At 37.1% G+C, this 182,472-nt stretch carries 164 protein-coding genes; 74 read left to right on the top strand and 90 right to left on the bottom strand.

Features of this window, described 5'->3' with window-relative positions; genetic code table 11:
• The 3 genes from JN11_RS20220 to JN11_RS20210 all read right to left on the bottom strand — a co-directional run.
• Window positions 1-1,258: NHL repeat-containing protein (locus JN11_RS20220; protein ID WP_144915523.1), on the bottom strand; the 1,258-nt coding region annotated here is incomplete at its 3' end.
• An 11-nt stretch (window positions 1,259-1,269) separates the two neighbouring features.
• Complete coding sequence (locus JN11_RS20215) at window positions 1,270-2,436, bottom strand: ABC transporter substrate-binding protein (protein ID WP_170227808.1); 1,167 nt, start codon at window positions 2,434-2,436, stop codon at window positions 1,270-1,272.
• A 19-nt stretch (window positions 2,437-2,455) separates the two neighbouring features.
• Complete coding sequence (locus JN11_RS20210; protein ID WP_144915519.1) at window positions 2,456-3,001, bottom strand: phage tail protein; 546 nt, start codon at window positions 2,999-3,001, stop codon at window positions 2,456-2,458.
• Between the two features lie 441 nt (window positions 3,002-3,442).
• On the opposite strand from JN11_RS20210, the gene JN11_RS20205 reads away from it, so the two are divergent.
• The 3 genes from JN11_RS20205 to JN11_RS20195 are packed head-to-tail and all read left to right on the top strand — an operon-like array spanning window position 3,443 to window position 5,589.
• On the top strand, window positions 3,443-4,396 hold the full coding sequence (locus JN11_RS20205; RefSeq protein ID WP_144915517.1) for a bifunctional metallophosphatase/5'-nucleotidase: 954 nt from the start codon (window positions 3,443-3,445) through the stop codon (window positions 4,394-4,396).
• 14 nt (window positions 4,397-4,410) lie between these two features.
• A complete protein-coding gene (locus tag JN11_RS20200) occupies window positions 4,411-4,899 on the top strand; it encodes a hypothetical protein (RefSeq protein WP_211360862.1) in 489 nt (162 codons plus the stop codon).
• A gap of 12 nt (window positions 4,900-4,911) precedes the next feature.
• Window positions 4,912-5,589 carry an aspartyl/asparaginyl beta-hydroxylase domain-containing protein gene (locus JN11_RS20195; protein ID WP_144915514.1) on the top strand — a complete coding sequence of 226 codons (678 nt, stop codon included), beginning with the start codon at window positions 4,912-4,914 and terminating at the stop codon, window positions 5,587-5,589.
• A 22-nt stretch (window positions 5,590-5,611) separates the two neighbouring features.
• Here JN11_RS20195 and JN11_RS20190 read toward each other — a convergent pair whose 3' ends face one another.
• Genes JN11_RS20190 through JN11_RS20170 form a run of 5 tightly spaced genes read right to left on the bottom strand, consistent with a single transcriptional unit; the run spans window position 5,612 to window position 9,097 of the window.
• Window positions 5,612-6,238 (bottom strand): 4'-phosphopantetheinyl transferase family protein, encoded by a 627-nt coding sequence (locus tag JN11_RS20190; RefSeq protein WP_144915512.1) that lies wholly within the window; start codon window positions 6,236-6,238, stop codon window positions 5,612-5,614.
• A complete protein-coding gene (locus tag JN11_RS20185) occupies window positions 6,235-6,492 on the bottom strand; it encodes an acyl carrier protein (RefSeq protein WP_144915511.1) in 258 nt (85 codons plus the stop codon). The genes JN11_RS20190 and JN11_RS20185 overlap by 4 nt, the downstream gene beginning before the upstream one ends.
• A 2-nt stretch (window positions 6,493-6,494) precedes the next feature.
• On the bottom strand, window positions 6,495-7,763 hold the full coding sequence (locus tag JN11_RS20180) for a beta-ketoacyl-[acyl-carrier-protein] synthase family protein (RefSeq protein ID WP_144915509.1): 1,269 nt from the start codon (window positions 7,761-7,763) through the stop codon (window positions 6,495-6,497).
• Between the two features lie 7 nt (window positions 7,764-7,770).
• Window positions 7,771-8,232: a 3-hydroxyacyl-ACP dehydratase FabZ family protein gene (locus JN11_RS20175; RefSeq protein ID WP_144915507.1), complete on the bottom strand. Its 462-nt coding sequence runs from the start codon at window positions 8,230-8,232 to the stop codon at window positions 7,771-7,773.
• Between the two features lie 43 nt (window positions 8,233-8,275).
• On the bottom strand, window positions 8,276-9,097 hold the full coding sequence (locus tag JN11_RS20170; RefSeq protein WP_144915506.1) for an SDR family oxidoreductase: 822 nt from the start codon (window positions 9,095-9,097) through the stop codon (window positions 8,276-8,278).
• A 361-nt stretch (window positions 9,098-9,458) separates the two neighbouring features.
• On the opposite strand from JN11_RS20170, the gene JN11_RS20165 reads away from it, so the two are divergent.
• The 8 genes from JN11_RS20165 to JN11_RS20130 are packed head-to-tail and all read left to right on the top strand — an operon-like array spanning window position 9,459 to window position 15,753.
• Window positions 9,459-9,953: a hypothetical protein gene (locus tag JN11_RS20165; protein ID WP_144915504.1), complete on the top strand. Its 495-nt coding sequence runs from the start codon at window positions 9,459-9,461 to the stop codon at window positions 9,951-9,953.
• 1 nt (window position 9,954) lies between these two features.
• Window positions 9,955-10,854: a hypothetical protein gene (locus JN11_RS20160; protein WP_144915502.1), complete on the top strand. Its 900-nt coding sequence runs from the start codon at window positions 9,955-9,957 to the stop codon at window positions 10,852-10,854.
• An 11-nt stretch (window positions 10,855-10,865) separates the two neighbouring features.
• Window positions 10,866-12,014, top strand: coding sequence for a beta-ketoacyl-ACP synthase III (locus JN11_RS20155; protein WP_144915501.1), 1,149 nt, complete (start codon window positions 10,866-10,868; stop codon window positions 12,012-12,014).
• Between the two features lie 32 nt (window positions 12,015-12,046).
• Window positions 12,047-12,454: a hypothetical protein gene (locus tag JN11_RS20150; protein ID WP_144915499.1), complete on the top strand. Its 408-nt coding sequence runs from the start codon at window positions 12,047-12,049 to the stop codon at window positions 12,452-12,454.
• Window positions 12,444-13,457 carry a BtrH N-terminal domain-containing protein gene (locus tag JN11_RS20145; RefSeq protein WP_144915497.1) on the top strand — a complete coding sequence of 338 codons (1,014 nt, stop codon included), beginning with the start codon at window positions 12,444-12,446 and terminating at the stop codon, window positions 13,455-13,457. The genes JN11_RS20150 and JN11_RS20145 overlap by 11 nt, the downstream gene beginning before the upstream one ends.
• Complete coding sequence (locus tag JN11_RS20140; RefSeq protein ID WP_144915495.1) at window positions 13,448-14,203, top strand: ABC transporter ATP-binding protein; 756 nt, start codon at window positions 13,448-13,450, stop codon at window positions 14,201-14,203. The genes JN11_RS20145 and JN11_RS20140 overlap by 10 nt, the downstream gene beginning before the upstream one ends.
• Window positions 14,203-15,483, top strand: coding sequence for an ABC transporter permease (locus tag JN11_RS20135; RefSeq protein WP_144915494.1), 1,281 nt, complete (start codon window positions 14,203-14,205; stop codon window positions 15,481-15,483). The genes JN11_RS20140 and JN11_RS20135 overlap by 1 nt, the downstream gene beginning before the upstream one ends.
• A gap of 6 nt (window positions 15,484-15,489) precedes the next feature.
• A complete protein-coding gene (locus tag JN11_RS20130; RefSeq protein ID WP_144915492.1) occupies window positions 15,490-15,753 on the top strand; it encodes a phosphopantetheine-binding protein in 264 nt (87 codons plus the stop codon).
• A gap of 6 nt (window positions 15,754-15,759) precedes the next feature.
• On the opposite strand, the gene JN11_RS20125 is transcribed toward JN11_RS20130, so the two are convergent.
• The 10 genes from JN11_RS20125 to JN11_RS20080 form a co-directional block, all read right to left on the bottom strand.
• Window positions 15,760-16,131, bottom strand: a complete 372-nt coding sequence (locus tag JN11_RS20125; RefSeq protein WP_144915490.1) for a 3-hydroxyacyl-ACP dehydratase — start codon at window positions 16,129-16,131, stop codon at window positions 15,760-15,762.
• Window positions 16,132-16,134: 3 nt separating this feature from the next.
• A complete protein-coding gene (locus JN11_RS20120; RefSeq protein ID WP_211360860.1) occupies window positions 16,135-17,199 on the bottom strand; it encodes a beta-ketoacyl synthase chain length factor in 1,065 nt (354 codons plus the stop codon).
• Between the two features lies 1 nt (window position 17,200).
• On the bottom strand, window positions 17,201-19,033 hold the full coding sequence (locus tag JN11_RS20115) for a beta-ketoacyl-[acyl-carrier-protein] synthase family protein (RefSeq protein ID WP_246139061.1): 1,833 nt from the start codon (window positions 19,031-19,033) through the stop codon (window positions 17,201-17,203).
• A gap of 142 nt (window positions 19,034-19,175) precedes the next feature.
• Window positions 19,176-23,612 carry an Ig-like domain-containing protein gene (locus JN11_RS20110; RefSeq protein ID WP_144915489.1) on the bottom strand — a complete coding sequence of 1,479 codons (4,437 nt, stop codon included), beginning with the start codon at window positions 23,610-23,612 and terminating at the stop codon, window positions 19,176-19,178.
• A gap of 443 nt (window positions 23,613-24,055) precedes the next feature.
• Window positions 24,056-25,186 carry a beta-ketoacyl-[acyl-carrier-protein] synthase family protein gene (locus JN11_RS20105; protein WP_144915487.1) on the bottom strand — a complete coding sequence of 377 codons (1,131 nt, stop codon included), beginning with the start codon at window positions 25,184-25,186 and terminating at the stop codon, window positions 24,056-24,058.
• Entirely contained in the window at window positions 25,186-25,548 is a 363-nt protein-coding gene (locus tag JN11_RS20100) for a 3-hydroxyacyl-ACP dehydratase (RefSeq protein WP_246139060.1), read from the bottom strand. The genes JN11_RS20105 and JN11_RS20100 overlap by 1 nt, the downstream gene beginning before the upstream one ends.
• Before the next feature lie 58 nt (window positions 25,549-25,606).
• Window positions 25,607-26,335: a 3-oxoacyl-ACP reductase FabG gene (gene fabG / locus JN11_RS20095; RefSeq protein WP_144915484.1), complete on the bottom strand. Its 729-nt coding sequence runs from the start codon at window positions 26,333-26,335 to the stop codon at window positions 25,607-25,609.
• Between the two features lie 3 nt (window positions 26,336-26,338).
• The gene (locus JN11_RS20090) at window positions 26,339-27,889 is read right to left on the bottom strand and encodes an HAL/PAL/TAL family ammonia-lyase (protein ID WP_144915482.1); all 1,551 of its coding nucleotides are present in this window, start codon (window positions 27,887-27,889) and stop codon (window positions 26,339-26,341) included.
• 60 nt (window positions 27,890-27,949) lie between these two features.
• A complete protein-coding gene (locus tag JN11_RS20085) occupies window positions 27,950-29,242 on the bottom strand; it encodes a phenylacetate--CoA ligase family protein (RefSeq protein ID WP_144915481.1) in 1,293 nt (430 codons plus the stop codon).
• 84 nt (window positions 29,243-29,326) lie between these two features.
• Complete coding sequence (locus JN11_RS20080; RefSeq protein ID WP_144915479.1) at window positions 29,327-30,205, bottom strand: alpha/beta hydrolase family esterase; 879 nt, start codon at window positions 30,203-30,205, stop codon at window positions 29,327-29,329.
• 391 nt (window positions 30,206-30,596) lie between these two features.
• Here JN11_RS20080 and JN11_RS20075 point away from each other — a divergent pair, with 391 nt between their 5' ends.
• The 16 genes from JN11_RS20075 (at window position 30,597) to JN11_RS19995 (ending at window position 58,848) form a co-directional block, all read left to right on the top strand.
• Window positions 30,597-37,193 carry a polyketide synthase gene (locus tag JN11_RS20075; RefSeq protein WP_144915477.1) on the top strand — a complete coding sequence of 2,199 codons (6,597 nt, stop codon included), beginning with the start codon at window positions 30,597-30,599 and terminating at the stop codon, window positions 37,191-37,193.
• Complete coding sequence (locus JN11_RS20070; protein ID WP_144915475.1) at window positions 37,183-41,322, top strand: non-ribosomal peptide synthetase; 4,140 nt, start codon at window positions 37,183-37,185, stop codon at window positions 41,320-41,322. Before JN11_RS20075 ends, JN11_RS20070 begins: the two co-directional genes overlap by 11 nt.
• A 43-nt stretch (window positions 41,323-41,365) precedes the next feature.
• Entirely contained in the window at window positions 41,366-42,100 is a 735-nt protein-coding gene (locus JN11_RS20065; protein WP_170227807.1) for a 4'-phosphopantetheinyl transferase family protein, read from the top strand.
• Between the two features lie 291 nt (window positions 42,101-42,391).
• Window positions 42,392-42,781, top strand: a complete 390-nt coding sequence (locus JN11_RS20060; protein WP_144915471.1) for a response regulator — start codon at window positions 42,392-42,394, stop codon at window positions 42,779-42,781.
• Window positions 42,759-43,847 (top strand): sugar transferase, encoded by a 1,089-nt coding sequence (locus tag JN11_RS20055; RefSeq protein WP_144915469.1) that lies wholly within the window; start codon window positions 42,759-42,761, stop codon window positions 43,845-43,847. Before JN11_RS20060 ends, JN11_RS20055 begins: the two co-directional genes overlap by 23 nt.
• 3 nt (window positions 43,848-43,850) lie before the next feature.
• Complete coding sequence (locus JN11_RS20050; protein ID WP_144915467.1) at window positions 43,851-44,537, top strand: TolC family protein; 687 nt, start codon at window positions 43,851-43,853, stop codon at window positions 44,535-44,537.
• 3 nt (window positions 44,538-44,540) lie between these two features.
• Entirely contained in the window at window positions 44,541-46,697 is a 2,157-nt protein-coding gene (locus tag JN11_RS20045; RefSeq protein ID WP_144915466.1) for a GumC family protein, read from the top strand.
• A gap of 212 nt (window positions 46,698-46,909) precedes the next feature.
• Window positions 46,910-48,400 carry an O-antigen ligase family protein gene (locus JN11_RS20035; RefSeq protein WP_144915462.1) on the top strand — a complete coding sequence of 497 codons (1,491 nt, stop codon included), beginning with the start codon at window positions 46,910-46,912 and terminating at the stop codon, window positions 48,398-48,400.
• 25 nt (window positions 48,401-48,425) lie between these two features.
• On the top strand, window positions 48,426-49,040 hold the full coding sequence (locus tag JN11_RS20030; protein WP_144915460.1) for an acyltransferase: 615 nt from the start codon (window positions 48,426-48,428) through the stop codon (window positions 49,038-49,040).
• Complete coding sequence (locus JN11_RS20025) at window positions 49,040-50,389, top strand: oligosaccharide flippase family protein (RefSeq protein WP_144915459.1); 1,350 nt, start codon at window positions 49,040-49,042, stop codon at window positions 50,387-50,389. Before JN11_RS20030 ends, JN11_RS20025 begins: the two co-directional genes overlap by 1 nt.
• Window positions 50,389-51,612, top strand: a complete 1,224-nt coding sequence (locus JN11_RS20020) for a glycosyltransferase family protein (RefSeq protein ID WP_144915457.1) — start codon at window positions 50,389-50,391, stop codon at window positions 51,610-51,612. The genes JN11_RS20025 and JN11_RS20020 overlap by 1 nt, the downstream gene beginning before the upstream one ends.
• Before the next feature lie 57 nt (window positions 51,613-51,669).
• Window positions 51,670-52,857 (top strand): glycosyltransferase, encoded by a 1,188-nt coding sequence (locus JN11_RS20015; protein WP_144915456.1) that lies wholly within the window; start codon window positions 51,670-51,672, stop codon window positions 52,855-52,857.
• Window positions 52,858-52,962: 105 nt separating this feature from the next.
• Window positions 52,963-55,623, top strand: coding sequence for a non-ribosomal peptide synthetase (locus JN11_RS20010; protein WP_144915454.1), 2,661 nt, complete (start codon window positions 52,963-52,965; stop codon window positions 55,621-55,623).
• Window positions 55,620-56,537, top strand: a complete 918-nt coding sequence (locus JN11_RS20005) for a glycosyltransferase family 2 protein (protein WP_144915453.1) — start codon at window positions 55,620-55,622, stop codon at window positions 56,535-56,537. The genes JN11_RS20010 and JN11_RS20005 overlap by 4 nt, the downstream gene beginning before the upstream one ends.
• Window positions 56,534-57,700, top strand: coding sequence for a glycosyltransferase family 2 protein (locus JN11_RS20000; RefSeq protein ID WP_144915451.1), 1,167 nt, complete (start codon window positions 56,534-56,536; stop codon window positions 57,698-57,700). The genes JN11_RS20005 and JN11_RS20000 overlap by 4 nt, the downstream gene beginning before the upstream one ends.
• A 125-nt stretch (window positions 57,701-57,825) precedes the next feature.
• Window positions 57,826-58,848, top strand: coding sequence for an aldo/keto reductase (locus JN11_RS19995; protein ID WP_144915449.1), 1,023 nt, complete (start codon window positions 57,826-57,828; stop codon window positions 58,846-58,848).
• A gap of 59 nt (window positions 58,849-58,907) precedes the next feature.
• Here the strand turns inward: JN11_RS19995 and JN11_RS19990 are convergent, their stop codons facing one another.
• Window positions 58,908-59,918 (bottom strand): threonine aldolase family protein, encoded by a 1,011-nt coding sequence (locus JN11_RS19990; RefSeq protein WP_144915448.1) that lies wholly within the window; start codon window positions 59,916-59,918, stop codon window positions 58,908-58,910.
• A 178-nt stretch (window positions 59,919-60,096) separates the two neighbouring features.
• Between JN11_RS19990 and JN11_RS24870 the strand changes: the two genes are divergently transcribed.
• On the top strand, window positions 60,097-60,819 hold the full coding sequence (locus JN11_RS24870) for a hypothetical protein (protein ID WP_144915446.1): 723 nt from the start codon (window positions 60,097-60,099) through the stop codon (window positions 60,817-60,819).
• A 53-nt stretch (window positions 60,820-60,872) separates the two neighbouring features.
• Here JN11_RS24870 and JN11_RS19980 read toward each other — a convergent pair whose 3' ends face one another.
• Window positions 60,873-62,087, bottom strand: a complete 1,215-nt coding sequence (locus JN11_RS19980) for a BaiN/RdsA family NAD(P)/FAD-dependent oxidoreductase (protein WP_144915445.1) — start codon at window positions 62,085-62,087, stop codon at window positions 60,873-60,875.
• Between JN11_RS19980 and JN11_RS19975 the strand changes: the two genes are divergently transcribed.
• The 3 genes from JN11_RS19975 to JN11_RS19965 are packed head-to-tail and all read left to right on the top strand — an operon-like array spanning window position 62,086 to window position 64,157.
• Window positions 62,086-62,694: an NADH-quinone oxidoreductase subunit A gene (locus JN11_RS19975; protein ID WP_144915443.1), complete on the top strand. Its 609-nt coding sequence runs from the start codon at window positions 62,086-62,088 to the stop codon at window positions 62,692-62,694. The two genes, JN11_RS19980 and JN11_RS19975, sit on opposite strands and share 2 nt — an antisense overlap.
• On the top strand, window positions 62,687-63,193 hold the full coding sequence (locus JN11_RS19970) for an NADH-quinone oxidoreductase subunit B (protein WP_144915441.1): 507 nt from the start codon (window positions 62,687-62,689) through the stop codon (window positions 63,191-63,193). Before JN11_RS19975 ends, JN11_RS19970 begins: the two co-directional genes overlap by 8 nt.
• Before the next feature lie 52 nt (window positions 63,194-63,245).
• A complete protein-coding gene (locus tag JN11_RS19965; RefSeq protein WP_144915439.1) occupies window positions 63,246-64,157 on the top strand; it encodes an alpha/beta hydrolase in 912 nt (303 codons plus the stop codon).
• Here JN11_RS19965 and JN11_RS19960 read toward each other — a convergent pair whose 3' ends face one another.
• The 4 genes from JN11_RS19960 to JN11_RS19945 all read right to left on the bottom strand — a co-directional run bounded on the left by JN11_RS19960 (window position 64,158) and on the right by JN11_RS19945 (window position 67,533).
• The gene (locus JN11_RS19960) at window positions 64,158-64,574 is read right to left on the bottom strand and encodes a hypothetical protein (RefSeq protein ID WP_144915437.1); all 417 of its coding nucleotides are present in this window, start codon (window positions 64,572-64,574) and stop codon (window positions 64,158-64,160) included.
• Window positions 64,575-64,580: 6 nt separating this feature from the next.
• The gene (locus JN11_RS19955) at window positions 64,581-65,057 is read right to left on the bottom strand and encodes a low affinity iron permease family protein (RefSeq protein ID WP_144915436.1); all 477 of its coding nucleotides are present in this window, start codon (window positions 65,055-65,057) and stop codon (window positions 64,581-64,583) included.
• 166 nt (window positions 65,058-65,223) lie between these two features.
• On the bottom strand, window positions 65,224-65,802 hold the full coding sequence (locus tag JN11_RS19950) for a fasciclin domain-containing protein (protein WP_144915434.1): 579 nt from the start codon (window positions 65,800-65,802) through the stop codon (window positions 65,224-65,226).
• A 267-nt stretch (window positions 65,803-66,069) separates the two neighbouring features.
• Window positions 66,070-67,533 (bottom strand): NADP-dependent isocitrate dehydrogenase, encoded by a 1,464-nt coding sequence (locus JN11_RS19945; protein WP_144915432.1) that lies wholly within the window; start codon window positions 67,531-67,533, stop codon window positions 66,070-66,072.
• Window positions 67,534-67,721: 188 nt separating this feature from the next.
• On the opposite strand from JN11_RS19945, the gene JN11_RS19940 reads away from it, so the two are divergent.
• From JN11_RS19940 to purE, 3 genes are all read left to right on the top strand, one after another.
• On the top strand, window positions 67,722-68,111 hold the full coding sequence (locus tag JN11_RS19940; protein ID WP_144915431.1) for a hypothetical protein: 390 nt from the start codon (window positions 67,722-67,724) through the stop codon (window positions 68,109-68,111).
• Window positions 68,112-68,172: 61 nt separating this feature from the next.
• Window positions 68,173-69,312, top strand: coding sequence for a 5-(carboxyamino)imidazole ribonucleotide synthase (locus tag JN11_RS19935; protein WP_144915429.1), 1,140 nt, complete (start codon window positions 68,173-68,175; stop codon window positions 69,310-69,312).
• Between the two features lie 5 nt (window positions 69,313-69,317).
• On the top strand, window positions 69,318-69,818 hold the full coding sequence (gene purE / locus JN11_RS19930; RefSeq protein ID WP_144915427.1) for a 5-(carboxyamino)imidazole ribonucleotide mutase: 501 nt from the start codon (window positions 69,318-69,320) through the stop codon (window positions 69,816-69,818).
• Between the two features lie 72 nt (window positions 69,819-69,890).
• On the opposite strand, the gene JN11_RS19925 is transcribed toward purE, so the two are convergent.
• Window positions 69,891-70,454: a YqgE/AlgH family protein gene (locus tag JN11_RS19925; RefSeq protein WP_144915425.1), complete on the bottom strand. Its 564-nt coding sequence runs from the start codon at window positions 70,452-70,454 to the stop codon at window positions 69,891-69,893.
• A gap of 249 nt (window positions 70,455-70,703) precedes the next feature.
• On the opposite strand from JN11_RS19925, the gene pdxH reads away from it, so the two are divergent.
• The 4 genes from pdxH (at window position 70,704) to JN11_RS19905 (ending at window position 74,193) form a co-directional block, all read left to right on the top strand.
• Window positions 70,704-71,351 carry a pyridoxamine 5'-phosphate oxidase gene (gene pdxH, locus JN11_RS19920; protein ID WP_144915423.1) on the top strand — a complete coding sequence of 216 codons (648 nt, stop codon included), beginning with the start codon at window positions 70,704-70,706 and terminating at the stop codon, window positions 71,349-71,351.
• A complete protein-coding gene (locus JN11_RS19915) occupies window positions 71,348-71,845 on the top strand; it encodes an NADH-quinone oxidoreductase subunit C (RefSeq protein ID WP_144915421.1) in 498 nt (165 codons plus the stop codon). Before pdxH ends, JN11_RS19915 begins: the two co-directional genes overlap by 4 nt.
• A 168-nt stretch (window positions 71,846-72,013) precedes the next feature.
• Window positions 72,014-72,868: a cupin-like domain-containing protein gene (locus JN11_RS19910; RefSeq protein ID WP_144915419.1), complete on the top strand. Its 855-nt coding sequence runs from the start codon at window positions 72,014-72,016 to the stop codon at window positions 72,866-72,868.
• Window positions 72,869-73,068: 200 nt separating this feature from the next.
• Window positions 73,069-74,193 carry an NADH-quinone oxidoreductase subunit D gene (locus tag JN11_RS19905; RefSeq protein ID WP_144915530.1) on the top strand — a complete coding sequence of 375 codons (1,125 nt, stop codon included), beginning with the start codon at window positions 73,069-73,071 and terminating at the stop codon, window positions 74,191-74,193.
• Window positions 74,194-74,255: 62 nt separating this feature from the next.
• On the opposite strand, the gene JN11_RS19900 is transcribed toward JN11_RS19905, so the two are convergent.
• Window positions 74,256-75,350: a S1C family serine protease gene (locus JN11_RS19900; RefSeq protein WP_144915417.1), complete on the bottom strand. Its 1,095-nt coding sequence runs from the start codon at window positions 75,348-75,350 to the stop codon at window positions 74,256-74,258.
• 13 nt (window positions 75,351-75,363) lie between these two features.
• Window positions 75,364-75,933 (bottom strand): RNA polymerase sigma factor, encoded by a 570-nt coding sequence (locus JN11_RS19895; protein WP_144915416.1) that lies wholly within the window; start codon window positions 75,931-75,933, stop codon window positions 75,364-75,366.
• A 258-nt stretch (window positions 75,934-76,191) separates the two neighbouring features.
• On the opposite strand from JN11_RS19895, the gene JN11_RS19890 reads away from it, so the two are divergent.
• The 8 genes from JN11_RS19890 (at window position 76,192) to JN11_RS19855 (ending at window position 82,172) form a co-directional block, all read left to right on the top strand.
• Complete coding sequence (locus JN11_RS19890; protein WP_144915414.1) at window positions 76,192-76,458, top strand: hypothetical protein; 267 nt, start codon at window positions 76,192-76,194, stop codon at window positions 76,456-76,458.
• Between the two features lie 174 nt (window positions 76,459-76,632).
• Window positions 76,633-76,836, top strand: a complete 204-nt coding sequence (locus JN11_RS19885) for a hypothetical protein (RefSeq protein ID WP_144915412.1) — start codon at window positions 76,633-76,635, stop codon at window positions 76,834-76,836.
• Between the two features lie 133 nt (window positions 76,837-76,969).
• On the top strand, window positions 76,970-77,194 hold the full coding sequence (locus JN11_RS19880; protein ID WP_144915410.1) for a hypothetical protein: 225 nt from the start codon (window positions 76,970-76,972) through the stop codon (window positions 77,192-77,194).
• Between the two features lie 148 nt (window positions 77,195-77,342).
• Window positions 77,343-78,848: an ATP-binding cassette domain-containing protein gene (locus tag JN11_RS19875; protein ID WP_144915409.1), complete on the top strand. Its 1,506-nt coding sequence runs from the start codon at window positions 77,343-77,345 to the stop codon at window positions 78,846-78,848.
• A 56-nt stretch (window positions 78,849-78,904) separates the two neighbouring features.
• Window positions 78,905-80,029 carry a CofH family radical SAM protein gene (locus JN11_RS19870; RefSeq protein WP_144915407.1) on the top strand — a complete coding sequence of 375 codons (1,125 nt, stop codon included), beginning with the start codon at window positions 78,905-78,907 and terminating at the stop codon, window positions 80,027-80,029.
• Window positions 80,030-80,050: 21 nt separating this feature from the next.
• On the top strand, window positions 80,051-80,611 hold the full coding sequence (scpB, locus tag JN11_RS19865) for an SMC-Scp complex subunit ScpB (protein ID WP_144915406.1): 561 nt from the start codon (window positions 80,051-80,053) through the stop codon (window positions 80,609-80,611).
• A gap of 165 nt (window positions 80,612-80,776) precedes the next feature.
• Window positions 80,777-80,968, top strand: a complete 192-nt coding sequence (locus JN11_RS19860) for a hypothetical protein (protein WP_144915404.1) — start codon at window positions 80,777-80,779, stop codon at window positions 80,966-80,968.
• Window positions 80,969-81,053: 85 nt separating this feature from the next.
• Window positions 81,054-82,172, top strand: coding sequence for a GNAT family N-acetyltransferase (locus JN11_RS19855; protein WP_144915403.1), 1,119 nt, complete (start codon window positions 81,054-81,056; stop codon window positions 82,170-82,172).
• A gap of 17 nt (window positions 82,173-82,189) precedes the next feature.
• Here the strand turns inward: JN11_RS19855 and JN11_RS19850 are convergent, their stop codons facing one another.
• The 6 genes from JN11_RS19850 to JN11_RS19825 all read right to left on the bottom strand — a co-directional run bounded on the left by JN11_RS19850 (window position 82,190) and on the right by JN11_RS19825 (window position 86,618).
• Complete coding sequence (locus JN11_RS19850) at window positions 82,190-82,531, bottom strand: helix-turn-helix domain-containing protein (protein ID WP_144915401.1); 342 nt, start codon at window positions 82,529-82,531, stop codon at window positions 82,190-82,192.
• A 282-nt stretch (window positions 82,532-82,813) separates the two neighbouring features.
• Complete coding sequence (gene prmA, locus JN11_RS19845) at window positions 82,814-83,653, bottom strand: 50S ribosomal protein L11 methyltransferase (RefSeq protein WP_144915399.1); 840 nt, start codon at window positions 83,651-83,653, stop codon at window positions 82,814-82,816.
• Window positions 83,654-83,694: 41 nt separating this feature from the next.
• Window positions 83,695-84,117, bottom strand: coding sequence for a hypothetical protein (locus JN11_RS19840; protein ID WP_144915398.1), 423 nt, complete (start codon window positions 84,115-84,117; stop codon window positions 83,695-83,697).
• A gap of 150 nt (window positions 84,118-84,267) precedes the next feature.
• A complete protein-coding gene (tpiA, locus tag JN11_RS19835; protein WP_144915396.1) occupies window positions 84,268-85,032 on the bottom strand; it encodes a triose-phosphate isomerase in 765 nt (254 codons plus the stop codon).
• Window positions 85,033-85,118: 86 nt separating this feature from the next.
• Window positions 85,119-86,303, bottom strand: a complete 1,185-nt coding sequence (locus tag JN11_RS19830; RefSeq protein WP_144915394.1) for a GlmU family protein — start codon at window positions 86,301-86,303, stop codon at window positions 85,119-85,121.
• Window positions 86,304-86,369: 66 nt separating this feature from the next.
• Window positions 86,370-86,618, bottom strand: coding sequence for a type B 50S ribosomal protein L31 (locus tag JN11_RS19825; protein ID WP_144915393.1), 249 nt, complete (start codon window positions 86,616-86,618; stop codon window positions 86,370-86,372).
• A 338-nt stretch (window positions 86,619-86,956) separates the two neighbouring features.
• Between JN11_RS19825 and JN11_RS19820 the strand changes: the two genes are divergently transcribed.
• Window positions 86,957-88,042 (top strand): NHL repeat-containing protein, encoded by a 1,086-nt coding sequence (locus JN11_RS19820; RefSeq protein ID WP_144915391.1) that lies wholly within the window; start codon window positions 86,957-86,959, stop codon window positions 88,040-88,042.
• Between the two features lie 22 nt (window positions 88,043-88,064).
• Here JN11_RS19820 and mce read toward each other — a convergent pair whose 3' ends face one another.
• On the bottom strand, window positions 88,065-88,466 hold the full coding sequence (gene mce, locus JN11_RS19815; protein WP_144915389.1) for a methylmalonyl-CoA epimerase: 402 nt from the start codon (window positions 88,464-88,466) through the stop codon (window positions 88,065-88,067).
• A 104-nt stretch (window positions 88,467-88,570) separates the two neighbouring features.
• Here mce and JN11_RS19810 point away from each other — a divergent pair, with 104 nt between their 5' ends.
• The 4 genes from JN11_RS19810 to JN11_RS19795 all read left to right on the top strand — a co-directional run bounded on the left by JN11_RS19810 (window position 88,571) and on the right by JN11_RS19795 (window position 91,162).
• The gene (locus JN11_RS19810; protein WP_144915388.1) at window positions 88,571-89,782 is read left to right on the top strand and encodes an IscS subfamily cysteine desulfurase; all 1,212 of its coding nucleotides are present in this window, start codon (window positions 88,571-88,573) and stop codon (window positions 89,780-89,782) included.
• Window positions 89,783-89,862: 80 nt separating this feature from the next.
• Window positions 89,863-90,276: a Fe-S cluster assembly scaffold IscU gene (gene iscU / locus JN11_RS19805; protein WP_076378185.1), complete on the top strand. Its 414-nt coding sequence runs from the start codon at window positions 89,863-89,865 to the stop codon at window positions 90,274-90,276.
• Between the two features lie 131 nt (window positions 90,277-90,407).
• The gene (locus JN11_RS19800) at window positions 90,408-90,734 is read left to right on the top strand and encodes a HesB/IscA family protein (RefSeq protein WP_144915386.1); all 327 of its coding nucleotides are present in this window, start codon (window positions 90,408-90,410) and stop codon (window positions 90,732-90,734) included.
• A 206-nt stretch (window positions 90,735-90,940) separates the two neighbouring features.
• Window positions 90,941-91,162: a hypothetical protein gene (locus JN11_RS19795; protein WP_144915384.1), complete on the top strand. Its 222-nt coding sequence runs from the start codon at window positions 90,941-90,943 to the stop codon at window positions 91,160-91,162.
• A gap of 63 nt (window positions 91,163-91,225) precedes the next feature.
• On the opposite strand, the gene JN11_RS19790 is transcribed toward JN11_RS19795, so the two are convergent.
• Entirely contained in the window at window positions 91,226-91,963 is a 738-nt protein-coding gene (locus JN11_RS19790; protein ID WP_144915382.1) for a nuclear transport factor 2 family protein, read from the bottom strand.
• Window positions 91,964-92,333: 370 nt separating this feature from the next.
• Here JN11_RS19790 and JN11_RS19785 point away from each other — a divergent pair, with 370 nt between their 5' ends.
• Entirely contained in the window at window positions 92,334-94,247 is a 1,914-nt protein-coding gene (locus tag JN11_RS19785; protein WP_144915381.1) for an AMP-dependent synthetase/ligase, read from the top strand.
• Between the two features lie 69 nt (window positions 94,248-94,316).
• Here the strand turns inward: JN11_RS19785 and JN11_RS19780 are convergent, their stop codons facing one another.
• Complete coding sequence (locus JN11_RS19780) at window positions 94,317-95,000, bottom strand: HAD family hydrolase (protein WP_144915379.1); 684 nt, start codon at window positions 94,998-95,000, stop codon at window positions 94,317-94,319.
• Between the two features lie 159 nt (window positions 95,001-95,159).
• On the opposite strand from JN11_RS19780, the gene lysS reads away from it, so the two are divergent.
• Both lysS and JN11_RS19770 read left to right on the top strand, forming a co-directional pair.
• Window positions 95,160-96,881, top strand: a complete 1,722-nt coding sequence (lysS, locus tag JN11_RS19775) for a lysine--tRNA ligase (RefSeq protein ID WP_144915377.1) — start codon at window positions 95,160-95,162, stop codon at window positions 96,879-96,881.
• 185 nt (window positions 96,882-97,066) lie between these two features.
• Window positions 97,067-97,279, top strand: a complete 213-nt coding sequence (locus JN11_RS19770; protein WP_144915375.1) for a hypothetical protein — start codon at window positions 97,067-97,069, stop codon at window positions 97,277-97,279.
• Window positions 97,280-97,321: 42 nt separating this feature from the next.
• Here JN11_RS19770 and JN11_RS19765 read toward each other — a convergent pair whose 3' ends face one another.
• The gene (locus JN11_RS19765; protein ID WP_144915373.1) at window positions 97,322-97,873 is read right to left on the bottom strand and encodes a DUF2892 domain-containing protein; all 552 of its coding nucleotides are present in this window, start codon (window positions 97,871-97,873) and stop codon (window positions 97,322-97,324) included.
• Between the two features lie 72 nt (window positions 97,874-97,945).
• On the opposite strand from JN11_RS19765, the gene ung reads away from it, so the two are divergent.
• Complete coding sequence (gene ung / locus JN11_RS19760; RefSeq protein WP_144915371.1) at window positions 97,946-98,626, top strand: uracil-DNA glycosylase; 681 nt, start codon at window positions 97,946-97,948, stop codon at window positions 98,624-98,626.
• Between the two features lie 69 nt (window positions 98,627-98,695).
• On the opposite strand, the gene JN11_RS19755 is transcribed toward ung, so the two are convergent.
• A complete protein-coding gene (locus JN11_RS19755; RefSeq protein WP_144915369.1) occupies window positions 98,696-99,166 on the bottom strand; it encodes an Lrp/AsnC family transcriptional regulator in 471 nt (156 codons plus the stop codon).
• 127 nt (window positions 99,167-99,293) lie between these two features.
• Here JN11_RS19755 and JN11_RS19750 point away from each other — a divergent pair, with 127 nt between their 5' ends.
• The 3 genes from JN11_RS19750 to smpB are packed head-to-tail and all read left to right on the top strand — an operon-like array spanning window position 99,294 to window position 102,306.
• Window positions 99,294-99,944, top strand: a complete 651-nt coding sequence (locus JN11_RS19750) for a metal-dependent transcriptional regulator (protein WP_144915367.1) — start codon at window positions 99,294-99,296, stop codon at window positions 99,942-99,944.
• On the top strand, window positions 99,941-101,827 hold the full coding sequence (locus JN11_RS19745) for an Nramp family divalent metal transporter (protein WP_144915365.1): 1,887 nt from the start codon (window positions 99,941-99,943) through the stop codon (window positions 101,825-101,827). The genes JN11_RS19750 and JN11_RS19745 overlap by 4 nt, the downstream gene beginning before the upstream one ends.
• Before the next feature lie 29 nt (window positions 101,828-101,856).
• Window positions 101,857-102,306, top strand: coding sequence for an SsrA-binding protein SmpB (gene smpB / locus JN11_RS19740; RefSeq protein ID WP_144915363.1), 450 nt, complete (start codon window positions 101,857-101,859; stop codon window positions 102,304-102,306).
• A 6-nt stretch (window positions 102,307-102,312) separates the two neighbouring features.
• On the opposite strand, the gene JN11_RS19735 is transcribed toward smpB, so the two are convergent.
• The 3 genes from JN11_RS19735 to JN11_RS19725 all read right to left on the bottom strand — a co-directional run bounded on the left by JN11_RS19735 (window position 102,313) and on the right by JN11_RS19725 (window position 105,929).
• On the bottom strand, window positions 102,313-102,969 hold the full coding sequence (locus JN11_RS19735; RefSeq protein ID WP_144915361.1) for a protein-L-isoaspartate(D-aspartate) O-methyltransferase: 657 nt from the start codon (window positions 102,967-102,969) through the stop codon (window positions 102,313-102,315).
• Window positions 102,970-103,050: 81 nt separating this feature from the next.
• Window positions 103,051-105,537 carry a replication restart helicase PriA gene (priA, locus tag JN11_RS19730; protein ID WP_144915359.1) on the bottom strand — a complete coding sequence of 829 codons (2,487 nt, stop codon included), beginning with the start codon at window positions 105,535-105,537 and terminating at the stop codon, window positions 103,051-103,053.
• Window positions 105,537-105,929, bottom strand: coding sequence for a DUF423 domain-containing protein (locus JN11_RS19725; RefSeq protein ID WP_144915357.1), 393 nt, complete (start codon window positions 105,927-105,929; stop codon window positions 105,537-105,539). Before JN11_RS19725 ends, priA begins: the two co-directional genes overlap by 1 nt.
• A gap of 135 nt (window positions 105,930-106,064) precedes the next feature.
• Between JN11_RS19725 and JN11_RS19720 the strand changes: the two genes are divergently transcribed.
• The gene (locus JN11_RS19720) at window positions 106,065-107,654 is read left to right on the top strand and encodes a hypothetical protein (protein WP_144915355.1); all 1,590 of its coding nucleotides are present in this window, start codon (window positions 106,065-106,067) and stop codon (window positions 107,652-107,654) included.
• 128 nt (window positions 107,655-107,782) lie between these two features.
• On the top strand, window positions 107,783-109,216 hold the full coding sequence (locus JN11_RS19715; RefSeq protein ID WP_144915354.1) for a DUF5723 family protein: 1,434 nt from the start codon (window positions 107,783-107,785) through the stop codon (window positions 109,214-109,216).
• Window positions 109,217-109,244: 28 nt separating this feature from the next.
• On the opposite strand, the gene tsaB is transcribed toward JN11_RS19715, so the two are convergent.
• From tsaB to rpmH, 4 genes are all read right to left on the bottom strand, one after another.
• Complete coding sequence (gene tsaB / locus JN11_RS19710; protein ID WP_144915352.1) at window positions 109,245-109,931, bottom strand: tRNA (adenosine(37)-N6)-threonylcarbamoyltransferase complex dimerization subunit type 1 TsaB; 687 nt, start codon at window positions 109,929-109,931, stop codon at window positions 109,245-109,247.
• Between the two features lie 89 nt (window positions 109,932-110,020).
• A complete protein-coding gene (gene yidD, locus JN11_RS19705) occupies window positions 110,021-110,263 on the bottom strand; it encodes a membrane protein insertion efficiency factor YidD (RefSeq protein ID WP_144915350.1) in 243 nt (80 codons plus the stop codon).
• Complete coding sequence (rnpA, locus tag JN11_RS19700; RefSeq protein ID WP_144915348.1) at window positions 110,260-110,643, bottom strand: ribonuclease P protein component; 384 nt, start codon at window positions 110,641-110,643, stop codon at window positions 110,260-110,262. Before rnpA ends, yidD begins: the two co-directional genes overlap by 4 nt.
• Window positions 110,644-110,712: 69 nt before the next feature.
• The gene (gene rpmH / locus JN11_RS19695; RefSeq protein ID WP_096351641.1) at window positions 110,713-110,871 is read right to left on the bottom strand and encodes a 50S ribosomal protein L34; all 159 of its coding nucleotides are present in this window, start codon (window positions 110,869-110,871) and stop codon (window positions 110,713-110,715) included.
• A gap of 198 nt (window positions 110,872-111,069) precedes the next feature.
• On the opposite strand from rpmH, the gene JN11_RS19690 reads away from it, so the two are divergent.
• On the top strand, window positions 111,070-111,948 hold the full coding sequence (locus tag JN11_RS19690) for a ChaN family lipoprotein (protein WP_144915347.1): 879 nt from the start codon (window positions 111,070-111,072) through the stop codon (window positions 111,946-111,948).
• 65 nt (window positions 111,949-112,013) lie between these two features.
• Here the strand turns inward: JN11_RS19690 and mscL are convergent, their stop codons facing one another.
• On the bottom strand, window positions 112,014-112,424 hold the full coding sequence (mscL, locus tag JN11_RS19685; RefSeq protein ID WP_144915345.1) for a large-conductance mechanosensitive channel protein MscL: 411 nt from the start codon (window positions 112,422-112,424) through the stop codon (window positions 112,014-112,016).
• Window positions 112,425-112,566: 142 nt separating this feature from the next.
• Here mscL and rpoN point away from each other — a divergent pair, with 142 nt between their 5' ends.
• Window positions 112,567-114,042: an RNA polymerase factor sigma-54 gene (rpoN, locus tag JN11_RS19680; protein WP_144915343.1), complete on the top strand. Its 1,476-nt coding sequence runs from the start codon at window positions 112,567-112,569 to the stop codon at window positions 114,040-114,042.
• A 102-nt stretch (window positions 114,043-114,144) separates the two neighbouring features.
• Here rpoN and JN11_RS19675 read toward each other — a convergent pair whose 3' ends face one another.
• From JN11_RS19675 to JN11_RS19655, 5 genes are all read right to left on the bottom strand, one after another.
• On the bottom strand, window positions 114,145-115,161 hold the full coding sequence (locus JN11_RS19675; protein WP_144915341.1) for a PorP/SprF family type IX secretion system membrane protein: 1,017 nt from the start codon (window positions 115,159-115,161) through the stop codon (window positions 114,145-114,147).
• 450 nt (window positions 115,162-115,611) lie between these two features.
• Window positions 115,612-116,316 (bottom strand): NUDIX hydrolase, encoded by a 705-nt coding sequence (locus JN11_RS19670; protein WP_144915340.1) that lies wholly within the window; start codon window positions 116,314-116,316, stop codon window positions 115,612-115,614.
• A gap of 147 nt (window positions 116,317-116,463) precedes the next feature.
• Window positions 116,464-118,230, bottom strand: coding sequence for an ABC transporter ATP-binding protein (locus JN11_RS19665; RefSeq protein WP_144915338.1), 1,767 nt, complete (start codon window positions 118,228-118,230; stop codon window positions 116,464-116,466).
• The gene (locus JN11_RS19660) at window positions 118,211-119,968 is read right to left on the bottom strand and encodes an ABC transporter ATP-binding protein (protein ID WP_144915336.1); all 1,758 of its coding nucleotides are present in this window, start codon (window positions 119,966-119,968) and stop codon (window positions 118,211-118,213) included. The genes JN11_RS19665 and JN11_RS19660 overlap by 20 nt, the downstream gene beginning before the upstream one ends.
• A gap of 128 nt (window positions 119,969-120,096) precedes the next feature.
• Window positions 120,097-120,576, bottom strand: a complete 480-nt coding sequence (locus tag JN11_RS19655) for a DinB family protein (protein ID WP_144915334.1) — start codon at window positions 120,574-120,576, stop codon at window positions 120,097-120,099.
• 152 nt (window positions 120,577-120,728) lie between these two features.
• On the opposite strand from JN11_RS19655, the gene JN11_RS19650 reads away from it, so the two are divergent.
• The 6 genes from JN11_RS19650 to JN11_RS19625 all read left to right on the top strand — a co-directional run bounded on the left by JN11_RS19650 (window position 120,729) and on the right by JN11_RS19625 (window position 126,679).
• Window positions 120,729-121,331, top strand: a complete 603-nt coding sequence (locus JN11_RS19650; RefSeq protein ID WP_144915332.1) for a GNAT family N-acetyltransferase — start codon at window positions 120,729-120,731, stop codon at window positions 121,329-121,331.
• 194 nt (window positions 121,332-121,525) lie between these two features.
• Complete coding sequence (locus JN11_RS19645; protein WP_144915330.1) at window positions 121,526-122,215, top strand: ABC transporter ATP-binding protein; 690 nt, start codon at window positions 121,526-121,528, stop codon at window positions 122,213-122,215.
• Window positions 122,216-122,221: 6 nt separating this feature from the next.
• Window positions 122,222-124,762, top strand: coding sequence for an ABC transporter permease (locus JN11_RS19640; RefSeq protein ID WP_144915329.1), 2,541 nt, complete (start codon window positions 122,222-122,224; stop codon window positions 124,760-124,762).
• Between the two features lie 50 nt (window positions 124,763-124,812).
• Window positions 124,813-125,499, top strand: coding sequence for an arylesterase (locus tag JN11_RS19635; protein ID WP_144915327.1), 687 nt, complete (start codon window positions 124,813-124,815; stop codon window positions 125,497-125,499).
• A gap of 88 nt (window positions 125,500-125,587) precedes the next feature.
• Window positions 125,588-125,812: a CDGSH iron-sulfur domain-containing protein gene (locus JN11_RS19630; protein ID WP_144915325.1), complete on the top strand. Its 225-nt coding sequence runs from the start codon at window positions 125,588-125,590 to the stop codon at window positions 125,810-125,812.
• A gap of 42 nt (window positions 125,813-125,854) precedes the next feature.
• A complete protein-coding gene (locus JN11_RS19625) occupies window positions 125,855-126,679 on the top strand; it encodes an alpha/beta fold hydrolase (protein ID WP_144915323.1) in 825 nt (274 codons plus the stop codon).
• A 6-nt stretch (window positions 126,680-126,685) separates the two neighbouring features.
• On the opposite strand, the gene JN11_RS19620 is transcribed toward JN11_RS19625, so the two are convergent.
• Window positions 126,686-127,063 carry a winged helix-turn-helix transcriptional regulator gene (locus tag JN11_RS19620; protein ID WP_144915321.1) on the bottom strand — a complete coding sequence of 126 codons (378 nt, stop codon included), beginning with the start codon at window positions 127,061-127,063 and terminating at the stop codon, window positions 126,686-126,688.
• Between the two features lie 136 nt (window positions 127,064-127,199).
• Here JN11_RS19620 and JN11_RS19615 point away from each other — a divergent pair, with 136 nt between their 5' ends.
• The gene (locus JN11_RS19615; protein WP_144915319.1) at window positions 127,200-127,895 is read left to right on the top strand and encodes an MBL fold metallo-hydrolase; all 696 of its coding nucleotides are present in this window, start codon (window positions 127,200-127,202) and stop codon (window positions 127,893-127,895) included.
• Between the two features lie 30 nt (window positions 127,896-127,925).
• Here the strand turns inward: JN11_RS19615 and JN11_RS19610 are convergent, their stop codons facing one another.
• Genes JN11_RS19610 through uxaC form a run of 3 tightly spaced genes read right to left on the bottom strand, consistent with a single transcriptional unit; the run spans window position 127,926 to window position 131,022 of the window.
• Entirely contained in the window at window positions 127,926-128,585 is a 660-nt protein-coding gene (locus tag JN11_RS19610; RefSeq protein ID WP_144915317.1) for a bifunctional 4-hydroxy-2-oxoglutarate aldolase/2-dehydro-3-deoxy-phosphogluconate aldolase, read from the bottom strand.
• Window positions 128,582-129,613: a sugar kinase gene (locus tag JN11_RS19605; protein WP_144915315.1), complete on the bottom strand. Its 1,032-nt coding sequence runs from the start codon at window positions 129,611-129,613 to the stop codon at window positions 128,582-128,584. Before JN11_RS19605 ends, JN11_RS19610 begins: the two co-directional genes overlap by 4 nt.
• On the bottom strand, window positions 129,610-131,022 hold the full coding sequence (gene uxaC, locus JN11_RS19600) for a glucuronate isomerase (protein WP_144915314.1): 1,413 nt from the start codon (window positions 131,020-131,022) through the stop codon (window positions 129,610-129,612). Before uxaC ends, JN11_RS19605 begins: the two co-directional genes overlap by 4 nt.
• 238 nt (window positions 131,023-131,260) lie before the next feature.
• Between uxaC and JN11_RS19595 the strand changes: the two genes are divergently transcribed.
• Window positions 131,261-131,929, top strand: coding sequence for an FAD-binding oxidoreductase (locus JN11_RS19595; protein ID WP_144915313.1), 669 nt, complete (start codon window positions 131,261-131,263; stop codon window positions 131,927-131,929).
• A gap of 75 nt (window positions 131,930-132,004) precedes the next feature.
• Here JN11_RS19595 and JN11_RS24865 read toward each other — a convergent pair whose 3' ends face one another.
• The 18 genes from JN11_RS24865 to JN11_RS19510 all read right to left on the bottom strand — a co-directional run bounded on the left by JN11_RS24865 (window position 132,005) and on the right by JN11_RS19510 (window position 157,977).
• Complete coding sequence (locus JN11_RS24865) at window positions 132,005-132,139, bottom strand: hypothetical protein (RefSeq protein WP_262713296.1); 135 nt, start codon at window positions 132,137-132,139, stop codon at window positions 132,005-132,007.
• A gap of 232 nt (window positions 132,140-132,371) precedes the next feature.
• Entirely contained in the window at window positions 132,372-132,860 is a 489-nt protein-coding gene (locus tag JN11_RS19590) for a cupin domain-containing protein (protein WP_144915311.1), read from the bottom strand.
• Between the two features lie 91 nt (window positions 132,861-132,951).
• Complete coding sequence (locus tag JN11_RS19585) at window positions 132,952-134,307, bottom strand: MFS transporter (RefSeq protein ID WP_144915309.1); 1,356 nt, start codon at window positions 134,305-134,307, stop codon at window positions 132,952-132,954.
• A 221-nt stretch (window positions 134,308-134,528) separates the two neighbouring features.
• Window positions 134,529-135,290, bottom strand: coding sequence for a tetratricopeptide repeat protein (locus tag JN11_RS19580; protein ID WP_144915307.1), 762 nt, complete (start codon window positions 135,288-135,290; stop codon window positions 134,529-134,531).
• A 1-nt stretch (window position 135,291) separates the two neighbouring features.
• Window positions 135,292-137,091 carry a BatD family protein gene (locus tag JN11_RS19575; RefSeq protein WP_144915305.1) on the bottom strand — a complete coding sequence of 600 codons (1,800 nt, stop codon included), beginning with the start codon at window positions 137,089-137,091 and terminating at the stop codon, window positions 135,292-135,294.
• A 48-nt stretch (window positions 137,092-137,139) separates the two neighbouring features.
• Entirely contained in the window at window positions 137,140-137,862 is a 723-nt protein-coding gene (locus tag JN11_RS19570) for a tetratricopeptide repeat protein (protein ID WP_144915303.1), read from the bottom strand.
• Entirely contained in the window at window positions 137,859-138,899 is a 1,041-nt protein-coding gene (locus JN11_RS19565; RefSeq protein ID WP_144915301.1) for a VWA domain-containing protein, read from the bottom strand. The genes JN11_RS19570 and JN11_RS19565 overlap by 4 nt, the downstream gene beginning before the upstream one ends.
• Window position 138,900: 1 nt before the next feature.
• Window positions 138,901-139,899 carry a vWA domain-containing protein gene (locus JN11_RS19560; protein WP_211360858.1) on the bottom strand — a complete coding sequence of 333 codons (999 nt, stop codon included), beginning with the start codon at window positions 139,897-139,899 and terminating at the stop codon, window positions 138,901-138,903.
• On the bottom strand, window positions 139,892-140,860 hold the full coding sequence (locus JN11_RS19555) for a BatD family protein (RefSeq protein ID WP_144915300.1): 969 nt from the start codon (window positions 140,858-140,860) through the stop codon (window positions 139,892-139,894). Before JN11_RS19555 ends, JN11_RS19560 begins: the two co-directional genes overlap by 8 nt.
• A 4-nt stretch (window positions 140,861-140,864) precedes the next feature.
• Window positions 140,865-141,746 carry a DUF58 domain-containing protein gene (locus JN11_RS19550; protein WP_144915299.1) on the bottom strand — a complete coding sequence of 294 codons (882 nt, stop codon included), beginning with the start codon at window positions 141,744-141,746 and terminating at the stop codon, window positions 140,865-140,867.
• A gap of 96 nt (window positions 141,747-141,842) precedes the next feature.
• Entirely contained in the window at window positions 141,843-142,898 is a 1,056-nt protein-coding gene (locus tag JN11_RS19545; protein WP_144915297.1) for an AAA family ATPase, read from the bottom strand.
• Window positions 142,899-143,422: 524 nt separating this feature from the next.
• Window positions 143,423-144,775 carry a vanadium-dependent haloperoxidase gene (locus JN11_RS19540; protein ID WP_144915295.1) on the bottom strand — a complete coding sequence of 451 codons (1,353 nt, stop codon included), beginning with the start codon at window positions 144,773-144,775 and terminating at the stop codon, window positions 143,423-143,425.
• 18 nt (window positions 144,776-144,793) lie between these two features.
• Window positions 144,794-146,827: a glycoside hydrolase family 65 protein gene (locus JN11_RS19535; protein ID WP_170227806.1), complete on the bottom strand. Its 2,034-nt coding sequence runs from the start codon at window positions 146,825-146,827 to the stop codon at window positions 144,794-144,796.
• 2 nt (window positions 146,828-146,829) lie between these two features.
• On the bottom strand, window positions 146,830-150,108 hold the full coding sequence (locus tag JN11_RS19530) for a VCBS repeat-containing protein (protein WP_144915294.1): 3,279 nt from the start codon (window positions 150,106-150,108) through the stop codon (window positions 146,830-146,832).
• Window positions 150,109-150,124: 16 nt separating this feature from the next.
• Window positions 150,125-151,054 (bottom strand): hypothetical protein, encoded by a 930-nt coding sequence (locus JN11_RS19525; protein ID WP_144915292.1) that lies wholly within the window; start codon window positions 151,052-151,054, stop codon window positions 150,125-150,127.
• A 123-nt stretch (window positions 151,055-151,177) separates the two neighbouring features.
• Window positions 151,178-152,707: a RagB/SusD family nutrient uptake outer membrane protein gene (locus JN11_RS19520; protein ID WP_144915290.1), complete on the bottom strand. Its 1,530-nt coding sequence runs from the start codon at window positions 152,705-152,707 to the stop codon at window positions 151,178-151,180.
• A gap of 36 nt (window positions 152,708-152,743) precedes the next feature.
• A complete protein-coding gene (locus JN11_RS19515) occupies window positions 152,744-155,659 on the bottom strand; it encodes a SusC/RagA family TonB-linked outer membrane protein (protein ID WP_170227805.1) in 2,916 nt (971 codons plus the stop codon).
• 695 nt (window positions 155,660-156,354) lie between these two features.
• Window positions 156,355-157,977, bottom strand: a complete 1,623-nt coding sequence (locus tag JN11_RS19510; RefSeq protein ID WP_144915287.1) for a DUF6377 domain-containing protein — start codon at window positions 157,975-157,977, stop codon at window positions 156,355-156,357.
• A gap of 331 nt (window positions 157,978-158,308) precedes the next feature.
• On the opposite strand from JN11_RS19510, the gene treA reads away from it, so the two are divergent.
• Window positions 158,309-159,874 (top strand): alpha,alpha-trehalase TreA, encoded by a 1,566-nt coding sequence (gene treA, locus JN11_RS19505; protein ID WP_144915285.1) that lies wholly within the window; start codon window positions 158,309-158,311, stop codon window positions 159,872-159,874.
• A gap of 14 nt (window positions 159,875-159,888) precedes the next feature.
• Here the strand turns inward: treA and JN11_RS19500 are convergent, their stop codons facing one another.
• From JN11_RS19500 to JN11_RS19435, 14 genes are all read right to left on the bottom strand, one after another.
• Window positions 159,889-161,082, bottom strand: a complete 1,194-nt coding sequence (locus tag JN11_RS19500) for a glycoside hydrolase family 130 protein (RefSeq protein WP_170227804.1) — start codon at window positions 161,080-161,082, stop codon at window positions 159,889-159,891.
• An 888-nt stretch (window positions 161,083-161,970) separates the two neighbouring features.
• Complete coding sequence (locus JN11_RS19495) at window positions 161,971-162,867, bottom strand: SDR family oxidoreductase (RefSeq protein ID WP_144915283.1); 897 nt, start codon at window positions 162,865-162,867, stop codon at window positions 161,971-161,973.
• A 6-nt stretch (window positions 162,868-162,873) separates the two neighbouring features.
• Window positions 162,874-163,650, bottom strand: coding sequence for an enoyl-CoA hydratase/isomerase family protein (locus tag JN11_RS19490; RefSeq protein WP_144915281.1), 777 nt, complete (start codon window positions 163,648-163,650; stop codon window positions 162,874-162,876).
• Between the two features lie 10 nt (window positions 163,651-163,660).
• A complete protein-coding gene (locus JN11_RS19485) occupies window positions 163,661-165,475 on the bottom strand; it encodes an AMP-dependent synthetase/ligase (protein ID WP_144915279.1) in 1,815 nt (604 codons plus the stop codon).
• A gap of 39 nt (window positions 165,476-165,514) precedes the next feature.
• Window positions 165,515-166,690 carry an acetyl-CoA C-acyltransferase gene (locus tag JN11_RS19480; RefSeq protein ID WP_144915277.1) on the bottom strand — a complete coding sequence of 392 codons (1,176 nt, stop codon included), beginning with the start codon at window positions 166,688-166,690 and terminating at the stop codon, window positions 165,515-165,517.
• A 114-nt stretch (window positions 166,691-166,804) separates the two neighbouring features.
• Entirely contained in the window at window positions 166,805-169,186 is a 2,382-nt protein-coding gene (locus tag JN11_RS19475; RefSeq protein WP_144915275.1) for a 3-hydroxyacyl-CoA dehydrogenase/enoyl-CoA hydratase family protein, read from the bottom strand.
• A gap of 230 nt (window positions 169,187-169,416) precedes the next feature.
• The gene (locus tag JN11_RS19470; protein ID WP_144915273.1) at window positions 169,417-169,680 is read right to left on the bottom strand and encodes an acyl-CoA-binding protein; all 264 of its coding nucleotides are present in this window, start codon (window positions 169,678-169,680) and stop codon (window positions 169,417-169,419) included.
• Between the two features lie 16 nt (window positions 169,681-169,696).
• Window positions 169,697-170,140: an acyl-CoA thioesterase gene (locus JN11_RS19465; protein WP_144915271.1), complete on the bottom strand. Its 444-nt coding sequence runs from the start codon at window positions 170,138-170,140 to the stop codon at window positions 169,697-169,699.
• An 8-nt stretch (window positions 170,141-170,148) separates the two neighbouring features.
• Complete coding sequence (locus JN11_RS19460; RefSeq protein WP_144915269.1) at window positions 170,149-171,126, bottom strand: electron transfer flavoprotein subunit alpha/FixB family protein; 978 nt, start codon at window positions 171,124-171,126, stop codon at window positions 170,149-170,151.
• 25 nt (window positions 171,127-171,151) lie between these two features.
• Window positions 171,152-171,895, bottom strand: a complete 744-nt coding sequence (locus JN11_RS19455) for an electron transfer flavoprotein subunit beta/FixA family protein (protein ID WP_144915267.1) — start codon at window positions 171,893-171,895, stop codon at window positions 171,152-171,154.
• A 71-nt stretch (window positions 171,896-171,966) separates the two neighbouring features.
• A complete protein-coding gene (locus tag JN11_RS19450) occupies window positions 171,967-173,763 on the bottom strand; it encodes an acyl-CoA dehydrogenase family protein (RefSeq protein ID WP_144915265.1) in 1,797 nt (598 codons plus the stop codon).
• A gap of 244 nt (window positions 173,764-174,007) precedes the next feature.
• Window positions 174,008-174,529 (bottom strand): DUF4199 domain-containing protein, encoded by a 522-nt coding sequence (locus tag JN11_RS19445; protein WP_144915263.1) that lies wholly within the window; start codon window positions 174,527-174,529, stop codon window positions 174,008-174,010.
• Window positions 174,530-174,629: 100 nt separating this feature from the next.
• Window positions 174,630-175,055: a response regulator transcription factor gene (locus JN11_RS19440; protein WP_144915261.1), complete on the bottom strand. Its 426-nt coding sequence runs from the start codon at window positions 175,053-175,055 to the stop codon at window positions 174,630-174,632.
• A 5-nt stretch (window positions 175,056-175,060) separates the two neighbouring features.
• Complete coding sequence (locus tag JN11_RS19435; RefSeq protein ID WP_144915259.1) at window positions 175,061-175,948, bottom strand: helix-turn-helix domain-containing protein; 888 nt, start codon at window positions 175,946-175,948, stop codon at window positions 175,061-175,063.
• A gap of 243 nt (window positions 175,949-176,191) precedes the next feature.
• On the opposite strand from JN11_RS19435, the gene JN11_RS19430 reads away from it, so the two are divergent.
• The 3 genes from JN11_RS19430 (at window position 176,192) to cysC (ending at window position 179,401) form a co-directional block, all read left to right on the top strand.
• Complete coding sequence (locus JN11_RS19430) at window positions 176,192-177,415, top strand: OmpP1/FadL family transporter (protein WP_144915257.1); 1,224 nt, start codon at window positions 176,192-176,194, stop codon at window positions 177,413-177,415.
• A gap of 18 nt (window positions 177,416-177,433) precedes the next feature.
• Complete coding sequence (locus tag JN11_RS19425) at window positions 177,434-178,753, top strand: SGNH/GDSL hydrolase family protein (protein ID WP_144915255.1); 1,320 nt, start codon at window positions 177,434-177,436, stop codon at window positions 178,751-178,753.
• A 123-nt stretch (window positions 178,754-178,876) separates the two neighbouring features.
• Complete coding sequence (cysC, locus tag JN11_RS19420) at window positions 178,877-179,401, top strand: adenylyl-sulfate kinase (protein WP_144915253.1); 525 nt, start codon at window positions 178,877-178,879, stop codon at window positions 179,399-179,401.
• A gap of 1 nt (window position 179,402) precedes the next feature.
• Here cysC and JN11_RS19415 read toward each other — a convergent pair whose 3' ends face one another.
• From JN11_RS19415 to JN11_RS19405, 3 genes are all read right to left on the bottom strand, one after another.
• Window positions 179,403-180,359, bottom strand: coding sequence for a sulfotransferase family protein (locus JN11_RS19415; RefSeq protein WP_144915251.1), 957 nt, complete (start codon window positions 180,357-180,359; stop codon window positions 179,403-179,405).
• Between the two features lie 165 nt (window positions 180,360-180,524).
• The gene (locus tag JN11_RS19410) at window positions 180,525-181,460 is read right to left on the bottom strand and encodes a PorP/SprF family type IX secretion system membrane protein (protein WP_144913911.1); all 936 of its coding nucleotides are present in this window, start codon (window positions 181,458-181,460) and stop codon (window positions 180,525-180,527) included.
• Window positions 181,461-181,488: 28 nt separating this feature from the next.
• Window positions 181,489-182,472, bottom strand: a 984-nt coding sequence (locus JN11_RS19405; protein WP_144913909.1) for a T9SS type B sorting domain-containing protein, incomplete at its 5' end; no start/stop codon positions are given.

Raw genomic sequence — 182,472 nt, 5'->3', positions numbered from 1 at the left:
AAGCTATTGCTTCATTTACACTGGTTGCGCCACTACTGCTTAAAACTACATTCCCTGAATAATTCCCTACAGCATCACCTGCTATTAATCTGATATACACCGGTGCAGAGGCTATTGTGCCCGCTGCTCCTAATGTTACCGTACTACTGAATGTACTATTATCTGTACTTACCTCAAAACCTGTTGGCGGGCTTACCAATATACCTGCATTCATATTGCTGCCTGATACATTGAAACTTTCCGACGTTGAAGCGCTTCCATAGGTAGTACTTAATGCTGATAAAGTTCCTGAAGTCGTAATGGCAGGTCCAACCTGAAGCAAGTGTATTACTGCGCCGCCGTTTGTGCCATCATCACTGTCATTAATAAAAATATTAGTACTATTAATTACAGCTATTCCCCATGGATAAAAAACGCCATTGGTATGCAAAGGACTATAAATTGCAGTACCAGTTCCTGTACCACCTGTATATTTATCCAACACATAACCCGATCCCGGATTTTCAGAACTGTAAAGATTGCCGGAATTATCTATACCTAAAGCAGTGGCATAAAGACCTGTAGAAACAGTTGAAACTGCATATGAAGAAGAGGCTGTTAATTTATAAACATGCCCTCCGTCTGTTATAGTAGAAGTATTACTAAAAGCATCAGCCACATAAACATCACCATTTGAAGCAACGGTAAGACCTGTAGGATAAGTATATCCTGCAGCGGACTTTAAATTATCATATAATTTGGTACCTGTAGTACTACCTGCAGGATATTTGACGACAGCATATGTACCATTTCCGGAATCATATTCGGCTGTATATAAATTATTACTTGCATCAATTGCTAATGCAGAATAATAATTCCCTGACATAAATGTAGACGGAGTATAAGTAGTTCCGTTAAAAGCAAGTTTAATAACATTCCCCCCGTTAGATGTAAAATCAGTGGAAACATAGACATCACCTGCACTAGTTACTACCAGCCCCCATGGGTAATCACCTATTTCGTGAGTAAGACCCGTGTAAATAACTGTTGGCGATCCGGTACCATTAGTATATTTTTCAACTTCATAATTCGCGCCAGAAGTACCCGGCTGAACACGCGTTATATAGATATTATTACTAGCATCCTTTGCTATTGCCGTATACAAACCACTGGTTTCAAGGTTTGTGCCTGTTAGTTGAGCCCGGACAGGTAAGGCAGCCCCTATAAAGAGAACAATAGTGGCAATAACATAAAAACTTTTTGTAAAAAAATTCTTCATAAAATTGAATTTTAAATACACATGTACGGATTTTGCCAGCCACTCACACTTTCCTCATGAATTTCTTTAAAATCCGGCGAATCGAATTTTACCCCTTTGCCCTGACTTAGTACGGTTTTGTATATTTTTCTGTGTGATGTACTGATCTTGAAAATATCTATTACTGGTAATGAAAAACCTGATAAAGGATAAAAATTACGCTCGCCTCTTGGCCCTATTACAGATTCATTTTGTAGCAGCTTTGCCGCTGTACCAAAATCGCGTTTTAAAATATGATGTTTTACTTCTTTTAAAGCGAGGCCGGCTTCGTATCCCAATAAACCGTAAATGTTAGCCATTTGGCCACCGGTATTTTCATATTTATTTACAAACTCTTTATTTTGATGAATTTCTGAATTGCGGTTCCATGTGGTTGCTGCAAAAAGCTCCAAATCCAAATCTGCTATATCTTCCAACACGTCATCATAGGCCATATTTTCAATTACAGTTAACGGGATATGTTTATGAAAATCTGATTGGCGCCACAATTGCAAAAACCTATTTCCCATGTCACCAGTGAAAATAGCATGAATATAAGATGGAGGATTTTTTTCAATCTCAGAAAAGAAAGCACTGAGATTAAAATTATTGATATTTGATGAATCCCGGGGTAAAACATGTAAACCCATCATTTCAGATCCTGCTGCGCAAGCGCCTTTATAAAACGCTGTATTTAAATGATAACCGGCCTCATATACAGGCATTACCATCATACCGGCATCGCCATACTCTTTATGAGCCCAATAGCCCAGAGCATATTGCGATTGGACAATTTGTTGCGATGAATAAAATATTCGCGGGCTAAAATGCTCAAAATATGGAACGCACTCGCCCATATCAAAAAAGAAAGCTAATATATTATGCCTCTCTATAGTAGGAACAATATCCGGAATTGATTTGTAGCTTATAAGCCCCGAAATAATATCAACTCTTTCAAAAAAAGCCAACTGATTAACAGCTTCCAACACACTTTTGGGGTCACCCTGTTTAGTATAAACAGGCAAAAATTGAAACTCATTATGTGGCATTCCATCAGGATATAGGCCTAATAAAATACCAGCCATTAAATGGTTACCATAAAATGGGTATACACCTGAATAAGGAGTTAAAAAACCGATTTTAATTGGCCCTGGTATCACAATTGATCAATTTTGGATATTAATTCCGTGTAGGGAAAATACCGTTCATAGCAATAATATAAGATATGGCAAGATATGGCTGAAGATTTGGCAAAGGAACGCTACTACCTGTTAAACCAATTGCATTTGCAGCCAAAGTGGTATTGGGTGCTGTTGTTGTATAAATATTCTCAACAGTTGCATTAGGACCTGAACCTGTTGATGGCCCTTTTGAAAGGTATGTTGTAGTTCCCGGAACACCAGTAGTGCCAGCAGCAGTATTTGCATTGAGCGTATGCGTATGCGATGGTAAATTATTTATTAAGATCGGCACAGTCTCAGTACCAGCAGCCTGGCCTAAAACATAATTACTTAAACCCGGCCCTTGCCCCTGTCCAATAGGTGCTCTTCCGCGCAGATCGGGTAAAGCAAAATTAGTAGTATCATTTCCCCCGTAAGTAGTCCCTAATAATGAAAAAACAGCAGTATTACTTGAAATGGCTAATAGTTGCCCAGAACAGAATAAAAACCCCTGAGGAGCAAAATTACTACCAAACGCGAAGATCATCGCTAATAAAGGATCCATATATCAATAAATTTAGTTGTGAGTATTTAGATTCAAATCAAATCTATATCAATATTAAATCTTTTTTTTTACTTCTCCTCCAATATTTTGATAAAATAAGCGTTATAACTATTTTATTTTCAACACTTTAATATAAATTAATAAAATATCATTTAAGTAATATTTATTAATAAATCTGTACCATTATTTAATAATATAAATAGCAATTTAACCATATTGAAAGTTAAATTTAGAGACCTTTTAAGAAATTCCTCATTTTATTTATAAAATATTGTTTAACATAGCTTTAATGAATAAAAATTTGATTATTTCGATTAAATATTTACTTTATTGTTTCCCTATGGTTAAATATCATTAAGAATGAACCAACCTGATTAAAGATGTTTTATTTAGGAAAAATATATTTATATATTTATATATTTATACACTTAATGTAATATTATGAATAAGCAGCGCAGATCATTTCTTAATCAGATATCATTTATGGCCGGAGTTGCGGCTTTAAACAAACCGATGAGCTCAGTAGCTTCTATAAGTAAGCATATTAATACTATTCATTCTTCCGGACATGCCGTTACCATTTATCATACGAATGATCTGCATGGGAACTTACATGCCACCTATAATAATATGGGAGGCATTAATAAATTAAAAGCGCTTATTGAGAACCAGGAAACCGGTGGCATACTGCTTGACGCAGGTGACTTTTTGGATGGCAACAGCAATTTTACCAAACATAAGCAAGTAATTGATTTAATGAATAAGATGGGCTATAATGTTGCTACCATCGGCAATCATGAATTATTACAGGGGCAAGATTACTTAGCGCAGTTAATTCCTTTCATGAAATTTAAACTGGTGAATTGCAATTATGAATTCAATAGTAGCTTAAATAAACTGGTAGCACCTTATATTATTATAAATTCTGGTAAATTTAAAATAGGTATAACCGGTGTGGGCCACCAAATAGCTGGTATTAAATATAATGATGCGATAAGCAGTGCAAATAATATGGCTGCTTTTTTAAAGAAAAATGAAAATTGCGATCTGGTAGTTTGTCTTTCACATTTAGGTTATTCACAAAAGGGAGACCTTCCAGACAATCAAAAACTTGCCCGTGAATCTGAGCATATTGATGTTATTTTAAGCGGACATAATCATAAACTATTGCAGGGCCCTGCTGTAATATCTAATAAAAACAAACAAGAGGTAATCGTTAGCCAGGCTGCATGGGATGGTCTTATGCTTGGCAAAACAGTTTTTAGTTTCGAAAACGAAAAACAGAAATTCAATTTAAAAGCTAAATATCTTATTCCAGGTCAATCTTATGACAAAACTTATACTTCGTCATTTTATGAGTTGCGTTTAAGGGAAAAAGAATTAATGGCCTCCTAAACCAGATATTTGTTTTGTTAACGGAAACGATCATTGATTTTGTTGAGTCTGTAGGCATAAAAGTGTTTAAAATGCCCATAGATGGCGACACTTTTTTACCCGGCTTGCAATTGAAAGACGGTGCACTTATAGTTGACACTGAAAAACTATTATATCCAGGCGATATATTACATGAAGCTGGTCACCTGGCTACTATGCCTCCTGCTATCCGTGAAACAATGAATGATAATTTGCCACCAACTCAGGAAAATCAGGGTGGTGAAATGATGGCATTAGCGTGGTCGTATGCTGCAGCCAGGTATCTGAATATTAATCCTCATATTGTTTTTCATGCAGATGGATATAAAGGTGGCGGCGAAAACCTGGTACAAAACTTCACAGAAGGTAGGTGTGTGGGTTTGCCATTGCTTCAATGGGCAGGGATGGCTTACGATGAACAAAAAGCAAAAGAATTTAATAAACCACCTTTCCCGTACATGATTAACTGGCTCAGAGAGAATTAAGAACAAAAAATCATGATTCGCTACGCAAAATTACCACTGTTCTTTGACGCCATGGAGACTCAAAACGAGTTGCTTTCTGTAGATAAAAACTGGCAGTCGCACTTTAATACTTATCATTTTGAAGGCTCATGGACGGTCCTTGCTCTACGTTCACCTGATGGAAGTCATATCAATATTATTCCTGAACTAATGGCCAGCAGCGAATACAGGAATACTTTATTTATGGAGCAATTCCCTTCTGTAAAACAATTGCTCTCCAATTTTGATTGCCCAATAATGGCTGTACGTTTTTTAAATTTACAAGCTGGAGCCATTATTAAACCACACCGTGATAATGAGCTTGCTTTTGAAAAAGGCGAAGCCCGTCTGCATTTTCCTATTATAACAAACCCTGATGTTGAATTTTATATTGAAGATGATCGTATTCCTTTAACGGAAGGAAGCTGCTGGTACATAAATGCCAATTTAACACACCAGGTATTTAACAAAGGAAACACCGACCGAATTCACCTTGTAATAGATTGCAAAGTTAACGGCTGGTTAAAGGAGCTTATTAATTTATCAAACGAAGTATCTTTTAAAGATGAACAGGAGAACGGACAACTATTAATGATTATTAAGGAATTGCGTTTGCAAAATACAGAAGCTGCAAATAAAATGGCCAGCGAATTAGAACTACAACTAAAGTAGTCTTCGATTCTTTTAGAACAAATTAATTCACTTGCAATTTAACGGCATTTAAATTAAAAGAATAGGAAATGTAATGACCATCATGAGCCAATGATACCGGTATCTTGGTATCCTCGTCATCTTTGATTAAAATGGGATAACCCGCCAGGTGCTTTTCTAACCTCAACTCTCCCGGAAAAAGAGTATTTAATTTTTCAAGAGCAAATTTTCTTACCGCTGTTGACTGATCATAATAACCCTTATCATTAATCACATGTACATCAGAAAATACGTTTTCAAAATCATCAGCATTATTTACAACTGTTGAAATCCAGTCATTGTTAATGATCGAATTAAAAAAAAGTTTGTTGGAATTAAAATGAACTTCTCCGCAATAATGTTGATCCGGAAGTATATCAATGGTTGTTGTATTTATGCTGATGGGCGAAAAAACAAGCTGTTGATTATATCTTTTCAGATATTTAAAGGCCGATTCCTTAACCGACCATAACAACCATACATAGTGTTCAAAAGGTAATTCATTAAGTTGAGGCTGTTGATAAAGTGCCTGCTCAGAAGCAGATAAAATCTTTGAATAAAAACGATACTCGCAAGTCCGTTGTTTATTTATTGATCTTAAGGCTACAATATCATTGCCTGTGCTTATCATGCAGATTGATTCATTTTATCCATTATAACATCAATGCAGTTGCCTACTAAATACATTTTTTCGGCTGAGTCAAAATCTATTTCAATGTTGTATGCCGATTCTGCGTCTATTATTATATCAACCAAATTCGCCGAATTGATTTTTAAATCTTTTATCAAATCAGTTTCTTCGGTAATTCCGTTTAACAATTCTTTGTTTTCCGTGTAAGGTGCCAATACTTTTTTTAGTTCACTTAAAATAGTTTTTCTATCCATTTTTATTTATATTTTGAAATTATTAAACAAGTATTAACGTCGCCAAAGCCAAAATTAGCTTTTGCCAAAACATTAATCTCCTTGTTTACCATAGTTGTGGGTAAATTGTTTGCGGTTATTAAATCTATTATTTCGGGATTAGGATCTTCTATATTAATATTGGGATGTACAAATTGATGTTCCAGTTGCAATACAGCTGCCACCATCTCAATTGAACCGGCAGCACTAAGACAATGCCCGATCATTGATTTTAAGGAATTTACCATCGGAAAATCTTCGCCTCTCCTACCCAAAGCATCCGACCAGTTTTGAATTTCTTGTTTATCAGCAATTGTTGCGGTTAAATGCCCGCTAATCAAATCAATATCATCGGCCCTAATATTTGCTTCGGTAATGGCATCATTTATACACTTTACCACACCAACAGCTCCAGGAGCAGTCATTGTACCACCGCTCCTTTGTCCGCCTGAGTTATTGCTTCCACCTAATACCTCACCATAGATTTTGGCACCGCGGGCCAGTGCAAAATCAAGATCTTCCAGAATAAGCGCACCCGCACCCGAACCTGGCACAAAACCACCCGCAGAAATACTCATTGGCCGGGATGCTTTTTCAGGCTGATCATTAAACTTCCGTGACAAAACACGCATGGAATCAAAGGCTCCAAAAACATAGGAATCAACATATTCACTGCTTCCAACTACCATTCTTTTAGCCATGCCATATTTAATGTATTCGTATCCCATTAAAATAGCTTGTGTACCTGTAGCACATGCAGATGAATTACTAACAATCTTATTACCTAGCCCAAGTCTGCCAGATATGTATGCTGTAACCCCGCTATTCATAATCTGTTCAACAACCCGTGAGCCCAATTTTTTTGATTCTTTTGCATCAACACGTGTTATGGCATTTTTTATAACATCGGTATCGGCAACACTGCTACCAAAAACGCAACCTGTTTCATATAATGTTTCTTCACTTACAATTGGATTACCAGCATCCATCCAGGCATCAAGGGCTGCTTTAATACCAAAAGCTATTCCTTTGCCTTTTAATCCATATAAACTGGTTTCAGTTATATAATTTCTTAATTGCTCCCATTCAAATTGGGGCATACCGCATACCTGGCAATTGAATTTTAGCTCTTCGAACTGAGGAACATATTTTATACCTGAAATACCATTTTTTATTGAATGCAGGAAATCCGGCACGTTCATACCATTGGGTGCAACTACACCTAAACCGGTTATTACTACACGTTTACTCATTGGTGCCTTATCCTTTTATTGCATTTTTTATTATGCCCGAAAATATACCTTTTGCTATTAATTCCGATGCTTCATCATACATTTCAACCAAACATTTTAGTTTACCAAACCTGAAATATTGTTTTTTTGATATTACCGTAACTTTTTCACCGGGTAAAACCATTTTAAAAAAAGAAACATCCGTTGAGGTAAGTAAAGGAAACGAATCAACGTCCATTATTATCTCTTCCTCTTTTTTCCCGCTTACAATAAGGTGAATCCCCAATACCACCAATCCTATCTGGGCCATTATTTCTGTAATGATAACACCAGGTGTTACCGGGTTACCTATAAAATGATCTTCATAAAAAAATGAATCTGCTTTTAAGGTATACTCCCCCTTTATGCCATCATCGTCCAAAAACAAAATCGCATCCACAAACCTGAATGATGATTTATAAGGCAATAAGTTTAAAATATCGTTATACATAGTATTACTATAATTGTATTACAAGGTTTAATTTGTAATTTAATTATTTACAGTGCTCTCCCCCATCAACATGTATTAATGCCCCATTTATCCACGCAGCTTCAGCAGTACATAACAGATAAATCACATTAGCCACATCTTCGGGCTTTGTGATACGGCCCAACGGGTTTCTTTGTTTTGCAACTTCAATCAGTTTATCACTTTCGGGTATCATTTTAAGCGATGGCGTTTCGGTAATACCTGCCTGTATCAGGTTTGTTTTCAATCCGAATTTGCTTAATTCAACTGCCATATAAGTAGTTAAGCTTTCTAATGATGCCTTGGCAATAGAAACTGCTGCATATCCATCCCAGTATTTATGTGCTCCTTCGCTGGTAAGGCCAATAATACGGGCGTCTTCCTCAAAAAGTTCAGCATCTAAAATGGTTCTGGCCCAGTCCAAGATACTGGTAGCCATTGCATAGGTGGTATATCTGATATCTTCAATGGAAAGCTCTGGCTGACCTTTATCTGATTGACTGCTTTCTGAAATAAGCGGCTTTAAGTTACCCCGTGCTATTGAATGCAGTAGCAGTTTAACACAGTACTTACTTTTAACAACGGATGAAAACTGTTCAATAAAACCATTCCGCCCTAAAACATCTAGTGCATTTATATTAAATGGCAAAATCTGAACTTCGTATTTTGCCGCAAGAGCAGTAAACTTTTCTTTTAATGCTCTATCAGTGATGGCAGTTTCCCTGTAAAGCGCAGCAATGTTCATCCCGTGCATCGCCAATTTTTCAACAGATGCCATACCAAAACCACTTGACCCACCTAATATAATGGCCCATGAACCTGAAAATTGCTTATTATTTTTATACACTTATAGAATGTTAAACTATGTTATTGGGTTTATTTTTGATCTGGCTATGAATTTAAGTAAATATTGGGGTCGGCATTTACCTTTAGCTGTAGGGTATTCAAATAAATTCAAAAAGGTATCATATTAGCCTGTATCGGATAATAGCCTTTTATAATAAATTTATTTACAAGCTTTTGATAAGTAATATAAGTAACAACAAGGCGTAAAGATTTAAAAGAGTAAAAGTTTATTCCCATATATTAAAATTAAAATCTCTCCAAAAGTAAGCGAAAACTACTAAAAACATAGCGTAAATGCGTACTTAATATTAACATTATCTTTATTATTTATATTTGCCACTTACCTCTGAAATTATCGACCCATGAAACTAAGAATTATGTTAATATTGCTTTTTGTTTTTTCAATTTTGATTGCTAAAAGTGAAAGGCCATTACAAAGCTTTGACAAAACTGCTTTTTATGCTATTTTAAAATCGGGCAAAATTGACGATATTAACCAGGAATTATCACTATTAAGTTCCTCATCATTCAGTGAAAGAGATGGCTATGAAGGCGCTTTATTGATGAGAAAGGGCGGCTTGTTAAAAGTACCTGGTGAAAAACTTAAATCGTTTAAAAAAGGCAGAATATTACTCGAAACTGCTTTGGCAAACGACAATAATAATGGCGAATATCATTTTTTAAGGCTGATAATTCAGGAACATGCTCCTAAAATTGTTAAATACAGAGCAGATTTAGAAACTGATAAAGAACATGTTAAAAAAACATACAAAAATCTTTCTCCTGCTATGCAACAAGCTGTCATTGATTACAGTAAAAGTTCACAAATAATACACCCGCAGGATTTTCAACAATAACATGAGTAAAAAAATATTGGCTATTTATTTTTCACAATCAGGCCAGTTGGGTGAAATTATTGATCATTTTACAGCACCACTTGTTGATGCTGGCATATCTGTTGAAAAAGTGCGGGTCAACCTAAAAGAAAACTATCCGTTTCCGTGGACAGCCAATAGTTTTTTTAGTGTGATGCCTGATTGTGTATTGGATGTACCTGCAGAACTGGCCCCATTTGACTTAAAACGAAGCAAATATGATTTAGTTATTTTGGGTTACCAGGCATGGTTTTTATCGCCAAGTATCCCCTTTAACTCATTAATGCATGAGCCCAAATTAACTGAAATATTAAGCGATACACCTGTAATAACCATTACCGGTGCACGCAATATGTGGTTAAATGCATTTGTAAGGGTTAAAAAACTAATCCACGCCACAGGTGCCAAAATTGTTGGGAATGTGGCATTGGTGGATACCCATCCCAATCCAATTAGTTTTGTTACTATCTTCCACTGGATGCTTCATGGTAAAAAAGATAAATATCTAAACATTTTCCCCCCTCCGGGTGTTCAGGAAGCTGACATACATCACACCAACGTATTTGGCAAGCATGTTTTAAACCATTTAAATACAAACAATTGGGATAGTTTACAGCAGGAAATGGATAGTGACGGTGCCGTTAAATTAAACTATAATTTAATGGTAATTGAATCCGTTGCCGGCAAAATATTCAGGTTTTGGGCTAATATGATAGCCAAAAAGAAAAACAGGGGGCCATGGATTAAATTATTCAAGTATTATCTGGTTATTGCATTTTTTGTGGGCGCACCAATAATTCTTACTATTGATGCAATATTTTTTAAACTATTTTCGCCCCGCCGGATCAGAGCTAAAAAACAATATTATTTAAACTTAAATTAAATATCTTATATATGTCTGCTACAGAAGTTTACATCAATAGCACCTCGGCCTTTTTTCCTAATAACCCCGTTCCAAATGAGGATATGGAATTATACCTGGGCTATATTAATGGCAAACCTTCCAAATCAAAACCAATTGTATTGCGCAATAATGGGATAAAAAATCGCTATTATGCATTAACAAAAGGAGGAAAATCAACCCATACCAATGCTCAAATGACGGCATTGGCCGTTAAAGAATTGTTTAAGGATAATCCTGATAAAATAAAAGAACTTGATTTACTCTCCTGCGGTACTTCCTGCCCAGACCAGGTAATGCCAAGCCACGGTGTGATGACGCATGGTTGGCTTCCAGAAGCCGAAGCTATTGAAGTAGTTTCACCTTCGGGTGTGTGTTGTGCCGGTATGCATGCTATTAAATATGCTTACATGGCTATCCGTACAGGCGATGTAAAATTGGCTGTGGCAACCGGATCTGAAAGATTTTCGGGCCTGCTGGTATCAGATGTATTCGAAGATGAAGCCCAAAAATTAAAAGAACTGAGTGATAACCCCTACATCGCTTTTCAAAAGGACTTTTTAAGATGGATGTTATCAGATGGCGCATCAGCTTTTTTAATGTCTGACAAGCCAAATGAAAATGGCATTAGTTTGAGATTAGATTGGATTGAAGGTGTATCCTACGCAAATGAAATGCAGACTTGTATGTACATGGGTGCTGAAAAGATGGAAGACGGCAACTTAAAGGGATTTATGGATTACACGCCAGAAGAGATTAAGAATAAATCTGTATTTAGCGTAAAACAGGATATCACCTTATTAAGCGATAATATAGTGCCTTTGGGCGGGAAAAAAATAAAAGAGATTTTGGAACGTCGCGGTATTACAGCTAAAGACATTGATTATTTCCTGCCACACATTTCCAGCGATTTCTTCCGACCCAAAATTTATGATATGGTAGAGATTTATGGGGGTGGTATCCCTTACGAGAAATGGTTTATTAATTTATACACAGTTGGCAATGTTGGAGCAGCGTCAATTTTCCTGATGATTAATGAGCTTTTCAATAGCGGAAAACTAAAAAAAGGCGAAAGGTTATTATTATTGGTACCTGAAAGTGCACGATTCTCGTATATGTATGCAATGCTTACTGTTGTTTAATTAAACAGAACATTAGGCTATATTCAATTACCATGAAGAAAGAAGATGTACCGCAGGATTTAAGCTCTCTTGGTAAAATAACCAAAGAGGTTTGCTATGCTACAGACAAATCTGGTAAATACGTTACGGAACTAAGCAAGGGATGGGATATTAAAATCACCGCTCTTGATACCCATTGGGAAGAAATTGAGACGCGGGTAAGTATTGCAAGGCAAAAAGTATTAAATAATGAAGCCAGTCCCCTGCTTTTTTTCATGGAAAAAAGTTTAATGGATGCCGAAATCTTAGCAGGCTACGCTGGTCTCTGGAAATGGCAGGTTAAAAGGCACCTTAAGCCCGAAATATTTAAAAAACTATCTGATAAAAAGCTTCAGCGATACGCTGAGGTTTTTAATGTGACTATTGATGATCTTAAAAATATAAATGTGCATGAAGCTTAATTTTGAACATCTTCAGTCTGCACATTGCGAAAACGGGGTAACGAGGAGCTTATTAAAAAACATCGGCATTAATCAAATAACAGAGCCCCTGGCTTTTGGTATAGGTTCGGGTTTATTTTACGTTTATATTCCTCTTTTAAAAATCAACAACGGGCCGGTTATTGCCTTTCGGCCAATGCCTGGGCTTATTTTTAAAAGAACTTGCAACGCTCTGGAAATACCTGTTGTGCGCCAAAAATTCAGCTCAAAACAAAAGGCTGAAGCATTTTTAAATGATTGTTTAAATGGGGGACACCCCGTGGGCTGCCAGGTTGGGGTATATTATTTAACTTATTTTCCAAAAGAATACCGCTTTCACTTTAATGCCCATAACCTAATTGTTTATGGAAAAGAGGATGATAATTACCTGATCAGCGATCCGGTTATGGAAAAAACAACCAGTTTAAGCACTTATGAATTGGAACGGGTTCGTTTTGCAAAAGGCACCTTATCTCCCAAAGGGCAAATCTATTATCCGCAAACAGGAGCTTTAATTACAGAAAACCAGATAAAAAAAGCAATTGTAAGCGGCATAAAGAAAAATGTGCGCGAAATGCTCAATATCCCTTTCCCTTTTGTTGGGGTAAAAGGAATAAGGTATACAGGCAACAAAATAAAACAATGGCGCGATAAATTAGGTTTAAAGCAAGCGGGTTTATATCTGGCGCAACTGGTACGCATGCAAGAAGAAATAGGTACCGGCGGAGGTGGATTCCGGTATATTTATGCAGCTTTTTTACAGGAAGCATACACCTACCATCCTATTGATGAATTGTTGGAAATATCAAAAATGTTTACCGAATCAGGCGATCTATGGCGTACAGCAGCTGTTCAGGCAGCCGGTATTTACAAGGGAAGGCTTGGTAGCCAGGAAGATTTTAATACCATGGGCAACTATTTGATTGAAATTGCCGATATAGAGTATAAAGCCTTTACGGCGTTGAAAAATATAAAATGGCAATAGCGGAAACTTATGCGGTAAATATTAATGACATAGAATTCGGTTATCCTGATAATCCTGAAGTGTCATTTACGCAACTCAACTTAAAGATTGCAAAAGGCGAACGTTTTGGCTTATTTGGGCCCAATGGTGCCGGTAAAACTACTTTAATGAACCTGATGACAGGTTTGCTTAAAGTTAACAAAGGCAGCATATCTTTATTAGGACATGATGTAAACAAGCACAATAATACCGTTAGCAAGCTTTTTGGATTTGTACCCCAAGATTTCTCCTTTTATCAGGAATTGTCCCCGGTTGAAAATCTGGAGTTTTTTGGCGCATGGTCTGGCTTAAACAAGCAGCAGATTAATCAAAGAATTGATGAACTATTAGATATTCTGGGATTGGATGATGTGCGGAATAAACAGGTTCAAAAGTTTTCGGGCGGGATGAAAAGAAGGGTTAATTTGGCAATAGGAGTGATTCATAATCCACCGGTTTTATTTTTGGATGAGCCAACCGTTGGTGTTGATGTGCAAACCCGGCATGCTATTATCAATTACTTAAAAATACTTAACGAAAGCGGCACAACTTTAATTTACACGTCCCATCAGCTAAGTGAGGCTGAAGGTTTATGTGAGCAGGTTGCTTTGTTAGATGATAGAAAAATTATCACCCAGGGTAATATACATTCCCTGCTGAAAGAACATCAGCATAACACACTGGAAGAATTGTTTATTGATTTAACAGGTAAAGAATACAGAGACTGATGTTTAAACTTTGGATCACCATAAAAAAAGATGTCAGAATATTGCTGCGCGATAAGGTAGGGATAGCGTTAATGTTTGTTATGCCCATTTTATTGGTAATTGTAGTAACCAGTATTCAAAACAGTACCTTTCAGCTGGTTAATAAAAACAAGCTACCTATCCTGATCAGTAACCAGGATACCGGTGATGCCAGTAAACAACTGGTATCGGCGCTCAGTAAAATCGGCATGTTTAAGGTATTATTAACACCTGATACAAAAAATGAAGCTTTAATTGCCGATGCAATGCATAATAAAGATGCCATGCTGGGTGTAGTTATCCCAAAAGATTTTTCGGCAAAAGTATCAGCAAAATCAAAACATGTTGCGGGCAAAGCCATGAATAGTTTTGGGCTTGAAGGTGACACCACTAAAAATGCTGATGCTAATATTGATCCGCTAACCATATACTACAATCCCATTTTACAGGAATCACTCCGTTTATCGGTAAAAGGGGCCTTACAAAGTGCCTTGCAAATGGTTGAGAGCCGTGAAACTTTAAGGACATTGTATTACTCCATTAACGAAAAACAATTGTCAGAAAAGCTGGAAAACGAAATGCTAAATAACCGGACAACCATAAATGAGGTCCCGGTTTCAAAGGATGGTACGCGGAGAACGCCAAATGCAACCCAGCATAATGTTCCGGCATGGACTATCTTTGCCATGTTCTTTGTTATTATGTCGTTAGGAGGAAGCGTGGTAAGGGAAAAAGTGAGCGGAAGCTTTATCCGGTTAAAAACGTTGCCTACCAATTATGCTGTCGGTTTGTTTTCTAAGCAAATTACCTACATGGGGGTTACTATGCTGCAGGCGCTGATCATCTTCTCCATTGGAATATGGCTATTTCCTTTTATGAATTTGCCGGCATTAAACTTGCCTGCTGATATAGGCGCATTGGTAATCACCACCTTAATTTGTGGCTGGTGTGCTGTGAGCTATGCTATTTGCGTGGGAGTATTTGCTGATACACAAGAACAGGCTAATGGTTTTGGAGCAGTATCGATTGTAATTTTGGCTGCAGTAGGCGGATTAATGGTGCCTAGTTTTGCCATGCAGGGCACGTTTAAATCTGCTGCTAACCTTTCGCCGATGCATTGGTGTTTGGAGGCTTATTATACTTTATTCCTCGAAAACGGGAAATTAAAAGACATTGCAGGTAACCTGATTGCATTGTTTACCATTACAGTGATTATACAAGCTGTAACATACTTAGGTTTGAAAAGAAAAAATTTAATATAATTGCGCGTGGAAAAAGAATCATTAAAAAAACAATTAAAAACTCAGATCATATCATTTCTTAACCTTACACCTTTAACTGCCGAGGAAATTAAGGATGATGAACCTTTATTTGGCGAGGGATTAGGCCTGGACTCTATTGATTCGCTTGAATTAATTGTATTACTTAAAAAAGAATACGGCATCAATATCCAGGATCCAAAAGAAGGTCGTAAAGTATTGGTAGATGTAAATACAATGGTAGATTACATTGAACAAAACAGAACTAAATAATGCTGATTATAATTTGAAAAAGGCACCTTTAAACTTCAAACTAGTGTTATTTTGAAAAACAAGACTGGCTATAACATTTAAAAGGCCACTGTCATCTATATTATAAGACAAACTTAGTTTCAATACACTGTCAATTTGCGGATCAATTAAGCCTAAGAACTTAATTTGATCCGCTTTTTTTAAACGGATGGAGTAATGGAGTGAACTTTCCAAAACCTCTTTAATCATCTGCAACATCACAGCACCAGGCAATACCGGCTGTCCCGGAAAATGCCCCTCAAAAATTGAATGGTGTTTGTCTACCTCCAGGATAACATCAATTGCCCCTTCCTTTTCACTCTTTGAGGTTATTTTATAGAAATTGCCTATCAGCATCATATTTTAACAAGCTGTTAACAGCATTAAGGAGTGATAAGTATTAAAGTAGTGATTGTAGATTAATACATTTTTAGGGGGATCTGTCTTTACTTCGTCTTCAATTACAATGGCAGGCACATCGCCTTTTTTAATGATATTTGCTGCTAGCCACAAACCAAAAGACGAAGCTGTTGGATACTCACCACATAAATGTTTAAAGTTTGCCAGTGAAACATTGCTAAACACCGATTGATTAAGCTGATCATAAATATCATCATTTTTCAAATCGCCATTTTTACCTGTAATTACTAAATCTATGTCCTCTATTTTTAAATCGTATTGTTTTAAAAAGGAAATGATCTTTTTTTCAACTTCTTCTATATTTTCGGGTTTGTAAAAGGTTTGTACACCTTTAAACTCTGCCAAATTTGTTTCATTTTCCTTGTCTGTCAATAAAAAGAAAACCGCTCCCTCTCCTCCTATTGAGCCTTTTGACCGGGTGTTAAAAATGGATAAATTATCCACCGGCCATCTTTTATATAAGCTTAAGCGGGTTAAAATGGCAAAACTGGCATCTGTAAGCTCCTCTGTCCCTCCTACCAATACGTTATCCGCTTCGTTTTCATTTAAAAGCATCACGGCATCAAGCAAAGCGCTTTCAAAGGATATGCCTTTGTGTACAAAAGTGTTATTATACTGATGACATTTAAGTAATAAAGCTATTTGTGCTGCAACCGTATTGTGTGTGGACTGGATAAAAGCCGTTGGGGGTAACAGTTCTTCATCCATCTCAATCACTCTTGTTAAAAATGACACGGTATCCTCCAAACATCCAAAAGCTGTACCTGTAATAATTGCTCCAGGTATTTCAACCCCGGCTTGATTTAAACATTCTTTAGCGGAAGCTACCCCCATTTTAATTACATGGCTCATCCGCCGTATTGATTTCGGATCAATGTACTTGCTGTAATCGGGTTCAATTGCAGCCAGGCGTGTACCGTAATATTCGACCGGTTCTATTAAAAAATCAGCATTTCCGAAGGTATTTTGCGGCGATACTGCCGCTGTTGAACGGATGTATATTTTCATCTTAAATCTTCGAAAATATTAATGATGAACAGTTGCCGCCAAACCCAAAAGAGTTTGACATTACATGATTGATTTGCTTACCTTTTTGAAATTTAGTTTCAGGGCTAAAAGACACTTCCTTCATCTGCGTTTCAAACCTCAAATTTGGATAGATTAATCCATATTTTACAGCCAATGCTGAAAAAACAGCCTCAATACCGCCACTTGCCCCTAGTGTGTGCCCGGTAAAAGACTTGGTTGAGCTCATTGCCGGATATACTGAATCAAATAAACGTTTTACTGCAGTTCCTTCGGCACTATCATTATTGGGTGTTCCGGTGCCATGTAAATTAATGTAATCGATGTCTGAGGGCTGCAGATTAGCTTTTTCCAAAGCACCTTTCATAGCAAGGTAAGAACCGGTACCATCAGGTGATGAAGCTGTTTGGTGATATGCATCGTTACTATTATTATAACCACTTAATTTACAATAAGGCTGCTTATTTAAATTCTTAGCTACTTTTTCAGATACAAGCACCACATAACCTGCACCTTCGCCCAAATTTAGGCCTTGACGGTTTTCATCAAATGGTTTACAGAAACCTTTATCTAAAATCATCAGTGTATTAAAGCCGTTTAAGGTAAATTTAGTTAAAGCATCTGCACCACCGGCAACTACAACATCAAGCAATCCATTTTTTATTAATCTTGCACCATAAAATATCGAATTGGCCGATGACGAACAGGCGGTACTGATAGTTGTCATGTAGTCTTTAATTTTTAACTCATCGGCAATGGCCTCAGTTACACTACCACATTCATGATCAAACACATTTCTTAATTTCCCTCTTTTATTATCTGCCAAAAATGGAATAAAAAACGCCTCACTTTTATCCATCCCTCCTACGGTATTAGCTGATACAAAACCAGTCCGTAAAGAAGAAAGATCAGGAATTGCAGCATCTTGCAATGCTTCTTTTGCAGCTATTACGCCTAACATAGTTGTTCGGCTGATATCAACAGGCAAACCAGTTATTTGAGCAAGTTCTTCGTTGGTAAAACCCACCTCAGCCACAGGTAACTTATTACGATGAATGGTTTGCATGTGCGTAATATCGCCTATTCCAGCTTTTTCGTGTTCAAATGCAGTAATACATTCAGCAACATTGTTTCCTATTGCTGAAATTACACCTACTCCGGCTATATAAACTTCAGGCAAATTAGCTGAAGCTGCTTTTTTATTATCAAATATCATATTCAAATGCTCTTTTGTAAAAGAGATTGATTCATCACTTTTGTCCTTTTCTATCAAAAAAAGAGCGGCTTTATAATCTTCGTCAACCAATTCAACCCATCCGCAGATACAGGCTTGTAAAATATCACTCGTTAACAAATTACTTACGTAATTTTCTAAAAACCTGGCGTTAAAATTTTCAAAAATAAAAAAGGCATCTTCTCCCTTAAAATTATTTCGGATACAGATTTCTCCGGTTACAATATTGGGTAAGGTATAAACAAATAGTGAGGGGCTTGGTATTTCGCTAACACTATTTAAATATTTCATGTCGGTATCTAAACTTGCATTAGCATTGGAGAGAATTAAGCCAACATCTTCTGGCTTATATTTATCTTTTTCAAAAGTATCTTTTAAAAGAATTTCAGAAGCAAGCCAACCTAATTTACTCAGGCTATCCATTTTGTAAAAACGCGAATAACTGAGATCAAAATATTTATAAATGGAATTTAAAAAATCCGGCACATCAGCGCCGGTATTAATAAAAAGGTGTTTCCCATTCTTATACACCGTATTACTACTGATTACACAGCTTGATGTAATATGCCCTTCTTTAGTCAAATCTTATAGACCTTATATAATTAAACTCAAGGGCTAAAGATAAACACAGGATAAGCATTTAACAACAAACCTTAAAACTTAGTTACATAAAATAAATTATTACTAAAGATAGCCAGATAGAACGCTCAAATCAGAAGGCATCCTACTTAACCAATGCTAAAGAGCCGGAAAGTACTTGACCGTTTACTTTGAGATCAATTACATAGTAATAGGTACCCGGTGGTATTATCCGGCCATTACATGAACCATCCCACGAAGATCCATAGCCAACCGAATGGAATACCTTTTGCCCATACCTGTCAAAAACATCGATAACAGCATTTTGATAAGCTATAAGACCTTTTACTTCCCATAAATCATTTATTCCATCACCATTTGGTGTAAAGGTATTAGGCACAACCAGTTCTGGAGACACCACAATATTTGTTTGATCCCTGGTAACGCATCCTAAACTATCGGTAACCGTAAGCGTATAGGTAATATTTTCATCACCGGTAATTGTTGGATTTTTTATAGTTGTATTGTTGATATTAACATCTGGAGACCATTGATACTGAACCTTGTTATCACTTACTGTAGGAGTTAAAACAATGGCATTTCCTCTCAATACATACCTTATACCGCCTGCATTAACTGTTGGCGGAGGAAGGAAGGTTATGGTCAGCGAATCTTCAGAGGTATAACATTCTCCTGCATTAACAGCATGAAGGGTTAATGTTACTTTTCCATTTTTAAGATCCGTAGCATCAGGAATATAAGATGCATTTAAATCTGAGGCTGATGGACTGAATGTCCCGGTTCCTGAAGATTTCCATAATCCGCCTCCTGGTGCAAATACCTGGCCATCTAATTTAACCGCATAAGTTTGAGCACATAATATCTGGCTATTCCCAGCTTTAACACCGGTCAATAGCTGAAACGTCACATTCATACTTGAAGTTGAAATTGTACAATTATCCGGGCTGGTAGATGATAGCGTAAGCATTACAGATCCTGCTGCCATATCAGTTGAAGATGGAAGGTATTCTGCATTTAAAACGTTGCTTGATGGAAAAAATGTTCCGCTACCATTTGTTGTCCAAATTCCAGTTGTTGTTCCACCGGATACTTTACCTAAAAGATTTACTTCACTTGCATTTAGACAAACAATCTGATCAGGGCCAGCGTTAGCTAATGGAGGAGGATCAACAACAACATTAACAGATGATGCTGGGCTTGAACACCCATTTATTATGGTATATAAATTATAGACCCCTGCATTATCTGCTGTAACACTATTAATAACCGGATTTTGGGAAGCAGATTGAAACCCCGCTGGACCTGTCCATAAATAGGTTGCATTAATAACTGTTGGAGTATTTAATTCTATTCCACTCCCCATACAAACGGGCGAATTACTGTTTGCCATGGGAGCTGACTGTTGAGGATTTACTATAACAGAAAGGCTAAAAGCAATACCTGCACAATTATTATTTGTTGGTGTAATAATATAAATAACTCTTATTGCACTTGCTGAAGTATTAATTAAGCTTTCATTAATGGTATTAGAAGCCTGGTTGGCTATGGCGGCATTGCTTATACCCTTAACTGCTACCCTTGACCAACTAAAGGTAGACGAAGAAACATTTGAAGTTATAGTATAGTTTAAGGGCGTTCCACTGCAAACAGTTTCTGTAGGCGGACTGGTGATATTAGATTCAGGATTAACGGTTACAACTAAATTAAATGTCCCCACTTGGCAATTAGTTGTTTGATAAGTAAAAACATAGGTAACATTTATAGGAGCATTACTGGTATTATACAAAACTTCATTTATATTACTGCTCTGTTGCCCAGTTATCGCTGCATTTTTTATTCCAGGTACTGTTGCCCTACTCCATCTAAAAAATGTTCCAATAGTGTTAAGGGAAAATTTATAATTAACCGATGTGCTATTACAGATTGTAACTGCTGCTGGGCTTGTGACAACGGTATTGGGGCTAACTGTAACAACTAAATTTAATGAGGCGCCGCTGCAACCATTTGCAATAGGAGTAATAATATAAGTAACTGTTTCTGTTGTATCACTTGTATTTATTAACGTTTCATTTATTGTGTTTGATGTTTGATTATTTAAAGCAGCATTACTGATTCCGGCCACAGCAGTACGACTCCAGTTAAATGTGGTTGCAGCTATATTTGATTCTATTGTATAATTTAATACATTACCACTACAAATAGCCAATGTTGATGCACTTATTATTGTAGGAACTGCATTTACAAAAACTTTAACCTTTGTTCGCGGGCCTGAACAATAATAATAATCCAATCCAGATTGCACATAATAAGCTGTATCTTGTGTGATATATGGTGTAACAAAAGCACTTTCTTTAGATAAAAGATTACCACCCAAAGGCTTATCATACCATGCATAGGTACCAGGCAAACCACTCGCTATGAGTGTAGTTGAATTACCAAAGCAAACCGTAGGCTCCTTAGCCACAGGTGCTGTAGGTGCAGCAACAACACTAACAGTTACAGGAGTTCTGGGACTTGTAATTCCATTTAAAGTTGTTTGCACATAATAATTTGTATTTGCAATAAGTACAGGAGTAGTATATACCGCACCGGTTTTCAATAAATTGCCCCCTGTAGTTGCATCGTACCATTCATAACAACCTCCAGGGGATGTAGCTGTTAATATTGCATTGTTACCAGAACAGATTGAAACATTTCTGGCTGTTGGTGCTTTTGTTGCAGATACAGTAACATTAGTTGAACCCACACTGCTGGTAGTTACATTTGTTGCGCATTGAGCTTGTGTAATTACATTTACCATTATCGGAATACGCGGACTATTGCACCCATTCGCGGTACTTTGCACATAATAAGTTGTTGTTTTGTTTAATATTGGAGTAATGTAAACAGAGTTAGCAATTAAAAAGTCACCTCCGGTTTGGGCATCAAACCATTCATATGTCACATTGTTTGCTCCTGAAGCTATAAGCATAGCCTGATTGCCTTCACAAATGGTAACCCCAGATGGAGTAATTCCCTGGTTATCTGTACAAAGAGGGGCCCCGGATGTAACTGGAGCAGTAGGAATTGGCAGTATTGATATAGTAACCGCAGTACGTGAACTTATACAACCATTTAATGAGGCTTGTACATAAAGGGTTGTGGTTGAATTAATAGGTGGCGTTACATACACTGCAGTAGATGCTAGTAAATTACCACCTTTTGCTGCATCATACCAAGCAAAAGTACTTCCACTTTGTATAGAAGTAGCTGTTAACGTTGTAACTGATCCCGAACAGGTTATGAGGCCGGCGGCATTTGGTGCTATAACCGGCCCATTGACCGTGATATTTACCGCAGACCGCGGGCTAAAACACCCACCATTAGTTACCTGAACATAATAAGTAGTTGATGTGTTTAGAGCGGGTGTATTAAAAGTATTTCCACTAGCTAAAACTGTAGTACTTGTTGCAGAATTAAACCACTGTAAAGTACCTCCGCTACCAGATGCAGTGAGTGTTATGCTGGTCCCATAACAAGTTGCAAAATCATGAACAACAGGAGCCTGAAGCGTCGGCTCAACAGTTACTTTAACAGGTGTTCTGGCACTGATACAACCTGTGGGAGACGTAACCTGTACGTAATATGTAGTGCTAGAAGTTAATTGAGGGCTTGTGAAGTCGGGGCTTGAAATTAAAGAGACACCACCTTCAGGAACAGTAAACCAATCAACCACTCCCTGAGAAGATGTAGCATGAAGGCTTGCTGTAGCTCCGGTACAAATGGCAACACCTGGCGCAATGGGTGCTAGAGGAGCAGTAGAAACATAAGCATTAACAGGGGTTGGTAAACTTGCACATCCATTAATTACAGCAACTACATAGTAGGTAGTTGGGTACATTAGAACGGGAGTAGTAAATTGCGCCGAAGTACTTAAAACCTTTCCTCCTGACGCAGATGCATACCAAGAATAGGTGTCCCCTCCACTTGCTGATAAAACGGCAGAACTCCCCTGGCATATCGTTGCATTAGTAACAGATGGTTTACCATACAGATATACAGTTACAGAAGTTCTTGCACTTGTACAACCATTAAGAGTTGTTTCAACATAAAAAGTAGTGGCGATGGTTAAAGGTTTTGTAGTATAGGTTGACCCTGATGCTAACAGGTTCCCTCCAACGGGAGCATCATACCATTGGTATAATCCTCCGGGAGCCGAAGCCGTAAGTGTAGCGGTACTATTAGGACAAATTATAGTATTCGCTACCGTTGGCGCATTGGGTGTAGCATTAGTGGCAATGGTTATCTCTTCAGTAACCGGTGTACTACCTGGTGCACTATCACTTACAATAACTTTATAGGTGCCGCCTTTATTTACACTTATAGATGATGTAACTTCACCTGTATTCCAGATATATGTGTAAGGAGCTGCACCGCCAGATACTGATGCTGTTAAAACAGCAGCTCCACCTGAGCAAATAGATGAAGATGATGAAGATAGCTTCACAGTCAATCCGTCAGACTCACCGCTGGCATTTAATGTAACTAGAAGAAAAAGAAATACAAAAAAATAGTTCCTCATTGTTAATAGTTATCCTAAATCCGGAAAACGAAATTCATTCAGAGGCCCCACCATCTGGTTTACATTAAAAAGCACTAAATAATTAATCAATAGTATTAACCACGCAATTAGCAAGCGCGATATTACTTTGTGTTAATACGGAATTTTACTTTTCTTTGTTTCACTTTCAGGAAATTCTGTCGGATAAATTAAGTGATTTTAATTATTAAACAGAGACAGTTTTGATACCGATTTAATTTGAAAACCAATAAAAGAGGAATAAGTAACGCTAATGATCTAATTTTTAATACATCTCCCCAAAATGACAATAAATTAACATTTTGGGAATACAGCATAATTAAAATCAACTACCTAATAAACAAGCAGTAATAAAAAATTATCCAATAATTAATTTACACTAAATATTTAAATAGAAATTAGAAAAGAAAATATTCCGAAATAAATTACACCTTACGCTTCCCAAAAGCTACAGCGGCATTACAGCCACCAAATCCTGAAGCAGTTTTAAGACAATTATTGTAATTGCCATGCACTAATTCCATACAGACATTTACAGGTGTGCTTACTCCAATTTCTTCGAAACCCAGAGTTGGAATTATTCTATTTTCTTTTAGTGAATGAATTGAGATAATAGATTCAATGAGGCCTGCAGCACCTAAAGTATGTCCATAATATCCTTTTAAGCTATTTACCGGAGTATGCTGAAGATTGGATAAATTAATTGCCTTCGCTTCCATTTCATCATTATAAATAGTTGCTGTTCCATGAGCGGATATAAAATCAATATCTCCCGATAAAAGATTTGCCTGTTTCAAAGTACATTCAATAGCCCAAGAAAGTTCCGCACCAGTACGGGATGGTGCGGAAATATGATTAGCATCATTACTGACGGCACCTCCTAAAACCTGTATATCAATTTTATTTTTTGATTTTGACGATAAAACAACCGTTGCCGCACCTTCGCCTAAACTTATCCCATTTCTATTAATATCAAATGGCTTACACGGAGTTGTGCCAATGGCCTGGAACGACTGAAAACCTGAAAGAATAAACTTCGTGACAACATCAGCTCCTGCAACAATTACATTTTCAAATTGACCGGATTGAATTAATCTCATGCCAGTAATAATGCCCATAATTCCAGAGATACAGGCATTAGAAATCACAATGGGCTCATTTACAAAACCAAAATATTCTGCTATTAATTTAGATGAAGTATTTAATGCTATCCTCTTTTGTAAATCAGATGAGTAAGCTTCTGTTTCTAGTAGTCCGATATTCCCTTTAGTTGAAGAAATAATCAGTATTGTATTTTTGTCACTTATATCAATCTCACTATCTAATATTGCATTGCTAATAGAGGCAATCAGCAATTGTTCAAATTTGGTGTACTCTGTGTTAACTTCAAAGGCATCTGCAACAAAAAGAGAGGCGTAGAAAGAATCGTCTGATAACTTAGCATTATGGTGTTTTTTTATTCCTGAAACACCCGCTTTTAAAAGTTCAAGGTTTTGGGCAGTAGTTTTTCCAATTGGCGAAAAAACATTATCTGCAATAATATAAACGGCTGCCATTAGTTACCAATAAAAATATTCATTTCACATTGGGCCAGTATCATATCATTGCATTTTACAATCCCTAAAATAATGGTAACATCAAACACTTGGTTTTCTATTTTAACCTCTGTTAAAAGTTCATCCTTCACTTTAGGCAAATCAAATATTTCAAAGTTTTTAACAGCGCCAATATATCCTACAGCAACAGGCTTATTTTCTATTTGAGCCAAGTACCCGGCTCTTGCTGCGGCTGTCTGGGCAATATTTTCCATTAAACCTGCTTCTGTAAATTCTCCATTAACAACTAAAACATTATCATCAACAATTTTAAAAGTTGTTTTGGTAATGAATTTGTCACAATACAATAATTCATCAACCATTACAAATGGTGGTCTTTGCGGGATGAGTGATAATATATTGCGGGCAGATGTCATCAATTTATGAATATAAACCACCATTAACAGATAATACCTGTCCGGTAATGTAAGCGGCATCCTTTGAAGCTAAGAAACCTACTGTATGCGCTACCTCTTCAGATGTTCCAAATCTATTTACAGGAATCATCCTTTTCAGTTCTTTTTCGTCAAGGTCACCAGTCATGTCTGTTTTTATAAAACCCGGAGCTACAGCATTTACCGTAATACCACTTCTGCCAACTTCCTGTGCTAATGCTTTGGTTGCTCCAATAACACCTGCTTTTGCAGCTGAATAATTGGCCTGGCCAGGCAAGCCTTTTAATCCTGATAAGGATACCACATTAATAATCCTCCCGTACCTGTTCATCATCATGCCATCCAATACCAAACGGGTAACAAAGAAAAAGCCCTCAAGGCTTGTTTTTATAACATTATCCCACTGTTCATCCTTCATCCATGCCATCAGGCTATCATCTTTTATACCTGCATTATTTACAAGTACTTCAATAACATGATCATTATGGTTGCTAATCCAATCACCCAGAATTTGTTTTATCTGCTCTCTTTCAGCAACATCAAACTGAAGCAATTCACCATCACCGCCATTTTCTTTAATAAGTGAAAGGGTAGTTTCTGCTTCCTGTAAATTGTTTTTATAATTTACAAGTACGAAATAACCCATTGAGGACAGTTTAACACAAACAGCCCTGCCAATACCTCTTGAACCTCCTGTAACTAAAGCGGTTTTCATTATTTAATCCTTAAATGAAATTGGAGGATGATTGATTTCCAGGTAAATTCTAACTTTTTCCATCACCTTATAATGAGGTTGATCTTCAATAAATTTAGGGAATATCTTTCTTATTTCTTTGTACAATTCAAGTGTTTGAGGCGAAAGTCTCTCCTGGCAATCTAAATAATCAATAGCTTGCACAATAGTCATTAGCTGTATTCCAATTACCGCGAATGAGTTATCAATTACTTTTTTGGTAATCAATGCCGCATTGCATCCCATGCTTACAATATCCTGATTATCATTATTATTAGGGATACTGTGTACATACATAGGGAATGATAATGTTTGATTTTCGGCTACTGTTGAAGTAGCAGTAAATTGTACACCCTGCATCCCAAAATTCAACCCTAATACACCCAGATTTACAAATGCCGGGAATTTTTGATTAAGTTTATTATTAAGCAAATAATTTAGTTGGCGTTCTGAAAGCATTGACAATTTAGTAATCGCAATTTTCAGCTTATCCATTTCTAAGGAAACATAATCACCATGGAAGTTTCCACCATGAAACACGTTATGATTAGCATGATCAATAACCGGGTTATCGTTTACCGAATTCAGTTCATTGGTAACTACTTGTTCGGCTTGTGAAATAGTATCATAAATAGGCCCTAATACCTGTGTCACGCAACGCAGGGAGTAATATTCTTGAACCTTATCTTCAAAAACCTCCATATCGATATTATCCGGGTGGTATAAATGATCGGAACGTTTCCTGATCATTTTACTTCCCTCCAGAATATCACGCATTGTTTCCGCAATCTTATTTTGACCTTTATGATGTTTTACGATATTCAATTCATGCGAAAAATGGTCATCATAAGCCTCCACAATTTCATTAGTCATTGCCGAAAACATGGCCGACCATCCCAATAGCTTTTGAGCCTGAATAATATTTACCATACCAATACCTGTCATGGCTGATGTACCATTTAAAATGGCCAATCCTTCACGCACATGAATAGCGAGTGGTTTTATTCCTAACGTTTTGAACAATTCGGCAGTCGAATGGATTTTATCTTCATAAAGTACCTCTCCCTCTCCTATCAATACCAATCCTAAATGAGCCAACTGAACTAAATCGCCACTGGCACCTACCCCACCGTGTTCAAAAATACAAGGAGTAATATTTTTATTGATGAGTTCTCTCAGTAATTCAACAACATCTGTGTGCACACCAGAATATGCTTGCATTAAGCTATTTAAGCGGGCTATCATCAACGCTTTAACCAAAATAGGCGGCAACCATGCACCACTGCCTGAACTATGACTGCGGATCAGGTTATATTGTAGCTGAAGCAGGTTTTCTTCGCTTACCTTATATTGAGCCATTGGCCCAAAACCGGTATTGATACCGTAAATTAATTTATTGGAAGAAAATTGCTGAAGAAACTGAAAATTGATTTTAACTTTTTCTAAAGCAGCGGATGGTAATGTAACTGTCTTATTATTAAATATAATGTCAGAGAAATCATCTAAAGTGAGGACGTTTTGTCCAACAGGTATCATAGGCGAAAATTTGTTTTATTTTGAATGGTAAATATAGGTTTTTAGCGAAGATTTACTAAATTAAACCCTGCGGTCAATAAATTTGATAACCTTCCGGCTGGCTTCTTTAAATTGCATTTTGTGGATTTCTTCGGCACTGATATAGTTAACATGCGGACTAACCCTTAACCTGGCCTGTAAATATGCTCTGATCCGGTTATCGCAGGCTTTACTATCATCTAAAGGCAAAATATGGATCAGCACTTCATCCATCCCAATTTCGTTAGAATACACATCCACCACAAAGTCCAATACCTCTTCCATTTCATTCAACAAATCAAACAATGCCGGTGGGTAAAGTGTAGTGCCTTTAAATTTGATCATCTGCTTTTTACGACCAATAACCGGCGATAAACGCAAACTGGTACGACCACAGGCACAGGGCTCATCGTTATACATGCAAATATCCCCTGTTTTATAGCGGAGCAATGGCATACCTTCCACACCCAACGTAGTAATGGTTACTTCGCCGGGTGTTTTTGCTGCAACAGGTTCATTGTTTTCATCAAGCAATTCAACGATTACCAGGTCTGGCTGCAAATGCCCACCTTGCCCCTCGCTACATTCGGTAAATGCTGTTTGCATCTCTGTTGAGGCATAGGTTGAATACAAATGAATATCCCATGCTTCTGTTATTTTTTTTCCAAGGATGTTATATGAAAAATCGGTATTGCGGATATTCTCTCCAATACAAATTGCTTTTTTTACAGATGAGGCATTCAGGTCAATACCGTTTTCCTGAGCAAATTTAATCAGCTTTAAAATAAAAGACGGCACAGCCACAATAGCGGTCGGCTTTAGGCGCTGAATAGTTTCCCATTGCAATGATGGCACTCCAGGTCCCAAACGGATAATACCTGCACCCAGTTTTCTCAGGCCCATATAGTATGCTATGCCCGCCATAAACTGCCTGTCGAGTGTTAGCATCAACTGGTATGTATCAGCTGCGGTACCATCGGCACACTTAAAGGAGTTATATTCGTTATCCGTTAACCGGTTAAGGTCACTTTCAGTTAAGGCTATAGTTACAGGGCTGCCTAATGTACCTGAAGTTGAAGTATACTCTACAATTTGCTGAGAGTCAACACATAAAAAATCATTATTTCTTTGCTGCAAGTCTTCCTTACTTGTGGTTGGCAACGACTGAAGATCAGCAAGCGTTCTTATAGTTGAAATATCAACCCCGTACTTTGCAAATAACTCCTTATAAAATGGCGATTTTTCCTGTAAATAGGATAACAATTCCTTTAGCTTTTGCTCCTGCGAAAGAATTGCTCTATCGATAGAAAATGATGACGTTACAGATAAACTCATATTAATTCAACAAAGAAACCAAATTTATTTAAAAAAGATAGCGATAGGTTTAGCCTATCACTATTAACATTAAAAGAAATCAGGCTAATCGTTTAATTTATATACTTTAAAAAAATCCCATATTACCTGGCATGCATTTAAGTTCCTGGTCGTTTTGCCAACTATAAATTGCGGCATAAACTGCCAGCCTCCCGGCCATGTATGTCCTCCATTGTTAATGGTATAGCCTACAACTTTTAATCCATTATTGGGGTTAGTATATTCTTCCTTAATAACACTTGTACTGTCTTTTACAGTATCGGGCAAATTGGTAATTACAGGCTTTGGATTACAACCGTCCAATTTAACCCATTTTTGAATGATCTCTTTTTGCGAATAAATCTCTCTACCAAACATTTTACCACCATTGTAGGATACAATTTTGTCTTTTGTACCGTGCATATAAATTACAGGCATAGGGCTTTCCAGATCGTATCCTTCATTTACATCCAATGATGCCGCAACAACAGCAACCGCTGCTATCCGTTTATGTAACTGGCAGGCTAATCTCGAAGTCATAAAACCACCGTTTGATATCCCGGTAACATACACCCGTTCAGCATCCACGTTATAATTTTCAATGGCATAAGTAATTAACTGATCAATAAACTTTACATCGTCAATACCTTTATTGTTCTTGCCATCGTGCCAAATGTGTTTGGAGGCCGGGCAAATCACTATAAACTTATCTTTATCGGCAATGGGCCTGAAATCTGCCAGATGGAATTGCCCTTGGGGGCTGGCAAAACCGCCGTGCAAAGAAATTATTAAAGGCATTTTATACTCCTTATTTGTTATGAATGGTACATAAGTAACAAATGATCGTTTGATGCTGTCAACCATCATATTTTCTTCTATCTGTTTAGGCTGGCTATAAGCAATAATACTGCTAAGCATAATAGTAAACGAAAAAATAAATTTCATGTAGATATTGTTTGTTAAAACATTTACGTACTAAACAGTAAAAACGTTTTCTAGCAACATAGAAACTTCACGGTGTTCATTATTAAACATATGAACACCGTGAACGCCATTAATATTAATGTACTTTAGAGCAATTGAAAATAGAATAATTTAATGCTCTATTACCATTCAAAGTAACCATTGAATTAAATACCTGCCGGAATTAATTATTTTTAATTATAGATTTACCTTTTCCACAAAAAAGCTAATTTACGCCTTAATTGTTTTTGTCTTTTATAACTTAATGTAATCTTAAAACGTACAAAAGCACAATTTGATAATTCATTTTAAACTTAATACCCCTACAATTACGTAATTATTAGTAAAATAAATTATACAACCCTGTATATTAATGATAGCTATTACCGGTAAAGTGCATATGGATATTGCGGATAAAGGTTTGCTCATTCATCAATTATTTGAAAAGCAAAAAAATACAACTCCGGATGCTATTGCCGTTATTTTAGATAATCATCAATTAACATACGGCCAATTATCTCAAAAGGCTGATAACCTTGCTAACCAAATATTAACCATTTCACCCAATTCCTTAATTGTAGGGCTAAGTACACATCGTTCCATTGAAACGATAATAAGTTTACTGGCTATTTTAAAATCAGGCAAAGCTTATTTACCGCTTGATTCTGATTATCCTCAGGATCGTTTAAAGCAAATCATTAATGACTCCGGTATTGATTTATGCCTCGCATTAACCGAACAAAAATCAACATTCAAATCATTATCCATAAAAACACTGGCAACTGATATAGAATATAATATTGCGCCAGCACCTATAGTAACAAACCAATCAGCTTGTTACGTATTATATACTTCCGGCTCAACGGGTGTTCCTAAAGGTGTATCAATGGGGCATGCAGCCATGGCCAATTTACTTTCATGGCAAAAAAAGCACTCGGCATCTGCGCCAGGTTTTAATACTTTGCAATTTGCTCCATTAACTTTCGATGTTTCTTTCCAGGAAATATTTGCTACGCTCACAACCGGTGGTACTTTAATTCTGGTTAATGACGAGATTAGGATTGATCCTTACCGTTTATTACAATATATTGATCAGCATCAGATCAACCGAATTATTTTACCATTCGTGGTATTGCAGTATTTAACAGAAGCGGCGGGCACTGAACAATACTACCCCTCTTGCCTCAAAGAAGTAATGACTTCGGGCGAACAGCTAAAGATTACACCACAAATAGTCCGTTTCTTTTCTTCCATACCAGGATGCGTTTTATTTAATCAGTATGGCCCAACAGAAACACATGTGGTAACTCAACTGACCCTGGATGGCAATCCGGGGCAATGGCCAGCATTACCTACTATAGGTATACCTATTGATGAAACGAAGATTCTGATTCTTAATAAAGATTTAAAAAAACTGCCTGATGGCGAAATAGGTGAATTATGCGTAAGCGGACGTAGTTTGGCTGATGGCTATCTGAACCACCCTGACTTAACGACTGAAAAATTTGTGGATTGGCATGAAGGTCCTGATAAAACTACACGTATTTATCGTACAGGTGATTTGGCCAGATACCTGCCCGATGGTAATATTGAATATCTCGGTCGTATTGATACACAGGTAAAAATACGCGGCAATCGGGTTGAACTTGGCGAAATTGAAATACTTATCAGTCAATTAGATGGTATTCGACAAGCTGTAGTAATTGCAAGGGAGGATTTACCTGATCAAAAACGTTTGGTAGCTTATCTGATATCAACCAAAAACGATGTCGATACTGATTTTGTACGCAAAAGTGTTACGGATAAACTGCCGGATTATATGCTTCCCTCGGCCTATGTCTGGCTCAATGAATTCCCCAAAACCACTAGCGGCAAAGTTGATAGAAAGAATTTACCCAAGCCAGATCTGAAAAGGCCCGAGCTTGATACTTTATACAAAGCTCCTTCTACTCCTATTGAAAAAAATATTAACAGTATTTGGACTGAATTGCTTTTGCTTGATAAGATTGGCGTTGATGATGACTTTTTCCTTTTAGGCGGTAATTCTCTGCTCGCCATAAAAACAGTAGCCAAATTAAAGCACCGTTTTAATATTGAAATACCTATTACCAAATTATACCAGTTCCCAACAATAAACGGGATTGCTGAATATATTGGAGAGACAAATAAAACTGCTCCTCCATTCATTGCTAAAAAGAATAAAACCCAAAATTCAGACATTGCCATTATTGGTATGGCTGGACGTTTCCCCGGAGCGAATACTTTAGACGAGTTTTGGGATCTTCTATCAAGCGGCAAAGAAACCATCAGCTTTTTTAATGATGATGAATTGGATAAATCCATCCCTTCAAACCTTAAAAATAATCCTGCCTATGTTAAAGCAAGAGGCGTTATAGATTGGGCTGATGAATTTGATGCGGAGTTTTTCGGCTTCAATCCTCGCTCTGCCGAATTAATGGATCCTCAGCAGCGCATATTTTTAGAACTGGCCTGGGAAATATTGGAAAACACAGGTTATTTGTCGCAAAGATACGATGGACAAGTAGGTGTATTTGCAGGTTGCGGATACAATACCTACTTTACCAATAACGTTTTGTCCCACCCTGATTTAGTTGAACGATACGGCGATTTCAATACCCGGTCGCTTAATGAGAAAGACTACATAGCCACACGCACCGCCTATCAGTTAAATTTAAAAGGACCTGCTGTTGCCGTTTATTCCGCATGCTCTACATCTCTTTTAGCAATTGCACAGGCAGTAAGCAGTTTAAGGGATGGGCAATGTGATATCGCTTTGGCCGGTGCAGCATCAATCACCTCACCTATAAAAAGTGGTTACTTATATGAAGAAGGTGCCATTTTAAGTAAAGATGGGCATTGCAGGCCATTTAATGCCCAAGCTAATGGAACAGTTTTTAGCGACGGTGCAGGCACCGTTCTTTTAAAAACACTGGAAGATGCCCAACGTGATGGCGATACTATTTACGCTGTAATAAAAGGCATCGGTATTAATAATGATGGTAGTGACAAAAGCAGTTTCGGCGGCCCGAGCGCACAGGGACAGGCAGGTGCAATTGCCATGGCTATGAACGATGCCGGTATTGATGCCTCCACAATAAGTTATATAGAAGCACATGGCACCGCTACCCCACTGGGCGATCCGATAGAAATTGAAGGGTTGAACCTGGCATTTGGGCATCAGAGTAATAAAAACTATTGCGCCATTGGTTCAGTAAAAAGCAATTTCGGGCATTTAACAGCAGCTTCCGGGGTTGTCGGGTTAATAAAAACAGTACTGGCAATAAATAAAAAACAAATTCCTGCCTCTTTATTTTTTGAAACCTTGAATCCTGCTATCGACTTATCTGATAGTCCATTCTATATAAATTCAGAATTAAAAGATTGGCAATCTGCCACAAAAAGACGTGCGGGTGTAAGTTCATTCGGCGTTGGCGGTACAAACGTACATGTTGTATTAGAGGAATTTAAAGCGCAAGCTGCAAAATCAGGGCCTGCAAAATCGCTAAGTCTCATTACCCTATCGGCCAAAACAGAAAACAGCCTGGTTAACTATGCTAAAAAACTGGCCAAGTTCGCTGAGAGCAGTACGAATATGAATGTGGCCGATATAGCGTATACCCTGCAAAATACCCGTGCTGACTTTAATACGAGAAGGTTTTTAATTGCTGCCAACAGCGAAGAATTATATCACCAATTAAAAAAAACACCTGAGGCCAATACAACAAAAACGCTAAGTACAAAAGCTTCCGAAATTGTATTTATGTTCCCGGGACAAGGTTCGCAATATGTAAATATGGGAAGCGAATTGTATACCAATGAGCCTGTTTTCAGAGCTGCGGTTGACGAGTGTATTGATCAGTTAAAAGATACATCCCATGCATCTATTTTAGATATCATTTACCAGACAGTAATCAATGAAGCGTCCCAGGAAAAAATCAAAAATACTTTTTATGCCCAGCCGGCTATATTTATTATGGAATATGCCATGGCTAAACTTTGGATGAGCTGGGGTATAAAACCAACTATATTTACCGGGCATAGTATTGGCGAATTTGTAGCAGCACATTTTGCAGGTGTATTCAGCTTAAAAGATGCTTTGTTTTTAATATCCACCCGTGCCAAAATGGTGAGCGAAGTGGCAAAAGGAAGCATGCTTTCGGTGAGGATTGAGGCCGACCTTCTTGCAACCATGTTACCGGACAATATTTCAATCGCCGCAATTAACGGTAATAAACTTTGCGTAATTGCTGGATCCGATGATGCAGTTGCCGAATTCTGGGCTCAGTTGGATGCCCAAAATATCCCGGCGCGTTTACTGCAAACCAGCCATGCATTTCATTCGGCCATGATGGATGAAATTGTTGCGCCTTTTGAAGCTATTGTAAAAACCGTTAAGTTAAATCCACCTGTTAAACCAATAGTATCAACCGTTACCGGCAAATGGATGAGCGAATCTGAAGCTATCGATCCTCAATATTGGGCAAAACATTTGCGCAATACGGTACGTTTTGCAGAGGCGATGGATACTTTGCAGCAAGATGAAAACAGCATTTTAATAGAGGTTGGCCCCGGTTCAATACTGGCAACTTTAGCACGGCAGCAAATCAATAATAAATCAATCGCTGTTATTCAGGGGTTTGAAAAAAGTGAAACTATAACGGAGTATTATTACGTATTAAAAGCAATGGGCCAGTTGTGGTTAAATGGCAGTGAGCCTGATTGGAAGGCTTTTTACCAAAATCAGCAACGGATAAAAGTAAATTTACCGGCCTACGCATTTGATAAAAAACGTTATTGGCTTGAGCCCAAACCCCAGGTAAATGCCACAACTATAGTACAGGAAACCAGATCTGAAAAAAAACAATCAAACTTAAACAAGAGCTTGATGAGAAGAGATGTATTAATAGAAAAATTGAAAGAGCTTTTTGAAGATGCTTCGGGTATTGAAATAGATGCAGCATCTACAGAGCTAAGTTTCATTGAAATGGGCTTTGATTCACTGCTGCTTACCCAGATAGCAACCAATCTTAGAAAAGAATTCAATGTTCAAATCACCTTTAGAAGGTTATTTGAAGAGTATAATAGCATCAAAGCATTGGCTCATTATTTAGATGCAAGTTTGCCTGCCGGTGCTTTTACAACACAAACACCAGTAGCTTACCAGGCTAACGTTTATAATTCATCAGCAGCACAAATACCCTTACAAGCAACAGGAAACCCTGCACTTGATCTCATTGCCCAGCAAATACAAATGCTGGCAGGGCAAGTGGCCTTATTACAAAATAGAAATGCACCAATAGTTCCTGTTCAGCCTTCATTTACCCCAATTACTTCAACAGACAGATCATCAGTAAATTATGATTTAACTCCCGAAGAACAGGTTGAAGCTAAAAAACCGTTTGGTGCAACCGCCCGAATTGAAAAACAGGTACAGAATTTAACTGAGAAACAGCAAAAGTTTTTAACCCAGTTAACTACGCGTTACAATAATAAAACAGTAAAAAGCAAGGAGTATACTCAAAAACATCGCGTCCATATGGCCGATCCGCGTGTAGTAAGCGGTTTCAGACCCTTAACTAAAGAAATTGTTTATCCTATTGTGGTAAATCGATCAAAAGGTAGTCGTGTTTGGGATATTGATGGCAACGAATACCTTGATGCTTTAAATGGCTTTGGCTCAAATTTTTTAGGCTATCAACCTGATGTTTTAAAACAGGCCGTTTTACAGCAGGTTGAAAACGGTTACGAAATTGGCCCGCAGCATGAACTGGCCGGCGATGTTTGTAAACTGATTTGCGAATTTACAGGCTTTGACCGTGCTGCCTTATGCAATACCGGCTCTGAGGCCGTGTTGGGCGCCATGCGTATTGCCCGCACACTAACAGGGCGGACATTAATCGTTGCTTTTGCGGGATCATATCATGGTATTAATGATGAGGTCGTTGTACGTGGAACTAAAAAACTAAAAACCATCCCCGCTGCTCCCGGCATTATGCCAGAAGTGGTACAAAACATGCTGATACTGGATTACGGTACCGATGAAACACTGAAAATAATTCAAGCGCGGGCACATGATTTAGCTGCAATATTGGTTGAACCTGTACAAAGCAGGCGCCCTGAATTTCAGCCTGTTGAGTTTTTGAAAAAAGTAAGGCAGATTACCCAAAGCTCAGGTACAGTATTAATTTTTGATGAAGTAATCAGTGGATTCCGCATGCACCCCGGTGGCGCACAAGCCATGTTCGGCATTAAGGCTGATATTGGCACTTACGGTAAAGTAATTGGCGGTGGCATGCCTATTGGCGCAATAGCAGGCACAAAACAATATATGGATGCACTGGATGGCGGTTTCTGGCAATATGATGATGACTCCCAACCAGAAGCTGGCGTAACTTATTTTGCAGGTACTTTTGTACGTCATCCATTGGCATTGGCAGCTTCAAAAGCTTCATTGCAGTATATGAAATTAAAAGGCCCAGCCTTGCAGCAAAACTTAAATTCACTCACACAATATCTTGCAAAAGAGCTAAATGCAATTTGCGAAAAGCATAGTTTACCCCTGTATATTCCCCATTTCGGTTCGTTATGGAAAATAAAATTCAAGGAAGAATTACCTTACGGCGAATTGCTGTTTACACTGATGCGAGATAAAGGTATCCACATATGGGATCTGTTCCCCTGTTTTTTGACGGAAGCACATAGCAAAGAGGATGTAAATCAAATCATCGCAAAATTTAATGAAAGTGTAGATGAACTGATAGAATCAGGCTTTTTCCCATCAGATAAGCAACAAAAAGTTATTATAAAAAAAGAAGAAGTAAATCCTTTTATGAAAGCTCCTGTTCCTGGTGCCAGGTTGGGGCGTGATCAGAATGGAAATCCCGGTTGGTTTATTAGCGATGTAAATAACCCCGGTAAATATCTACAGGTCAAAATAAATGAAAATTAATCCGGATAGCAATAGTCTGATATTTGATACCCATCCGGTTGATTTTGATCCCTTTGCAGAAACGGAACAAATACATCCGGCATCTGTCTATTCTGTGAAATCCTCTAATAAATTAGTTAGTTACACTACTTTTCCGGTTGAATTTGATCCTTTTACAGGTCCCGAAATTTCATCTATTGCACCTGTTACTGAATCACAGGCAGAAATATGGGCCTCCTGCCTTATTGGTGGCCATGATGCCAATTGTGCTTACAATGAAAGCTTTTCGCTGGCGTTAACCGGGCATCTGGATAAAAATGCCTTGATGAATGCGCTGCTTGATGTAATGCAGTTACATCAAGCACTAAGCTCAACATTTAGCGCCGATGGCCAAAATAGTTTTATATCAAAAGAATTATTACTTGATGTTGATTATAAAGATATTTCAACCCAAGCCAAAGAGGCTCAGGAATATTTTATAAACAATTTTAATAAGCAAGTGGCCGTTACTTCATTTGACCTGGTAACCGGACCGCTTTTTAAAACATCATTATTCAAACTAGCAGATACAGAATACCTTTTAACGTTTGTTGCCCATCATATTATTTGCGATGGATGGTCAATCGGTATCATTATGCAGGATCTGAGTACCCTTTACACAGCTTATGCCCAAAATAAACAAGTTCCCAAAATAGATGCTCTCCGTTTTAGTGACTATGCCAAAGAACAATTAACATTTGAACAAACAAAAGCTTATCAGGAAACAGAAAAGTACTGGCTTGAACATTTTAAAGGAAGTAATCACCTGTTAAACTTACCGGTTGATTATCCCCGTCCTGCCACCCATACCTATAAAAGCCATCGTTTAGATCTGGTTTTAGATGGAAACTTAACCAATGAAATAAAAAAATTGGGTAAAACAACCGGCAGTGGTTTTATAACCACTATGATGGCTGCATTCGAAATATTTTTAAAGCAACTAACCGGCCAGGACGAAATCATTTTAGGTTTGCCAACGGCGGGGCAATCGGCTACAGGAAATTTCAGGTTGGTTGGTCACTGCGTCAACCTACTGGCATTAAGAAGTTTCCCAAAAGGCGATATTTCTTTTAACACTTATCTAAAGCAACGAAAAACAGAAATACTGGATGCTTATGATCATCAGCAATATACCTTTGGGAGCTTGCTTAAAAAGCTAAACATTCCCCGAGATACCTCTCGTGTGCCTTTGGTACCGGTAATGTTCAATATAGATATGGGATTGGATAATGATGTCAATTTTTATGGATTACAATATCAATTAATCAGCAATCCCCGCGAATATGAAAATTTCGAGCTATTCCTAAACATTGCCGGGCAAAATGAATCACCAACACTTGAGTGGTCATACAACACCCAATTATTTAAAACTTCAACCATTATAAAAATGATGGAAAGTTTTGAGTTTTTGTTGCGCGAACTGGTAAACAATCCCGAAATGCTGATAGGGCACATTCCGGCATCAGACTCAGCCGAAATACAATTACAAGTAGATAGCTGGAACAATACAGAATACCCCTACCCTGCAAATGTGGCACTCCACTCATTAATAAGCGAACAGGCAGCAAAGGTACCTCTTCAAACAGCCGTAACTTTTAGTGAGCATAAAATCAGTTATAAGACCCTGAACGAAACAGCCAATCAGCTGGCAGCATTTCTTATTGAAAAGAGCATAAAAAAAGGAGATAAAGTAGCTCTGGCACTTGATAGGACAATTGAAATGATCGTTTCGCTGATGGCCATAATGAAAGCCGGAGGTGTCTATATTCCACTTGATCCTCAGTTCCCTATCGATCGCATTAATTACATGCTTGATGATTCGCAAGCCATTGTATTACTAACATCGCAGAAATATAAAGGTGAATATCAGTCAAAAGCACAGGAATTAATTATTGAAGATATCTGGCCTTATCTTCCTCACTACCCCATAACCAATCCGGATATTAAAGTGAATGGGGATGATTTGCTTTACATTTTATACACCTCTGGTTCAACAGGAATGCCCAAAGGTGTACAAATTGCGCATTACAATCTGGTTAACTTTTTAATCAGTATGCAAAGGGAACCAGGTATTGCGGCAAGCGACAAGTTACTTGCTGTTACCACCATCAGCTTTGATATTGCCGGCCTGGAACTCTTTTTACCTCTAATAAGCGGTGCTGAAATAATCCTTGCAGATACTGCTTCTTCAAAAGACGGACGGGTTTTGCTTGATATAATAAAAAAAGAGAAAGTAACCCTTATGCAGGCTACACCTTATACCTGGCGCATTTTGCTTGAAGCCGGGTGGGACAGTAAAAGTCCATTTAAAGTAATTTGCGGTGGCGAGGCACTCCCTGCAGAACTGGCAAATAGGATCTTAAATACGCAATCTATTTTATGGAATGTTTATGGGCCTACGGAAACTACAGTATGGTCGACTGCCAAAGAGATCACTACTGCAGACAAAGCTATCTCCATTGGCCGCCCCATTAATAATACTTCCATTTATATTCTTGATGAATTCTTAAGGCCCATTGCTCCAGGTATTGCAGGAGAAATATATATAGGAGGAGATGGTGTGGCAAAAGGATATTTAAACAGGCCAGAGCTTACGGCTGAAAAATTTGTTAATGATCCATTCTCAAAAATCCCAGACAGCAAAATGTACCGTACCGGTGATCTGGGCAAATTTATGTCAAATGGTGAAATTGAATGTCTTGGCCGTATAGATTCGCAGATTAAAATACGGGGTTACCGTATAGAAACAGGAGAAATTGAGTTTCATCTATCAAAAATCAAGGATATAAAAGAAGCAGTTGTAATAACCCTTCCTGATCAGAATGGTATAGATAAACTGGTTGCCCTTGTGGTTACCTGTATTGAAAATTCTATCAGTCAATCGCAAATACAAAACTGGAAAACAATTCTTAAAAAAAGCCTGCCGGATTATATGGTGCCCGATGGTTTTATAAATATCCAGTCAGTACCTTTAACCTCAAATGGTAAAATTGATAAAAAGGCATTGGCAAAACATGCTTTACCAGCAGCTGATGAAAAAAGCATATACCTCGCCCCGCGCACCGATATTGAAAAACTGATTGCTGAAATCTGGATAGAGTTTTTAAAAATTGAAAGAGTAAGTGTCCATGATAATTTTTTTGAACTGGGTGGGCATTCTCTTATTGCACTACAGGTAATGACCCGTATTGAACTCAAAACTGGAAAACGTTTACCCCTTGCTACACTTTTTGAAAATCCAACTGTAGAAAAGCTGACTCAGTTGCTTGAGCCTGGGGCAATACCAATTACCTGGAATTCATTGGTACCCATAAAGCCCAAAGGTAATAAAATGCCATTATACATGGTGCACGGAGCGGGGCTTAATGTGTTATTATTTAACACGCTGGCCATGCATATGGCTGATGACCAGCCGGTTTATGGCCTACAGGCAAAAGGCTTGGATGGCATTGAAGAGCCCTTGGAAAGCATTGAGGCTATTGCTGCCCATTACATTAAAGAAATTACCCAACAAAACCCTACAGGCCCTTATGCTTTGGCAGGATATTCTTTTGGAGGGATCATTGCTTATGAAATGGCCCGTCAATTAGAAGCATCAGGCAAAGAGGTAAAAATGCTAGCTATGTTTGATACATATGCCTATCGATCACCGCACTTTGATCCTCCTCTAATTAAAATGTATAAAAAAGCCCGTTTTTTTAAAGATAAAGTACTTTATACATTCAAATTTGAAAATGGCATTAAAGGGTTAAATGACAGAGCCAGATCAATAAAAAGAAAAATCATCCGGGCTTATTGGGACTTGCGCTACGGCAAAGACCAAAAACATGCCGGATTTTTTGGCTATTCTAACAAAGTCGACAAGATGAATGAATACGCTGGAAGACACTATCTGCTAAAACCTTATAATATTGAAGTGGAAGTGTTCAGAGCTGAAAAACCAACATTCTATATGGATGATTTTGAGTACCTGGGTTGGAAATCGTATGCGCTAAAAGGAGTTAACATTCACAACATCCCCGGCGAACATAATACCATTTTTAAAGCTCCAAATGATAAACTATTTGCAGAAGTATTGCAGAAATGCCTGGATGCAGCTATTAATAAATAAACTTATATTCTTTTACCCAAAAAAGCGTTTATCATTTAGTTCCATGAGCTTAAGTAAAGTTACAAACAACAGTTTTGACGATATAAACTGGCTAGATCATACTGATTGCGATTATATAGTTAAAGATCAAAGTATTGATGCCTGGCGAATCAATATCAGCAAAAATTTGTCAAAGCTTGATTATTTTGCTCCCCTGTTAAATACTGCTGAAATAGCAAGGGGGAATAAATACTACCAAACCAAAGATAAAAATAGGTTCACCATAAGCCGTGGCGCATTAAGGCATATTTTAGGATTATACCTCCATTTACCCCCTGCATCTATTATATTTAGTACTGGTATTAATAAAAAACCATTTGTAGAAAACCAATCAGGCATACAATTTAATATCTCTCATTCCGGCGACTGGATATTGATTGCCATTGCCAAATCAGCTATTGGTGTAGATGTGGAATTTATAAATCCCAGTTTCCATTTTACTGATGTACTTGAAGATAATTTCAGTATTGATGAAATAAAGCAGATAAAAGATAAAAGCCCAATTGAAACCTTTTTTAAATTTTGGACACGCAAAGAGTCTATCACTAAAACTACAGGAAAGGGGCTTGATGAAAACCTCAAGTTGATACCTGCAACAGATGGTACACACTTTGTAGATAGTGTGATCATTGATTCAATAGCTAACTTGTATATCAGTACTTTTAAACTCAATACAGAATACATTGGAAGTATTGGAAGTAATAGTCCCACAAGTAATTTAAGGTTTTGGGACTATTAACTTCCATTAAAATGCACAAATTAAACTTTCAATTAACAACAATAGGTAATAATAATTAAACATAACATACACATTTTCAATAATTTATATTTTTTCAATATATACAATTTTATTAGGGTTATTTGGGTATTTTAGCCCCAGCTCTAATGTGTAACAATCTGAAGAAAGACAAATATTCAGAAACGTTATTTTGTTAAGTAACCCTAATTTCAAACATAGTTTTAAAAAAAACTTTTGAAAGAATAAATACGTATTGAAGTAAAGTTTAAAGAAAAAGCAGATCAGCTTAGTATGAAAAAAAGGATCTTAATAGTTGATGACGACCTGAGTATTTTGAAGCTCCTGAACTTTATTCTTTCAAAAGACTATGAGGTAGTTGTTAGAAACAACGGAATTGACGCCTTTTCATGGCTCGAAGATGGTAATATCCCCGAGCTAATTATCTCTGACCTCCAAATGCCCTACTTTGACGGGCAATCATTCATTAAGAATATTAAAATCAGCGGGCTCTTCCGCGATATTCCAGTATTTATGTTATCAGCTGCGCATGACCTAGAAGAACAGGTTAGTAATATGCCCTTCCAGGTTGATGCTTATATGCCCAAACCATTTAATCCCACTTCATTAAAATCTGCAATTGCAAAAGTATTAAGTATTTATGACGCATCCCCTAGCATCTGAATGGAATGAAAATGCTGGTTCGCACACCAGGATTGCTTACGCAGGCCTGGAATTAAAAGAATTGGTCGCTACAGAACTTAATCCATATTTCCGTATAATTTTTAACGACAGTTTAAACAAGATTGAAGAATACCTGGGCAACCAATCTATTTTAAGTATTCCGGAAATAATTTTGTTAGAAGTTGATGAGGATGGAGAATGTTTTGGCCTAATAGAAAGGTTGAAGAAAAACTTCATGTTTAATGGTTTAATCATCGTCCTAATTTCCCTTTCAAACGATAAAGAGTTAAAGTTAACAGCCATGCGCTTAAAGGTGCATGATTTTTATATCTACCCCTTTTCTATGTCAGATTTACGGGAACGTTTAAACTTTCTGGTAAAGTTTAAGCTTATCAAACCAAAACTGGTAGAGATTTCAAAAGTGGTTGATATTGAATATAGCATGCCACCTGGTAAGCGTTTTATGGACGTGTTTATTTCTGGCACGATGATCCTTGTACTTTCGCCGGCTATGCTGGCCATCGTTATTGCCATAAAATTGGGCTCAAGAGGTCCTGTTATTTATAAAAGCAGACGGGTAGGAACCGGCTATCAGGTGTTTGATTTTTACAAATTCAGATCTATGAGGGTAGATGCTGATAAAATGTTGGTTGAGTTATCCACACTAAATCAGTATGCAAATGCCAATGGAGGCACAAAAGCTGCATTTGTTAAAATTAAGGACGATCCAAGGGTAACTAAACTCGGTAATTTTTTACGAAATTCGAGCCTCGACGAGTTACCCCAATTATTTAACATCTTATTTGGTAATATGTCATTAGTTGGCAATAGGCCATTACCTGTTTATGAAGCAGAAATGCTTACATCAAACGAGTGGTCTATGCGCTTTTTGGGTCCTGCCGGGTTAACAGGCTTATGGCAGATAACTAAACGCGGTAAACTGGATATGTCAGAACGGGAAAGGAAAAAACTGGATAATTTCTACGCGCAAAACTATTCCTTTTGGCTTGATTTAAAGATACTGATGAAAACCGTTCCGGCTTTATTTCAGAAAGAAAAAGTTTAAATTATGTATACTAAAATAAAAACCCTGATCCTTTCAATATTTGCTTTACTTTTATTTTCTGCCAGTAATATCTATGCCCAGGAAACCATGTTTCAGGACTTGTCCTACCCATATCTGGAGAAACTGATTGCAGCAGCAAAAGCAAATTACCCTCAGGTTAAAGTGATGCAAAATCAGGTAAACATAGCAAGAAGTACATTTCACCAATCAAATTTTATATGGCTTGATGGTTTTAGTGCATCTTATATCTATAGCCCGCAAAGTTCAATCAATATTACACAGCCAACCATTTTTAATGGTTATCAATTGGTAGCAACATTAAATTTAGGATCATTATTTGAAAAACCCTATACCATTCATAATGCGCGCGAAGCGGTAAAAATTGCCGAAGAAAATCAAAAGCAATATGAGTTAACTTTAGAAGCCCAGGTAAAACGTTTTTATTTTGCCTACATTGAGGCCCAGGCTGAGCTAAGGAGTAAAGCCAATGCCGTTGCAGACGCTACCACCGCAGTAACACAGCTTAAACACACTTTTGAAAAAGGGGAAACTTCTTTTCAGATTTATAACGAAGCTCTAACTAATCTCTATAATCAAAATTCATTCAGGTTGCAGGCAGAACTGGCTGTTTTTACAGCAAAAACCAATCTGGAAGAACTTTTGGGAGCTAAGTTAGAGAGTATAAAATAACTAATGGAAATATCATCATATTTTTCACTTCTAAACAAATACAAATACATCATAATCGCAATTGTACTGGTAACAATTGTGGGTTCATATTTCCTTGTCAACAATCTACCTGATGAATATATATCAAGCACTCAAATCTCTACAGGAATAGTTGATGCGTCAAGGCATCTGCTTGATAAAGATAATACCCCAAATGCTCAATCAGATGAAATAAACCGTGAATTCAGCAACTTAACGGAGATCATCAAACTCAAAAAATTAATCGATAATTTATCTTATGAATTAATTGTTCATGATTTAAGTACAGACACCCCCTTCCGTAAATTAAACCATCAGTTTAAAGATCTGAGTCCTTTGGCTAAAGAGCATGCCTTGGCTGTTTTCAAAAATAAATTGGAAAATAGTGAACCTTTATCTCTTTATAATAAAGATGAAAACGGGTTAAATGACATGCTCATCTCCATGAAATATGATGAGCGGTCAATCAGAAAATATTTGGATGTTGCCCGCAATAATGAAAGTGATTTTATAACGATTACATATACATCAGAGAATCCGCAATTATCGGCATTTGTAGTTAATACCCTTTGCGCCGAATTTATTAATTATTATACCGTAAATGTTAAAAAGAATGAATCAAATGCGGTTGAGTTTTTATCGAAACTTTTAGATGAAAAAAAGCAGGCACTTGATGATAAGAAAGAGCAATTACAGCAATACAAGATAAAAAATGGCATCCTGAATTTGGAAGATCAGTCGAAATCGATCTTCGCCCAGATACTAATGTACCAGGACAAAAAACTGCAAGCTGAAAAAGATTATGCCTCATACGTGGGTGCGGTTAAAGGTATTGACCAACGCTTTGACTCCAAAGACAGGAAATATGCAGAGTCTGTCACCAGTGAATACAACCAGGCCATTACTAACACTGAAGAACAAATACATACTTTAAATGACGAGTATGTGCATAGTGGCTTTAATCCAAAATACAAATCGGCTTTGGATTCTTTGCGTACACAACTTACTGCACAACTCAATAAAAGTTCTGACAAGTACATTGTAAATCCATTAGTAGCAAAGGATAACCTGGTGCTGAAAAAAATGGATCTGGAAGTATCAAGAGATTTGGCTAAATACAGTGCCACTTCAATTGATAAAGAATTAAGAGATTTAAATGCAAAATTTAAACGTCTGGTTCCTTTTGATGCCATTGTAAAGACATATGAATCTGACATTAATGTTGCCAGCCAGGAATATCTTGATGTACTGAATAAGTTTAATGCACTCAGCTTACAGTCAAATTTCTCTATTAAGTTACAGCAAGTTGAACCTGCAACGCCGGAAGTAGCACAGCCATCAAAAAAAATATTTTTAGTAGGGCTTAGCGGTATAGCGGTTTTGGTATTATGCCTTTTGGTATTATTTATTCTTTATTACTTTGATGATACCGTTAAAGAGCCTCTTGATCTTGTAAACAAAACCCAATTACCTCTACTTGGATCGTTAAACCTGGTAATGGGTAAACTTGAGCTTAAAAAACTTTGGGATGTTGAGAATCGTAATAAAATGCAGAATTTTAAAGAATTACTGCGATCAATACGATTTGAAATTGACCAGGATTTAAGAGGCGAAAAAATATTAGGAATAACCAGTATTGGCATTGGCGAAGGAAAAACCTTACTGGCAACCAGTTTAGCCTATTCTTATGCAGCAATTAATAAAAAGGTTTTATTAATTGACGGTAATTTTAATAATCCAACCGTAACAAAAAGCATGCAGCCTAAGTTGTTTGTAGAGGATTATTTTAAACTGAGCACTTATATAGACAGGGATAATAGCATCAGTGTTTTGGGTAATCATGGAGGTGATATTACTTTACTTGAAATTAATGATGAAAAGCATATCCAAAATGTTTTCAATGAATTAAAATCAAGATTTGATATTGTCTTAATTGACCTCCCTCCTCTTGATGCTTTAACTCATTCAAAAGAATGGATTTTGTTTTCAAATAAAACAATTGCTGTTTTTGAAGCAAATAAAACCATTTCCAAATCACAAGGGCAATACATCGGTTATCTAAAAAACTTAAATAGCAAATTTGCCGGGTGGATATTAAACAAAGCGAAAATCAACCCCCGATCAAAAAGATCAGGCAATTAATAGCCGGAGGGCAATACCAACTAGTTCAAACCGGTAATGGAGATATTGTTGAGATGAAAATTGAACACAGAAAACAAGTCGTCGATCCTCTAAAAGATCTAAGTACTTTACAAAAACGTTGTTTAACAGCAGCCATAATACTCGCATTCGTCGGTATTTTTGTTTGGTTTTTTAAGATTCTCTTTTTTTAATATTCAATCACCTTCAGATAGATGTCAAACGGTGTAGCTCCAAATAAAATTCAAAAAAAAACACTTTGGGGTAAGATAATTACTGATAAATTTTCAAACCCCATAGTTATTACTTTTTTGGTGCTTACATCACTATGCATATGTTTTATTATAGCGCGGGAAGGCTTTATTGGTGGTGTTGTTATTCTGGCGTTTATTATTGGCATCCCACTAGCTTATGCAACTATTGTTTACCCTGAGTTTGGGATCACTATTTTAATAATTGCATCATTCTTTATTAATTATGCATCCCGTTTTGTGCCCGAAGACACCCCTATCGGTCTCATCATGGATGTCCTCACCTATTTATTAATAATAGGCTTCTTTGTCAGGCAAAAAAAGGAAAAAGATTGGAGTCGTTTTAACAATCCAATATCCTGGTTTATTTTAATTTGGCTTGGCTATAACCTGCTGGAAATTATCAACCCCAATTCACCAACTATTTTAGAGTGGATTTATACGGTACGTACCGTAGGCTTCTTAATGCTAATGTATTTTGTATTTGTTTTTCACATCCGCTCAAAACAATTCTTAAAATTCTTAATAAAATTGTGGTTGGTGCTTACCTTTCTGAGTGCCCTTTCAGGCTTTCAGCAAGAATATTTCGGTTTGTTCCCTTTTGAAAGTTCGTGGCTACACCGCATTCCTGAGCGCTTTCAATTGTTATTTATTGGCGGCCATCTGCGAAAATGGGGGCTTTTTTCAGACCCTGTTGTTTTTGCTTATAATATGGTGGCAGCAGCCCTGCTTTGTATTGCTTTAATTTTAAGCCCCTTAAAGTCAAAACAAAAGCTAGCATTGGGCATTTTGGCTGCATTTTTCTTTATGGTAATGCTTTACTCAGGTACAAGGGCATCCTATGTTATTATACCGGCAGCAATGGTTATGCTGGCTATTTTAACCTTCAATAAGCGCGTTCTTTTTATTCTGATTACTGCAGGATTAATACTAGGGGCTTTAATAATTATTCCCACATCAAACCCTACTCTTGCCCGGTTTCAAAGCGCCTTTAAACCTTCAAAAGATGCGTCATTTGAAGAACGCGCAAAAAACCAGGCACGAATTAAACCTTATATATTATCACATCCTATTGGCGGTGGTTTAGGCTCTGTTGGGGTATGGGGACAACGGTTTGCACCAAACTCTTATCTGGCCAACTTCCCACCTGATAGTGGCTATGTAAGGGTTGCTGTTGAAATGGGATATGTTGGGCTACTTCTTTACTGCATATTTAACTTTGTTATTATGTATAAGGGGTTAAATTATTATTACTTAATAAAAGATCCTGAGCTTAAATCATATTGTTTAGCCATGTTACTGATTATTTTTGCTTTTGATATCGGCAATTATCCTCAACAGGCGTTTATACAATATCCATCCAATATATTATTCTATTTAGCAATGGCAATTTTAAATGTAACCATGAGGTTGGATCTGGAACAAAGAAATCTGGCACTAAATATTAAGGTTTGATTTTTGAAATAAATTTAAGTGACCAATGGTATTGTTATCCGCTATTAAATCAAATCCTAAATTAAAAAAAATTGTACACTGGCTCATGGTACCCAGTGGTCGGGCCAAACCCCGCCTATGGGTTAAGCTTTTAGTAAATCCGTTTATTCACAAAAAAGGCAAAAAAACCATTATACGGTTTAAAAGCCGGATGGACCTTTTCCCATTCAGAAAATTCGGCATTGGCTCAAATAGTATCATCGAAGATTTTGCTACAATTAACAATGGTGTTGGTGATGTAATTATAGGCAACAACTGTGGTATTGGTATAAATAATGTAATAATAGGCCCGGTAACCATGGGAAATTATGTAATGCTGGCACAAAACATTGTAATATCAGGTTTAAATCATGGTTACGAGGATGTGACCATCCCGCCAAGGATACAAAAAGTATCAACCAAACAAATAACAATTGAAGATGATGTATGGATTGGGGCAAATTCTGTTATAACCGCTGGTGTTACCATTGGCAAACATGCCGTAATTGGAGCCGGCAGTGTAGTAACTAAAAACATACCCGCATTTTGTGTAGCAGTGGGCAACCCGGCAAAGGTTATTAAAAAATACAATATTGAAACCAGTAGCTGGCAAAAAGTATAATGGGTATTTTAAAAAAGTTAATAAACAAACATACCCTGTCATTAGCCAGTAATGCTATAATGCCTTTAGTGGGCATGGTTACTGTATCTTTACTTGCCCGCAACTTATCTGAAGCCGATTTCGGCAACTGGATATTGTTTTTAATAACTTTTACACTTGCCAACCTCTTAAGAAGTGGTTTTTTACAAACTTCACTAGTTAAATTTTATGCAGGGGCCAGTAAGAAACGTGCTTTCAATGTGGCGGGCTCTACCTGGGTTTTAGGCTTTGCTCTAACTGTTATATTAGGTTTTATCAGTCTACTTGCTTACTTATTTTATAGTGGTGATATTGCTATGGAAATCACCATTAAATGGTTTGGGATTATATTTTTCAGTACGCTCCCATCGAGTATTGCCCTTTGGATCTTACAGGCCGAACAACGGTTTGATCGTGCTTTTCTGTTGCAATTAATTGGTCAGGGTACATTTTTTGTTTCTGTTGTTATATTGATTCTTTTACATAAAATCGATTTCCAAATAGTAATCTACGGTTACTTTATCTCTGCATTAATAACAAGCATATTAGCAACCCTATTCGGCTGGGCAAAAATAATGGCCATTCCACATAAAACTAAAGAATGTATAAAGGAAATGATAGCTTTTGGAAAGTATAGCATTGGTACCTCTATAAGTTCGTATCTTTTGCGCAGCTCCGATACATTTATTATTAAATATATGTTTGCGGATCCGGCAGCTGTAGGTATTTATTATTTACCTCAACGCTTAATGGAAGTTATAGAAATCCCGCTAAGAAGTTTTATTTCTACAGCATTGCCCAATATGTCAGCAGCGGTTCATAAGGGAGATACAAGGCACATGACCTATATTATGAAAAAATATGCCGGTATATTAACGGTATTGCTGATACCTGTATCCATTGCCGCCTTTATTGCAGCAGGCTTGATTATTGAAGTTATAGGCGGCCAAAAATTTGTTCATTCTGAAGCTGCAAATGTTTTCCGAATTTTTATGTGTTTCGCCATCCTACTGCCTGTAGATCGTTTTTTCGGAATAACATTAGACGTACTTAACAAACCCCATTATAATTTAACAAAGGTGTTTTTAATGTTAGTTGTGAATGTTATTGGTGACTTTATTGGGATATACTTTACGCATAGCATTTATGGTGTGGCACTGGCATCTATACTAACTTTTTTAATGGGAATTATTTACGGTTATTGGGTACTTAAAAAGAACCTGAACTTTACTATACGCGATATATTGAAACTTGGTTTTGTTGAAACACGAATTCTAGCTATTGATTTGATAAACAAAGCCAAACAAAAAATATTTAACAACGCAGCTTAATGAGCCTGAAAGATCAAAACATAATTATTTTTTCGCAGATGCAGTTTGATGGCCGTTTGGAGTCTACCATTTACACCATGGCCAAACATCTGGCAAAAGATAATTTTGTTTATTATGTTGACAGGCCCTATACCTGGCGAGACTATATCCAATTCAGAAAAACACCGGGTTTTCTTATTAGAAAACCTCATTTCTTTTCAGCATCCAACTGTTTAATAGATACGGAGATCCCCAACTTGAAAATTGTAATCAGTCCGCCTGTACCTTCTATTAACATGCTTCCAGAGGGTAAATTATATCGCTTAGCCATAAAACTTAATGAGTGGATAGTGGGTAATAGGCTAAAAAAGCTAATAAAGAATCGTTCAATAAAAAATTACATTTTCATTAATTCTTATAATTTTTCTTATCCGTCATTACACCAGTTTTTAAAGCCGGCATTAACGGTTTATCATTGTGTTGATCCAATCGTAGAGCCTTATCAAACCAAACACGGATTAATATCAGAAGATATTTTGGTTAAAAATGTAGATATGGTGATCAGCACCAGTAAAGAGTTAAGAAACAAAAAAGCCTTGCTAAACAAGAATTCGTTTTTTGTGCCCAATGCAGCTAACATTAGCCACAGCCTTAAAGCACTTGATGCACAATTAGATGTGGATGCTATTTTAACAGGTATTCCTAAACCAATAATAGGCTATTTTGGTGCGATAGAACGCCGGATAGATTATGATTTGGTAAGAAAGCTGCTCAAAACCAATCCGGATAAAAGCTTTGTATTTATAGGGCCGATAGATACTTATTATTTAACTGCTAATGATTATAAAGAGCCCAATATGTATATGAAGGGAGCTGTTCCTTACGAACAGATGCCTGCCGTTTTAAAGGGGTTTGATGTGGCCATCATCCCGTTCAAAAAAGATGAAGTGAGCAATAATATTTTCCCTTTAAAGCTTTTTGAATACCTTGGCTCAGGTCGGCCGGTTGTATCAACTAATTTCAATACTGATTTGGCCGATTTTACACATAATACAGTTTCATTTTGCGAAACTGCTGAGGAGTTTTCAACTGCACTGAATGTAGCCCTGGATGATAATAAAAGCCATAAGCAAAAAAGGCTGGATGTTGCTGCCGACAATACCTGGGAGCATCGCATTATTGAAATAAAGGATCTGCTGAAAGCAAACCTTGATAAAAAAGACAATACGGGCAATAGCGATTAAAAGCTAATTTTAATAAAGACATTTTACAACCTGATTAACGTATACTGTTGTTAACATATGGAAATAATTAAATTTTTAGGGGCTTTAATTACAAGTATCTTATTTGTTTACCTGGGTGCGTATAGTCTTTACCTGTTTATATTTTCTGTTTCAGGCAAGCTGATTAAGGTTGTTATACCACCCAAAAGCACAGTATTATCACGTTTTGTGATTTACATATGTTCTTATAAAGAAGATGAGATCATATTAACTTCTGCTGCTGAAGCCCTTAATCTGGATTATCCAAAGGAGTTATACCATATTTGCGTTATTGCCGATTCTTTAAAACCAGAAACTATTGAAAAATTAAAAAATATGCCTTTACAGGTATTGGAAGTGGTTTTTGAAAACAGCACCAAGTCAAAAGCCTTACACAAAGCTATTGAAAACACCACAGATGGTTTTGATGCAGCGATTGTTTTTGATATTGATAATATAGCTGCGTCTGATTTTTTATATCAGATAAACAATTACCTACAAGCTGATGAACGTGTAGTTCAGGGACATAGGGTTGCTAAAAACACTAACACATCCATTGCCATACTTGATGCCATTAGCGAAGAAGTTAATAACCACATTTTCCGTAAATCGCAGCGTGTTTTTAACCTGTCGGCAGCAATAATAGGTTCTGGAATGGCACTTGAGTATGGTTTATTTAAAGAAGTTATGCTTCAAATTGATGCTGTTGGTGGTTTTGATAAAGAAATGGGCCTATTGCTTACCCGTAATAAAATCACCGTGGCATATGCCGAAAACGCCTTGATATATGATGAAAAAGTAAGCAATCCAGAAGTATTTAAAAAGCAAAGACGCAGATGGCTATCTGCTCAGTTTAATCTGCTTAAACAATATGGAAGCACTGGCTTTACAGAACTTTTTAAACGCGGCAATTTTGATTACTTTAATGAAATTTATCAAACAGCCATTTTACCACGCATATTAATGCTTGGACTAATGCCTTTTATGCTGCTAATATCTTTAATGATACCCGGAATAGGCCCAGGATGGCAATTATGGCTAACGGCTACGACTTTATGCTACATCGGTATAATCGTTGCAATACCTATAGCATTTTACAACAAACATTTTTTGGGTGCATTAATCCGTATTCCATTAATATTTTTTACTATGCTGATGCTTTTATTTAAATTAAAGGGAGCTAACAAGAAATTTATTCATACCCCGCACATCCATAATGCTGAATAATTCGTTTAACCGTAGTACTATTATTATTACCTAAAAAACGTATATACTAAAGTTAATTGATAAGTTAAAATTGAAGATAAAATCTAATCAGAAATACCCCAAAGAATGAGTACTGAAGTACATATCAATAATAAAAACAGTTACAACGATACTTTCGCTGCTTATCCAAAGGAAAGGGCACTTCCCTATTTTCTAAATAAATGCGCCTTACTTTATCCCGACAAAATAGCGCTCCAATTTCATGGTCGCAGTTTAACTTACAAAGTCGTATACGAAAACTCCAATAAACTTGCTTCATTACTAATTAATAACGGTATAAAAGTTGGAGATATAGTCGCCTTAGCACTTGACCGTTCACCCGAGATGGTGATCAGTCTGTTGGCTATCTTAAAAGCAGGTGCTGCCTATGTTCCGCTTGATCCTGAATATCCAAAGGATAGGATTGAGTTTATGCTGGATGATTCATCAGCAAAAATATTACTTACCTCTAAAAAGTACCATAAACATTTTCAATCAGAGGCGACGGAGATATTAATTGAAGACGCGCTTGAAAAAATAAAAACATATTCTCCGGATGAACCACAGATATCAGTAAGCGGAGAAAACCTCGCCTACATATTATATACTTCAGGTTCAACGGGAAAACCAAAAGGCGTACAAATACGGCATTTTAACTTGGTTAACTTTCTGCTAAGTATGCAAAAGGAGCCGGGCATAACCGCCGAAGACAAATTATTGGCAGTTACTACCATCTCCTTTGATATTGCTGGATTGGAGTTATATCTCCCATTAATTACAGGGGCACAATTAATATTAACCAATTCAGATACCGCAAAGGATGGCCGTTTATTGTTTGATTTGGTTAGGGAGGAACAAATAACATTTATGCAGGCTACGCCTTATACATGGCGCATGATGCTGGAGGCGGGCTGGGAAGATTATCTTCCCATAAAAATACTTTGTGGTGGTGAAGCCATGCCTAAAGATTTGGTAAACAAGCTCATTCATAGAACCAGCGCTCTTTGGAATATGTATGGCCCTACTGAAACCACTATATGGTCAGCATTAAAGCTTATTACTGATGATGAATACATCACCATTGGTAAACCAATAGATAATACACAGGTATATATTTTAGATGAGGCATTAAATAACCTTACAGACGGCTCAATTGGTGAAATTTTCATTGCTGGTGAAGGCGTCGCTAAAGGTTATTTAAATCGCGATGATCTTACTAAAGAACGTTTTATAAATGATCCCTTTGGCGAAATCCCTGAAGCAAAAATGTACCGAACCGGGGATTTAGGTAAGATCAGGGAAAACGGTGACATACAATGCCTTGGCCGTATTGATCACCAGGTAAAAGTACGGGGTTATCGTGTCGAACTGGAAGAAATTGAACACGCTCTGATAAAACAAAATGGCATAAAAGAAGCCGTTGTGATAGCCCGTGAAGATACGCCCGGCGATCCGCGTTTAGTGGGCTATGTAGTTTTAATTGACAAGGAAAATCAAACCGAGCTTAAAAGATCTATTACCGAGTGGCAGCAAGGCTTACTGTCTGTTTTGCCAGAGTACATGGTGCCTGATGATTTTGTGTTGATGGAGGCCATCCCCATCACCCCAAATGGAAAAATAGACCGTAAAGCCCTACCCAAACCCGACTATAATATCATAACCCGCCAGGGTGAATACGTAGCACCGCGTACAGATATTGAAATGCAGGTTGCTGAAGTTTGGCAGGAGTTAATGGGACGCGAAAAGATCAGCATATTTGATAATTTCTTTGAGATTGGCGGCCGGTCATTGGTTGCAGTGCAAATAATGGCACGTATTGAAAAACTCACAGGTAAGCGTTTGCCCCTTGCCACTCTTTTCGAGCATTCAACAATTGAAAAATTATCACTAAGGCTGAATGTTGATGCCAAATCAATCACTTGGGAATCCCTGGTACCAATAAAGCCCAAAGGTTCCAAAATGCCCTTATACATTGTGCATGGTGCCGGACTAAATGTATTATTATTTAACGCCCTTGCCATGAATATGGACGAAGAGCAACCCGTTTATGGTTTACAGGCAAAAGGACTCAATGGTATTGATGAACCATTGGATGTAATGGAAGAAATTGCGGCAAATTACAATGCAGAAATAATTGCCCAAAACCCTGACGGGCCTTACGCACTGGCCGGCTATTCACTGGGTGGCACTATAGCCTATGAAATGGCCCGGCAGTTAATGGAAATGGGTAAAGAGGTAAAAATGCTGGCTCTTTTTGATACTTATGCCAAACAAACTGATATTTATGATCCATTTTTAAAAAGGATTTTAAACCGAATCTGGCTTTTTATCATGAAGCTATTATACAGTTTTGTTTTGTTCGTTGAGGATCCTAAAAGAACCATTGAGTATAAATCACTCATCATTAAACGTAAAATTATCAGGCTTTACTGGAGGTTATTTAAAGGCAAGGAAGAAAAACAAGAAGGTTTTTTTGCCTATGACAATGAAATTGATGAAGCTAGCGCAAAAGCTAAGCGTAATTATTTCCAAAAGCCAATAAACATTACCGTTGACTTGTTTAAAGCCAAAAAGAAAACCTTTTATATGGCTGATTTTAAATATTTGGGCTGGCGCAAATTCGCAATGAAAGGCGTAAACGTTCACGAAATACCAGGCGAGCATAATACCATTTTTGCCCCGCCAAATGATAAAGAATTTGCTGTAGTATTACAACAATGCCTTGACAGGGTAGCCCAAACTAAATGAAAAAGGTATCCATTATAACGGTAAATTTTAATCAGCCGAAGGTTACTGAAGAATTATTAGGATCGATACCCAAAACTTCTGAAAATATTGAAGTAATAGTTATTGATAACGGCAGTAATACGGATTTATCTACAGAATGGCAAGTAAATTATCCTGATGTAAAATTTATTAGGTCTGAACTTAATTTAGGGTTTGCAGGCGGTAATAATCTGGGCATAAGGAATGCTACAGGCGACTATCTTTTTTTTGTAAATAACGATACAGAGTTTGGTCCCGATCTGGTGAAAAATTTGGTGGACGTGTTGGATGTAAATCCACTGATCGGAATGATATCACCCAAAATAAAATATTATTCAGATAAAAGTCTGATCCAATATGCTGGCTATACCCCGATGAACTATTATACCGCCCGTAATAGTTGTATTGGCTTACGTGAAACAGACAATGGCCAATATGACCATATTACTGCCCCTACTGCCTATTGCCACGGAGCCGCTATGATGATCAGAAAAGAAGCAATTGAGCAAGCTGGTTTGATGAACGAAAACTTTTTTTTGTATTATGAGGAAGTAGATTGGTGCGAGAATATTAAACGCGCTGGTTATCAGGCTTGGGTATGTACAAAGGCTGTTATATATCATAAAGAATCTGTCTCCGTAGGGAAAAAGAGCAAGCTCAAAGAATATTTCATGAACCGTAACCGCATACTGTTTATACGCAGAAATGCTCCGGCTTTTAATAAAATAGTTTTCTATCCTTATTTTATTTTGCTGGTGGTACCGCGTAATGTGTTATATTACATAAAAAACAAAAATTACAACTTTATACCTGTGCTCTTTAAAGCGGTATGGTGGAATTTAACACATAGCAAAAATAGCAGTAACTTAGGATACCCTATAAATACCATTCAATGAAAACTATTTTTTGGCTCAGCCTTTTTATTGTTTTTTATACTTTTATAGGATATGGCATCTTCCTGTACCTGCTTATCAAAATAAAACGTGCATTTAAGAGTAAACCTGCCCTACCCACTTCTGACATAGAATTCTTACCTGTATGCACACTTATAGTAGCTGCTTATAATGAGGAATCATTTATTGAAGATAAAATTCAAAACTCTCTACAGTTAAATTATCCTGCTGAAAAATTTAGGCTGATCTTCATAACCGACGGATCAACGGATAAAACTCCTGACATAATTAGAGAATTTCCACAAATAACATTATTGCATCAGTCGCAGCGAGGAGGTAAAATAGCAGCCGTACACCGTGCAATGAAGTTTGTCAATACCGAGATAGTAGTATTTACTGATGCCAATACTTTCCTGAATAAAGATGCCATCATAAATATTTGCAGGCATTATGCTGATTCAACAGTTGGTGCTGTAGCAGGTGAAAAAAGAGTTCAGATTGATGAAAATGCCGATGCTAGTTCTGCCGGAGAAGGCTTTTACTGGAAATATGAATCAGCCCTTAAAAAATGGGATTCAGAGTTATATTCAGTTGTCGGTGCAGCCGGAGAATTATTCAGCGTGCGAAGATCACTTTATCAGGACGTGCCCGCGGATACCGTATTAGATGATTTTATGATCTCGATGCTTATTGCAGCGAAAGGTTATCGTATAATTTACGAACCAGAAGCTTATGCAATGGAAACAGCCTCAGAAAATGTATCAGAAGAACTAAAACGAAAAATAAGAATTGCTGCCGGTGGAATACAATCCATACTACGCTTAAAAAGCTTATTCAATCCGTTTAAATATCCCGTTCTGTCTTTTCAATATATAAGCCATCGCGTTTTACGGTGGACGGTTACTCCATTCCTACTTATTTTGGTTTTCTTTTTGAACGCCTTGCTGGTTGACGAAAAATTCTATTTGCTGTTTTTCTTCGCCCAGATTTTATTTTATGTGCTTGCCTTGCTAGGGTTGATCTTGGAGAAAAGACAAATTCGCATCAAAGCATTATTTATACCCTACTACTTTTGCATAATGAACTATGCTGTTTTAATGGGTATAATCCGTTATTTCAATACTACACAAAGTGCAATTTGGGAAAAGGCACAACGAAAGAAATAATTTTTCTTAAATCAGATCAATGTTGTTAGTCTTAAGACACAATATTGATATCAGATTTTGACCTTAAATTGACTTTTGTTAAAAATCAAAGGCTCAATTTTACTTTAACAAAATCATCAAAACTTATGAAATACAATTTTTTAGGAAACACCGGCCTGGTGGTATCCGAACTATGTTTTGGCACCATGACCTTTGGCGGAAAGGGATATTGGGAAGCAATTGGAAAAATTCAGCAAAAAGAAGTTAACGATCTGATGAAGGTAGTAGTCGACTCCGGCATCAACTTCATTGATACAGCTAATGTTTATTCTTTTGGTGAATCAGAAAAATTACTGGGACAATCCATAAAAGACCTTGAACTTAACCGCAATGAGTTAGTTATTGCCACCAAAGTACGTGGACGAATGGGCGAAGGCGTAAATGACACGGGATTATCCCGTTACCATATTTTCCAATCAGTAGATGCTAGCTTAAAACGTTTACAACTAGATCATATCGATATTTTATATGTACACGGAGTAGATCCCAAAACATCCGTTGAAGAGACTGTACGTGCCCTTAATGATATTGTTTTAACCGGGAAAGTCCGCTACATAGCCATTTGTAACTGGCCAGCATGGATGGTGATGAAAGCCATCGGAATTGCTGAAAAACATGGATGGAATAAATTTGTGGGGTTACAATATTTTTACTCTTTAGCTGGACGCGATATTGAACGGGAAATTTTACCATTGGCAGCTGATCAAAATATAGCAGTAATGCCATGGAGCCCGTTAGCAGGCGGATTCCTGTCTGGGAAATTCAAACGCGATTTAGAAAACACAGGTAATTCCCGTCGTGATACTTTTGATTTCCCTCCTATTAACAAGGAAAGAGCCTACGATATTATTGATGTAATTACAGAAATTGGTAAACAACACAATGTATCCGTTGCTGAAGTTGCATTGGCCTGGGTACGTCAGCAAAAGGGGGTAACCAGTACTATCATTGGTGCAAAAAATGTAGACCAACTGAATGCAAACATCAAATCAATAGAGATAACAATATCATCCGATGATCTGACCAAAATAGATGAAGTAAGTTCCTTACCAAGAGAATATCCTGCCTGGATGGTTGAACGTCAATCTGCCGACAGGGCTTTGAAATAATAGTTCATTAATGGATCATAGTTCATGGATAAATGACCTATGATCCATTATTCATTAAGTTAAATACCCCTCAATACTTTTACCACATGTTCCACATGCTCAGGAAAAACATCCAGATGTAATACAAAACGGATGCGGTTCTTATCAGTAGGTAATGCTTTTATTCCATGAGCTGCTAGTTTTTCCAAAACTATGGAAGCAGGCTCAACAGTATCAAATAAAATAATGTTGGTTTCAACAGGTAAAACATTGCTTACCCAGGCATATTTCGTCAATTCACGTGCAATGATCTGCGCATGAAAATGATCTACCTTTAATCGTTCTACATGATGATCAAGCGCATAAATACCTGCGGCAGCTAAAAAGCCAGCCTGGCGCATGCCACCACCAAAAACTTTACGAATACGGCGGGCATATTTTATAGTCGCTTTATCTGCCAGAAAAACAGAACCAACTGGCGCGCCTAAACCCTTTGAAAGGCAAACAGAAATACCATCAAAATATTTACCATAATCTTCGGCTTTGTCACCTGTTTTCACTAAAGCATTAAAAATCCTCGCACCATCAAGGTGAAGCTTTAATCCTTTGGTTTTGCATAAATCAGCTATTGGCTTTATCTGTTCAATCGTGTAGCATGCACCACCTCCTTTATTCACCGTATTTTCAAGGGCAACTAAACTGGTGTGCGGATAATGAACATTTTCAGCATTAATTTCAGGCTCAATCATTTCAGCGGTAATAATTCCACGTTCGCCATCTAATAGTCTTGTGGAAACGGCCGAATTAAAAGCAATACCACCACCTTCATAACGGTAAATATGCGCTGTTTGATCGGCAATTAGTTCGTCCAATGGCTGGGTAAAGCATTTAATGGCTATCTGGTTGGTCATAGTGCCTGATGGACAAAATATACCCGCTTCCATACCAAATAATTTGGCGCTTTTTTCTTCCAGTTCATTTACAGTTTCATCTTCACCAAAAACATCATCGCCAATTTTAGCATTCATCATGGCCTCCAACATGCCGGGAGTAGGTTTAGTAACAGTATCACTACGTAAATCAACAATCATCTTTATTTAAATATTGAATTCAATTTTAATGATTTTATTTGTTTTAATTTTAAAAGGATATAATTTGATGCTGATGTATCCAGGAATTTACAAAACAACATCCACATTAAACAGTTTTCATAAACAAAAATGCTAATCTTGTACAATAAAAATTATAGATGCCAGTTATTGCATAGTTATGAATAAATACCCCGTTTTAATTTTTTGTTTTGTATTGATCGCCATATCGGCGCAGGCCCAGAAATGGCAGCTAGGCCATTTTACAGATAGCAAAGGAAATACATCTGCCGGCTTTATCCGGATTGATGAATCCGCCCGCGGACCTGTTAAAAATGAAGGCTTTATTGAATATAAGCAGGATAAAAAGGCAAAAGAAGTTAAGATCAGCGCAAGCGGGTTACAATCTTTTGTCATGGGCCGGGATAGCTTTGTCGTTACACATGCCCCTCAAGGCCAATTTTGGCCACGGTATGAACTTGATTTTGTAAAAATTGTACTGGATGATGACCTTAAACTATATGCAACCTACAGCGAGCATAGCGCAGAACATTACGCAGGCGGTGGCGGTTCAGGATTTTCTATTGGCATCGGCGGCGGCACTGGTTTCGGCACACGTGGTTTCGGCGTAGGTGTAGGTGGTGGCGTTGAAATTCCGCTGGGTGGTTCAGGTGCTGGCAGAGGTGGTTATTATGGAGGTCCGGTTTATTACTATGGCGAAAATACTGCAGAAATGAAAATTATAACTAATGAAAACTTTGCAGATGTAATGACCGACGTTATGGGCGATGAACCCGACGTAGTTAATAAAATAGTTGCAAAAGCATATACGCTTCAAAATATGGATAGCTTAGTAGCTTACTTTAAACAGGTACAAGCGGCGCGTAGAAATCAAAATCAGTAGCTTTCTTGTAGTTGATGCTTGATGGTTTATTGAAATAAACTATCAAGCATCAACTACAAATTTTGTGCAATGACGAACCCGCTGGCCCAGGCCCATTGAAAATTATAGCCACCAAGCCACCCGGTAACATCCACACATTCACCGCCAAAATATAAGCCGGGTATTTTTTTCACTTCTAGTGTTTTAGATGATAATTCATCTGTCGATAATCCGCCGCGCATTACTTCTGCTTTATCATAGCCCTTATCACCCGCCGGTTTTACTTTAAATTCATGTATTAAATTGCTGATGTCTTCAATATCTGCTTTGCTTAACGATGCCAAATTTTTATCAGCCGGTAATTTATCACTTAATGCCTCGGCAAATTTACGGGTAAATAAGCCTGCCAGGTAAGCCAGTAACATCTTTTTGCCATTAGCTTCTCTTTCCGCTTGTATAAGTTCAGCAATATTTTGATTGGGCAACAAATCAATATATATAAACTCACCCGGTCGCCAATAGGAAGATATTTGCAATATAGCCGGGCCGCTTAGGCCCCAGTGTGTAAATAAAATGTTTTCTTCAAAGCTGACCCTGTCATTCCATACCCTGCAAAAAATACTATTGCCGGATAATTGCTCATACCATGGCTGGTCTTTTCCAGTAATAGTCAATGGCACCAGTGCTGGTGCAGTGTCATTAATTGCCAAGCCTAAGTTTCGCGCTGTCCGCAACCCAAAATCTGTAGCACCCATTTTAGGGATAGGTAAACCGCCGGAAGCAATTACAACTTTCGGAACCGATAGTTTTTCCGTTTTCCCACATCTTTCTATCGAAACAATAAAATTTCCATCAAGCTTTCCAATACTTTTCACCTCTGCATCACACCATATTTCCTGCCCTAAATCGACACAAAGACTAGTAAAAACATTGACTACATCCTTTGCTTTGTCACTTACCGGGAATAACTGACCCAATGTTTTTTCCTTACCCTCAATACCATATGTTTCGAAAAACCTAATGGTATCCTCAACCGTCCATTGGCTCAATGTAGATTTACAAAAGTGTTCATTCTCTGATATAAACTGCTGGGCTGTAGTATAAAGGTTGGTATAATTGCATCGGCCACCACCGCTGATTAGTATCTTGGCACCTACTTTATCATTTTTCTCTAATATCAGCGTACGCTTACCTAAAAAGCCGGCTTGCACGGCACACATTAGTCCGCAAGCGCCGCCGCCAATAATTATAGCGTCAAAATCTGTTTGTTTTATTAAATTTGCTGTCATGACCGGGGTTTCGCAAATATCAGAATTTGGAAAGATACTCATCTTTCTAATTACAGGAATAATAATGGTATGCTTTGCTTTTTTTATAAATAAAGTTTTAGCACCCAATAAACCTAATCCTGAAAAGCTAAGCTCATACGAATGCGGCGAAGAACCCACAGGCTCTGCATGGCTTCCTTTTAACTCCCGTTTTTATGTTATAGCACTCATTTTTTTATTATTTGATGTAGAAATGGTTTTTGTTTTCCCCTGGGCCATTGTATTTGGGAGTCATGAAATGAATAATGCCGATGGCCGATGGGGATGGCTTACTTTAACAGAAGTGTTTGTCTTTTTAGGTATCCTGATATTAGGTTTGGTTTATGTTTGGGTTAAGGGTGATCTGGATTGGATAAAACCCAATCCAATTGTTCCGGTAACTGATACTGTTATTCCGCAATCTCTATATGATAAACTAAATGCAGAGCAAAGCGTATATAAGATAAAAGAGTTTTCAATTAATACTGTACCAAGTGTACCATCAACCACAATTGACGCGCCCGAAACAACTACTGCTGTAAAAAAGCCTATGTTTAAACCAACTTTTAAAAAAACCGGTAATGAGTAACGATATAACAAGTGAAAACGGTGGTGTGGTTATCACTAAAATGAACGACTTGCTTAATTGGGCACGTTTATCTTCCTTGTGGCCCTTAAGCTTTGGTATTGCCTGCTGCGCTATTGAATTTATGGGTGCATTTGCATCAACCTATGATTTGGATCGCTACGGTGTTTTCCCACGACCTTCTGCACGCCAGGCGGATGTAATCATTATAGCTGGAACTGTCACATTCAAAATGGCCGAGCGTATTAAACGCCTTTATGAACAAATGCCCGAGCCTAAATATGTAATATCAATGGGGTCATGTTCCAATTGCGGTGGCCCTTACTGGCAGCATGGCTATCATGTTGTAAAAGGTGTTGATCGCGTAATACCTGTTGATGTTTATGTACAAGGATGTCCCCCACGCCCCGAATCACTGATTGGTGCCATTTTGGAATTGCAGAAAAAGATTGAAGGCGAAAAGTTAATCGGTTCAAATAAAGCAGCAATTCAACAAGCTTAATATCAAAGGATATAATTGGTTATATTTGGTTAACCTAGTTATAATTCTTTATATGAAAAGACTTTTTTCAGCATTCATTCTGCTGTTTGTATCCATTCTGCTGATTCAAAAAACAAAGGCTCAACCCACTAACCCTAAAAAAGATATCTTCCCGCAAGGCACTGTTTTTTATGAAAATATCCCCTATGCAAATGATACCCTCAAGAAGCATCTATTAGACATTTACCTGCCTCCTGCAAAAAAATCAAGCTATCCGCTTATCGTATGGATTCATGGCGGCGCATGGATGCTGAATGATAAGTATGCTGATATGGGCTACATGACCAATACCATAAAAGCTTTTATTGATAGTGGATATGCAATTGCCTCCATTGACTATCGTTACAGCACTACCGCTCCATTTCCAGCACAGATACAGGACTGTAACAAGGCAGTTGAATATTTATATCAAAATGGAGCTAAATATAGTTTAGATGTTAATAGAATTGCACTGATTGGCTTTTCAGCAGGCGGACACCTTGCTTCGTTGCTTGCATTATCCAATAATAATCACGTAAAGAGTTTTTATGCTGATGGAAACAAATCTCACTTCAAAATGAATCTAGTTCTTGATTTTTATGGGGCGTCAGACTTACTTACACTTAAAGGCAACGATGACAAAGACCCCAAAAATCCAATCACGCTGCTTTTAGGCGCGATGGTTACTGACAGACCAGATCTTGCCAAAAAAGCAAGCCCTGTTACATATATTGATAAAAATGATCCACCCTTCCTGATTGTACAGGGCGAAAAAGATCAATCCGTTAATCCTGATCAGTCCATTAATCTTAGTTTCCGTTTAAAAAATGCGGGGGTTGATAATGAACTCATCATTGTTCCGGATGCCCCGCACTATGGAGTTATGTTTGATGCGGAATTTATCAGGAAAAGGATTTTCTATTTCCTGGATAAGTACATGAAATAATCAGATAATGGTGAAAAACATTTTCTGAATAATTATTGGGATAATTATTAAACCGATTGAATATAAAATATACTTTTTATATAGTTTGCCATTATTGGCTTCATATCTTTTTGTAAGGTCTTCGTATCTGCCGTTATTAAATATCAGCAGGTAATTTAGTATCACAAAGGGCACAAAAAACGTAATAATAACAGAAATATATCCGTTTAATGGCCTGGCATTAAAAATATCAACCCCAAAAAATAAAGGCAGGTTTTTATTTACAATAACCTTCATCCAGTAAAAAATTGCAAACAGGTTTATACCCATCAGCAAGGAAATAGGTATAATGGTGTATAGTTTCCAATTTGTAGCCTCTACCTTTTTTTTTCTGATAGAAAAAATTGCATCAACCCAAATTTTATAATATAAATTCATTTATTATTAATTTTTATCGTGTTTCAACAAATCATCCTTCATTGCCTCCTCTGTCGATTCAATAGCATCTTCAACTGAATGGCTTTGCGTATTTGATTTGGCTTTTTGTGTTAGTTCAACTAATGTGCGATAATGTTCATACAGCGTATTTAATTGTTCTTCGCTCAAATCCTGAATGTTTAACAAACGGTTACTCGCATTATTATTAGCCGCAATTAATTCATTTAATTTAAGCTGAACAGCAATTGATTCTTTGTTTTGTGATTTCTGAATCAGAAAAACCATTAAAAAAGTAATTATCGAAGTGCCAGTATTAACAATTAACAACCACGTATTGGAGTAATGAAAAATAGGTCCTGATATTCCCCATATTAAAATTAACGCTACAGCCGCAATAAACACCGGAGAACTCCCACTATAAGTGGTAATGGTATTGCTTACCTTTTCAAATCCAGAAATATTTTCATTGACCGATGTACTCATTTTTGTTTACTTTCAATTATCAAGCCAATAAACAACAAATTGTTTGCTATGCTAATTTCAAGACATTTAAAAGCGCATAAAAACCCGGCTTTTATAAAAGCCGGGCCGGTATAAATTTAATTCCTCGCTTCAAAGCCTCTCGTTTTTTGAGAAGATTGAAGTAAGACTATTTCGTCATTAAAACACCATTTACACCATCGATAATACCATTTGAACAAGGCGTATCAAACGAGGTAACCTCTACAGTTGTGCCTTGTGAATCAGTAATGGCCAGCTTTTTATCCTTTACAGATAAAGTTAATTCCTGTCCGTCAATGGTTTTCAACGTTGCTTTACCCTTGCCTGCTACCAGTTCCTTAATCAACGCCGCTTTATCGTATTTGCCACTGATGATGTGGGCCTTTAAGAATATAACCAGCTTGGCCTGATTTTTCAGTAAACTATCTAGTTTTCCAGCAGGCAATGCACTAAATGCATCATTGCCTGGTGCAAGTAAAGTAAACGGTCCGGCGCCTTTTAAATCTGCATCTAACCCGGCGGTTTTAATGGCATTAACCAGCGTTGTTTCTTCAGCTACATTAGCCAAAGTGGCAAATATATCTTTTGTCGAATCTTGCGCTGTTGTTGTGGAGGTAGTTGCTGTCGTTTTCTTAACGGTATCCTTTGTTGCTGTTTGAGCAAACAGATTATTTGATAATAAACCGATAGACATTGCTGCTGCTACTATTAAAACTGTTTTTTTCATTTTCAATTAATTTATTAATGTGTAAATTTTTATTATTTAAAAACAACCATTTAAATTTCGTTGCAATTAATTTATTTAAGTTAAATTAACCCTCTAATGGTAGATATAGTTTTAAAGAAATGAAAAATAATCCTGCAAAGCTCATTAACAGCGCATTACAATAAGGAGTTTGCAAAATTAAAGGGCGAAAATATCCGAAAATAAAAACCTCGTTCCTACCTGTATAAAGCAACAACGAGGTTCATAATGGTTTTTTCGAATAGAAAACTATTGTCCCTGAGCCAGGGTATACCCTATCTTTCCACCAAATTTCATCAAAAACTCAACAGAACAAACTTTAACATCTTGTGAAAAATCAGCAGCTATATGTAATAGCTCCTTTTGAGTAACAGCAACTCCTGGTTTTTTCTCAAAACGTACACGGTACTCATTCACCAGTTCGGTATAAATTGATCCGGTTGGCCATACTTGGGTACCGCGGTTAGAGATCATCACCAAATCAAAATTATCGGTAAGTCTTTTCTTAGCTAGTTCCGCCAATTCAGCAGGTTGCAGATCATTTGATTCCACAAATACATCTACTCCAACCATTTCTTCTTCTATCCCGCGGGTAACAGTTAATTTATTTTTTGTTAGTATATGATGATCGGCATTAGCTCTGGTATCTAGGTTGGCTTTCTCAATTACACCACCATCAGCAGGTACTTTACCTAAATTAGCAATGATAGCATCTGCAAAAGCCTGTGTTCCTGATGATGGGATTGCTTTATCACCGAAATCACCAGTATGTACACCTTGCTCTAATGTATAAAGTAATGCATTTTCAATGGTAGCTGCATTTTTAGTAAAGCCCATATAGCGCAGCATTAAAATGCCCGAAAGCAACAAAGCAGTTGGGTTGGCAATACCTTTACCCATAATATCGGGTGCAGTGCCATGTACTGCTTCAAATATGGAAATATTATCACCGATATTTGCTGATGGAGCGAAGCCCAATCCGCCTACCAAACCTGCACAGAGATCAGATACGATATCTCCCTGCAAGTTAGTTAACACGATAGCCTGAAATTTTTCCGGATGCGTTACCAGCTTCATACAAAGATCATCAACAATAATATCTGATGATTCAATATCCTGATACTCCTTAGCAACTTCTTGAAAAACTTCCAGGAAAAGTCCGTCAGTCAGTTTCATAATATTAGCTTTGTGGCCACAGGCTAATTTGGTATAGCCCTTACGCCTGGCCATTTCAAAAGCATAACGAATTACCTGTTCGGAACCAGGACGTGTAATAATACGACGACCTACGGCTACGTCATACGTTAAAAGGTGTTCAATACCACCATAAGTATCTTCAATATTTTCACGGATAATAGTTAGATTGATAGGAATACCGGCTTTTGAAAAAACAGTTTCCACACCATTTAGCGTTCTGAAGTCACGCTGATTAGCATATGTGTTCCAAACCTTACGGGCTGTTACGTTAATACTTTTAACACCTTTGCCTTTCGGAGTTTCCATTGGGCCTTTAAACAGTATGCCCAGTTTTTCAATAGTATCTTTTGCGGCAGCAGTCATTCCTGTTGAGTGACCTGCATCGAAGTAGGATTTTCCCATCTCTACAAATTCATATTCCAGTTGCACGTTATTAGCGGCAAAAATCCTTAAAACGGCTTCCATTATTTCGGGACCTATTCCGTCCCCTTTGGCTACTGCAATTTTTGTATTCATAATATAAAGAACCTGCTTTGGTAAATTTGCCGCAAAGATAGTGGTTTTCAAGGCCATTTTACATGTATACTGGCAATATGAGCCAATTGTTACAATATCAATAAGTCTTTTAAATACTCAAATTTTTACATTACAAATGCGTTATCTCCGGCCAAAATGCTCAACTTTGCTATTTATTTTATCAAGCAATGGTTAAGAAACTGCTACGTTCACTTTTTACAACATTTATCATTTCCACACTGATCTCAACTGCCGCAACCTGTATTTTTTACGCGGTTTTACTAAAAACTGGCGATTACAGCCACGTTGTTCAAAAAATCGCCTCAGGTGTATTTTTGTTGAATTGCATTTTGCTGATTATGTCTTTACCAGTAATTTTTCTTTCAACTCCCGAATTATGGAACAATAAACCATTCCGTTTGGCACTATATTTTTCAGGTTCCATATTTTTTATCATTGCAGCATTATTTGAACATGTAAGTCAGCACGACAAGGAAGTTTATTTGCTTAACGGCGGCATATTTCTGTTGGTACACACATTTTTTTATTACAGGGCAACCAGATTACGGGCTAAGTAAAATCCGTTTTATCATATTTATATACTTTTTAAAAGATTTAGGCTAAACTTGCATTTACATAATGAAAGCATTTTACGGAGACCTTAAACTCGGAATTTTAGGCGGCGGTCAATTAGGGCGCATGCTGATACAACAAGCCATCAATTACAATGTAACGGTTAAAATCCTCGATCCTGACCGTGAAGCCCCTTGCCGTAAACTATGCGACGAATTTGTAGTTGGCTCATTGAGTGATTATGAAACTGTTTATAATTTCGGCAAAAAGGTAGATCTGTTAACTATAGAAATTGAGAAAGTTAATGTTGATGCACTGGAACAATTGGAAAAAGAGGGTGTTTTAGTTTATCCGCAGCCCCGCATAATCAGGCTGATACAGGATAAGGGCCTGCAAAAACAATTCTTTAAAGAAAACAACATACCAACCGCTGAGTTCCAGGTAATATCATCCGCCCAGCAATTAAAGGAAAGTCATATTCCTTTCCCATATATCCAGAAACTGCGCCGTGATGGTTATGATGGTAAAGGAGTGTATAAAGTTATTGATGAAAGCTATCTTAAAAATGCTTTTACAGCACCATGTTTAATTGAGCGTTGGATTGATTTTGAAAAAGAAATAGGTGTTATTGTAGCCCGGAATGAAAGTGGCGAAGTAAAAACCTTCCCATTGGTAGAAATGGAGTTTAACCCACAGGCCAACCTGGTTGAATTCTTAATTTCGCCATCTACTCTTCCATTTGAAGTTCATCAGGAAGCCGCCCAAATAGCGACCAAAATAGCAGAAGATTTAAAAATTGTAGGCTTACTGGCTGTTGAAATGTTTTTGGACAAACATGGTAAGATACTGGTTAATGAACTGGCTCCGCGTCCGCATAATAGTGGCCATCAAAGTATTGAAGGGAACGTAGTTTCACAATTTGAACAGCATTTGAGAGCCATATTTAACCAGCCATTAGGCGATACTGCTTGCCTTAATAATGCCATTATGGTAAATATTTTAGGCGAAGCCGGATACGAAGGACCTGCAGTTTATAAGGGCATCGAGAAAATATTGAAGTGCCCCGGAGTTTATGTACATTTATATGGCAAGGCATTAACAAAACCCTTCCGAAAAATGGGGCATGTAACCATTGTTGATGCCGACAGGGAAAAAGCAATTGAAAAAGCACGATTTGTTCAAGAAACTTTAAAAGTAATCAGCTAAAAAGAATGAACCAGAAGCAAGTAAAGGTTGGAATTATAATGGGTAGCAAGTCTGACCTTAATATTATGCAGGATGCTGCCGATATTTTAAAAGAACTTGGTGTTGATTATGAGATTACTGTAGTATCGGCCCACCGTACACCAGATCGTATGTTCACTTATGCCCGTGAAGCTGCAGGCCGTGGTTTAAAGGTTATTATTGCAGGCGCAGGTGGCGCAGCTCACTTACCCGGTATGGTTGCCTCATTAACCCACTTACCGGTTATCGGCGTTCCAGTAAAATCAAGCAATTCCATTGACGGTTGGGATTCCATCTTGTCTATACTCCAAATGCCAAATGGGATTCCTGTGGCTACTGTAGCGCTTAATGCCGCAAAAAATGCTGGCATATTGGCCGCACAAATACTATCAACAGCCGACGATCAAATTACTAAAAACCTGATTGCATATAAAGAAGAACTTAAGAAAAAAGTAGAAGGATCTGCTTTAGAAATGGGGAGTTTGTAATTAAAGATCAACAAAATCATATAAAAGCTTACTGGTTTAAAACTCAGTAAGCTTTTCTTTTTTATTAAGAAATCAATTCAATGCTGGGTTTTCAGGAAAATTGGCAATATGGGCATACCGCTGTCCCAATCCAATTACTGCCTTACGCCATAAATTTTCTTCAGTTCCCGTAAATATCGTATCTGGGTCTACACTACTGGCAACTATCCAACTATCCTCATTTATTTCGTCATCTAACTGTCTTGGTGTCCAGCCACTGTATCCTGTAAAAAACCTTATTTCATCACTTTGCAATTGATAACTGGTAATCAATTCCCTTACTGTTTCAAAATCACCTCCCCAAAAAATCCCTTCTGATATTTCAATACCATCAGCAATTTTTTCAGGACACCGGTGGATAAAATGCAAAGTATTTGCAGCCACCGGCCCTCCAACAAAAACCGGAATTTCTGAATAGGATAAATCAGGCAAGATATCACCCAATAAAAATTCACTCGCGTGATTTAAAATAAATCCCATCGCCCCTGCTTCTGAATATTCTGTTAGTAAAATAACAGATCTTTTAAAATTCGGATCCATCATAAAAGGCTCCGAAATCAACAAGCGCCCTGCGGCTGCTGAAATAGAACTTAGCATAGGCGTAAATTTTTGTCAATATAACAAGTTTTGTAAAAATATGTTCCGTTTTACGAAAATTGAAATAAATAATTTAAGAAAGAATCAAGAGTCAAAATTCAGAAACTAAAGGAAAATTTATAATTATTTTATTTTTCATTTCCCTAAAGTGTCATCTTTCCTTAATTTCTGAAGCTTTATTTCCAGTTTCTCTCTTTCACTATCATTTTACTTTTATATACGGGATAATTAATTTGTAAGTTTGTACCGATGAATCAGGAAGAATTACAAAATATACGAGAAGAATATAACGCTGCGGCATTATCAGAAGCTTCTACCAAAGCCAATCCGATGAAGCAGTTTGAATTATGGTTTGATGAGGCACAGGAAGCAAACGTTCCTGAACGCAGCGCCATGAACCTGGCTACGTCAACAAATGATGGCAGACCATCTTCAAGAATTGTTTTATTGAAAGGATTTTCAGACAACGGATTCATATTTTTCACCAATTACCTGAGCCGCAAAGGAAAAGAGATCAATAAAAATCCTAACGGTGCTATAACTTTCTTTTGGGCGGCCATGGAAAGACAAATACGCATTGAGGGTAATATAGAAAAAATAAGTAAAGAAGAGTCAGAGAAATACTTTCACTCGCGTCCTAAAAACAGTCAGATTGGTGCAGTAGTATCTCCGCAAAGCCAGGAAATAGAAAGCCGGGAAACGATTGAACACAAGTGGAACGAACTGGCAACTGAATATGAAGATAAAGAAGTCCCTAAACCATCTTTTTGGGGTGGTTATATTTTAAAACCACGATTAATTGAATTTTGGCAAGGCCGTCCAAGTCGCCTGCATGACAGGATCCTGTATAAAAAAATCGATAATAAAACCTGGAAAAAAGTTCGTTTGGCACCATGAATTTTGAGGAAGTTAAATTATTATTGGTTGAAAAATTTGGCGCTAATGTAATTACTGGTGAAGAAACAAGTGGCTTACAGCACGCTCTTTTAATTGAGCCTGATATGATTGGGCAAGTTTGCTTGGAACTTCGCAATAATACCAATACCTATTTCGATTTCCTTAGTTCTATAACTGGTGTTGATTATGGTACAGAAATTAATCGCTTTGGTGTGGTTTATCACCTGGCATCAATACCCTTCCAAACACAATTAACGTTAAAAATCAGTAAGGAAAACAATCGCTGTTTAAATGAACTTCCTTCGTTCCCCAGCATAACAGCTGTTTATGGCACTGCCAACTGGCACGAACGCGAAGCCTATGATCTTACCGGGATATTTTTTGAAGGCCACCCCGATCTTCGCAGGATTCTATTACCTGACGATTGGGAGGGCTACCCACTCCGCAAAGATTATAAAAATGCTGAATATTATAAAGGCATTAAAATCGATTAACCATTTGTTAACCATCGTCTATAAACCAAAACGCAAATAATCTTTAGGTCTTTACTCATTTCCCACCTTTTGCATTAAAAAGCAAAAACCTTTAAAGCAATAATTTCGTATAAATAGCCAAACATTGAATAATGGATAAACTATATATCCATTATCTTTTTTCAACCTATGGATATCATTAGAAGAGATAACATTTCTTACGAAGAGTTTATCGAGGAGCATTATAAGCCCGGTATTCCCATAGTCTTAAAAAATGCGGCAAAGGTATGGAAAGCCAACGGTCTTTTTACCCCTCAATGGTTTAAAGAAAATTATCCTGATCGTATAACTGCTTGCCAGGGTAAATCGTACAAAATGCAGGAAATAATGGATCTGGTTGAAACCAGTACTGAAAAAAATCCTGCTCCCTATCCTTTTATATTTAATATTCCAGAGCAATTGCCAGAACTAATACCCTTGATACAGCCACTTGATCTGAATTATGCATCACCTAACTGGCTTAAAAATAAAATGTTTAGCATTGGCAAATGGGGAGGCGCTACCGAATTGTTTATAGGAGGGCCGGGGGGTAAATTCCCGTATTTACACTTGGATTATTACCATTTAAATGCATGGATCACCCAGTTATATGGTGAAAAACAATTTACTGTTTTTCCGCGCGGACAAGAAGAACTACTTTATCCCTGCCCTAATGACCCATGGCGCTCAGAATTAAATATTTTTGAACCCGATTTCGAAAAATTCCCTAAGTATAAAGATGCTACCCCCATAAACTTTGTTGTTGGGCCTGGTGAAACCTTGTTTATCCCTTTTGGTACATGGCATACCGCGTATTCTTTAACCCCTACTATTTCTGTTGCCTTTGATACACTAAACAGCAAAAATCATAAGGAATTTATGAAAGACGTATGGACTTTTAAAAGTCGTCAAAGTAGAGCAAAGGCTGTGGCTATGTATAGTTATGCATGGCTGGCTACACAAAGCAGTAAAATAAGTGAAAGCTTTGAAGGCAGAGCTTTTTAAATTCGCCTAATTAATCAATATATATAATGTAGCTTGCAGTATAATAATTACTGCAGGCTTTTTTATTTTATTAAAATTGGATTTGAATTCGATAAATTTGAAATTCAAAAATAAGTCTGAAATTGAACATAACAGATAGTAAATACAGCGCTGCTCTTAACAATTATCACCAAAAAATTGCTTTTGCTGCTACCGAGGATATGGTGCTCAATATGGGCCCCCAACACCCTTCAACACACGGTGTATTACGGCTCGAATTGATAACTGATGGTGAAATTGTAAAAGAAGTAATTCCGCATATAGGTTACCTTCACCGTTGCTTTGAAAAACACGCTGAGTCATTAACGTATCAGCAAACCATTCCTTTTACCGACAGATTAGATTACCTGGCGTCAATGAATAACAGCCATGCCTTTGTAATGGGGGTTGAACGCATGCTGGGTATTGATAAGGATATTCCTAAACGTGTAGAGTATATCCGTGTACTGGTATGTGAATTAAACCGCATAGGATCGCATTTAATCGCAATAGGAACTTATGGTATTGATATTGGTGCCTTCACTCCTTTTCTGTGGTGCTTCCGCGATAGAGAGCACATTATGGGAATGCTTGAATGGGCATCTGGCTCAAGAATGTTATACAATTACATTTGGGTTGGTGGTTTATTTTATGATCTGCCGGTGGGTTTTGAAGAACGATGCCGCGAGTTTGTGGATTACTTTAAGCCTAAAATGGTTGAATTAAACCAGCTTTTAACCGACAATCAGGTATTTATTAACCGTACCGCAAACATTGGCGTATTGCCACTGGATGTTGCCATTAATTATGGCTGTTCGGGCCCAATGTTGAGAGGATCGGGCCTCAAATGGGATTTAAGGCGAATTGATAATTATTCCGTTTACCCCGAACTGGAATTCGATATCCCGGTAGGAAAAGGAGAAATGGGCACGATGGGTGATTGCTGGGATCGTTATAAGGTTAGGGTTGATGAGATAGAACAATCCCTTAAAATGATTGAACAATGCCTTGACAGGCTTCAAAATGAGCTAAAACGTACTCCTGACTTTGATCCTAGGGCCAAACTACCTCGTAAAACTATACCAAAAGCACAGGATTATTATGTGCGTTGCGAAGGCGCCAAAGGAGAATTGGGCTTTTATTTTATGACTGACGGAAAATCAGAAATTCCAACCCGTGTAAAGGCTAGGGCACCAAGTTTTAACAACTTATCTGTTCTGCCCGAAATTGCTAAAGGCGTAATGATAGCAGATCTTATAGCCATTGTAGGCTCTATCGACTTTGTATTGGGTGAGGTAGATAGATAATATAAAAAAAGGCGATCCAAACGGTTCGCCTTTCTCAATTGTATGTATTTGTTTTTTGGGTATTACTGATTGTAAACTTTCACCATAAATACATAGTTCTGCATTTTCTTAATTTGCTGAACACGATTTAATCCCGCCAAAACATTTTTTGAATTGATATTCAGATCACTCTTAAGTGAATCCGGTATATCCTGTATAGTCTTTAATAAGTAGCTTGATTTTACTGCAAAAGCAGCACCTTCAACATGAGTTTCTTTAGCATTTATTATACCAATTACATTACCCTTGCTATCTAATAATGGACCACCGCTGTTTCCAAAATCAACAGGGGTTGATACCTGATATTGGGTAGTGTCGCCTCTGAAACCAGTACTGGCAGTTAAAAAGCCCGGACCCAAAACTATTACATCACGCGGATATCCAATAGTGAATACATTTTCTCCAATGTCTGTATCGGCCTTTTTAAAGGCATACGGAATTGCACCAAATGTTTTAAATGAAGGATCGGTTATTTGTAATACTGCTATATCATCGCCTGGTTCAGAATATATTACTTTAGTACGATATGATTTGCCATCAAAGCTTTGAACGTAAACAGAATCAGCATCCTTTACAACATGATAATCTGTAACAATATATCCATTTGATGAAATAGCAAAACCGGTACCCCTAAAATTACCAGGATTAACACTTCCTTTGCCTGCATGGTTAAGACCGTTAACCTTAGATTGTAATGCATTAATTGATTTCTTAGTGTTAGCAATGTCGCCTTTCAGTTGAGCATAATTTAGTTCTTTGTTATTTAAATAACCTGTGAAAAACAAAGTACACAAAACCGCAAAAATAGCAATTGAAGCAGCTACAGATATCTTAGAATGGTGATTGCGCCACATGCTCACGATCCATGATGGATGAATTATTAACTCTTCTTCAAGGGAATGGACATCAATTTCACTATGCAAAGCATTTAAACGTTTTTCCAGTTCTAAACGCTCGCCATATTGCTTTATAAGGTTAACAAAATGTCTGTGTTCTGCTACCTTTTTGTTAAGGTTAGTGTCTTCATTGCGCAGAATTTCAAAACGGGCACGCTCGTCCTTAGTCATCTCGCCATTAAGATACCTTTCAATTTGTTCCAAAAGTTGATTATCACTCATCGCTTTTATCTCCTCAATTTTGCTGAAAAAATAATTTTTTCAGTCTTTGCAGGCATTTGTATTTTTGAGTTTTGGCATTATCCGCATTGGTATAACCAAAATCTTCACAGATCTGCTGCATTGATCTGTTGTTTATATAAAAATCTTCAATAATAGTTTTACAAGGTTCGCCTAATAACTGAAGGGCGCTTCCCATTTTATTAAATTGAATATCCCTTTCATTATTCTTTTCAGTTTCATCATCTACTGATAAATACTCCTGAAAATCTTTAATATCGCCCCCATAGCGGTTCATTTGTGCAAGCCTTTTAAGCCAAAGCCTCCGGCAAACAGAATAAATATATGTTTTCAGTTTGCTGCTTAACTCAAAATCGCCGGTCTTAACCTTATTATAAAGAACAATTATGGCTTCCTGATAAATATCTTTAGCATCATCAGCACTGCCGTTATTATTAATAATTAGTTGTAATACCATCGGAAAATAAGCAACATACAATCGCTTTAATACGCTATCCGAATTATTTAGTATACCAAGGATAACTTCATTATCTGTTGGTATTCCACTACTTAGCTCTTTACTCACTACTTAATACAATTTATGCGAAAATGTAACCCATTCTTCATAAAAAAAAATTAAAACCAAAATAAATTTTAGAATGCTGGCTTTTAGATGGTTGATACATCCGCTTAATTCAATTAATCTGTCGGGGTTAAATAATATTCTGCATAAATATTATAAATAAAACATTCCGTTCCTAATTAAAACTATTCATAGAATAGTTTTCAAAAAACCAAACACCGTAAAAATTGTTAATAATCAACATCTTAAAAAAATAATATTATGAAAAATGCATTTAAATTACCCTTGTTAGCCTTAGCCATTTCTCTATCTGTTATGGCCTGTAAAGGCAATAAATCAGGCGGGGCGGCCGATTCTGCAAAAGTTGATTCATCCTCATCAAGTGTTACAAAATCTGATACCACAGTAAAGGTCGATACGGTTAAACCAGCTACAGATACTTCAAAAGCAAAAGTCGATACCGTTAGCAAAACAGTAACTAAAGCTACAGATGTTAAAAAATCAGCAGTAAAAAAAGAACCTAAATAACAAAGTTTGAATTTTTAGTGGACTTTTAGTAGAATTTTAGTTGCTGATTACCAGGCATTTTTGTTATAATTTCATCAAAAGAATAAATTTTATATTTTTTTTTCAATTCAATGGGTTACCTTTTTTACTTTATAGTATTAAAGACTAAACATTCACAACTTAAAAAGAATAAAAATGAAAAATTCATTCAAAATGGGCGCTTTAGCTCTAGTTATCGCAGTTTCTTTCGCAGCTTGCAAAAGCAAATCAGCTACTTCTGGTACAGATTCAGTTAAAACTGATTCAGTTAAAGTTGATTCTGTAAAGAAAGATACTACTGTTAAAGTTGATTCAACTAAAAAAGACACTACTAAAAAAGACACTACTAAGAAAAAATAATCTTAGTCTTTCTGTTAATTTAGTTTTTAACTTACAAAAGGTAACATCTTAATTTTATTAAAAAATTATGGGTTACCTTTTGCTTTTTATGGTATTAAATGGAAATTATTTAATCACTTAAAAGAAAATTAACATGAAAAATTCATTCAAAATGGGCGCTTTAGCTCTAGTTATCGCGGTTTCTTTCGCAGCTTGCAAAGGTAAAGGTGCTTCAGGTAGCGCAGATTCAGCAAAAGCAGATTCAGCTAAAATGGACTCAGCTAAAATGACTGATACTACCAAGAAAACAGTTGACACTACAAAAAAGGCTGATACTTCTAAAAAAGCTACTGATACTGCTAAAATGAAAAAAATGTAATTTTTCATTATCAGAAAAAACAAAAATGCCCAGGATAAATATCCTGGGCATTTTTGTTTTTGTACCATTCACGTTATCAATACAGATAATTGAAATTTATTTAGGCTAATACGTCCAGATAATTAATTTTGCTGGCAAACATCCGGTTATGCATCAACCTATACTTTCTATAAACCATGCTACAGTAAGGTTCTTAAACAATACACTTTTTACCAATTTAAATTTCACCATAAATAAAGGCGAAAATTGGGCTTTAATAGGTAATAGCGGATCAGGCAAAAGCGCGTTACTACAAACTATTGCCGGCAGGTTCAATATAACAGGTGGCGATATTACCTATCATTTTTTTGAAGATTTTTTAAACCAGGCAGGCGGAAATCAACATCATTTAACTCATCATAAGTTAATTTCAATTGTTGAACCCAGGCATCATTTCCGTAATCTTTCAAATACTTCTGATTTTTATTATCAACAACGCTATAATTCTTCTGATTCTGAAGATGCATTAACCGTTAATCAATACTTGCAATCCATTACTATCCTCCCCCATTTCAGTAATTATTGGGACATGGATAAAGTAATTATGTTGTTAAATCTAAATCCGCTACTTACCAAGCAAATTATAAAATTATCAAATGGCGAAACAAAGCGCTTGATGATAGCTTCGGCATTACTAAAAAACCCGGCTATATTATTATTAGATAGTCCACTTACCGGCCTTGATGTTGAAACACGGACATTATTTACCTCCATTATTAAAGAAATAACGTCTTCCGGAATCAGCGTACTAATGGCCACCTCACCTTTCGAAATTCCTGATGCTATTACGCACGTTGCTGTATTGGAAAATAGAAGTATTATACAATCAGCGCCCAAAGACGCGTTTGATCCGCAATCATTTTTAAAAGAAGAAAAAGACTATATGGATAGCGGAGAACTTAAAGCGCTTTTGAACAACGATCCATCTAAAAAGGCGTATGAATTCATTGTAAAAATGAACGATGCTTTCATAAAATATGGAGACAAGATCATTCTTAACAAAGTAAACTGGCAGATTATTCCTGGTGAAAGGTGGGCTCTTCTCGGTCCAAATGGTGCAGGAAAATCAACCTTATTGAGTTTGATAAATGGCGATAACCCGCAGGCTTATGCCAATAATATTGTATTGTTCGATAAAAAACGCGGCACCGGTGAAAGTATCTGGGATATAAAAAGCAAAATCGGCTTTATGTCGCCCGAATTGCATCAGTACTTCCCTACTGATAACAGCTGTTTACAGGTAATTGAATCCGGCTATTATGATACTTTAGGTCTATTTAGGCCATCTCAAAAAAACAAAGCAGATATCGCTTTCCGCTGGATGAAGGCACTCGAAATAGAAAAATTCGCCAGGGTATTATTGAAAAACATACCGGCGAGTGCGCAACGTTTGTGCCTGTTGGCCCGTGCATTAATTAAAAATCCGGATCTTCTGATTTTTGATGAACCTTGCCAGGGACTAGACGCCCATCAGCAACAGCATTTTAAAAACCTGGTGAATACCATTTGCAGAATAAGTAATGTAACGCTGATTTATGTAACACATTACCAAAACGAAATTCCAGACAGCGTAACGAAGGTTTTGAGGTTGGATAAGGGCCGGGTTGTTAATTAAATTGTCAAAGTATTAATACCTTTCTGCTTTAACCTTCCACTTCGTATATTTGAAACATGAATACAGCCGATCTGTTGCAACGCGCTTTGCGGTTTGAGTTTTTAAGCCAGGATGAAGGTGTTTACCTTTATCATAATGCTTCTACTGCCGATTTGATGTACACCGCCAACGAACTACGTAAAATACAGGTTCCGCATGGTAAAGTAACCTGGCAGATAGATCGTAATGTAAACACTACCAATGTTTGTATTGCTAATTGTAAATTCTGTAATTTCTTTCGTCGGCCCGGTCATGAAGACAGTTATATTACTGATATAGAAACCTATAAACAAAAAATTGAAGAAACCTTCCGTTACGGAGGCGATCAACTGTTATTACAAGGTGGTCATCATCCTGACCTAGGCTTAAAATTCTATGCCGATACTTTCAGGCAATTAAAAGAGCTATACCCTACTCTTAAATTGCATTCATTAGGACCGCCAGAGATCGCACACGTTGCAAAACTGGAAGGGATGAGCCATATAGATGTATTACGTGAATTAAAAGCGGCTGGATTAGATTCACTTCCAGGCGCAGGTGCCGAGATCTTAAATGATCGTGTACGCAGGCTAATTAGTAAAGGTAAGTGTGGTGGTAAAGAATGGCTTGACGTAATGCGAGCGGCACATCAATTAAATTTACCAAGCTCTGCAACAATGATGTTTGGCCATATTGAAACGATTGAAGAACGGTTTGAGCATTTGGTTTGGATTCGTGAAGTACAATCCGAAAAACCCGAAGGGGCTTATGGTTTTATTGCATTTATTCCATGGCCCTTTCAGGATGATGGCACACTTTTACGTAAAGTAAGAGGCATAACCAATAATGTTACCGGTGATGAATATATCCGTATGATTGCGTTAAGTCGCATTATGCTCCCTAATATTAAAAACATACAAGCATCATGGTTAACTGTTGGCAAACCGGTAGCACAGATTTGCCTCCATGCAGGAGCAAATGATTTCGGATCCATCATGATTGAAGAAAACGTAGTTTCTGCTGCAGGTGCCCCACATCGCTTTACGGCAAAAGGTATTCAGGAATCTATAAAAGAAGCTGGTTTTGAACCTCAGCTTCGCACCCAAAAATACGAATGGCGCCAAATACCTATTCAAATTGAAGAACAAGTAATTAATTATTAGTCTTCAGGTTCTTGTATTCATATGGAAGATATCGAACAATACATACAGGCGCTGGTATTTGTATCAGAACAAAGCATCCGCACAGAAGAAATTATCTATTGCTTGCAGGCGGCTTTCAACCGTGACTTCACAGAGGATGAAATAAATAGTTATTTAAAAAGCATTACCGAAAGATACCAGGATAAAAATTTCGCCATTGAATTGGTTAAAACAAACAATGGCTATCAATTTTTAACGAAAAAGGCCTATCACCAGGTTATCAGTCTGTTGCAGATGCAACGTTCAAAAAAGAAACTAAGCCAGGCTGCATTAGAAACGTTGGCCATCATTGCCTACAAGCAACCTGTTACAAAACCCGACATTGAACAAATCCGGGGCGTAAATTGTGACTATTCTATCCAAAAATTGCTGGAAAAAGAATTAATTGCCATCGTTGGCAAGTCAGATTCCATTGGAAAACCTATACTATACGGTACAAGTGGTGTTTTTATGGATTATTTTGGTATAAACAACATAAATGAACTCCCTCAAATAAAGGATTTTACAGACAGTTCAGTATCCATCGGTGAGCAAACAGAGTGATTTTTTAAGATTTAAAATAATTTAAAAATCTTGTTTTTATTGAAAATGATTTTGATTATTTTTACTATCAAATACGATGGGAATGTATTTAATTGAAAAAGAAAATTTGCTTTTACTTACATTTAAGTTATTATTGAAAAAAGTTTTACTAAAAAATTCATGGCAATGGGAACTCCAAAAAAACCTGTAAACAAGAAAGTTGATTCTAAAAACACGGGCGAGGATGAAGAAGATGATGATAGCACACTTGATCAGCCTTCAAAGAAAAAGGTAGTTGATGATGATGACGATTTCGACGGCCCCTTAGATGATATCGGGTTCGAAAGTTATGACGACGACGAAGACGACGATTATTAATCATATAAAAATATAAATCTACTTTTAAAGCATTCAGACTATGCCTCTGAATGCTTTTTTTATAAATAAGTCACCCGATACAAGCATGCTAATAACAGAAGTTAAGGATAAAAAAACTAGAAAAGCATTTTTGGATGTAGCCCGTATCCTTTATAAAAACGATAACATTTGGGTTTGCCCCCTTGATAATGATATTGAAGCGGTTTTTGACCCGGCAAAAAATAATTTTCACCAGCATGGTAAATGTACCAGGTGGGTACTTAGAGATGAAAGCGGAAAATTGATTGGGCGGGTAGCTGCGTTTATCAATAACAAAAAGGCTTATAATTATGAGCAGCCCACCGGCGGAATTGGTTTTTTTGAGTGCATAAACAATGAAGAAGCTGCCTTTTTATTATTTGATACTGCTAAAAAATGGCTCCAGGCAAATGGGATGCAAGCCATGGATGGCCCGATAAACTTTGGCGAAAACGATAATTTTTGGGGGTTACTTGTTGAAGGCTTTACACAGCCCTCATATGGTATGAACTATAACCCGCCTTATTACCATGCTTTTTTTGAGCACTATGGATTTAAAACATCATACGCACAGATAACCAATCATTTAGATGTATTAAAGCCTTTTCCAGAGCGATTTTATAAAATAGCAAAATGGGTTACCAAAAAACCAGGGTATGAATTCAAGCATCTGAAAGCAAAAGAAATTGAAAAATTTGCAGCTGATTTTATGGAGATTTATAATGATGCCTGGAGAGATTTTGAAAACTTTGTACCCATTACTCATGCTACCATAGCTGAAAGCTTTAAAAAAATGAAGCCATTAATGGATGAAAATTTAATTTGGTTTGCCTATATAAACGATGAGCCAGCATCTTTTATGATTATATTACCTGACGCCAACCAAATGATTAAACCATTAAAAGGAAAACTTAATTTGATAGGTAAATTAAAATTCTTGTACAAAAAGTGGAAAGGCGTATCAAGAATGCGGGCAATTGTAATGGGGACAAAACAAAAGTTTCAAAATCACGGACTTGAATCGGGGTTATTTATCACTCTTGGTGAATATGTATTACCGTTAAATCAATATAAAGAGCTTGAGTTATCATGGGTTGGCGATTTTAACGACAAAATGCTAGCTATGCATCACGCAATGGGCGTAGCATTTGGTAAAAAGCATTTAACAATGCGATGCATTTTTTAGGCAAATCCAACTGAAAACTATGCAGTTATCCTGCTATGTCTTAGCTCTTCAAAAAGTTCAATAACTTTTTTTTGCAGATCAATGACTTCCGTCTCCCGGTCCATTAATTTTTTGTTCATGGTTTCCAGTTCGTTCACAATTTTCTGATCGTGCTCTGCATCAGTAAACGTAAGTAATTGAACTACCGTCATTTCAAACAAATTAGCTATCTGTTCAAGCCTTGACAAATTGATATCGGTGATACCGGTTTCAATTTTTGAAAAAGCGGGAATGGAAATATCCAATCTTTTTGCAACGTCTTCCTGGCTCCACGCCTTTTGATGACGCAATAGCCTGATTTTTTTTCCAAGTGTTTTCATATTGTTTTAACTAAGGATATAGGTTTCCCGTAAGTTAATAAAGTTACAATATTATTTATTATCTATCTAATTATCAACTATTTTCAACAATATTTTATTTTTAGACCAGTTAATTTTTTTATCTTAAAACTACAATGTGCGAAAAATGAGTTAATAAGCCATTAAATGAGGTATTTAAATAAAATTAAATTAAAAATTTATTTCCTCAAAAGCAAAAAACAAAATGACTTGAACTTCAATTCAAGCCATTTCTTGGTGAAACACATCCCGAAAAGTTTTTAATTATTGCTTTAAAAACTTTGAAGCAACCCAATCTTTATTCTTTTTATGGCCGATATATTTAAACCCGTATTTACCAGCTTCTTCTGTAATTATTGCAAGGTCAGGTATTTCATAAAAACCGCTGAAATAGATCTCCCCATTATCTTTCAAAACTTCACTATAACGCGCCATTTGATCAAGCAATATATTGCGGTTTATATTGGCCAGGATAATATCAAATTGAGTTTCAGGTACTACCTCTTTCGAGCCGCACAATGCAACTATATTATTTATCTCATTTAGTTGTGCGTTCTCAATAGTGCTTTCATAACAAACCGGATCATAATCAATTGCTGTAATGTTTGCGGCACCAAGCTTTGAAGCCATAATAGCCAAAATACCTGTGCCACAGCCCATATCTAACACTTCTTTATTTTCGAAATCATTTTCAAGAATAAGTTCCAGCATCATAGAGGTTGTTTGATGGTGGCCTGTACCAAATGCCATTTTAGGATCAATCACAATTTCATAAGGAAACTCAAGTCTTGGCTCGTGAAATGTCGCCCTCACAAAAACCTGGTCTTTTATTTCAATTGGTTCAAAGTTGCTTTCCCATACTTCATTCCAATTTTTTTGAGGTATTAGTAATATTTCATAACTAAAACTGAACATATCTTTATATAGGGCCAATACTGCATTCAGTCTTTCCTGGTTAAAATCAATAGCGGGTATGTATGCTTTAAATCCAAAATCAAGTTCCTCAAACGTGTCAAAACCAATTTCGCCCAAAGCATTTATCAACAGATCCTGTTGATAATCTTCTTCAGTAATAGTTGTAAAAAGTAATTCGTAATAATTCATTTTGGATAATGATTTGAAATTGGAGAAAAAAAGAAAGGTCTTTACTCCAGTAAAAATAAAACAAACAAGTCAATCAGCCAGTAAACCAGCTGAACGGCCCACATAAATAAGCAAACAACAATTAAGTGATGAACACCTGTAGCATAATCCCATATTAAATAGCCAATACCTGCCGCAAATAGTAAACAGATTAGCACAAAAGATATAAATGCCCACCATTTTCTTGTTTTTGATTTAGTTAATAAGTTATTCCAAACAGGTATTACTATGAGCAATTGGGTTAAAACTGCAACAGTAAATAATAAAGGGAGCGTAAATTTATAAAAAGCCATAAATCCAGCTAAAGAGCCTGTCCCAATTTCACCAATACTTAAATCAAAGTATTCAGGGTTATATCGTACTCCAATAAAATAAAGGCTAAACCCTGCAAATGGTGGCAATAATATCTTTAGCAGCTTTTTCATGAAATTTGTTTGAGGCGATAAAGGCCAGAAATTGGCTTGGGAGATTAACATTAAAAAACTTACGATGTTTTAAAAACATCGTAAGTCTAATTTTCAACATCTTCGTCTTTTGGAACTTCTGGACTACCTAAAGCCCTTAAATTGCCAATCTTAATTAAACACCTTCACAATATCTAAAAAATCACGTGATTTTAAAGACGCCCCACCAATCAAACCACCATCAATATCAGGCTGAGCAAAAAGTTCAGGAGCATTTTTAGGGTTGCAGCTACCACCGTATAAAATTGTAGTGCTGTTGGCAAGCTCCTGGTTGTATTTAGCAGCAATTTCAATCCTTATAAAAGCATGTATTTCTTGTGCTTGTGCAGCAGAAGCAGTTTTACCGGTACCAATTGCCCAAACAGGTTCGTATGCAATAACCAGGTTTCCAAATTGTTCTTCATCTAAATGAAAAACACCTTCTTCTAACTGGCTTTTTATAATTTCAAAATGTTTATTAGCCTCACGCTCTTCTAAAGTTTCACCAATACAAAAAATAGGTTTTAAGCCATTACTCAAAACAGTATCCGTTTTTTTAGCCAATAGTTCATTACCTTCACCAAAATACTGACGGCGCTCGGAGTGACCTAAAATAACATATTCCGCTCCTACAGATTTAATCATCTTTGCAGATATTTCACCTGTATAAGCACCAGATTCGGCCTGGTGAGCATTTTGAGCACCCAATGAAACTTTAGGATAACCTTTAGCCAATTGAGCCAGACTATGCAAATGAATAAACGGGCTGCAGATAACAGCTTCCTGCTTGCCGGTTACTTCGTCATTGATCATATTGATCATTTCAGAAAACAAACTTAACCCTTCATTATAATCAAGGTTCATTTTCCAGTTTCCGGCAACAATTTTTTTTCTCATGATTTTTATTTTAGTTGATTGTGTTAGATTAAGCTTTTTGACTTATATTAAGCTAGCCTGGGCTTTAAAATTGCTTTTCACTCCTCTTAAAATCGTCTATATTCTTCTGTTAATTCAAATACTTTCTTTAATATTTCCTGTTCATTTTCATCAAATGTACGATGATCGCGGCGGGCAAATACTTTACTTGCGGTGTCAAACATCTTTTTGATAGAATAAACTTCAAAACCTTGTGCTCCACCCCATGCAAAATCGGGCACAAAATTACGAGGAAAACCTGCACCAAAAATATTGGCACTTACACCCACTACTGTACCCGTATTAAACATGGTATTAATAGCACATTTGGCATGATCAGCCATAATAAGACCGCAAAACTGTAAGCCTGTTTTACGAAAACGCTGTGTGGTATAATCCCACAATTTCACTTCCTCATAGTTATTTTTAAGGTTAGAATTGTTGGAATCGGCACCGATGTTACACCATTCACCCAATACAGAATTACCTAAATATCCTTCGTGCCCCTTTGACGAATACCCCCAGATAACGGCGTTATTTAATTCGCCTCCAACCCTTGAATACGGCCCTACAGTTGTAGCACCATATATTTTAGCGCCCATTTTAACCTGCGAATGTTCGCAAATGGCAAATGCACCACGGATATTTGTGCCTTCCCATACTTCAGTATTGGCAGCCAGATAAATGGGACCGTTTGTTGTATTAAAAGTGGAGCACTCTGCGATGGCACCTTCTTCAGCAAAAAAATCTTCACCAATAATTACATTGGTTGAACTAATAGCAGCGCTTTTGCGACCCTTGGTAATCAGCGTAAAATCTTTTCTCAATTCTATATCATTCTTCCTGAAAATATCCTCTGGGTATTTGATCACTACGGGTGTATGCTCAAAATCAATTATATTCTTAAACTCAGTATATGGATCAAAATTGGTAGCTTCCTGTTTACCCAGCTTAATAGCTATTAAATAACCACCAACCTTCAAAGCCTCACCTATTTTTAACCGGCCAATTGCCTCAATTAAAAGTTCGTCAGGACAAACAGCGCCATTAATGAAAATATTTTCGTCTTCAACATTTAATTGAAATTTACCTTGAAGCCAGCTTTGAGTATAAAAAGAATGGTCGAGTTTCAGATACTTACTCCACTTTTCAGCAATAGTAAGTATACCAATACGCAAGTCAGCAACGGGACGTGTAAATGTAAGAGGTAGAAGCGTTTGGTGTGCGTTATCGTCAAACAGGATAATTGCCATGGCGCAAAAATAAAAAAAGTCCCCCGATGTACCGGGAGACTTGTAAATATTTTATAAACAAGATGATTATTTTTTGTTGTAACGGGTACGGAACTTATCAATACGTCCGGCAGTATCCACAAGCTTCATTTTACCAGTATAGAACGGGTGTGAAGTGTGAGAAATTTCTAATTTAATCAACGGATATTCGTTACCATCTTCCCATTTAACTGTTTCACGGGTATCGATGCATGATTTAGTTAAAAAAGCATAGTCGTTTGACATGTCTTTAAAAACAACTAATCTATAATTTGATGGATGCAGGTCTTTTTTCATTGCGTTATAACTTTCCTATAAAAGAGGTGCAAATGTAGTAATAAAATCCAAAAGTAAAAATACAAAAACAAAAAATGCAATTTTACCTACAGATTAGCAACTGACCGACTCATCTAATCGATCAGACAATTACTTTAAGGCATTTCCTGCGATACATAAAATACTATCAATCGGTAACAAACATTTTGCATTTGCCCATATATTTTAAAACACCGGGCTTCGTTAAATAATATACATGAAAAATATAAGAGAATGTGCTTTACGCATAGATCAGGCATTTCTATTCTTAAGTCATTATCCTTTTTATATTAATTACCCCTGTTAAAATATTCAATAATATGAAATTTACTTTTACTCACTTTATATCAATATCAGCTATCTCGTTTCCAATATTAATTGCAAGCAGTTGTACAAAAAAGAGTATTCCGCCAAAAGCTTCTCAATACGGCTTAACCACCACTTTTGCTGGCAGCGGATATGCAGGATCGGCTGATAGTATCGGCCTAATGGCAAGCTTTAACGGCCCTGCGGGCATTATTATGGATGCAGCAGGCAATTTATATGTAGCAGACAGCGGGAATAATGAAATCAGAGAAATCACCCCTTATGGCGTGGTAAGCACCATTGCAGGAAACATTAATAAAGGATCGGCAAACGGGACAGGAATAGCTGCAAGTTTTGCGAATCCTTTAGGTTTGGCTATTGACGCCTCAGGCAATTTATACGTGGCAGATAGCGGAAACAACATGATCAGAAAAATAACAACAGCGGGTTTGGTAACAACACTTGCTGGAAGTGGTGCTGTTGGTGCTACAAATGGCACCGCTACAGCTGCAACCTTCAATAACCCCAACGGTATTGCAGTAGATTTTGCAGGGAATGTTTATGTAAACGATACTGGAAACAATTCAATCAGAATGATCTCTACTACAGGTGTAGTGAGCACATTGGCCGGAAGTGGTTTTGCCGCGATTGCAAATGGCACAGGAACGGCAGCAAGTTTTAACACCCCGCAAGGCCTTACATTTGATGCTGCAGGTAATTTATACGTTGCAGATGAAGGAAATCATCTTATCAGGGAAGTAAGCACTTCAGGTATAGCAGGCACTTTCGCAGGAAGTGGCTATGTCGGGTCTGAAAATGGCACTATATTAAAAGCTAGTTTTAACGAGCCCTATGCCTCAACATTGGATTCTAAAGGTAATATGTACATTGCGGATGTAGGAAATAATATGATCAGAAAAATTACCCTCAATGATACAGTCACTACTTTTGCTGGCAGCGGCTCCGTTGGGTTTGTTAACGGCACAGGAACTACGGTAGCATTCGACGAGCCATTCGGGCTAATTACTGACGGATCAAACAATTTGTATATCAGTGATTTTGGAAATAATGTAATCAGGAAAATTGTAATAAAACAATAGATTCTATTGCCATTATATTTAATTACTTTATCTCTTGGCATAATTCCACCAAAACCCCATTCGAGCTTTTAGGATGAACAAAGCAAACCCATTTATTATCAGCTCCATGTTTAGGGATATCATTCAATAAAACAAAGCCTTCTTTTTTAAGGCGTGCCATTTCGGCCACAATATCGTCAACCTCAAAAGCAATATGGTGAATCCCCTCCCCTTTTTTGGCAATAAATTGAGCTATCGGGCTATCAATGGCAGTGGCCTCCAGTAATTCGATCTTATTAGGTCCGCATTGTAAAAAGGCGGTAATAACATTTTCAGAAGCCACTTCTTCGGTTTTATAAACAGGCGAATTTAATAGCTTTTCATAGGTAATTACAGCCTTTTTAAGGTCATTTACAGCTATACCGATATGTTCTATCTTGTTCATGTCCAAATATTGTAAATTCTTATCATCATAAGGTATTTTTAGCTTGTTTTGAATGATTTTAAATAAAAACTTTACTTATCTTTGCTTTGTTAATAATTACGACTATGAAGCTTCCAATATATTTAGACAACAATGCTACAACGCCAATGGATCCGCGCGTGCTTGAAGCAATGTTACCTTATTTTAACGAAAAATTTGGTAATGCAGCGAGCCGTAACCATCCTTTCGGATGGGTGGCCGAAGAAGGCGTTGATTACGCACGTGAGCAGGTAGCCAAATTGATCGGTGCCAGTGAAAAAGAAATTATTTTTACCTCAGGAGCTACAGAATCAGATAACCTTGCTATTAAGGGTGTATTTGAAATGTACAAAGAAAAAGGCAACCACATTATAACCACGGTTACTGAACATAAAGCCGTATTAGATGCCTGCAAACATGTTGAAAAATTAGGAGGAAAAGTCACCTATCTACCTGTTAAAGAAGATGGTATACTTGATCTGGAAGTACTTGAAAAAGCTATGACCAATGATACTATTTTGGTTTCGGTAATGTATGGTAACAATGAAATAGGCGTAATTCAGCCAATAAAAGAAATATCAGCCATAGCACATAAATATGGTGCTTTATTTATGACTGATGCAGTACAAGCAGTAGGCAAAATACCTGTTGATGTTAATAAAGACGGCATTGACTTACTTGCTTTGTCAGCACATAAAATATACGGCCCTAAGGGTGTAGGCGCATTGTATGTTCGCCGTAAAGGTCCAAGAGTTAAAGTCACTGCACAAATGGACGGTGGTGGTCACGAACGTGGCATGCGTTCTGGCACCTTAAACGTACCTGGTATTGTTGGCTTAGGTAAGGCCTGTGAACTGTGCGGACAGGAAATGGAAAGCGAAGCAAAACGTTTATCAGCAATGCGCGATAGATTACAAACGGCTTTAACTGTGCTAGAAGAAAGCTATGTTAACGGAAACGTTGAGCACCGCTTACCACATGTGGCTAATATCTCATTTAAATACGTAGAAGGAGAAGGCTTAATGATGGCGATGAAAGATTTAGCAGTATCATCAGGTTCAGCCTGTACATCTGCTTCTCTGGAGCCTTCATATGTATTAAAAAGCTTGGGCTTGAGTGATGACCTGGCACATTCATCTATCCGTTTTGGTTTAGGAAGATTTACTACAGATGAGGAAGTTGATTACGCTATTGAAGTAACTAAAAAATCAGTAACTCATCTGCGCGAACTTTCACCACTTTGGGAAATGTTTAAGGAAGGCATTGACCTTAACTCGATTGAGTGGGCAGAACATTAATTTAACTTCAGTCCGCCAAAAGGCGGATCGGGTTTAGATATTTATTAAAAATTATAACAGACTATTAAAAACACAATAAAATGGCATATTCAGATAAAGTAATCGATCACTATACTAACCCCCGCAATGTTGGCACTTTAGATAAAAGCAGCCACAAAGTAGGTACTGGTTTAGTTGGTGCACCTGAATGCGGCGACGTTATGCGCCTACAGATTCAGGTTGATGATAACAACGTGATTACTGACGCTAAGTTTAAAACATTTGGTTGCGGATCAGCAATTGCATCATCATCATTAGCTACAGAGTGGCTTAAAGGCAAAAGCATTGACGATGCAATGAAAATTGATAATATGGATATTGTTGAAGAATTAGCTCTTCCTCCTGTAAAAATCCATTGCTCAGTATTAGCAGAAGATGCTATTAAAGCAGCTATTAATGATTTCCGCGTAAAAAATGGCTTAGCGCCAATTGAAAGCGAAAAAGTACATCATTAATTAGATGCGAGATGTTAGATATGAGTATTGAGACACTTACATCCAACAATTTATTTATTAACCGATTTGAAATTGGCTGTTTGAGAAAGTAAAAATCTCAAATCTCAAATCTCAAATCTCAAATCTCAAACATGGTAACAGTAACTGATAAAGCGAAAAATAAAATAGAACACCTGATGCAGGATTCGGAGCTTGATGCTTCTTATTTTCTGCGTGTATCTGTTCAGGGAGGTGGTTGTTCTGGTTTATCATATAACCTTGATTTCGATAACGAAATAAAGAAGGGCGATCAGTTTTTTGAAGACCAGGGCGTTCGTATAGCGCTTGACATGAAATCGTTCCTGTATCTTGCCGGTACAGAACTTGATTTCTCTGATGGTTTAAATGGTAAAGGATTTAACTTCCATAATCCTAACGCAAGCCGCACTTGTGGCTGCGGAGAAAGTTTCTCTGTATAAAGAGCTATTAAGTAATTACTATAAAAAGAAAAAGAGGTGTTACGTTAACACCTCTTTTTCTTTTTATATCATTTCTGTCGATCGATATGAGGCTGATAAGCTGAGCCTAAGCATTATCTCAAAAGTTTTTCATAGTTCTTATTGTTTTTTATCAAGATAAACTATAAGTTTATTATTAAGTAACAATTAACCAAACCTCAACAGTTATGAAAAATTTGAATTTATCTTCATTAACCCGTGATGAACTGGCAAAAATTAAAGCCGGAAGTACCAACGTTGATTGCACCACCGTTTGGGAGTCCTGTGATCCTAATTGTGGCCATTTCAGCACTTCCTATGCTACTTTTGAAAGCTGTGTTAGCAGCCATACTACCCTATGTTCTCCTTTGGAAGGCTGGCTAGAACTTTGTGGTAACTGGAATGGATAAAATTCACTTCAGATTATTTTATGGCTGCCTGAAATATAGCCATTCCAGGCAGCCTTTTCCATTCTAAAACATGCCGTTGTTATGAGCCATTGTTTGCGGCACTTCCTGCTCAACACACCAGTGCTCTACAATTTTGTCTCCGGCTATTCTGAATATATCATAACTGGCATATCTACCCGTTGCACTTATAAGTTCACATTGTGCTACAACAAAATCGCCTTCAGCAATTAAGCGATGAATTTTAACAAGATAGTCCAATCCTTTGAGCAATCGACCATCAGGATCATGATCCAAATAGTTTTTAGCGACATATCTATCAGCTAAAATTGGATCACCTTTTCCAAATGCAATTTGATAAAATTCGTTCACTAACTTTTTGCTCACCGATGGATCTATCTTTTGATCTATTTCAGCCGTTCCATTAGTTATAATAATTAAACCATCTTGTTTTTCAGGCTGCATCATACTTGCATCCCAATGTTCGGCTATCTTGCCCTCTTGCAAGCGAAACAGATCAACCACCGCCACTCTTTTGCCCATAAACTGTACGTCGAGGTGAACGGCAACCATGTTACCTTCAGCAATAGTTCTGATAATTGGTGATGGCCCATGCTCTTTTGGCTGCGGAAGACTCTTTAAGAAATGAAGCATTTCTAATATCCCTGCCTTCCCATCTTTTACAGTAGGACTATGTTGAATATAGTCTTCCCTGATATATTCATCCACTAATGATAAATCTAGGTCGCGGATTATTTTCCTATAACATTCAAGTACTATTGTTTTGTTGGATTTAGTTTCCATTTTTTATGCAAATTGATAGAACAAGGCATATTTGACCCCATAGATTCTATTTGTTAAATAATTTATTTGATTAGATACCCAGAAAACGGGCAATACTACAATTTAACCGATTAAGAAATCAGCATTCAATAAACCTGTTTAACAGGTCGGATTTTTAGTAATCCTTTTTGTATATGTAGTGAAAGTAATTATGCTTTAAATTTAAGTAATAAAAAGCCATAAAAGCAAATAAATCATTCAGTCATTTTCGTGTTATGATATGGCCCTTAAAAACCTATGCTATAATAAATTTACCATGCGGATAACACTTTCAATTTTTAAAAAATAGACTTAGCTTTGTTGGCTAATATAAAAACCTGATTAAACTTTAATGAGTACTGCAACTGACAGATCAACCGTTCCGGCACTAATACGGAATGTTGTAAAAAACATCCATCCGGATACCCATACTTTTATGACCCATAAGGTAAATAATGTTTGGGTTGAAATCAGTTACAAACAGGCACTTGAAAAAATCGATGCTATTTCGGCCTGGTTTCTTGAAATTGGCATAAAAAAAGATGACCACCTGGCACTGATTATTGAAAACGGTCCTGACTATGTTTATTATGATCAGGCATTACAACAATTAGGTGCGGTAAATACTTCTATATACCCAACCCTTTCTGAAACCGAAATTGAATACATATTAAATGATTCGGCCGCTAAAACCATTTTAGTAGGAAATCCTTTTTTATTACGGAAAGTTGTTAAAATAGCGAATAATTGTCCGGCACTTATCCGTATAATCCCGGCATTTGAAGACTTTGAAAAACTGACCGATAAGTTGAGTTTAAACGCTGGTGTTGTAGGCTTTAAGCAAGTTATTGAAGAAGGCTTAAGTATGGTTAGTAAATATACTTCAGCCATCAATAGCGCACGCGAGGCTATTCTTCCTTCAGATATATCATGCCTTATTTATACTTCAGGTACTACCGGAACTCCAAAAGGTGTTATGCTTACTCATCATAACCTTACAGAGAATGCGCGGGTTTGTTTAATACAGATCCCGATTATTGACAAGGATGATGTTTTTCTTTCGTTTCTGCCGCTTTCGCATGTGTTTGAACGTACAGCAACATACCACGTATGCTTGTTTACAGGCTGCAAAATAGCCTTTGCACAAAGTTTAGATCTGTTAGCTAAAAATATGGGTGAAGTATGTCCAACGGTAATGAATTGTGTTCCGCGTTTACTTGAACGGATTCATGATAAGGCTATGAAGAATGGAACAGATGCCGGTGGTGTAAAGTCAAAAATATTTTCATGGTCGTTAAAAATTGGCAAACAATACCGTGAGGTGAAAGAGCAGGGTAAAAAACCTGGGCTCGTACTAAATAATCAGCATAAAATAGCTGAGAAATTGGTATTCAGCAAAATTAAAGAAAAAACCGGTGGCCGCCTAAAAATCATGTTATCAGGCGGTGGTGCCCTGCCTAAAAACATTGGTGAGTTTTTTGGCGATTTAGGCATAAAAGTGTTAGAGGGCTTCGGGTTAACCGAAACGTCACCTGTAATGTCAGTAACCGAAACTGACAGGATAATTTACGGAACAGTGGGCCGTATTATTCCGGGCATTGAAGTAGCCATACAGAATTACGACACGTTAAAGATTTATACCATTCAAACACACGAAAGCTTTAAACAAGACTTTGAATCTGAAGAAGGTGAAATCATTGTTCGGGGACATTGTGTAATGAAAGGCTACTGGAATAAACCAGAAGAAACAGCATCAGTTATTGATAAGGATGGCTGGTTCCATACAGGTGATATAGGCCGTTTTTACAGAGGCAACCTGCAAATTACTGATCGTTTAAAAAACATGCTGGTAAATGCCTATGGTAAAAACATTTACCCGACTCCTGTGGAAAACACCTATTTAAAAAGCCCTAAAATTGAACAGATATTTTTAGTAGGCGATAAACGCGAATACATTACTGCTATTGTAGTGCCATCAAGAGAGACACTACAGGAAACCTTTAATTTATCTAATGAGTACTTCGAAAAACCAGACCTGTTTATTGAAGACAAAGAAATTGTAGACTGGATAAATCAGGATATAAAAAGACAATCTAACGAACTGGCAAAATTTGAGCGCATCAAAAACTTTAAAGTAAAACGTAATCCTTTCAGCATGGAAGAAGGCGAAATCACTCCTACTTTAAAAGCGAAACGCAAGGTTATTGAAAAGAAATACGCCGACCAGATTGATGAAATGTATTTGCAGGAAGCAGAGGCTGATTAACTTTGATTTCGGATTTATTTTTTATTACTTAAAAATGTACAGTAGCCGTTCATGTAATGGCTGTTTTTTTTATAAAAGTTCAAGTACACTCTTAATACAATCAACACTTTTAAATCTTTCGTTATCAATGCTATCTTCAATGTGCTCATGTGCCCAGGTAATATGATAAGGTACATGTATGGCAAAGCCACCTATATTTAAAACAGGCAGAATATCGCTCTTTAGTGAGTTTCCAACCATCATTAACTCGCAGCGTTGTATATCAAGGTGTTTTATCAATTTAAGATAATTGGCATCATCTTTTTCTGACATAATCTCAATATGGTGAAAATAATGACTTAGCCCCGATTTCTTTAACTTACGCTCCTGATCAAGCAAATCTCCTTTTGTTGCAACTACCAAACGGTACTTCTCTTTAAGCGATTTCAGTACATCCTCAACTCCATCAAGCAATTCAATAGGCTGGTTAAGCATTTGCTTGCCTAAGTCGATGATCTGCCCTACAACATCTGTGCTGATATTGTTATCGGTTACCGTTAAAGCGGTTTCTATCATTGAAAGTATAAAACCTTTAATACCGTAACCATATAAGGATAAATTTGCTATTTCAATTTTAAGCAGCTCACGCTCCAATTCATGTTGAGAGGAATATTCACCAAGTAATTCATAAAATCGTTCCTCTGTTTGCCTGAAATAGGGCTCATTCACCCACAAAGTATCATCAGCATCAAATGCAATAACTTTCAAATTCATTATTCAAAGATATAATACCTGTTATGATTTGACAAATTAATAGAATTGCGGATTCTGAACACTTTCTCCTTTTTGCTGTTGCGATCATCCTTACTTTTTTAAAAACTAATCTCTAATCTGTAGTCACTAATCACTATTTTTGCACCTTTATTTAGAAATATGAGTATTGCACTATCCGAACAGGAAATTTTACGCCGCGAATCATTACAGCAACTGCGTGCTTTAGGGATAAACCCTTATCCGGCAGAAGAATATAAGGTTACTGCCTTTGCGCAGGACATTAACGATAACTTTGAAAAATTTCCGGATAATTATAAACAGGTTACCCTTGCCGGCCGTATCATGACCCGCCGTATTATGGGAAGTGCATCCTTTGCTGAATTACAAGACTCAACCGGTCGTATTCAAATTTATATTAAGCGGGACGATATTTGTCCTGATGAAGATAAAACTTTATATAATACTGTATTTAAAAAACTACTGGATATAGGCGATTACATAGGCGTTAAGGGTTATGCTTTCATAACTCAAACAGGCGAAATTTCGGTACATGTACAAGAAATGACCGTCCTTTCTAAATCACTAAAGCCACTTCCAGTAGTAAAACGTGAAGAAGACGGCACTATTCATGATGCATTTACTGACCCTGAATTACGTTATCGTCAGCGTTATGTCGACCTTACTGTAAACCCCGAATTTAAACAGATATTCATCAAACGGACAAAAGTGATCAGCAGCATGCGTGATTACTTTAATAAACAAGGCTGGTTAGAGGTAGAAACACCAATATTGCAACCTGTGCATGGTGGCGCAGCTGCCCGTCCGTTTGCAACCCATCATAACACATTGGATATGCCTTTATTTTTACGCATAGCCAATGAATTATATTTAAAACGGTTAATTGTTGCAGGTTTTGATGGCGTATATGAGTTTGGTAAAATGTTCCGTAACGAAGGGATGGACCGTACCCATAACCCGGAGTTTACCAGCATGGAAATTTATGTAGCCTATAAAGACTATAAATGGATGATGGCTATGGTTGAAGAGTGCCTGGAAACCGTAACCCGTGCCGTACATGGCATTCCGGTTGTACAGGTCGGTGGCAACGAAATCAATTTTGCGGGCCCTTATGAAAAGCTTTCCATGTATGATTCTATCTTGAAATATACAGGTATTGATGTTTCAGCAATGGACGAAGTTGGTTTACGTGAAACCTGTAAAGAACTGGGTATAGAAGTAAACCCTACTATGGGCAAGGGTAAACTGATCGATGAGATATTTGGTGCCAAAGTAGAAGCTAATCTTATACAACCTACTTATATTACCGATTATCCGATTGAAATGACTCCGCTTGCTAAAAAGCATCGTACCAAAGAAGGTTTGGTTGAACGCTTTGAGTTATTTGTAAATGGTAAAGAAATAGCTAATGCCTATTCAGAATTAAACGACCCGATTGATCAGCGTGAGCGTTTGGAAGAACAATTGATACTGGCCGGACGTGGTGATGATGAGGCCATGGCAATGGATGACGACTTTTTACGCGCTCTGGAATATGGCATGCCACCTACATCTGGTTTAGGTATTGGTATTGACCGTTTGGTGATGCTGATGACCAATCAAAGCACTATACAGGAAGTGTTATTCTTCCCGCAGATGCGCCCTGAGAAAAAAGCAAAAGTAGTTACTGCTGAAGATTTTATACATATAGGTGTACCTGCAGAATGGGTGCCTGTATTAAATAAAATGGGATTTAATACCATTGAAGAATTGAAAGCAGCAAACCCGAATAAAGTATTCAATGACCTTGGTGGAATGCGCAAAAAATTAAAACTGGATATTACTATGCCGGTTAAAGAAGTGGTAATGGCTTGGTTTGAATAATTAAGTTTATCTCATTTATAGGCGTAATGTTCTATTGCGCCTATAAATATTTTTCCTTTTAATAAATAATAATTGGCTAATAATCTGCCTTTCAATAACAATTTATTAACGAAAGGATAAAACTGCTGAAACTTTATTATTAAATATGTTACTTATAATTGTAATAAACACTTATAAGTAGGGCCATGACAAATTCAATTCTTGAAATAACGGAAAACGAATACCTGATAAAATTGAACAGAAGTAATTTTAACTTATCATTTATCAGAAGTTTATTAAAAATGGTGGAGGTTGCAAACCCATCAGATGAAAGTTCTTTTATCACTGAAAGACATATTGCACCTAATCAAAACCATTCTTCAGAACCAGATTATTACAGTTCGCTGGAAGAGAAATAGTATGGGCGCAATAAATTTTATATTGCGCCCCTGCTTTTTATATTAAAACTGGCGATATCCGCCCCTAACTACCTGTTGTTTATCCATTTGCGCCATCTGCGCTTTCATCATTTTAATCTGATCGGTAAGCAACTTATTTTTATCATCTTTAGTAGCTTCCTGCAAATACATCTGCGCTTCGCGCTTGTTACGTTTTGCCATAGCAATACCTGCAAGACTTATTTTAGCCAATGCAATATTATGTGACATTTTCATCCCTAAAGAAAGTGATTTCTTAAAATATTTTTCTGATTTTAATGGTGATTTACGTGACTCAATCAAACCGATCAACAAGTTATAATAACCATGCTGACCTTTATTTAATTGTTTCTCATAATCGGTTATTTTCAATAACCAAAGTTCAGCTTTTTCAGATTGTTCTTTGCGCAAAAACCATTGGGCAATAATCATGTTTTCATTAAAGAAATAGCTTAACAGCACAATTCCGCCTAAAAACAACACTAAAATCCCCCATCCCCAAAAGCCGAAAGCACAAAGTGCAACTGCGGCACCTAACACAACACAGGCAATAATTAACCTTATTAAATTTGACATCTTATGTAATACTAAATTAGTATACAAATATCCGTTTATTTGTACGCTTAATCAACATTATAATAAAGATTTATGTCAATTGAATTAGAGCCATCGTGGCTGGAAGTTTTAGAAGATGAATTTAGCAAACCATACATGGTATCGCTAAAGAAATTTTTAAAAGACGAAAAAGATGCAGGATATAAAATTTATCCAAAAGGCAGCGATATATTTAATGCATTCAATAAAACACCTTTTAATAAAGTAAAAGTAGTTATCCTGGGTCAGGATCCATATCACGGACCTAATCAGGCACATGGTTTATCTTTTTCTGTTCAAAAAGGTATCCCGACTCCCCCATCTCTGCAAAATATTTATAAAGAACTGGCTACAGATATTTCCGACTTTAAAATACCCAAAAGCGGTGATTTAAGTGAATGGGCTGAGCAAGGTGTTTTATTATTAAACGCAACTTTAACTGTAAGAGCCTCCATGGCGGGTTCGCATCAAAAAAAAGGGTGGGAACAATTTACCGATACTGTGATCCAAAAAATATCTGAACTAAAAAGCGGTGTTGTTTTTATTTTGTGGGGAAGCTATGCACAATCAAAAAGTGTTTTGATTGACGAAAAGAAACATCTTATTATAAAATCTATCCATCCTTCTCCCCTGTCAGTAAACCGGGGCGGATTTTATGGTTCAAAACCATTTTCAAAAGCAAATACTTATCTGGAAAAAGAAGGGAAAACGCCAATTAACTGGCAAATACATTAGCATATACTAATGCCTGATGTGCAAATAAGTTGATCAAAAGATCATTATTTGCACATCTGCATAATTAACTTAATACTCCAAAGGGACTATCGGCTCTTTTTTACTGGTTGACATTATCATCATAGTTTGGAAAGTTTTAACCACGGTGATCCGACTAATTTTTTCCATTATCAACTGCTCATACGATTTAATATCGCGAACATAAACTTTCAACAAAAAATCACACTGACCAGTTACATGGTGACATTCAGTAACCTCCTTAATATTTTGTATTTCATCCAAAAAAGTTTGGATGGTGTTTTTTTGATGAAAATCTAGCGATATCTGAATAAAAGTTTTTATACCCAATCCTAATTTCTCTTCATCAACCAGGGCATGATAACTCTTAATATATTCAGCATTTTCTAATTTACGAACACGCTCAAGGGTTGGAGCCGGCGAAAGCCCTATTTCGTTAGAAAGTTGAAGATTTGTTATCCTCCCATTCTCTTGCAATATCTTTAATATCTGCAAATCTATTTTATCTAATTCGGTAGCCATATTACAGGCAAATATAGCCTTTTAGTTAATCAGCAAAATAAAATTTTTCGAAAAACTACTTTAACCGAAATAAATTTTTCAATAATAATATTTAGATAAGTCTAAATTTATTATTAGATTTACTTAAATGAACACTTTAGCTGAAGAAAATTATCTCAAATCTATTTATCACCTTTCGTTAAATGGTGCTATTGCAAGTACTAATCAGTTGGCCGCCCAGCTAAATACCAAAGCTTCGTCAGTAACTGATATGCTTAAAAAACTGGCAGACAAGGAGCTGATTAATTATACCCCATATCAGGGCGTAAGTCTTACGACGAGTGGAGAAAAAATTGCGATAAATATTATACGCAAGCACCGATTGTGGGAATATTTTTTAGTGGAGAAATTAAATTTCAAATGGGACGAAGTACATGAAATGGCCGAAGAAATGGAACATATCTCTAGCAATGAGCTGATAGATCGTTTGGACAAATTTATGGGCTATCCCAAATACGATCCGCATGGCGACCCTATACCTGATTGTAATGGGTTATTTAAAGCCCATAATCTTAAAACCGTTTCATCTTTTGGTATAAACGATGGCGGTGTTATTTGTGGTGTGAGAGATCATTCAACCGCCTTTTTGCAGTACTTGGATAAGCAAGGCCTCACGATAGGCAAAAATATAACCATTACTGATATCATTGAATTTGACCATTCGGTGATTTTATTAGTGGAAAACAAAAAAGTACAAATAAGCCGCGAAGTGGCTAATAATCTACTGGTATCTATATGAGTAACGCTACTAATCAATCATTAGGGAAAGTTCATAATTCAATAAAAACAGAGCATAAAGTTGGCTGGAAAAAAATATTAGCTTTTTTGGGGCCTGCCTACCTGGTAAGTGTTGGTTATATGGATCCTGGAAACTGGGCCACGGACATTGCCGGTGGTAGTGCTTTCGGTTATCGTTTAATATGGATACTATTTGCATCTAATCTCATTGCACTTTTATTGCAATCATTAAGTGCCCGATTAGGCATAGTGCGCGGATTAGATTTAGCTCAAGCTTCAAAAAATGCATACCCTCGTTTTGTGAACTTTTGTTTATACCTACTAGCACAAATTGCTATCATAGCATGCGACCTGGCCGAAATTATAGGTATGGCTATAGGTTTGCAATTACTTTTCCATCTCCCGTTAATCTGGGGAGTATCCCTCACTATAACCGATACTGTATTAATGCTTTTTTTGATGAACAAAGGCATGCGCAAGCTGGAAGTTTTTATCATGTCAATGATTTTTATTGTTGGCTTATCCTTCCTTATAGAAATGTTTATTGTAAGTCCTGATGGAGCGGGTATTGTTAAAGGATTTATACCTGGAAATTTATCGGGAAGTGCTTTATACATAGCTATCGGTATTATCGGTGCAACAGTAATGCCGCACAATTTATACTTGCATTCGTCACTGGTGCAAACCCGACAAATAACCCGTACCGAAAAAGGAATAAAAGCGGCGATTAAGTTTAATCTGTTTGATACCGTTATTGCGCTAAATCTGGCATTTGTTGTAAATGCAGCTATTTTAATATTAGCTGCCTCTGCATTTTTCAAGAATGGTTTTTTTCAGGTAGCTGAAATACAGGATGCTTATAAGTTGCTTGAGCATATTTTTGGTAAACTTGCACCCACATTATTTGCTATAGCCCTAATCGCATCGGGACAAAGTTCAACTATAACAGGTACACTTGCCGGGCAAATTATAATGGAGGGCCATATCAACCTTCGTATTGAACCATGGCTACGTCGTTTGCTAACACGCGTACTGGCAATAGTTCCCGCTGTTTTCACCATTATATATTTTGGCGAAACTGGCCTTGGTAGTTTGATTATATTAAGCCAGGTAGTATTAAGTTTACAATTGGGCTTCGCGGTTATACCACTTATACACTTCACCTCTAACCGTAAACGAATGGGGAAATTTGCTATTAGTTTAAAGGTTAAAATATTGGCATGGGCCTGTGCGGTTTTAATAGTTTACTTAAACGCCAAATTAGTAGTTGAACAGCTAGCCGATTGGATAAAACAATTCCCTGCTTCTTCGGTATGGATATATACCTTGGTAATACCGCTAATAATAGGAATTGGCTTATTATTGATTTATGTATTTTTAAGGCCATTGCTTTTTAAACATTATGATACGCCAGCAAGCGTACCTCACGGTTTGGCAACAACCATTGAAGATCTTACCCCCATTATTTACAATAACATTGGTGTTACTATTGATTTTTCAAAAAATGATACCGATTGCATCCGTAACGCCATAATGCAGGGAGGAAAAAATGCAGCTTACACTTTAATCCACGTGGTTGAAACTGCAGGAGCCCGTTATTATGGCACAGAAGTATTGGATCACGAAACTCAAAGCGATGCTGATAATTTAGATACATATGTCAATACCTTAGTTAAGCTTGGATATAACGCAAAAGCGCAAATAGGCTTTGGAACAGCAGCAAGTTCTATTGCCAAAATTGTTAATGAGGAAAAAATTGACTTTATAGTGATGGGGTCGCATGGACATAAGGCTATTAAAGATCTTATCTTTGGAACAACGGTAAATTCTGTAAGACATATGGTTAATGTACCTGTTTTAGTGGTTAAGCCACTAGAAAAATAATTTGCATATTTGCAGCAAAAGAGGCAGTGATGGATCAGAATATATATATCAAAAACAAAAAAGCTTATTTCGAATACCATATTCTGGATAAATACGTAGCAGGAATACAATTATTGGGTACTGAAATAAAATCCATCAGGCAGGGAAAAGCGAATATCAATGATGCTTTCTGCACTTTTATAAATGAACAGCTATACGTTCGTAATTTGCATATATCTGAATACAGCTTTGGTTCATTTTATAACCATGAAGCCAAACGCGACCGTATTTTACTGCTCAATAAAAAAGAACTAAAGAAGCTGCAAACACGTGGAGAAGAAAAAGGATTAACTATTGTACCGCTTGCCCTATTTATTAGCGAACGTGGCTTCGCCAAATTAGAAATTGGTCTTGCCCAAGGTAAAAAGACATACGACAAGCGTGAAACAATGAAAGAACGGGATACTAAGATTGAACTAAGCCGGGTGATGAAACAATAATTTAATCTACCAGGCTTTATCACCTACTAAAGGCACAAATCTAAAAGTATCCAATACTATTTTTTCGTAATCATTTTCGCCAACTTTAAGTACGGTAACCATTTTTTGAGATTGCTGATCACCTACCGGGATAACAAGAATACCGCCTACTTTTAGCTGTTTTAGCAATTCATCCGGCACGGTTGGCGCGCCTGCGGTTACTATAATCTTATCGTAGGGAGCATGTTTAGCAATTCCACGGGAACCATCGCCTAAAAAAAACTTAGGCTTATAGCCCATATAAGGCAATACTTTACTGGTGCGTTCGTAGAGTTTTTCCTGGCGCTCAATGGTATAAACCTTAGCCCCAAGTTCTACTAATATACAAGCCTGGTAACCACTGCCTGTACCTATCTCTAACACTTTGTCGCCTAAATTAATATGGAGTAGTTGGCTTTGATAAGCCACAGTATAAGGTTGTGATATGGTTTGATCTTCTCCTATCGGAAAGGCAATATCTTTATATGCCTGGTTCCAGAATGTTTCATCAAAAAAGAAATGGCGGGGTACTTTTCCAATTGCCAATAACACCCTTTCATCTTCTATTCCTTTTTTTCTTAACTCTTCAACCAGCTTTTTCCGTGCCCCTTGTTCGCGATAGTTATCAATATACTTATAAGCCATTACGCCACAAAACTAATATGATTTTTGTTATCTACCCCTGATACTTTTGAACACACCTCTATTTCCTAATCCGAAATAGTGTTAATATGGGTCTACATCCGGTTGAATAATACTTCCTTTACTCAGTTTAGTAGTTTGAAACTGAGTTATTATATCACGAATGATGGCTTTGGCTTTACTTATAGAAATGCTGTCTTTTTCAAATTTCAGCATGATACTTTGAATATAATAGTTCCTTATTCTGTTAATTAAAGGAGGTTCGGGACCGATTACTCTTTCACCAAATTGTTTCTGAAGTTCTTTTGCAAGGTAATTAGACTGATGTTGAACAATTTCAGGATCCTTGTGTTTAATATCAAGCTTTATAATACGATAAAATGGTGGATATCTAAAACTCCTGCGCTCCTCCATTTCTGTAAGGTACAAGTCAACATAGTCATTTTCAATAACCTGTTTAATTACCCTGTGGCCTGGATCATAGGTTTGGATTACTACTTTTCCTTGTTTCCCCCTTCTGCCTGCCCTGCCACTAACCTGCGATAGCATTTGGTAGCTACGTTCATTTGCACGGTAATCAGGGAACTTCAATAAACTATCTGCATTAATAATCCCGATAACGGTAACGTCGGCAAAGTCAAGTCCTTTCGCAACCATCTGGGTCCCCACCAGTATATCAATTTTCTTCTCTTCCAGGTCATTTAATATAGCTTGAAGTGAATTACGAGACCTGGTCGTATCCAAATCCATCCGCGCAATCCTGGCATCGGGTAAAAGTATAGATAGCTCATCCTCTATCTTTTCTGTTCCAAAACCTTTATATTCCAGGTGGGTTGATCCACAAGCCGGACATATTTGTGGCGTATCTTCTTTGTATCCGCAATAATGACAGTGCAATTTGCCGCTACTTTTATGATAGGTTAAGCTAACATCGCAATTAATGCACTTTGGTGTATAAGCACATATTTTGCACATTAATATAGGGGCATATCCTCTACGGTTTTGAAATAGTATAACCTGTTCTTTATTGCTGATGGCCTGATTAATATCCCCCATCAGCACACTTGTAAAATGCGATTGAATAGTTTTCTTTTTTGTTTCTTCACTGATGCTTACAACTTCAATTTCAGGTAGTTTAACTCCACCATAACGTTCTGTAAGTTCTGCAAAGCCATATTTATGAATACGGGCATTATAATAGCTTTCAAATGATGGAGTCGCTGATCCAAGTAATACCTTTCCCTGGTGCATATTGGCCAAAAATATTGCTGCATCACGCGCATTATAGCGCGGGGCCGGGTCATATTGTTTGTAAGATGTTTCATGCTCTTCATCTACTATTATTAAACCCAAATCATTAAAAGGCAAAAACACCGATGAGCGTGCACCCAAAATAACTTTGTATTCATTATTCAGTACTTTTTGCCAAACTTCAACCCTTTCACCATCATTAAACCGGGAATGATAAATACCAATATTTGCTCCAAAATACACGCGCAATCGTTCTATAATATGGGTGGTCAGTGCAATTTCAGGTAACAGATAAAGTACTTGCCTGCCAGTACTGATCATTTCTTCAATTAACCGAATATAAATTTGTGTTTTACCTGATGAAGTTACACCATGTAGCAGCGCCACATCTTTATCATCAAATTCTTTTTTAACCTGGAACAATGCGCTTTGCTGATGCTCGCTCAGTTCAAACGACTCATAAATCTCATCATCTTCATAAAATAGACGACTAACATTTTTTTCCTCAGCAATAAAAATCTCTTTTTCCTCGAGCGATTTTATACTGGCCGCGCCTGCGCCACTTTCTTCAATCAGTTCTGTTTTGGAAATGCTTTTTTGATGACGGGATAATTTAATATAAGCCAAAACAGCATCGGCCTGCTTGGGTGCTCTCTTTTCAAGTATAGTAAACAGCTCCCTTAAACTTTCCTGATTGTTATAAACCGGGTTTAACGTAATAAATGTACGGGTACGTGGTTTGTAACGTTCACTTACCTCTTCAGAAATATGAATGATATTTTTTTCAAACAAGCCTTTAAGTATAGGCATTACCGTTTTTTGCCCAAGTAACTTTGTAATATCACTCACAGTAAGCTCAGGCTGAATATCCAATGCCTCTACAATCAAGTATTCCTTATCATGCAAAGCTGATTTATCGAAATCAAAACCTTTATTTAACTCTATCTTTGTTTCACTGGCCAATTTTAAGGCTGAAGGAAGTGCGGCATTCATCACTTCGCCTACGTTACACATGTAATATTCAGCAAGCCATTGCCAAAAATGCAACTGTTCATGTGTTACGGCCGGGCGATCATCCAGCACTTCAATAATATATTTTGCTTCGTACTTCTCTGGCGCAAGCTTACCAATCGAAGCCACTATGGCTGTATATAATTTACTTTTGCCAAATTGCACTACTACCCGCTTACCTACCATAACGGAAGCATTCATCTCATATGGCACACGATAGGTATAGTTTTTGGCTATTGCCAAAGGCAGGATTACCTCAACAAAAAGTGTTTCGCGGTCGTTATGCGGTGATTGAGTAAACTCCAGCATTAATTTATTTTATTTCTGAATGCAGTTATCGCCAATACTATCCATCCGGCAATAAATAATAATCCGCCAATCGGGGTTATTGGTCCCATAAATATTAACCAGTCCCAACCCAATAATTTAATGCAACTAAGCAGGTATAATGAGCCCGAAAAGAATATAATACCCAGCGTAAAAAGACAGTAGCAAGCATTTACCGCTTTATTGTTCTCCTTAACAATTATTGCCAGAAACAACAAAGCAAAAACATGATAAAACTGATATTGTACAGCAGTATGCCATACATCAAGATATTTGGGGGTTAATAAACCTTGTAATCCGTGTGCACCAAAAGCACCTGCAATAACGGCTAATGCACCAAAGATGGCAGCGGTAATAATAATTTTTCTCTTCATAAAGTATACTGCGGCTAAGTTACCAAATATAGCGGGAACGTTTATGAGCTGATTATGCAGAATGTGGAATAAGTTAAGTTAATCACATTCAATTAACGAACCATGAAATAAATTATCTTTGTAAGGCAGACATCAATGAAAAAGCAAATTATTATTACCCTAATTTTAATATTAGCTACTGCGTATGTTACGGTTGTTTATTTTAAAAACTTAAACCCGCCTGGCATGCGTACTAGTCAGATTATGCAAGCCATTCCTGATAATGCTTCACTAATATTTGAATTTAATAATGATAAAGGTTTCTACAGTATTTTTAATGACAACCCATTATTTGGTTCGATTATAGGGAAACAAAAACTTGATGAGTTAGATACATTAAAACACCTGATTATTCAAAACCCGTCTTTGGAGAAATACTTTGCCGGTCAAAATCTGTTTATTTCCGTACATCCTACTCAGGCAAATAACCTCGATATCATTTTAACCACCTCTTCATCTAATGGTTTTGACGCTTCAGTATTAGAAGATTTGGCAAAAACTCCCAATAGCGGCTTTGTAGTTACACCTATTAAAGTTACCGGTAAGCAGGGATATAATATTTATATTAATTCATTAAAAAAACGTTTTTATGTACTAAACAAGGAAGACAATATTTTTTCCGGAAGTTTCTCGAAAGAACTTATAGATAATAGTTTAAACTATAAAAGCTCACAAGATAAAAAAACTTTCGAGCTACTTTCTGAGCAACAGAACGCAAATTCCCTGGCAAATTTGTATGTCAACTATAATCAAGTATCATTACTATTTGATCACCTGTTTCAAAATAAGAATAATGATATTTTTAAAACACTAAGACAATTATCTGGTCTGGCGACTTTAAGCTTGAATTATAGGAATGAGGCATTAATGTTTAACGGATCAACCATTATAAATCAGGACGAAGCCCAAGGGTATCTAAGCTTGTTTATTAACCAGCAACCTGTAGAAAACCATTTAAAAGATATATTTCCATCAACAACAGCTTACAGCGTAAACTTTGGTTTATCTGATCCAATAAAATTTAGCAGCGATCTATCAGACTGGTTTAGTAAAAACGGTTTTAACAAAGAAAAAGACGAGTTGTTAAACAGAATAAAAGCTAAAACTGGAACCAATTTCAAAAAAGACTTCAACAAACTGTTAGCCAACGAGTTTGCAGTAGTTACTACCCGTTATTTTGAAAAATTTGCCATTATTGGAGTAAAAGATGGCACAAAAATTAAATCATTATTAGGTACCATTAGTACCATGAGTGATGAAAACTCAGGGCAACTCAACTATGATAAACTTCCATTTTTTTTATTGGGTAATCCTCTTAATATTTTTAAAAGGCCATATTTTATTGTTATTGATAACTATTTGATTTTGGCGAACAGTATGAACGAGCTAAAAAGCTATAATGAAATCTATGTTAATCGTAAGTTTTTAAATAAGAGTGACCAATTTAATCAATTCGAAAACCTGCTTACCGAACGGAGCAACATATCATACAGCGTAAACTTAAAAAACACACAGCCTATACTTGACAGGGATATGAATACCGATATTTCTGAGGATATTAAAAATAATGAACCGGGCCTAAAAGATTTCTATGCTTTATCCATTCAGTTAACCTCCGCAGATAAAAATTTTTATACCAACTTATGTTTAAAACTAAATACAGATACAACAGACAGAAAAAAATAAATAATCACTCAACCACAACTAAAAATTGCTTTTTTGCGTTTAAATAAGTAATTTTTTTACACTTATTTCAATTATCGTTTTGGAATTTTATCTTTAAAAATAACATCAGTTTAGGAATATTATAATATATGAAAAAAATTTTACTTGTTTTTTACTTCTTGATTTTTACGGCACCACTTTTTGCACAGCAATTTTCACAATACAATACAGGTACATTATACGATTCTTTTGAAAATCCTGCACAAGCAGCCTTTATTCCGGACACAAGCAGGCTATTTGCTTCAAATTTGTTTATCCCTAACTTTGGTGGAAACTTTTTTCTTAGTGGAGATGCTCAGGCTACATTAAAAAGTCGTGTTTTTAAAAATTCCTATTACAATGAGGCTTTGCAAATAGGCCAGGGGAAAACTAACCTGGTAAATGCTAACGCCAATGCCTATTTTTTGATGTTGAGAATGTTTTCAAGTCTTAATGGAAATGTTGAAATAGGTCTTTCTGCGCAAACCAAATTTGAAGGACGTGGGCTATTTACAGATGAAACAATAGCAGCACTTAACGGACCTGGTAGTTTCCCCAATAATACCTATTCAAATATTTTAAACAATAATTATTATTATCAAGCCTACAACCAAATTGGTTTATCGTATCGCGAAACTGTAACTAAAAACTTTTCAGTAGGCTTTAAGTTAAGTGCCTTGCTTGGTATTGAATATCAAAAGCTTGATGTTAATAGCTCAAATATAACTTTTGACAAAGCAAACGACGCTGCAACAGTTTCTATGCAAGGGACTTACAACTCAGGATATACTGCTGGGCCTTTAGTAGCACGTGATTATTTGCCTACTTTCCGAAATCCTGGTGCATCTATATCAGTAGGAACTATGTACAAAACAGATGATGGTTTTACAATCCAGGCAAATGTAAAAGACTTAGGCTTTATTCATTGGAGCCAATACTCTGGTATTTATAACTTTAATGGTACTGAAACTATAAAAGGCTTATCAACACCGGCCAGGGAAGACAGCATTTACAATCAAATTTATAAAATAGTACATACCAATGGCAGCCAAGGTTCTTTTACCAGCCCTATTGATGGACATGCTGAATTAAGCGTAATGAAAAGTTACTGGTTAGATCAAGATAACCGATTTAAATATTCACCTACACTTATTGCATCTAAAGAATTATTTTACACAGGCTTTGTCGGTGCATTTGTTAACCCATTTCAATACGGTAATTATGTACTTACACTAACTGCAAGTTATGATGATTTGAAAACATTTAACGTTGGTGGCCAGTTCATGTATAAAACTCCAAACTTCGAAATTTTTATAGGCAGTGACAAATTAGTCCAAACAGGTCATTTTGCTTATGATGCAGCTAATAAAAGCGCATCCGACATAACTGCCAATCCGGCTTACACTGGTGCAAGTGTATCGTTTGGCTTTGCTGTTAAATTTGGCCCGATAATAGAACATCCAATGAACGCCAGCACCATACCTAACGGTGACAAAGGCTTTTTAGGACGCCTTTGGGGTAGACTATTTAAAACAGATAATTAACAAATATTCGCCCGGGGAAAAGGCTGATTTATAAAGCCTTTTTCCCGGCAATAAACTCCTTCAAATAGTAAGGCTCAAAATAAGCAACATCTTCAAACTCTCTATTGACAAATTTTTCAAGAGTTCTTTCAGAAAGATGGACAGCTGAGTTAATAAACCCATTCAAAAATATGGCATTAGAGTTTGAGCTTAAAACAGATTGACATTTTTCTGCTCCATCACCAAAAAACAACACTTTCTTATCTACAAGCAAATTACTGAAGCTATTTTCATCAATAATTAATGCTGATGTAGCCTCTACCTTTTCTCCATCCGAATTAAAAACAGCAGTAAAAACCTCCATACGGCGTGCGTCAATCATCGGACAAAGAAGCATATCATCATTATACTCCCGGTTTCTTTTTGCACCATCACTCATTGCAGCAAGTGTTTCTATAGCAATAAGCGGCTTATCAAGCGCATAGCATAACCCTTTTACTGTCGAAATACCTATCCTTAGGCCGGTATAAGATCCGGGGCCACAGCTAACAGCAATAGCATCAAGCTGCTGATAAGTTACACCCGCCTCATTAATTACATGTTCAACAAAACGCGTAATAACCTCCGCATGAGTGTTACGCTCATTAGCCTCTTTATAAGCTAAAATAATTCCATCCTTCGCAATCGCAACAGAGCAGGACGTTGTAGCAGTTTCTATTTGTAAAATAAGAGCCATTGTGTTTAATCTTAATTTATTAATATCCTAAGCCTCCAAACCTGTGACAAACAAACTTGTGACTTATTAAAATAAATGTAAATTCTAATTTAAGGAACTGGGTCATGACCATGTCCACCCCAGGGATTGCAGCTGGCAATACGTTTTATTGTTAGCCATCCACCTTTAAAAGCGCCATATTTTTTTATGGCTTCTACTCCATATTGTGAACAGGTCGGTGTGTAACGGCAGGCGGCGGCGGTTAAGGGAGAGATAAAATACTGATATATTTTTATCAGCATAATGAATATACTGCCTATTATCAGCTTTAATATATTAACAATAGCTTTCATTTAGCAACTTCGACAGAAAGTTGTGTTAAAAGTTTAAGCATTTTTTTGTGTGTGAAATCAGAAGGTGTTATTTCTTTACCAATATAACCCAACGATAATACAATTTTTTTATCAGCAATATTTAGCTGATCATACAAATATTGCTGTTTGTGAAGCCTGTATGCTTCGCGCATGCGTCTTTTTATCAAGTTACGATCAACAGCGCTCTTAAAGCGTTTTTTTGAAACGGCAAGTACAATTTGTACAGGGAACTGCTGCGCATCGCCCACAAGCATCCAAGATACTTTAAAGGGATAACATAAAAAAGAAGAACCGTTATGAAAAAGCTCATCAATAAGCTTTTTATTACATAATCGTTCTTCTTTTTTAAAAGTATACATTGTTGCTGAATATGAACCGAAATTAAAAATAAACCGGCTCAAGCCCCTCAATGGAGAAAGCAACCAGCTTTATGCCTTGTGACTGCGCTCGTCAGATACTGACAATCTTTTTCTTCCTTTAGCTCTTCTTGCAGCTAATATTCTTCTGCCGTTAGCAGTTGACATGCGCTCACGGAAACCGTGTTTATTTCTTCTTTTCCTTTGTGAGGGCTGAAACGTTCTTTTCATGGCTATTTTATTCTATTCGTTCGTTTTAAAAACAAGAGCGCAAATGTAGTCTTTTTTTTTATTTTTTCAAACAATAGTTAATTACTTTAATCTACCTAAATTTAAAATCATTAAGTTGCGCAGGTGAATTAAACTAGTCCACCCAATAATCACCTTTAAAACCTGCTTAATAATCTCATAATCAACAGTAAATAAAACATGAAAATATTTGGTATTATATTATTTATTCTTCTACCTATTATTTCTTTTAGTCAGGATTCATTGGCTAATCATTATAAAATTTATAACACTTCAAAACAAAAGATCGTTACAGTCGATGACATTATAAATGACATGTCAAAGTCTGATGTTTTATTTTTTGGTGAAGAACATGATGATTCAACCGGGCATTATCTGGAATATAAGTTACTAAAAAAACTTGAAGATAAATATCCCAACAAGGTTGCCTTATCAATGGAGATGTTTGAAACGGATTGTCAAAATGTATTAAATGAGTACCTCTATGGCTTAATTCGTGAAAAAAACTTCAGAACAGATACCCGGGTATGGCCAAATTATAAAGACTATAGTCTGTTAATTGAGTTTGCTAAAACAAATCACATGCCCGTTATTGCGGCAAATGCCCCATCGCGTTACACAAATATGGTTAACCGGCTTGGATTAAATAGCTTGCAACAATTGAGCACCATTGGAAAGTCATATCTCCCCCCTCTACCTATTGACACAGCCACTGGCACTTATTATGAAAAATTCACTCAAATAATGGGCGGACATGCTTCCACGCCGGGCATGCAAATGTACCAGGCACAAAATTTATGGGATGCAACAATGGGCTGGTCAATTGCCAAATTCATTGAAACACATAAAGGTTATAAGATACTTCAACTCAACGGAGGTTTTCATAGTGAAGAAAAGCTTGGCGCAGTTGCCCAGTTAAAAAGGTATGCACATAATGTGCGAATATTAAACATTGCCGTTTATTCGGATGAATCATTTGAAAATCCAGACTGGATTAAGCTGAGTAAAAACGGCGATTATATTATTTTAACTGACCCTAAATTACCAAAAACATTTTAGCAAGTAACTTTTAGGCCACTTGCTCATTGACTTTTATCAACAAACAAGCGGCCAAGAAACTAATATTATGCCTTTTTGGCTAGTAGGTCACGTATTTCAGTAAGCAAAATCTCTTCCTTTGTTGGAACCGGATCCACCGGCACAGGCACCTCTTCTTGCTTTTTTAAAGAATTTATTGCTTTAACTACCATAAATATACAAAATGCTATTATTAGAAACTGAATTATTGCATTAATAAAATTGCCATAATGAAGAGCTGTTTCTAACACCTTATGCACAGGATCAGCTTGTTTAAGAATAATCTTCTTATCTGAAAAATCCACCCCCCCAGTTATATAACCAATGGGGGGCATTATAACATCTGCAACCAGTGAGGTAACAATTTTTCCGAATGCGGCTCCGATAACCACACCCACCGCAAGGTCAACAACGTTGCCACGCATTGCAAATTCCTTAAACTCTTTTACAATCGCCATAATTTATCATTTAGTTTGATTAAAGTTATAAAATTAATAAACTAAACAAACAATTTAAACTCTATTGCATTTTACAACATTGGCTTATTACCTTAACTTATTTTAAAGTTAAAGGTAATTGATGTATTTTTGCCCCTATCTTATGCTTAAACAGAATCTTCAACAAAAACTATTACAAAAGCTCTCCCCTCAGCAAATACAATTTATAAAATTGTTACAGGTGCCTACTGTTTCTTTAGATACCCGTATTAAAGAAGAACTGGAAGAAAACCCTGCCTTGGAAGATTTGAGTTTAACTAATTTAAACGAACCTGAAGAACAATACCCGGACAGAGACCCGGAGGAAGATAATTACAATGGCGATGAGGAAAAAGGAGAAGCTGATGAGTTTAACATTGATGACTACCTGCAGGAGGATAATGTAAATGATTATGGGTCGCGCTATGATCAAAATGGCGATGATGATGATGAGCGGAAAGAAATCCCAATTGCCGTACAAAGCTCATTTTTTGAAAGTTTACAACAACAACTTGACCTTTTGCCAGTATCAGATAAAGATTTCAGAATAGGGAAACAAATAATTGGCAGTTTGGACGATGACGGCTATTTACGCCGCCCTATAATGTCGCTCACAGACGACCTGGCATTTTCTCAAAACGTTTTTGCTACGGATGATGAAGTGGAGGATATGCTTAAAGTGATCCAAACCTTTGACCCTGCTGGAGTTGGTGCACGTAGTTTACAGGAGTGTCTTTTAATACAACTTCGTAAAAAAGATGCCAATGATCCAATTATAAAAAAGGCAATACTGGTTGTTGAGCATTATCTGGACGAATTTACGCGCAAACACTATGATAAGCTGGAGAAGTCGCTCAACATGTCTTCTATTGAATTAAGAGGCGTAGTTAACGAAATCCTAAAGCTTAACCCTAAACCTGGCGATTCAAACGAGATAAACACTAAACAATTACAGGTAATACCAGACTTCCACATTACTAATAATGATGGCGTTCTGATACTTACCCTAAACTCAAAAAATGCGCCTGAACTCCGGGTTAGCCGCTCTTACCAGGAAATGTTTGAGCATTATGATAAAGCGTCTCAAAAAGATAAAAAACTAAAGGAAGCCGTTCAATTTGTAAAGCAAAAGCTTGATTCGGCAAAATGGTTTATTGATGCTATTAAACAGCGCCAGCAAACACTTTTAAAAACCATGAATGCCATAATGCAATATCAGTATGAGTTTTTCCTAACGGGGGACGATAAAAACTTAAAACCGATGATCCTGAAGGATATTGCTGACAGGATTAATATGGACATTTCGACCGTATCAAGGGTTGCCAATTCAAAATATGTTCAAACAGAATTCGGCACATTCTTATTAAAATCCTTCTTTTCCGAAGCCATCCAAACTGAAAGCGGGGAAGAAGTTTCAAATAAAGAGGTTAAAAAAATACTGGAAGAGCATATTGGTGCTGAAGATAAAAAGCATCCTCTTGCTGATGAAAAATTAACTGAAATTTTAAAAGATGCCGGTTACAATATTGCACGCCGTACAGTAGCCAAATATCGCGAACAAATGAACATTCCTGTTGCCCGTTTAAGGAAGGAACTTTAGAAGTAAGCAGTTTGCAGTAGACAATAAAATATAACAAAGAGGCAATTCTTTTTTATTTTATATGGTTAATAAATTGATTAACCGCTTTTTGAAAAAAGCAAATTAAAAAGTATGCTGTGGACAGGTCACTTTATATCGGTTGTTGAGTAAAATGCCTATAACAATTTCGTGGGTTCCGTTGCTAACTGTATTTAAAGCTGAAGTAGTGATATCATATGAATATCCTACATTGATAAATGAGCTGATATTTACCCCTGCAAGCACTCCAAAAGAATCATCACGGCGATAGGAACCTCCTATCCAAAACTTATCCTGAAACGATACTTTTGCATTGATATCAAAAGTTATAGGGGTTGGGTTAATCACTTTTATCAGAAATGATGGTAAAAGGGTAATATCATCCGTTAAAAACAACTTAACTCCACTGGTAATAAAGTATTGCGGAACCGTTTTGCTTTGATTGTAGGCGTTGTTGCTACTGAAATAAAGATTTTCAGGCAGCAATTGCTGAACTGAAGCACCAAAATAATAATCGGAAGCATAAAGCCATATACCAGCGCCCAAATCAGGTTTCCATTGACTGTTATTTCCATTGGCAATAGCCGGGTCGAGTGGATTTTCTAGTGTTATTTCACTTGTATTTAAATTAACGTGATCAACACCACCCTGAACACCCACGGCCAAATTCATCCTTTCTGTTATGCCAAGGTGATACGCGTAAGTGAAATCAATATTAGTAGTGGTAATAGGCCCAGCCTGATCCGAAACCAGCATAAAGCCAATACCATGATGCGGCTCTGCAGCCATATAGTTTTGTGTATATAGTCTGCTTGATGGATTTATACCGCCCTCTGCAGGGAAAGCAGTAGCATCACCTTGTAAAAAATTATCGCCTATAGGTGCAGAAAATGTTAAGTAACTGGTAACGGGTGCTCCCTGTAAACCGGTCCACTGGCTGCGGTACCCTGCTTTAACATCAGTATAATTTTCGATACCACTTACTGCAGGATTTAATAACAAGTTATTAAATACATATTGAGTATATTGAGGCTTTTGCTGCGCCCATAACACTTTCACACTGAGAACCCAAATAAATAGCAGAAGTAATTTTTTTTTCATTAATTATCAGATAATGGTATAGGTCCTGATAAAATTTCAGTGCCGTTTTTAAATTTGAACAATGAACGAACAGGTACTTATTTTTATACTGTTTACTGATTCAAATGTCATCTATTGGTATTTATAACCAATTGACGAATATACATTTTCTATAAATCCATTGTATGTTGTAATTGCACAATTTAAATTAGAATTAATTTTTTTATTCAATAAAAATGGCAATAGAACCTTTCAGGCGTAAACGTATTAAGTTTAGCAATTGTTACGACTATAATTTTAATTAAGACTGATATCGCCGGTTATAATTAAATAAACAGCAATAAAAAATTAAAATATGTAAAGTCTCGAATGAAAACGCTGATTAGTGAAAAATAGTCTATAAAGAACCAATTTGTAGTAAAAAATACAAACATTCAGATGAATGCCAAATATTGCATCCCTTCTTTGTTCTTAAAAGAACTTATCCGGGTTAGGCACCAGGTTTAAAAACTTCTCAAAATTCTCAGTATAGTGCGACTGATCCAGCTTGTAATAAAATGCACCTTTTTTGGATGACACCTTATCTTTTTCAGGCAGTTTTACCAATAAATTGGTTGATAGTAGTTTGCGGCTAAAATTACGATCATCAAACTCAGTATTATAAACCCCCTCGTAAAGGGCTTGTAACTGCGGTATAGTAAACTTTTCTGGTAATAATTGAAACAATATTGGATGCAGTGCTGCTTTATAACGCAATTGTCTTTTTGCAAGCTTCACCATTTCACTATGATCAAATATCAACTCCGGCATTTCGTTTAACAAAAACCATTCAGCATGATACTCATCACTTATCTGTTTTTCGTATTGATGGATATCAATTAAAGCAAAATAAGCCACAGATAATGTTCTTTCCACCGGGTCGCGATCAGGCTTTCCGAATACTTGAAATTGCTCCATGTAAACGTTTTTTAAGCCGGTTCTAAGTTCCAGAACACGATTGGCAGCGTCATCAGGTGTTTCTGAAGGTTGTATGAAGCCTCCCATAAGGCTCCACTTGTTTTTTTCAGGCTCAATGTTACGCTGAACCAGCAACAATTTTAAATTCCATCCGTCAAATCCGAAAATAATACAGTCTGTAGCGACCAATATTCGTTTTTGACCAGTATATCTCTGCATAATCAGGTTTATAGTTTATTTACAAGTGTAAAAATAATTATGGAGATGTGGAAATGGTTATGTCCGAAAATAGGAAAAGCCAGTTAAGTTCCAAAGAAAGTTATTTAAATTCATTATTCTTTACTTGTAACTCTTCCTATTCATATATCAGCTCACCCTTTTACCGTGTAGCAGCATATCCATAGCGTGATCAAATGAACCTGCACGGATTACTTCGCCTGAGTTGACAAAAAATATTTCATCGGCATTTTCTATAGTATTTAAACGATGTGCTATAATTACTCGTGTCGTGGTATCCGGTAATTTACTTAAAATATCGCTAAGTAGTTTTTCTGTAATGGTGTCAATATTGGCAGTTGCCTCATCCAAAATAAGTAAATCAGGATTGCGTAATACTGCGCGCATGAATGCTATCAATTGCTTTTGACCCAAACTTATACTATCACCACTTGAAAGTACATTTGTGTCCAATCCACTTTCAAAAATTGCAAGCAAGCTACCTAAATTAGCCTCTACAATAACCTTTTCCAATAGCTCATTCGTATAATTTACATATAGCTCATTACCATACAAGATATTATCACGTACCGTTCCAGTAAACAAAAATGGTTCCTGCAAAATAAAGCCTATCTTTTTGGTTCTGTCAATCGGCTCATAACCCCTTATATCTTTTCCATCAAGTAAAACAGTTCCTTTGGTTGCATCATATAAGCGAGCTATTAATGAAGCCGTTGTAGTTTTACCACCACCTGTTGGGCCAACAAGTGCATAGGTTTTTCCACGCTCCAGCTTAAAATTGATATTATGCAATATTTCCCTGCTTTCATCATAGCTAAAATGCACATTCCTGAATTCCAGTAATGAAGCAGAAGGATCAGCAACCACATTATCTATCGTTACCAGATCAGTTTCTAAGGTTAATATATGGGATATCCTGTCCCAGCCAGCCATTGCAGTTTGAAAGTTTGTCCACAATGCCGCCAATTGCCTTAAGGGATTATAAAATTGATTAGCATATGATAAATAGCTTACCAACAATCCAATAGCAAACTGGCCTTCAGAAATCAGGTAAATACCATAGGCCAAAACAATTAACTGTGCAATACTCGAAAACAAACCATATACCGGCACATAACTATTATTGGCTATACCTGCTCCTATTGCCGTATTGTAGTTTTCCTGGTTTGCTTCATCAAAACGTTTGCGAAAATAATCACGGCGGTTAAAAGCAATGATCACTTTAAAATTATTCAGGCTTTCTTGTATCTCGCCGCTCATTCCACCTACACTTTTCAGGTTTTTGGCATTTTTTCTTTTCACCCATGGGGATGTTAAAGCAGTAAAAATGAGGATAACAATTGCAGGAATAAGTGTAGCTGATCCAAGCTGAATATTTATCGACAATAAAAATATTCCTGCCCCTAGCATGGTGGCTATGCTACCAATAAACTGCATTAACGATTGTGAAAAAAACTGGTTCAGCTTATCTGTATCATTATTGATTCGCGATATCAAATCTCCAGCCTTATTTTGATTAAAAAACCCAACTGGCAACAATTGCAGCTTATTAAATATCGCATTACGAAGCGTAAACAGCATACGTTGACCAACCCCACCCATCAATATGGTTTGCAGATAACTTGATAGCAATGCCACCAGATACATACCCAGTAGTATGGCACAATTCACCAATACACCATGATAATTTTTATGTGGTACAAAAATGTACTGATCAATGGTATGCCCAATAATTAGTGGGCCGAATAAGTTTAAAGTAGAGTTAACCAAAATGGCAGTTAATGCCATTATTAAATTCTTTCTTTCGTGTGAGATGAGTTGCAACAACTTTCCCAGCGAAGACCATGTGGATGATTTGGGCGCCTTAGCCTGCAGATCATTTAGATTGTAATTCATAATTACTGGTGCTTTGTTGCGAGTTTAAAATTTGTACATATTCCGGGCTGCTTTTCATCAGTTCATTATGTTTACCGGTAGCAATGATTTCACCCTGCATTAACAGAATGATTTGGTCATAATGTTCAACAGATGCAATTTTTTGTGTTACCGAAATCAGTGTTAAACCAGGATAATTTTTCTGCACATTGGCAAGAATTTTTGTTTCGGTATTATTATCAACGCGAGCTGTAAAATCATCAAGTAATAAAACTTTAGGATTAATGGCCAATGCCCTTGCTAACATTATACGTTGTTTTTGGCCACCTGAAAGACTCGAGCCTCGTTCAGAGACAATAGTGCTTAACTTCTCTGGTAATGAACTGATAAACTCACCTAACTCTGCTGTATCAATAGCCTTTTGTAATGATTCATCTGTAACTGTATCACTAAAGGCAATGTTTTCGCGGATACTCATATTAAAAATAATACTATCCTGAAAAACAAAACCCACCTGGCTGTGGAACGATTCGCTGTTATAAACATCAATACTTTTATCATCAAAAAGAACCTCTCCCGTACTTGGTTTTATTAAACCTGTAAGCAGGTATAACAACTGTGACTTGCCCGCAGCGGTTGGGCCTATAACAGCAATTTTAGACCCTGCCTTAACCTTAAATGAAATTTGTTTCAGTGCCGGTTTCTGTCCATAAGAAACAGAAACATCTTTCAGTTCAATATCACCGTTTAAAGTCGCAGTTAGTTCCCCTTTTTCAGAAGTATCAGCAGCATCCAAAACAACATTAATACGCTGAAATGAAGCTGTTGCCTGAGCAATTATATTGCTCATAAAGCCAATAACCAAAATCGGGAATATCAATTGAGCCAGGTAGCTGTTAAATGCAGCAAAATCACCCAATGTCATAGTGTCATTTATCACAAAGTGGCCACCTAAAGCCAGAATGCTCAAAGAAGCCAAGTTTGCTGTAAAAGTAATTATAGGTATAAGGCCCGCAAAAAGTCTTAAAATAGATAGACCGATGTCTCTTGCCTCCGAATTGGCTTTTAAAAATTTATCAAACTCCAATTGCTGTGAATTGATAACACGTATTAGTGCTGAGCCTAAAATACTTTCGTTAATTACTTTATTCAACCAGTCAATAACCCCACGGCTTTTAATAAACAATGCCCTGACTTTTTTCAGTACATAAAAAAAAGTTCCACCAATAATAGGGATTATAGCAATAATACAAAGGCCTAATCTCCAATTAATAGTAAGCAGCAATATACTGGCTCCCACAATTATAAATACTGATGATACGATAGAGACTAAAGCCTGTGAAACAAAAAGCTTTATTGAATCAACGTCGGCCGTAAGATTGGTGAGCAATTTTGAAGGTGTGACCTGCTCAATAAAAACACCGCTTTGTCTCGAAATTTTATCAGAAAGTTGGGTGCGCAGATCGCGGGCTACTTTTTCTGATGTATAGGTTTGTATAATGGTTTGCAAGTAAGCAAATACAAAAATAAATAAGACAGCTAGGGTGAATTTAACCAATATTGGGTTTACATTATACTTTGAGTGCGTAAACAAACTATGGATATAATCATCAATTCCATGCGAAATAATTTTTGGAAGCCATAAGGTAACTGTATTGCTAAAGAGCGCAAACAATATAAGCAGGGTAACCAAACCCGAATAAGGCTTCAACAGGCTAAAAATACCGGGTGGTTTAGATTTGTTATCGGTTGGCTTCATTATTATATTTTATTTAGATTTAAGAGGCAGTAAAAATAACAAACAATGTTATTTAATTATGTTGACGAATGAGCAATAGAAAAATTTTATGAATTAAACAGTTTAATATGCTTTTCCCAAAGCTATTGCTATTGTTTCAACTTATTCCCGCCAGAATGAGCTAATTGAAAAATTGTATAAAGGTGATGTGATTCATGAAGCAGAAAAAACTCCAGCCATTCCATTATAGTTAATTTCCCAAATTTCGGGTGGATACCTATACGCTCCAGTTTATCTTTAGGTAAACTATTAATAAGGTGGTAAATAACTTCCCTGTCTGCCGATATTTTCTTTAGCAACTCATAAGTTGTAAATGCACAATAAATTTCAAATTCATCGTCATTTTCTGCTTTATAAACTTCAAATGTAGGATTATCAATAGCAAGGATTTTGCGCATTCGATCGATAAAAACAGGCTGATACTTAGCCAAATGTGCTATATTTTCGTGAATGCTCCATTTGCCCCGAACAGAATGTAACTGTATTCGCCTATTATTTAATTTGATAATAACAGAGGCGATAGTTTTATGTTGATTTTTTAAACGCTCAGTTAATGATGAATAAATCATATGTCCTAATAAACGAAAGTTTTTTAAAATGTTATAGCGATTTCTGTATTATTTTTGAGATTAATCACCCATTTATTTTTTGTAACAGCATTAAGATATTGGTTAAAATAAGTTACCTAAATAATTACGATACATTTAACAAACATTAAACAATGACCCTAAATTTTGACCGTAATGTAGATTATGTACTGGAAGATGACCGTGTACTATTAACCCCTTTAAAGGAAACTGATATTGAATTTCTTTTGCCATTTGCACTAAATGAACCGGAAACTTGGAAATATTCGCACCAAAGTGCTAAAGGTGAACAGGGCTTGCGTACCTATATTAATGAAGCACTTAAAAACAGGGCAACAGGTGATGAATATCCTTTTATTGTATTTGATAAACAAACCTCATCATATGCCGGCAGTACGCGCTTTTATGATATTAAAATGCATTGGCAAACCGTACAATTGGGCTATACCTGGTATGGCGAAAAATTTAGAGGAACAGGGCTAAATAAACATTGTAAGTTTTTACTGCTTCAATTTGCTTTTGAAAAAATGAATGCGTTAAGGGTTGAATTTAGAGCCGATGCCAGAAATGAGTTGAGTATTGCAGCCATGAAAAGCATTGGCTGTAAATCAGAAGGTATTTTAAGAAGCAACATGCCTTTACACGGAGGTGGAAGAAGAGATTCCATCGTTTTAAGTATCTTAAAAAATGAATGGGAAAATGATGTAAAGGAAAGTCTTGGCAGAATATTAAAATAATGTTTCCTTCTACTAGAAATGCTCTTCTATTTATATTATTGACTCTAACTTAAAAAAAGTCAGAAAAGACATATTTATGTCATACTTTCAATTTTTACTGATTTTTATTGCTGTATAGCGTGATAAGCGGATATTTACGAACCTTATTGAAGTAACAAAAACAAAGTTTTTTAATCTATTAAAAAAACATTTAAGTGGAAACTATACTAAATATCATAGATCTGGGTAAAACCTATCAAAGTGCCGGGCGTATACTTACGGTTCTTGATCAAATTAATTTTTCTATTACCAAAGGTTCAACAAATGCTATTGTAGGGCCATCTGGAAGTGGCAAAACAACACTACTGGGTTTGTGTGCAGGGTTGGACAGATCGAGTTCGGGCATAGTTGAATTAAATGGCATTAATCTGGGCAATTTATCAGAAGACCAAAGAGCACAGGTGCGTAATCAATATATTGGTTTTATTTTTCAGAACTTTCAGCTATTGCCTACCCTAACCGCATTGGAAAACGTAATGGTTCCATTAGAGCTAAGAGGTGAAAAGAATATCAAGGCACGAGCAATGGATCTACTTGATAAAGTGGGTCTTGCAGACAGGAGTCACCACTACCCTGCTCAACTTTCGGGCGGTGAACAACAAAGGGTATCATTGGCCCGCGCTTTTTCTAATTCTCCATCTATATTATTTGCTGATGAACCTACAGGTAATTTGGATGCTGAAACCAGCGAAAAGGTAGTTAAACTGATATTCGATCTAAACAAAGAAGCCGGTACTACATTGGTATTGGTTACACATGATCTGGAACTGGCAGCTAAAACCCAGCGCATTATTCGTATAAAAGGCGGCAAACTGGTTGCCGACGAAAAAACCATAAACGGATAAACGGGCATGGAAAACAAACGGAGCATAAATATCCCCTGGCTTTTTCAGATGGCCTGGCGCGACAGTCGCAGAAACCGTTCGCGGTTATTATTATTCATATCAGCCATTATATTTGGTATTGCTGCCTTGGTAGCGATATACTCGTTCAGATTTAATTTGGAGAAAGATATTAACGCCCAGGCCGCAACGCTTATAGGTGCTGATTTATCCATAACAGGCAACAAACTAGCAGACGTTACCATAAAACCACTGCTGGATTCATTAGGCGATAAAAGATCAGAAGAGCGGAGTTTCGTTTCCATGATCTATTTCCCAAAAGGTAATGGCACACGTTTAGTACAGATTCGTGCATTACAGGGTGATTTCCCCTATTATGGGAGCTTAGAAACTACGCCAGAGCAAGCCGGCCAGGCTTTTAGAAATAAAAAAATGGCTTTGGTTGATAAAACGCTGATGCTGCAGTTTAATGCACATGTAAACGATTCTATAAAAATTGGCAATGTGACCTTTTCCATTGCGGGAGTTTTGAATAAAGCACCTGGGCAAACTGGTGTATCAACGAGTATTGCGCCTATTGTTTATATACCATTACAATATCTGGAACAGACCGGGCTTTCAAAAAAAGGTAGCCGTATCAATTATAGTTTTTACTATAAATATAACCATCCTGTAAATATGGATAAGCTTATTAAAAGTATTGACCCGAGGTTAGATAAAGCTGAAATGAATTACGAAACCATTGAAACCCGCAAGGAAAACACGGGCCGTTCATTTGGTGATTTAACGCGGTTTCTTTCCCTAGTTGGTTTCATTGCACTTCTACTTGGTTGTGTTGGCGTCGCCAGTGCCATACACATTTATATCCGCGAAAAAATTGCATCAATTGCTATACTACGTTGTCTTGGAGTAAAAGCGTCCGAAGCATTTATTATTTTTCTTATTCAAATTGTTGGAATCGGTATTATCGGTTCTATAACAGGCGCATTTCTGGGTACACTTATCCAGCATGTTTTGCCTATGATATTAAAGGATTTTTTACCCTTTACCATTTCAACAGCTATATCATGGCTGGCTATAGGACAGGGAATTTTATTAGGAGTGATCATTTCCATTCTTTTTGCATTATTACCCCTTATCTCCATCAGAAATATATCACCGCTAAATACCCTCAGGATCACCTTTGAAGATATAAACTTGGTACGTGACCCTTTCAGATGGCTGGTTTATTTATTGATCCTTGCTTTTGTTATCACTTTTAGCTTTTTACAACTTGATAGCTGGCTGGCAAGTGTATTTTTCACTATCGGTATTCTGATTGCTTTTATGATACTGGCCTTTACAGCCTGGTTATTAATGAAGGTTATGCGCATCATCATCCAGAGTACATGGAGCTATTTAACGCGTCAGGGCTTTGCCAACCTTTACCGGCCAAACAATCAAACTATTATCCTTATTGTATCTATTGGATTGAGTACTGCATTTATTTGCACGCTATTCTTTATACAAAGTATCCTGATTAATCAGGTTAACCTGTCATCGAGCGGCAACCAGGCTAATATGATTTTATTTGATATCCAAAGCAGTCAGGAAAAATCTATTGCTGAGCTCACCAAACAACAAAAGCTTCCTGTTTTACAACAAGTGCCTATTATTACCATCAGGCTGGAAAGCATCAACGAAAAAACGGCAGCAGATTTGAGAAAAGATTCTACCCTTAAAATTTCAAAGCATGTGTTCTCTAATGAATATCGTGTTACTTACCGTGATACATTAACACCATCGGAAAAAATAATAAAAGGCGAATGGATTGGCAAAGCCGATGTTGGCAAGGATATACCTGTATCCATAGAGGATAATTTTTCCAAGCGTAATCACATTAATGTTGGCGATCATTTAGTTTTCAATGTACAGGGACTTAACATGACAACTGTAGTTGCAAGTGTAAGACAAGTGAACTGGAATAAAATTCAAACCAATTTCCAAATCTTGTTTCCGAAAGGTGTATTGGACGATGCTCCACAATTTCATGTGCTGCTTACTCATGTGCCGTCGTCAAAAGTTTCCGCCAAATATCAGCAGGCTATAGTAAAACAATACCCTAACGTTTCTATCATTGACCTGGGCCAAGTTTTGGTAACTGTAGATGATTTACTGGATAAAATAGGCTACATTATCCGTTTTATGAGTGCATTTAGTATTATTACAGGCATTGTAGTATTAATTGCCTCTGTAAGAATAAGCAAATATCAGCGGATCCGCGAAAGTGTATTATTACGTACACTGGGAGCCAGCCGCAAACAAATATTTGTGATTACTACCTTAGAATATCTATTTTTAGGAGCACTATCAGCGTTAACTGGTATTGTAATTGCATTAGCAAGTAGTTGGTTACTGGCAAAATATAGTTTCGAAATCCCCTTTGCTATAAATTTACTACCAGTTGCTGCATTATTTTTAATTATTTCATTGTTGACAGTTGTCATTGGACTATTAAACAGCAGAGGTGTACTAAATAAGCCTCCGCTGGAAGTGTTGAGAGCTTCCTGATCAGTCTTAAAATTAACTTTTGACTTATAATTGGGATTAAAAAAATAAAAATGTTCAAATTCAAAATACTTTCGCTGGCTTGCATAATATTTATTTTTGAAGCCTGCGGTAATAATAAAACATCTACATCGCAAACTTCGGTAACGACTGAAAAACCTGATAGTTCATCGTCATCAAAAACTATTTTATTTTTTGGAGATAGTCTTACCGCCGGTTATGGGCTTGATGATCCGTCACAGGCATACCCGTCAGTAGTTCAAAACAAAATTGACTCCGCAAAGCTTCCTTACAAAGTAGTCAATGCAGGTGTTAGTGGCGAAACATCAGCGGGCGGAAAAGGAAGGATCAACTGGATCTTAAAACAGCATGTTGATGTTTTTATATTGGAATTGGGGGCCAACGATGGTTTAAGAGGTATTCCAGTAAGTGAAACCATTAAAAATCTACAGGATATTGTTAATGCCGTAAAAGCAAAATACCCGGATGCTAAATTAGTAATGCTAGGTATGCAGGTACCGCCCAATATGGGCACAGCCTATGCGTATAGTTTCAAGGCGATTTTTCCTGAACTAGCTGCAAAAAATAAAATGACATTAATGCCGTTTCTTTTAAAGGATGTGGGCGGTGTGCCTTCTTTAAATCAAAAAGATGGTATACATCCAACAGCCGGAGGGGCTAAAATTGTAGGCAACAACGTTTGGCATGTTTTGCAGGATGTGCTGACTGGAAAGAGCTGAAGACCGCATCATATTTAATAATTATTTTTTTTCGGCTTCATCCTACCTAGTTATAGGATGATTATCTTCGCCAGCAAAATATAAAAATATGAGTAAAACGAAACTTACCATAAACAATAATGGTTCGGTTAAAATTGAAGGCGATTTTGAAATTGTAGACATGCAGGGTAATGAATATGGTTTGCAGGGCAGAACAATAGTTTCTATTTGTCGTTGCGGCTTATCAGCCAATAAACCTTTTTGCGATGGCTCACATAAAGGTCACTTTGAGCATAATGCAATTGCATTTGATCTTCCACCCAAAAAAGTTTAATTATAGGTAATCCAAACAATTGAACAATCTTTAAATTCGGCAATGGCTAAGGCAAAAATTAACGGAGTTGAACTTAATTACAAGGTTACCGGCAGTAAAGCACCTTTAGTTTTAATACATGGACACCCTTTTGACCATACCATGTGGTATCCGCAAGTTATTGAGTTTTCTGATGATTACCAGGTAATAACACCTGATTTAAGGGGCTATGGCAACAGCAGCCTGCCCCATCATCCGGTAAATACAAAATTTGAAGATTACGCCACCGATGTATTGCAACTGCTGGATTATTTAAATGTAGATCGTTTTCATTTGGCCGGCTTGTCAATGGGGGGCCAAATTATTATGGAGATATTTCGCCAGGCACCCAACAGGATAAAATCATTAATATTTGCTGATACTTTTGCTGGTTTAGATACTCCAGAAATAAAGCAAGGCCGCTATGATGCTGCCAACCGTTTGGAAAAAGAAGGAATGGATGCGTATGCTGACGAGGTGATTTATAAAATGATCCGCCCAAAACATGTTAGTTCAATGCCTGAGGTGGCTGAACATGTTGTTAAAATGATGAAAGCAACCGCTCCTGAGGCTGCTGCCACAGCTCTAAGAGCCAGAGCTGAAAGAATTGATTATCTTACTAAAGTACTACCGCAAATTAATGTTCCTACGCTGGTAATTGTTGGCCGAGAGGATGAGTTTACTCCTGTTGCAAAAGCAGAAGAACTTAAAGCAAACCTACAGAATTGCAAACTGGTTATTATTGAAGATGCCGGACATATGCCCAATCTGGAGCACCCGAATGAATTTAACCAGGCTGTAATATATTTCCTGGAAAGTATAAGTAACCCTCCAGGTACTTCGCTTTAAAACTATTTACTTACTGGTAATATGTTTACGGTGCGCAGAACCCCACTTATATAATTCAATAACAACGGATTTTAAGGTTTTACCATACTCGCTTAATTCATATTCTACTGTTATAGGTGCTGTGTTATGCACGTACCTGGTAGCCAGATCATTCATTTCAAGATCCTTAAGCTCTTTTGATAACATTTTGGATGTAATGCCAGGTATTTCTCTTTGAATTTCTTTAAATCGTTTTCGGCCAAACTTTAAAGAAAAGATGATCTGCAATTTCCATTTCCCACCCAAAATATCCAGGGAATCCCTTAATGGCAACAACATCTGAAGAAAATCTTCATAAGATAAATCCGGGGGCAAATTTTCTAAATCATAATCAGTAGTATCCATACTTTGTAATAAACTATAAATATATTTAATTGAATTCTTTTCTTACCCGGTTTCTCAAAGTATACTGGTATACTAAAGTATAGCATCATTAATAACTACTTCACTTACCATAGCTTTGTTCTGTTAATTTAAACAGATGATAAAAAATATAATCAAAAATATCTATCAGATTGATCTGGGAGTTGTCAATTGCTATCTGATTGATGATAGCGGAGCTTTAACACTGATAGATACGGGCGTTGACGGTGCTGAAAAAAAGATATTTAAAGCACTGGCAGAAATTGGGAAGAAACCAACTGATCTTAAACAAATAATCCTAACTCATTTGCATCCTGATCATGCAGGTTCAGCAGCAGTAATTCAGCAAATGCTTAATATTCCGGTTTATGCTCATTATACAGATGCTGCATTAATTGAAAAAGGAATTGGGATGAGAGAACCGATGACAAGGACACCAGGCTTTATATCATGGCTGGTATATAGTTTATTGCTCAAAAAGGCGCCAAAGACGATTACCCCAGTGAGCAATATTATTAAATTAAACGATGAACAGGTATTGCCAATACTCGCCGGAGCGAAAGTAATTCATTCACCAGGGCATTCGGCTGGTCATATCTCTTTATTGATTGAGAAAGAGGAATTATTAATTGCGGGAGATATTTGCATGAACACAAACGGTCTTGTTGATTACAGTATTTTGTATGAAGATGTAACCCTGGCAAAACAGACACTGAAAAATATATCGAAATACAATTTCAAAATTGCTTGTTTTGGGCATGGTAAACCAGTAATGAGTAGTGCAAGTAAAAAAATGACTGAAAAATTCAGTTAGAGCTAGCAGTATTTAGAAAGTTGTTATGCTTTACATAGCAGCTTTCACCAATTCAAGGGTCTTAACAGTATCGGTGTATAGCTGATCGTATAGTTTTTTTTCTAAAACATCTTTGCTGATCAATTTACTACCCATTCCAACGGCGCAGGCTCCGGCTTGGAACCATCCGCTTATATTTTTAGCAGTTAAATCAACTCCGCCTGTTGGAATAAAAAGCTGGCCGGGAAACAGCTCTCTGATTGAACTGATAAAAGCCTGACCAACAATATTGGCAGGAAATATTTTAACCAGGTCGGCACCATTTTTTTTGGCACTATACACCTCCGTAGGTGTCATACAACCCGGAATCCAGAGTAGTTTATGTTTTTGAGCTACTTTAGCTACTTCCGGGTTAATGATTGGACAAACTATAAAATCAGCCCCTGCATCAATAAAAGCTTCTGCATCTGACACATTTTTTATAGTGCCTATACCCAGTAGTAATTCTGGCATTTCTTTTTGCTGAGCCTTTTTGAGCACCTTAAAATTATCAAGCGCCTGTTTACCCCTATTGGTATACTCCAGCACCCTTATACCCGCTTTGTATAATGTGCGCGCAACCTGAAGACTCACTTCAGCATCTTCAAAAAAAAACAAGGGTAACATTCCTTGGGTTAAGATGCTGTTTAATACGGCTTTTTTAATTTTCATTTGATTGAATTTTCTATTTCTGCTACAGTTTTGGTAGTTGAATCGCCATTAATAAATAACTTTTCAAATGCAGCAGCGGTAGCAAATTCAAGCGTTTGCTGTGGATCAAGGTTTTTGTAGAGCCCATAAATAAGACCGGCCATAAAACAATCGCCGCTTCCCACTTTGTCTGTAACCTTACTCGTATCGTACTGATTTGAAGTATAAAATTGCCCGTTTATAAAAAGTGATGTATAATAAGTTATTTCATTAGTAGCATCAAAGCGAAAGGTATTAGCAACAGCCTGACATCCTCGATAACGTTCCTTAATAGCCTCGGATGTTTTTAATGATTCCCTTAAATATATACTTTTTTGCCCACTTTTGTGAATATCAGGAATAACAGGGATACCCAGCATCTTTTCGGCTGCCCAAACGTTTCCCATTATTATATGGCAATATTTTACCAAATCGGGCATTATCTCTACCGGCGACTTACCATATTGCCATAATTTGGCCCGGTAATTCATATCAACGGATATGGTAATATTCCTCTTTGATGCAGCTTCAAGAGCTTCCATACAAACATCAGCCACGTTTTGACTTATTGCCGGACAGATGGCACTAAAATGAAACCAACTTACTCCATTCAACAATTTGTCCCAGTCGATCTGTCCTGTTTGCAACGCTGAAAATGATGAATTGGCACGGTCATAAATCAGTGCATTGTGTTTCAGATCCTGTCCCTGTGTCAGGTAGTAAAGGCCTATCCTATCTCCTGACTTGACAATTGCGGAGGTATCAATCCCTTTCTCCTGTAAAAACACTATAAGCTGGGCCGACATGCCATTATCCGGCAACGCAGTAAAATATCCTGATGGTAATCCCCAAAGAGAAAGTGCTGTAGCCACATTTAATTCTGCACCGCCAACATAAAACGGCAGTCGATTTTCATTAAGCCATTCGCCATTCGCATCCGGGCAAATACGCAGCAGCAATTCGCCAAAGGAAAGCACCTTACCTGTATGTTTACCGACAGTTAGACTCATTTTATTTTATCGAAATCAAAATACCTTTTAGCATTATAGTAGCAGATGTCCTGTATAATTTTTCCGGTCCAGGTGATATCATTTGGCAGTTCGCCATTTTCAATATCGTTACCAAAAAGATTACATAATATGCGTCGGAAATACTCGTGTCTTGGGAACGACATAAAACTACGTGAATCAGTAAGCATTCCAACCATACGGCTCAACAGGCCCATGTTTGATATTGTATTTAACTGTTTTGTCATTCCATCCTTCTGATCAAGGAACCACCATGCCGAACCAAATTGCATCTTCCCGGCTATAGAACCATTGTTAAAATTACCGGCCATAGTTGCCATCATTTCGTTATCTGATGGATTAAGATTATACAGAATGGTTTTGGTAAGTTTATTTTCGGCTTGTAGCTTATTTAAAAATTTAGACAAAGCACGACCTTGCTGAAAATCACCGATAGAGTCATAACCTGTATCAGGGCCGGCTTCTTTTAAAGCACGGGTGTTATTATTACGTAAAGCACCTAAATGAAACTGTTGTACCCAATCTTTTTCATGATCCCAAACCGAAAAATAATACAACATTGCCGATTTAAACTTCATCACATCTTCTGAAAATAAAACTTGCTCTGTCCTTATCTTTGTAAATATTGCTTTTATCTCGCTTTCGGTACAACTTTCGGCATATAAATGCTCCAAACCATGATCGGAGATACTACAGCCACTGGCAGCAAAGAAATTGTGACGTCTTTTTAATACATCCAGATACATGTCAAAGCTGTTGATCTTTAAACCAGCAACCTCTTCCAAACGGTTAATATAAATATTAAGTGATTTGGTATTATCAGCCTCCATTGCCTTATCAGGCCTGAAAGCAGGCAGAACCTTTACTCCATAACCGTCTTTTTTTATTTTATGATGATGTGCCAGGTCATCGGCCGGATCATCGGTAGTACAAACTACCTCCACGTTCATTTTTTTAATCAGGTTCCTGACACTATATTCCGGCGATTGCAGCTTTTCACTGCATTCATCAAATATTTTACGCGCTGTTGCAGGCGACAGTAATTCATGGATATTAAAATAACGCTGCAACTCCAGATGCGTCCAATGATATAATGGATTACGAAGCGTATATGGTACCGTAGCTGCCCATTTTTCAAACTTTTCAAAGTCTGTTTTATTCCCGGTAATATAGGCCTCTCCTATTCCATTGGCACGCATTGCCCGCCATTTATAATGATCGCCTAAAAGCCAAACTTTCGTAAGGTTATCAAAGTTAATATCATCAGCAATTTGATCAGGCGGTAAATGGCAGTGATAATCAATTATAGGTAATGCCGCTGCATATTCATGGTATAAACGTTTAGCAGTCTCTGTTTCCAGCAAAAAATCTTCATTTAAAAAACTCTTCATCTCTGAATTATTTTGCCGGATTTACGGCAAAAACTATTGGGGTTATAAGGTTTAACTTTCCGGCAGCAATATACTTTTTATATAGCAATTGTTACAAAAACATTAAGGGTTAAATTGATTAATTTAAAGTTACACTACAAATTTACAAAAGCATGTATTGATTTGGCCAAATATTAATCAACATATTTAAAACACTATCCTTTTATAATTATTACTACAATATTAATAAACAACTATTATGGAAAAACATATTGTTAAAGTTTTAAAAACAGAGATGGTAACGCATAATGTTAAGCGATTCACTCTGGAAAAACCAAAAGGCTATTCATTCATATCCGGACAAGCCACTGACGTATCTATCAATAAACACGGTTTAGAAAATGAATTTCGGCCTTTTACTTTTACCTGCCTTAATAGTGATAATCATCTTGAATTTACTATCAAAATTTACAAAGGGCATAATGGTATTACCGAAAGGCTACTGGATGTTAACAGCGGAGACGAATTGATATTACACGACGTATTCGGTGCTATAAATTATAAAGGACCAGGGTTGTTTATAGCAGGCGGGGCGGGTATAACACCGTTTATATCTATTTTACGAATGCTGAAGCATGACCATAAACTGACAGGTTGCACCCTGCTATTTGCTAACCGAACCGAAGATGATATTATTATTAAAGATGAACTGGATGAAATGCTGGGAGAAAACCACATTGATATTATTTCAAAGCCTAAATCTACTGGCAAACAAGGGAGACGTATTGATATAGAATTACTGAAACAGTTTGTTAGTAAACAATATCAATATTACTATATCTGCGGGCCTGATGAATTTGTATCCGGACTAAAAACTAATCTGATTGAACTCTGCGTAAACGAAAAGAATATTGTTATTGAAGAATAAAGTCTTAAAAATGAAAAGAGAATCCTTAATATTAAATAAGGATCCTCTTTTTCGTATAGGTAGATGATATGCTGATCAAGCTGCTTTTTTAATTGAAGCCTGTTTGTTTTCCTGAATCATTCTAAAATGCTGAAGATCTTTTTTCAATGACGCTCTTAATTCTAAATCGATTGCTTTTAATATTACACGGGTGTTAGTTGAAGTTTTCATAAGTTAATTTTTTAGCTGCATAGGTTTATACCAACACCGTGCCATAATATTGGTTAGTGCTTTAAAATCTATTCGCTTCTATAAAAATTCAATAATGTAATAGAAAATCCATAGAAAAAAGACGTGTTATCGTATACTGAAGAGATACAGAGCTGCTTAAAAAAGTATACATTTTGCTTCAAAACCACCTTTAAGTAGTTATTTTAAGGTTTTATTGAAACACGTCTAATTATTAACGGCAAAGTTTGTTTAATACATCAGCATGTTGCGGAAATGCTACAGTTAGTGTTCGTTTATCGGCCATTTCAAACTCGCTGAATTCAAAACCGGGCGCAACATTGCAGCTTACCAACGTAAATTCGCTTTTCGATGGTATTTCAGCAGTAAACCATAGTCCTGCTTTAACAGCCACAGACAAACTCCCTGAGGGGCAATCAGACAATTCAAATTTAAAGTAGTTTCCATCTTCATCTATACTATGAATAAGCAGGGGCACTCCTTTATGGAAGTACCATAACTCGTCAGACGAAATACGATGAAATCCTGAGAAATCGGCCCCTTCCAATAAATAATAAATTGATGTACAGGCTTGTCTGATTTCAGTCTCACCTTGCCTGTTTACCGGCTGAAGGGAGCGAAACACTTCTTTATAATATCCACCTTCGGGATGAGGCTGAAGATCTAAGTGTTTAATCCAGTATTTGCCGATTTGAGCATTCATGATATGAACTAAGATTTATAAATTTAAATTACAGAAATATTGTATGATCATTCAATCTTATAAATCTTAGCTTTAAATAAGCGAAGAGCAATTATGCAATAACCACTTCAGGTTCAACTTGTTTTTTTGCCTTTTTCTCTGCCACATAAAGTACAATCATCAGGATTAAACCAGTCGCGAAAAAGCAATCTAATGCTAAGGCTGAATCACGCATTTCACCTGTTACTGCTTCAACCCACCCAAATGTGAATAAGCCTACTACTATTGCTAGTTTTTCGGTCACATCATAAAAACTAAAAAATGAAGCGGTATCAGGGATATTAGGTGGTAAGTATTTTGAATAGGTTGAGCGTGATATGGACTGTACGCCACCCATTACAGCACCAACTACAATTGCAGCGGCAAAAAACTGTGGCGTATTAGCTATAAAAAACACCAACAGACAAAGCACCGTCCAGATAGACACCAGGCCTATGAGCGTTCTCACGTTACCGTACTTACCTGATACTTTTGAAGTAAGCCATGCTCCGATAACCCCAACAACCTGAATGGAAAGAATAATCTCAATCAATACATCATCAGACATGTGAAGTTCTTTAGATGCAAAGTTAGCGGCAACCAGCATAATAGTTTGTACACCAACAGAATAGAAAAAGAAGGATAATAGAAAACGCTTTAACAAAGGCATTTTCTGAACCTTTTTGAAAACTTTACCCAGCTCCTTAAAACCACCAGTTAACACATTGTAATTTTGCTTCTTAACGCTCGGCTCGCCTTTTGGTAACAGTCTGAAAGGAATAATGGAAAAGCCCATCCACCAAAAGAAAATAAGCAGGAATGACATACGTTCAGGAATTGCCTGCAATACGTCTTCTTTTAAGCCAAACCAAGTCGGTTGTTGTATTACAACTAAACACAAAAGCTGCATAATTAAACTACCCGCGTAGCCATACATAAAGCCTTTTGCACTCACATTATCCATTTGATCATCAGTAGCAATTTGGGGTAGATAGGAGTTGTAAAAAACAAAGCCGCCACAATATCCAATACAAGCCAATCCATAAAATATTAATGGAAGTTCAAGGGCTGGCGTACCGTGTGCTACAGGTTTAAACCAAAACAGGCCGGCACAGGATAAAGCCCCAAGCCAGGTAAAAAATTGGAGATATAATTTCTTGTTCCCCTTATAGTCGGCAATGGAGGTTAGTATAGGTAACAGAAGCACAATCAGCATGTATGATAAACCTAAAGCATAGGTTAGCAATACTGTATTTACAAACTTGTGCCCAAAAAAGGTAACTATATCGTGATTAGCATTGTGATAGGTTGTGTAAAACACATAATAAGCCGGAAATATGGTGGAGGTGATCACCATATTATAGGATTGATTGGCCCAATCAAACATGCACCAGGCCCAGATCGTTTTTTTGTTGTTTTTTGCTTCCATACTGACTCTAAAAGTATATAAATTTTAGAGTTTACAAAAATTGAGGCGAGAAACTTAGTATTTAAAGATAGCAATCGCAACTTTTGAAGTTGAATCAGCTTCAAAAATCACAATATGAGAATTATTTTGATCGGTTTAGTTGTTATAAAATTGAGTTGGTGTATCTGATTTTAGTTTAGATTGTTTTATACAGTTAATATAATCTAAGCTTACAAATAGCCCTAAATTCCCCTTACATCAGATGCTTTTATCCAGCCTTCATTACCGTTGATGAGTTTAATTTTTATCCAGTCGTTATTATAATCTTCAACGTTTACTTTGGTTCCATCATGAATTACAAACAAAGACGATGATTTATCTACCGGACCACTTTTTACGGTTACTGAATTGGTGAAAACAATTGCCTGTTTATGGCTATCAAAATAACTCACTTGTCTGCCGGCCATAAAAATTAATATCAGTCCGAAAAAGAACCCAATTATAGCAGCATAAAAAGAATATTTTTTAATTGAAAAAGCACCAGCAAAAAAGTAAAGAATTAACAATCCGGATGCTGCTAAAAAGAATACAATACTTAAAATAGATAACGTATTTAAAGAAGATGAAAAAATAAATGATTTCCACCACCTTGTAAGGAAAAACTCCGGTATTTCATCAACCTTATCGGTTGTTTTTGAATTAGCCAGGCGAATATTAAAATTTATATCTTCATCATTTGGTGCAAGCTTATGAGCCTTTTCAAAATAAAGAATTGCAGAAGGTATATCATCTAACTTATAACTGGCATTACCCATGTTATAATAAACCGTAGAAGATTGATAGCCGCCGTTCAATAATTCCTGATAAGTATTTAATGCCTCCTTGTATTGCCCTTTTGCATAAAGTGCATTACCTTTTTCAAATAATTGAGGTGCATTATCATTACCAAATGAACATATTGGTAAAACAAGCCATATAAAAATATATAATGAGCGTTTAAGCATATTAAATTTCACTTTCAATATCGTTTATTATACCTTTTGCCTTGTCAAATACTTCCTGTTCAGAGATATGAGTTACCGGCGCATAACGTGCCATTTCACATAAATCAAGTGTATCTAATAATCGTTTAATTAGTTGTTCATTTACTGATTTTGCCCTTAATGCTGATGCGATAGTTTCTCTATCAAGATTGGCATACAAAATATTCAGTTTATCACTCAGGTATCCATATAAACCTTTAAATATGGCTTCGTAAAATCCCTTTGTATTTTTAATATTTAATTGTAGCTGGGCATTTGCCAAATGTTTGGCAGCTATTTTACCGGCGCGTTTACTTTTTACTTTAACAACGTCACTATTCTCTTTCCTGACTTTGTTACGATAAATAAATGCACCTGCACATAAAACAGGGCCTAAACTAATCAATAACCAATATCCAAACGATCCAAAAAACATATCATCTGCATTGCTTAAATCGCCATTGGTTTTAATATACCTGATATCCTTACCTAATATTTTCAGGTCTTCCTTTTCTGTACCTGAAAAAGCAGTTACATTACTTTCAGCAGCCCCTTTATTTACTTTAACATGAAAAGGTTGTGATTCAAGCGTCACATATTTTCCTGTATTCGGATTAAAATAAGAAAATTTCAGGGGTTCAATAGTGTAATCCCCCTGATGCCTTGGAATTAGTAGGTAATTATAGATTCTGCTTCCTGATACGCCTTTTATATCTTCTGTAACTGTATCGGTAACTTTGGGGTCATACTTCTCAAAATCAGCAGGGAAATTAACCGTTAAAGGTTTAAACAGCTTAATATTACCAGATCCGGTTATTTTAACCTTATAATTTATGGCATCATTTGTTTTTACTTCTGTTTTATCAATGCTGGCATCAATAGTAAACTTGCCAACAGCACCAGCAAAACCACCTGGTTTACCTTCTTCGGACAAAGGCTTTACATGAATGGTTACTGGGGCACTCTGTGCTTTGTATTTAACTTGTCTGTACGAACCAAAAAACTGATCCATAATATCTCTTGAAGCCACCGGTTGCCTAACTATAAAAACCATAGACAATGGATCGATAGTTAAATTACCATCATGCTCAGGAAATAAAATACTCTGCTTAATATCAGCTACCTTGTATTGCTGTCCTTTATAAGTTTCAGTATTCCATTGCACCTGTTGTGGCCGCTTAACATCTTCACTCCAAAAACCATTTAAGTCAGGTAATTTATCAGGCTGACTATCATCTATACCAACACGTGTATATAAGCGATAACTTACCGTTACCTGCTGTCCATCATAAACATTATTTTTATCAACTACAGCCCTTATAAATAATAGCTTAGAAAGATCGGAAGTGTTTGGAGGAGGCGTGTTATCTGTTTGATTATTTTGTTGTGCATTATTTTGAGGAACCGGACGGCCCTTTATCACTTTAATTTTAATGGGTTGAGTGCTTAGTCTTCGTCCGTTAACAACCATTGTTGCTGGAGCAATTGTAAATTCGCCTTCTTTAGCTGCCATTAAAATATAGCTGTACGAAGTACTAACGGTTGTATTTCCATTAATAGACTCCATACTGGTAGATACATTTGGCCCCGATAATATCTGAAAATCGTTAATGTTAGGTGGCCTGAAATCATCACCATTACCATTTACAGAAAAAGTAATTTCAAATTGCTCACCAGTACCTACCTCTGTTTTACTTGCCGATGCAGTAAACTTTATTCCATCAGCCAATAAAAGGTTTGCACAGAGCAACAGAAACGATAATATAAAATATTTAATCTTCATTATTTAATCTAACTGTCACAGCTAATGACTTTCGTACCTTAAACATTCCTACCAGTCTTTTGAGATATTTAACTTGGTTCCTTTTAATTTTTTGTTTTTCAGTTTCTCCTGGGTAGCTTTTTCATTATTATTACTGGCATCCAGCATCCGCTCCGCATCTTCTTTGGATACCTGATTAGGCTGCTGCCCATTTTGCTGATCCTTTTTATCCTGATTTTGTTTGTCTTGATTATTTTGGTTCTGCTTATCCTGGTCTTTTTTATCTTGATTTTGTTTATCCTGGTTATTCTTGTTATCTTGTTTTTTGTTGTTATCCTGGTTTTTGTTGTTTTTATTTTGCTGTTGTTGCTGCTTCAGTTTTTCCTGTGCATAAGCAAGATTATAACGAGTCTGGTCATCTCCAGGATTATTCAGCAATGATTTTTTATAAGCTTCAATACTTTCTTCCAGCTTCTTATTCTCCAATAAGGAATTGCCTAAATTATGATATGCATCGGCAACTACTTTCTTATTGTTATTTGAAGCTGCTATCCTAGTAAATTGTTCACCAGCATCACCAAATTTCTTTTGTTTATACAAGGCATCTCCCAGGTTAAAATTAGCCGGAACATTCTGATCTTTTTTCTCGACAGACTTACGGTAATTTTCTTCAGCTTCTTTAAATTTTTGCTGCTGGTACAAATCGTTGCCCTTTTTAATATAGGTTTTTTCCTGTGCACAAAGTACTTGTACAGCCAGTAAAAATATAAATATCACTAATATCCGTTTCATGATTTTTTCACTTCAAATAGTTTTAAACCACTTAATCTTAAACTTTTGCGATTCGAAATAAAGAATTCAATAATTAATAACACGAATGCAATAGCCAGGAAAAACTGAAAACGATCTTCATAATCTTTAAATGATTTACTATCGATAGTTTTTCGTTGTACTTTATTTATCTGATCCATTACGATATTCAAACCGCTGTTAGCATTAGTTGCGCGTACATAAGTCCCGTTACCGGCAGCGGCAATTTCCTTACCCATATTTTCATCTAACTTACTCACTACAGTTTTTCCTGTACTATCTGTATGAAAGCCAATCTGTTTTCCGTTTTGATATACAGGTATCGGAGCACCTTCTGCAGAGCCGATTCCTATAACGTTTACCATTACGTCTTTTTCGGTTGCGTTTTTTGCTGCAGCGACAGCATCGTCTTCATGGTTTTCGGCATCAGTTATAATAATCATTGATTTGCCTGTGCCATCTTTAAAATCAAATGACCGCATTCCCATATCAATTGCAGCTCCAATGGCCGTTCCTTGAGTAGGCACCATATTAGTGTTTATGGTATTTAAAAACAGTTTGGCGGCTGAGTAATCTGTAGTCATTGGTAATTGTACATAGGCTTCCCCTGCAAAAACAATTATACCAATACGATCACTGTGTAAATTATCAATTAATTGCGCTATTGCCTGTTTGGCATTTTCTAAACGGCTTGGCGGAAGATCCTGGGCAAGCATACTGTTTGAAACATCAAGTAGTATCATCAAATCAGCACCTTTTCGTTTTTCTTCTTCCATTTTTGATCCAATCTGTGGATCTGCAGCGGCAATTATTAAAAATGCAAAAGCTATGGTAAACAGAATAAATTTAAGCAATGGCCTTGACAAGGATACTTCTGGCATCATCTGGTTAACCACTTTTTTGTCGCCCAAACTTGCAATGGCTCTTTTTTTCCATTCAGTCACCACTATAAAAAGCAGAAGGAATGCTGGGACGATTAATAATCCCCATAAATATTCCATATGTGCAAAACGTAGCATATTAAGTCAAAGCTCCTTTCAGCAAAGTATTTTTCAAAATGAATTCCAATGATAAAAACAGCAAGGCAATTAAGGCAAAAGGTAAAAACATCTCTGTTTTTTTATGGTATTGAGTTACATCAATTTTAGCTTTCTCCAATTTATCAATCTGATCATAAATATTTTTCAGCGTTTCGTTATCAGTAGCTCTAAAATATTTACCGCCTGTAATATTTGCAATTTTGGTTAAAGTTCCTTCATCAACATCAACCGGAATGCGTTGATATTGAATACCCATTGGGGTTTGTACCGGATATGGCGCATAACCATGTGTACCAATACCCACTGTATAAACCCGTACATTAAATTGCTTGGCAATTTCTGCAGCTGTAACCGGTGGAATTGATCCCATATTATTTGAGCCATCAGTCAGTAAAATCACTACTTTACTTTTGGCGTCACTTTCTTTAAGTCTGTTTACAGCTGTGGCAAGCCCCATTCCGATGGCTGTACCATCATCAATCATCCCATTTTTAACATCTTTAAACAGATTAATCAATACATCATGATCAATAGTTAACGGACATTGTGTAAAGCTTTCACCACTAAAAATAACCAAACCAATGCGGTCATCAGGTCTGTTTTTAATAAAATCAATAGCAATATTTTTCCCTGCTTCTAAACGGTTAGGTTGAAAATCTTCTGCAAGCATACTACCCGAAATATCTGATGCGATTATAATATCAATCCCTTCGGTTGTTGTATTTTGCCAGCTCAAAGATGATTGGGGCCGTGCCAAGGCAATAATCAAAGCCACTAAAGCCAATGACCGTAATACAATACCTAAATGCCGTAAGCGTGGCATTAAACTTTTTGTTGGTATTGAAAATCCTTTTACTGCCGATACACTTAAACTACCCTGCAATATTTGCTGACGCCAGATATACCAGGCAATAGTTAACGGCACTATCAACAAAAGCCAGAAGAATCCCGCATGAGCAAATTCAATTCCACTAAACATTGGAACTACCTCCTTCAGTATTCACTTTAACAGTCACTTGCTGCGTATTTTTCACAAAGGTGATCGCTTGTTCCAAAACTTGTTCATTTTCAAGCGGAAGAGGCTTTTCTTTTGCGAATTTTACCAAGTCGGATAAAACTAAAATCTGCTTTAATGCTCGTCTGCTATCATCAATGATATCTATACGCCTTAAATCTGATAATATCTCATCCGTTGTTTTTTCGTGTGTCTTTAAATGATATCGATTTTCCAGGTACTCACGCAATACGTCACTCAATTCGATATAATATTGTTTGGTCTGCTCCTGTTGCCAGAGCTTTTTGCCCTGTATTTCTGTTAGTTTCCCTAAAGCTATAATGTGCGCGGGTACAGTTGGCTTTACAACCTTTACTATAGGTTGTGGTTTCGGGCGATTTTTCAAATAAACTATCAAACCAATTACAGCAGCAATAAGCAACAGAGGGATTATCACCCAGTACCAATTATCTTTAAACCAGTCAACAAAGCTGTATGATACCATTATGGGTTGTTTAATGTCATAAATCCCTTTAGTGGTATCAACCTTTACAGTTTGAACCTGCAACGTAAGTTCGTTCGATTTTAAAACACCACCGGCAGATCCAAATAAATATGATGGTATTGTATAAGTACCTGCATCGAAGCTGGTAATGGTGTAGCTTTGTGTTATGGTGGCCTGGCTACGGTCGTTCGCGTCCAATGCAGTATCCGGTTTATTGATATTAACAATCTGAACCTTTCCAGTAAGTGTATCCGTTAAATTAGGAAAGTTAATATGCTCTTTTACCGGCTGGTGCACACTCAGAAAGAACTTGGTTTGATCACCTATCCTGATAGTGTACTGCTGTAATTTAGCTTCCGGTTGAATGTTTTGAGCGCCTGCATTTATCTTAAAGCAGATTAAAAACAAGAATAGATTGTAATTAAAAAACTGTTTCTTCATTTTATCACCTTTTTCTTTCACGCTTTTTAAACAACGTCATTAAAGGTTTAACATACGATTCATGGGTTCCAATATCTGCAGCGTCAACACCTGATTTGCTGAACACATCTTTTAATGCGGCATTCCTTCTAAGTGCATCAATTTTGAAAGCATCACGTACCTTTTTATCTCCGGTATTAATCCATAACACCTCGCCAGATTCTTCGTCTTTTACAGGAATCAAACCCAAATCAGGGAATTCTTCCTCATGTTTATCATAAAGACGAAGCGCAATAATATCATGTTTTTTATTGGCGATCTTAAGTTCAGATTCAAAACCAGGGCTCATAAAATCAGAGATAATAAAGGCCGTACACTTCTTTTTAATTGCGCTTGTGAAATATTTCAAAGCTTCAGCAACGTTGGTACCTTTATTTTCGGGTTTAAAATCAATCAGCTCCCTTATGATCATCAGGATATGGCTGCGCCCTTTTTTAGGAGGGATAAATTTCTCAATCTTATCGCTAAAAAATATCACACCCACTTTGTCATTATTTTGAATTGCCGAAAAAGCCAGGACCGCACACAGTTCCGTTGCCAGGTCCTGCTTTTGTTGATTAATGGTACCAAAATTTTCAGAGCCACTCACATCCATCAATAACATTACGGTAAGCTCACGTTCTTCATCAAAAACTTTAACATAAGGATGATTGAAACGGGCTGTTACATTCCAGTCAATTGTTCTGATCTCATCGCCGAGTTGGTATTCACGCACCTCACTAAAGGCCATACCCCTCCCTTTAAAAGCAGAATGGTACTCGCCCGAGAAAAGGTGATTACTTAACCCGCGGGTTTTAATCTCAATCTTCCGTACCTTTTTTAATAGTTCTTTAGTGTCCCTTGCCATTTTTTGAGAGATAAGTGCCCTTGATAAATTCAGGATCAAAACACAATTAATATTGCTCTTTCCTGCTCTATCCCTTACACCTGGTTTCAGTTTCTATTAAGGTACTTCGACTGCGTTTAATATCCCCGTAATAATATCTTCGGTGGTCATATTCTCAGCTTCAGCTTCATATGTTAAACCGATACGGTGCCTTAAAACATCATGACAAACAGCTCTAACATCCTCCGGAATAACATATCCGCGGCGTTTTATAAATGCATAAGCTTTTGAAGCCAGAGCCAAGTTAATACTAGCACGCGGAGATGCACCGAAACTGATCAGGTTTTTATAGTTTGATAACTTGTATTGATCAGGATAACGGGTGGCAAAAACAATATCAATGATATATTGCTCAATTTTCTCGTCCATGTAAACTTCCCTTACCACTTTACGGGCCCGCACAATATCATCAGGATGAATAATGGCATTTGGTTTAAGCATTCCCTGAGGAGCGATATTAGCCCTTACAATTCTTTTCTCATCTTCTTTGTTAGGATAGCCAATTACTACTTTAAGCATAAAGCGGTCAACCTGGGCTTCAGGAAGCGGGTAAGTACCCTCTTGCTCTATAGGATTCTGGGTAGCCAGCACCAGGAATGGATTTGGCAAAGCAAAGGTATTATCACCAATGGTAACCTGTCTTTCCTGCATCGCTTCAAGCAATGCGCTTTGTACTTTTGCCGGTGCACGGTTAATTTCATCAGCAAGAACAAAATTAGAAAAAACAGGGCCTTTTCTAACAATAAACTCTTCTTTCTTTTGATTGTAGATCATCGTTCCAACTAAATCGGCTGGCAACAAATCCGGAGTAAACTGGATACGGCTAAAATCAGCCTGAATGGCTTTTGAAAGTGTATTAATAGCTAGTGTTTTAGCCAAACCGGGTACACCTTCTAATAAAATATGCCCATCGGCTAATAAACCGATTAATAAACGCTCAACCATATATTTCTGGCCGACAATTACTTTGTCCATCTCCATTTTTAAAAGATCGACAAAGGCGCTCTCACACTGTATCATTTCATTAATGGCCCTTATATCTGTTGAGTAGGACGAACTACCTGCTACTGCATCAGACGAAGGATAACCTGTGTTACTTTTTATTTCTTCCATGAAATCTTTTTAATTTGGAATGGCAAACTTAAACAGATAGACATTTTTTTGCCAATAAAATTCGGGGTATAAATGTTAAAATTTGTTAAAATTAATAATTTATTGATGCCTTTGATATTTAATTATGGCTCAAGTAAAATATTTACAATAAGTGATGCGGCAAACTAGTGTTCATTTTTGAACGCGTGAACAAGATAAACACCATGAACGCTTGTTTTTTAATTAAATTACTTACACAAAGGATAAGGCTATTGAAAAGAGAAAGGTATCAGCCTTTAATTTAAAACTAAGCCGCATTAGCATAAACAAAAAAGGCAACCGGGGGAAAATCCAGCTGCCTTTACAACAATACCAATCTCAATTACAAAACATTATAAAAATAACATTTATAATAACAGTCAGATATTCATTTTAACTGACCAGTGATTTTTACAAAAAAAATTTAAACAAAGCCATCAAAAAATAAACATATATAATTAAAAATCAATTATTTATAATTAAAGAGTCAACTAAAAATTTAAACTTTATTTTAATTTTTGACCAAAATTATTCATTTTTTTCATTACCAGTTTTACAGCAACCGAATCACCAACAACCTTACCATATTGGGTAGATACCATGCACGAATTATGAAAATGGATTCCACCATAAAATCTTGCCCAAGCGGTTTCAGCAGCTGCATCTCTGAATGATTTAAACGAGCGGCTTTTTATTCCGAATTCAAGTTCTGATGTATCAGTATAGGTTACACTATCGCCCAAGACACTTGTCAAAGCTTCGGCTGCTGCTGCAGATATAGTACAGTGTCCACAGGTATATTCAGGGAAAGGCGGAGTTTGCAAATGGGGTCTCCAGGCAGGATCAAAATATTTATCTATAACCGTTTCGGGTCTTACCGTTTTATAAAAATACTTAGCGCTCCATGATTCTATAAAAGCATCAAACAACGCTATTGCAGTTTTAGCATAGGCACAAACTGTAGTGTTAAAATCAGCATTGGTTTTCTTAGCACCAATACCTACTATACTCAACCAATGCCCTGGCGGCGAAAACTTCTTGGTTAAAAACATAATATGCCCGGCAACATTAAATTTTTGCGGGTTATCATCCCAAAAATCAGCCATATGGGTTTGATCTTGGGTTAAGTTATTACTTGCATTCTCAATGCTTATCACCTCTTTATAGTATTTGCTTTCTTTATCCGTAACATTAAATACAGGAGGTGATGGTACGCTGTATTCTTTGGCATCATGCATTACCATTGTTCTTATTTCTCCCCAATGTGGCTCAACGGCTTCCGAGTAACCTGGCGGTGTGGGCACCCATCTGCCAGCAGAATCATTAATTGCAAATTTGGGAGCTGTACGGGTTTGCAAATAGTGGTCTTTCTTACTCCAGGCCATTACAGATTTGGCCATTGCAGTCGCATAATTTTCCGAATTGATAATCATTTCTTCTGGCATACCATGATTAACGGCTAATAGATGCAAACTATCTGTATAATATCGCAGGCTACCCTCCGGAAAGGTAACAGCTTCCCCAACCTTACAAAAAGCCAGTATAGAAGCATATTCATAATCAATATTTTGACCTGCCAATGGTTTGGCAACTTTAACAAAGCCATTAAGCTGACCAACAAGGGATTTGTATTGCGATGGGTATCCGGCTGCTATAACTTCATACCCTGCAATTGTTGCATAGGCATAGTTCCGCGATGCCACAACCGGACTAAAGTTATTGCCCATTACCACCCTGTTTAACTCATGAACCGTATGACTGTAAAGTGCTGGATCATGCAATATTTTTTTATAATCTGTCTTTTTGCATGATGCAAAAAGCGCTAAAGCAACAACTAAAAAAGACAAAATGGATTTCATCAAATATTTATAATAAGGTTATTTAATCACATAGGTCTTTTTTTCAACACCTACGCCTGTTATAGTTAATGTTTTCCAGTTAGATGGAATTTTACTTTTAACCTGTTCAATACCTTTTGGTGTAATATCCAATCCTCCAAACCCCATTAACAAACTTTGCAAAATCCCCCCTGCTCCTGTAGCAAAATAAGGGTTGGTGCCTCCTTTAGTCTCGGCAATCACCCTGAATGGTGGGTTTAAATTTGGCTCGTAAGCATCCTTAAAAAAATGATATGCTTTATCACCGTTTCCCAGGCGAGCATATAACAAGGTAAAAATTCCCTGAGTCATTGCAGGTGTACCTTCATTCGGAACTCTTGTTTCATAATATTCCAGATCTTTTTTTATTTGAGCCGGGTCAGTTATTATTTTTAAAGGATAGGCCAGTAAATTCACATCAGCCTGCTTAATACCCTCTCCTTTATAGCTGTCAAACTCTTTAGTTACCCCATCAGGGAACTTAGATATAGGTATATTTTGAGCAACCACTTCCCAATCAGCATCCACTTTTAAACCCAAAATCTTTGCAGCTTCTGTAGCATATTGCAAGTTGGCTTTGGCTGCTGCATTGGTAAAGGCATCATTATCTACATTTTCGGCCCATTCATCAGCAGCAACTACATCTTTTATAGCATAATGTCCCGGGCCGTTGCGCTCAACCCTGCTGGCCCAAAAATCAGCAGTGGCTGATAGTAAGGGCCAGCCTTTTTCCAGCAGCCATTGTTTATCTTGTGTTACACAATAATAATTCCAGGCTGCAAGAGCAACACAAGCCGTAATATGATGTTCAAACGGACCGCTTAATGCCCAAACGGGTGTTTCCTCTACCCCGCTATCTGCACTTTCCCATGGAAACATTGCACCTTTATATCCATGCGAAAATGCATTTTGTTTTGCTACTGATAAGCGCTGAAAACGATACTCAACCAACGACTTAGCTATCTCCGGATGCAGTACCAGTAATGCCGGGTACATCCACAAATCGGCATCCCAAAAAACATGTCCGTTATACCCTAAACCTGATAGCCCCATTGGTGAAGGTGAATATGCGGTACCCTCCCGCGAAAAAGAATACAAATGATACAACATACTGTGTACATCCTGTTGCGCCTGTGCATCACCTTCTATTTTAATATCGCTTTTCCATAGTTCGTTCCAGGCCTGCTCATGAAATTTAACTAATCGGTCACGTCCCTCAAGTTTGGCAAACATGGTTAAACGCTCCGCCTGGTTCAACGGGTCAGCATCATGAGCCGAAGTAATAGAAGAGCCTGCTACAGCATAGTTATAAGTTTGCCCTGCAGCAATAGCCTTGCTGAACTTCATCAGGTGCATGTTATTATCCCACATCTCATGTATCACCTTAGGTTCTGATCCATGTATCTCATTAAACAAAAACGTATTAGACGCACATAATTGAAGTTTTCCTGTTGGGCTCCTGGCAGTAGATGTCAATAAACTGATAGTAACATGCGGCCTGTCAATTTCGTTGTAATAATTCTGCACATCTTTCAAAGCATCAGGCGCTTCCATTATACTTGCTGAAGTAATATTGATAGCCTTTTTTGCGGTAATGGAAATGTCCATCAAAACGGTAAAAGGTAACTGGCGCAACGAATAATATGTATATTTTACAGTTGCAGCATCGCTATAATCAAAAGAGGCAGTAAAGACGGCATGCTGCATATCCAGCTCCTGCTTAAAATTACTGATATTTTTTGAATCGATCCTTTTGCCGTCAATCTCCAAGTACATATTGAGCAGGTTAAAGCTGTTTAAAAAATTGCTTACCCGACCGCGCCCATACAGATCATAAGCACCGGCAAGCACCACATTTTTAACCTTAAATGGCTCTGGTGATGACACAATTCCTATCATCCCGTTGGCAACAGTAATACCATAATAATTTGCCGGATCTATTTTATCTGCTTTTATTATCCAGGGATCCTGGGCAAGTATGCTTCTTACACCAAATAAAATAAAGCTTAATATAAATACATATAGCTTGTTCATGTTCAATTAATTATCTTAAAAAATTCAATGGGTTTATTATTAAAGGCTACAGCGTAAACTATACCATTTGCTGTTTTTATTGTTTTGATATCTCTTACTTCGCCGCGCAATAAAAATCCAGACGAAACCGATGATATATATTTAAAACCTCGTGACTTATCAACAAGCAATACATCACCATAATCGGCATCATATCGTCCTTCGTAGGGCATAACTCCTGAAAAATTACCGCCACTTAAAAGCCCTTTAGTAGGCCCATTTAATACTGCTAAACCAAATAACGGTGAAACTTGCATAGCTGAGGGGAAAGCCTTAAACTTAAAATTACCATGTCCTTGGTTATAAAAAACTCCCGATGTAAAAGAAATTGCTATCCATGGCTTACCTGTTAGCGAATCACCAAATAACTGATCAACGCTTTTCCCGGCAAAATCATGGTAATACAGAAACTTCTTTTTCAATAGCGGCACTTGTTTTTCAATTTCACCCTTCCCTAAAAACGTATAATCTTTTTGGTTAATGCTATAGGTCATAATGGGATCTACAGTGCCGTTTTTATCAATATCAGACAGATATAGTTTTACAGGATTATCTGCAGTTGGTTTTAATTTAGAGTTCCATCCATAATTGCCTGCTACAATATCAATTTTCCCATCACCATCAACATCGGTAAGCATTACCCTTTGCCACCATCCCGAAAGTTTGTCCATTTCCTCATTGTGCTGCAGTACAAACTTCCCTTTCCTGTTCATAAAAACCTTTACCGGCATCCACTCTCCTGCCACTACCAGATCGGGCCAGCCATCATTATCCAGGTCAGCAAAAGCGGCCGACCGAAGCATTCCTGTATGCTTTAATTCTTCGGGCAATTGCACCTGTTTATAATGCCCTTTACCATCATTCATTAATAAATATGACTCTGGTATTTTCCCATATGAATGGGCATCCGGCGCACCACCAACAAAAATATCCGGATAGCCATCATGATTCACATCGGCAACCGCGACACAAGATTTATTTAATTTAATAGATGGGATATCATTTGAACGGATAAAATGGCCTTTTTTATCATTGATATAAAGCCTGTCGACAAGTTCAGCAGCACCATTTGAATATTCATTTCCACCGCTCGCCACATAAAGATCCGGATACCCATCATTATTAACATCTAAAAAAACAGCATCAATATCCTCACATTGGGTATCTTTTACAAATTCCGGCTGATCTGAACGTTTAAAACTGCCATTAGGATTCTGAATAAATAAGGCCCCGGTCTGCCCCTTGGCACCACAAACATAAAAATCGTCAAGCCCATCATGGTTTACATCGGCAACAGCCATCCTCGGCCCCTCAGTTGATAGCATATGAGGAATAAGCGGTTGCTGGTTAAAATCAACAAAATCATCTTCCTGATGTTTCCAGTTAAGGTTTACGCTTGACGTAATATCCTGAAGTATAGGTGCTTTTTTAGGGAAGAACGAAGCATACTCGAAATGCCCTGATGCATCTTTCTGATCTATAGCAAGCAGTCTATTTCCTTTAAGATTTTTTATCACCTGATATGTTTGATTGGGCCAAACAATTAATAAGCTATCAATTTTGGATGACTCGCCTAAACCAAAATGTAATTTAGGTTCAACTGATGATTGAAATCCACGGGTAAGCATTAACTGTTCATATTGCATCTGCTTATCACAAAACACATAAGCCTTTGCCCCTACACCAAACTTATTATCTTCCCGACCATTGAATTTAAGGCTCAGATAATGGTTTTCCTTTGATGTATTTTTGTAGATACAAGCCTCCTGATTCATATTATTAGTTACCAGATCAAGATTTCCATCGTTATTTAAATCAGCATAAGCAGCGCCATTTGAAAGCATAGCCTCCTTAATTCCCCAATCCATGCTCTTATTAATAAACTTTTCACTTTTGGTTCCTTTATACAAATAGCTCTGCGATTCACCCGTAGGCATTTTATCCAGCACAACGCTATCCATTGAAGTTGTGTTAAGTAACATGCCCTGTACTGCCTCATTCGAAACATAGGTTACATAATCCATATCTGTTGGTCTGCGCTTGATACCGTTTGCTATAAAAAGGTCCTTAATACCATCATTATCAAAGTCTGCCAGTAATGGGCTCCAGCTCCAATCTGTAGCAGATACGCCATCCATTAAACCTACTTCGCTAAATGCTTCACCATTACCTAAATTTTTTTGCAAACAGTTACGGGAGTACTGATACTGAAAACCACCTTTCAAGATTTTATATCTATACTGATCGTATGATTCATCGCCACCATAAGTTTTCAATATACGTTCGTCTTCAGGCAGCATATCCACCGTCATAATGTCTAGCTGACCATCGTTATTAAAGTCGGCCATATCATTTCCCATACTAAAACGGCTATAATGATTAAAATGCTTAGCACCTGATTCTGTAAATGTGCCATTATGATTATTGATGTAGTAATAATCATTTTCATGAAAATCATTTCCGATATATACATCATCCCAGCCATCATTATTAATGTCACCAACAGCAATCCCTAAACCATAACCTAATGCACTACTATAAATACCTGAAGTAGGCGTAACATCGTTAAAATGCCCGTTTTTATTCAGATAAAATCTACTTCCTGTAAATTTATTGGGCTTCCTTCTTAACGAAGTATCACCATACATTGCTACTGAGTGGTCTGATTGATTTAGCAAAAAACAATCAAGCCTCCCATCATGATCTGCGTCAAAAAAAGTCGCCTGGGTTGAATAACCTGAAAAATCCAAACCATATTCAGCCGAACGTTCGGTAAACGTACCATCATGATTATTAATATAAAGCAGATTGTGCCCTTTCAACCCAAATTTACCGGCAACGGCGCATACATAAATATCCAGGTAGCCATCATTATTTACATCAGCCATTGTAACACCTGTACACCAATCGGCCATACCAGCGACCCCAGCTTTATCTGTGACATCTTCAAACTGGTAATTTCCCTTATTGATGTATAGTTTATTACCGCCTTTATGGTTCGATGTAAAATAAATATCAGGCAAGCCATCATTATTTACATCTCCGATGGCAACACCACCACCGTTATAATAGTATAGGTAATCTAAAATACCGGGTTTTTCATTATCGCTGATGTGGTTGATAAAATGAATATTGGTTTGTGACGATGGAAGTAATTCGAAAAGAGGATGTTCCTGTTTCTTTTTACAAGCAATAATAGAAAGGCAAAAAACAATAATTATACTAGGTTTAATGAGCTGCATTGTACGATCAATCAAATTAAAAAACAGGACAATTTAGTTTAAAGCTTATTTTCTCATTCCCATATGAAGGCATTTTGCCATCATATGTTTCAAAAGGGGCTATTTTTGTATGCAGATATTTATCCTGCTGATATTTTTCTAACGCATCATAAATAACTTTTCTATCCTGATATTTTCCGTTGTAATCAGCAATTATGGTTTTAGTAGTAGGTATGTACATGTACAAAAAACCATTACCTGAAGCAATTTTTTTATTTACCGGAATTCCCATCAATAGCTGTACAGAATCGTTTTGTTTAGCTATAAATTGCATTATAACGGACCCTTTTTGCTCCAGATGTTTTAAAGTAATAAAGTTGTTCAGTTCAGTTTTCATTTGGTTAATTGCGGTATAAATTCCTGCCGATAAAACCATTCTACTTTTTACTACTATATTTTTCTCGGTTGCAAAACCAATACTTAAATCAAAGCCATAATACTGCTTTACATCCTCCATATAGTTTTTAAAGCAGTTAACGTTTGTTTCCACAAGCTTAACCTTTTGTTGTGAGGGACTTATATAGTTTATAAGGTTTGTTTTAAAAGTAACTATTATATTGGTATTTAATGGATTAGCATCAGGAATTACAGTATAAGAATAATTAATATGCTGCTTATTAATTACTTTATTGATAGATAATGTATTACTGCTTTCTTTTTTAACTAAAACAGATTCTCCGGGATAAGTAAATTCAAATATATTTTGTGAATTAATTAGTATTATGGCGGATTTTTTACTTTTTCGACCAGGATACCACTTCTGCCAGCCATCTACGATAAATAATTGCTGATAACAATTAAAGTAAGGAGCATTGATTTTTACTAAAACCCGCTGATTAAAGGGAATAAAACCAATAGAAATTATAACAATAAATAGTAATAGAATAAAAAGGGATGTTCTCTTCATTAAAAGGCTCCTTTAACCTTGTGAAACAACAAGTTAAATAAAGTTTAATACAAAAATTCACTTAAAAAATAATGGAACAGCTAAAGCTGTTCCATTATTGCAGAATAAAAATACAATTAATTGTTAGTTACCATAACCTGGGTTCTGTACTAACAGTGGGTTGGTATTTCGTTGAATTAATGGTATAGGAAACAAAAATGTATGCTTATCTGATGCATCTGCCGGTTTATCAGGAACACGTGCCCCCGTATAATAAAGCGTACCTGTGGCTACCTCAAACCTGATCAAGTCATTTCGTCTCCAGCCTTCCCATGCAAACTCATGTCCGCGTTCCTGCAATAAACCATCAAGTGTAATTGTAGTCAACGGAGATAATCCGGCTCTTGCCCTTATTAAATTCACATTGGTAACAGCATCAGCAACGTCGCCTGTTTCCAATTCTGCTTCGGCAGCCATCATATAGGCATCAGCTAAACGGAATCTTACACCATCATTACTGGTACCAGCACTACCGGTACCTGGCTGCGGCTGATATTTAACGCTTCTTGCGCCTGCATAAGCAAAACTATCTGCTGGGTTACTTAGTTGAAGTACATATTTACTAAGCACCACACCCGCGATTGGAACTCCGGCACTTGTATTTTGTTGTCCAATAATCCACATATTCTTTCTTACGTCGGCGTTGTCAAAAGAATCATAGAAAGCAGTTGGCGCGCAAAAACCGTTGTATGGCTGATTGACCAAATTGTAAGTTAAGTTATTGGCATAATTCAATGTATACATCTGTATAACATTTCCCGGGATATTTGGGTTATTGAAAGGGATGACGAATATATTTTCTACCGAACCACGGTTGCTATAAGTGAAATTATCAAAAAAATTAGGTTGAAGGCTATATTTGCCTGATGCAATAACCAGGTTAGCATATTTTAATGCATTGGCCCAATCTGCTGTACCTGTATACACCTGTGCGTTTAAGTATAACTTAGCCAATAGCATGTCTCCTGCCCACTGATTCATATGCCCGTAAATAGCTGCATTACCTGCAGCATTATCTGTTGACAGTAATGGGACATTCTTTGTTAAATCAGAGATCAAATAGGCATATATGTCTGCCCGTTTTACCGGTGCAAGGCTTGCGCTGGTGCTATACGTTGTTACAAGGGGAATATTTCCGTACAGGTCCATCATTAAAAAGATATAGTAATCACGCAAAACGCTGATCTCAGCAACCAAAGCCGGAGCATTTGCCGGTTTTGATGGCAAACCGTTAATAATGCTGATAACGAAGTTACACTTGGTAATGCCATTGCTCAAATCTGTCCAACCTCCGGCATCATTTGCGTTATTTTCATCAACGGTATGCAACCATAACTGTTGGTGTTCACCACCATCGTACCAGTTATTACCACGGGTAGGAATCACCATCTCGTCAGTTGTTGCTTCATTTAACTGAAACACATTCTCTGTTTGCAATGGAGTTGCCGCTGTATAAGCAGGAGCTAAACCAGCAGCAATTTGTTGAGGAGTTTGAAAAAAGTTCTCTACAGGAACAACACTATAGGTGTTTTGAGGAAGCTTTTTACATGAGGTTATAAAGCTACTTCCCGCCACTAATAACACGAGCAGAAGTAAGATTTTCTTATTCTTCATATCTTTAATATTTTAATTATTAATCAATAACGTTTACTATTTAAATGACACATTGGCGCCAAAGGTGAACGACCTTACAGGAGGGTAATAGGCAAAGCCTCCATAATCAGCATCAATATAACTTTGTGAGCCTATACCAGTTGAAACTTCCGGATCAAGACCCCTGTATTTAGTTATGGTAAACAGGTTATTAGTTGCGACATAAACTCTTATAGTATTTACTCCTTTTATATGACCAAAGGTATAACCCAATGAGGCATTATCTAATTTCAGGAATGAAGCTCCCTCAAGCCATCTGTCCGAAACTTCCGGACCGCTTGCAACCCCATTGGTTAAAGCAGCTCTGGTAGTATTGGTTGATGGTAAGCGGGTAACTGACTCATAATCTAGCAAGGTATTGTTAAATACTTTAAGTCCGTATACACCACGGAAAAAGAAACTAAAGCTCCAATTTTTATAATCAAAAGTATTACTTAAGCCATAGTTGAATTTCGGTGCAGGGTCAATATAATGGTTCGGGGCAACGTTCCCGGCCCAGTCTGCAAGTGTTTTTCCATCAAAAGTTTCAACACCTTGTGCATTTACACCTGTATAATGTGGTATATAAAAAACGTATGGCGAATAGCCCGGCGCAATACGAGTTATCGGGCTCGAACTTAAACCCTGTCCTTGAGCAAGTCCCGCATTAATGAAGGTAGTTTGTATTGGCACACCATTAAGCGTTCCAGAAAGACTTTGGATTTTTGTATTGGTAAAGTTAATATTTCCTGAAGCTGTCCAGTTAATACCGCTCCCTGTTAAAATTTTACCGGTAAGCTGTGCTTCAAATCCTTTATTGGTTAATGAACCAACGTTTGATTCCGTTGTTGGGAAAATATTTGGTGGCTGAGGCACCGCATTTGCAAACAACAGATCTTTTGTTTTATCATTATAATAGTTTAAATCTCCCGATAAACGATCATTAAATAAGGAAAAGTCTAAACCTATGTTTCGTCCAATCCTTGTTTCCCATTTCAAATTGGGGTTAGGATTTTGAGTTGGCGCGTAACTTGCTGGGTAATTGCCAGAGCCTCCGTCGTAATATTTATTACCAGGCCCCACTAATCCTAAATTAGTATATGGGCCAATTCCATTAGCATTACCCGTTTCACCAATTCCTGCTCTTATTTTTAAATCGTTTATCCAGTCAATATTGCTAACCAAATCACGCTTTAAGCGGTAAGCGACGTCGAAAGCTGGGAAGTAGCCAACCTGATTGTTAGCACCAAACTTGCTCGACCGGTCACTTCTTATTGAAGCAGTGGCATAAAAACGGCTATCGTAATTATAGTTGATACGACCAAGGTAAGATGCTAATTCAACCTCATCTTTGTAGGAACCAATAGGTGCAGCTACGGGTTCCAGACCGGTACCCAGATTGTTATCTAAACCTGATGGAACCAATAACTGCTGCGCAGAAGCGAAATAGTTTTGATTATAGAAAACACTATACTCATAAACAGCAGTTGCCGAAATCGTATTTTTACCAAATTTATTATCGTAATTAACGTGGATATCTCCTTTATAGGAGTTGGTATTAAAAGTAGTATCTGATGCAACGCTATTACTATTTTGAGCGCTAAAACTTGGTATAAATAGATGCGTTTGCACATTATTACGGCTTGTTGCACCGGTTACCCCTATTTTTAACGAAGGAAGAATATTATAATTGATTGTAGTGTTAATGTTGGTTAAATACTCATTATGCCTGTCGTAAGTTTCACTCAAATATTCAACAGGGTTGTAAGCATTATAACCGGCACCGAAATCATTAAACTGTCCATTGGCAAGTCTAACTGGAATAGTTGGTAATGCGTTAAACACGTAACCGATATCAGCATAATTTACCAATGCTCGGTTGGTATTCACGTTTGATATACCCATTATAATGTCCAGTTTATCATTCAGAGCTTTTTCTTCAGCATTGAAACGGATGCCGAGTTGTTGTTTATCGCTATTGATAATTACACCGGGTTGATCCTGATAATTTAATGATGCCCGATAGTTAAATCCGTTAGAGCCACCTGAAATTGCCAGGTTATTGCTCTCGGTAAATGCTGTACGGGTAATTGCTTTTTGCCAATTGGTATTAACATCATTAGATTCACCCTGTCCGGTTGCTGGAGTTAGACCTAAAGCCTGCACACCAGCCAAATATTCCGGGGTGGTTAAAAGGTCATAATACTTACTTTGATTAGCAATACTTACATAGCCGCTGTAATCAACAGTAGTTCTTCCCGTTTTGCCTTTTTTAGTGTTTACCAAAATAACACCATTTGCACCACGTGAACCATAAATAGAAGTGGCTGATGCATCCTTCAGTACGTCGTATGATTCAATATCACCCGGAGCAATGTTTTGAAATTCAAGTGCATTGTCCAAGGGAACTCCGTCAACTACAAATAGTGGCGACTGATCACCAGTAATTGAGGTCTGGCCTCTGAGTCGAATGGTGGTTTTTGCACCGCCCATTGAACCTACGCCTGAGTTAGGGTCACCTCCGCCTTGTATAATAACCAAACCGGCCACTTTACCCTGAATTTGATCCAGTGGGTTTATGATGGTTCCCTGATTAAAATCTTTGGCCGAAATGCTTTCTACTGCACCAGTAAGGTCTTTCTTACGCTGCGAGCCATAACCTACGCTAACTACCACTACTTCATTCAATGCGGTAGCTGTTGGCTGTAATTTAATTGATAGTGGTTCGCCAGATATGGCTACCTCTTGCTGGGTATATCCAATAAATGATATAACCAACGTGGTTGCCGATTCGGGGGCTGATAATTTAAAGGTACCGTTAATGTCGGTGTTGATACCAATAGTTGTGCCCTTTACGGTTACTGAAGCACCCGGAATAGCAGAGCCATCCCTGCCATCGGTAACTTTACCAGTAATTACTTTGTTCTGCGCCATAGCAGGCAATGCAAAAAAGCAAAATATGGCAAAACAACTTACTTTAAGTAAATTTTTTAACTGCATAAATTTAGGATTGAGTTTAAAATTGGTTGAGTAAATATAATTATTAATTTATAATAAAATAATGCTTTATAAAATATTCTATTTGTTAATTTTAAATAACTAATAATTTAACAAAAGTTTTCTTATAAATTGATGTATTTTATTTCAAGTAGGATCAGGCTTAATTTTGTTGCTCATAGTTTAGTTTAAAAAAGTATAAATAACTTCAACAAAGTGTAGCAGAAAACAAGCACACTTAGCAGTATAAGGTTAAATTCTTAATCAATCACAGCTGTACTAAAAGAACAGCAGACACGAAAAATACTTTTATAGTTTATTTGGTTTATCTGCCTGTAAAAGGCAGTTGACATATATTGAGCATTGAATTTAATGCCGGTTATAATTGGTAATATATATATCTATACAAAGTAATAGGTAGAAGAGCGTATTACATACTTTTTTTTTCAAAATATAAAAAAATATGTACTTTCAAAAAATTAAATATTTGATTTACAATAATTTACAAAAAATAGCAATTGAAAAAATATAAGCTTAATTTAACCTTTCATAATAGAATATATATAAAAAGGCATGTTTTTTTAATCTAAGGCTATACTTATTGTTCCGCATATTATATTGATTGCATGTGTTTAGTTTTTACTTAAAATATCTACAGCTTTAATGGCCATTATTTTATGTTCAAACTGGTCATTAGGAACGAGTGCTTTGGCTTTAATACGCATTTTATAAACATAAATAGTATTAACTGAATACTCCAGGATGTTAGCAATGGTTTCATTATCATTTATCCCCAGACGCATAAGGGCAAATATGCGCAGATCTGTATTTAATACTTCATGATCTTTTGGCCATATCTGGTCTTCCTTTTTTAATAAAGAATTGAACATGGTAATAAAGTTTGGGAATATTTTCAAAAACACATGATCGAATGTATAAAACAGGGTGTCTCGTTCTTTTTTTATATTGATCTCATTTACAGCAAGCAGTACATCATCATATTTTTTTATAGATATTTTCCGCTCCACATTGCGCTTTAGTTTTTCAAGTTTCAATATATAACCAGATATTACGTTAAAAAAGTAACCGATATACTCTTCTTTAATATGGGTATCTTCCGTTAGCTTGTTATTTATTTTCTCGAGCAGCACATTTTTTTCTTCAATGATTTTTTCTTTCGCTTTTAGTCGTTTTAACTGAATAAAAACAATAAATGATATGAGTGTAATCACTAAAGCAACCCCGGCAATGGAGAGTAAGTAAAAAAGAAACCTGTTTTTTTCATTTTCAGCCCTGATAATTTTTTGGGCATCCACCAAAGGTAAAACTGCTGCTATCTTTATTTTCCTTAGCCTGGCTCCATAATACTGCGCATCATCCATAGCCTGCTGAATAAAAGTATATGCATCTATATAATTGCCATCATGATATAATTGTTCTCCCAATTTAAAAATGGCCAGTGTTTCTTTTGTTGATGAGCGGATATCATTAATAGCCCCGATAGCCAAAAGTCTGATGCGTTCATCTCTTTGTGAAGGCGCTGAATAAAAGGAACTTAAACCTGTAGCTACCATTGCACGTTGATGAGCCGTTAAATTATAATGCTCAAGCAGCCTTATATAATCTACCGATGGTTGCTGAGTCATCCCGGATATAATTTGCCTGTCGCCCAAGCGCATCAGCATATCAAAAGATTCAGGCCTGGCTAATTGAATAGCCGAATCCAGATATTTCATTGACAACTGATTGTCAAACGAGGTATGATATTTATCATTATTATAATCGGCCAGGTCAGAATATGCTCTTGCTTTAAGGGCATAGTACTCCAGCCTTGAGCTATCATTCAAAAAATGAGAATTAATCTGATTTAAACAGTCAAAAGTTTCTTTAAACATGCCTGATGATAGCAGTATAAAGCCCAATTTTATCCGGCTTTCATATTGTTTAGCTATATCGTGTGTTGTTTGACTTATATACAGCAGTTTTTGTGTATAAACATAAGCCGAATCAAACTGATAAACCTTATATTCCTCATATAGTTTGGCACTGACATTATATTGCGATAGATAGTCTGTTTTGGAAATTGCTTCCAATTTTTCTTTTAAAACTCTTATTCTAACCTCTTTCTGATCGTCATAAACCTTTTTATTTGCTAGTTCTGCTTTTAATACACTTAAAAGACTATCGGTTGTTGGTGAAGAAAATGCCGTATAGCCAAAAAATATAACAAACAGGGTTATAAAAAAAACTTTCATATTAAAATTGATTGTTATTAGGAGCAATAATTGAGTTTAATTTAACTCTATTTAATTTTGCTACCTAATAATTTTTTATTTATAGTTGGTGTCTGCAATGTAATGAGAGATTTTTAAATTTCAATTTTAAAGATCAAAACCGGCCTAATTACTGAATAAAAAAATCATATCATGATAATATTATCGATTGAAGTTTATTAATATGAACATTATATCGCATTTTATTTAATATTCTTTTTATCTTCAACAATTACGAACCGATATCACCTTTTGCTCCTAAACAAAAGGGATCATCACCTACATTACTGGCAAAATATAGCCGATTATAACCATGAGAAAGCTCTTATTAACCGCATGCCTGGCCATCGCCATAAGTTTTGTTTATGCACAAACTTTAACACCAAGGCAACTATTTCCTGGCTTGTTTGAAGCCATTCAATTATCAGATATATTTCCTGATAATAAAACATTTGTGGATGCCACTCCACTCAGGGATCCTGATTTAATAATGAAGGATTACAATGAACAAAAGGACAAAAAGGTATTTGACCTTAAGAACTTTGTTTTAGCCAATTTTACTATCCCAGAAGCCAATGGTCCTGTGTTTAAAAGCGATATTTCGGCTGGGGTGCGTAAGCATATCGATACCTTATGGGAAGTACTACACCGAAAACACACTATAGCAACTAAATATTCGTCATTAATACCATTACCAAACGATTTCATCATTCCGGGAGGACGTTTTCGTGAAACCTATTATTGGGATTCATATTTCACTATGTTGGGCTTGCAGGAAAGTCATAAAACAAAGATCATCCAGGATATGATAGGTAATTTTGCTTACCTGATTGACAAATATGGTTTTATTCCTAATGGAACGCGTACCTATTATTTAACGCGGTCACAGCCACCATTTTTTTCAATGATGATTGATCTGTTAGCCAAAGATGAAGGAGATGATGTATTAATTAAATACCAGAAAGAATTGGTAAAAGAATATGTTTTTTGGATGATGGGAGCTGAAACTTTAAAAAACGGTGAATCTTACCGCAATGTCGTGCGTATGCATGATGGAGAAATATTGAACCGTTATTGGGATGAGTCTGACAAGCCTCGCGAAGAATCATTCAAAAAAGATATTGATGCTGAAAAGTTAACCAAACAGCAACCGGGTGATTTTTATCGTAACATAAGAGCAGCAGCAGAATCAGGCTGGGATTTCAGTACCCGTTGGATGGATACAACAGGCCAGTTAAGCACCATACAAACTACTGCCATTATTCCTGTAGATTTAAACTGTTTGTTGTATCACCTCGAACAATCTATTGCCCAATCTTATCATTTGCAAGGGAATGAAGCCCAATTCAAGGTTTATTTAAGTAAAGCAGAATTGCGCAAAAAAGCCATTTTAAAATATAGCTGGAGTGAAAAACATGGGTGGTTTATGGATTATAACTGGAAACAACAGCAAATAACTCCATTTGAAACGCTTGCCGGTGTTTATCCCCTTGAATTTAAAATTGCAGATACCGTTATGGCAGCAAAAGTTGCTGTGCTTCTTAAAACGAAATTCTTAAAATCCGGAGGATTAGTTACAACATTTCAACGTTCTGGCCAACAGTGGGATAGTCCAAATGCCTGGGCCCCGTTGCAGTATATGGCTATTGATGGGTTAAACAAGTACAATCAGGCAGGTTTGGCACGTACCATTGCTGAAAACTGGATGGGTACTAATACAAGGGTATTTGACAGCACTGGTAAGTTAATGGAAAAATACAATGTAATTGATACTGATGTAAAGGCAGGAGGTGGAGAATATCCGCTGCAAGATGGTTTTGGCTGGACAAACGGCGTATTATTAAACCTGCTTAATAAATACCATATGGATGGTCTTTAATCAAGCTATTATGTTTACCGGAAATTATTACTGCATTCTGCAACTGCTATTTTTGAATCTGCCGTCCCGTAATATAAATACCACTTGTTTTTAAACTGAGTTAAACCCTCTGCAAAACAAACTTGATTAACTTGCCCCGAAAGCTCATAAGGCCTTTCGGGCTTTAAAAACCATTTATCTAAACGGTGCAAAATTTTGGTTGGGTTATTCTTATCAAACAATACCTGCGATACTGTGTAAGTTCCTTCTGCTAATGATTTATCACCAAGTGAAGGGACATTCCGGCTGTTGTAAATCAGCAATATCCCTTTATCAGTTATCATAGCTGGAGGCCCAGACTCTACCAAATCGCTATCAAATTTCCCAGTACGAGTCGGCAAAGCAATTTTCAATAATGGCATAGTAAGCGATTGATTACGTAATGTTACCGGTGGCTTTTCGCCGCTCTTCATTTCTAAAGGAATCCAGTTAATTAAATCAGTTGATGTTGCCAGCCATATTTGCTCATCGCCCCAAAACATCCAGTACTTACCATTTATTTTAGTAGCAATGGGTTCGCCATTTTTATAAGTAGAAACAATGGAACCCGACTTTGACCACTTATCGGCATATTTTCCGTTATATGCCTTTGCAAATACTAAACCATGCTTTTTCCAGTGGACAAGGTCTGTCGAGGTTGCTATAAGCAGACGCGCCTTATTACCATCAAAGGCAGTATAAGTCATATAATAGGTTCCTATATTATCTTTAACAACACGCGGGTCTTCACAGCCACCCTCCCATTCCAGTTTTTTATACGGATCATTTGATGGATATAATACCGGCTGTGCCATCCTTTTAAAATGCACGGCATCATTGCTAACAGCCAACCCAATGCGTGAAGTACCTGCAGGCACTCCCGTTTTATCCTGTGCACGGTAAAGCATATAAACTTTACCATTCCGATTAACTATAGCAGGATTAAAAACATCTTTCTCCTCCCACAAAAACCCTTTATTTAATATCGGATCTATAAAACTGCCCGTTCCGGGCGTTAATATCGGATTAATGCTGTCAATTTTAAGAAAAGGTATAAGCGCCCAACTAGTATTGCGAAAAGCTTGATTAACAGATGCTGAGTGAGTTTTATAATGATTTGCCGATTTTATATTTAGGTTCCCTGGTAAAACAATCATTAATAAAGTGTACAGGCTTATGATTAATCTCATTATTACTTGACTTTAGTTTTATAAAATTTAGCTAATATTTATCAAATAGCTCATCCGGTGAAAAGGGTATAAAACAAAAAGGGCCGCAAAAAGCAGCCCGTATTATTTTAATGAGATGTAAACTTAAATTATTTTACAGCTTTTTTTTGTGGAACTAATGGTAATACAATTACAGCGATTAATGCAGCAACTTCTAATACAACTAACATGATTTTTGTGTTTTAATTTTTAACTATTGAACTATTAACTAAGGATAAACAAGTAGCATTTTCACAAACACATACATACTTATCCGTGCAGGGTTGTACTAAAAACGTGCCATTGACTCAACTATAGTTTTTGGGCAAAAAAGATCAAAAACCAAAACTTACGGCGAAATAAAAATACCTGAAAATAAATCAGCCTTCTTCAAAAAAACTACAGTTTTTTATTTTATCACCTAAAAATCCGTTTCAAAAAAAAAAATAATTTATGGTTTAAAAAAAAAGCTAAATAAATTAATTAAAAAAGACAATGAACAGACACAAGAATCAATAATTTAACAAAAAGCAGTATAATTTCAGAAATCAATGCATTTTAAATGATTTTTTGCTTTAAAAACCACATGTTAATTGAAAAACAAGCTTAATTCTCAAACAAATAAGCCCAATTAAGCTTTTAAAATAAAAATTGACAATTTGTCATACATGGCAACATCACGAAGTTTTGGCAGAAAATCACACCTCCAAAACCATGACAAAACACTGCCAATATGACAAAACCAACTTTCACCTACAAAAAGCACCCAAAATGTGACTATGCCAATTTCTTTCCGCGATAGAGGATTAAAGTGAAAGACAAACAAAAATAAATTTTAGTTTGATGCAATTTGCCTTGCAGAAAGGATTTTTATTGTGCTGACCTGGTAGCTTTTTCAATATCGTCCCACATTTCGGATGGAATCATTTCGAGGGCATTGAATTGACCTGCACCTTGTAGCCATTCGCCGCCATCAATGGTAATTACTTCACCATTAATATAGCCAGAGAAACCAGAAACAAGAAAGGCAGCTAGATTAGCCAGTTCCTGGTGTTCGCCCATTCGTTTTAGCGGCACCCTGTTTTTAAAGTCGAACTTTTTTCCCATGTCGCCAGGCAGCAAACGCTCCCAGGCACCTTTGGTTGGGAATGGCCCAGGGGCAATAGCATTGGTTCTGATTCCATGTCTGCCCCATTCAGCGGCCAATGACCTTGTTAAGGCCAGCACACCGCCCTTAGCACAGGCCGATGGAACTACATAGGCCGAACCTGTAAACGCGTAAGTAGTAATAATATTAAGGATAGTACCTTGTATTTTTTCGTTAATCCAATATTTGCCTAAAGCAAGTGAACAGTTAACCGAACCTTTTAAAACAATATCAATAACTGCTGAAAATGCATTAGCCGAAAGTCGCTCTGTTGGGGATATAAAGTTACCGGCTGCATTATTTACCAGCCCGTCCACCCTGCCGAAGCTAGCAACCGCTTCTTTCAGCATATTTTCTACTTCTTCATATTTCCTAACATCACATGCAACTGCCAATACCTTACCACCTGTTTCAGCCTCCATTTCAGTAGCTGTTTGTTGCAAAACATCAAGCTTCCTGCTGGTGATTACTAGGTTTGCCCCTATTTTTAAAAAATAAGTACCCATTGCTCTGCCCAAGCCTGTACCACCGCCGGTAATAACAATAGTTTTGCCTTTTAAAGCATCATCTTTTAACATTCCTTCGGTAATAGCCTGGTTTTGTTCAGCAGAATTAGTCATAACAAATTATTTAGTAGCAGCGCTTTTTGATTTTAAATTCTCAATCATTAATTGTAGCCCTTTACGGGTTGCAGGTGCCCACCATTGTTGAAGCATTTTATCTAATAGTTCCGTTTGATCACTGTTCAACTTATTAATTAATTCCTTCCGAAGATTTAATTTACTTTGACTCCAGGTAACGGGACTAAATTGCATATAAGTTCTAATCTTCTTTTCGGCGGTGTTTAATAAGCTCTCAGGAGCGCTTATTTCATCTATCAAACCTGATTCAAATGCTTCGTTAACACTAAGTAACTTGCCTTCCATCAAATACTGATAGGCTTTACGTTTTCCCAGCCAAAAGGCATATAAATCAAAAATACCATCAGGAACAATGATACCCACAGGAATCTCATTCAACCCGATCACAAACTTACCTTCGGCCATTACCCTGTAGTCAGAGCATATAGCCAAAACGCACCCGCCTGCCGGACTATGGCCACTTATGGCAGCAACCATTGGCTTTTTGAAAGACACCATCACTTTTTGTAATTCCAGAAAATCACTCCAAAACTGCCTGCTTTGTGCCTCATCATATTCATAAGCCTCGATCAGGTCAATCCCCGATGAAAAAAAACCTTCTTTTCCGGTAAGGAGTAAACCACTGATATTATCGTCGGTATTTATGCTTTTAACAATGGTGGTTAATTCCTTAACCATTTGATGATTAACCGGGTTAGATCGGCCATGGTCTAAAGCAATAATAGCTAACCTGTCACGAAGTTTAATTTGAAAAGTATCCATCTGCGTTCAATTAATTTACCAGGGCCGGGTTTTCACTTACTTCGCCTGCATACATTTTGTCTATCTCTACTTTGTATTTTTCGGTGATGATCTTTCGTTTCATTTTTCCGGTTGGCGTAAGTTCGCCGGTATCTACCGACCACTCATCAGGTAATAAAGTAATCTTTTTCACCTGCTCTACGTGGTTAAACTCTGGATTATAAGTATCAATGATAGATTGGTACATATCAATAACCCGCTTATCTTTTAAAAGTTCTTTGTGTGATGTAAAAGGGATATCATTCTTTTTGCACCATGGTTTAAGGTTAGTGTACGATGGAACAATAAGCGCAGCTGCGAATTTCCGTTCAGACCCTACTACCATCATCTGCTCAATGAAGTAGTTTTCCTTCATCTTATTTTCAATAGGTAACGGAGCCACATATTTACCACCCGATGTTTTAAATATCTCTTTTTTACGATCTGTTATTTTCAGGAAATTATTTTCATCTAATGTGCCGATATCACCAGTATGGAACCATCCATCCACCAAGACCTCAGCCATTAATTCGGGATTTTTATAATATCCCGCCATAATATTAGGCCCCTTACACAGTATTTCGCCATCTTCGGCTATTTTAACCTGTACACCATTCAACAATGGCCCAACTGTCCCAAATTTTCTGCCATTTTCGGCATAATGGTTTACTGCTATAACCGGCGATGTTTCCGTTAAACCGTATCCTTCTATAACAACCATATCAGCAGCAGTAAATATTTTCTCCAATCTTATCGGGCATGATGAACTTCCGACTACAATAGCCTTTACATTGCCCCCTATGGCATTGCGCCATTTACTAAATACCAGTTTATCAGCTAAGGCCAGTTTAAGTTTGTATCCGATGCTATTTTTACCAATCTCAAACTCATCACCAATACTTACTGCCCAGAAGAAAATCTTTCTTTTTATACCAGTTAGTTTCTGGCCCTCGATCATTATTTTTTCAAACACTTTCTCCAGCACCCGCGGAACAGCGGTAAACAAATAAGGCTTCACTTCCTTCATGTTAGCGCCAATGGTATCCATATTTTCGGCGTACGAAACTGAGAAACCGTAGAACAAATAAATGTAAGTCACCATCTTCTCGAAGATATGATTCAATGGTAAAAAACTCAAGGCGGTTTTCTCTTTTATCGGTATCTGAGCAAGTATCTCGCCCGAACCTCTTACATTACTTAAAATGTTTTTATGGGTAAGCATTACCCCTTTCGGTCTGCCTGTTGTGCCTGAGGTATAAATTATAGTGGTAACATCATCCTCTTTAACTTTATCACTTACCTCGCTAATTCTTTCTTCATATCCTGATCTCAGCGGCTTGAACAATTCTGTCCAGTTAGGGCAATTCTCCAGCTCATCAAAAGAAAAAATGGTTCTTAATGATGGCACATTGGCGTGTACGAGCTTTGCTTTTTCAAACAATTCTTTCGTACTTACAAACAAATACTTTACCTCGGATTCAATTAATATTTGTTCAATTTCCTTTGTGTTAGTGTTGGGATATAGTGGAACCAATACTGCCCCGGTGAGCTGTACCGCTAAATCAGTTATTACCCACTCTGGCCTGCCTGCACTTATTAAACCTATTTTATCACGTCCTTCAACTGTACCATCGCCGGTAGAAACACCTAAATCAAGCAATGCCTGGGTTAACTGGTAAACCATACCATGCACTTCAGATGTGCTATAAGCTTTCCAGCTTCCGTTTACTTTAGCGTTCAACAAGTCGGTTCTAGGCTCTTTTGCCTGAACTGCCATGCAATCAAATAATCTTGTTGCTTTTTCCATTCGTAAAACCGGTTATAAGTTAAAATGACCTGATAAAATCTATAATAATTCAAATATCCCCGCCGCACCCTGGCCCGTACCTACACACATGGTAACCATGCCATACTTTTTATCGCGTTTTTTCAGTTCGTTAAATAACTGAACAGAAAGTTTAGCCCCAGTACAACCCAATGGATGACCGAGCGCTATGGCACCACCATTCACATTTACAATATCGGGATTTAGTTCCAATCCTTTTATAATAGCTAATGATTGGGAAGCAAAGGCCTCATTTAGTTCAATCAGGTCAATGTCTTGTTGTTTCATTCCTGCAAGCTTCAGTACTTTCGGTATAGCCACCAACGGGCCAATACCCATAATGCGCGGAGGAACGCCTGCAACAGCATAGTTCACCATACGGGCAATTGGTGTAAGGTTGTTTTGCTTCATAAACTTTTCGCTTACCACCATTACAAAAGCAGCACCATCGCTTGTTTGGGATGAATTACCTGCAGTAACAACACCTCTGGCATCAAAAACAGGTTTCAATTTAGACAAAGCATCCAATGAAGTATCTGCGCGGGGGCCCTCGTCTGTATCTACCTTAAATTCGCGTTTTTTCTTTTTGCCACTTTCATCCACATAGGTTTCTACAATATTAACAGGCACAATTTCGTCTTTAAATTTCCCCTCTTTAATGGCAGTTATCGCTTTTTGATGAGAATTATAGGCAAACTGATCCTGCTCTTCCCTACTCACTTTATACTCACGGGCAACGGCTTCAGCGGTAAGGCCCATACCCCAATAATAATCAGGATGCGCCAGGGCAACATCTGCATTAGGTACCACACGCCAGCCGCCCATTGGTAGTAGGCTCATGCTTTCAACACCACCCGCTATTATGCAATCAGAAATACCGCTATGTATTTTTGCTGCCGCGATAGCGATAGTTTCCAAACCTGATGCGCAATAACGATTTACTGTCATCCCTGGAACTTTATCGGTATCTAATGCAATTAATGAAATCAGTCGGGCTACATTTAAGCCCTGTTCTGCTTCGGGGGTTGCATTACCAACAATTACATCATCAATCTGTTCCTTATCTACATTGGGAACAGAAGCTACCAGGTGTTTTATAACATCAGCAGCAAGAGAGTCGGGCCTTGTAAACCTTAAACCACCTTTTGTTGCCTTTCCAACAGCACTACGGCTTGCAGCCACTATGTATGCGTTCATTTAGTTTTTATTTGGAGAATCAAGAGCGAAGAATAGAAATTTGGATTTCATATTATTCTTTTGATTCCTGGTTCTTAATTTAATTTAACTCTCCCGGATATTTACTCTAAAAGTCTAGTTCCTTAATACTTTTCCACCTGTTAAAATGGATTGAATCCTTTCCAGGGTCTTCTTTTCCATACACAGGGATACAAAGGCTTCCCGCTCCAATCCGAGCAAGTATTCTTCATTTACAATGGATGGTTGTGACAAATCGCCGCCGGACATTACGTAAGCCAGTTTCTGTGAGATTTTCACATCATGCTCGCTGATGTAATTACCACTGAACATAGTATTGGCACCTACGTAACCCAAACCAAGTGCCTGTTTACCTAATACCCTGATATCACTACGCTGTATCGGTTGTACATAACCCTCATCTGCAAGTTGCAGACACTGCTGTTTGGCTTCAGCTAATAATCTGTTTTGTGAAACCACAACTATATCTCGGCCTTTTTTCAGGTAACCCAACTCAAAAGCTTCATAAGCTGAGGTAGATACCTTTGCCTGACCAATGGTTAAAAACCGATCCCTGAAATTATTCAGTTCGATATCACCATCCTGCAATTCGTCGGATAATCTTAAAGCGAACTCCTTGGTACCGCCGCCGCCGGGTATCAATCCAACGCCAAACTCAACCAGGCCCATGTATAATTCTGCGTGAGCGACTACCTTATCGGCATGTAAGCACAACTCGCAGCCGCCGCCTAAAGCCATTTGACGAGGCGCAGCCACTACCGGAATAGAAGAATAACGAATACGCATCATGGTGTTTTGAAAAGCCTTGATCACCATATTCAACTCATCAAACTCCTGCTCCACAGCCATCATAAATATCATTCCCACATTAGCACCTGCACTGAAATTGGCCCCTTCATTTGATATCACTAAACCTTTGTAACTTTTTTCAGCAAGGGTTATAGCTTTATTAATACCTTCAATTACATCGCCGCCAATGGTGTTCATTTTGGTATGGAACTCCAGGTTAAGTATCCCATCGCCAATGTCAGTTATGGTAGTACCGCTATTTTTCCATACGGTATGTGTTGGGCGGATATTATCAAGTAAAATAAAACTTTCCGTTCCTGGAATTACCTTATAAGTTTTGGATGGGATATCATAGTACAAGCGTTTGCCACCTTCAACTTTATAAAAGTTTTTTGCACCAGATGCAAGCATGTCATAAACCCATTGTGCGGGTTTATTTCCGGCAGCTTCCATAGCCTTTACCGTTTCTTCAACACCAAGAGCGTCCCATTTCTCAAAAGGCCCCATTTCCCAACCGAAGCCTGCGCTTGTGGCAGCATCTATCTTGTATAGTTCATCTGCAATTTCGGGAATACGGTTGCTGGCGTAGGCAAACAGCTCATAAAAGGTAGCTCGGTAAAAATCTCCTGCTTTATCCTTAGCTGCAAAAAGTATTTTAAGTCGATCTTTTAAACTGTCAACAGTTTTGGTAGTTTCCAGTGAAGGGAATTTTACTTTTTGCGATGGTTTGTACTCCAATGTTTTCAGATCGAGTGCATAAAACTGGTTTACGCCATCAACCTTTTCCTTTTTATAAAAGCCCTGGTTAGTTTTACTACCAAGCCAATTATTTTTAGCCATACCGGTAACAAAATCGGGGATCTTAAATATATCCCTGGCTTCATCTTTCGGTGCATTTTCATAAAGCCCGTTAGCCACGTGGATCATAGTATCCAAACCCACCACATCACTGGTACGGAAAGTTGCCGATTTTGGGTGACCGATTACCGGGCCGGTAAGTTTATCTACCTCCTCAACCGTCATACCTGTTTTATTTACGTAGTTCAACACACTCATAATGCTGAACACGCCTACCCTGTTACCGATAAATGCAGGGGTATCTTTAGCCAAAACAGTTGTTTTTCCGAGGAATTTTTCTCCAAACTCCATTAAAAAATCAGTTACTGCGGGCAATGTATCTTTAGTTGGAATAATCTCCAGCAATTTCAAATATCGTGGCGGATTAAAGAAGTGGCTGCCACAAAAATGCTGCTTAAAATCTTCACTCCTGCCCTCGGCCATCAAATGTATAGGAATGCCTGAGGTATTTGAGGTGATCAATGTTCCGGGCTTGCGGTGTTTCTCAACGTTTTCAAAAACCCTCTGTTTTATATCCAAACGTTCAACTACCACTTCAATTACCCAATCACATTCAGCAATTTTGGATATGTCGTCATCAAAATTCCCCGTTGTAATACGCTTTGCAAATGATTTTAAATAAATGGGCGAAGGGTTAGATTTTAAAGCAAAATCTAGAGCATCATTTACAATTTTATTTCGGATCTTTTTATCGTTATCCGGCGCATCTTTCGGCACAATATCTAATAAGAGCACCTGAAGACCAATGTTCGCAAAGTGACAGGCAATGCGGCTGCCCATTACACCTGAACCCAGTACAGCTACTTTTTTTATTACTCTTTTGGCATCCATGCAATACGTTTATTTTAAAAGGTTATAATATTAATTTCAGGAGCAGTTAAAGAACAAACTAAAAATACTTTAATTTATTCTTTAATGCATTTTTATAAAACACAAACTGTGCGCGAAATGATTTTAATAATTGGTATTGGTTTGTATATAGCAAATATCCTTTTAAGGATGATTTAACAAAGGTCTAAATGACGGAAACATTTGTCAATATTTCGGAACTTATTTCTTATTTATTTACCAGATAAATCGGTAATCAGGTTAATATATTGTTTCATCGCATCCTCACGAGATGTCCCTTTCAATTTTAACCAGGCATCATATTTTGCTTTAGCTACAAAATCAAACATACCTGCAGGCGGATCTATATTGATATCGCCTTCTGTTGACTGTTTGTATAAACTATAAATTTTTAATAATGTTTCATTATCAGGTTTTGACGACAGTTCCTTACTTTCTTTAACGGCTACTTCAAAAATATCTTTTAACTCAGTCATTTTCTTTTATTATTTATTATGATTTAGGTTGTTCTTCAATATAATCGGCTGTTTTATGAGCCTTCATAAACAATTCGCTTATGTCAACAGGTAACAAACACAGCTTGCGCTTTACCATGTCTATCCAGGCGCCATCTACATTAATAATAGCCGCTTTCACACCGTCTTCACGATACATTTCATGCCTTATTGACCATCTTGAACCATCAGCCCTTGCTTTTGAAAGCTCACAAGTCATTCTGATGGTATCATTTAATGCTACTTCGCGTAAATAGAGAAGCTCTTCCCTGAATAATACGGGCCCAATTTTTTGTTCCAATAACAGTATAGGTTTTAAGCCCAACTGCTGCATCATATTTAACCGAGCCTGCGCGGCAAAATCGGCATAGGCAGAGTGCCGCAAGTGTTGATTAGCATCAATCTGCGACCATAACACCTGTCCTTCATAGTATATATTCATATTATGAACTATTTGTGAGACGCTTTATACTTTTTAACTGCAGCCGTTAGTTTGGGCAATACTTCCATAGCATCGCCTATCACACCGTAATTGGCAGCCTTAAAAAATGGTGCTTCCGGATCTTTATTAATCACCACAATAATTTTTGATCCGTTAACCCCGGCCAAATGTTGTATTGCTCCGGATATACCAGCAGCTATGTATAAATTAGGGCGAATTGTACCGCCTGTTTGCCCCACATGTTCATGATGTGGACGCCAATGCGAATCGGCAACCGGCCTTGAACAAGCTGTAGCAGCGCCTAATTCTTTTGCCAAATCCTCAATTAATCCCCAATTTTCAGGACCTTTCATACCTCTTCCGCCGGAAACAACCAGCTCGGCATCTGCAAGAGAAACCTCTCCTGTAACTTTGTTTACCTGTTTTACTTTTATTCCAAAGTCTTTTTCATCAAAATTCACATCCAGCTTTTCAACAGTTGCTTTGCCTTCTCCTTTATTGATCTGAAATGAATTAGGCATCAACGTAATTACCTTTACATCGCTCAAAACATTTACAAAGGCAAAGGCCTTGCCTGAAAATACTGTTTTTTTAATTAAAAAGCCTTCTGCTGTATCGGGGTATGATAAAGCACCAGCCACCAGGCCCGCTTTCAATTTAACGGCAACACGGGGAGCTACAGCTCTCCCATTAATATCATTCAGGGTTATAATTACCGTGCTTCCTTCCTTTTCTGCGGCAGCAATAAGTGCTTTTGCATAGGCACGGGCATGCAATTCGTCTAAACGGGGATCAGCAATATGCAGTACTTTTTCCGCACCATATTCACCCAAACTTTCCATTTCTGCTGCTGATGCACTGCCTAAAACAACAGCCGTTGCTGTTGTTCCAGTTTGTTTGGCTATTTGTGAAGCATATTGAACAGCTTCAAAGTTTTTCTTTTTTATAATTCCTTCGGTATGCTCTACCAATACTAATACTGACATTTTTCGTTTTAATTTTTAGGATAGATTAAATAACTTTTGCCTCTGAATGCAGCAACTCAACCAATTCGTCCATATTATCCGGATCAACCAGTTTAATACCAGCTTTAGCAGGTGGCATTTCGTACGATAAAATTGCAGCTACAGGCGCTACAGCAGTTGGAGTAACTACCTTTAGCGGACGTGTACGCGCAGCCATTATACCACGCATATTAGGAATACGTGCTTCTGCAACACCTTTTTGACAGGCTATTACTACCGGTAAACTACAGGTATCTGTCTCTTCGCCACCTTCAATTTCACGATTAACTATTGCTGTATTACCTTCAATCTGAATACTTGCAGCAAAACCGATATAATCTGCATCCAATAATTCGGCAATCATAACGCCAGTAACACCGTTATTATAATCAATAGATTCCTTACCACATAAAATCAGGTCATAGCCAACACTTTTGGCATATTCGGCAATATAACTGGCCGTTTCATACGGATCATTAGCGGCCGCATCAATGCGGATGGCTTCATCACCTCCCAATGCCAGGCCCTTTCTGATAATTGGCTCAACATCCGCTTTACCAACGGTTATTAAATGCACATCACTTGCCACACCTGTTTCCTTTAATTCCAAAGCCCGGATTAAAGCATACCATTCATCGTAAGGATTAATGATGTAAGTTACACCATCACTGCTGATGGCGGTATTATTGTCTTTTAATATAATTTTAGTACTGGTGTCGGGCACTTGGCTTATACACACTAATATCTTCATAGAGTAGTTTTGTAAAAAGAATTGTCCCGGCTTAACACCGGAGGCAATTCGTATTAATTATAAAGGTCGGTTTAGAAACAATATTTATTTTCAGCAATCAATTTCGCTGCAACATTTCTACGGGCCTGGGTAGTATTAAAATCTTCAGTTTTGGTAAAACGTCTTAATCCCATCAGCATCATTCTCAGTTCATCGCCCTCCGCAAAAGAGTTTAATGCTTCTTTTCCTGATTTTAAAATGCGTTCAGCTGCTTCATAAACATAAACCCTCATTATGTCCAGTTGTTCTTTGCAGGCATCCTCTCCTTTTATGCCTACCAGTTTTTCAACCCGTAGCTGTAATGATTCGCTCACATAAAGTTCAATCAACATATCTGCCAGGTTCATTAGTACTTCCTGTTCTTTACCCAATTGTGTCATTAGTTTTTGAACAGCGGCACCAGCTACCATCAAAATAGCTTTTTTGAAACCTGCTATGTATTTCTTTTCTTTAGAGAACAAGCCATCTTCTTCGGCACCGCCAAAGTCAGGAATGCTCATTAATTCACCGGCTACTTTTTGTGCAGGCCCCATTAAATCAAGCTCACCCTTCATAGCGCGTTTCAGCATCATATCAACGGTTAACATCCTGTTAATCTCATTTGTTCCCTCAAAAATCCTGTTGATTCTTGAGTCACGATAAGCCCTGTCCATTGGTGCCTCAGCACTAAAACCCATTCCCCCATAAATCTGCACACCTTCATCTACTACATAGTCCAATGTTTCAGAGGCGTGTACTTTTATAATAGCGGCTTCAATGGCGTATTGCTCGGTCCCTTTAAGCTTAGCTTTAATTTCATCCATTCCTGATTCAACCAGCATGTCGGTCGCTTCTTCCATATTCTGGCTGGCGCGGTAAATTGCAGCCTCAGAAGCGTAAGTACGGATTGCCTGTTGAGCTAATTTATAACGAATGGCCCCGTATTTGGAGATAGGCCTTCCAAATTGCTCTCGCTCATTAGCATATTTTATGGCCAATGAAATAACATCCTTGCTTGCACCTATGGTACCACCACCTAATTTAATACGACCAAGATTTAAAATATTTACCGCAATCTTGAATCCGTTTTGGCGCTCAGAAAGCAAGTTTTCAACAGGCACTTTGCAATCATTAAAAAACACCTGGCGAGTTGAACTTCCTTTTATACCCATTTTATGTTCTTCGGTATTTAAAGATAATCCTTCAAGATCCTTTTCAACAATAAATGCGCTCAGGTTTTCGTCATTATCAATTTTGGCAAAAACAGTAAACACATCTGCAAAACCTGCATTGGTGATCCACATTTTCTGACCATTAATCAGATAGTGTTTACCATCTTCAGATAATCTTGCTCTTGCTTTGCCTGAGTTTGCATCTGATCCGGCGCCGGGTTCTGTAAGGCAATAGGCCCCTTTCCATTCGCCGCTTGCCAGTTTAGGGATATATTTTTGCTTTTGTGCATCATTACCATAGTACAATATTGGTAATGTACCTATACCCGTATGTGCCGAAAAAGCTACAGAAAAAGAGTGCCCTGCTCCTAATTTTTCGGTAACCAGCATGGATGTTTTAAAATCCTTTCCAAAACCACCATATTCTTCAGGCACAGAAATACCTAATAAGCCCAGGTTTCCAGCCTCTTCCATTAGATGGGCCATTAAACCCTCTTCTTGTTCATCAATGCGGTTTAAATTGGGAGTAATGTGTTGCGCTAAAAAGTTAGTACAAGTTTCAGCTATCATTAATTGCTCCTCATTCCATTCTTCCGGAATAAAAATACTTTCGGCGGCAGTTTCCCTTATCAAAAACTCTCCGCCTTTTATAGCTTTTACAGATTCTGTGGCATTCATGATTAAATAATTAATTATGTTGATCTTTTAGTTTTACGTTAATACAACTGGTATAGGTGCAACAAATTGCGGCCTGTATCTGTTTTTTGGCATTTGTTAAGCCAAACCCATTCAGAAATGGTGGCTTAATTAAGTTTTATAATTAACGGTAAAATTATATTCCCCGGCAAAGCAATGAAAGGTCTGCAATGCGGAGATATTAGTCAAAAAGTCGGAAAGGAGGTTTTAAGTCAATTTATTAATTCTAAAGCTTTAACCGGCGTTTTAATAATATAGCTGAGATAATCGTTATTATAGTACCTAAAGCCATTATAGTTAATACCATCATGCCGAAATTAAAAAATGGATTATTGCTTAGAGCCACCTGCTGTTTAAGTTCTTTTAATTTGATGTCAAATTGGGCAGGAGATAGTGTTTTTCTATACTCCTCAATATCGAAAGTGTAAACCGTTTCATAAAACTTCGGATTGATATAGATCACATAAGTAGTTTCAATTAATGCGAATGCAAAAGCAGGTATTAAAACTATTAGTAAGCCTATTTTTAGGGCCTGTAAAAAAGTAATACTGCCGTTATTGACATGGTCTCGATAATATCGTATCCCAAAATAAACAAACACCAGCGGGCATAAAAGATCGGCCCAGCCAATATTGCCTTGTGCTTTATGCCCTATGCCGGTGAGACGTATAATAAGCCAGGTAAGTACAAAAAATAATAGTTCGGCAAGTGCTGCGTACCCGCCATAACGTAAAGCTGTTTTTTTCATGATCTTAATGATTTTTGAATTAAAATTAACAGCAGTATTTCAATATGACCTAATACTTAAGCAGTATTTGAGCTTAATAAATAAAAATACAACTTTAGTATTAGCCAATAATGGATAGCTCCATCGCCTTTTTTATGGCTTCAGTGCGCCGCTCAACCCTCAATTTCTGAAAAATATTGGAAATATGTTTTTTAATGGTGTTTTCAGAAAGAAATAATTTATCAGCAATCTGCTGGTTAGATAAACCCTCATAGATCAGTAAAAGAATTTCGGCCTCCCGTTTACTCAATCCGCTTTGCAGTAACTTTTCATCATTAATTACTCCCTGTTTTTGTTCGGTAACAATGATTGTTTTGTTGAATAATTTCCTGCTTATTATTATCCCGATCACTAAAAATAGCAAACTGAAGGCAGCTATCCAGGTGGTAGTATTGCTTTTATCCCAAAAGTTATAGATGCCAGCAATGCGGAATAACACCAGCAATGCCGTTATTAGTAGGCCAAATGCAATAACAATTTGTTTCATTGTTTTTAATGTGCCGATACCATTCTGTAATCAGATGGAGACATACCCGCGTGTTTCTTAAAATATTTACCAAATGAAGATTGATCAGGAAAATGTATATCCTCGGCCACACGGGCAATACTGATATCGTGATTTCTTAATAATACTTTAGCTTCTAATACAACTGCATCATCTATCCATTCTCCAGCTGTTCTACCGGTAACTTCTTTAATAGTTTCTGTTAGATGTTTGGGCGATACAAATAAAGCATCTGCATAATATTGCACACTACGATGTTCCTTATAATGCTGAAAAACCATATCTTGAAAAAGCATATTCAACTCCTGTTTACGGGTCTGTTTACCTTTTACTATAGAATGTTGTTTCTCATAAGCAGCTTGCACTTCGTATAACAATGTTATTAAAATACTTCTTGATATTTCAACGTGATAAGGATGTCCTTCCCTCTCCAGCTTTTGCTGTATTAGTAAATAGATATCCAAAATCATTTTAGCATCCGCACTATCCAAGAATATCACCGGTAATGAGGTGCTTTTAAAATAACTGAACGATTCTAAAAAATGGCTATTTACACTATTTTCCGTCAAAAATGCTTTACTGAAAACTATAAACCTGCATAAAAAATCATCACTACTGTTATAAATCCTTAAAACGTGAAAAGGGGTTGCCAAAAGCATAGCATCTGGCTTGGCTTCATAAACCTGTAGGTTTACCTCAACCTGAGCTGTGCCCCGTGTACATATACCAACTATATAACCATCTGAGCGGTAAGGATATTCACTTAAGCTTAATAATTGTTTTTCATCAGCCACAAAAAAGTCTGCCCCGGCAAGTTTATCAGCATACAGATAAGCAAATTTCGAGAGGCTTAATTGTCCTATTTTTCTACTCATAGCCTTACAATATATAATTTTTTACCGAAATTATTTAAGTGATTTTTTTTAAATTGAAGCTGTAGTTTTTTTTCTTCAAATTAACATTATTACTTATAGTATATATTATCCGACTTTTTGACTAATATCTCCGCATTATAGCCCTTTTTTTCATTTCAAACCAAACTACTTTTATGTTTTAATAGTTATGTAGTGGTAACCTAATACACCGGGCTATTAATATTATAAACCAATTATTATTTTATGAGAAAACTATTACTCCTACTATGGTTGGCATTGCCAGTATGTGCATTTTCGCAAGGCTTCCAGGTTAATCTTGAAGGTGAAAAACAAATTGGCATGGGCCATACCGGCACTGGTCTTTTAACGGATGGTGCATCTGTATTTTTCAATCCGGGTGCAGTGGCTATGCTGCCCGAAAATTATGTTCAGGCAGGTATTAGTCCGTTGGTATTCCAGTCGGTTTTTAACCCCTCAGGCTCCAACGTTCAGTACCATACTTTAAACAAAATTGCTCCTCCATTTACTTTTTACGGAGTATGGGGTCCAAAATCATCCTGGTGGAAATTTGGCTTTGGCGTTTATACCCCATTTGGTGGTTTAACAGACTGGGGCGATAACTGGCAGGGGAAATATGTATTGGAAAGTCTCAATTTAAAAGCCATTTATTTTCAACCCACATTAAGCATTAAACTTGCCGACTTTGTAAGTATTGGTGGCGGTTTTGTTTATAACCGGGGCAGTGTTGATCTTACGCAGGCTATACCGCTTGCCAATCAGGCAGGACAAGACGGACAAGCAGAGTTAAAAGGCACCGGTCATGGATACGGATGGAACGCCGGCATCTATTTTAAAACAGAATCAGGCGTTACAGTTGGTATAACACACCGTAGTGGTGTTTCTACCACCATTAATAATGGTAATGCTATATTTACCGTTCCAACAGCCCTTCAAAGCTATTTCCCTCAACCTAACACATTTAAATCAACTATCCCACTACCTGCAGTTAATTCAGTTGGTATAGGTTTTTATCCATCGCCTAAATGGACATTAGCTTTAGATATGAACATTACCAGCTGGAACGTTTATAAGACTTTAGAGTTTGATTACAAATACACCACACCTGATTTACAGAACACCGTTTCACCAAGAAATTATAATGATGCTTTTACATTCAGGGCAGGCGCACAGTATAAATCATCTCCCAGAACAGCATGGCGCTTTGGCGGAGGCTTCGCAACTACAGCAGTTGGCGATAGCTATGTTACTCCTGAAGCCCCTGATGCCAACCGGGTGTATTTTACCGGTGGTTTTGGCTACCTGATAAGTAAACATCTGGATTTGGATGCATCATTTGAATTTGAGCATTTGTTAAGCCGTACATCAACCAATATTCAATATCAGTTGTCGGGCACTTACGAATCAAATATTTATATCCCAGGTGTATCACTTTCTTATCATTGGTAAAATTTAATATTTAAGCAAATGAAATTTCTAAAAAAACATATTTATATAATTGCGGGTTTATTTTTACTTGCGGCATGTAAACCCGAAGTAAAAACCGCACAACTCACCCACGGATCCGCAAATTTTTCAAGATTCATAGCAGTCGGTAACTCCTTAACTGCCGGTTATGCTGATGGAGGCCTTTATTTAGATGGACAACTCAACTCCTATCCATCAATTATGGCTGGTCAGATGCAATCTGTAGGGGGCGGCTCTTTTAATCAACCATTATTTACATCCGCACAAGCCAATGGCTCTGGATATTTACAATTAACAGGCTTTAATGCAGATGGAACACCTATTACTACACCCGTTACTACAGATTTAGCTATAAGAGGTATTTTACCTGTTCCTGGTTTTGGAAATGTGACGCTATACACAAAATATACCGGCGATATTGAAAACTATGGCGTTCCCGGAATTAAATTACTCAACATTACATACGCCCCATATGGTAACCTCAATGGTTATTTTGAGCGCCTGTTACCTAATGATGCACCAACCAATACAACCGATTATCTGGATTTTGTAACTGCAAAACCATTTACTTTCTTTTCTGACTGGTTGGGTAATAACGATGCCCTTTTGTATGCAACTTCAGGAGGTGCGGGCGATGTATTGACTGATGAAACAACCTTTGCTCAGTTATACAGCTTATCAATAAGCAAGTTAACAGCAACCGGTGCCAAAGGAGTAGTTGCGACCATTCCCGACGTAACTTCTATACCTTATTTTAATACGGTAACTGTTAATGCTATAGTTGCGGGAGTACAAAAATTAAATCCTGCAGTACAGGGCATTTATATAAATGCATTAGTTTCAGGTACCACATATGCTCCAAGACTAGCCACAGCTAAAGATTTAATTGTATTAACTTTCCCTACAAGTATGATTGGCCAGCTTGTTTCAACTCCTTACGGAGAATTACCCTATGGCTTAACTCCTTATTCTCCAATTGATAATCAATATGTATTAGATGCAAATGAAATTGCGCTTACTCAAGAGCACGTACTTTCTTTCAATAGCACTATTACATCAATTGCTGCTTCAAAAGGTTTAGCTGTATTTGATGCTTATACATTTTTGAATAATATAAAACAAAACGGCTTGGTTATTGACGGTTTAAATCTGAATTCAAATTACATTAGCGGTGGTTTATTTTCACTTGATGGAGTACATTTAACTCCAAGAGGTTATGCAATAGTTGCCAATGAATTTATTAAAGCTATTAATAGTAAATACGGATCAAATATCCCACTAGCAAACGTTGCAAATTACAGGGGAGTGAAATTTCCTTAATCTTAATTAGTTATAAAAAGCCCTGGATAGATCAATAATTTATCCGGGGCTTTTTATTGCCTGAATATTAGGGTAAACTTATTTAATCATTAAATTAGGCCCACATAATATTGTTAAATCCAAATGCTAATAATACAACTCACCGGATTATCTGGCTGCGGTAAAACCACACTCTCCAACAAGATAAAACCATTATTTGCCGCTCAAAATATCAATATTGAAATATTGGATGGAGATCAATACCGAAAAACATTATGTAAAGATCTAGGATTTTCAAAAAGCGATCGACTTGAAAACATCAGGCGTTTAGGAGGTCTTGCTGCATCACTTGTTGCTCAATATAATGCAATTATAATTGCAGCCATAAATCCGTACGAAGAAGCCCGGGCTGAATTAAAATTTAAACATAATGCAAAAACAGTTTGGATAAATTGTGAGCTCGAATCGCTGATATCAAGGGATACCAAAGGTCTATATAAAAGGGCATTATTACCTGATGAAGATCCAGATAAAATATTCAATTTAACCGGTGTAAACGATTGTTATGAAACACCTTTAAATTATGATTTTAAATTAGACACTCACCTTGAAAGTATCGATGAATCAGCAGCGAAACTTTATCAATTTGTAAAAGATCAACTTAAATAAATCACTTTATTTCCATTTTTCCATACAATTCAAAAGCTCTTTCTAATTCTGGGATAACCGAAATTACTTTTTTCTCACTAAAAGCCTCATTTGGATATTTTGAATGATATTGAATCCTGTTTTCCATCGTCGATAATTCATCTTCATCTATCTCCACTTTGGTAAAAGCAGCAATTTTTTTAACAATAGGAATAATTCCTTCTTTGTAATCCAGAAAAAGGCTCAATTTATCACTTTCTATTATCTCCAGGTACATTTCCAGATACCTTTCTATCATTTTCGCTATATATTCCCGCTGTGGCATATGTACAACTTCTACATTGTCTAATCCGAACAGCTCCGGTTCAATCAGTCCCTGAACAGCCTGCATCCCACTCTTTTTAAGGTGCGAATTAAATACCTCATCTGGCGTACGATATAAAAACACAAATGGCACTTCTGGATACAATTGTCTTATTTTCTTATAATAGAAAACATGCCAGCTATCCGTTTTTATAAATAAGTTAGTTTCTGTACCAAATCTTCTCTGTCCGTAAAATTTTATTGCAGCACTTAGTAGTTTACCTGTATATAATTCTTTTACATCACTCTTTTTTAGTGGCAACCTTAAAATATCATCAAAAAAAGGCACTTCAGCTAAAGAGATATTCTGCTCATTCATCCCTAAAAGCTGCGAAACAAGCGTAGAACCGCAACGTGAAATATGAAAAATAAAAGCTGTAGGCTCAACTTTTTCAATACCTGCCGCCCAATCTTCTAAAACCCTAAGATCTGCTGCGCTTATAAATTTCAATATATGCTGATCAAGTGCTTTGCATTTGCTGATCGTTTCATCAAAAAATGGTTCGATGTATGGCTTATTAAACGTATTTAACCATTTACATAATAAGCTGTCATCATTTTTCAAGTCAAGTTTATAAGGTATCCAACTTTTTAAAGGATGTTCAGATTGATTCATTTATATCGATTATAATGGTTAAAAATAATCTTTTATTGCTATAGACATATGAATTTTGTGCTTGGTTTAAAAATGGGGATAAATCATCTACAGAATTCCAAAATCAAAAGGGCCTGTAATCTACAATCACAGGCCCTTTGTATCATTTAAGATGAATCTCTTTTTTTAGAGCAGTTTAGCATTCCCGGAGGTTCTGCCAAAGCGATAGCTCAGGGTAACCTCATGGGTAGGGATATTGGCGCCGCCCAGGTTATTGCTGGTAGTACCAAACTGATAACTGTAGCCTACATGGAAGGAGCTGACATTGATCGTAATGATGCCGGCCATCTCATTATTGGTACGGTAGTTCACGCCTAGTCCCAGCGTCTCTTTCAGGTAGAAGGTGCCCGAGAAGTCTGCCACTAATGGTACCCCGCTGGCGTAGGAGAACAACGTGGCCGGTTTGAACTTGATGTCTTCGTCTATATTGGTGATCAGTGCCCCTGAAAAGTAATAATGATTGATAAAGTTATTATTGTTCTGGATCGATGCTGTTCCCAGGCTGGTAAAAGTCAGTTCCGGTACCGATATCCCCAGGTAATACCAGTCGGTATAATACATCACCCCAAAGCCCACATTCGGCTTGGTCTGCCGCACATCGGTCGCAAATACCGGGTCATTGGCGGCCAGTTGGGAGTAATTGGCTACATAGTTCCGCACACCTGCATTCAGCGACACCCCCAGGTAGGCCTCAGGACCCAACTGGATCGATTTGGCAAAATAGGCATTCACCTCCGTCTGCCGCTCTATGGCAAACTGGTCATTCATGACAATCAGACCCGCTGCTGCATTGATCGTCGGAATCGGGATATTCCCGTTGAACAGGAAGGTCGTCGGTGCCCCGTCTACCCCTACCCATTCCTTCCTGCCCAGCATGTTCAGCGATCCCGCCTTGTCCAGCAATGAATAGGCCGGGTTCAGCGGCGTCAGGTTATCCATGTATTGGGTATAACTGAACTGCTGCGTCTGACCTTTTACACTTCCGGCTACCAGGATCCCTATTAATAGTAACAGTACCACGCTGGCTGCTCTGTTCACCTTATGACTCTTTTTCAATTTCATCTCTTTTTTTGATTCAGGTTGCTTCCTTTTATTGATATTTTAGTACGAAGTAGCCGGTTTTGCTCTTTCTTTCTCCGTTCACTACAATCTCTACCCGGTAGAAATACGTGCCTGCCTGCTGCAACGCTCCGGTGAGATTGGAGTGCCCGTCAAATACATGCGAGGTATTGTCATATTTAAAGCCCTGGTAAATGATCACCCCATTGCGGTTGATCAGCGTCACTTCATTCTCCGGATAGTTCTGGATCCCTTCAATATATAAGAAATCATTGATCCCGTCTCCATTCGGTGATACGGCCTGGTGTACCAGGATGTCATCACCTGCGGCATCAATAATCACTACCGGCTGGATCACGCTGGTGGCTGCTTCATAGTTGTTATCTCCTGCCTGGCTTGCCGTAATCTCTGTACTACCCAGCTGTAAGGCGCCGAGGCTGCTGCCCTGGATGTCTGCTATCAGCGGATTGGCAGAACTGAACGTTACCGGAAGCCCTGAACTGGCCGTTATCGTGCTCAGGTCATAGTGCGAACCCTTCAGCTGTACCGGGATCGCTGCAAAGCTGATCGTCTGCTGGGCCTTATTCACTACCAACTGCCTGCTGATAGATGGGATAGTAGTATAATTACCATTGGCTGCCAGTGTTGCGGTGATCGTTGTAGTACCTGCTCCTGTAATATGGATCGACCCGTTAACAATTGTCGCTACTGCTGGATTGCTGCTCGTATAAATAATGGTCTCCCCGCCGGATGTAGTGGCGCCACCATTAAAGTCGGCATCCCCGTACGTTTTGGTCGCTATCTGCGCAAATGTCAATGTCGCAGCTGCATCTGTTATCGTTAGTGTTCCGTTTATATAAGTGATCGCATAGTTATTGTCTACTGCTCCACTTGGCGTAATCGCATAAACTCCTACGGATGAACTGCTGGTGGCAGTCGTGCTTGCTGTGGCTGCTGTAGTTAAACTGGCCTGGCTATCGCCATTCACAAAGCCTGAATAGGTTACCGTTAATGC

It is taken from the genome of Mucilaginibacter frigoritolerans (assembly GCF_007830615.1).
GTDB classification, from domain to species: Bacteria; Bacteroidota; Bacteroidia; order Sphingobacteriales; family Sphingobacteriaceae; genus Mucilaginibacter; species Mucilaginibacter frigoritolerans.
Note: the sequence above shows the minus strand (reverse complement) of the source record. Positions and strands in the feature narration are given on the sequence as shown.

What these genes read in the sequence shown, in the direction of transcription:
- JN11_RS19595 (WP_144915313.1), top strand. Translation starts at nt 131,261, where the DNA reads ATGGAAAAACATATTGTTAAAGTTTTAAAAACAGAGATGGTAACGCAT.
- JN11_RS19720 (WP_144915355.1), top strand. Translation starts at nt 106,065, where the DNA reads ATGAAAAAGCAAATTATTATTACCCTAATTTTAATATTAGCTACTGCG.
- JN11_RS20165 (WP_144915504.1), top strand. Translation starts at nt 9,459, where the DNA reads ATGAAACTAAGAATTATGTTAATATTGCTTTTTGTTTTTTCAATTTTG.
- JN11_RS20190 (WP_144915512.1), bottom strand. Translation starts at nt 6,238, where the DNA reads ATGATAAGCACAGGCAATGATATTGTAGCCTTAAGATCAATAAATAAA.
- JN11_RS19440 (WP_144915261.1), bottom strand. Translation starts at nt 175,055, where the DNA reads ATGAAACAAATTGTTATTGCATTTGGCCTACTAATAACGGCATTGCTG.
- JN11_RS19425 (WP_144915255.1), top strand. Translation starts at nt 177,434, where the DNA reads ATGAAATTTCTAAAAAAACATATTTATATAATTGCGGGTTTATTTTTA.
- JN11_RS19625 (WP_144915323.1), top strand. Translation starts at nt 125,855, where the DNA reads ATGGCTAAGGCAAAAATTAACGGAGTTGAACTTAATTACAAGGTTACC.
- JN11_RS20065 (WP_170227807.1), top strand. Translation starts at nt 41,366, where the DNA reads ATGAGCTTAAGTAAAGTTACAAACAACAGTTTTGACGATATAAACTGG.
- JN11_RS20010 (WP_144915454.1), top strand. Translation starts at nt 52,963, where the DNA reads ATGAGTACTGAAGTACATATCAATAATAAAAACAGTTACAACGATACT.
- JN11_RS19465 (WP_144915271.1), bottom strand. Translation starts at nt 170,140, where the DNA reads ATGAATATATACTATGAAGGACAGGTGTTATGGTCGCAGATTGATGCT.
- JN11_RS19745 (WP_144915365.1), top strand. Translation starts at nt 99,941, where the DNA reads ATGAGTAACGCTACTAATCAATCATTAGGGAAAGTTCATAATTCAATA.
- JN11_RS19925 (WP_144915425.1), bottom strand. Translation starts at nt 70,454, where the DNA reads ATGCTAAGTTCTATTTCAGCAGCCGCAGGGCGCTTGTTGATTTCGGAG.
- tsaB (WP_144915352.1), bottom strand. Translation starts at nt 109,931, where the DNA reads ATGGCTCTTATTTTACAAATAGAAACTGCTACAACGTCCTGCTCTGTT.
- JN11_RS19820 (WP_144915391.1), top strand. Translation starts at nt 86,957, where the DNA reads ATGAAATTTACTTTTACTCACTTTATATCAATATCAGCTATCTCGTTT.
- rpmH (WP_096351641.1), bottom strand. Translation starts at nt 110,871, where the DNA reads ATGAAAAGAACGTTTCAGCCCTCACAAAGGAAAAGAAGAAATAAACAC.
- JN11_RS20030 (WP_144915460.1), top strand. Translation starts at nt 48,426, where the DNA reads ATGGTATTGTTATCCGCTATTAAATCAAATCCTAAATTAAAAAAAATT.
- JN11_RS19945 (WP_144915432.1), bottom strand. Translation starts at nt 67,533, where the DNA reads ATGAATACAAAAATTGCAGTAGCCAAAGGGGACGGAATAGGTCCCGAA.
- JN11_RS19470 (WP_144915273.1), bottom strand. Translation starts at nt 169,680, where the DNA reads ATGACTGAGTTAAAAGATATTTTTGAAGTAGCCGTTAAAGAAAGTAAG.
- JN11_RS19525 (WP_144915292.1), bottom strand. Translation starts at nt 151,054, where the DNA reads ATGAAGAGAACATCCCTTTTTATTCTATTACTATTTATTGTTATAATT.
- JN11_RS19500 (WP_170227804.1), bottom strand. Translation starts at nt 161,082, where the DNA reads ATGAGATTAATCATAAGCCTGTACACTTTATTAATGATTGTTTTACCA.
- prmA (WP_144915399.1), bottom strand. Translation starts at nt 83,653, where the DNA reads ATGAATTATTACGAATTACTTTTTACAACTATTACTGAAGAAGATTAT.
- JN11_RS20120 (WP_211360860.1), bottom strand. Translation starts at nt 17,199, where the DNA reads ATGAAAATATACATCCGTTCAACAGCGGCAGTATCGCCGCAAAATACC.
- JN11_RS19840 (WP_144915398.1), bottom strand. Translation starts at nt 84,117, where the DNA reads ATGAAAAAGCTGCTAAAGATATTATTGCCACCATTTGCAGGGTTTAGC.
- JN11_RS20140 (WP_144915495.1), top strand. Translation starts at nt 13,448, where the DNA reads ATGGCAATAGCGGAAACTTATGCGGTAAATATTAATGACATAGAATTC.
- JN11_RS19510 (WP_144915287.1), bottom strand. Translation starts at nt 157,977, where the DNA reads ATGAAAGTTTTTTTTATAACCCTGTTTGTTATATTTTTTGGCTATACG.
- JN11_RS20085 (WP_144915481.1), bottom strand. Translation starts at nt 29,242, where the DNA reads ATGAGTTTATCTGTAACGTCATCATTTTCTATCGATAGAGCAATTCTT.
- JN11_RS19675 (WP_144915341.1), bottom strand. Translation starts at nt 115,161, where the DNA reads ATGAAAAAAAAATTACTTCTGCTATTTATTTGGGTTCTCAGTGTGAAA.
- JN11_RS20080 (WP_144915479.1), bottom strand. Translation starts at nt 30,205, where the DNA reads ATGAAATTTATTTTTTCGTTTACTATTATGCTTAGCAGTATTATTGCT.
- JN11_RS19535 (WP_170227806.1), bottom strand. Translation starts at nt 146,827, where the DNA reads ATGAACAAGCTATATGTATTTATATTAAGCTTTATTTTATTTGGTGTA.
- JN11_RS19960 (WP_144915437.1), bottom strand. Translation starts at nt 64,574, where the DNA reads ATGAATTTATATTATAAAATTTGGGTTGATGCAATTTTTTCTATCAGA.
- JN11_RS20100 (WP_246139060.1), bottom strand. Translation starts at nt 25,548, where the DNA reads ATGGTTGATGAATTATTGTATTGTGACAAATTCATTACCAAAACAACT.
- JN11_RS24865 (WP_262713296.1), bottom strand. Translation starts at nt 132,139, where the DNA reads ATGAAAACTTCAACTAACACCCGTGTAATATTAAAAGCAATCGATTTA.
- JN11_RS19665 (WP_144915338.1), bottom strand. Translation starts at nt 118,230, where the DNA reads ATGAATTACAATCTAAATGATCTGCAGGCTAAGGCGCCCAAATCATCC.
- JN11_RS20075 (WP_144915477.1), top strand. Translation starts at nt 30,597, where the DNA reads ATGATAGCTATTACCGGTAAAGTGCATATGGATATTGCGGATAAAGGT.
- ung (WP_144915371.1), top strand. Translation starts at nt 97,946, where the DNA reads ATGTCAATTGAATTAGAGCCATCGTGGCTGGAAGTTTTAGAAGATGAA.
- JN11_RS20060 (WP_144915471.1), top strand. Translation starts at nt 42,392, where the DNA reads ATGAAAAAAAGGATCTTAATAGTTGATGACGACCTGAGTATTTTGAAG.
- JN11_RS19935 (WP_144915429.1), top strand. Translation starts at nt 68,173, where the DNA reads ATGAAAGCATTTTACGGAGACCTTAAACTCGGAATTTTAGGCGGCGGT.
- JN11_RS19970 (WP_144915441.1), top strand. Translation starts at nt 62,687, where the DNA reads ATGAGTAACGATATAACAAGTGAAAACGGTGGTGTGGTTATCACTAAA.
- JN11_RS19635 (WP_144915327.1), top strand. Translation starts at nt 124,813, where the DNA reads ATGTTCAAATTCAAAATACTTTCGCTGGCTTGCATAATATTTATTTTT.
- JN11_RS20035 (WP_144915462.1), top strand. Translation starts at nt 46,910, where the DNA reads ATGTCAAACGGTGTAGCTCCAAATAAAATTCAAAAAAAAACACTTTGG.
- JN11_RS20110 (WP_144915489.1), bottom strand. Translation starts at nt 23,612, where the DNA reads ATGAGGAACTATTTTTTTGTATTTCTTTTTCTTCTAGTTACATTAAAT.
- JN11_RS19435 (WP_144915259.1), bottom strand. Translation starts at nt 175,948, where the DNA reads ATGAGTAGAAAAATAGGACAATTAAGCCTCTCGAAATTTGCTTATCTG.
- JN11_RS20175 (WP_144915507.1), bottom strand. Translation starts at nt 8,232, where the DNA reads ATGTATAACGATATTTTAAACTTATTGCCTTATAAATCATCATTCAGG.
- JN11_RS19530 (WP_144915294.1), bottom strand. Translation starts at nt 150,108, where the DNA reads ATGCAGCTCATTAAACCTAGTATAATTATTGTTTTTTGCCTTTCTATT.
- JN11_RS19890 (WP_144915414.1), top strand. Translation starts at nt 76,192, where the DNA reads ATGAAAAATGCATTTAAATTACCCTTGTTAGCCTTAGCCATTTCTCTA.
- JN11_RS20145 (WP_144915497.1), top strand. Translation starts at nt 12,444, where the DNA reads ATGAAGCTTAATTTTGAACATCTTCAGTCTGCACATTGCGAAAACGGG.
- smpB (WP_144915363.1), top strand. Translation starts at nt 101,857, where the DNA reads ATGGATCAGAATATATATATCAAAAACAAAAAAGCTTATTTCGAATAC.
- JN11_RS19980 (WP_144915445.1), bottom strand. Translation starts at nt 62,087, where the DNA reads ATGACAGCAAATTTAATAAAACAAACAGATTTTGACGCTATAATTATT.
- JN11_RS19630 (WP_144915325.1), top strand. Translation starts at nt 125,588, where the DNA reads ATGAGTAAAACGAAACTTACCATAAACAATAATGGTTCGGTTAAAATT.
- JN11_RS19655 (WP_144915334.1), bottom strand. Translation starts at nt 120,576, where the DNA reads ATGATTTATTCATCATTAACTGAGCGTTTAAAAAATCAACATAAAACT.
- JN11_RS19520 (WP_144915290.1), bottom strand. Translation starts at nt 152,707, where the DNA reads ATGAAGAATAAGAAAATCTTACTTCTGCTCGTGTTATTAGTGGCGGGA.
- JN11_RS19590 (WP_144915311.1), bottom strand. Translation starts at nt 132,860, where the DNA reads ATGAATGCTCAAATCGGCAAATACTGGATTAAACACTTAGATCTTCAG.
- JN11_RS20025 (WP_144915459.1), top strand. Translation starts at nt 49,040, where the DNA reads ATGGGTATTTTAAAAAAGTTAATAAACAAACATACCCTGTCATTAGCC.
- JN11_RS20185 (WP_144915511.1), bottom strand. Translation starts at nt 6,492, where the DNA reads ATGGATAGAAAAACTATTTTAAGTGAACTAAAAAAAGTATTGGCACCT.
- JN11_RS19735 (WP_144915361.1), bottom strand. Translation starts at nt 102,969, where the DNA reads ATGGCTTATAAGTATATTGATAACTATCGCGAACAAGGGGCACGGAAA.
- JN11_RS19455 (WP_144915267.1), bottom strand. Translation starts at nt 171,895, where the DNA reads ATGAAGATATTAGTGTGTATAAGCCAAGTGCCCGACACCAGTACTAAA.
- JN11_RS20055 (WP_144915469.1), top strand. Translation starts at nt 42,759, where the DNA reads ATGACGCATCCCCTAGCATCTGAATGGAATGAAAATGCTGGTTCGCAC.
- cysC (WP_144915253.1), top strand. Translation starts at nt 178,877, where the DNA reads ATGCTAATAATACAACTCACCGGATTATCTGGCTGCGGTAAAACCACA.
- JN11_RS20015 (WP_144915456.1), top strand. Translation starts at nt 51,670, where the DNA reads ATGGAAATAATTAAATTTTTAGGGGCTTTAATTACAAGTATCTTATTT.
- JN11_RS19555 (WP_144915300.1), bottom strand. Translation starts at nt 140,860, where the DNA reads ATGAAGAAACAGTTTTTTAATTACAATCTATTCTTGTTTTTAATCTGC.
- tpiA (WP_144915396.1), bottom strand. Translation starts at nt 85,032, where the DNA reads ATGAGAAAAAAAATTGTTGCCGGAAACTGGAAAATGAACCTTGATTAT.
- JN11_RS19445 (WP_144915263.1), bottom strand. Translation starts at nt 174,529, where the DNA reads ATGAAAAAAACAGCTTTACGTTATGGCGGGTACGCAGCACTTGCCGAA.
- JN11_RS19430 (WP_144915257.1), top strand. Translation starts at nt 176,192, where the DNA reads ATGAGAAAACTATTACTCCTACTATGGTTGGCATTGCCAGTATGTGCA.
- JN11_RS19790 (WP_144915382.1), bottom strand. Translation starts at nt 91,963, where the DNA reads ATGGAAACTAAATCCAACAAAACAATAGTACTTGAATGTTATAGGAAA.
- fabG (WP_144915484.1), bottom strand. Translation starts at nt 26,335, where the DNA reads ATGAAAACCGCTTTAGTTACAGGAGGTTCAAGAGGTATTGGCAGGGCT.
- JN11_RS19460 (WP_144915269.1), bottom strand. Translation starts at nt 171,126, where the DNA reads ATGTCAGTATTAGTATTGGTAGAGCATACCGAAGGAATTATAAAAAAG.
- JN11_RS19830 (WP_144915394.1), bottom strand. Translation starts at nt 86,303, where the DNA reads ATGGCAATTATCCTGTTTGACGATAACGCACACCAAACGCTTCTACCT.
- JN11_RS19690 (WP_144915347.1), top strand. Translation starts at nt 111,070, where the DNA reads ATGAAAATATTTGGTATTATATTATTTATTCTTCTACCTATTATTTCT.
- JN11_RS19490 (WP_144915281.1), bottom strand. Translation starts at nt 163,650, where the DNA reads ATGGATACTTTTCAAATTAAACTTCGTGACAGGTTAGCTATTATTGCT.
- JN11_RS19880 (WP_144915410.1), top strand. Translation starts at nt 76,970, where the DNA reads ATGAAAAATTCATTCAAAATGGGCGCTTTAGCTCTAGTTATCGCGGTT.
- JN11_RS19415 (WP_144915251.1), bottom strand. Translation starts at nt 180,359, where the DNA reads ATGAATCAATCTGAACATCCTTTAAAAAGTTGGATACCTTATAAACTT.
- JN11_RS19910 (WP_144915419.1), top strand. Translation starts at nt 72,014, where the DNA reads ATGGATATCATTAGAAGAGATAACATTTCTTACGAAGAGTTTATCGAG.
- priA (WP_144915359.1), bottom strand. Translation starts at nt 105,537, where the DNA reads ATGCTGGAGTTTACTCAATCACCGCATAACGACCGCGAAACACTTTTT.
- JN11_RS19875 (WP_144915409.1), top strand. Translation starts at nt 77,343, where the DNA reads ATGCATCAACCTATACTTTCTATAAACCATGCTACAGTAAGGTTCTTA.
- JN11_RS19565 (WP_144915301.1), bottom strand. Translation starts at nt 138,899, where the DNA reads ATGCTACGTTTTGCACATATGGAATATTTATGGGGATTATTAATCGTC.
- JN11_RS20125 (WP_144915490.1), bottom strand. Translation starts at nt 16,131, where the DNA reads ATGATGCTGATAGGCAATTTCTATAAAATAACCTCAAAGAGTGAAAAG.
- treA (WP_144915285.1), top strand. Translation starts at nt 158,309, where the DNA reads ATGAGAAAGCTCTTATTAACCGCATGCCTGGCCATCGCCATAAGTTTT.
- iscU (WP_076378185.1), top strand. Translation starts at nt 89,863, where the DNA reads ATGGCATATTCAGATAAAGTAATCGATCACTATACTAACCCCCGCAAT.
- scpB (WP_144915406.1), top strand. Translation starts at nt 80,051, where the DNA reads ATGGAAGATATCGAACAATACATACAGGCGCTGGTATTTGTATCAGAA.
- JN11_RS19785 (WP_144915381.1), top strand. Translation starts at nt 92,334, where the DNA reads ATGAGTACTGCAACTGACAGATCAACCGTTCCGGCACTAATACGGAAT.
- JN11_RS19640 (WP_144915329.1), top strand. Translation starts at nt 122,222, where the DNA reads ATGGAAAACAAACGGAGCATAAATATCCCCTGGCTTTTTCAGATGGCC.
- rpoN (WP_144915343.1), top strand. Translation starts at nt 112,567, where the DNA reads ATGCTTAAACAGAATCTTCAACAAAAACTATTACAAAAGCTCTCCCCT.
- JN11_RS19725 (WP_144915357.1), bottom strand. Translation starts at nt 105,929, where the DNA reads ATGAAGAGAAAAATTATTATTACCGCTGCCATCTTTGGTGCATTAGCC.
- JN11_RS20195 (WP_144915514.1), top strand. Translation starts at nt 4,912, where the DNA reads ATGATTCGCTACGCAAAATTACCACTGTTCTTTGACGCCATGGAGACT.
- JN11_RS19750 (WP_144915367.1), top strand. Translation starts at nt 99,294, where the DNA reads ATGAACACTTTAGCTGAAGAAAATTATCTCAAATCTATTTATCACCTT.
- JN11_RS20000 (WP_144915451.1), top strand. Translation starts at nt 56,534, where the DNA reads ATGAAAACTATTTTTTGGCTCAGCCTTTTTATTGTTTTTTATACTTTT.
- lysS (WP_144915377.1), top strand. Translation starts at nt 95,160, where the DNA reads ATGAGTATTGCACTATCCGAACAGGAAATTTTACGCCGCGAATCATTA.
- JN11_RS19780 (WP_144915379.1), bottom strand. Translation starts at nt 95,000, where the DNA reads ATGAATTTGAAAGTTATTGCATTTGATGCTGATGATACTTTGTGGGTG.
- JN11_RS19940 (WP_144915431.1), top strand. Translation starts at nt 67,722, where the DNA reads ATGGTTAAGAAACTGCTACGTTCACTTTTTACAACATTTATCATTTCC.
- JN11_RS19810 (WP_144915388.1), top strand. Translation starts at nt 88,571, where the DNA reads ATGAAGCTTCCAATATATTTAGACAACAATGCTACAACGCCAATGGAT.
- JN11_RS19670 (WP_144915340.1), bottom strand. Translation starts at nt 116,316, where the DNA reads ATGCAGAGATATACTGGTCAAAAACGAATATTGGTCGCTACAGACTGT.
- JN11_RS19825 (WP_144915393.1), bottom strand. Translation starts at nt 86,618, where the DNA reads ATGAAAAAAGACCTGCATCCATCAAATTATAGATTAGTTGTTTTTAAA.
- JN11_RS19965 (WP_144915439.1), top strand. Translation starts at nt 63,246, where the DNA reads ATGAAAAGACTTTTTTCAGCATTCATTCTGCTGTTTGTATCCATTCTG.
- JN11_RS19550 (WP_144915299.1), bottom strand. Translation starts at nt 141,746, where the DNA reads ATGGCAAGGGACACTAAAGAACTATTAAAAAAGGTACGGAAGATTGAG.
- JN11_RS20160 (WP_144915502.1), top strand. Translation starts at nt 9,955, where the DNA reads ATGAGTAAAAAAATATTGGCTATTTATTTTTCACAATCAGGCCAGTTG.
- JN11_RS19480 (WP_144915277.1), bottom strand. Translation starts at nt 166,690, where the DNA reads ATGAACGCATACATAGTGGCTGCAAGCCGTAGTGCTGTTGGAAAGGCA.
- JN11_RS19765 (WP_144915373.1), bottom strand. Translation starts at nt 97,873, where the DNA reads ATGTCAAATTTAATAAGGTTAATTATTGCCTGTGTTGTGTTAGGTGCC.
- JN11_RS20180 (WP_144915509.1), bottom strand. Translation starts at nt 7,763, where the DNA reads ATGAGTAAACGTGTAGTAATAACCGGTTTAGGTGTAGTTGCACCCAAT.
- JN11_RS19485 (WP_144915279.1), bottom strand. Translation starts at nt 165,475, where the DNA reads ATGGAAAAAGCAACAAGATTATTTGATTGCATGGCAGTTCAGGCAAAA.
- JN11_RS19475 (WP_144915275.1), bottom strand. Translation starts at nt 169,186, where the DNA reads ATGGATGCCAAAAGAGTAATAAAAAAAGTAGCTGTACTGGGTTCAGGT.
- JN11_RS19755 (WP_144915369.1), bottom strand. Translation starts at nt 99,166, where the DNA reads ATGGCTACCGAATTAGATAAAATAGATTTGCAGATATTAAAGATATTG.
- JN11_RS19660 (WP_144915336.1), bottom strand. Translation starts at nt 119,968, where the DNA reads ATGAAGCCAACCGATAACAAATCTAAACCACCCGGTATTTTTAGCCTG.
- JN11_RS19610 (WP_144915317.1), bottom strand. Translation starts at nt 128,585, where the DNA reads ATGAAAATTAAAAAAGCCGTATTAAACAGCATCTTAACCCAAGGAATG.
- JN11_RS19495 (WP_144915283.1), bottom strand. Translation starts at nt 162,867, where the DNA reads ATGACTAATTCTGCTGAACAAAACCAGGCTATTACCGAAGGAATGTTA.
- JN11_RS20005 (WP_144915453.1), top strand. Translation starts at nt 55,620, where the DNA reads ATGAAAAAGGTATCCATTATAACGGTAAATTTTAATCAGCCGAAGGTT.
- JN11_RS19650 (WP_144915332.1), top strand. Translation starts at nt 120,729, where the DNA reads ATGACCCTAAATTTTGACCGTAATGTAGATTATGTACTGGAAGATGAC.
- JN11_RS19575 (WP_144915305.1), bottom strand. Translation starts at nt 137,091, where the DNA reads ATGAAGATTAAATATTTTATATTATCGTTTCTGTTGCTCTGTGCAAAC.
- JN11_RS19560 (WP_211360858.1), bottom strand. Translation starts at nt 139,899, where the DNA reads ATGTTTAGTGGAATTGAATTTGCTCATGCGGGATTCTTCTGGCTTTTG.
- purE (WP_144915427.1), top strand. Translation starts at nt 69,318, where the DNA reads ATGAACCAGAAGCAAGTAAAGGTTGGAATTATAATGGGTAGCAAGTCT.
- JN11_RS20210 (WP_144915519.1), bottom strand. Translation starts at nt 3,001, where the DNA reads ATGGATCCTTTATTAGCGATGATCTTCGCGTTTGGTAGTAATTTTGCT.
- JN11_RS19450 (WP_144915265.1), bottom strand. Translation starts at nt 173,763, where the DNA reads ATGAATGCCACAGAATCTGTAAAAGCTATAAAAGGCGGAGAGTTTTTG.
- JN11_RS19975 (WP_144915443.1), top strand. Translation starts at nt 62,086, where the DNA reads ATGACCGGGGTTTCGCAAATATCAGAATTTGGAAAGATACTCATCTTT.
- JN11_RS20105 (WP_144915487.1), bottom strand. Translation starts at nt 25,186, where the DNA reads ATGGCAGCCGTTTATATTATTGCAGATAATGTTTTTTCGCCAATTGGA.
- JN11_RS19615 (WP_144915319.1), top strand. Translation starts at nt 127,200, where the DNA reads ATGATAAAAAATATAATCAAAAATATCTATCAGATTGATCTGGGAGTT.
- JN11_RS19955 (WP_144915436.1), bottom strand. Translation starts at nt 65,057, where the DNA reads ATGAGTACATCGGTCAATGAAAATATTTCTGGATTTGAAAAGGTAAGC.
- JN11_RS20150 (WP_144915499.1), top strand. Translation starts at nt 12,047, where the DNA reads ATGAAGAAAGAAGATGTACCGCAGGATTTAAGCTCTCTTGGTAAAATA.
- JN11_RS19540 (WP_144915295.1), bottom strand. Translation starts at nt 144,775, where the DNA reads ATGAAATCCATTTTGTCTTTTTTAGTTGTTGCTTTAGCGCTTTTTGCA.
- JN11_RS19410 (WP_144913911.1), bottom strand. Translation starts at nt 181,460, where the DNA reads ATGAAATTGAAAAAGAGTCATAAGGTGAACAGAGCAGCCAGCGTGGTA.
- rnpA (WP_144915348.1), bottom strand. Translation starts at nt 110,643, where the DNA reads ATGTATACTTTTAAAAAAGAAGAACGATTATGTAATAAAAAGCTTATT.
- JN11_RS20135 (WP_144915494.1), top strand. Translation starts at nt 14,203, where the DNA reads ATGTTTAAACTTTGGATCACCATAAAAAAAGATGTCAGAATATTGCTG.
- mce (WP_144915389.1), bottom strand. Translation starts at nt 88,466, where the DNA reads ATGAACAAGATAGAACATATCGGTATAGCTGTAAATGACCTTAAAAAG.
- mscL (WP_144915345.1), bottom strand. Translation starts at nt 112,424, where the DNA reads ATGGCGATTGTAAAAGAGTTTAAGGAATTTGCAATGCGTGGCAACGTT.
- JN11_RS20050 (WP_144915467.1), top strand. Translation starts at nt 43,851, where the DNA reads ATGTATACTAAAATAAAAACCCTGATCCTTTCAATATTTGCTTTACTT.
- JN11_RS19995 (WP_144915449.1), top strand. Translation starts at nt 57,826, where the DNA reads ATGAAATACAATTTTTTAGGAAACACCGGCCTGGTGGTATCCGAACTA.
- JN11_RS20045 (WP_144915466.1), top strand. Translation starts at nt 44,541, where the DNA reads ATGGAAATATCATCATATTTTTCACTTCTAAACAAATACAAATACATC.
- JN11_RS19570 (WP_144915303.1), bottom strand. Translation starts at nt 137,862, where the DNA reads ATGAAACGGATATTAGTGATATTTATATTTTTACTGGCTGTACAAGTA.
- JN11_RS19545 (WP_144915297.1), bottom strand. Translation starts at nt 142,898, where the DNA reads ATGGAAGAAATAAAAAGTAACACAGGTTATCCTTCGTCTGATGCAGTA.
- JN11_RS20205 (WP_144915517.1), top strand. Translation starts at nt 3,443, where the DNA reads ATGAATAAGCAGCGCAGATCATTTCTTAATCAGATATCATTTATGGCC.
- JN11_RS20090 (WP_144915482.1), bottom strand. Translation starts at nt 27,889, where the DNA reads ATGATACCTGTTGGACAAAACGTCCTCACTTTAGATGATTTCTCTGAC.
- JN11_RS19990 (WP_144915448.1), bottom strand. Translation starts at nt 59,918, where the DNA reads ATGATTGTTGATTTACGTAGTGATACTGTTACTAAACCTACTCCCGGC.
- JN11_RS20070 (WP_144915475.1), top strand. Translation starts at nt 37,183, where the DNA reads ATGAAAATTAATCCGGATAGCAATAGTCTGATATTTGATACCCATCCG.
- JN11_RS19905 (WP_144915530.1), top strand. Translation starts at nt 73,069, where the DNA reads ATGGTGCTCAATATGGGCCCCCAACACCCTTCAACACACGGTGTATTA.
- JN11_RS19770 (WP_144915375.1), top strand. Translation starts at nt 97,067, where the DNA reads ATGACAAATTCAATTCTTGAAATAACGGAAAACGAATACCTGATAAAA.
- JN11_RS24870 (WP_144915446.1), top strand. Translation starts at nt 60,097, where the DNA reads ATGAATAAATACCCCGTTTTAATTTTTTGTTTTGTATTGATCGCCATA.
- JN11_RS19950 (WP_144915434.1), bottom strand. Translation starts at nt 65,802, where the DNA reads ATGAAAAAAACAGTTTTAATAGTAGCAGCAGCAATGTCTATCGGTTTA.
- JN11_RS19860 (WP_144915404.1), top strand. Translation starts at nt 80,777, where the DNA reads ATGGGAACTCCAAAAAAACCTGTAAACAAGAAAGTTGATTCTAAAAAC.
- JN11_RS19715 (WP_144915354.1), top strand. Translation starts at nt 107,783, where the DNA reads ATGAAAAAAATTTTACTTGTTTTTTACTTCTTGATTTTTACGGCACCA.
- pdxH (WP_144915423.1), top strand. Translation starts at nt 70,704, where the DNA reads ATGAATCAGGAAGAATTACAAAATATACGAGAAGAATATAACGCTGCG.
- JN11_RS19885 (WP_144915412.1), top strand. Translation starts at nt 76,633, where the DNA reads ATGAAAAATTCATTCAAAATGGGCGCTTTAGCTCTAGTTATCGCAGTT.
- JN11_RS19580 (WP_144915307.1), bottom strand. Translation starts at nt 135,290, where the DNA reads ATGCTTAAACGCTCATTATATATTTTTATATGGCTTGTTTTACCAATA.
- JN11_RS19585 (WP_144915309.1), bottom strand. Translation starts at nt 134,307, where the DNA reads ATGGAAGCAAAAAACAACAAAAAAACGATCTGGGCCTGGTGCATGTTT.
- JN11_RS19915 (WP_144915421.1), top strand. Translation starts at nt 71,348, where the DNA reads ATGAATTTTGAGGAAGTTAAATTATTATTGGTTGAAAAATTTGGCGCT.
- uxaC (WP_144915314.1), bottom strand. Translation starts at nt 131,022, where the DNA reads ATGAAGAGTTTTTTAAATGAAGATTTTTTGCTGGAAACAGAGACTGCT.
- JN11_RS19870 (WP_144915407.1), top strand. Translation starts at nt 78,905, where the DNA reads ATGAATACAGCCGATCTGTTGCAACGCGCTTTGCGGTTTGAGTTTTTA.
- JN11_RS20155 (WP_144915501.1), top strand. Translation starts at nt 10,866, where the DNA reads ATGTCTGCTACAGAAGTTTACATCAATAGCACCTCGGCCTTTTTTCCT.
- JN11_RS19800 (WP_144915386.1), top strand. Translation starts at nt 90,408, where the DNA reads ATGGTAACAGTAACTGATAAAGCGAAAAATAAAATAGAACACCTGATG.
- JN11_RS19515 (WP_170227805.1), bottom strand. Translation starts at nt 155,659, where the DNA reads ATGGCGCAGAACAAAGTAATTACTGGTAAAGTTACCGATGGCAGGGAT.
- JN11_RS19620 (WP_144915321.1), bottom strand. Translation starts at nt 127,063, where the DNA reads ATGGATACTACTGATTATGATTTAGAAAATTTGCCCCCGGATTTATCT.
- JN11_RS19900 (WP_144915417.1), bottom strand. Translation starts at nt 75,350, where the DNA reads ATGAGTGATAATCAACTTTTGGAACAAATTGAAAGGTATCTTAATGGC.
- JN11_RS19795 (WP_144915384.1), top strand. Translation starts at nt 90,941, where the DNA reads ATGAAAAATTTGAATTTATCTTCATTAACCCGTGATGAACTGGCAAAA.
- JN11_RS20020 (WP_144915457.1), top strand. Translation starts at nt 50,389, where the DNA reads ATGAGCCTGAAAGATCAAAACATAATTATTTTTTCGCAGATGCAGTTT.
- JN11_RS19855 (WP_144915403.1), top strand. Translation starts at nt 81,054, where the DNA reads ATGCTAATAACAGAAGTTAAGGATAAAAAAACTAGAAAAGCATTTTTG.
- JN11_RS19605 (WP_144915315.1), bottom strand. Translation starts at nt 129,613, where the DNA reads ATGAGTCTAACTGTCGGTAAACATACAGGTAAGGTGCTTTCCTTTGGC.
- JN11_RS19850 (WP_144915401.1), bottom strand. Translation starts at nt 82,531, where the DNA reads ATGAAAACACTTGGAAAAAAAATCAGGCTATTGCGTCATCAAAAGGCG.
- yidD (WP_144915350.1), bottom strand. Translation starts at nt 110,263, where the DNA reads ATGAAAGCTATTGTTAATATATTAAAGCTGATAATAGGCAGTATATTC.